A 193,699-nucleotide genomic window follows, 5' to 3' on the forward strand; every position below is an offset into this window, starting at 1 on the left:
ACAAAGGTGAATCAATCCTGGCTCAAGGTTCAAACGAATGTACTGTGATACCTGCCTCACACCGTTACTTGAAAAGCAACGACATGAAGAGTATCGCTGTGTTCGCCTGCCTTGATATCTGGTGACTTGTCACCCTCATCGGCAAACGCCCACATGAATTACCTGATCAAATTGTTAAAGAGCTACCGAAGGGCGCTGCCCGTTCGATGTGGGGCGTATTCTACCCACTTTTCCTGATGGGTCAACAACTTTTTGCAATTACTTTAAGCACTAGCGCATTCATACAAGAAGCCAAGTAAATAGCCCTTATACACTAGCCAGCCTAATATTTGACCACATCCAGGCGGGCCAGCAGTTCTTGGCGCCTGGGTTCGGTTGTAAAGGCTTCTTTTATCGCATTACGGTTAAGAATCAGGAAAGCCTCTTCATCCCAACCGAATGATTGAGCACAAGCGATGTGATTAGCCAATAGACCACCACCAAAGTAAGCCGGATCATCCGAGCTAATCGTCACATTAAGCCCTTTATCAAGAAGGGCTGGCAGAGGATGATGGGTTAAGCTATCAACCACATTTAAGCTTACGTTGGATAAGGGGCATACGGTCAGCACGGTTTGCTTTTGATATAGACGCTCCACCGCCTCGTCACTCTCTAGACAGCGGATACCATGATCAATGCGGCACACATCAAGCAAATCCAATGCTTCAATGACATAGGAGGCCGGCCCCTCCTCTCCTGCATGAGCCACCCGAGCCAAGCCCAACTCTTGGGCGCGCTTAAAAACGGTAACGAATTTTGAGGGTGGATGGTCGCGCTCAGCACTATCCAAACCAATTGCGTCAAGCTCGCTCCAGTAAGGTGCTGCCTGCTCCAGCACTTGAAGTGCCTCCTCGGCAGGCCGGTCACGCAAAAAGGCCATGATCATTCCGACACTTAAATCCAGAGACTGCTCAGCCTCTTGCTTGGCACTCAGTAACCCAGACATGACCACGTCCAGAGAAACGCCGCGCTGTAGATGCGCCTGAGGATCAAAATGTATATCGATATGGACGACACCCTCACTACTAGCACGCTTGAAATAATCCATCGCCAAGTCATAAAAATCCTGCTCATGACGAAGAACGCTCATGCCCTGGAAATAGAGATTCAAGAAACCTTGTAGATCTTTAAACCGATAGGCTGCCTTGGCCTCCTCGACGGAGGAATAAGGTAACTCGATACCGTTTCGCTCTGCCAGAGCAAACATAAGCTCTGGCTCCAGCGAACCTTCAATATGCAAGTGAAGCTCAACCTTAGGGAGGTTACGTAAAAAATCCTGCATCATTTTTCCTTAACGCCCAACTCAAGCGATTACTTACCTGGGCTGAGCTTCCCGGCACTTAAGTGCCAGTGATGGGTTATCTGTCGCGTTAGCAAGCGACCCACTTCATGATGAACAAAGAAGATGGTGGTGCGCCCGACTAACCAGCGAGAAAGCGTGTTGGCTACTATTACGGCTGTATCATGATCAATCGCCGCAAAAGGCTCGTCTAAAATAACCACCGAAGGGTCCATGAGCAACAGCCGAGCCAGCGCCACACGCCGCGCCTGCCCACCAGACAATTGCTGCCCTCGCTCACCTACGGGTGTTTGCAACTGGCCCGGAAGAGATTGAGCCCAACCATCGAGCGCTACTGCTTTCAGCACGTCCCAAAGCGCTTCATCATCAGCATCAGGATTCCCCAGGCGTAGATTCTCTTCCAAAGAAGCATCGAAAAGGTCGACCTGCTGGGTTAACAAAGCAATGCGCTGCGAACGCTCCTGCTCTGGCACAGCAGCAGGTACGCAGCCTCCTACATTAACCACACCTTTAGAAGGAGCAAGCCGCCCCGTCAAAAGCGCCGCCAGCGTACTTTTACCCGCACCTGAGCGCCCGGTAATGAGAGCCCACTCCCCCGCTGCCAAATGAAACGAAACACTATCAAGCGCTGGCATCAGGCTAGAAGGATAGCAGTGTGTGACCCCCTGCATCTCAAGGCCAAGCTGCTGGTCAGAAAATGACTGTTGTTGACCCTGCTGCCCCTCGGACCCCAGTGCATTTAAACGCTCTGCCGCAGCGGCACTGCCCCCCAAGTGAGCAAAAGCACCCGGAAGCGGTACAAAAACCTCATTCACACCTAGAATCACCAGCAGCAGCATCACCAGAATAGGCCCGGTTATTACCCCACTCGCCACCAGCATACCACCCAGCCATACAACGCTTAACAGCAGCAGCCCGGTAATAACGCTAATGAGGCTATTCCCGATAGCAATACTTCGACCAAGGCGTCGTTGATTATCAAGCGCTGCCTCTTCGTGCGCTTCCACATGCTGGCGATGCCAGTTAGCACTGCGATAGGCAATTAACTCAGCTGAGGCTTGCAACTGATCAACGACTAAACGGCGCAATCCCTCTTGGTCAGCCACTTGGCGATGACTATGTACATACCCTAAGCGCGCCATGCCATAGGTAACACTCGCCCACAGAATCAGCAGAGCCACGCCGACCCACAGCGCTAAAGCAGGCAACCAAATAGCAATAAAGAGGGTTAAACCCACAATAACTACCAAGCTAACCAGTGGTGGCATCAGCAAACGAAGATAAAGATTATCGAGAGCATCTATATCAGCGGTTAAACGCCCCAGCCAGTCACTGACACGCTCGCGCCGCAACGCCGCCTCATCCAATCGCATAAGCTGACCAAACACGCGGTAGCGTAAATCTGCCAGAAGGCGAAGCACTGTATCGTGATTATAGAGACGTTCTATATAGCGGGCGACGGTACGTAATAGCGCAAAGAAGCGTATTCCTCCGCCTGGCACATACACATCCAACTGAACAGGTAAGCCAAGCAAAAAAGCGATACCCGCTAATGCACATGCGGTAATAAACCACCCAGAAAGGCCCAGCAGTGAAAGCCCCGCAGTAAGCGTTAAGCAAATAAGGAGCGCGCCGATCGCGAACCGCCTTCGACGCTTCATCATTAACGCCACCCAGGGTGACAATGCCTGGTGCGCTTGGGACAGCTCACTTTTTTGTGAGGACGCATTAGGTTCCATCACGCACCTCCTTTAAACAGCCGTCCTGCATATAAAAGTGGAGCTGAGCCGCCCTGATCGCAGCCGGGTGATGCGTTGCCAGAATCATCGTACGCCCCTGTGCAGCCCATGCTAACAATGCACTAATAACGAACGCTTCGGTTTCAGCATCCTGGCTTGCGGTGGGCTCATCGAGCAGGATTAAATCAGCATCACTTAGATAAATACGTGCCAACGCCAGCCGCTGGGCCTGACCACCCGACAACCCTACTCCGCGCTCTCCTATCATGGTATCCAAACCATCAGGCAATTGGTTTAGAAGCTCCTCCAGACCAGCCTGGTGAAGCGCTGAAAGCATTGCGGGAGTATCGGCATCAGGGTTTGCCAGCCGCAAGTTATCCGCCAAAGTGCCATGTAACAGGCCCGGCTGCTGGTCCAGCCACGCGTAACGCGGCTGAGCTAACTGAAGCGTGCCGCTTGATGGCGTCAAAAAACCGGCCAATAACGCCAACAGTGTCGACTTCCCGCTCCCGGATGGACCACTAATCGCAATGACACTGCCTTTTTTGATCGTCAGATCCATTGGCCCTAACACCCGACCGCGGATCGGGTAGTCAACGCTGACATTTTGCAGCACTGCAATGTCGTTATCAGCTGCAGGCTCATCAAACGTACTTCGTTGTATGCTCGACTCATTCAGCACCATTACCAGGCTTTCTGCGGCACCTAAAGCAGTAGCACGATCATGGTAGTGCTGTGACAAGGTGCGTAACGGCTGGAAAAACTCAGGAGCGAGCAGTAATACGGCTAAGCCCGTAAAGAGCGTTAAAGAGGGTGCAGGCCCGTACTCAATATATCCCAGTAAGCCAAACCCTACGTATATCGCTACTACGGCAATGGCTACCGAAGCGAAAAACTCGAGCACTGCAGAAGATAAAAAAGCCAAGCGCAGCGTTCGCATGCTTAAACGACGATAATCATCTGTTGCCCACCAAACTTCCTGATGAGCACTCGCCGTGCGACCGAATAGCTGAAGCGTCGACATTCCACGAACACGATCAAGAAAGTGGGCAGAGAGCCGTGCAACCGCTGCAAACTGATCCCGATTTATACGCTCAGCTCCCATACCTACTAGTGCCATGAATAGCGGGATGATTGGCGCAGAAAGCAACAAGAAGAGAGCGACGACATAATCCAGTCGTAGCACCACCAATAGAATCAGTAGCGGTAAGAGCGATGTAATTCTTAGCTGCGTATAGAAGCGAGAAAAATAGCCATCCAGTGCCTCTATATTTTCTACCGCCTGCGTCGCCAAGGCGCCGCTTTGATGATAAGCCAACCACACAGGACCCAATGTCCAGCATTTATCCAGCAGTTGACGTCGAGCGTACTGACGAATGCGCAGGCTAGCCTCCAGGCTTATTACCTCTTGCCCCCAAAGACATAGCCCTCGTCCAAGCACGCACAGCGCCAGCCCTATTAATACGTTTAAAAGCGGATAAGGCGCTTGCTGATGAACAACCAATTGTTCCACTATCCAAGCCAATCCCACTACAATAACAACCGTTTGAACCCCAGCTAAAATGCCAAGAAAAGCGGCGAGATTTAATCTTCGCCGCTCTAAAGTTGCCAGCATTTTTAACCAGGAGCGCGCGGTTAACGACTGCTCCGTCATCTGATTGCCTCTGGCTTAATGATAACCTTCACCTACGCGCACCTTGCCGCGAAATACCCAATACGTCCACGCGGTATACATCAGGATAAAGGGGATAACAAACAGCACACCAATCAACAAGAAAAGCTGTGACTCAGGTGCTGACGCCGCATCCCACAAGGTGTAGTTAGGCGGCACAATCATCGGCCATTGGCTCACGATCAAGCCCAGATAGGTAAATACATAAATACCGATAGTCGCAAGGAAGGGATAGCTCTCACGGCGCTGCTTTACCGAGCGGTATACAAGAAAGGCGAAGAAGAGCGCTAGCACTGGAAAAATCCAGATCAAGTGCAGATGACCAAACCAGCGATCCCAAACAAACGGGTTCACGAAAGGCGTCCAGATACTAACAATAGCAAAAACCACTAGCACCATGGCCAGCAGTATAGGCGTGATTTTATACGCCCAATCCTGTACGTGGCCTTCCGATTTTAAAATCAGCCAGGTTGAGCCCAAAAGCGCATAACCTGCCATAAGCCCCAAGCCTGTTAACACAGTAAACGGCGTTAACCAATCAAAGGCGCCCCCGGTATAAACAAAGTCTTCGGTTTGAAAACCCTGAATATATGCACCAACCACAGCGCCTTGAGCGAACGCAGCAACCGCAGAACCCCAGGCAAAGGAGCGATTCCACCAGTGGCGATTACGGCGCGACTTAAAGCGGAATTCGAACGAAATGCCACGAAAAATCAACCCTGCCAGCATCAAGAAAACACCGATATAGAGTGCCGGTAAGAAAATCGAGTAAACCAAGGGAAAAGCCGCTAACAAGCCAGCCCCTCCCAAGACCAGCCAAGTCTCGTTACCGTCCCAGACCGGTGCCACAGAGTTCATCATGACATCACGAGCCTCTTCATCAGGGGCAAAGGGAAATAGAATTCCCAAGCCAAGATCAAAGCCATCCATCAATACATACATGATGACGCCGAACCCGATAATGCCAGCCCAAATAATCGACAGATCAAACATTTCCATGATTAGCTCCTCGCCGGATCAATGTCATCATCAAAAGGGGTGTGGGCGGCAGAGAGTGGCCGCTTGGGACGGTCAGCATCTCTATTAACGGACGCCTGTTCTTGCTCAGGCAACATGCCGTTGCGAACTACCCGGGTTAGATAGTAAATACCAGCATAAAAAACCACCGCATATACCAGCACATACCCAATAAGCGTAAACAGCGCCATCCAACCTGTTAGTGAAGGTGTCACACCCTCTGCATGAGACATGATGTTGTATACCAGCCAAGGGGACCGACCTACTTCGGTCACGATCCAGCCAGCCAGAACCGCAATGAAGGGTAAAGAAATCATGCTGACCAATGTTTTCAAAAACAGCTGGCTCTCATAAATACGTTGGTTGCGCCGCAAGAATAAGCCTACAAAGGAAACAGCAATCATTATTAAGGCAATGCCAACCATTACCCGAAATGCCCAAAATACGATGGCAACAGGAGGCTGGTCTTCAGGTGGCACGGCAGTAAGCCCTGGAACTTCACCATGCATCGAATGGGTAAGTATGATACTGGCCACGTTAGGAATGCCAATCTCATAAAGATTTCTCTGCGCCTCTTGGTCCGGCAGCGCAAACAAGAGCAATGGCACGCTGGTAGATGTTTCCCAGTTCCCCTCCATTGCTGCGACCTTCGTTGGCTGATATTTGAGCGTATTCAACCCGTGGGAGTCGCCCACATACGCCTGAAGGGGCGTCAGGAAAAGCAGCAACCATAAGCACATGGAAAGCGCACGACGGTTAGCCTCTGGGTCTCTTCCACGCAACAAAAACCAGGCGCTAACGCCTGCCACGACAAACCCGCCGGTGATAAAGGAAGCTACAGCCATGTGTGCAAAGCGATGAGGGAAGGAAGGATTGAAAATCGCTTCAAACCAGGAAATCACATGAAAACGATTATCGATCAACTCAACGCCTGCCGGTGTATGCATCCAACTGTTTGCCGCCAGGATCCAGAACGCTGAAATAAAGGTGCCCAGCGCCACCAAGGCAGCCGCCATCAAATGGATACCCTGTGGCACTTTTCCACGGCCAAACAGCAATATGCCAAGGAAGGCAGCCTCAAGGAAGAAGGCTGTCACGACTTCATAACTGAGCAAGGGGCCTATAAAATTGGAGGTCGCCAGAGAGAAATTACTCCAGTTCGTACCGAACTGAAACGACATCACGATTCCCGACACCACCCCCATGCCAAAAACCACGGCAAATACTTTTGTCCAGAACAGTGCTAAACGGTCCCATGCAGGATTTTGCGTCTTAAAAAAAAGTGCTTGTAAAAGCGCAATATAAGAGGCTAACCCAATGGTGAAAACCGGAAAGATAGTGTGAAAACAGATAACAAACGCGAATTGTATTCGCGACAGCATTAAGGGATCGAGTTCCATTGCACGCTCCTAACCTGAATTAATACCCCAGTTTTTGTTAACGCAAGCTTAGCTGAAACTTAAAGATTCAGCCTTTAATTATAAGCATCTAGCCTGTTTTTTTTATTTATACTGCCATCTTACTGGCTTACATCTCACTATACACCGATCTATCTTTCACAAAGCGTGTCGCATTGACGCACATCAAATAATGCCAATTATTCATTAAGATAATACGACAACGCTTATCATATATCCGGTATATGCAATAAAAAGAGTAAAAAGCACAGCGCCTTCGAGGCGATTAATTCGCCGCGGACGTCCTTTCCAGGAAAATGCGAAAAGAACCATTAGCAGGGTCATGCAGGTCATAATACTCCAATCACGCACCAGCACTTCCCGCCCAGCATCAATAGGTGCAATAACCCCCGCAAGCCCCACTACAGCAAGGCTATTAAACAAGTTAGAACCAACAACGTTACCCAGCACCATATCGTGCTCTTTACGGCGCAGCGCGCTAATCGAAGAAGCAAGCTCGGGCAGTGAGGTACCAACGGCTACGACGGTTAGCCCGATAATCAAGTCACTCACGCCAAAACGTTGCGCAATTTCTACCGCTCCCCAAACCAACATACGCGAGCTTGCAACCAAAAACACCAAACCAACCAACGTCCACATAATCGCTTTACCACGCGACATGGGGTTACTGTCCAGCGTCTCAGCGACTTCCTCAACCAGCGCGTCGTCCTTTTGCTTTTTTGAACGAAAGATGCTTACGCCGATAAATATGACGAGGGCCACCAATAAAAGAGCCGCTTCCCAGCGAGACACCCAACCATCCCAGAGCATAATCCCAGTGATCAGTGTGACCAGTATTAAAATCGGCATCTCTTTGCGGATAACGCTGGAGTGCACAGCTAACGGTGCAATGAGTGCAACAAAACCCAATACCAAGCCAATATTGGCAATATTGGAACCATAGGCATTCCCTACTGCAAGCCCGGGATTCCCCTGCAAGGCTGCCAATACTGACACCATCATCTCAGGGGCTGAGGTACCGAACCCAATGACCAACATACCAATCAATAAAGGCGAAAGACCGAGCCAACGTGACGTTGCAGCTGCGCCATCAATAAATTTCTCAGCACTCCAGATGAGCAACACCAGTCCCATCGCTACAGCTACAAGTGGAAGCAACATTTTATTTCCTTATGGCAGAATATTAGGCACTATCGCGGCTGCATCCTTGACTAACCCTCCAGTCAGGTCAAGCATCGGGTTATGCCAGCATGGATCTATTTGGGTTTGATATAAAAAAGGCCTGGTGTTCATTCGGTTTACATCGCATTCGCAGTGAGAGTGTCCCCTTTGCCCCACTTCCGTTTATTAAAGCATTCCTCGCTTTCCGTTAATGCGCCTCTAGTGGATCGGCAACCACCTGAGTCTCGCGTTCAGCGTCGACGTTTACGCGCCTGCCATGAGTGCGACTGGGTATCCGCGCTGCCACCATTACGCTCGGGCGAAAAGGCCAGCTGTCCGCGCTGCTCACATGTACTCGTAAAACGCCACCGCTACCCCGCTCAGCGCAGTATGGCACTTGCCATTGCGGCATTAATTGCATTAATCGTGGCTATTTCGTTTCCGTTTGTAAGCTTCAGCGTTAGTGGCGTCGGTAATCGCATAGAGCTGTCACAAACGGCCACCACGTTAATTGCCTTTCACCAACCGGTCGTGGCCATTATCGTCATCATGACCATCGCTGTGCTGCCGACCCTTTATCTGCTTAGCGTTATTTGGCTGCAGCTGGGGCTTTTACACGGCAAGCCACTCGCCTATAGTCGCGACATTGCCCGCTCACTTGCCCACTTGACGCCCTGGATGATGGCGGATGTCTTTATTATAGGGGCGCTGGTAAGCCTGATTAAAATAGCCGGTATGGCGCAAATTGAGCTGGGCATCTCCTTCTGGGGTTTTTGCATCTTTGCGGTACTTTTATTAATGACCATCCAGTCCATTGATGCCGACTGGATGTGGTTTTCCCTCGAAGGAGAGCCCTTGGCGCCAGAGGGCACCCAAACAGGAGCAACCGCCGCTAGCCAGCGCCTAACAGGATGTCCAACCTGTGGGCTTGTCAATTCACTCACCCCAGGACATAAATCTCGCTGCATTCGATGTCATGAGAAACTTCACTCCCGACTACCCTATAGCTTACAACGCACCTGGGCACTGCTAGGCGCAGCGACTATCATGTATATCCCTGCGAATGTTTACCCTATTATGACCACGACGAGCCTGGGGCACAGCAGCTCTTCCACCATCATAGGAGGGGTCGTTGAACTGATTCAGATGGGCTCATGGCCAGTCGCCACCGTTATTTTCGTTGCCAGTATTATTGTGCCTGTCGGTAAACTGCTGGCGCTTTCATGGCTATGTATTGTCGTTCGAGGCAACAGCCAACCCAATACCATCAGCCGCACGCGGCTTTATCGCATTACCGAATTTATCGGACGATGGTCGATGGTTGATGTTTTTGTAGTGGCTATTCTGGTTGCCTTGATACGCGCTGGCTCACTTATGTCGATCACACCAGGTCCTGCCGCGCTAGCGTTTGGCTCGGTCGTGGTATTGACAATGCTAGCCGCTATGACGTTTGACCCCCGCTTAATATGGGATACTCCTACCAAGGCAGCGTCCACATCAAATAATAGCCACTCTGGGAGCCATTAATGGGTAACGACACCCCCATAGCTAACAAGCAAGAGCCTGACATGAACAAAGCCAGGCCTTCGCCGCAATCACGTATCTCCCCTATTTGGATTGTGCCTTTTGTGGCTATCATTATTGGGTTATGGCTGGTGTACGATAATTACACCAGCCGCGGCACACTTATCACATTAACCATGAACAACGCCGAAGGTATCGAAGCGGGAAATACCTCAATCCGCAGCCGTAACGTTGAAATCGGCCTCGTGCAAAGTGTCCAGCTCTCTGAAGACCTAGGCAGTGCTGTGATTACAGCACGCATTCAGCCTCAGGCTGAAACCTTGTTGCGTGAAGATAGCCGCTTTTGGGTGGTAAAGCCTCGGATCGGGCGTGAAGGGATTAGCGGCCTGGGCACCGTACTCTCTGGCGCTTATATACAGCTTGAGCCAGGAAGCTCTGAAGAACAGCGGCGTGACTTCCCGGTAAGCGACGTCCCCCCCGTCGCCACTGCCGGAATGGCCGGTCTCAATATCAATCTCGTTAGTCAACTCGGCAATTCGTTGCGTGTCGGCGACCCGGTTTCCTACCAGGGCTATACGGTGGGCCGCGTTGAAGAAGCAAGCTTCGACCCTGAATCACGCACCATGCATCACCAGGTATTTATCGAAGAGCCCTATGCGCTACTGGTGACCGACAGCACCCGCTTCTGGTCTTCAAGCGGCATTGACCTACGCCTTGATTCAAACGGCTTTCGCGTCAACGTTGAATCACTTGAAACCCTGTTAGGAGGAGGCGTCACGTTTGGGGTGCCCGAAGACTTGCCAATGGGACGTCCTGTAGAAGCGGGCGCCCGCTTTAATCTGTACGGGGATGAGGATGATGCCCGCGAAGGTACCTTCAATCAGTACCTTGAATACGTTCTGTTGGTCGATGACACCGTTCGCGGCCTTTCACGCGGTGCGCCCGTCGAGTTCCGAGGTGTTCGCATAGGCACCGTGGCCGCTGTCCCTTGGAACTTTACATCACCACAACCGAGCTCACGCGCAAGCTTCGCCATCCCCGTACTCATTCGCCTTGAGCCCCAGCGGCTTGGCATCGAGAATTCGGATATTGATTTGGAAGTGTGGGAAGAACGCTTTAACCGCATGTTTACGCTTGGCCTTCGTGCGTCGCTTAAAAACGGTAACCTGCTAACCGGCGCTTTATTTGTGGACCTAAACTTTCAGCGAGACACCGAAGAGGACTACATCGCGTCGACCTTCTCTGGCCGCACGGTTTTCCCCACGGTGTCGGGTGGTTTTTCCCAAATCCAATCCCAAATTACCGATCTACTCGACAAGCTGAACGCGCTTGAAGTGGAGCCCTTACTGGCGGGCCTGGACAGTAGCTTACAAGCCTCTGAAAGCATGCTTAATGAAGTCCGTGGTGTCAGCGAGTCGCTCAACCAGCTTCTAAGCGACCCTGAAACTCGTGCAGTAGGCGGCAACCTCAATGCTACTCTTAACGAGCTTCAAAGCACGCTTCAGGGCGTGTCGCCTTCCTCGCCGGCTTACCAGGATCTGACGTCGGCTATCGAGCGCCTGGATCGATTAATGCGTGATCTTCAACCACTAACCCGCACACTGAACGATAATCCACGGGCGCTGCTGTTTGATAATCTGGATACTCAAGATCCTATACCGCGTGCACCGCGCTAAACAGGGGAATATTATGCGTATACTCGTTTTAAAATCCTTATTGCTAATGTCCCTATCGCTCATACTGTCTGCTTGCGCAAGCAGTGTGACGCCCCCGGCGCGTTACATGCTACCCAGTAACGGGCTGGTCAATACACCAAGTAATCCCCAAGGCACGCTACAGCTGCGCTCGCCACGCCTTGCTCACTATCTCGACGTCGATGGCATCGTCATGCAACTGGATGACATTACGCTGAACCAGGCGCGAGAGCACCAATGGGCTGAAAGCATCGACCGACAGCTTGCACGCAGTTTACGAACACAGTTGTCGCAAGAGCTACCGCTTATTCGCGTAGTCCGTGATGACAGCAGCCAACCTGAAGCGCTCACCCTGCGGCTTGATGTTGATCGATTTCAAGGCCGCTACGATGGTTTAGCGGTTGTGGCCGGGCAATGGCAGCTACGCAACCCAAGTGATGAACTGTTGGCCATGAAGAGCTTTTCTGCGCAAACGGTACTGGATGAGGACGGCTACCCCGCACTAGTACGTGCCCTAAACGCTAGCTGGGAGGATGTTGCGAGACAAATTGCCGACCAGATACGTCAGGGTAACTATTTCAATTAGCCGGTTTAAGCGGGATGAAATAACCAAGGCGCTTTAGAGCCCGCCAACCAATCACCACAAGTATGCCCGTCTGAGGCAATCTTCATGTTACACTGACGGGTATATTTTGGGTGTTGCGATAGCGTAACACCCACAGTCTAATGCCCGTCTCTTCCATACTGACCACTTTTTTTCGTTATGGTCATACGTGGCTAATCAACGATCATCGCGACCTGGCAAACCTTGCTACCGCGACGATAACCATTCTCGCCTTTTGAAAAATTACGCCTAGCAACAACGCTTTTAAGCAGCTGTTGCCTTGTTAGGTGGCTGCGGAGAACGCATGAGCTTTTCTGAACTTGGTCTGCATGAAGATTTATTACGCGCTATTACGGCGCAAGGTTATACCCAGCCTACTCCGATCCAATTAAAGGCCATTCCTGTCGTTTTAGAAGGTCGCGACTTGCTCGCAAGCGCCCAAACGGGCACGGGCAAAACGGCCGGCTTTACCCTACCCATGCTACAGCGTCTTTCCGGTGGAAAGCGCCCAGGCAAGCGCCAGGTGCGTGCGCTGGTGTTGACGCCTACTCGTGAGCTTGCTGCTCAGGTAGGCGAAAGTGTATCCACCTATGGCAAGCACGTCTCTTTACGCTCGCACACTATTTTTGGTGGTGTAGGCCAACAGCCTCAGGTCGATGCACTTAAAGCAGGCCTGGACGTACTGATTGCCACCCCTGGCCGCCTGCTGGACCTTCAGCAGCAGGGCCACGTTGATCTTTCTGCCGTCGAAATTCTAGTGCTTGATGAAGCCGATCGCATGTTGGATATGGGCTTTATTCACGATATTAAACGTGTGCTACGCTTGGTGCCCAAACAGCGCCAAAACCTGCTATTTTCCGCCACGTTTTCGAATGAAATTCAGACGCTGGCGCAGCAATTGCTCAATAACCCCGCCCTTATTGAAGTGGCTCCACGCAATACAACCGCCGAGAAAATTCTCCAGGCGGTTTATCGCGTAGACCGCGAAAAAAAGCGCGAGCTGTTGGCACATTTGATTCAGCGCCACGGCTGGTTCCAAGTGTTGGTTTTCACCCGTACCAAACACGGCGCCAACCGACTTGCCGAACAGCTTTCAAAACAGGATATCCCTGCCATGGCTATTCATGGCAACAAAAGCCAGGGCGCTCGCACCCGCGCGCTGGGGGCTTTTAAAAGCGGTGACTTACAAGTATTAGTCGCGACGGATATCGCCGCACGTGGACTGGATATTAGCGAGCTTCCCCACGTGGTTAATTTCGACCTACCCAATGTGGCGGAAGACTACGTACACCGCATTGGCCGGACAGGCCGAGCGGGTAGCAATGGTGAAGCGGTGTCACTGGTGTGTGTGGACGAGCATGGTTTGCTGGGCAATATCGAGCGGCTGATCAAGCAAAACCTACCCAAACATATAGAACCGGGTTTTGAGCCAGACCCCACTATCAAACCAGAGCCCATTGAGAATGGTCGCCGCCAGCGCCAACCTCAAGCACGGCGCAAACCGACTAGCGATAATGGAAATGCCAGTGGCGAACGCCGTCGGCGCGCACGCCGCTAGCCTGCTAACAAGGAATATGCGAAGGTTATGCCCTCGCATATTCCACTACGTTGGCTACTACATTATCAGGGAGTGATCATGTCATCTTCTCAACTTATTAATGAATATCGGCAGTGGCTCAGTTTTCAGCGCCAAGAACAGCTTAGTCGTGAACACCAGGGAATCGCGCAACGCCTGGAAGATGCACGCGCCTCTTCAAAGCAAGTCATACAAGCCTATCGCAGCATGGCGGAGAAAGCCGCTAACGAAGGCGCTTGCTACCGGACGCTGTTCCTACGCGAGCGTGACGATAATGTAGCGCTACCTTGCGAAGGCTGGCTGTTTATTCGCCGTGTACTCAGTGAAGAAAACAGCACCCGCGTGCGCGCCACGCTAATCGAAACCTTTACCTTGGAAGATGGCATTCTGGCACCAGGTGATAAACCTGCTCAGAAAGTGACACTTGAGATTTTCGATAAGCTGGATATCAATCAAGGTATGCGCACTAGCGTCCGTGTGGACTCCATGGAAACACCACAGGATTATCACTTCATTACGCTACTGGATGCAGTCCGCGGCGATTTACGCCCTTATCTTAAGTAGGCTGCACTGATGTTATCTCGACGTTCCGTTACCTTTATTTTACTGATGGTTGTGGTGGGGCTAAATTTACGCCCCGCCCTCTCCTCAGTGGCCCCCTTGCTTACGCGTCTTCAGGAAGCTGCCGGGCTTTCACCCGCGGCTGCGGGCGTACTGACAACACTCCCCGTGCTGTTTTTAGGTTTGGCTGCTCCTATTGCGCCGCTTTTAGCAAAACGGCTAGGCAGCGAGCGGGCGCTTAGTGCTGCGCTATTACTGTTGGCTGCAGGTTTGATTCTGCGCGGTTTACCGTTGCCCGGCGTCCTATTTATAGGCTCAGCAATGGCGGGCGCCGCCATAGGCATTAGCGGCACTTTACTGCCCGCACTGGTGAAACGCGAGCTACCCGAAAGTGCTGATCTTTTGACTGGCCTCTACACGATGGCGCTCTGTCTGGGTGGTGCGTTGGGGGCGGGACTTAGCGTGCCGCTGACAGAGTGGCTGGGCAGTTGGCAGGCAAGTTTGATGAGCTGGTCGTTACTGGCGCTGTTTGCTCTTATTCTCTGGCAATGCCAAATGCCCTCGACTATCTCTCATGGTATGCCTCAGCCGCCATCTTCGGGGCTTCTTAAACTTTTACGCAAACCGCTCACGTGGCAAGTCATGCTGTTCATGGGCATTCAATCATCCATGGCATATATCGTTTTTGGGTGGCTGCCAACGCTGCTTGTCGATCGTGGCTATGATGAGGCCAGCGCGGGTTGGACAATGGCTATTTCGATCATGTGTCAACTCGTTTCAGCACTGGGGGCACCCTGGCTTGCCCGCATGGGGTCAGACCAGCGCCCGGCGCTCTTGCTCGTACTGTTTAGTACGGCCCTAGGGCTTTGGCTGCTACTTATAGCGCCCTTAGCCTGGAAATGGCCTGGCGCCATCTTGTTAGGCCTTGGCCAAGGCGGCAGTTTTAGCCTGGCCCTTAGCCTGCTGGTATTAAGAACGGCGACATCACGCCTTGCAGGGCAACTTTCCGGTTTGGTACAAGGCGGAGGATATACCATTGCCGCTATTGGGCCTTTTAGTGTCGGCTTGCTGCTCCAATCCGGCGTTCATGCTGACCAGATTGCCTGGCTTTTGATCTTGTTGGTTGGTGTTTGCTGTGGATTCGCCCTGTTGGCTGGCCGCACGCGCCAGTTGGACGATCAAAGCGGCAAGCTTCAGGTTCACCGCTACTAACCTGCACTGGAATCAAACAGGAGTTCTAGTGCTTGGCCTTCAAATATTTACGCCAGGAAATCCGTGATGAGTAGCTTCTCACCTTTAACCGCAACGGCTCCCACCCACGAACGCATTTTGGTTATTTATACGGGCGGCACCATCGGCATGCAGCAAGGTGCCAATGGGCTGACGCCCGGTGCGAACTTTACCCAACGTATGGCGACCGCGCTTGGCAAGCTCCCCATTGCCCAACAGCAATCGCTTCCTGCTTATGATGTTATTAGTTATACCACGCTGATTGATTCCAGCGCGGCGACCCCACTTCAGTGGCAGCAGTTAGCTAGCGACATCGCCACCCGGTTAACGGATTACCGGGGGTTTGTCGTGATTCATGGTACCGATACGCTTAGCTGGACGGCCGCCAGCCTTGCCTATCAATTGCAAGGCGTAGAGCGCCCCGTCGTTGTAACCGGCGCAATGCGCCCCTTGGAAGCACCAAACACCGACGCCCTTGATAATATTCATGGCGCGCTGCGATTTGCGGCAAACGCCGAGCTTCAGGAAGTCGCTATTTATTTTGCAAACCGGTTAATGCGTGGCGTACGAGCTATAAAGCTGCACAGCGACGCACTAACAGCCTTCACCTCTCCAGGTTATCCGCTACTTGGTGAGCGAGTAGGCAATGACTTTGTTTACTATCCAAGCCGTGGGCTTGCCTTTCTACAGCGTGGCGCGCCACGCTTTGAACTCCCCGGCTACCAAGGGTTGGATAAAGGCGAAGTGGTTCGTATCGCGCTCTGGCCCGGTTTGGCCGCCTGGCAGTTGGAAGCCTGGCTTGGAGATTCACGCGTTAAAGGCGCTGTTATCCAGCTTTGGGGAGCGGGCAATCTGCCTAACGATCCAGCCCTATTGAGTGTATTGGCTAGCGCAGCCGGTGAGGGAAAATTGCTAGCGGCGATAAGCCTTTGCCCTGAAGGCAGCGTTCATATGGGAGCGTACGCTGCGGGCGAGGGGTTAACTGATGCAGGCGTGCTCTCAGGCGATGCCATGACACCAGAAGCCACCTTTACCAAACTGGTCCATCTTTTGGCTCAACCGCTTGATGTAGAGACACAGCGGCAACGCTTCCTCGCTTCATTAGTCGGCGAACGCTAATAACCGTGGTGATATCCATAATCTACGCTATGTTTAATCAATGCTAACCAATTGGCGGAGCGCGTAATTATGGAAAAACCGGTACATCTTTTTAGTGATCTTTTCGAACAACTGGGCCTGCTATCAGACGCTGAGTCGATTGAAGTTTTCATCAAGCGCCATCGCCCTTTACCCAAGGAGATGGTGCTTTCCGATGCGCCCTGTTGGAATGAAGGCCAAGCGGAATTTCTTCGTGAAGCCATTGAAGACGACGCTGATTGGGCAGAGCTAGTCGACCGGTTGGATGCCGCCATGCACCATGGAAGCTAACGCGCTGGCGCCGCTTTCGAGCGGCGCCTGACCCAAGCACCGGCAAGCAATAGTACCGTAAGAGCAACAAGCGGTAGCAGCACCTCAAACTGAAGTGCATTTTCTTCCTCTAGCGCTTCAAGCGCCCCATAAATAGCGCTGCTGTATACGCCCCACTTAATCGATAGGCCTAGCGTTGCCGCAAGAAGAAAAATCGGCAGTGGAACACGGCTTAGCCCAGCTGCAAAATTGATCACCGCGTGAGGAAAACCCGGCAAGACACGAAGTGCGCACTGGGTTAATAGATCTCCCCTGTCCTGAAGCGTTTGCATGACCTTTAGGGTTAGCCCTTTGGGTTGCCATGCGGTACGGGTACGTGCCGCTAACTGATGGCCACCAAACGCGCCCGCCACGCTCCCAAGCGTCAGCATAATGGTGGCAACTATAGGTGGGTAAAAGGGTGCGATTAGCCAAAAGCCAATACTCCCGGGCAACCCTGCGGCCAGGGTAACGGCCATAAGAACAACCACCCCAACCACTACTGCGGGATGATGTGTCCATGCGTCAACGGTATGCCTGACCGCCATTAAATCCGGCGAGTGCCAAAACCACACATACGCCAGTATGGCTATAATGCCAACGACTATCGCCAAACGCCGCACAAGACGAAAGGCATTACGCATTCAGCTTGGCCTCAACACGCTCAAGAATTTGCCTGCTCACTTTACCTACGAGCGGTTTCGCTGCTTTATTAACGGCTTTTTCCATAAAGCGATTATGAATTTCATAACCAAGCGTGAGCGATACTTCCGTTCCTTCTGGCACTTCACTCAGCCGGTAGCGCCCCTGATTTTTCACCCCATCAAGCGACTCCCAAGCCAGCGTGTGGGGTGCTTGGATCTCAGTCACTTCCACATCAAATGCCCAGTCCATACCTACTGCACGAACATGCCAACGATAGCGATCGTCCCCCAATACATCAATGGAACGTATTAAATCAGAATAATCAGCAAAATCTTCCACGCGGCGCAATAACTCAAATACGCGCTCAGGTGATGCTTTAACAATTTCACTGTGCTCTATGGTGGCCATGATTCCCTCGAACCGCTGAAAACTAACTGTTAACCGCTAAGCTACCCGTAAACCGAAGCACCCTCTGTAACCGCTGGAAACGATAAGCTTAGCAAAACAATGAGCGTAGCATGCTGCTCAATTTATCGGGAATGACGAATAAAGAGAGACGATCATTCAGACTACGGCTGGTCAGATACGTTCTCATTGCGTAAACTGCCGCCCTCCCGGACCGGACCCCGGCACTCCGTGCAGCCTTATCGCGCACGAAAAATTCTCCGACAGCGAGTACTATTTTATGTCCAGTACGTCTTCTCTCCCTCCTGCGTCACCGACAGCGACCGTGGTTATCTATTCCGGCGGCATGGATTCCTATACAGTGCTTCACCGCGCACTGCGTGAAGGGCTGGAGGTCCACGCGCTATCTTTTGACTATGGTCAACGTCACGCGCGCGAGTTGGATGTGGCCACGCAGGTGTGCCGACAGTTGGGCATTCCTCACCAGGTGGTCGATATTCGAGCCATTCACGGTTTGATCGATAACTCCGCACTGACCAACGCCGACCAAGCCATGCCGACGGGTGACTACGCAGATGATAATTTGCGCGCCACTGTCGTTCCCAATCGCAATATGATTTTACTGTCCCTGGCGATTGCCAAAGCGGTCAACATAGGCGCTGAGCGCGTGGATTATGGCGCCCATGGCGGTGACCATGTTTTATACCCGGATTGTCGCCCCGAGTTTGTCGATGCCATGAACCACGTGGCGGGCATTGCCAACTTTGAGCACGTTACGCTGCACGCCCCTTACCTACACTCATCAAAAGCGGATATTTTACGCGATGGCTTATCCATGGGGCTTGATTACCAGCATACCTGGACCTGCTATGAAGGACGTGCGTTAGCGTGTGGTCAGTGCGGCAGCTGCCGAGAGCGCTTGGGTGCCTTTGCCGCTAACAATGCCCTTGACCCCTTGGCTTACGATGCGACAGCTCAGGTGAATCGCTGATGTATCACGTTAAAGAAGCCTTTTACACGCTACAGGGCGAAGGCGCACAAGCAGGTCGTGCCAGCGTTTTTTGCCGTTTTAGCGGCTGTAATTTGTGGTCAGGCCGTGAAGTGGATCGCGCTCATGCAAAATGTACCTTTTGCGATACGGATTTTATCGGCACTGACGGACAAAACGGCGGGCGATTCGCGACAGCGGCCGAGCTGGCTGCGCATATTAATGCGCTCTGGCCAAAAGGTAGCGCAAACGCCACCCCTTATGTGGTGTTTACCGGCGGTGAGCCTCTGCTCCAACTGGATACACCGTTAATTGACAAGCTACACCAGCAGGGCTTTGAAGTAGCCGTTGAAACGAACGGTACGTTGCTTCCCCCTCCCGGTATTGATTGGTTGTGCGTTAGCCCTAAAGGTAGTAATCCTTTGGCAATTACTCAGGGAAATGAATTAAAACTTGTTTATCCGCAGGCTAATGCTCTGCCTCCTGCATTTGAAGACCTTGCGTTTACTCACTTCTTTTTGCAGCCCATGGATGTAAGCCCGTTAGGGCTGCAGTCCGACACCATCGCTCAGGCAACGGATTACTGTATGGCTAACCCACAGTGGCGCCTTACGCTTCAAATTCACAAAATCGCAGGGTTTGACTAATGGCTCTCTTTGTAAATCAGTTAACCCATATGGATGTCTCTGTTTGGTGCCCGACGCGCGGACTCATCGGCTGCAGCTGGCAAGTAGATGCGCTCCTTGAAGGCGCCTTGGGTGAAGACGGCATGCTATTTGATTTTGGCGAGGTAAAGCCCTGGATCAAACGCACCCTGGATAGCGGTCTCGACCATACGCTCCTGGTGCCCACGCAGGCGCCCAGTGTAAGCATTACTGATTGCGAGGAAGGCCTCTGCGTTCGCACCGAAACACCTTACCCCATGGAAGTACGTGGGCCTGCCGAAGCCTTTAGCCTGCTTCCCTGGGCATCTATTACGCTTGAAGAGGTAGCGGCGTATTTAAGTGCCGAGTTGACCGCACAGCGCCCCGTCAACGTTGACCGTGTCACGCTAACGTTAAGTGATGAAGCTACGACCGGAGCAGCCTATGGCTATAGCCATGGCCTTAAACGGCACCAGGGCAACTGCCAACGTATTGCCCACGGCCACCGCTCCAGGCTCTCTGTTTGGCAATCGGGCACGCGCCAACCTGAGCTGGAAGCTCGCTGGGCACACTGGCTGGATAACCGCTACCTACTTGAGCAAGCGGATATTGAACACCAGGACGATGTGTTCTTGACCTGTCGTTACCAGGCAGCCCAGGGAGACTTCGCCATTCGCCTGCCAACAGACCGCTGTGCGGTATTACCGGGCCCCACTACCGTAGAGAATATCGCCATTTGGCTGGCACGTAGCATCGCCGATGAAAGCGGCCACACAACACATGTTCAAGCATTCGAGGGGATTAACAAAGGCGCCTTTGCGGAATTTACGCCATGAGTGAGGCAGGTATTATCGTTAAGCAAGGCGAAGGCTGCCGAGCAGGTTGTGGGGCTTGCTGTATAGCGCCATCCATCAGCTCACCGATTCCAGGGATGCCTGAAGGCAAGCCTGCAGGGGTTCGCTGCATTCAGCTAGATGAGCAGAATCTATGTCGGCTTTTTGGCGATGCAAGCCGCCCCGCCGTATGCGCCAACTTTAACTTTGATGCCAGCGTTTGTGGCGAGCACCGTGATCAGGCGCTCGCCACCCTTGCATACCTCGAAACAGAAACGGGATAACCCCTAACCTTCTACACCCGCAGGCTGGGTCAAACGACGATCCAGCAGGCTCACCCAACGCACCAGCACCGGCGCATCGCTATGGCTAACATCATTCAGCAAATGTCGGAACGACTCTTTGGCAGTAGGGTCGCCCGGCTCAATGTGCATCAACCATAGCTCAAGCGCCGCCAGCTCCTGGTGGCGGTTCCCATTTTCTCGGGATTGGCTGATGGCCATCTCGGCAAGCGCCCTAACCTCGTTCGCAGGATGTCCAAGCTGATGCCGAACGCTCGCCAGCAGCGTCGCTAGCTCAGGCAAAAACAGCGTGGTGCGCTCTCGGGCGATCACAAGGCATTGATCCAAATAGTCTTCTGCGGCATCAAGCTCACCCAGCTCAATACAGGCATCGATATACCATAATGAGGGCCGCTGGTAGCGGTCGCTCCCTTTAAGCTCGGTCATCCGCTCAAGGCTTTCGCGTATTTGTGCAAGCCCTCCTTGGTCCCCTGCCAACGCGCGCTGCCATCCCAACACCGCCTGGGCCGAGATTTGCCATAATTGCAAGTCGGGCGTGACGGTCATGGCTGCCGCCCTCTCCGCCTGGCGCGCTGCCAGGTGCACATGCCCTAACTGACGATAGAGGGAAGCCGCGAATAACAGCGACATTGCCAGCGTTCCCGGGTGGCCAATTTTTTCCGCCAACCGAAGCGCCGCCGATACTTGCCGCTCTGCACGCTGATAGTCGCCCCGTAAACAGAGCGCCCAGCCTTGAAAACACGCTGCCGTTACCTGCGGGTGATCAGAGAACGGTAACCACTCAATCATCATTTGTGCATTGAGCGGATCAATTTCATCCAGATGATCGTGGGCCTGCTGGATACGCCCTGCCCAGTACTCGCATTGAGCGCGTGCATAATCCGCTAAACGGCGATAGCGCGGGTCTTCCAGTCGCTCCGCGATATCCGCAAGCGTCGAGGCAAGCGCAAACGCATCGGCATGCGCATAGCGCTGGCTGCGCCCTACCCAGAGCCCCCACTTAACCAGAAAGACCTGCTCAAGCTCCTCAGGGTCATCCAACATATCGCTGCCGGACTCACGCAGTAGCTCTCGGGCGCGAACAAAACTTTCATGAGCGATGGGTGAGCCGTGTCCTTCCAAGGAAAATGCGGCCTGCCCACGTACCGTAAGCAGGCTAACCTCGCGCTCTATCTCATGCTCAACATGGCGCAAGCTTGCCAACCCTGCGTCGGCCATCCGCAACGCCGTTCGGTTAGCACTGACCTTTAGCGCCTCGCGAGCAGAAAGCTCAAAATAGCGTGCGCCGCGTGCGTAATGACCGCTTCTACGCAAGTGCGCAGCAAAGTCGCCAGGATGGCGACTAATCCACATGGGGAAACGCTCTTCAATTAGCGTGACGACCTGCTGATGCAGTTTGACGCGTACATCGCGCGGGCAGGAGAGATAGGCAGCTTCCTGAAGAAGCTGATGGCTAAACTGGTACTCTTGCTCACCGACTTCTTTATTAACGGGCTCAATGATCTCGAGCTGACGCATATGCTCGAGCGCTTGCGTTAGTCGAGCGGGCTCCCAGCCACTGCACTCCAGCAAAAAATCCAGCCGGAAACGTTTGCCAAGTACTGCCGCCACGTGGGCAATAATGCGGTCGGCCTCCAACTGATCAATACGGCTGGCTAGCAAGCCCAGCAACCCCTTCGGCAGCTCATCAAATTGGACACTACGTCCTTCGCGACGGTCCATGTCCAGGCGTCGGCAAATTTCCTGCATGTAAAGCGGCACGCCATCGCACCGCTCTATGATCTGGTTACGCAGCCGGGGGCTTAAATGTATGCGGTAGCGGCGTGACAGCTGTGAAAGCAGGCGTGACGATTGCTGGACATCCAACTTGCCCAAATTGATCTGCTGGTCCCAGTGAAGCTTAACCGGTAAGGGTTCACGTCCATGGTGACTGGCAATCAGCATAAACGCCGTATTGATAGGCAAGCGCGCCTGAAGGCCTGCCAGCACTTTAAAGGAGGGTTCATCAACCCATTGAAGATCATCAATCATTAGCGCCAGCGTACGTTCACTGGATTGCTGCTCAATCAAGCGATGTAACAACTGTACGACCAGCTCCGCCGCCTCGCCATTTTGCGCAAGCTGCGCCACCTCTTGAACGTCCCTAACCCCAAGCGCTTCTTCAAGTAGGTGCTGTCGGCTCTTTTCTAAAAGACCCAAGCCCAGCGTTGTTTGCATGGCATGCAAGGTATCCAGTGCAGGTGGCGCATTTAGATGCCAGGCCACCAGGCTGCGGGCAATGCCGTAAGGTTCAAGTACAGATAATCGCGTCGTTGGCTGCCAACAAATCGCGGCATCGCGACTTAATTCAAGCTGACGAAAGCCCACCATGAGCGCAGATTTCCCCATGCCCGAAGCACCTCGGACAAGCACGCTTTGGCGCAGCCCAATTCCCGCCCGCGCCAAGGCATCGCGGAGCGTACGCAGCGCGGCCTCACGCCCGACTAAACTCGGCGGTAGCGCATCACGCCCCCCTTCATTTTGACCCAAGACCAGCGCGCGCAGGCGAATACGCCCATCGCTTGCCACCAGCCGAGACACCAGTCGTGGCTGTAGATCAAGCGCGGGGGGCATGTGCTGGCTGGCCTCCTGAGAAATGACCAGCTCACTGCCCTCTGCCGCACTCATTAGCTCCAAGGCAACTTGCGTCACCTGACCAAGTGGGTCCGCTAGCTGACGCTCTGCCAAATAGACGACCCGCCCGCTATTTAAACCGGCGGCAAGCTCAAAGGCGGGCGGCTCACCTTCCCTGTCCCAATGACGCGCCGACTCTTGCGGCAACGCATGTTGACAGTGTTCGTAAAGCGCTACCAGCTCCGCAAGCTGGTGTGCGGGCCCATGTGTACCAAAACAGGCGAGCCCGAGTCCTCCGGTTGCCCCAGGTAACCAGAACCCCCCCAGATGATGACACTGCTGCTCTAACCAACGCAGTAACTCCAGCTGCAAGGCCAGACAGCTACGCACTGCTGCACGCTCCTGCCAGTCGCCCTTCAAGCGCAGCCGAATAGCCATCACGGAGAGCTGGCGCAGCTCGATTTCATCGTCGCGTAGCGGCTTGCTGTCCGCTGCCAATACGCGCGAAAAAGCGCCCTGAGGGGACATAGCACGAGGATCATGCGGCCCATCCGACCAATAGCTTGCGAGCTGTAAAAAACTGGGCTCAGGCTGCTGCCCCGAAAGTGCTAATAGCTGTAAATAACCATTGTATTGCTCGTGAGCAGCAGCGATTTGGTTCTGCTCGGCTAGCTGGCGCACCAAGCGCTCATGAAAAGGTGCGTAACCCGAAAAGCGGCTTACCAAGCCCTCAAGCATTACATCTGGCGCATCCTCATGGGCTTCCAGGACCTGCTCAGCAAAGCGAATGACACGCTGACGCCATTCGTTGCGCACTTGTACGAACCACCGCTGAAATTCGCTACAGTTGGTTAGCTGGAGCTCCTCAACGAGGTCTCCCTGATAGCAGGTCAGCACCGCTTCGAGCGTTGCTAATTCGCGGGGGCCTTCCAGCAGTTGCTGCAGTTCATGTAAATCGATGCGCCAAGTCGATGGCAGGTTAAAAGCGATGGTTTGGCGCGACACATTCAAGACTTGATCAGCGTTATCCCCGAGCGAATGACGCAGGCAGTGCAGGGCATGGCGCAAGTTAGTCCTGCCTGATGAAAGCCCCTGGTCTGGCCATAACAGCTCGGCGAGCACCGCACGGTTCACCGGCTGGCGGTGAAGCAGTAAGTAGACTAACAGCGCTTTGACTTTGTCATAGCTAAAGTGGGTTAGTACACCATCCCCCTGAGAGAGGGAAAAATGACCAAAGAGGATTAGCTGATCAGACTCACGAGTATCGCGCATGCTACATATCCTGCCTGGGCTAGTGGTGTATTAAGCGGGTACACCACTATGAAAACGAAAAGCCGTATCGGGTGACGTTATCAGCTCTGCTTCCCGGGCCACAAAAAAAGCAATTCTTTCATCAATGGAAGCGTTAGTTTGCTGCTGCGCAAGCAGTAGGTAGTCTTCAAAATGACGCCCTTCGGACTTAACCAGCGTGCGATAAAATTTAGCCAACTCTTCATCCAGGTAAGGAATCAAGCGAGCAAAACGCTCGCAGCTGCGTGCTTCTATTAAGGCGCCAATAATGAGGATATCAATAAGACGCTCTGGATCATTGCTGCGCACATGACGTCGCAAGCCCTCAGCGTACCGGGAAGCGGTTAAATGCTTGTATTCAACGCCGCGCTTTTCCATTAAACCCACAACTTGCTCAAAGTGCAGCAATTCTTCGCGGGCGAGCTGAGACATTTTGCTCAATAAAAGAGGCTGGTCTACATAACGATACAGCAAGCTCATGGCCGTCGAAGCGGCCTTTTTCTCACACTGAGCGTGGTCAACAAGCAGTATTTCGGGGTTATCTAGCGCCCATTTAAGCCAGCTGTCCGGCGTTATACAGGCAAGAAATTCATTTAAACTTTCGGGCAACAAGTCATCTGCTTGAAGTTTATGGTCTGCGGGTGTTAATTCCGGCAATTGCATTGACATAACGTTCTTCCGAGCATTTTTTCACAATTGTACAATATTTAAACGCCGATAGCGTTCACCCCGTTCCCAAACCGCAAGAACAATGCCATGTCTTTTGGGTACATATTGCTGGCCACCGCTAATAGAAATAATGGCGCTCTACGCTTCGCTGTGAGGTTAGTTCAACGTGGAAAGCAACCGTAACGTTATAGCGTCCAAGCCATGGTAACGCGGCGCAACCGCAATCACACCTTTAGCATGCTCAGGCCCATCACACCCTGCCAGAAAGTGTCCCAAACGGCCAAAACACAGGCCTTTAAAGCAGTATTTTTTGTGTATCAACATAAAGTACAACACCTGCCTCTCGCCTTCTTCTTAACATTGTCGACAGTTTGCCGTAGAATCCGTGTCATCCAACCAGACGCTGTTTCCAAGCGTATGTCATGTGTCCGAGCGCACGCTCAAACACCGTGAAAATGTGTGCTCGCCACCATAAAGCAGATGAGAGGGCCCCAACGTGCTTGAAGCATATCGCCAACATGTCGAGGAACGCGCCGCTGAAGGCGTACCACCCAAGCCTCTAAACGCCGAGCAAGTTGCCGCCTTAATTGAGCTGCTAAAAACCCCACCGGCGGGTGAAGAGGAATTTGTTCTTGATCTGATCACCAACCGGGTTCCGCCGGGCGTCGATGAAGCCGCTTATGTAAAAGCGGGCTTTCTTACTGCAATCGCCAAGGGCGAAGCAACCTCTCCGCTAATCGATAAAATCCACGCGGTTAAGCTGCTAGGCACCATGCAAGGCGGCTACAACATCGTATCCATGGTAGAACTTTTGGATAACGAAGAGTTAGCGCGTGAAGCCGGCGAACAGCTCAAGCATACCCTGCTGATGTTTGATGCCTTTCATGATGTTGAAGAGCGTGCCAAAAAGGGTAACAGCGTTGCCAAGGACGTTATTCAGTCTTGGGCAGAAGCAGAGTGGTACCTTTCCAAGCCTGCTTTAGAAGAAAAAATCACCCTGACCGTCTTTAAGGTGCCGGGTGAAACCAACACTGATGATCTGTCACCAGCACCCGATGCCTGGTCGCGCCCCGATATCCCGCTGCACGCCAATGCCATGCTCAAAAACGAGCGTGACGGCATTGTGCCTGAAGTACCGGGCTCTATGGGTCCGCTCAAGCAAATTGAGGAAGTCAAATCCAAAGGCTTCCCGGTTGCTTATGTCGGTGATGTCGTGGGTACGGGCTCTTCACGTAAATCAGCCACTAACTCCGTGCTGTGGTTCTTTGGTGACGATATCCCTTACGTTCCCAACAAGCGCGCTGGCGGCTTCTGTTTTGGTAGCAAAATTGCTCCGATCTTCTTTAACACCATGGAAGATTCTGGCGCACTCCCGATTGAACTGGACGTATCAAAGCTGGAAATGGGCGATGTCATCGACGTCTACCCCTACGAAGGCAAGGTGTGCAAGCACGGCACTGATGAAGTGCTCACCACGTTTGCATTGAAAACTCAGCTGATCCTGGACGAAGTACGTGCTGGCGGCCGTATTCCTCTGATCATCGGTCGTGGCCTGACGGGCAAAGCACGTGAGTCCCTTGGCCTTGAGCCTTCTGACGTATTCCGCCTGCCGGATCAGCCCAAAGACACTGGCAAGGGCTTTACCCTGGCGCAGAAAATGGTCGGTAAGGCGTGCGGCCTGGAAGGCGTTCGTCCGGGCATGTACTGCGAACCTAAAATGTCCACGGTCGGCTCCCAGGATACTACTGGCCCGATGACCCGGGACGAGCTGAAAGACCTGGCCTGCCTGGGCTTCCAAGCGGACTTGGTCATGCAGTCATTCTGCCACACGGCGGCCTATCCGAAGCCGGTTGACGTGGACACTCACCACACACTGCCTGACTTCATTATGAACCGCGGCGGTGTATCGCTGCGTCCTGGCGACGGCATCATCCACAGCTGGCTGAACCGTATGCTGTTGCCAGATACAGTAGGTACCGGCGGCGACTCCCACACCCGCTTCCCGCTGGGCATCTCGTTCCCGGCTGGTTCAGGCCTGGTGGCCTTCGCTGCTGCCACCGGCGTTATGCCGCTGGATATGCCGGAATCCGTACTGGTGCGCTTTAAAGGCAAGCGTCAGCCTGGCGTTACCCTGCGCGACCTGGTTCACGCCATTCCGCTTTACGGCATCAAGCAAGGTCTTCTGACCGTTGATAAGGCCAACAAGAAGAATGCGTTCTCTGGCCGCGTGCTGGAAATTGAAGGGCTTGAAGACTTAACGGTCGAGCAGGCATTTGAGCTTTCCGATGCCTCTGCTGAGCGCTCTGCCGCTGGCTGTACTATTACGCTGTCTGATGAGAGCGTTACCGAGTACCTGAAATCCAACATCACACTGCTGAAGTGGATGATCGCTAACGGTTATGGCGATGAGCGTACGATTAGTCGTCGTATCGAAGGTATGGAAGCGTGGCTTGCCGACCCGAGCCTGATGCGTGCCGATGCGGATGCCGAATACGCCGAAGTCATCGAAATTGATTTGTCCGAGATTAAAGAACCAGTACTTTGCGCGCCTAACGATCCTGACGATGCTCGTTTGCTGTCAGACGTAGCGGGCGAAAAGATTGATGAAGTATTTATCGGCTCGTGCATGACCAACATTGGTCATTTCCGCGCAGCGGGTAAACTACTTGAAAAGCAGCCTGCAGGCAGCCTCAAAACTCGCCTGTGGCTGGCACCGCCGACCAAAATGGACCAGCACCAGCTGACCGAAGAGGGTTACTACGGCATTTATGGTCGTGCCGGTGCGCGTATGGAAATGCCGGGATGCTCACTGTGTATGGGTAACCAGGCGCGCGTTGCTGCAAAAAGCACCGTTGTGTCTACGTCTACACGTAACTTCCCGAACCGTTTGGGCGATGGTGCCAACGTGTACCTTGCCTCGGCGGAACTCGCCGCGGTTGCCGCGGTGGAAGGTCGCCTGCCAACCGTTGAAGAGTATCAGCGTTACATGAGTGAATTTGACGCCATGGCAGGAGAGATCTATCGTTATATGAACTTCCACGAAATTGAGGAGTATCAGAAAATCGCCTCAAACGTGATTCCGGTTGCTCAAGAAGCGTAACCATCCTATCGCCGATGCTCGCACCATCACAGACTTAATGAAATTCCGTTAATTCTGAGACGATGACCGAACGCCCCTCAACCTCTCGTTGTGGGGCGTTTTTATTACCGCAAGATGTCGGCGACTTGCGAGGGCTTCCGGATACTGCCACTCTGTTAGTTCATCCTTATGATTTAAAAGACAATGCAGCCACTGACACATCTTGGCTCGGCCTTAATGAAGACACTGCGCGATCATCTACGCCCCTTGATCGCCTATCATTTGTTTTTTACCTTACTGGCCTCTGCCCTGTTATTACCCCTGATTGGGTGGATAACCCAAGGCCTGCTTGCCCAATTAAAACGTACAGTGATCACCAATGACGAGCTAATCAGCCTGCTGTTTAGCCCCTTGGGCCTTGCTTGCATGCTGGTCGGCCTGGTCTTTACTTTTCTTATACTTTACTGGCAACAGGCTGGCATGCTCCAGGTCGCCGTTCGGCCTCACGGCAATCATTACCGGCTTGCGTTTGATGCACTCTGGTTAAGCGTTCGTCGCCTCCCCGCACTGGCAGGGTTAGTCGTGTTACAGGTGGGCACGCACCTTTTACTGCTGGCCCCTTTCATGGCCGCACTTGCATGGCTTTATAGTGTTTGGCTAAGCGGCTTGGACCCTTACTATTTACAGCGTGTCATGCCGCCAGTGCTTTGGTATTTTATTGCCTGCGCGCTGCCGCTTGTGGTGATTTGGCTAAGCTTAGCGGCCTGGCTTTATCTGCGCTGGCTGTTAGCGCTTCCTTTAGTAGCGCTTGAAAACTCCAGTCCGTTACGCGCCCTGACGCACAGTTTTCATTTAACCAAAGGCTGGCACCGCTCCATTGGCGCGGCCGTACTCATCCTGTTACTGCTCATTATTGCACTACCTGTTATCACCACCATCGCCTTTGATGCGCTGGTAACGCCGCTTCTCTGGTGGCTACCAGAACACAACACTTTTCTAATTCCCATCATGTTTGCCTATTTAACAGGCTATCTGCTGTTAACCCTCGCCGTTACCTTTATCGGTATTGCGGCTAACGCACTGCTTTCTGCTTGTTTGTACCTTCAGTTAGCGCATCACAAGGTGCGCCCTGCCCCTCCATCAAAAATCGTCCTCCCGGGCCGATTTGCCTGGGCGGTTGAACTTAGTGTATTGCTACTGGCCGCCTTACAAGCCTGGTGGATCCTGAACAGCTTTGAACTACGCGACAATGTAAACGTGTTTGCGCACCGTGGTAGTTCAATGGTCGCCCCCGAAAACACCCTGGCCGCGGTTAACCAGGCCATCATCGATAAAGCTGACGCCGTAGAGCTGGATGTTCGCTTGTCCGCCGATGGGCAGGTCATGATTTACCATGACCGGAGCCTGGCAAGATTAACCGGTGATAACAGAGAATTCGGCGACTTAACGCGTGAAGAGCTTAGTCAGTACGACATAGGCAGTTGGTTCGGTGATGCTTTTCAAAACGAGCCTATCGCAGGCCTGGATGAGGTACTTGAACGCGTACGTGGCCATGCCGGATTGATGATCGACATGAAGGCACTGCCCGGCGAGGAACAAGCACTTGCTGATGCAGTCATTGCCCTACTGCGTGCTGAGACCGATATGCGCTATGCCTGCTGGGCTAAAAGCAGTAATCCTATAACAGCTTATGGCGAGTGCAGCTTTCCCAATGCAATGCTGGAGATGCGGGTAGCCACGATGACGCCATCACTGTCTGCCCACATCAAACGCCAAGCGCCTGAACTACGCGTCACACTGCTGGCACAATTAATCCTGCCAGGCACGCTGGACCGCCGAAGCTTCGATGCCTTGGGGCTTCGCCATAACCGTATTACAGCAGAGGAAGTGCGTCTTGCAGCGCTTTATGGCTATGAGATACACGCCTGGACAGTCAATGACCGGGCAAGAATGTCTACACTAATCGATTTAGGGGTTGATGCGATTATTACCGACTATCCCGCGCGTTTACGCGAATTGATTGAAGAGCGGCGAGCGTTAAGCGACGGGGAGCTTCTGTTGGTGAAGCTGCGCAATTGGCTACGTCAGTGACGTGTACTTAAACACGCCACTGACAGCTCATTTCGTAAAGCCAGTTAATGGGATCAATCGCCCATAACAACGCCTTCGCGACGCGGGTCGGCACCGCCAAACAGCGTCCCATCCTCCAGCCTACGGATGGCCTGAAGCCCACTGGTTAGCTCTCTTTCACTGATGGTATGCCCGTACTCCTCAAGCACTTCCAGGGTCGCTTCCGGGAAGCGCCCCTCTTCCAAATAAACATCGCCTCCCATGGTAATGGCGTGAGGCAAATTGAGCGCTTCTTGAGCACTCATCCCCCAATCACGCATCGCAACTAACGTGCGGGCGGTGTAATGAATAATAGCCGCGCCACCCGGCGACCCCAGGCTTGCCACCAGCTCGCCCGACTCTTTATCGAATACGAGTGTTGGGCTCATGCTTGAGCGCGGACGCTTGCCAGGTTCAACCCGATTACCCACCAGCTCGCCATCCACCTCTGGGGTAAACGAAAAATCGGTCAACTCATTATTAAGCAAATACCCACCCGGCAGACCGGTTCCTCCATCGGCAAGGATGCGCGAACCAAACGCCTGCTCAATAGACGTGGTCATCGCCACGGCATTGCCTTCAGCGTCAATAATACTGATATGGCTAGTGCCGTATTCCGGCTGATCCGGCTGTGAGGCAAAGCTAACGTCAAGCTCACCGGGGTTCCCTGGCTCCGCACTATCGCCCATGCTGGTGTCACCAATTAACTTACTACGCTCTGAAAGGTAGTCAGGCGCCAGCATTAATGACCAGTCACCACCCGGCGCCTCTACGAACTCAGGGTCCGCTATATAACGTCCGCGATCAGCGAAGGCCAGCCGAGAAGCCTCCAGAAACTGATGCAGCCAACCGCTGCTGGATACGCCGTTATCCAAGGGTGCTTCCAACAATGGCTGCTGATCTAAAAGACCCAGTATCTGCATAATGGTAATATGCCCAGACGAAGGCGGAGGAAATCCACACACTTCCCACTGCTGCCATGGCGTACACAGTGGTTCCCGCTCAATTGTCTGGTAGCTGCTAACATCCTCAAGGGTCATGCTGCCTGGCCGCACCGAATGGTTCTGTACACGGCTTACTAAATCCTCGGCAACGTCGCCTTCATAAAAGGCCGCGCTGCCGGTGGCCGCAATTTGACGTAATATGTTCGCCAGCGCAGGATTTTTTAACGTGTCGCCAACGGCTAGCGGCTCGCCGTTTGGCTGGTAATAAAAGTTCTCGGCGAGCGGGTCACTGCGTAACGCTTCATCATTGGCAAGGCTGGTGTGCAGCCGTTGGCTAACGGCGAACCCTTCCTCTGCAAGCGTAATAGCGGGTTCAAAAAGTGCCTCCCAAGCCAACTGACCGTGCTCTTTATGTGCTTGTTCCAACATTCGCACCGTGCCTGGCACACCAACAGAAAGTCCACTGGCTACTGCATCTGCAAAGGACAGCGGCTCGCCATTCTCCATAAACAGCTCCCCTGTCACCGCACCAGGTGCTGTCTCTCGGCCGTCGTAAGCCTGAACATTTGAGCCATCATAGAACATTAAAAAAGCGCCACCGCCAATGCCGCTGGACTGAGGCTCGACAAGTGTTAATACCATTTGCACAGCGATAGCAGCGTCAATGGCATTGCCACCATTTTCCAACACTTGATAGCCCGCATCCGTTGCCAACGGGTTAGCCGCCGCGACCGCAAACGACGCCGTTGCCCAGCCGGGTTTTTCCTCATACCCCGACCCAACCTCCGGGGTTATGGAGGGGGCTTCATAGCTAAACCCAAAGCTATAAACCGGCACTAACAGCAACCCTGTTAGCGTTAACTTAATCCTTTTTGGGGACATTACAGTGCCCTCTCGCATCCTGGAAAATATCAAGTAAGTAACCACACAACAGAGTAGCCTATAAAACGCATGCGCCCGGCACAATGGCCGGGCGCAAAATAGCGGTTTACAGGTCGACGTTAGGTAATTTTCTCGCCTGCCAACATAAACCACGTCTCAAGTACTGCGTCAGGATTGAGAGATACCGAATCAATTCCTTGCTCCATCAACCATTTAGCCAATTCAGGATGATCCGAGGGCCCTTGCCCACAAATACCTACATATTTGCCCTGGGCTTTACAAGCCTGAATAGCCATTGCCAACAACTTTTTCACCGCCGCATTACGCTCATCAAATAGATGCGCCACGATGCCTGAGTCACGATCCAGCCCCAGCGTTAACTGCGTAAGATCGTTAGAGCCGATTGAGAAGCCGTCGAAGTGTTCAAGAAATTCTTCAGCTAACAATGCATTAGCAGGTAACTCGCACATCATGATCACTTTCAGCCCGCTTGCATCGCCGCGCTTCAAGCCGTTTTCTGCCAACAGATCAACAACCTGTTTGGCTTCATCGGTGGTGCGTACAAAGGGCACCATGATTTCGACGTTATCAAGCCCCATCTCTTCGCGAACGTATTTTAAGGCGCGACACTCAAGCTCGAAGCAGGGGCGGAAAGCTTCCGAGATATACCGCGAAGCCCCGCGGAAGCCCAACATGGGATTCTCTTCGCCCGGCTCGTAAAGCTTACCGCCAATCAGGTTTTCATACTCATTGGACTTGAAATCAGACAGACGCACGATAACCCGCTGAGGATAGAAAGCCGCCGCCAGCGTGGAGATACCTTCAACCAGCTTGTCCACGTAGAAAGTTACCGGGTCGGCATAGCCCGCAGTACGTAGATCAATCACCTGCTGCAAGTCAGCCGGCAGCGTTGCATAATCCAGCAGTGCCTTGGGATGGACACCAATCATACGGTTGATAATGAACTCAAGCCGAGCAAGCCCTACGCCTGCGTTAGGCAGGCTGGCAAACCCAAACGCGCGATCTGGGTTGCCCACGTTCATCATGATTTTGAAAGGAATTTCAGGCATGGCATCGACACTTGACACCTTGCAGTCAAAATCAAGCAGGCCATCATAAACGTGGCCGGTGTCACCTTCAGCACAAGAAACGGTAACATCAATGCCTTCTCTAAGCTGCTGCGTGGCGTCACCGCAACCCACCACTGCAGGAATGCCTAACTCACGAGCAATAATCGCCGCGTGGCAGGTACGTCCACCACGATTGGTAACGATGGCAGACGCCCGCTTCATAATGGGCTCCCAGTCTGGATCCGTCATGTCGGTCACCAGAATGTCACCGTCATGAATCTTATCCATCTCTTCCGGGCTCATGACCACTTTTACGGTGCCGCGACCAATACGCTGACCAATCGCTCGGCCAGTAATTAGCGTACGGCCCTTCTCGCGCAGCTGGAAACGCTCTAACTTGCCCCCTTCCTGCTGCGAGACCACCGTTTCAGGGCGTGCCTGCACGATATAGAGCTTCCCGTCGTCACCATCAAGCGCCCACTCAATATCCATGGGGCGCTCATAGTGCTGCTCAATCGTCACCGCCTGACGGGCCAGATCCATCACCTGCTGGTCGCTAATACAGAAACAATTACGCTGATTAAGCGGCACATCAACGGTGTCGACGGATTTACCGGCGCTGGTTTCCTGGCCGTAAACCATCTTGATGAGCTTGGAACCCAGGTTACGCCGTAAAACCGCCGGGCGTCCAGCGGCTAAAGTGCCCTTATGAACATAAAACTCGTCAGGGTTAACGGCGCCTTGCACAACCGTTTCGCCCAGCCCCCACGAGGCCGTCACAAAGACAGCATCGCGGTAGCCTGATTCGGTATCCAGGGTAAACATGACCCCAGAGGCGCCCGTCTCAGAGCGCACCATTTTTTGGACACCCGCTGACAACGCGACGTTTTCATGCGCATAGCCACGGTGAACGCGGTAGGAAATTGCGCGATCATTAAACAGCGAGGCAAACACCTCGTGTACAGCGCGCTTGATATTATCGAAACCTTCGATATTCAGGAAAGTTTCCTGCTGGCCAGCAAAAGAGGCATCCGGCAGATCTTCCGCGGTTGCCGAGCTGCGCACCGCCACTTTCAGCTGAGGGTGTTGCTCCTGCAGTTGCTCATAGGCCTGACGCAGCGCACTTTCAAAAGCAGGCGGCAGCGGCGTATCAATGACCCATTGGCGAATATTACTACCCGCTTCCGCCAGTGCTTTAACATCATCAACGTCCAGGCGCGATAGCGTGCTATTAATGCGTTCGTTAAGCCCTTCATGAGAGAGAAATTCACGATAAGCGTGAGCCGTAGTGGCAAATCCACCCGGTACGGTTACCCCGGCACCTGACAGGTTGGAAATCATCTCGCCCAGCGAGGCGTTTTTACCACCCACGCGTTCGACGTCGGCCATACCTAGCTGATCGAACCACAGAATGTACTCTTCCACGCAACCCCCTCGCTTTAAGACGTTGATGCAATCTTTTAGATCGCCAATCATTGATCGTGTCACCCTATCACCGTGCCACCCTATTCGCCATTGGTCTAATAGCGAAGGGAGTGGAGGATTTTTACAACATAAGGCGTATACGGGCGATTTATGTAGTCGCTTGGGGCGTTGTGCTTAGCGAATGCTCGGCACACAATAGCGTCTCTATTATTTAATTGACGGGCGTGATTATGAAGCGGACAGCTTTCTTTATTTCCGATGGTACCGGTATTACGGCCGAGAGTTTGGGTCGAAGCCTGTTGGCTCAATTCAGCGATATTGAGATCAACATGCTGACCAAGCCTTATATCGATACGCTTGAAAAAGCGGAAGCGCTTGCCCGGATTATTGAATCCACTGCCGCTCGAGATGGGCAACAACCAATCATTATCGATACCATCGTTGACCAGCAGATACGCGATGTGATTCGCAAAGCGCCAGGCTTCAAGGTGGATATCTTTTCTACCTTTTTGAAACCCTTGGAGCAGGAATTAGGCACCCACTCTTCTTACAGCGTGGGAAGAACTCACTCGATTGGCAGTGACGATGTCTATATGGACCGGATTCATTCGGTACACTTCGCACTTGATAACGACGATGGCGCCCGTACGCATCAATACGACAAAGCCGATATTATTTTAGTGGGCGTATCGCGCTGTGGCAAAACACCCACATCGCTTTATTTAGCGCTTCAGTTTGGCATTCGAGCGGCCAACTATCCGCTTACCGAGGACGACCTTGACGAAGACGGCACGCTCAAGCTGCCCAAGGTGTTAGCACCGCACCAGCGCAAGTTGTTTGGGTTGACTATTGATGCTCGCAGGTTATCCGCCATACGCAATGAGCGTCGGCCGAACAGTCGCTATAGCTCAATGGATCAGTGTTTGCAGGAAGTCGAACAGGCCGAAGCGCTTTACCGAATTATGCATATTCCGTTTATTGATGCGACGCGCTTTTCAGTAGAAGAAATTTCGACACGAATGATTGCCGAGACAGGCTTAGCGAGGCGCTTCTCCCCCCGCTAAACCAGCATTAAATAACAAAGCTAAAAATTACATGCCTTTGGGGGCGAAGATACCTGGGGCGTTACGCCAGTAACCTTTGTAGTCCATACCAAAACCGAACACATAGCGGTCCGCGACCTCCAGGCTGCAGTAATCAGCTTTCAGGCCCGGCACCGCTTTTCGGTTATGTTGCTTATCCACCAGGACGGCAGTCGTAACGCTGGCTGCCTGAGCTTCTTTACAGTAAGCAAGAATCGCGGCGAGCGTCGACCCTTCATCCAAAATGTCATCCACGATAACGACGTGACGTCCGGCCATGGGAATTTCAGGCGATACACGCCAGAAAAGCTCGCCACCGCGCAACTCGTTGCGATAACGCGTGGCATGCAAATAGTCCACTTCCAGCGGAAACCCCAATCGGGTCAGCAGATGCCCGGTCGTAATCAAGCCACCGTTCATCACACAATAAAAAACCGGCAGTTTGTCACCCAGGTCTTCAGTAATTGCTTCCGCCATGCGATCCAGCGCCCGCTCGACTTCTTCCTGAGAGATCAGGCAGTCTGCTGTTTCCATTAGCTGGCGCATTGAGTCCAATGACTCAAGCGCTTCTTTATCCAATTTGGACATGGGGTAACTCCCAAAAAATGTAGCAATATTGCGAAAAGAAAAATCAGGAGGGGTTAGGGCAGTCCGCCAGCGCTTCTAGCCTGGCATGCGTACGTCGCCAACGCCCCAGCGCGGTCAGCGCATCCAAATCAGGTCGTGCACGGCCATAGCGGAGTTTCGCGGGACGCTTATTGGCGATGCCTTGGCTGGCTTCAACAACCTCAAGCGCAGCGGTACGGTCGTTACACACCAGCAACATATCGCAGCCAGCGGCGAGTGCAGCAGCGGCACGCTCGCGTGGCTCACCCGCTTCGTGAGCACCTGCCATACTTAAATCATCTGAAAAAATACAGCCTTTAAAGCCCAGCGATTCACGCAGCATACCCAACCAACTGGGCGAAAAGCCCGCCGGGCGTGTATCAAACGCTCGATAAATGACATGCGCGGGCATGATGCCATCCAGCTGGGAAGCTAGCTGTGCAAAGGGGACAAGGTCGCGTTGTTTAATTGCCTCCATTGAACGCTCATCAATGGGCAGTGCGACATGGGAATCCGCGGCTACGCCGCCGTGGCCAGGGAAGTGCTTACCCACAGCGGCCATGCCCGCCTGATGCAAGCCCTCAACAAAAGCGGCGCCTAATTGAGCAACGTGCTCAGGGTCACCACTGAAACTACGGTCGCCAATGACGCTAGAAATTCCGCTATCCACATCAAGCACTGGCGCAAAGCTGATATCCAGCCCACAGGCGGCCATTTCCATGCCAAGCAACCAACCTGCGTCTATGGCGAGAGAGCGGCCTTCTTCAGGGTCTTGAGCATAACGCTCGCCAATTCGGGCCATGGCTGGTAAGCGGGTAAGTCCTTTTTTGATACGCTGTACGCGGCCACCCTCTTGGTCAACCGCCAATAAAAGATCGCCCCGTATGCGCCTTATATCGCTACACAGCTTGCGCACCTGGTAGGCGTCTTCCACATTACGGGCAAACAAAATCACGCCACCGACAGCGGGTTCAAGCAGCAAGCGCTTTTCAGCATTGGATAATTCAGGCCCTTCCAGGTCGAGCATGACCGGGCCAATAGGTTGAGTCATTAGCAGGGATCCAATAAAAGGGCCGATGATTTTAGACGATCAACGCACAGAGTCAAAAAAGCCTCTGCATAAGGCCACTACGGACGGCTGCCATGTAGCCAAACAGGCGTTCCAGGCACGGCGCGCTCAAAGATATAAAGCAGGTCCTCATTGCGCATACGAACACAGCCATGTGAAGCAGGTTTGCCCATCGGTTGATCGGGCGGCGTTCCGTGTACATAAATATAGCGGCGCTGAGAGTCGACGGAACCTGCGCGGTTAAATCCTCGCTCTAACCCACAAAGCCATAAAATTCGCGTCAAAATCCAGTCACGTGTCGGATGAGCGTCGGCCAAGTCACTTGAGAAAATTTCACCGGTAAAACGCCTGCCTCTAAATACGGCATTGACCGGCTGTTCGTGGCCAATTGCCGCGCGAACATAGTGCCAGCCATGCGGTGTTTGGCCGCTTCCATCTTGCTGGCCAACGCCAGCGCGTCCAGTAGAGATAGCGCACTCAAAGCCTGGTGTTTGACCCTGCCACCAGCGCAGGATTTGTGCGCTGGTATCAATTTCGATCCAGCCGTCTTTTTTAGGTGGCAACTCAGCTAACAGGGGCGTTCGCATGCTGCGCTCCTTCAACCTCTTGCGGCAGTGGAGCATTCATGGCGGCAACGACCACAGGACGCAGGCGCCGCACTAAATCACGCACAGTCACCTGCTCCTGATAGTCCTTGGAGGCGATATCACGTAGCGCATCCAGCCCCGACAAGGTGAATATGACCGTACCCAACATAAAGTGCAGCCGCCAAAAACGCTCGGCATCGGGTAAATCAGGGGTCGCCTTACGCACAAGCCCGGTAAAACGGGTAAACACATCCCCATATTGTTCTTGAATATGGCGCCGTAAATGCCCTTGCGCTTGACTATAGGCTAACCCCAATAAGCGCATAAAGACTTTCAAACTATTGCGTTCAGCAGGCACCGCTAGCACCGTGGTGGCCATTGTTTCAAGCAGCTCTTCTAGGGGGATGGGGCTATCGGCATAGCGGGCTTCAAGCTCATCGAGCGCACCATGAAAACGCTGAGTAAACGGGTCTAGATAGCGTGAGAATACGGCTTGGATGAGGGCTTTCTTGGAACCAAAATGATAATTAACGGCCGCCAGGTTTACCCGCGCTTTACTGGTGATGTTACGCAGTGACGTTTCAGCAAAGCCACGCTCTGCAAACAGCACCTCAGCGGTATCCAGGATGCGCGACACCGTGTCAGATTGTGCCATTATGGCCTCCGGAGAAACGAGTGTTTAAAACATGACAGAATAGTAAGTCATATCTTAATCAGGCTCAATCACCCTTATTAGCCGATTTTTTATTTGGTTACCCTGCGCATTAGCGTTAATTCAAACGTCTTACCGGTGACAGTCAGTGTTTTAACAAGCTGCTTTTTTAACCATGTACTGGATAGAGCAACATACTGTATACTTAAACACATACTGATCAAGCAGACAGATACCGACTGTCTTTTATTGTTTATGGAGTTTGGTATGTCGCGGCCACTCACAGCACGTCAGCAACATGTTTTTGATTTTATAGTAAAAACCATGGGTGAATTCGGCTACCCTCCCACCCGCGCCGAAATTGCCAAGGCCTTGGGCTTTAAGTCCCCCAATGCCGCTGAAGAGCATTTACGTGCTCTTGAGCGTAAAGGCGTGATCCGGATTATTCGCAATACGTCGCGGGGAATTCGCCTCCCCAACCAGGAAGCGCAGGACGTTAGCGAATTACCCGCCACCGTTGCGGCCAACAACAATGATCTTCCGCCGATGGGCTTGCCGGTTATTGGTGAAGTTGCCGCTGGCAGCCCGATCCTTGCAGCGGAGCATATTGACCGTTACTGCCCGCTACCCGCGGAATATTTCACCCCTAAAGCCGACTATCTCCTGCGGGTACGCGGTTTATCCATGAAGGATGTGGGTATCCTGGAAGGCGATTTACTAGCGGTGCACCGCACTGATCGTGTACGTGACGGGCAAATCGTCGTTGCGCGGCTGGAAGATGAAGTAACCGTAAAACGCTTTCAACGCCAAGGGCATCAGGTAATGTTGATTGCAGAAAACGCTGATTTTGCACCGATTGAAATCGACCTGCGAACCCAATCCCTGGATATTGAAGGCGTAGGTGTAGGCGTCATCCGTGGCGGTAATGGCCAAGCGCTAGGCTAATAATCCGTTTGCGTAAAATCGGATTTTAAAAGCATCAAGGGGGTGGCCCTTTTCATGACCACCCCCTTGTTTTGTTACTGATTCAGCTTCAACAGTTTTTAAAACGCTTAGCTAAAGACCACCGTCTTATTGCCGTGGATCAAAACGCGGTCCTCCAGATGCCAGCGCAGGCCTCGCGCCAGTACGGCTTTTTCTACATCGCGTCCAAAGCGAACCAGGTCGGTTGGCGTATGGCAATGACTCACGCGATGAATATCCTGCTCAATAATCGGCCCTGCATCCAACTCCTCCGTCACGTAGTGACACGTCGCGCCAATCAGTTTTACACCGCGCTCATAGGCCTGATGATACGGTTTGGCACCGGCAAATGAAGGCAAGAAGCTGTGGTGAATATTAATCACCTGCCCAGCATAGCGCTCACACAACGACGGGGGCAGAATCTGCATATAGCGCGCCAATACAATACAGTCCGCTCGCGCGTTATCGATAAGCTCCTGCACCTGAGCAAACGACGCTTCCTTATTATTCGGGTCCACCGGCACATGGTGATAAGGAATACCGTACCACTCAGCGATTGAGCGCATGTCTTCGTGATTAGAAATCACACCGGCTATGTCACAATCCAGCTCACCTGCCTGCCAACGGTAAAGCAAATCCACCAGGCAGTGAGACTCACGAGAGACCATGAGTATGACTCGCCGACGCTTTTGGGTATCCATCAGCGCCCACTGCATGGAAAACTCTTGAGCAATTGGCTCAAAGGCGCTGCGTAATGTTTCAACGGACATGCCAAGCGAATCGGCCAATATCTCATAACGCATAAAAAAGCGGCCTGTTTGCAAGTCAGAATGCTGACTGGCTTCAGTGATAGAGCCGCCTTGTTGAGCAATAAAACCAGACACACGGGCAACAATACCCACCTGATCGGGGCAGGAAACGACTAAACGATAATAATGAGACATGTGAAGTACTCTTGACGAACTACGAAATACGAGTGACTTAGCGTAATGGCGCAGCAAATAGCGGCTAAATAGCAACGTCGTAAATAACGGCCGCCTAGTGTACCGGAACCCCGTTAACGAAGCACCGTTATCTAATGTCGGGGGTCATTGTTAGCCGCCCCTGCCTTCCCGTATAGTTAAGACATTACTTTTTAGGCTTTTCATAACCGATGCATCCACCACGCGTTCAACTTCGCCCTCGCCGCCGCCCTCCCCTGCGCCTACTGCCGCTGGGTGGGTGTGGTGAAATTGGCATGAATCTAACGCTGTATGGATACGACGATCACTGGATCGCGGTCGACTGCGGCATGATGATTCGCCAGGATTTGCCTAACTCGCCCCTTCAGGTACCTAACCTGGGCACCGCCGAGACGCTGGGCATAACACCCCAAGCGTTATTTATAACGCATGGCCATGAAGATCACATTGGCGCGGTTGCTTGGCTATGGCCCAAGTGGAACTGCCCTATCTATGCCACCCCACTTGCGGCAGGCCTCTTACGCGCAAAATTCGCTGAACACCAACTAAGTAGCGCCGCGATTAAGATTATCGAGCCGGGCGAAGCAATGGAAACGGCGCCCTTTTCGGTGCGCTATTTGCCGGTTACCCATTCGATCCCTGAAAGCTGCGCACTGGTCATTGTGATGGGCGACTACCGCATAATGCACACAGGGGATTGGAAGCTGGACCCAGAGCCGCTGATTGGCACGCCCATCAACGCGGCGCAATTTCGAGCGCTTGCCCCGATTGATTTAGTAGTAGGTGATTCAACCAATGCCCCTCTGCCTGGCCACTCCAGCAGTGAAGGCGATGTGGCTAAAGCGCTCTCTAAAACACTGAATGAATGCAAGGGCCGCGTCGTGGTCTCCTGCTTTGCAAGCAACCTGGCACGCGTATTAGCCATTGGCCGGGCGGCTCATCAATGCGGCCGTCGGGTCAGTTTGATGGGACGATCCATGGAGCGCATGGTGAGCATTGCACGCGGGCTTGGCTACATGGATGACTTTCCAGCGCTTGTCCCCCCTCATGATTTGGGCTATTTGCCCCCCGATGAAGTGGTGATTATCGCCACAGGTAGCCAGGGTGAACCTCGTGCAGCACTGCAACGACTTGCTCAAGGGCGCCATCCGTTTATTGACCTTGAGCCTGGCGATAACGTCATTTTCTCTGCCAAAGCTATCCCCGGCAATGAACGCCCCATTGATCAGCTCAAAAAACGTTTGGTCCAACTTGGGGTCACGATCTTTGATGAGGTTAATCATCCTGAGCTGCACGCCACCGGCCACCCTTCGCAAGATGAACTCGTCAAATTCTACCAGTGGATCAGGCCCAAATATTTGATCCCCGTGCACGGCGAGGCGCGCCATCAGCAGGCCCACCAAGCGATTGCAGACTCCTTGGGCATCAGCGCACCTTTAGCACCCGTTAATGGCGACATGATCGTTATGGACCACTTGGGACTGCGCTGCGAAGCCCGCCACCCTCAACCGCCCTGTATCGTTAATCAGAATAGCGTTGTGCCGCATCCAGGCCTGGATGCCACCAAGACCACGACGCGCCGAGGCAGTTTATTTCTCGCCTTGCCTGTTGCGGCCAGCGATACCGGATGGTGGCGCATCGGTCGCTTGATGCTGGATAGCAGCAACGCCAGCCCACTCGATGAAGATAGCTTTAGCGAATGGCTGGACAATCAGTTGGAGGAGATTAAAGCGGATACGCTGGCTGATTTGCGCTTTGCGCTACAGCCACGCTTGATTCATTGGTTGGCGGATCACATGCAGCACATGCCCGAGGTTCACTTACAAATAATGGCCGCGGAAGCGCCTCTATAAACGAAACGAGGCGTAACCGAATCCTTTAGAACGCAGCACACTCGCTAGGCGGGTACTGTAATCGTCTTATGCCCAGCGCTCGGCATCTTGCCAATCGGTAGCGCGTTCTTTCACCCAATACTCACCCTGTGTGGAATGCTCCTTTTTCCAGAACGGCGCTTGGGTTTTTAAAAAATCCATAATAAAGTCACACGCTTCAAATGCTTCGCGCCGGTGAGCGCTCGCCACCAGCACCCTAACGATGGGATCACCCGGCGCCAGGTAGCCCACCCGATGAACAATATAAACCGCTTGGAGCGACCAGCGCTGCCACGCCTGTTCACCTATCTGCTCCAGCGTACGCTCTGTCATGCCGGGGTAGTGTTCCAGGGTAAGTCCGGTGACATCAGGCGACTCGTTAAAGTCCCGAACCAACCCTGTAAAACTGACAACCGCGCCAATATCAGTTCGCTGAGCGAGCGTAGATGCATAGCCATCGCCTAATGAAAAAGGCGCTGACTGGATTCGGACCTGGATATTCATCAATTAGCCCCCTGTCACGGGTGGAAAAAAGGCGACTTCATCCTCGTCAGTAATCCGTGCGCTGTCGTTGGCCATCACCTGGTTAATCGCACACAGCGTCCGCTGGTCGGTGAGCATGCTAAATCGCGTATCACGCTGGCTCAGCGCAGCCTTCAAACCCGCAATATCACGGCTCGGCACCTGGTCCAAGTCAAGCACCGTATCACTCACACCGACACGTTCACGCAGCTCGGCTAAAAACTTCACCCGAACACAGGGCGAGGCGCAGCGTTCGCCTAGTGTCACTTCGCCTGCCGTCCCTTCCCCCGTCACAATGGGGGCTTGCGGGCGAGCACTGCGCTGATAATCGCCACGTACGCCGCCGCGTTTGCTTTCAAGCTGAACAGCGTCGATACACATATCCTTATCGACGGCTTTACACATATCGTAGAGCGTTAAACACGCGACCGACACCGCGGTAAGCGCCTCCATCTCAACACCTGTGCGCCCATTTAATCGACACAGTGCCGTCACGTGGACACAGCCCTGGGCCGGGTCGATATCAAATTCAATGGAGACTTTGGAAAGCGCCAACGAATGACATAAAGGGATTAATTCATGGGTACGCTTCGCGGCCTGAATACCGGCAATACGGGCCGTTGCAATGACATCGCCCTTGGGTAACTCGCCATCACTTAGCAGCTTGAGCGTTTCTGGCTGCATTAAAACCCGCCCCGAGGCGACGGCCTCACGACGTGTTTCGTGCTTATCACCCACATCGACCATATTAGCTTCACCACGCGTATTGAGGTGGGTTAGCTGCATGTTTATCACCTATGTTTTAAAAATGTGCCATTGGGTTGAGTGCTCGCCCACGTACGCACCCAGTGAGTAATTGCATCGATATCATTAAGGTTTAGCGGGGTAATCCGGGGGTCAAGCTCAACCGGTGATTGATCATCAAGTGCCACCGCCTGAATCGTCGCATCATGAAGAATAGACGGCTCTCCAATTCCCTTACGATACAGTACAAGCTTGGGAATGGGCCATGCTTTGAATCCTTCCACGATAACAAGGTCTGGCTCATGGTAAGCCATCATCGCCAGCAACGCTGCCAGGTCTGGCTCATCCTGACCCGGCGTTTCCTGCATCAGCGCAAAACGTTCACGTGAAGCGACCAGCATCGGTGCCGCCCCAGCGCTACGCAGCTCATAGCTATCTTTACCGGGTTTATCCACTTCAAAACTGTGATGGGCATGCTTTATGACAGCTACCTTTAGCCCTGCCTGGCGCAACCGTGGCAGCAACTGCGTTAGTAGCGTCGTTTTTCCCGTTCCACTCCAAGCGACAACGCCGAGTACGGGAAATGCAGTGGCTACATTACTTACCATATACATGTCTCCTTCCCTGGTAATGAATCCTGATAAGGACGAGGGGGCTGTTTACTCCCCTTCGCGCTCACGAGGCAATAGCCAATTCAATATGATACCTACGAGAGCCGCCAAGCTTACGCCCTGCAGGGTAAATTGACCTCCCCCAAATTGCATACCGCCAATACCAAACACTAGAATCAACGACACCACCACCAGATTGCGTGGCGCGGTTAGCGACTGACCCGCACGTACTAGCGTATTCATTCCGACGACAGCAATCGAGCCAAACAGCAGCGTCATAATGCCGCCCATTACCGGGCCTGGAATCGTTTGCAACAGTGCACCCAGCTTGGAAATAAAGGCCAGCAGAATGGCGATGATCGCCGCGACAATCATATAAACAGGGTTAAACGCCCGCGTCAGTGTTACGGCACCGGTTACTTCGGAATACGTCGTGTTGGGTGGGCCGCCAAACAGTGCTGCCACCATGGTCGCCAAACCATCACCCAGCAATGTACGGTGCAGGCCCGGTTTTTCGAGATAATTTTTACGCGTTACCGAACCAATCGCCACCATATCTCCGATATGCTCAACCGCAGGCGCAATGGCCACAGGAATCATGAATAAAATAGCCGCCCAATGAAAGCTAGGCGCGGTAAAATTGGGTATTCCAAGCCAAGCCGCTTCATGTACCGGTGTAAAATCGACAACCCCCATCACCAGGGAGAGTGCATAACCGGTAACAATACCCCCCATAATGGGAATCAAGCGCAGCAGGCCACGCCCAAATACCGCTAATACCAGCGTCACCAGCAGGCTGGCCATGGATAAAAAGATCGCTTGACCATAGCTGATATTGTCGCTGGTTTCCCCGGTTGCCATGCTAACGGCCACCGGCGCTAACGCGAGGCCGATCACCATGATGACTGGGCCAACCACCACCGCCGGTAACAAACGATTTAGCCAACCGATACCGCGTACGCGTATGATCTGGGAAATAACGACATACACAAGACCGGCTACCAGTAAACCGCCAAGCGTCGCGGAAACACCAAAACTGGCAATAGACCCCTGGATAGGCGCGATAAACGCAAACGAGGACGCCAAAAACACCGGCACCGACTGCTTAGTAACCGCATGAAATATTAGCGTCCCCGCACCGGCAGTAAAAAGTGCAACACTTGGATCCAGGCCCGTTAACAGCGGAACCAGTACCAACGCGCCAAATGCGACAAACAGCATTTGTGCTCCGGTCAGCAGTACCTTCGGCCAAGACTCGGACCGGCTGCCAGCATTACTCATCACTCAACTCCCAGGAATCAATTTATATCGAAAAGGCAAAAAAATGCCCCCAACGCGAAGCGTAAGGGGCGCCGTTAGGCAAAACGCTTAACGCGTTCCAAATATCTTATCGCCGGCATCTCCCAATCCCGGCACGATATAACTATTCTCATCGAGTCGATCGTCTACCGAGGCCGTATAAATTTCCACGTCTGGGTAAGCATCCTGCACACGCTTGATGCCTTCGGGAGCAGCGACAAGAACAATGATCTTCATATGCTCACAGCCCCGCTCACGCAGCATGTCCAGTGTGGCGATCATGGAACCACCGGTTGCCAACATCGGGTCAATCACCAGCGCCATGCGCTCTTCAATATCGTTGGCGAATTTCGCAAAATACGGCACAGGCTGCAGCGTTTCTTCATCGCGATACAGGCCGACAACGCTGACGCGCGCACTGGGAATCAAATCTGTAACGCCTTCCAGCATGCCTAAACCAGCCCGCAGAATGGGTACAACCGTTACTTTTTTACCTTTAAGTCGGCGCGTGGCGATAGGCTCGCCATTCCAACCTTGAATTTCGTGATCCTCAAGCTCCAGGCCTTTCGTGGCCTCGTAAGTCAAGAGCTTGGCCACTTCACCTGCCAGTTCACGAAAGCTCTTGGTGCTCAAATCAACTTCGCGCATCAGTCCCAGCTTATGTTGAACAAGCGGATGGTTAATGGCGTAGACACTCATGGGGCTTCCTCACTGCAGTGTGGTATCAGGATAACGACTCAGGCCGCATCTTCAGGCATACAAAATTGCGCGCATTCTACCTGCATCTGTCCATCAGGTTAAGCGCTTTCGGGCAGTTGCCATTCAACGGGCGAACGTCCTTGCCCCAGCAGGAACTGGTTCGCTTGAGAAAACTGGTGATTGCCAAAAAAGCCACGATGGGCAGACAGCGGCGAAGGATGGGGCGACTCCAGCACTAAATGGCACCGCTGATCAATCAACGCTTTTTTCTGGCGCGCATGACTACCCCATAACAAAAACACGCACGGCGGAGCATGCTGGCTTACCGTTTCGATTGCTCGATCGGTAAACGGCTCCCAACCTTTGCCGCGGTGCGACGCGGCATTGCCTTGCTCAACGGTTAACGCCGTGTTTAACAGCAAAACGCCTTGTTTGGCCCAGCTAACCAGGCTGCCATGCGGCACCGGTTTAACGCCCACATCGCTTGCCAGTTCTTTATAAATATTGGCAAGCGACGGGGGGATTTTCACCCCCGGCTGAACAGAAAAGCTTAACCCATGCGCTTGACGGGGGCCGTGGTACGGGTCCTGACCTAGAATAACGACTTTCACTTCTTCCAATGGCGTCAGTTCAAACGCACGAAACCAATCAGAAGAGTGAGGGTAAATAACCTTTTTAGCCGCTTTTTCCTGAGCCAAGAACTGTTTCAACGCCTTCATATAGTCGGCTTGAAATTCATCACCGAGCCACCGGCCCCAGTCGTTCGTTAATGGATTAGTCATAAGTCCTTTTAACTTGATCAACGAGAGGCTCAACATAGGCAACTCCCATATCCCAAGGGAATTGAATCCAGCACTGCTGGGCCACTTCAGTGAGATATTGGTCAACCAAAGGGCGCCCTTCTGGCTTGGCATAGATAGTGACAAAATGCGCTTTAGGCATCATTTCACGTACCGCACGCGCGGTTTTACCGGTATCCACCAGATCATCGACCAACAGCCAGCCTTCGCCATCATGGTCAACGCCCTTCATGATATTCAGACCGCCCTGGTCCATATGGTCATAGCTTTTAATACAGATCGTATCAATCAGGCGTACGTTAAGCTCACGTGCAATAAGTGCCGCCGGGATTAACCCGCCACGGGTAATCGCCACAATACCCTTGAAGTCCCGCTCCATCATTTGGTGGCAAAGCTGACGCACATCTCGGTGCAGCTGGTCCCAGGAAATAATGAAGTGTTGGTGATAGCGTTCGCTGCTCATGAGAGGCGTTACTCGTCTTCGTTGAAAGAACATACCGCGAATACGCTGAAGCCAGCATCGCGAATTTTCTGAGAACCGCCCAACTCGGGTAGGTCAATAATGGTGGCGGTTTCTACGACATGCCCACCACAGCGCTGAATAAGATTTGCAGCGGCCAGCATAGTGCCGCCGGTGGCAATCAGGTCATCCATCAGCAGTATCCGGTCATCTTTCTGGAATGCGTCAGAGTGCAGCTCAACTTCCGAATGGCCGTATTCCAGCTTGTAGGTTTCACTGACCGTTTTAAAAGGCAGTTTGCCTTTTTTTCGTACGGGCACAAAGCTACAACCTAGCTCATAGGCGAGCGGCGCACCGATAATGAAACCACGCGCATCAATCGCGGCGATGGCATCCAGGTTCATTTCCTGATAGCGATGCACGAAACTGTCGATCAGCTTGCGAAACGCCGCACTGTTTTGTAGCAAGGGAGTAATGTCACGAAAATTCACTCCCTGCTCGGGCCAATCAGGAACGGTGCGAATAACCGACTTAATGTAGTCACCGTAGATGCTCATCGCGTCTCTCATAGATTAATAATAAATAGCCTGGATAATTAACCCAGGAATAGAAACTTCGCTGCAAACAGCAAGGCCAGAATCACGACAGCAGGATTCAGGTCGCTAAACCGGCCTGAAAGCGTTTTAATTCCTACAAAGCTAATAAAGCCCAAAGCAATACCGTCAGCAATTGAAAACGTCAGCGGCATTGCCAATGCTGCAATTAATACCGGAGCAGCATCGGTTGGGTCTTCCCAGTTCGCATGGGATAAACTGCCCGCCATGAGTACCGCAACGTACAGCAGCGCACCGGCGGTGGCATAAGCCGGGATAGAGCCTGCTAACGGCGCAAAGAAAAGACTGATTAAAAACAGTACGCCGACCACGACGGCCGTTAGGCCTGTTCGCCCACCCGATGCAATACCCGCCGTTGATTCGATATAGCTCGTTGTGGTTGAGGTACCGAGTGCCGCGCCTGCCATGGATGCCGTGCTATCGGCCATCATGGCGCGCCCGATACGAGGCAGTTTGCCATCCTTGTCGAGTAGGTTACCCCGATGAGCAACCCCTACCAGCGTGCCGGATGTATCGAACAGATCAACAAACAGGAACGCAAAAATAACGCTAAGCATCGCCACATCAAGGGCACCCATCAGATCCATCGCCATAAAGGTAGGCGCGATAGAGGGCGGCATCGACATCACACCGTTGTATGCATTATGGCCCAACAGCATCGAAATGAGAGTAATGCCCAGGATGCCAATTAATACCGCGCCTTTGACCCGCAGGTACGCCAACGCCGTAATCACAAAAAAGCCCAGCAATGAATAAAGAGCCGCTGGCTGTGAAAGATCCCCCATCGCGACCAGAGTCGCCGGATTAGCAACCACAATACCTGCGTTTTTAAGCGCAATCATGGCCAGGAAAAGCCCAATACCTGCCGCAATCCCTAAGCGTAGCGAGAGTGGAATCGAGTTGATAATCCACTCACGGATTTTAAAAACACTCAGTACGAAGAATATCAAACCCGAGAAGAAGACCGCACCAAGCGCGGCTTCCCAGGTATATCCCATACCTAGCACCACGCCGTAAGTGAAGAAGGCGTTAAGCCCCATCCCCGGTGCTTGCGCAATGGGGTAATTAGCCCAAATCCCCATCACGAAGCAGCCAATCGCTGCCGCCACACACGTCGCAACAAAGACGGCACCGTAATCCATACCCGCTTCCGACAGGATGCTAGGGTTTACGAAAATGATATAGGCCATCGTCAGGAACGTTGTGATCCCGGCGACAACCTCTGTTTTCACATTCGTATTTAGCTCAGTGAGCTTGAAATACTTATCCAGAAGTTTCATGTATGTTTTTATCCTACGCGCAAACGCAGTATGCGTCCGTATGCGTCCCCTTGGAGCGAGAAAAGCCGCACATGTTACCGAAAGCTCCCGCGTGATGCGAGTACCTAACACACAGCCGGACACAGCCGGTTTAAGCGGAGCCACCTCCGCTGACACTAACGCTAGCAATCTTCAGGCCATCAGCTAACCAACAGGTCAACCAACCACCCGCTGCTTTCTTATAATCGTTTAGCCAGCACGCGCTCGACCGTTTCGACAATCACCTGCGTTTGCGGATCAATTTCAATATTGACCTTATCGCCAGGCAGACGCTCTTTGAGCATGGTGCGTGAGAGCGTTTCGGGTATCAGATTTACACTGAACTCAATGCCGCTATCATCTGCCGCGCGACGCACATCTCCGACCGTCAAACTGATACCATCAACGCCGATATACCCCTTTTCAAACACAAAACGGCCAATCGTGTCGGGTAGAGAAAACCAAAGCCGACGGTTATTGGGAGCTTCTTCTATAGCGACGACGTTGGCCATACAGATAATATGGCCGGACATCGAATGCCCCCCAATCTCGTCGCCAAACCGTGCAGCACGCTCTATATTGACGCGCCCACCCGGCTCAAGTGCACCAAGATTAGTCAAGCGCAGGGTTTCTCGCATCAAATCAAAGCTAACGTTATCGCCATCAATAGCGGTAACCGTTAAACACACGCCGTTATGGGACACAGACGCACCAATTTCCAACCCCTCACGCATTTCGGACGGCAATGCCACTACATGGGTTCGAAACGCGTCAAGTTCATGCACCTCTACTATACTTGCGGTGCCCTGCACGATGCCGGTAAACATAATCAACCCTTATTACGTCACTTTGAAAACGCCTATTCAAACACGAAATCAACACGGCGCAAGTTTATCCTTGTGAAGTTAACAATGCGCACACCGCACCCGGGAAAGTTTGATGGACACCATGCTTGACGCAAATCAAATGCCTTGATTGACGCAATGCAAAGAGCAGTACGTTTAAAAACATACGACTGCGCCTAATCAAGCGGCCACACGCGTATAAAGCAGCCGGTTTCAATTGACAAAGAGGAAGGGGCTGCTTAGACTTTCGGCCCATGTAATGGCGCCGATTTGTACCCATATTGCGGGCGCCCACCAAGCCATAGGCTTGGTGAAGTGCAGCTAAAAGGGTGTGTCCAGCGTTGATGGCCACCCGAAAGGGTGGCCTTTTTTTTATTCCTCGCCCTACGCTTGCTCCCTTGCACTCCGTCTTTGGCCTCCTATTAAGGCAGACGCTATGATTGAACTTAGCAACGTCAGTAAAACTTATGGCAGCGGCAATAACGCCGTTCACGCCTTGAAAGATGTTAATTTGCACGTACCTAGAGGCGCTATTCACGGCGTTATCGGCCTATCCGGCGCTGGAAAATCCACGCTAATCCGTTGCGTTAACTTACTTGAGCGGCCAACCAGTGGCAGCGTGACCGTGGATGGCCAAGAGATGACTCGTTTAAACGGCGGCGCCCTAAACCAGGCACGTCACCGCATTGGCATGATTTTCCAGCACTTCAACTTGCTTACTACGCGGAACGTGTTTGATAACGTTGCTCTGCCGCTTGAGCTGATGGGTGAAAAACGTAGCGCCATTCAACGCCGCGTACTCCCGCTACTGGAAATGGTCGGGCTGGCTGACAAAGCCAAACAGTATCCCGCACAGCTCTCAGGTGGCCAAAAACAGCGTGTTGCTATCGCCCGCGCTCTGGCCAGCCAACCCAATGTGCTACTGTGTGATGAAGCAACATCGGCGTTAGATCCACAAACTACCGGCTCTATTCTTGAGTTGCTGCGTGATATTAATCACCAGTTGGGTATCACTATTTTGTTGATTACCCATGAAATGGAAGTGGTTAAGTCAATTTGCCACCGCGTAAGCCTTATTTCCAACGGCACACTCGTGGAAGACGCAGAAGTCGGCGACTTTTTCACGGCCCCCAACACTCAGCTTGGCCGCGAATTTTTGAACGACTTTCTCCAACTTCCCCCCCCTAAAGAGCTGATCGAACGCTTAAACGATACGCCAGGAGAGACCACTCACCCCGTCGTACGCCTAACGTTTTCTGGCGATGCCGTCTCAACACCGCTTATCTCCCGCTTAGCCCGTGAGTGCAATGTGGATGTCAGCATTTTACAGGCCAAAGTCGAGTCCATTCAGGATCGCACCTTAGGGCTTATGATTGCAGAACTGCTCGGCACGACAGAGCAGACGCAACAGGCAATGGATTATCTTCAGTCTCACCAGTTAGAAGTCGAGGTACTTGGTTATGTCCAGCGCAATGTTTGACCTTATTTTACAGGCCACGCTGGATACGCTGTATATGGTGGCCATCTCCGGCGTCATTTCGACACTGCTCGGCCTACCGTTAGGCGTATTGTTGTACGCGACACGGCCAAGACAAATTCTAGCCCAGCCAGTGCTTAATCAGGTATTGAGCATTATTACTAATATTGGCCGCTCGATTCCTTTCATTATTTTGATGGTGGCCATCATCCCGTTCACACGGATGCTGGTAGGCACCTCGATAGGCATCAACGCCGCATCAGTTCCCCTAACCATTGCGGCCATCCCTTTTGTGGCACGTCTGATAGAGGGTGCACTCAATGAGGTGTCGCCAGGCCTGGTTGAATCTGCTCAATCCATGGGCGCGACCCCTTGGCAGATTATACGCAAGGTACTTGTACCAGAGGCGCGGGGCGGCATCATTACAGGACTAACCATTACGCTGGTAACGCTAGTCAGTTACTCCGCGATGGCGGGCGCAGTAGGTGGTGGTGGCTTGGGAGACCTGGGCATCCGTTATGGATACAACCGTTTTAACCCCACTATTATGCTGATTACCGTGATTATTTTGGTGGTCATGGTGCAAGGCTTTCAAAGCCTGGGCGACTATCTGGTGCGCAAAAGTGATCGTAAATAGTGGTCGCAATTGGCCATGCTCACTTATAACAAAAAAACATTAGAATTATTTTTCTTATTCCAATATTATTAAAAAATGACGATACAACGCATTAGGAGACTTATCATGCAAAAACTAATAATTGGTAGCCTGACAGCCTTGGCACTGGCCGTTAACGTTGCCAACGCAGAAACCCGCACGCTGAAAATGGGTACCGTTGCCGGCCCCGAAACTGAAGTCATGGAAGTAGCGGCGCGGATTGCCAAAGAAGAGTACGACCTCAATGTCGAAATTATCGAATTTACCGACTACGTAACGCCCAACGTTGCGCTGGCCGACGGCAGCCTTGATGCCAATGCCTACCAGCATGCCCCCTACTTGGATGCAATGGTTAGCGATCGCGGCTATGATCTTGCCGTTGCAGGCTATACCTTTGTTTATCCGATCGGTGCTTATTCAGAAAAATTCGACAGTATTGAAGATCTGCCCGACGGTGCACAGATTGCACTGCCCAACGATCCTTCCAATGAAGGTCGTGCACTAATTTTGATGCATAACGAAGGCCTGATCACCCTGAACGATCCGGAGAACCTGGAAGCAACGCCGATCGATATTGCCGAGAATCCGCGTAACTTCCGCTTCCGTGAAATTGAAGCCGCCCAGTTGCCCCGCGTATTACGCGATGTCGACATGGCGTTTATCAATAACACGTTCGCCCAGCCAGCAGGCTTAAAGCTTGACGACGCCCTGATCAAAGAAGGCCCTGAGTCCCCCTACGTGAACCTTATTGCTGTGCGCGGCGGTGACGAAGAGCGTGAAGACATTCGCCAACTGGTGGATGCCTATCAGCGCGACGAAGTAGCAGCCAAAGCTGAAGAGCTGTTTAAAGGCGCTGCCGTACCGGGCTGGACTGAATAACCCCTTCAGCAAGCACCTCATCAGGCCGACCTTAGTGTCGGCCTGATGCGTTTATGATGAGATAATGATGCCAACCATTAATTACACGCTACTCAACCGCCAGCTTGAAGCCCTGCTTGATACACGCGACTGGCTTACCAACAGTGCTCAAATGTGCGCTTTTATTCAGCAGGAAGTACCTGACCTAAACTGGACGGGGTTTTATCTTCAGCGTCAACCTGAGGTTCTGGGGCTAGGGCCTTTTCAGGGCAAGCCCGCCTGCCACCCTATCCCTTTTAGCAAAGGCGTATGCGGAGCCGCAGCGCGCCAGCAGCAAACACAGCGGGTCGATGACGTACACGCCATCGCAGACCATATTGCCTGTGATGCCGACTCACGCTCCGAGCTGGTCATTCCCATCGTGATAGAAGGTTATCTATGGGGCGTTCTAGACTTGGACAGCCCTCTACCTGCGCGCTTTACCGCAGACGATCAGGCAGGAATCGAAGCGCTAATAGCGACTTTTCAGCGCCAAACAGATCTACCGACCCGCTAGTGGTAAGCATGTAGATGAATCGTGCAGTAAGCGCGAAAAATAACGTCACTCATGGATAGTTCAGAGCGGCGGCGCGCTTTTCTTAGCGTTTGGTTGAATATTTCTTCTGCCTTATAGCGGCTCAACCCTAGCTCTTGAGCCGTATGAAAATACTTATCAAGCTCCACACTCTCAATATTATCGCTCACTAGCGGCGGTTTGTTTGCAGATTTAAGGCCTAACTTTAAGCCGCCAAAAACAGAGGCCCAACGGGGCAATAAATTAAGATACATATCTTCATCCTTGAATTATGTTCATGGATAGAGTTGTTCATCACGGCACGAATTCCCGCATACTGCCACGCCAATAGCTATACACATATTGTACTTCATGAAGCATGACGTTATCGTGACAGACACCATCTCACGCAAAAAGATACCGCTTGGGGGCGTGATGCTAGCCAAGGCGACACAGCGTACCAAGCACCCTAATCGCTGGGCGTTACACCCGACAAAGTAAGCTGTATGAATAAAAATGCTGCGCGAAATAAACGTGCACGGTATGAAAACGACGCTAAACGAAAAAACCCCGCGCTTAAAAAAGCACGGGGCTAACAATTTGGTAGGACCAGGCGGATTTGAACCGCCGACCTCCACGATGTCAACGTGGCGCTCTAACCAACTGAGCTATGGTCCTAAATAGAAAAGGTTGCGATGATGGTAGGACCAGGCGGATTTGAACCGCCGACCTCCACGATGTCAACGTGGCGCTCTAACCAACTGAGCTATGGTCCTGTCGTGCAACGGATGCGTATTCTACTTATTTATCACTGCATTGCAAGCTAATTTTTTCTTTCTGAACAACCCATTCACGCACTATCTCGCTATAAAATCGCTACGTAAGTGAGTATTTAAATTTTCAGCGTTTTAAACAATCCAACCCTCTTTCTAATGCAGGAAACCAATAATGCTCGCCCCTCTTCTTGTGTGCATGGCGTTAATACCACTGCTTGCAACACTGATTGCACGCATCCCTCTTCACTGGTGGTGGATCCGCTGTTTTGAATTCCCTCGCGTTCAAATAGCAACTCTGTCGCTGCTTTGTGGGGTATCCGCTCTCGTCTTTCTATCTCCTGGCAATTGGCATATCGCGATTTGGATTATCGTTCTCATCACCATCGCTTTACAAAGCCAATATATCTTGCCTTGGACCCGGCTGTGGCCAGTGGACGTTAAAAACGCATCCAAGCAGTCTCCCAGCAAACAGCACATTACGCTTTTAATTGCCAATGTGCTGACGCCTAATCGGCACACGGAAGGATTACTGGGGATGATCCAGCAACACCAGCCGGATATCATTTTAACCCTTGAGTCAGATCAGTGGTGGCAGGATAAGCTCGACCCCGTGCTAGCAGAACAGTGGCAATATAACGTTAAAGTGCCTTTAGATAACTTGTACGGCATGCATCTTTATTCGCGCTTGCCTCTGAAAGACGCCTCCGTTAAATGGCTGATCCAGGAGGATATCCCTTCCATTCATACTCAGGTTCAGCTTGAAAGCGGAGACCATATTCGTCTATATGCCGTCCACCCTCGTCCACCTGCACCATCAGAAAGCGAAAAGTCGCTATGGCGTGATGCCGAACTTTTATGGGTGGGCCAAGAGGTGCACCAAACGCCCCAGCCTACCCTGGTCGCTGGCGATCTTAATGATGTAGCCTGGTCACGTACCACGCGACTATTTTGCCGGGTTAGCGGCATGCTTGACCCCAGGCGCGGCCGGGGCATGTTTAGCACCTTCCACGCCAAGAACCCCTTATTACGCTGGCCTCTTGATCACATTTTTGTGACCAACCATTTTACCTTGGTCAACATGCAGCGCCTTGACGCCTTTGGGTCTGACCACTTTCCTATTCTCGCTACCTTATGCTATCAACCTTCTCGCCAAAATGAGCAGGAGCGACCCGAAGCCGACAGCGAAGAGCGTCAACAAGCCAGCGAAACTATTCAAAAAGGCAAAACCGAGAAGCAACAAACCTGATCGACTGGTTACTCCGGAACGCCTCCCTGGGTCAATACGGTTGGATCCAAAAGGCGTTCCAGCGTTTTACGATCCAGATCCGTCTCTTCCTCAGCAACATCAATGATAGGCCTACCTGCCTGGTAGGCTTTTTTAGCTACTGCCGCCGCGGCGTTATAGCCAATCACGCTATTCAGCGCGGTCACAAGAATCGGATTTCGAGCCAAGGGGCCTTGCAAGTTATCTTCTCGCACCTTGAACGTCGCAATTGCTCTATCCGCCAGTAGCCGTGACGTATTACTCATTAGCGTAATCGCCGTGAGCAAATTAGTTGCCACCAGTGGCAGCATGACGTTCAACTGAAAATTACCGCTCTGGCCTGCCACGGTAATGGCGGCATCCAACCCAATCACCTGGGCTGACGCCTGCGCTGCCGACTCAGGAATCACAGGGTTAACTTTGCCCGGCATGATGGAACTACCTGGCTGAAGTGCCTCAAGCTCAATTTCGCCGAGCCCAGCCAAGGGGCCTGAGTTCATCCAGCGTAAGTCGTTGGCAATCTTCATAATGACGCACGCGAGGCCTTTTAACTGCCCGGATAGTTCAACGGCGGCATCCTGAGATGAAAGGCTGGCAAAAAAGCTGTCGTTGGGTGCAAAACCAAGCCCTGTTTGCTCACTTAGCTCTTTGGCCACCTGCTCAGCAAAACCATCCGGAGCATTAATACCCGTACCGACCGCCGTACCACCTTGGGCCAAACGGCATAGCCTGCTCATCGCGCTGTCGAATCGTTCAATGGCCTGCCCCAATTGGCTCGACCAGGCCCCGAGCTCCTGGTCCATACGTAACGGCATCGCATCCATTAAATGTGTACGACCCGTTTTAACAACACCTCTTAGCTCTGCGGCACGCTGATCAATACAGGCCTTTAAGTGCCCAAGGGCTGGCTTGAGAGACTCATTAACCGCAATCGCTGCTGACACATGTATGGCTGTTGGGATCACGTCATTGCTTGATTGCCCCATATTCACATGATCATTAGGCGTCACGTCGACACCTTCACGGCTTGCCAGCGTAGCCAATACTTCATTCACGTTCATATTGGTAGAAGTGCCCGAGCCCGTTTGAAAAATGTCGATCGGGAACTGGTCGTCGTGCTGCCCGTTAATCACAGCCTGTGCTGCGTTTTGAATAGCCCTGGCTCTAGCATCATCCAACAGGCCTAACTGCTGATTAGCCCGCGCTGCAGCCAGCTTTATCCGCGCTACGGAATGGATAAACGCGGGGGGCATAGGTGTGTGAGACACCGGGAAATTATTAATGGCCCGCTGCGTTTGAGCGCCATAAAGCGCGGAAGAAGGCACTTCAAGCTCACCCATGCTATCGCGCTCGATACGAGTATCCATATGATTCTCTCCTTTGAGTGGTAATCAACCTTATCTACAAGCGATCACGTGGGCAAATCCCTTCTCAACCGCTGCCGCTATTCAAGCTAGACGCTCCAACCGGCCAGGTAAACCGTCATGTCCTATCATGCCCACATAAGGCTTGCCTCTTTATATTGCAGCGCACAAAAACCACTGCTATGCTGCACTGCAGATAAGCTAAACTAATGACATTTTTATTGTTCAGGCAGGAGTTTCATAATGAATGCATTCAACACAAATGAAATGAACCAGCAGTTTGATAACGTCTTTATGGCCCCTGCACGCGCTTATGCTGCGCTAACGATTGATTATGCCGAAAAGATGCTGAACGCTCAGGTGGAGGCAAACCAGGCTTATGCTGAGACGGGTATTAATCAATTGCGCCAGCTAACCAGCGTTAAAGATCCGCAAGGATTGCGTAATTATATGGAAGGCCAACAGCAGGTTGTTAAGCAGCTAGCGGAACGTGTGAAAGGCGATGCCGATAAAGTGGTTTCGCTTCAGCAAGATTATTTCAAGAAAAGCCAGAAGCTAACCGAAGAAAACGTGAAACAAGCACAGGCTGCTGCTGGCAAGATGCGTCAAACGACCTAATTTTTAAGTTCTGAACAATTAATCGTTATATGCCCGCTGATCCAATCAGCGGGTTTTTGCTTACCAGCCAAGTGCAGACTTAACAAACGGGATTGTCAGTTTACGCTTAGCCGACAAGGAAGCCTGATCCAGAGTTTCAATCGCCTTGCATAAATCGCCTAATTCACGAGGCCCGCGGTGCAAAATATAGCGCCCTACATCATCGGGTAGCTGCATTCCTCTGACATTGGCGCGCAGCCTAAGCGCGGCCAAACGGCTTTCGTCATCCAAGGGGTGTAAATGAAACGTCACTCCCCAGGTAAGCCGCGAAGCAAGATCTGGAAGCACAACCTCAAGCTGGCGCGGAGGTGTGTTAGAGGCGATAACAAGCTGTTTGCCAGCATCGCGCAAGCGATTAAACGCATGAAACAGGGCTTCTTCCCACCGTTTTCGGCCAACGACATACTCAAGATCATCAATCGCGACTAAATCCAATCGCTCTATATCTTCAAGCATCAGGGGCGGAAAATGCCCCAGGTCAGCTAACGGCAAATACAAGGCCCGTAGATCGGCATCGGAAGCTGAATGGCAGGCGGCCTGAAGCAGGTGGCTTTTCCCGCTGCCTTGCGCGCCCCATAAATAGATAAACGGCTCTGCATTCGGTTGAAATTGTTGTGTCAGGTGTTCAACCAGTGGAGCATTCGCGCCTGAAGCGTAATAGTTATTGAAGGTTGCATCATCACGCAACCCTACTCCTAACGGCAGCTGTGCCGGCACTCGGCTCATGATGACTCCCTTTCGTCGTGACGACCCTGCCCATTATGGTGGTTTAAAGGCGTTAGCGAGCCTTGTTCAGCATTATAAAAGGTGCTGTGCTTATAACGATCATTAAGCTCTCTAAGCAGCACCATAAAAACAGCCGCAACGGGTAATGCTAACAGCACACCGGTAAACCCAAATAAATTTCCACCCGCCAGTACGGCAAAAATAACGGCGACAGGATGCAAACCAATTTTATCGCCCAGTAGTTTGGGCTGCAGTATGACACTTTCTGCAGCTTGACCGATACTAAATACCACGATCACACCGAGCACTGCCCACCACGTACCGAATTGAAATAATGCAACAATTAAGGCGACGGCAATGCCAACAATAAACCCCAAAAAGGGTACGAAACTTACCAGTCCGGCAACAAACCCGATCAACAAACCAAAATTAAGCCCCATTACGGTAAGACCGGTCGCGTAAATAACGCCCAGGCACAACATCACCAATAGCTGGCCGCGTAAAAAAGAGGACAACACTTCATCACAGCGCCGTGCTAAGCGAAAGGTATCGTCAGCCCATTGCCTTGGTACCAGGCTTGCAAAGTTACGCAGCATCCGCTTCCAGTCGAGGAGTAAATAAAACGTCACGACGGGAATCAAAGCGATATAAGTAATCCATGTCATAAAGGCCATACCTGAGCGACCAATTTGACCTAACGCTTGAGCCAAATACCCTCCCGCATCACGCCAGTTTTCAACCAATACTTCACGCACATTGGTTAACTCGGCACGCAAATCGTAGCCCGTCCACTCCTGAACCTGTGGCGCCAGCACATTTTCAACCCACATGAACATATCAGGCATCACTTCCCCTAGCTGCTTGATTTGTTGAATCACCAGCGGAATAAAAATCAGCAGGCTCGCCGTTAATACGATAAGCAGCACTAGAAATACCAAGCTGACGGCTAATGGACGCTTCATTCCCAGCCGCTGAAAGTAGTTAGTGAGCGGGTCAGCTAAATAGGCTAATACCATGCTGGCAATGAAGGGCATCAACATCGAATTAAGTACATACACCAGCCCAATGAAAATCGCGAGGAGGCCAACCCCCAACCATGAATTTCGCATTACATGACTCTCCTTCCTGGATCCATCAATAGCGCTTTGTACGCTTAATAATAACAAAAGTTGGAGGAACACTGACCCAACATGTATACCGGCGATGCGACCCACGCCGCTGGGTGTTACAATCTTCTGCAGTTATTGCCCAGCACTGGCCATTTCGCCAGCACTACCCCGTACTGCTATAGGCTTCACAGGAACTGTCATGACCGAGACTTCCACTTCTCCGGCTACTCCTTCACTCAGCTATAAAGATGCAGGTGTCGATATTGATGCCGGAAATGCCCTAGTTGACCGCATTAAACACGTTGCCAAACGTACCACACGCCCCGAAGTAATGGGCGGCTTAGGCGGCTTTGGCGCACTATGCGAGCTACCCGCAGGCTATAAGCAGCCTGTATTGGTGTCTGGCACCGATGGCGTAGGCACCAAGCTGCGTCTCGCCATGGACCTTGGCAAACATGACACTATCGGCATCGACTTGGTAGCCATGTGCGTTAACGATTTGATTGTTGCAGGTGCTGAGCCGCTGTTATTCCTTGACTACTATGCCACGGGCAAGCTAGATGTGGATATCGCGGCAGATGTTGTCACGGGTATTGGGGCGGGGTGTGAACTGGCAGGCTGCGCTCTGGTGGGTGGTGAAACCGCCGAAATGCCAGGCATGTACGAAGGCAGTGACTATGATCTAGCCGGTTTTTGCGTTGGTGTGGTGGAAAAATCCGAAATTCTTGATGGTAGTAAAGTGGCAGAAGGCGATGTTCTTCTTGGGCTTGCCTCCTCAGGCCCTCACTCCAATGGCTATTCACTGATTCGTAAAATCCTTGACGTCAGCAATGCCTCACTCGACACCCAAGTGGATAATGCCCCGTTGGGTGATGCGTTAATGGCGCCAACTCGTATCTACGTGAAATCATTACTTTCACTAATGCGTGGCACCTCTATTCCGGTTCATGCGCTTTCCCATATTACCGGTGGCGGCCTGCTGGAAAACATTCCACGCGTACTACCTGATACGTTAGCAGCGCATATTGATATTAATACATGGCAGCGCCCCGCGGTTTTCGATTGGCTTCAGGCCCAAGGCAATGTTAACGAAGTCGAAATGCACCGCGTGCTTAACTGCGGCATCGGTATGGTACTCGTGATTCCTGCGGCTGAAGCTGACCAGGCCATGGCTCACCTTCAAGCTCAAGGTGAAACGGTTTATCGTATCGGTCATATTACCCAACGTCAGGAAGAAGCGGTGGTGCTGGAGAACCTGTCAGCATGAGTGGTACCGAATATCCCAGCGACACGATGACCGACATGACGCCAGAACCTACCGGGCCACGGCGGGTCGTTGTGCTGATTTCAGGCAGCGGCAGTAATCTTCAAGCGTTGATTGATGCACAGTCGCATGACCGTTTAGGCGGAGAGATTGTGGCGGTGATCTCCAACGTGGCTGACGCTTATGGTTTGAAGCGCGCCCACGAGGCCGGCATCGAGGCCGTCGCCCTGCCTCATCGCGAATATGACAATCGAGAGGCTTACGACGGCGCGCTGATTAAGGTGATTGAGCGCCATGAACCCGACTTGATTGTGCTGGCTGGCTTTATGCGTATTTTAACGCCGCGCTTTGTACAACGCTTTGTGGGTCGGATGCTGAACATTCACCCCTCACTGCTGCCCGAGTACCAAGGGTTAAATACTCATGCGCGGGCGCTGGCCGACAAAGTAACCAGCCACGGCTGCAGTGTGCATTTTGTTACCGAAGAGTTGGATGGCGGCCCCGTAGTTCTGCAAGCAGAATTAGCGGTCACTCCTGAAGATAACGCAGAGACGCTTAAAGAGAAGGTCCACGCCCGCGAGCACCTGATTTATCCAATCGCCGTACAGTGGTTTCTAGAGGGGCGGCTGCAATACAGCGCGGAAGGCGCCAAAATGGACGGTCATCTTCTGCCTGAACATGGTATGCGCCTTTCTCATGCCGATGCCGCTGAAGAGCTTGACGAAGAATTGGATGAAGACACTGACGTGTAGTTGATCGACCTGTCGGTTACTGTTCGCAGAAACGCGCATAGTAAATAGCAAGCAAGGCCTTACGGGAAACCGTAAGGCCTTGCTTTTAGGGCTACTTAACAGGCTTATCTATTACGTGCGCGGTAACGTAACACCACGCTGCCCCATGTATTTCCCGCCTCGATCTTTATACGACGTTTCGCACACCTCGTCGGACTCTAAAAACAGCATTTGCGCCACACCTTCGTGAGCATAAATCTTGGCTGGCAAATTGGTCGTATTAGAGAACTCAAGCGTTACGTGCCCTTCCCATTCCGGCTCAAGCGGCGTGACGTTCACGATAATACCGCAACGCGCATACGTTGATTTGCCCAGGCAAATAGTCAGCACGCTGCGCGGAATACGAAAATACTCAACCGTTCTAGCTAACGCAAACGAGTTAGGCGGAATAATGCAAACATCACCTTTTACGTCCACAAAGCTTTTTTCGTCAAACGCTTTAGGATCAACAATGGCCGAATGAATATTGGTAAACACCTTAAATTCATCGGCACAGCGGACATCGTAGCCATAGCTGGATGTGCCGTAAGAGATCACTCGCTGATCATTAACATAGCGAACCTGCTCCGCTTCAAACGGTTCAATCATGGCATCGCTTTGTGCCATGCGACGAATCCACTTATCTGATTTGATACTCATGTGTTACTTCATCACTCGCTAAAAGAAATAGTGGGCCCATCGCTCTCGCTGCCATTTACTGACTGGGCAACTTGCCTGGCAATCTCTGCAAACGTTTGGCTTACCGAGCTATCAGGCTCTGAGATAACGCTTGGAGTACCCGAGTCTGCCAGCTCTCGAATGGACAACGTCAATGGTAGCCGTCCTAGCACGGTTGTTTGGTACTCTTCGGCAATGCTATCCCCTCCTCCTGTACCAAAAATTGCGGCCTCATGACCACAGTTTTCACAGTGGTAAAGGCTCATGTTTTCAACCACACCAAGCACCGGGACATTCACCTTGCGGAACATTTCGATACCTTTACGCGCATCCAACAGCGCGATATCTTGCGGGGTGGTCACAATTACCGCCCCCGTTACTGGCACTTTTTGCGCCAGTGTCAGCTGTATATCGCCAGTGCCGGGGGGCATGTCAATCAGTAGGAAATCAAGATTATCCCACTGTGTTTGTGTGAGCATCTGCTGAAAAGCCCCCACCACCATTGGCCCGCGCCAGACCATCGCTTCACGCGTATTAACCAAAAAGGCCATCGACATGGCTTGAAGGCCATGGGCGCTCAACGGTAAAAACTGGTTGTTGTCAGTCGCTTCAGGACGGACACCCTCCTTCACACCAAGCATTTGTGCCTGGCTTGGACCATAAATATCCGCATCCAGTACGCCCACACGATAACCCTGGGCAGACAGTGCCAGCGCCAGGTTAACGGTTACGGTCGATTTACCAACCCCACCTTTTCCCGAGGCCACTGCGACAATATGTTTAACGCCGTCCATTAGTCGCGCTCCTATAATCCAGGCAAACTATTCACGTTGCGCCAAATGATACTCTTTGGCCACGTATTCATAAACCAACAAACAAAACGGATGCTGGGGCTACCAGCATCCGCCTGTCAATTCGTCTGGTTGATTCAGCCGAATACGCTTAATTATTGCTTTGCTGTTGACTCTGCGATTGGTTGTTATCGCTTTCGTTGGCAGGCGCCTGATCCGTTTCGCTACCCTCGGATGAGGCGTCATTTTCAGCTTCACCTGCCAAGGTAGGCACGTCGTCATTCGCTGCATCATCGACGCTACCTAAACGCTGATCGAGGGAAGAAAGCTCGTCTCGCCAATTACTTAGCTGAGATTCCAGTTGAGATAAGGTTTCTTCACGCGCTTCAATATCGCTATTAATGTTAGCGACTTCATTACGACCAAGATCAAGCGCAACCATCAAGTCTTCCATTTCGCCACGCACCTGCTCCAGGCTCTGCGACTCCTCTTCACGAAGCTCAACCAATGAATCGACTTCGTTTTGAAGCTCATCACGCTCAGAGGTAAGGGAGTCACGCGTCTTTTCCAACTCATCCAGTTCACTTTGTGCCGAAGCCACCTGCTCCTCAAGACCAGTGAGCGCTTCATTAGCTTGACGGCTCTTCTCTTCAAGTTCAGCAAAATCATCTTCAGCGCTACTTAGTGCTTCAACCGCTTGCTGACGCTGCTCTTCAGCCTGTTGGCGTGTGGTTTCAGCCTGTTGCCGCGCTTCATCAGCGCTCTGTTGGGCTTCTTCTATCTGCTGAAGTGTCGTCTCAGCATTATCACGGGTCGTTGTGATTTCATCGCGCTCATCGCGCAGTGACTGCATATCACCTTGGGCGTTTTCCAGCTCCTGGTTTAAAGCATCCACTTCATTTTGAAGTTCATCTCGTTGAGTTTCTAATTCTTCAAGGCGCGTCTGAACAGCAGTCACGTCATTTTGTGCACTTTCTAACGCAGAACTGGCCTCATTGCGCTGCTCTTCAAGCTGCGCCATCTCTGCGTGCATGTCCGCTAAATTGGTTTCTGCCTGATCTATTTCCTGGATACGGCGGCTATAACGACGATTGTCCTGTTCAACACTTGCAAGCTGCCCTTCAAGCGCTTCAACACGCTCTTTATGAGTGCCTGCGTTGGACTGCGCCATGATCGCCCAAATAACGGCAATGGCGGCGATACCCGCGATAGCTCTGACTCGGTTATCTTTAAATAGTGTTTTGGCATCCTGCCTGCTCGCAGGCGTCTGATGATCCGAATGGTGTTCTTCTGACATTCTGCGTCCCTCTCTCTACCAGGCTGCCGATATCAGCAGCGTTAATGGTGCATTTAGCGCATATCGTTCTTTACAAGGATACACAGCAAATGGCATCTAGCCAGTCTATTAGCAGATTCAATGCATTACGCTAAGCCCACCTTCTACTGTAGATCATTATGAACAGGAGCTTCGCTTGGATGAGCATTTTTGAACCACGCAAGCTTTTTGTGGAGTGAAACCACACCACCAATAATTAAAAGCGCCGGTGATTGAATACGGCCTGTCGTCAAGGCCTCAGGCAGCAATGCCAATGTTCCCGCATGGATTTGCTGTTCAGCCATCGTCCCTTGCTCAATCAACGCCAGTGGCGTATCACGCGACATCCCATACGCCATCAACTTTTGGCTAATCACACCAACGCTGTTTAGTCCCATATAGAAAACCAGTGTTTGGCCTGGCTTTGCTAACGCTTCCCACTCCATTGCCTGCTCATCATCCGCCCAATGCCCCGTTACAAAATGGACAGCCTGTGCATGATCACGGTGGGTAAGCGGAATGCCAGCATAAGCGGAGCATCCTGAGGCGGCGGTGATACCGGGAATAACCTCCACCGCTACTCCATGAGTGATTAGCGCCTCCAGCTCTTCACCGCCGCGACCAAAGATGAACGGGTCACCGCCTTTAAGCCTTACGACTTTTTTGCCCTTAATGGCCCAGTCGACCAAGCGTTGATTAATCTCCTGTTGAGGAACACTATGCTGTGACCGAACCTTTCCAACATAGAAGCGCTGCGTATTGCTCGGCAGTAGCGCTAAAATAGCGCTACTAACCAAGCGGTCGTAAAGCACGACATCTGCTTGCTGAAGACGCTTGTAGGCTTTTAAGGTTAATAACTCTGCATCGCCAGGACCTGCGCCCACCAGGCTAACAAAACCACTCATTCCACCTCCTGACAAAATTCATACCTATATTGTTGCTCACGCGTAATCATTCCAATGATAATTGGCCGTGTTTGCGTTTGTCTGCTTCCATGACCAGTGTTATGCCGATTTTATGAGGGAATGTATATGCTCAGGCTTGCACAAACCATCTGTGAACCCTGCTCGAAAGATACCCCGCCGCTAGATAAAAGCGAGCGTCAGGCTTATCTTGAGCAATTACCAGAGTGGCGGATTGTCGAGCACGATGGCATCATAAAGCTGTCACGAAGCTTTTCGTTTTATGACTTTGCCAAGGCGCTGACATTTACCCAGCGTGTTGGCGAAATAGCAGAGCAGGCCGGACACCACCCCATGTTAATCACCGAATGGGGTAAAACCACCGTAATGTGGTGGACACATCGTATTAATGGCCTGCATCTTAATGATTTCATTCTTGCCGCCAGAACCGACGAGGTAGCTGAGTAAATGTTTGAGCATATTGAGCGAGTCCCTGGAGATGCCATTCTCGGGCTGATCGAAGCTTTCAAAAAAGATACCAATCCGCAAAAGGTTGATTTGGGCGTAGGGGTTTACCGCGATTCAAAGGGTAATACACCGGTAATGCGCGCTGTCAAAGAAGCTGAAGCTCGCCTGCTCAAGAATGAAGCCACCAAAACCTATATCGGTTCGCACGGGGCGCCCGCCTACAGCAATGTCGTATTGCCCATGGTGCTGGGTACCGACTCCCCCGTACTGGAAGCCAAGCGCGCCAGCGCTACTCAATCCCCCGGCGGTACCGGTGCGTTACGCTTAGCTGCTGACTTTATTGCGACTCAGCTGCCCCATAAAGGTATTTGGGTAAGTGACCCGACGTGGCCCAATCACCACGGTATTTTTACTTCTGCGGGCATAGCGCTGCATAAATATCCGTATGTAGATGCTGATAACCGCCTCGATTTTTCAGGCATGCTGGCCGCGCTGAAAAAAATTCCTGAAGGCGACGTTGTGGTGCTGCATGCGTGCTGCCATAACCCGACCGGTTTCGATCTATCCCAAGAGCAGTGGCAGGAAGTGCTGGACGTTCTACGGGAACGCAAGCTCCTACCACTCGTTGACTTCGCCTACCAAGGGTTTGGTGAAGGACTGGACGAAGATGCCTATGGCGTACGCCTACTAGCCGAACAGCTGGACGAAGTGATTATCACCAGCTCCTGCTCGAAGAATTTCGGTATCTACTGCGAGCGCACTGGCTGCCTTATCATGGTCGCTAAAGACGCGGAACAGATGGAGAATGTGCGTTCTCAGGTGGCAATTGTGGCCCGGGAAAACTACTCCAACCCGCCTGCTCACGGCGGCGCCATCGTAAGCGAAATTTTAAACGATGCCGAACTGACCACCATGTGGCGTGAAGAACTCACCGAAATGCGTGACCGTATTAATACGCTGCGCCGTGATTTTGTGGAAGCCCTGAAACCCTACGGCTTGGATCAGAAATATGCTTGTGTTGCTGAACAGCGCGGCATGTTCTCCTACACCGGGCTAACGCCTGACCAGGTAGATCGCTTACGCGATGAGTTTGGCATTTACATGGTCCGCTCTGGGCGCGCCAACGTTGCGGGCTTCTCTCATGAAAATCTCCCTTACCTTGCCAAAGCGATTGCAGCGGTTAACGACTAGCCGCCTTGCCTAATGCTTTACTCAGCGCCCAGGCTTTGCCTGGGCGTTTTTGTATCTTGGGAATGGTTGTATTGTTGTGTACAATTGCGCGCTTGCCGCCAGAACCAGGGCCGCCCGTGCGGCATCCTGTTCAGCGCCAACCTGACCGATCAGTCAGGGTCTATCTGCCTAACCGGCTTGCACTGTTAAACTCTTTCATTAACGAGGCTTTCCATGGCGGCAGCCAGCACACATTACCCTTGGTATAAAAAAGAAGACACCGATGCCTTCTTTGCTCTCTTCCAAAACAACATCGCTAACTTTATCGTTATCGCGATTACCATGCTGGGCATGGGCTTCCCTTCCTCGATCGTCTATGGTCAGGTGCTGCCAGGAGCGGCCATTGCCGTTATGGTCGGCAACTTCTATTACGCCTGGAGCGCTGCACGCTTAGCCAGGAAAGAGAGCCGTACCGACGTCACCGCCCTTTCATACGGCATTTCTACTCCGGTTATGTTTGTATTTTTATTTGGCGTACTGTTACCCGCCAAGCAACTGACCGGTGATACCGAGTTGGCCTGGAAGGTTGCGGTGGCTGCCTGCTTTATTAGTGGCGCTATTGAAGCGGCGATTAGCCTGATTGGCCGATGGGTGCAGTATCACCTGCCACGGGCTGCCATGCTGGGGGCTGTCGCGGGGGTAGCACTAACATTTATTGCCGGTGAGATGTTATTTAAAACACTGGAAGTACCGGTCATTGGGCTTCTCGTGCTGGCTATTATTATCGTTGGCCTAGTAGCCCGGGTCAGCATGCCCTTTAAGCTACCTACCTCGCTGTTCGCGATTATTGTTGGCACGACGATGGCTTACTTGATTGGTGATGCTGGCAGTGAGCGCTTCAGCGATGCATTTACGCACCTGGGCTTTTACCCGCTACTTCCCAACCTGGCCTGGCTTGAAGGTCTGGGGTTGCTATTTACCGGTATGCTCGCTGTTCTAACCGTTGTTCTTCCCATTACGCTTTATAACGCCATTGAGACCATGAACAACGTTGAAGCGATGGAGGCAGCTGGCGACAAATACGACGTCCGCGAATGTCAAGCGGTTGACGGCGTAGGTACCATGATCGGCGCACTATTTGGCGGCGTTTTTCCTACTACCGTGTATATCGCCACGGTAGGCGCAAAGTGGATGGGCGCCGGGCGCGGTTACAGCTTATTGAACGGTGCTGTTTATGCGCTGGCCACCATGACAGGATTAATTGCTGCCCTGGCCGCCATTATTCCCGTCTCGGTGGTAGCGCCCATATTAGTCTTTGTGGGCATGTCGATGATTGCCACGGCATTCCAGGCCAACGATACGCGCTACTATCCCGCCGTCGCACTCGCCATGCTGCCCTACTTTGCTAACTATATAATGACGCGCTTTAGCCGTGGCGCAGGCGAAGTGGTTAGCGATATTTCCAGTGCCATTGTGGTGATGGGCCAAGGGGCCATGTTTATGGCTATTTTGCTGGGCGCCATGACGGTGTCGGTGATTGATCATCAGTTTCGGCGCGCTGCTGTGTTTGCCTTGATTGCAGCAGGCTTTTCATTTGTGGGCTTAATGCACGCACCTCAACTTGCATTGAACGCCGCGCCACAATTTGTACTCGGCTACTTGGCAATGGCGCTCCTATTTGCCTATTTCTCGTTCCAGGAAGCGCCGCACAAGCGTTAATTGCCTATGTATTAATTACCCATTTATGAATCACCTTAGCCGTTATATCCCGCCTGCCGTTGCGGGCGGGATAATATACGTACCAATACGGCCCATGCAGTTAAACCCGCCAACAGATTGCCTATTGCGGCGCCAGCAGCCAGCCCCCACCAGCCAAAGAGCAGAGAGCCTACCCACAGGCAAGGCAAATAGCAGACAAAGAGCCGTGCACTGGAAAGCAGCATGGCGCGCAGTGGCCAGCCCAACACATTTCCCGCCGATACCACCAACATACATACCCCTAGCGCAGCATAACTTGGCAGCAAGAAGCGAATCAGTAGTGTGAGTTCGCTTTGCACGTTAGGCGTTCCCGCCAGAGCCATCGCGAGCCAAGGCGCACCCAAGGCAAGTATCACGCCAAGACCTAGCTGCCATATAACAGCCACTTTAAGCGCCAAGCGTATTAACTGCTGAATTTGCCCCCAATCCCCGGCCCCATAACAGCGTCCCAACCAAGGCGGAAGCGACATAGTCATCGCCAATATGACCATCAGCGAAAGCGTTTCCAGGCGGCTTGCCAGTCCCCACGCTGCCACTTGGGTATCGCCAAGCCCAGCGACAACGGCAATGGTTAACATGCTGGCAAGAGGTGGCATCAATTGGCTCACCATCGCGGGAGCGGCAATGCCCACATAAGGGCGCCAGGAGTGCTTGGCCTCATCCAAGAGCCCAACGTTAGACACCCATTGCTTACGTATCAGCGCCTGGCTCGTAATCACTAACCCCAAAGTGAATGCGATACACGTTGCCCAGGCAGCCCCAGGCAGCCCCAAGCCCTCCCAGGAGCCAACACCAAAGATCAGCAGTGGATCGAGCACCAGGTTGGCCACACTGCTAAGCACCATCATCTTACCCGGCAGCTTGGTATTACCGTGGGCACGAAATACGCTATAGATAAAATAAAGCACCGCACCCAGCCATGCTGAAAAAAGCTGCGGCCCCCAATAAATACGGATGTAAGAAAGCGCCGTGTTATCTGCACCTAACAGACGAAAAACAGGCTCATGGAAAAGCCATAAGCCTATGCTCAGCACGCCAATCACGGCTCCCCCGGCAAGCAATACCAGGCTGGTTAAGCGCTTTGCTCTCGCATGCTCATCAGCTCCCAAGGCTCGAGAAATAAGCGCCGTAATGGCAATGCCCATCCCCACTTGGATCCCAATAATTAAGAAGGAGAGTGGAAAGGTAAACGATTGCGCTGCCAAAGGTGCAGTGCCAAGGCGAGCGACAAAAGCACTATCAACAAGCTGAAAACCCAATAACGCCAGTACCCCGATGGCCATTGGCCAGGTTTGGCGCCATAGAGTTATTGCCAACTTGCGCTGACTCAATACAGTGCTCAAACCGGTAACTCCTTCATTTGCAATGTTTATAACCAAAAGCGCCATCGCCCCTTGGGGCGATGGCGCTTTTTAACACGGATGACTTACTGACGGATACCTTCAAACGTCACATAAAGCTCTAGCTCGTGCATGGGCTCGGGAAAATCGCTCAGATCGATACCATAATCGCCCAGATTAAGCATTGTGCTGCCTTCAAAACCGGCACGGTAATTACCCCATGGATCTTCACCCTGACCGATTAACGTAACAGGCATTTCAATTTCTTGCGTCTCACCGTGTAACGTTAAATCACCCGTCACAACACCTTCGTTGTCGCCTGTTGATTCAAAGCTCGTCGAGACAAATGAAGCGGTTGGATATTCGCTTGCATTCAGGAAATCACTGCTCAGAATGTGACGGTCACGCTCAGCATGGTTAGAGTTCAAGCTATTCACCTGAACCTCGAACTCAACAGCAGAAGCGTCTGCATCGTCTTCGTCGTAAGAGAGTTGGCCATCAAATTCTTCAAAACTACCCAGAATATAAGACATACCAAGATGGCTAATTTTAAACTGCACGAAAGCGTGCTGGCCTTCGGTATCAACGTTATAATCAGCTGCCTGAGCCTGGCTTAATGGCACCAATGCAGCCGCGGCAATAGCAGATGCAACAACACTTTTCTTCAACATCATGGTTATCTCCTCTCTTTCCTTAGTAGACACAGAGAATTTTTTATTTTCTCCATGCTTGAAAACGCGATTCCAGCCAGTATTTACGAGTTTGCTCACCAAGCTCGAAGTACTTTTTAATGAGTACTTTTCAATTAGTACTTATGTATTAGCATTTATCGCTTATGAATGCTCAGATCGGCGCACCGGATTAACCATACGCACCAGTGTAGCGTGTCGATCAATCCAGTGATGTTTAAATGCGGCTAACGCATGTCCTACTGCCAAAACTACCAATGTTAATGCGCTGTACCAATGAATATCACCGGCGATGCTGGCCTGATTAGGAAGGCCATGCAGTAATGCAGGCACATCAAACCAACCGAAAATGCTAATACCCCGGCCATTAGCCGTAGAAATCATATAACCGCTAAGCATGACAAGAAGCAAAACGATGTAGAGCGCGATATGGCCCAGATGAGCCGCCAAGACTTCGAAACGGCTGCCTTCACCTGCCGGCGTCGGCTGCAGTAAGCGCCACGCTATGCGTGCAACCGTGGCTATCAACAGTAACATGCCAATTGAGCGATGCACCCATGGCCCCAGATTGTACCAACTATCGTAGTAACCAAGCCCCGTCATCCACCAGCCCAATATAAACAGGCCAATAATTGCTATGGCGCTAAGCCAATGAAACAGAATACTCACGAGACCCCAAGTGCGCTGTGTGTTCCGCCACATTCTTTTCTTCCTCGTTACTACCACACAAACGCTATGCTGACTCGCCTTCCTGTCAAGCATGCTCAAGTGGTGGCATTTCGCTCATGGCTATCGCAGGCCTGTTCTTATCGAAGTCAAGACAGTACGAGAGCGCCCGTTAATCACAGCGGAGCACCCATCAAAGCACTCAGCTGAACACTATCATCAAACATCAGAACAACATTCGGTTTCTTAAGCCGCCGAAAGAGCGACTCTTGCGCGGCTACCGTCATGAATATCAGGAGCATACTGGCTGGCGCTTTAAAAGACTGCTGAAAAAAGCAGAATACACCATTCGTAAAAACCATTGATTAACGTGCTAACAGCTTTCATGGGCCGCACAATCAGCACCTTATAAGCGGTTCCTACTGATAGGTGCCGGAGGATTTAAAAACCAGAGGCAAGGAGCATTGAAAAAAAACAAGAAAAAAGCACTTTCTGTAACACCATTGAAATTAATTCAATTTTTTAGAATGGTTCGTGTATTTTTAATCAATTTTATTATCTAGTTTGCAGGCTTACAATATCGTCATGTTCTCAAGTGACTTGGCAAAAAGCACACCATGCATGGGAGAACAACTACACACTAATGAGGTTTATATCATGAAAAAAGTTACCACTGTCGCCGCTATTGCAATCGCCTTGTCTGCCACTACCTTTTCAGCAGCTGCACTGGCTGAGCGTGGTTCAGAGAAACTGAACACCGTAATGATCCCGACGTCTACTGCCCATTACAGCCAGGAAGACCTCACCCTGTCCCCATCGGACTTGCCTGCGATCAATGGCGGCCAGGCTCAAAACGAGGTACTTGATGCCTCTTTTGACGAAAGCCAGCAAACAGTAGCAGACCGCACAATTAAAGGTAATGACCTGCACAGCCTTAACTCGTAAGGCAGGCAATACTGACAGCTTCTAGAAAGCAGATCTGTCGCAAAAAACCCCACGCACGTGGGGTTTTTTTATGCCAATAAAGCAAGCCTAACGATAAAGCAGGGCTTATTGTCAGCCTTGTTCCGCTGCTAGCACATTGAGGCCACGCGCTAAATCACGCTGAATGTCCTGCTGGCTTTCCAGTCCCACCGCCACACGAATTAACCCTGGAACAATTCCCGCCGCCTCTTTTTGCGCATCGGATAAGCGTCCATGCGTGGTCGTCGCGGGATGGGTGATCGTCGTTTTTACATCCCCCAGGTTACCGGTGATGGATAATAGACGAGTCGCATCAATCACCTGCCAAGCGCCCTCCTGCCCATTAACAACCTCAAACCCAAGCACAGCACCAAAGCCTTTCTGTTGCTGTTTGGCGAGCGTATGCTGCGGATGCGTTTCCAAACCGCTGTAATGCACTTTACTTACCGCAGGATGGCCTTCCAGCCAGCGCGCCAACGTGAGCGCATTTTCACAATGGGCTTTCATCCGTAGCGAGAGAGTTTCAAGCCCTTTGGTAAATATCCAGGCATTAAAGGGACTGAGACAAGGTCCACAGGTGCGAACCACGCCGAAGACTTCTTCCAGCACATCGTGCTTACCCACGACAGCGCCACCGATGGCCCGCCCTTGACCGTCAAGGTACTTGGTCGCGGAGTGGATGACGAGGTCGGCACCCAACGCAAGAGGCTGCTGCAGCGCAGGTGTCAAAAAGCAGTTATCAATGGCCAAAAGGGCATTATTACGTTTTGCTATGGCAGCAAGCGCCGGGATATCGGCAATCTCCGAAAGCGGGTTTGAAGGCGTCTCTGCAAACAGGAGCCGCGTTTTGGGCGTAATAGCCGCTTCCCACGCTTCTACATTAGAGAGTTCAACGTAGCGGGTGGTGATGCCAAACTTGCCCAGGTACTTATCGAACAGGCTGACGGTCGAGCCAAAAAGCGAACGCGATGCCACGATTTCATCGCCTGCAGACAATAACGCAAGCGCCGTCGATAAAATGGCCGACATACCCGAACTTGTTGCCACGCAGCGTTCCCCACCTTCAAGTGCTGCCAAGCGGCGCTCGAAAGTATGTACAGTGGGGTTCGTAAAACGCGAATAAACGTTACCAGGCTCTTGCCCACCAAACTTACGCGCTGCTTCCGCAGCGCTTTCATAGACAAAGCTAGAGGTCGGAAAAATAGGTTCCGCATGCTCTTGCTCGAAGGTGCGATGATGGCCTGCACGGATCGCCAGCGTCTCTAACGACCACTCATCCTGTTGGCTGTCATTGTGCATGGACGTACCCCTTGTTTTCAGTAAACATCCGTGACCTGTCCTTAGTCGTCGAGGTCATCATCCTGATTGTGCATATCGACCAGCGCATGATCACCCGCACTTTGATCTTTCGCGGCATCGTTCCGGCTGGCTTCAAGCACGGCCAGATACGCTTCATCGATATCCCCCGTGACATACTTGCCATCAAAGACCGAGCAGTCGAAGGATTCCATTTCCGGATTTACTTCGCGACAGGCGTCTTTCAGGTCTTCCAGATCCTGGTAGAAAATTCGGTCAGCGCCAATCAGCTCGCCTACTTCATCTTCAGTACGGCCATGGGCAATTAACTCCACCGCCGCAGGCATGTCGATACCGTATACATTAGGGTAGCGCACAGGCGGCGCAGCGGAGGCAAAGTAAACCTTACGCGCACCCGCATCTCGGGCCATCTGAATAATCTGCTTACAGGTCGTACCACGTACAATCGAGTCATCCACCAGCAGCACGTTCTTGCCTTTGAACTCAATGTCGATGGCGTTGAGTTTTTGGCGTACCGATTTCTTACGCTGAGTTTGGCCAGGCATGATAAACGTACGGCCAATATAGCGGTTCTTCATAAAGCCTTCGCGATACGTCACCCCAAGGTGCTGGGCCATTTCCAGCGCGGAGGTACGGGACGTATCCGGAATGGGAATCACAACATCAATATCGTGATCAGGCCATTCGTTCAGGATTCGGTCGCCCAGCTTGCGACCCATTTGCATACGCGTGCCGTAGACGTAGGCACCGTCCAGAATGGAGTCAGGGCGTGCCAGATATACATGCTCGAAAATACACGAGCTCAGCTGCGGACGGTCAGCACATACCTGCGTATGGCACTGGCCCTGCATATCCACAAATATCGCTTCGCCGGGTGACAGGTCACGCTCAAGCTCAAAGCCGCCCACGTCTAACGCAACCGACTCAGAAGCAATCATGACATCCTGCCCTTCGTCCGTTTGGCGAGTACCAAACACCACTGGACGAATGCCGTGAGGATCACGAAATGCCACCATACCAAAACCGTTAATGATCGCGACCGCCGCGTAGCCGCCTTTGCAGCGCCGGTGCACTCTACGTACCGCATCAAAAATATCTTCCGCTTCCAGATGCAGGCCTTGCTTACCCAACTCATGGGCAAACACGTTAAGCAATACTTCAGAGTCGGAGCTGGTATTGATGTGCCGTAAATCGGTTGAGAAAAGCTCCTGCTTCAACTGTTCAGAGTTGGTCAGGTTACCATTATGGGCCAACGCAATACCGTAAGGCGAGTTGACATAAAACGGCTGAGATTCCGCTTCGCTGGATGAACCAGCGGTAGGATAACGTACGTGACCAATGCCCAGGTTGCCCTTAAGGCGAGCCATATGGCGGGTGTGGAAGACATCGCGCACTAGCCCATTGCTCTTGCGCAGTAAGAAGCGTCCCTCGCTCCAGGTCATCATACCGGCAGCGTCCTGGCCGCGATGCTGAAGTACGGTCAGGGCATCGTAGATTCCCTGATTTACCGCCTGCTTGGCCAGAAGGCCCACTATACCGCACATTCAAGTTACCTCGCTTTAGTGCCATGGCTTGCCAAAACAAGCCCGTACGTTCTTGAAACTCGTTTTAATACGTTTGCGTTTAACCGGTACCCGTCAAGCGGTTAGGCAAGCGCAAAATACGCTGTTAGGCGTTATTGACTATCCATGGGCTGCGGCGTAAAACTGCCATGCGGGCGAATGTCAGGCAGTGATATATCGCGTAAAGAGGCGGGGGCTTCTGGCAGCTCCCGCTCCCACTGATCCAACTGGCTAACCGCCCAATCGCGCAACTCGATAAAGGTGGGCCGTAACGAGGCTTGCTGCCATGCCTGAAGCTCGGCAAGCGGCGTGAGCGTAATAACGACCGTGGCCACCAGCAAGATGATCGTGCCACGCGCGATACCAAACACAGCTCCCGCAAAACGGTTCAAAAGCCCCATGCCTACCCATACAATGGCCGCATGCACCAAGCGAATAACAATGCCACAAAGCAAGATCACCGCAAAAATAACCAGTGCAAAGGACAATACAAGTCGAGCATCAAAACTTTCGACAAACCCGCTCATTAACTCAGCGACCGGCTCTGCCAATACGCGGGCGACCATTAACGCAACAACCCATGCCCCAAGCCCTAACGCTTCTCTAACAAAACCACGGACAAAGCCGGCCAGCATCGAAAGCGCCAGCACGGCAAGAAATACAGCATCAATCCACGTTAGCGCCATCGTTTAATCTCTTACTCGCACTAACAGACCTTGCACGTTTGCGCGCTGTTTAATTAAGGCCATGGCCGCTTCGCCATCCTCTGATGATGCGTAAGGCCCCACGAGCACTGTGGTCAAGTTATTGTCGCGCTGGCGTTGAAAAACACTAAATCCTTCGCCTGTAAGCTGGCTACCAAGTCGCTGAGCATTCGCAGCATCGCCAAAACTACCCACCTGAACCGCCCACCCACCTTGCTGTGTAGACGCTGGCCCAGAACTCGAAGAACCCGCTCCTGATGAACCTGTACTTGAAGAGCCTGCACTTGAAGAATTAGCACTTGAAGAGCCTGCAGCGCTTTGGCTGCTGGATGTCGACGTGCTATTCGAGGCTACCAGGTCGGCAATGGGGTCATTTTGAGGAGCGTCAGTGTTTAAAGATGGCGTAGGCGCTTGTGCGACGGTTTCCGTTTCACTGGGCGCATCAATTTGAGAAGTATCAGGTAGTCTCGGAGATGCATCTATCGATGCATTAACCCCATCATTGCTTGCCACATTTGAAGATGGCTGAGGGTTAATGGTAGAGGGCATTTGGGGAGCGTCCACATCACGGCGCGCCGTTTCTATGGGCTGTTCAATAATGAACGTTGGTTGCTGTCGCTCTTCACGCGGCGCCGGGTCACTCATCAGCCAAGGGACAACGATTGCGAGTAGCGCAAGCAGAATCACAACACCGCTAATGCGCTCTGTTTTACCATATTTCATATCATCTCCCTCTAGCGGGACTACGCCTTAAGAACGGCTGGCTTGTGGCAGTGATCGAGCTAACAGAGCGGCGACGGTAAAAAAGGAACCCGTTACCAAAATGCGATCCTTGTCAGTGAGCATCTCAGCCATGGCATCAACACCGGCTTCAGGCGAGTCTGCACAAAGCCGCACACAGCCACCATGGGCTTTAATACGCTCAGCGAGCTCATTGGCCGTGTGGCCGCGCTCGCCATCAAGCGTTACACAGACCCAGTCAGTAATACGCGGTGCTAACGCCGCAATAACACCATCAACGTCTTTATCATTGAGCATACCTATCACTGCCCACTGCCGTCCTGTATCAGGCGGTACTGGCAAATGGCGAGCAACATAGGTCGCCGCATGAGGATTATGCCCCACATCCAGGCACCACTGCCCTATCCACTGCATCCGACCTGGCAGATTAACACTGGCTAATGCATTTTGCGTGGCTTTTAGCGTTAGCGTCAGCCCCGTAAGCGCCAGCGCTTGTAGCGCGGTTGCGGCATTATCGACAGGCAGACCAGGATCAGGCAGCGCATCCAGAGAAAGCGTCTCCCCCATTGCCGTCAACCCACTCCAGCACCAGGGTAAATGGCTGTTTTCCTCGGCACTGTGGTTAAACGCTAATCCTAACCGGTAAACCGGCGCCGCCAAGGCAATAGCCGCATCGGCAACGCTACCGGGAAGCGACTCACTACCCAATACCGCTGGCCGCAATGGGCGAAATATACCCGCTTTCTCAAGGCCGATTTGCGCAATATCGGTTCCCAAAAAGCTCGCATGGTCTTGGGCTATCGTGGTGACGACCGCAACATCCGCATTAATGATATTGACGGCATCCAAGCGACCGCCCAAGCCCACCTCAAGTACCGCGAGATCCAGTTCAGCTTGTGCCAGACACCAGAGCGCGCACAATGTACCTGCTTCAAAATAGGTCAGGCTAATTTCCGGTGCTTCCAGGCGAGCCTGTTCGACACGTTCAAACCCCTCAACCAGGCACGCGTCGTCAGCTTCCTGGCCGTTGATACGCACCCGCTCGTTGTAACGCAATAGATGAGGCGAGGAGTACGTACCCACATGCCAACCATGTGCGCGAGCCACCGCGTCAACCATGGCAACCGTCGAGCCTTTACCATTGGTGCCCGCCACAATGACAACGCGATTGGCAATGGGGCGTTTAAATAGCCCCATACGCTCAGCAACACGTGACACACGCTCCAGGCCTAAATCAATCCCGACAGGGTGCAGGGTTTCCAGATGCTGAAGCCACTCTGCTAACGACTTAGGCATTGCGGTGTGGTTCATGGCTCTTGTCAATAGAATCCGGACCTGTCTCGTCAACCGTTACGTCAGCATCGGCGATATGTGCTTCATCAACCACTGGCTCAGCGACGGCTTCATCATCCGTCAATTCACTGGCTAACGAAAGCGCCTCCTGATGAGTCAACTTGCGTAGTACGCCGCCCACACGGGCACGCATTTCCTGGCGATGTACAATCATATCGACCGTACCATGCTCCAACAGGAACTCACTGCGCTGGAAACCTTCTGGCAGCGTTTCGCGGACGGTCTGCTCAATAACACGCGGACCAGCAAAACCAATCAATGCGTTGGGCTCAGCAATATTCAAGTCGCCCAGCATGGCGAGCGAAGCGGATACGCCCCCAAACACCGGATCGGTAAGCACCGAGATATAGGGCACACCGGCCTGCTTGAGTTTCTCAAGTGCCGCCGATGTTTTGGCCATTTGCATCAGTGAGAAAAGCGCTTCCTGCATACGTGCACCACCGGAAGCCGCAAAGCAAACCAGCGGAATACCTTCTTCAAGCGCGATAGTGGCCGCTCGGGCAAACTTCTCACCCACTACGGCTCCCATCGACCCACCCATAAAGGTGAACTCAAAAGCAACCGCAATGACCGGCAAACCGTCCAACGTACCACGCATTGCAATCAGCGCATCTTTCTCGCCGGTATCTTTTTGCGCGGCCGCCAAGCGGTCCTTGTACTTTTTAGAGTCGCGGAATTTCAGGCGATCAACAGGTTCAAGCTCTGCCGCGACCTCTTCACGGCCTTCTTTATCCAGGAACCAGTCCAAGCGTTTCCGCGCAGTCAGCCGTAAGTGATGGTCACATTTCGGACAAACACTATGGTGTTTCTCTAACTCAGGAAGATAGAGAACGGCTTCACACTTGGGACATTTACGCCAGAGGCCGTCGGGCACACTGGCACGACGGTCTTTACGCTGGATACGCCCCATGGAGGGCACTATCTTGTCTAACCAGCTCATATCAAAAAGGCTTCCGTTTTACGTCATGCCTGGCAGCGCCAAGCTTGATGAGTGTCGTCAATCAACTTCAGTATAGACGATGAGGGGCAGCGTTAGGCGTCCATTGCGGTGCGCATCTCTGCTAGCACGCTTCTAAGCTGACCAGCGATAATTTCGGGCGTTTCTACATTTTCGGCAATACGGTTTACTAACGCACTACCGACAATCACTCCATCCGCTACGTTAGCCACTTCAGCAGCCGTTACGCCATCGCGGATACCGAAACCAACACATAGCGGCAGGTCGGTCATTTCACGTAGCGGTGCCAGACGTTCAGCGACGTCACCTGCATTTAAGGTTGCCGCACCAGTAACGCCTTTTAGCGAAACGTAGTAAAGGTACCCCTCACCCTGGGCGCATATTGTAGCGGCTCGCGCAGGTGAAGTGGTAGGCGCCACAAGGAAAATTGCTGCTAAATTATGCGCTTTTAACAGCGGACCCAATTCATCGGCCTCTTCTGGCGGCATATCGACCACTAGCACGCCATCAACGCCCACTTTTTCAGCCTGCTCAGCGAAGGCCTCGTAGCCAATACGCTCAATAGGATTTAGATACCCCATTAACACGACCGGAGTTGTGGTATCGGCCTGACGGAATTCAGCCACCATATCCAGCAAGTCGACCAAGCGGGTGCCCTGCTTTAAAGCGCGTTCACAGGCTTTCTGAATAACCGGGCCGTCCGCCATTGGATCAGAAAACGGCACACCAAGCTCAATGACATCCGCACCCGCTTCTACCAGCGCATGCATAAAGCCAACGGTGTACTGTGGCGCCGGGTCGCCCGCCGTAATATAAGGTATCAGAGCCTTGCGGCCCTGCTGCTTGAGTTCAGAAAAGCGCTGATCGATACGGTTCATGCTTGTCCTTAAAAGCGGGCCTTAAAATTCGATACCGTCAATGTTGGCTACGGTCATAATATCCTTATCACCACGGCCTGAAAGGTTAACGACTATATGCTGGTCAGGGCGCATGGTAGGCGCCAGCACCATAGCGTGCGCCAGCGCGTGGGCTGACTCCAAGGCAGGCATTATACCCTCCATCTGCGTCAGTTCTCGAAACGCTTCCAGCACGGCGCTGTCATTAGCGGTGACGTAGCTAACACGACCAACGTCTTTCCAAAGCGCGTGCTCAGGGCCAACGCCCGGATAATCAAGCCCGGCTGAAATGGAGTGTGTATCGGAGACCTGCCCCGCTTCATCAGACATTAAGTAGGTACGGTTTCCGTGCAGCACACCGCGCGGGGCATTCGATGAAAGCGGAGCAGCATGGCGGCCCGTCTCAACACCATCACCTCCGGCCTCAACCCCATACATCGCGACGGCATCGTCTTCAACAAACGGATAAAATAGCCCAATCGCGTTGGACCCACCACCGACACACGCGATCAGCGCATCCGGCAAGCGGCCGATTTGTTCCAGCGACTGGCGGCGTGCTTCACGCCCCACTACCGCATTAAAGTCGCGCACAAGCTCAGGGTATGGATGTGGCCCTGCTACCGTGCCGATAATGTAAAACGTGTTATCAACGTTAGTTACCCAGTCGCGCAGCGCTTCATTCATGGCATCTTTAAGGGTGCGCGTGCCCGATTCTACCGGAATCACTCGCGCGCCCAATAAGCGCATACGGTAGACATTCAGCTTTTGGCGCTGCACGTCTTCAGCGCCCATATACACATCGCATTCAAGACCCAAGCGCGCGGCAACCGTTGCCGTCGCCACGCCGTGCTGCCCGGCACCGGTTTCAGCGATTACCCGTGGTTTGCCGGTTTTTTTGGCAAGCAGTGCCTGGCCGATGGTGTTGTTTACCTTATGCGCGCCGGTATGATTTAAATCTTCGCGCTTTAACCATATTTGCGCACCACCGAGCGTCTCGGACCATCGCTTGGCATGATAAAGCGGCGACGGGCGCCCTACGTAGTGGGCAAGATCATTATCAAATTCGGCCTGAAAAGCAGGATCATCACGCAGGCTTACGTAAATTTTCTCAAGATCTTCCAGGGCGTAGCTCAATGTTTCGGATACAAACCGGCCACCATAAGGGCCAAAATGACCGCGGGCATCCGGCATCCGGGTCAGGTCACTGAATCTGGTCTTGGAAGCCGTGTCAGAAACGGTTCCAGGAACGGTTTCAGAAACAGTATTAGCGCCACCAGTTGCTGAGACAGCCACAGGATACCTCACAAGATTGCCAGAACAGGCAACAATTGAATAAGCGGACATAGAGCGCAGCGTCATAAAAAAAAGACTGCGCGGTGTGTTTAACGGGCGTCGGCTAACGCGACTTGCTGAATAAACAGTGTCATTTTTTCAACGTCTTTACGACCATGCGCTGCTTCAATCCCCCCCGACACATCAACGGCATAAGGCGCCACTTGGTGAACGGCAGAGGCGATATTATCAACCGTTAACCCGCCTGCGAGGATAACAGGTTTTGCCAGTTTTGCGGGGATTCTCGACCAATCAAAGACCTCTCCTGTGCCGCCTGGCGTGCCCGGCCGATAGGCGTCCAGCAGCAGCGCCTGTGCCTGATGATAGTCAACAGCTGCCTGAGATAAATCGATATCGTCACGCATTCGCAGCGCTTTAATCCAGGGGCGTCCAAACTGTGCGCAAAACGCAGGAGACTCATCACCGTGGAACTGAATCATGTCCAGGTACGGTAAGCACTGCTGAATCACGTCAACGGATTGATCAACAAACAACCCTACCCGGGTAACAAAAGCAGGTACTTCACCCGAAAGCGTTTCAAGTTGCTCAAGCGTAATGCTGCGCGCGCTTTTCGGCCACATTACAAAACCCAGCGCATCTGCCCCCAGCATTACGGCTTTTTTAATATCATCACTGCGGGTAAGCCCACAGAACTTGACCCGCGTACGCATGGGGCTAAGCGTCTTCATCTAGCGCCTCCTGAGCGGGATCAGACGTTGTTTTAGCAAATGTCAGTTTACGCCGCGCCGCTATTCTGGGTGTGTCTGGCAGTTCTCGTTCGCCTGTCCACTCCCCGGTAAAGGCGAGCAGGTTAGGCCCTACCGGCTCCATGGGCAAATCAAACCGCTCGTCGTAAATTGAATCAACAAAATGCAGCCCACACGCGGGAGCGGTTACATCACCTTTCTTACGATTCCTTAGCGCCAGCAATCGTTCAATATAACCTTCGTCCTGCGCCCCACGACCTACGCTGACAAGGGCGCCAGCGATATTGCGAATCATGTGATGTAAAAACGCATTGCCCTGAATATCAATGACCACCAGCGGACCAAACCGCTTCACCTCGACAAAATGCATTTGCCGCCATGGCGTTTTGGATTGGCAGCCTGCCGCACGAAAACTTGAAAAGTCATGCTCGCCAACCAGAGCCTGCGCAGCGCGATGCATGGCATCTGCATCCAGAGGATCGCGGCACCACGTTACGTTCGTGCGTTCAAGCACAGGGCGACTGATTTGATTGAGCAGCAAATAACGGTAACGCCTGCCAAGCGCGCCCAACCGGGAATGAAAATCATCCGAGACAGGTTTCACCCAGCGCACGGCTACATCGCGTGGCAAGTTGGTGTTGGCACCAAAAATCCAGGCTTTCTCAGTCCGCTCGGTAGGTGGGTCAAAGTGCGCTATCTGACGCGTGGCGTGAACGCCTGAGTCCGTACGTCCGCTGGCATGTATCTGAACGGGGGCACCGGCCACTTTTGCCAAGGCATCCTCTACGGCGCCTTGAACAGAAGCCGCATGCTTTAAACGCTGAAAGCCGCAAAAACGCGTGCCATCATATTCAATGCCTATTGCCAAACGGCCTTTCAGCGGCCGGGTTTCATCAAAGTGGTAAAACTGGGTCATCAAGCCACGTCATAAAGTTTGAAAGGTTAGCCATTATCCCGACCCTGCGGCTTGAATGCTACCTCTTCAATTTCCCACTCTGCGCCTATCGAGCGAGCTGTGCTTACTTTTTTCAGCGTTTCAGACAGTGTCAGCTCGGGCGCTTCAACCCGCTTGAAGTCCATACCCTTTAATAACAGCGCATCTTCTTGCTGATACAGTCGGCTGCCATGGCCTGCTAAACCTGCTGCCTGACTTTTAGCGTAGTTAGCGCCAAAAGCATCACCCCTCTCGGGTATTACCGTGCCACTTGCGGAACTGCTGAAATGGTCTGATGCGGCACTGCTTGTACGAGCCCCGGAAGATAACGGTATATTACGTATAGAGGCTTGCAGGTCATTACTAACGGCTGGCGATGGTTTGAACACCTGAGGCTCGGCAAGCGACGCGCCCGTCAAATGCGCTTGAGCAACCGGCTCTTCAGCCTCGCGCCACTTTCTACGCCATATTAATCCCGTCAACAGCAGTACCAGCCCAAGGGCAATGAGTGGCCATCGATAACGCTCAATACTACTTAAAACACCACTTGATGGCGCACCGTGTACGTCAGCGATTGGCTGTGCCGCAGCATTCGCCTCAGCCATTAATGGCACAGGAGGAGATGCTTCTACCAACACGCTATTCTCGATGAATTGACTGAGATTATGACGCAGTTCGCTGAGTTCAAGACGAAGCTGCTCGCGCTCTTCATTAGCCGTAAGTAAGCTTGCCTGGCTTTGCTCCAGCTGCTCTGCAAACCCGGCCATGGCGCGAGTCAGCTCGGCTTCTATCTGGGCAGTAGCCAGCTCAGGCGCAGGTGGCGTCTCAACCTCAACGTCCACCGGAATACTCTGAGGCACCGTTGTATTGGCGCGCTGCTCGCCTGCCACCATGACCTGGACAGCGTGAGCCGCCTCATCGGCTGAACGTAGCTGTACTTGCCCTGCTGCGGGCAAGCGCAGTGCCTGGCCCGTTCGCAAGCTATTAATATTGCCTTCAGGAAAGAACTCAGGATTCACCGCTACCAGTGCCAGCATCATCTGCTGAACGCTCGCGCGCTCAGGCTTACTACGCGAGGCAATACGCCACAACGTATCACCCTCTTGCACCCTTACCTCGGCACGTGGAAGAGGCTCTGTCATTTCCGAGCCAGAGCTTGACGCGACGCCGTCAGCTTCCGCTTGGTTCAACGGGTAATTAGCGTAGTCAGCCGGGTCAAAAAGTAACGTGACCGCGTGCTGTTGCTGCCCTTCCGGCGAATCAATGACCAGTAGCAAATCCAACCAAGGCGTTGTTACCGCCTGTGATGAGCGCAGGATAATGCGCCGACTGCCCGCTTGCTCTTGAATCTCGGCATGCACCTGGCGAGCCAAAGGCATCCACTCAAGCCCAGAGGCGACAAACGCTGGCTCATCAGCAACCTGTACGCTTAGCTCGCCTAGCGCGTAGGCGTTTGAGTCAAGCAACGGTAACGAGGCATTTAGCGGGGCTTCCAGCCAGGATTCCACCTCGGCAGGTCCGGCTTCAATTGCCTGCGCAAAAGACGGCACCCCAGCAATCGACAGCAGTGCGATCGTTTTCAAGAAAACGCGATAATTTGAATATTTTTTCGCCACGTTACCCAATCCGTTTTTTTATGGAAACCGCGCTAGCAAGTGCGGTACATACCAACACAGAACGCAAATTATAATTAACACAAATACACAGGTAACGCATGGAGGCGGGTTACTTAATTTAATTTAAAACACTTACAAAAAAACCGGCGCGCAAAAAGCGCCCCGGTTTTGGCTGACGTGCTGCGTTGTTTTACTGTTCGCGCAAAATTTTGAGCATGCGCTTAAGCGGCTCGGCAGCGCCCCACAGCAGTTGGTCACCAACGCTAAATGCCGAAAGGTATTCACCACCCATGTTGAGCTTACGCAAACGCCCCACCGGAATATCCAATGTGCCGGTAGCGGCGGCAGGCGTTAAACCTGCAATGGTGGCGTCTTTATCGTTGGGGATCAGCTTGACCCACTCATTATGCTGAGCGATCCGCTCTTCAATCTCATCCAGAGGCACATCATGTTTCAGCTTGATAGTGAACGCTTGGCTGTGAGAGCGCATGGCACCAATGCGCACGCAAAGACCATCAATCGGCACAGGATTATCGCCAAGACCCAGAATTTTATTGGTCTCAACAAAGCCTTTCCACTCTTCACGGCTCTGGCCGTTTTCAAGCTTGGTATCGATCCACGGCAGTAAGCTACCGGCAAGGGGGGCGCCGAAGTTATCGGTCAGGAAGTCGCCACCACGCATGGCCGCCGTTACCTTGCGGTCAATTTCCAAAATCGCGCTGGAGGGGTCAGCCAGTTCGCTACTAACGCTGTCGCGCAGTTGACCCATTTGATTAAGCAGTTCGCGCATGTGCTTGGCGCCAGAACCGGAAGCCGCCTGATAGGTCATGGAGGTCATCCACTCAACCATATCGGCTTCAAACAGGCCGCCCAAGCCCATCAGCATGAGGCTGACGGTGCAGTTACCGCCGACAAAGGTCTTGGCACCTTTGGCAAGCTGCGCATCAATGACCTTACGGTTAACCGGGTCAAGCACGATGGTAGCTTCATCCTCCATGCGTAGCGTGCTGGCGGCATCAATCCAGTAACCCTGCCAGCCATTTTTACGCAAGTCACCATAAACTTGCTTGGTGTAGTCACCGCCTTGGCAAGTAATAACAACATCCAACGCTTTCAATTCTTCAAGAGCAAACGCATCTTTTAACGCAGGTACGTCTACGCCGATGTCGGGACCAGGCTGGCCTACTTGGGAGGTGGTGAAAAAGACCGGCTCAATGCCATTAAAATCACCATCTTCCTGCATGCGCTGCATCAGCACAGAACCCACCATGCCACGCCATCCTACGAAACCGACTTTCAACATGCGAAGTCCTCCAGCAAAGAATGAGACATATATTATACACAAAACTTATAAATAACGTCGGCCACTCTTTGAGTGGCCGAGGCATCACACTTTTAATATCAAATAGTTAGCACGCTTTATAGCGCATTTAACTTTTTGCAAAGGCCGCCAGTACCGCATCGCCCATTTCAACCGTCGAAACACGGCGCGTTCCTTCTGCGGCGATATCCGCCGTGCGCAGGCCGTTATCCAGAACGCTCCCCACCGCGGCTTCAATGCGTTCGGCCATGGCCGTTTCATTCAACGAGTAGCGCAGCATCATGGCAACCGACAGCATCATGGCGAGCGGATTGGCAATGTTTTGCCCAGCGATATCCGGCGCACTTCCGTGGCAAGGCTCATACATACCTTGGCCGCTTTCATTCAGCGAGGCCGAAGGCAGCATACCGATGGAGCCGGTAAGCATGGCAGCGGCGTCAGACAAAATATCGCCAAACATATTGCCGGTCACAACGACATCAAACTGTTTCGGGGCACGTACCAGCTGCATCGCGGCATTATCTACGTACATATGCGAAAGCTCGACGTCCGGGTACTCTGGCGCCAAACGCTCCATCACTTCACGCCACAAAATGGTAACTTCCAGCACGTTAGCCTTATCTACCGAGCAGAGTTTTTTGCCACGCTTTTGGGCCATTTCAAACGCGACGCGGCCGATGCGCTCAATCTCACTTTCGGAATAAATGTAGGTGTTATAGCCCACACGCTCCCCGTTACGCTCCTCAATACCCCGCGGCTGGCCGAAGTAAATGCCGCCGGTCAATTCACGCACAATCATGATATCCAAGCCTGCCACCAATTCAGGTTTCAGGCTGGAGGCGCTGGCCAGCTGCGGGTAAAGCATGGCCGGGCGCAGGTTGCCAAACAAGCCCAGATTCTTGCGCAGGCCCAACAAACCTTTTTCAGGGCGCTTGGAAAGGTCTTCGATCTTGTCCCATTTGGGGCCACCCACCGCAGCGAGCAGAATCGCACTGGCCGCCTTGGCTTTTTCAAGCGTTTCAGCAGGCAGTGGGTCGCCATGCACATCGTAAGCCGAGCCGCCGACCAATGCTTCTTCAACGTCAATATCCAAACCCGCTTCCTGGCACGCTTTTAGCAAACGCGCAGCTTGGGCAGCAATCTCTGGGCCAATACCGTCGCCGGGTAATAGAAGCACCTTATGGGTCATGTTAAATCCTTAATAGAGAGTCAGCACGGCTTACCGCCGCTTAGCGCGGTGCAATGGAGTTGCACCGCGCTATGTATGTCTTTTTAACTATTCTGAATGACGCTTATGCGGCTGTATCAGGCAGGCTGACGGAACAACCAGGGCCGAGCATCTTTGTGTTTTTGCTCAAAGGCACGGATCGCCTCTTCGTCCTGCAGCGTGATGCCGATATCGTCCAGTCCATTGAGCAGGCAGTGCTTGCGGAACGCGTCCACTTCAAACTCAAGAATTTCGCCGCTCGGCGTGATGACCCGCTGGTTCTCCAAGTCGATATCCAGCTGATAACCTTCATTAGCATCAACGCCTGTAAACAGGCGATCCACTTCTTCTTCGCTTAACGTGATCAGCAAGATGCCGTTTTTAAACGCGTTATTGTAAAAAATATCTGCAAAGCTTGGCGCAATGACTACTTTAAAACCAAAATCTTCCAGTGCCCACGGCGCATGTTCACGCGAGCTTCCACAGCCAAAGTTGCGCCGAGCTAGCAACACCTCAGCCCCCTTAAAACGCGGCTGGTTCAGCACGAAATCGGGATTAAGCGGGCGATTGGAGCAATCCTGCCCCGGCTGACCTTCATCTAAATAACGCAGCTCATCAAACAGGTTAACGCCAAAGCCGGTTCGTTTGATTGATTTCAAGAACTGCTTGGGAATAATTAGATCGGTATCGACGTTAGCGCGATCAAGCGGGGCAACCACGCCTTCAAAACGAGTAAACTTTTTCATGGTTTAAGCCTCCTGGGCGTGGGTAGCATCGTTGGCGGATAAACTGCGCACATCAACAAAGTGGCCAGCAATCGCAGCTGCTGCCGCCATGGCAGGGCTCACCAGGTGCGTACGACCACCGTACCCTTGGCGTCCTTCGAAGTTGCGGTTGGAGGTCGATGCGCAGTGCTCGCCTGCACCCAATTTATCAGCATTCATGGCCAGACACATGGAGCAGCCCGGCTCGCGCCACTCGAAACCAGCGTCGATGAAGATTTTATCCAGCCCTTCCGCTTCTGCCTGGCGTTTCACAAGGCCAGAACCCGGCACCACCATGGCAAGCTTAATGGAACCTGCCACTTTATTGCCTTGAGCCACCTTGGCAGCCTCACGCAAATCCTCGATACGCGAGTTAGTACACGAACCAATAAACACTTTATCGAGCTTGATATCAGTAATTTTTTGGTTAGCGTGCAAGCCCATATATTCAAGCGCGCGAGCATGGCTGCGCTGCACAGTTTCATCCTGCGAGGCGTGCGGGTCTGGCACATGCCCGGAAATACCTGTCACCATCTCGGGGCTGGTTCCCCAACTGACCTGCGGTTCGATATCTTCGGCCTTCAGAGTCACTACTTTGTCGAACGTGGCATCGTTATCTGATACCAGTTGACGCCAGTCAGCCACCGCAGCTTCCCACTGCTCGGCGGTCGGCGCAAAGGGGCGCTTGGCTAGGTAATCAATCGTCGTGTCGTCCACAGCAATCAACCCGACCCGGGCACCCGCTTCAATCGCCATGTTGCACACGGTCATACGGCCTTCCATGGAGAGTGACGCGATAGCGCTGCCCGCAAATTCGATAGCGTAGCCCGTACCGCCTGCTGTACCGATCTTGCCGATAATGGCCAGTACCACATCTTTTGCGGTCACGCCGAGGCCAAGTTCCCCCTCAACGCGCACCTGCATGTTCTTCATTTTTTGTGCCAACAGGCATTGAGTCGCCAATACGTGCTCAACTTCAGACGTACCGATACCGTGAGCCAGCGCGCCAAAAGCACCGTGAGTGGCCGTATGGGAGTCACCGCAAACGACGGTCATGCCGGGTAACGTGGCGCCTTGCTCTGGCCCAACCACGTGCACGATTCCCTGGCGGGGGTCGTTAATTTTAAACTCTTCAATTCCGTACTCAACGCAGTTGTCGTCAAGCGTCTGAACCTGAATCAACGACACCGGGTCTTTAATGCCGCTATTGCCTTCGGCGCGCTCTTTCGTAGTCGTTGGGACGTTGTGATCCGGTGTTGCCAGGTTAGCATCCAAGCGCCACGGCATACGTTTGGCCAAGCGCAACCCTTCAAACGCTTGCGGAGAGGTCACTTCGTGAAGTAGTTGGCGGTCAATGTAGATCAGCGCCGTGCCGTCATCGCGCTGCTTCACCAAGTGCTGGTTCCAGAGTTTGTCGTAAAGGGTTTGACCTGACATGTGGCTCTCCTGGGCAAGCGCCCTGCTAGTTCGGTATCGCAGCCTCTACGTGCTGCTTAACGTGACGATGCAGCCAGTGTTACGCGTAGCGATCATAAAAGCAATTCATGTTATTTATAGGTATGATTCCATACTGGAATACATAAATACTGACCACACAATAGTGAGCACCACGTGGATACCCAGAGCCTACAGGCGTTTTTAGCCGTTGCTGAAACACAAAGCTTCTCGCGCGCTGCCGAGCAGCTTTATCTCACGCAGCCAGCGGTTAGCAAACGTATTGCCACGCTGGAGACCCTGGTGGGCACGCGGCTGTTTGACCGTATTGGCAGGCGTATTTCGCTTACTGAGGCAGGCCATTTATTACTGCCACAAGCCAAGCGAATTCTGTTAGCGGTAGAAGATAGCCGCCGAGCGCTCGCGAATCTTTCTGGCCAGGTGGGTGGCCGATTAACGCTGGCTACCAGCCACCACATTGGCTTACACCGCCTGCCACCTGTTTTAAAAAACTACACCCAGCGCCATCCAGAAGTAGAACTAGACCTGCATTTTCTGGATTCAGAGTTTGCCTACCAGGGCGTGCAGGATGGCACCCTGGAAATGGCCGTGGTGACGCTCGCTCCTCACCCTGTTGAGCAATTAAACGTGGTGAACCTTTGGCATGACCGGCTATGTTTTGTTTGCGCGCCCGACCACCCGCTAGCTCACGCCTCTATCCTTAGCCTTGAAGCACTTTGTCACTATAAATGTGTTCTACCTAGCGCCAAAACATTTACCCGTACATTGATTGAGCAACGTTTTGCCAAGGCGGGCCTGTCTCTACAGGTCAGTATGGCTACCAACTATTTGGAAACATTAAAGATGATGTGCAGTGTTGGGCTTGGGTGGAGCCTACTGCCTGAGGGGATGATTACTAGTGAGCTGGTCGAGCTGAAAATAGATACACCGCCCATCTACAGGCCGCTCGGCTACTTGGTGCATACCAATCGGACACTTTCCAACGCCGCGATAAAAATGATTGAGGCGCTGGAAGCGACGAAAACGATGCATCATGGATAACCAGGTATATTTTATCCTTTTAGGTTCAGCAGAAAATTTATCGCAATGATGTATCTAACCACTTGCGACTACAACTCATCCTGAGTTCGACCAACTTTATGACCAACTTACCTACCTATTGCTTCTTAAAAGCACATACTTCACATCAAGGCATATAACTTACAATTAAACTTAACCACTAATACATAACCATTAGAACCTTCAATCCCTACCTTTAACCACTCTCTTAAACCTTATCTTTTAAATTCAATTTTCTATAAAAAAATTTGAAAAATACTCAATATCTTAATCATACATAAAGGAAAATAATTAAAAAAAATAATACCTCAACACTCATCAATACTACTTAGACGTTCGACATTATGACCTATTATTACCGGCTTCAATATCAACATTTATCCTGGTTCAACCTATTAGATACTCCTATACACTGAATATACACGTTTTTCTTAGCAATAGCGTTTGCTACTACGCCTCAGTGTAGGAATAACACTATGCACGGTCATCCTCGCGCCTTATTACCCATTTACTTACTCGCTTGTTTAAGCGTAGATACGGTGTATGGGCAAACCACTATAAATGCACAGCGGGAAGCCTTGGTTTTAGAAGCACGCCATGGAGCACCTGGGCCTTCAATTGATGGCTTACAATCCCTTTATTATCGAACACAAAACAGTCGTGTACGGGAGGATTTGATAGCTCTGCTGGTACGTGCGACAAGGTATGAAGACGCGCTGGCAGTTTGCTCAGCGTGTCAACCCCAGGATTACAGCGACTCTGAACTTGCCAACCTAGGCGGTGCAGCGCGTAGTGCAGGTGATTACCCTAAAGCGCTCTCGCTATTTCAATCGCTTACCTATCGCAGCCCTGCCTATGCAGAAGGTTGGCTTGGGCAAGCGTTAGTTCACACCGACATGGCTAATTATACCTTGGCCGATATCGCCTTACAGCAATATAGCCAAGTGGCAGGCACGACGACCGCCGGCTTGGAAGCCAAAGGCTATTTGGCCGCAAAAACAATGAATGCCGTTCAAGAGCTACAGGTTCGGCAAGCACTGGTAGAGCAAGACCCCGCCAATACCAGCGAGTTACAGGCACTCTACCGCTTGGCAGTGGGTTTAGGCGCCAGCTCCGCCGCCCGTAACATCATGCAGGACAACCCAACGGTTTTCTCTGAAAGTGACCGCCTTTGGCTTATCTACTACGAAGCAGTTACTGATATACGCTTGGGCATTCATACGGATCAGCCTCCCAGAACTCGCAGTGGCTTGGCCCAGTTAAACCAGGTACTGGATTCACCAGCGGTCCCCCAGGAATTAGTCAAGCTTGCCGAATATGACAAAGTCGTCGCACTTGCCCAGCTAAGGCACTTCTCCGAAGCGGAGGTCCTCGCCGTTAGGCTCCAACATCAGCATGGCCCGTTGCCAAGTTACGTGAGCCGGGCCAGCGCGTATGCCTTGAATGGCCTGGGCCGCCCTGACGAAGCCATTGCGCTTTACGAAGGCCTGATACAACAAACCCCTCAGCGTGGCTCTGACCCTGATGATCCGCTTAACGAAGGGCTCTTTTATAGCTATACCGACGCTCAGCGTTTTCGTGATGCTGATCGACTGTTGGCTTCCTGGCGTGCGAGCGAACCCGAACAGCGCTGGGATTTCACTCAGACCACGCGTATCAATAACCCAAACTATCAAAAAGTCCTGCTACTTGACGTGTTGCTTACTGCCTGGCGTGGTCAAGCTGGCTTGGCCAGCGAACGCTTGGCCAATTATCAAGACCAGGCACCTGGCGACCCTTATCTTTGGCAGGTTAAAGGTGACCTTGAACGAGACCGAGGCTGGCAACGAAAAGCGGAAGTATCTTACCTACGCGCGACAGAGCTACTTTCCCCAGACCAGCAAGACGCAGCCCGCCATGGGATGCTGCTGGCCAACCTGGAGCGCGGGCAATGGAAAGGCACTACAACGGCCGCCGCGCAAGAGATCGCCGAAGCCAAACCCAGCGCAACCCGGGATGAGCTAGTACGAACGTTGCGTGAGCTACGTGCACCACAGCTGACTAGCTCGGTAACGCGTAGCGAGGGGCAAGGTAGCGGCACCCAAGCCTCGCGGGAATGGCGCTATGACGTGCTTTTGGAAGGACCACGTAATACAAGCGGCTCCCGCGCATTTGCACAACGCATCGGTCAGTATGGGAAATTTGATGACACAAACCTTTACGCAGCCTACGACATAGCGGGTTATGAGTGGAACTTACACCCAGCGACCATAAAATTTGCCACCGGGCACGGTGCCCAACTTAACAATAACTTTATGGCCTCGGTTGAGTTGCGCTACGCCGCTTCAGACCACCTAACCACCACGCTGGGCATCGAACTTAACACACCAGACACTCCTTTACGGGCGTTGCGTGACGGCATTAATGCCGACCGATATCGCGGAGAGATCGCCTATCGTCATGATGAGCGCGGCGCAGGAGCGATCGGCCTGATGGTGACCGACTTTGAAGACAACAATCTGCGCCAATCTGTCTATGGCTACTGGAACCAAACACTCTATCATCTTGATCGCTGGCAAATTAACGGTGAAGTGTATACCACCACGTCACGCAACGATGAGGTTGAGGCCAGCTACTTCAACCCACGTCGAGACGCCAACCTCGGTGGTGTTTTATCACTAAATTATGAACTCCCCCTCGATTATAGACAGTCGTTTATTCAGACCCTATCGCTAGGCTCCGGACGCTACTGGCAAGAAGACAATGGCAGCGAAAACACCTGGTCGCTGGGTTACGAGCATCAGTGGCAATTAGCACCCACGTTCAATATTGAATATGGCATTTTCAGAGAAAGATCCGTTTACGACGGCACCCCTGAATATGACAACCGCATTGAGGCCAGCTTTATATGGAGGTTCTTATGAAACATTGGCATGTTTTTGTAATTAGCGCTGCCTTGCTGGCCATGCTAAGCCTTCAAAGTGCCCACGCAGCCCGGGTGTCCGGTGATTACGTGGTTATCAGCTATCATGACATTGTTGATACGGCGGTTACCCCCGATTTACCCATCTACTCACAAACCATTACCCGAAGCCGTTTAATTGAGCACTTTAACCTGCTGGCAACAGGCGGCTACCATCCTGTTAGCCTTCAACAAATTATCGACGCCAAGGCTGGTGGGCCGCCGCTCCCCGAAAAGGCCGTACTGCTTACCTTTGATGATGGGTACCGCAGCTTTTATGACATCGTTTTTCCGCTACTCAAACTCTATAACTTTCCGGCTATTCAAGCGGTGGTGGGAAGCTGGATGGATGTTCCCGCCGGCGGGCAAGTTCCCTATGGCAATACAACCTTGCCTCGCGAACGTTTCTTAACCTGGGAGCAGGTCCGAACGCTTGATGAATCGCCCTTGGTCGAAATTGCCTCGCATACCTACCGCCTACACTATGGCGTTAAGGGAAACCCGATGGGTAACGAGCAAGCCGCCTCTGTCACCAGCATCTGGGACCCCCAAACCGGCTATGAAAGTGAAGCCACCTATCTTCAAAGAATTCACGACGACATGGCGCGAACCCGGCAGCAGTTTCAAACGCATTTGGGTCGCTCTCCTCGCATAATGGTGTGGCCTTACGGTGCCTATAGCAAAGCAACGCTGGATATCGCTGGCGAATACGGGATGACGTACACCTTTAGCTTGCTAAGTGCGCCCAATCAACTCAACGATGCCATGCGAACTATTAACCGCTACCTCATTGACCAGGAAACTGGCCTTCAAACCATTGATGAAATACTGTCTGATCGCGTATGGCAGCCCGAAGAACTCCGTATCGTCCACGTTGATTTGGATTACGTTTTTGATGAAGACCCCGTGCAGCAAGAACGAAACCTCGACAGGCTGATTGAACGAATTTTTAACTACGGAATTAGCACCGTTTATTTACAAGCATTTGCAGACCCAGATGGCAACGGCGTCGCCGATGAACTCTACTTCCCTAATCGTCATTTACCGGTAAGAGCCGACCTTTTCAACCGAGTCGCCTGGCAGCTTAAAAAACGTGCTGAGGTAAAAGTCTATGCCTGGATGCCCGTTCTCTCATTTGATCTTGGTGACGGACACCGCTATGTCACCGATGTCAGAACGGGTGCCGAGAACCCCGGCCAATACCGCCGACTCTCACCCTATGTAGAAGATAATCGTCGTATTATCCGTGAAATTTATCAAGACCTCGGGCGGCTGACGAAATTCGATGGCCTGATCTTTCACGATGATGCTTTTCTCACCGACTTTGAAGATAACAATCCCGAAGCACTGTCCGCCTATGCACAGGTTTCTCTGCCTGCTGATGTGGCCTCGATCAAGAACGATGACAACCTGATGGATCTATGGACTCGGCATAAGACCCAGTTCTTGACAAATTTTACTGACGAACTGACACAAGCCGCTGACTACTACCGCCAAGCCGACAACAAAGTATTCACAACGGCGCGCAACCTTTATGCAGGCACGATAATGAACCCAGAAAGCCAGCTGTGGTTCTCCCAGGATATCCAAAATTTCGCAGAGAGCTACGACTTTGTTGCCGTCATGGCCATGCCCTATATGGAAGAAGCAGACAACCCTAACGAATGGCTGCGGGCGCTGGCGCAACGCTCACTTTCTCAGGTTAATGCCAATCAGTTGGTCTTTGAATTACAGACCCAGGATTGGCGCACCCAAACCCCGATCCCCAGCGCGGAAATCGCTGAATGGATACGTTTGCTGCGCGAAGAAGGCATCAAACATATCGGTTACTATCCGGACGATTTTATTCAAAGCCATCCTGAAATCAGTGTTATTAAGCCCGCCTTCTCCATTGGACGTCGCTTTAGGGCTCTCCCATGAACATACTCGACTACTTAGCCATGTTCACGCTTGGTTACCCGAGCCTAATGGCAACCATCTGGATTTGTGGCGGCATCTACTTTTATGTGCATTGGGAACGTAAGCAGCCTTGGCCCGATACGTTTGAATGGGATGAAAACGCGCCTTCAGTCACGGTGTTGCTGCCCTGTTATAACGAAAGCGCTAATGTCGATGAAACTGTTCATCATCTTTTCAAGCAAAACTATCCGCACATAGAAGTGGTTGCCATTAATGATGGTAGCAATGACAACACCGGTAGTCGGCTTGAAGCGCTCGCGGTTGAGTATCCTGGGTTAAAAGTGCTGCACCAACCCAACCAGGGTAAAGCTAGCGCTATGAATCATGGGTTGGGTGAGGCAACGGGCGAGATCATTGTGGGCATTGATGGAGATGCCATTCTCGATTACGACGCTATTAGCTACATGATGGGGCATTTTATAAGCAGCCCTAAAGTAAGCGGCGTCACCGGCAACCCTCGCGTGAGAACCCGTTCAACGGCTATTGGCAAAATACAAACCGGCGAATTTTCCGCGATTATCGGTCTTATCAAACGAGCCCAGCGTATCTACGGCATGGTGTTTACCATATCCGGTGTTATCTGTGCATTTAGACGCACGGCTCTGGAGAAAGTCGGCGGCTGGAACACCGATATGATTACCGAAGATATCGACATTAGCTGGCGTTTGCAGCTGGTAGGCGGCCATGTCCGCTACGAGCCACGCGCCATGTGCTGGGTGCTGATGCCTGAAACGCTGCGCGGGCTTTTTAAGCAGCGGCTGCGCTGGTCCCAAGGTGGTGGAGAAGTCGTTTTGCGTTATTTCTCTCAAACCATTCGCTGGAGGAATCGGCGCTTCTGGCCATTGATGCTGGAATATATCGTCAGTGTGGTCTGGTGCTACTCGGTGATCGCTTTACTTATCGCCTGGCTTATTTCCCTGGCGGCTCAGCCCACGGCTTGGCCGATCACAACACAGACATTCTCATATTTTGGCAGCCTTCTTATCGCGATTAGCTTTATCCAATTTACCGTCAGTTTTTATATCGACAGTCGCTACGACAAACAGATATTTCGCTGCGTTTATTGGAGCATTTGGTACCCATTTGCCTACTGGATGATCAATATGGCGACCGTTGTTATTGCCTTCCCAAAAGCCATCATGCGCCAACAAGGAAGGCTTGCGACCTGGACCAGCCCAGACCGAGGAGAGCCCTTCCATGAACAATAAACTCGTGCCTATCATTATTGATAACCCTTCCCAACGAGGCTGGGGCTACCGTATCCGCGACCTCCTTATTACGGCTGCCACACTTATTTTATGGCTACTCGTGCTGGCAAGGTTATACACCTTCTTTGTTATTGAAGAGGCCATTCTGGAACAACTTTATGGCTCCCTTATGATCAAAGTCGTCGCCTCTGGATTTGTCGTTACCTTTCTGCTTTTTCATTGCTGGGCGGTTTACAACCAATACCTGTATACCCGCATTGTGAAACACCATTAACATTACGCGCAATCATCAACACTTCGTCTGATGAATATAAATTACTAATAGTGGCTTCAATCTCAGCGCCTAATGTGGATCTATATAATCGTTGAGCAACGTTATCCGCTCTAGTGGTGACCAATACGTGCTTTAACGTGGAACCCTGTTTTGCCAGCTGCTCTTTAACCAAAGGGAGTGAATTTTCGATTAAATTTTTCCCAACCCCTTTACCTTGACGATTTGGCAATACTGCCAATTGCTCTAACTCCAGAACCGCCTCCGGGCGGAAGCCGCTTTTTTGCATCCAAACAATATATCCAATAACGCTACACTCCTCCTCTACGACAAAGCAAAGAAATCGAGGAGAGGCACTGAGACTGCATTCCAACCATTCATACGAATGCGTTTGGCGAGGAAATGCCAGTGAATGGACGCTTGCAGCTTCGTCTAAATCAGCGATGTTCATTGACCTTATTTTCATTAAAAACCTCATCAATTTATTGATAGCATATCGGCTGCGACTAGCCTTTCAGCACCAACCCTATTAGCCTGCTAATTCACTTTAAGGGTTTAGCATGCAAGAAACGACTTTTCGGCAGCGCTTGGCGGGTGTGCTGATTCTGCTTGGGTTGATCGCACAGGTTCTTGGGTTTACCGGTCTGATAAACACGGCGCACGCAGTGAGCTATTTGTTGTGGCTCGCCGTGATATTGCTGTGGAAGGACATTCCCAAGCGCTCACGTTTTCAGGCCGGCGTGTTGATGGTTTTGGGCATATTAATGCTGCTGGTGGCGCGTTTTTATTACCATGACCACGTGGATTGGCCCGCAATGCTGCAGGGCAATGCCTTTGTAGTGGCCATGCTGGTAGGCGTCAGCTTTATTTCCCTAGTAGGTAAACAGCAAGGGCGAAAAAAAGCGCCTGGCAAACGCTTAACGGGCAGTGGCGGCGTATTACGTACCTGGCTTGGCGTGCATTTTCTGGGCACGATTTTGAATATATCGACCGTTATTATGGTCGGTGACCGACTGGCACGAACGGCTCCTTTAACGATTCCACAGTACCTGGCATTGAATCGAGGGCTGTCAAGTGCCGCGCTGTGGTCACCGTTTTTTGCTTCCATGGGAATAGTGATCGCACTCGCACCACAGATGCAGTACTCCTACGTGGCACTCTTTGGATTCCCATTAGCAATGATTTCCGGGTTGCTAACGACGCTTGAACTTGGCCGCCGATTTGATTTACGTGAGGTGTATGGCTTTTCTCTGGCACCGCGCAGCCTACTAATGCCCGTGATCATGGCCTTGTTGGTCATGGTGTTTCATTTCTGGCTAACGCCCAGACTCTCAATTGTTGGCATTATTACCTTTTTGATCCCGGCCGTTGCCTTGATCTATAACCTGCGCGAAGGCACCGGCTATACGTTGTGGCGTGTTCGCCAACACACCACCACACGCCTCCCGGCCATGCGAGGAGAAGTCTCACTGTTTTTAGCGGCTGGGCTTTTTACGCTGGGGCTTTCAGCGCTTGTGGCTGCCGTAGCGGGCAACGATTGGACGCTATTCGAAACCTTTGGCGCACAGCAAGGCATGATGAGTTTTCTCAGCATTGTGCTGAGTGCGCTGGTGGGGCTCCACCCGATTATTGGGGTATCGGTGCTGGCCTCCATCGTAAGTTTGCACGGTGGAGAGCACACTCTGTTTGCGTTTGTCTGTTTATGTTCATGGGCCGTGGGCACCAGCGTCGGGCCTTTATCAGGGATTAACCTGAGCCTTCAGGGCCGCTACGGGATCAACGGTTACCACATGATGAAAAACAATCTTTTTTATGCAACGGTGATGAGTCTACTTTCGCTAGCCTCAATCACTGCGATGAGCTATCTGGTGACGTAGCTCCCCGCCTATTGCATCACACAGAATTACCAACGGAACAGGGGCAACCCCCTTCGGTGAGCCCCTGCTCTGACCACCCAACTGACTAGATTGAGCTACTGACGCGTCCTCCCTGCCCACACCATTTTACAGTGGTTAGAGAAATGCTCAGGTTTCGATAACCTTACTCGGAAACCGATAAAAGTAGCGGTGACCACATTGATGGCAAGGCTCAAGGCGCGCCACATGGGGCAGCATTACCTGAGTATCACAGTGGACACAGGCCATCAGGCCTGGTGCCGCCATTTCACCTTCGCAATAATCTGCCCGAGCTGCCTCAAGATCCTCATCAAAGCGTTCACGCTCTACAATGCTTCGATCTGCGATGGAAAGTAGTGACTCCGCAACGCGACGAGAAAGCCCACTGATATCCACGCCCAACCAGGTAGCGACCTGCATCCCGGTATCTGCCAGGTAGTGGCGCATATCTTTTAAGTCGCGCTCAACCCAAGCACGCAGCAGGGCCAGCTCATCTTTCGTGTACTCTTCAAGCTCCTCTTCAAAAGCGACTGCGTCGTCTAAATCCTTTTGCAGATTGTCCCAGGTTAAGTCATTTGCGCCATGCTGCATGCGCTCCAGCAAGCGCTCATAGCCTTCGCGCAAGCGGTGGTCATTGTGTTGTTCACTCATGATGCCTCTCCTTTTGTCGACGCAGGTGTTTCCTATCATCAGCTTGCCGTTCAAGGATACCCCTTCATAGGATACAATCGACACTACTTATCTGACAGTCGTCATCTACCATTCACTTTGCGCCCTATTGGGCGAATACGCCAAGGCATTAAAAAAACCGATGGACGCACACTATAGCCCTCGTGAAATTGAACGTGACGCCCAGCAGTACTGGGACAATCATCAGTGCTTCAAAGCAGTAGAAGACGCGAATCGCGAGAAGTTTTACTGCCTATCCATGTTCCCCTACCCCAGCGGCAAGCTGCATATGGGCCATGTGCGTAACTATACTATCGGCGACGTCATTTCACGTTTCCAGCGCATGCAGGGTAAAAATGTGATGCAGCCCATGGGCTGGGACGCTTTTGGCATGCCTGCGGAAAATGCAGCGATCCAAAACCAGGTACCGCCTGCGGAATGGACGTATCAAAACATTGATTACATGCGCAACCAGTTGAAAGCGCTAGGCTTTGCCTACGACTGGAGCCGCGAATTCGCCACCTGCGATACCAGCTACTATCGCTGGGAACAGTGGTTCTTTACCAAATTGGTCGAGAAAGGCCTGGTTTACAAGAAGATGTCCACAGTGAACTGGGACCCGGTTGATCAGACCGTACTTGCCAATGAGCAGGTCATTGACGGCCGCGGCTGGCGCTCAGGTGCGCTGGTTGAGCGTAAGGAAATTCCGCTGTGGTTCTTGAAGATCACCGACTACGCCGATGAGCTTTTGACCGACCTGGACAAAGTAGAATGGCCTGAACAGGTCAAAACCATGCAGCGCAACTGGATTGGTAAATCTCGTGGCGTTGAGCTGACGTTTGATATCGAAGCGGCAGACGGTAGCGCGGCTGAACCACTAGCCGTTTACACCACTCGCCCGGATACACTGTCAGGGGTTACCTACGTCGCGGTAGCCGCTGGCCACCCGCTTGCCAAACAGGCGGCAGAACAAAACACAGCGCTGGCAGCCTTCTGTGAAGAGTGCGTCAAAGGCGGCACCTCAGAAGCTGAAATGGCCACTAAAGAGAAACTTGGCATGGCCACCGGCCATGTAGCCATTCACCCGCTGAGCGGCGCTAAAGTTCCGGTGTTTGTGGCCAACTTTGTACTTATGGAGTTCGGCACCGGCGCTGTCATGGCAGTACCTGCCCACGACCAGCGCGACTGGGAGTTCGCCACCAAGTACGGTGTCGATATTAAACCTGTTATTGCCGATGAAAACGGCAATACGCCCGACCTTTCCGAAGCCGCGTATATTGAGCATGGTGCGCTGATCAATTCCGGTGAGTTCGATGGCTTGGAGTTTGAGCAGGCCTTTGACGCGATTGCCGCAAAACTTGCCGAAATGGGCCGTGGCGAGGTTAAAACCAACTATCGCCTGCGCGATTGGGGTGTTGCCCGCCAGCGGTATTGGGGCGCGCCGATTCCGGTTAAATACGGCCCGGAAGGCCAGACCGTTCCGCTGACCGATGAAGAGCTCCCGGTATCACTTCCCATGGAAGTGACGGTTGACGCCTCCGGCTCACCGCTCAAGAAAATGCCTGAGTTTTCCGACCTAGGCGATGGTTGGGTGCGCGAAACCGATACGTTTGACACCTTTATGGAGTCCTCCTGGTACTTTGCGCGCTTCTGCTGCGCCGATAATCATGACGCCATGCTGGACGATCGCGCCAACTACTGGTTACCGGTCGATCTTTATATCGGCGGTATCGAGCACGCCATTTTGCACCTGCTATACGCACGTTTCTTCCATAAGCTGATGCGCGACTTTGGCCTGGTTGATTCTGATGAGCCCTTCCAGCAGTTGCTTACGCAAGGCATGGTCATCGCAGAAACCTACTATCGCCATACCGATAACGGCGGCAAACAGTGGTTCAACCCGGACGATGTCGACGTTCAGCGTGATGAGAAAGGCCGTCCGCTAAGCGCTGTCCTGATAAGTGATGGTCAGCCGGTTGAGATGGGCGGCATCGAAAAAATGTCCAAGTCGAAAAATAACGGTGTTGATCCGCAATCGATGATCGATAAGTTCGGTGCTGATACCGTTCGCTTGTTCATGATGTTTGCGGCGCCGCCCGAGCAGTCGCTGGAATGGTCTGACTCAGGTGTTGAAGGTGCGCACCGCTTTATCAAGCGCATTTGGCGCCAAGTGAGCGAGCATCTTGAAGCCGGCACACCGGGTGAGCTGAAGGTTGATGCGCTTAATGATGACCAAAAAACACTGCGTCGAAAAACGCATGAAACCATCAAGAAAGCCAGCGACGATATTGGCCGCCGCACCACCTTTAATACCGCTATCGCAGCAGTCATGGAGCTTTCCAACGCGCTTGGAAAGTTTAATGACACCTCTGAGCTTGGTTTAGCGGTTAGCCGTGAAACGCTGGAAGCATGTGTCTTGCTGCTTTCCCCAATCACTCCACACGTGTGCCATCAGTTGTGGCAGAACCTGGGGCATGCAGAACCCGCTATTGAAGTGCAGTGGCCAGTGCTTGACGAAGCAGCGCTTACTCGCGATAGCATTGAACTTGTCGTGCAAGTAAACGGTAAGTTACGTGCACGCCTGGAAGCACCGGCTAGTGCAGATAAAGCAGCCATCGAGAAACTGGCGATGGAAAACGAAAACGTCCAGCGCCACTTGGAAGACAAAACGGTCCGTAAAGTGATTGTCGTGCCAGGCAAGCTGGTAAACATTGTGGTAAGCGGATGAATCGACGCACATTTTTGACAACCAGCATCGCCGCTTCAGCGGCGGTGCTACTCAGCGGTTGCGGCTTTCATCTGCGCGGCCATGGCGCTATGCCCAGCCTGCCCGCGCTGACGCTGGAAGGGGACATTAATAGCACCACTGCCCAGCAGCTACGTGCACGCCTGACACAGTTAGGAACGGAGATTAGACCTGACGCGCCTTGGCGCGTCACGTTAGGCCCCCCTTCCTTACTGGAGCGACGCATTGGTAGCGATAGTCGCGCCAGCCGTGAACACGAGCTGGTGCTGAGTACAACGCTCTCGGTCCAACAGCGTCAGACCAATGCATATGCGCTTAACGGCAGTAACGTATCTGTCAGCAGAACCATCCGTGTTAACGATGATGATTTGCTCAATCGTGAAACCTTGTTCAATGAAGCAGAGCAATCGCTTGCGCGGGAGCTAGCACAACGTATTGTGGAACGCTTGGTTAACATTAAGGGTGTTGAGTGAAGGTTTTTGCCGACCAATTGCCGGGGGCCTTAAGTAAAGCGCTGCCTAAGGTCGTCATCGTAGCGGGCGATGAGCCGCTCCAGCACCGCGATGCCTGTGATGCAGTACGTGCCGCCGCGCGCCAAGCCGGTATTGAAGAGCGCGAAGTACTGGACATAGATGCCAACTTTGCCTGGGGCCGCTTACTGGAGGCCGCCAGCAACCTTTCATTATTTGCAACCAGCAAGTTGATGGAAGTTCGCTTGGGCACCCACAAACTGGGCCAGGAAGGCAGCAAAGCACTAGCGCAGTACGCTGAAACCATCACAAACAGCGACGACATGCTGCTGCTCAGCATGGGTAAGCTGGATGGCAAACAGCAGAAAAGCGTCTGGTTTAAAGCCCTTGATAAGCATGGTTTGTTTGTCCCCGTATGGCCCGTAGATAATTCTCGCTTGGGCTACTGGCTACGTGATCGAGCATCAATGCATGGCCTGCAGATTGACCTTGAGGCTGCGCGCCTACTGGGTGAGCGTACTGAGGGTAACCTGCTGGCCGCCGATCAGGAGCTTCAAAAACTCTCACTGATTCATCCGCAAGGTACCCGCTTAAACGTTGAGAGCATCGCCCAGGGCGTAGAGGATAGCTCGCGCTTTGATGTGTTCAACCTGGCGGATGCCTGTTTAAAAGGTGAGGTTAGCCGCGCCTCACGTATAGTGCAGGGGCTGCGCAGTGAAGGGGTCGAAGCACCCATCGTGCTATGGGCATTAAGCCGCGAGTTGCGAACACTACTCTCTTTGCATCAGCACCTGGATCAAGGCCAAAGTTTTGAGCACGCCTGCAAAACCCAAAAGCCAATGATTTTTGACAAGCGCCGCCCCGCTTATCAAAAGGCCATAAAGCGTCTTCCCATGAAGCGCTTGCACAAGCTGCTGTTGATGGCCCAACGGCTGGATTTAGCCGTTAAAGGGGCCGCTAACGTACCCTTATGGCCAGGTCTTCATGACTTGGCGATGACCATGGCGGGCGGTAAAGGTATTCTTGCTGAGACAGCCTGGACCTACCGCATTAGTGCAAATAATTAGCATATTGCACAATAGACTTAAAGCCCGTCCTCTTTATTCCTATACTAGTGATTAGAGCAGCACAATGCTCGACACCCCTGACCAGTCTCTAAGGAAGAAGACGATGAAAACATTGCGCGCTTACCTCTCTACCCTCTTGATCGCGGCGCTAGTGATCACCAGCCTGCCCGTCGCTGCTGCGCCTGCCGCCCCCCAATCCATGGATTTAGTTTCAACTCAGTCTGTTTTAGCAGGTGATCGTGTCGGCGCTGACCGTGAGCGGATAAACGAAATTCTGGCCCGTGCCGATGTACAGGACCAACTGCTAAAGCAGGGTGTGGATCTTGATGAGGTAGACGCCCGCGTTGCCGCTCTGAGCGATGCCGAAGCACAGCAAATGGCTCAGCAGCTTGATCAGTTGCCTGCCGGTGCAGGCGGCGGTGTTATCGGTGCCCTGTTTGCCGTTTTCATCATTTTGCTGATTACTGATATTCTCGGTTTAACCGACGTTTATCCGTTTACCCGCTAAGCCAGTCACTATGAAAACATTGTTACCCTACGCCCGCTTTGCGGGCGTTTTTATGCTCGCCCTACTGCTTTCTGCCTGTGCCCGCAGCCCCATTTTACTCGACAGCACCTACGAAGCCTTGACCCCTCAGGTAGAAAATCGTGCCGTGCCGTTTTTTGCCCAAAGCGAGTACCAGTGTGGCCCGGCAACGCTTGCCATGGTGTTGAACTACCAAGGCGTTGAGGTGGGCGTTGACCAGCTGATTCCGCAAGTATTCTTGCCAGGGCGTGACGGTAGCGTTCAACCTGAAATGCTGTCCACCGTTCGCCGCCACCAACAGCTTGCCTACCCCATTCGCGGTACCATGGATGCACTGTTAAATCATTTGGCTAACGGCGACCCAGTCGTGGTGATGCAGAACCTGTCACTGCCTATTTATCCCATGTGGCACTACGCGGTGGCTATCGGATTTGATTTGCCTGATGAAACGCTCATCCTGCGCAGTGGTGAACGTGAGCGACATACGTTGTCGTTTAGCCGCTTTGATGCGACCTGGGCGCGCAGTGGTCGCTGGGGATTTATTGTGGCCAACCCCGGCACTCTGCCGGAAGACATTAGTGCCCGCAATGCACTGGAGGCTATTAGCGCTTACGAAGAAGCTCACGGCCCCAAAGAAGCTCTAAGCAGTTGGCAAGCCCTGGTTAACCGCTACCCAACTGACCCACTGGCGCAGTTTGCGCTGGGCAACGCGCTGTATGCCGACAGCCGGCCCAAGGAAGCGATGACAGCCTTTGATGCAGCGACCCAGCACGATGCACACATGGGGGCCGCTTGGCTCAACCTGGGGATTTTGCTGCTGCAACAGGATAAGCCCGACGAAGCACGCAACGCCTTGATGCAGGCAGCATCAATAGACGGCAGTTGGCAGGCACGCGCGCAGCAGTTACTGGGCGAATATTAAGTATACAAAAAGGGCCACGCAATTTTCTGGTGGCCCCTTTTACACAGCGATGTATGACACTACACCTGCGCTTTACGCTACCCAAAGCGCGTTAAAACACTCTGTTCAAACCATTTTGTGCTGCCACTCGGTACGCTTCTGCCATCGTTGGATAGTTAAAGGTTGTGTTCACAAAGTACTTAAGCGTATTGGCTTCGCCCGGCTGCTGCATAATGGCCTGGCCGATATGTAGAATCTCGGAGGCCTGGTCACCAAAACAGTGGATCCCCAGGATTTCCAACGTATCCTGATGGAAGAGAATCTTCAGCATACCCACGACATCGCCGGTTATTTGCGCGCGCGCGGTATCTTTAAAGAACGCTTTTCCGACTTCATAGGGCACTTTGGCTTCAGTCAACTCGCGCTCGTTAGGGCCAAACGAACTAATTTCGGGAATAGTGTAAATGCCGGTGGGTACATCGTTGACGAAGCGATACTCTTTATCGAGCAGCTCGTTGCAAAGGTTTAGCCCTTGGTCATACGCAGCACTGGCAAGGCTTGGCCAACCGATCACGTCACCGGCGGCATAAATATGCGGAATTGTCGTACGGTAGTGTTCATCAACGCTGAGCTGGCCGCGCCCATTGGCTTCTAATCCAATATTCTCAAGCCCCAGGCTATCGGTATTGCCCGTGCGACCATTGGCCCATAAGAACGCATCAGCGCGGATCTTCTTGCCCGACTTAAGATGCACGACAACGCCAGACTCATCACCTTCTACACTCGCGTATTCCTCGTTATGACGAATCAATACACCATGTTTACGTAGGTGGTAAGAGAGCGCATCACTGATTTCATCATCAAGAAATGAAAGCAAGCTGTCACGGTTGTTGATGAGATCTACCTTGAGACCTAATCCTGAGAAAATTGACGCATATTCACAGCCGATAACGCCTGCGCCAAAAATCACTAACGTACGCGGCGTATGAGAAAGGCTTAGAATGGTGTCAGAGCAGTAGATACGTGGATGGCGGAAGTTAATGTCCGCGGGCCGATAGGGCCGTGAGCCGGTAGCAATCACAATTTTTTTGGCGACCAGCTCTTCCATTCCTTCATGCTGGTCGCGCACAACCACGGTATGCTCATCTTTAAAGCGCGCAATACCATGAAACAAATCGATTCGGTTGCGAGCATAAAAGGTAGTACGCATTTCTACCTGTTTATCAATCGTGCCGCGAGAACGCTCCATCACTTTAGGGAAAGAAAACCAGCGCGGCTCACCAATATCGCGAAACATTCGGTTGGTGTTAAACGCCATGATTTGCTTAACCTGGTGGCGCAACGCTTTGGAGGGAATAGTGCCCCAATGGGTACAGTTACCGCCTACCTGTGCCTGCTTTTCGATAATCGCTACACGCTTACCGTGCTTGGCGGCGTTAATAGCCGCGCTTTCACCTGCAGGGCCTGTACCAATAACCACGACATCGTAATTGTGAACCGCCATACTTTCTGCGTCTCCTCGTTCCCCAATAATAAGGCGCAGCTGATCACTCGGCTGCGCCCTGCACTATTTCTCTTACCGATACTTACGGATTGTGCTAGCGCCGTGTAGCGTCGTAGCCCAAGTCCGCTCCGCGGCTTTCATCACTGCGGCGACGCACATTTCCTCGCTTGCGGTTCTCCTCTTCACATACGTCATCTTTACCGCCACAAATATCGCAGCCGTCTTTCATACCAATCTGATTTAAACCGCCACATGAGCCTGCGATAGGCTTACGACCCATTAAAACGCCAACCGCCATTGCGCACATTATCAACGCCATAAAGCCAAATACCAGTAGCCAAATCGCCATGTTAACCTCCCTGCATTGCTATGGATGCACCACCTACCGACAACAGCTTAGGCAATTAGTGCCTTCCAGATACTTGCTATACCTTAATTGTACCTTAGCTGCCACGTACTTATTAGCTGCCACGTACTTATAACTGCCAAGCACTTATTAAATGCTCAGCACCTATTAGCGAAGGTAGCGTAGGCTTGAGTCTATTCAAAACAAATGGGGCCAACCTTACGGCCAGCCCCAAATGTGCCCGAAGGCTACTTTCGATTACGTGAGCACTTACCCGCCGAAGTCATCCAGCATGATATTTTCAGGCTCAACCCCGAGATCAAGCAGCAGCTTAATCACGGAAGCATTCATCATGGGCGGCCCACACATGTAGTATTCACAATCTTCAGGCGCCGGATGGTCCTTCAGATAGTTTTCATACAGTACATTATGGATAAAGCCCGTCGGCCCTTCCCAATTATCTTCAGGCTGCGGATCAGAAAGCGCCAGATGCCATTCAAAATTCGGGAACTCTTCTGCCAACTGATCATACTCTTCGTTGTAGAAGGTTTCACGCCAAGAGCGTGCACCGTACCAGAAAGACATTTTACGCTTAGACTTAAGACGCTTAAGCTGATCGAAGATATGGCTACGCATCGGCGCCATACCCGCACCGCCACCGATAAAGATCATTTCGGCATCGGTATCCTTGGCGAAGAACTCACCAAACGGACCCATTACGGTCACCTTGTCACCTGGCTTCAAGCTGAAGACATAGGTAGACATTAGGCCCGGCGGATGACTGCTGCCTGGGGGCGGTGTAGCAATACGAATGTTGAACTTGAGGATACCCTTCTCTTCCGGGTAGTTCGCCATAGAGTAGGCGCGAATCACTTCCTCATTGTTCTTATGGGCAACCTTGAAAATTCCAAACTTGTCCCAATCGCCGCGATACTCTTCCTCGATATCAAAATCGGAGAATTTAATATCGTAAGGCGGTGCAACCAGCTGAACATAACCACCCGCACGGAAGGCAACTTCTTCGCCTTCAGGCAGTTTTAGGTTCAGCTCCTTGATGAAGGTCGCGACGTTAGGGTTACCGATAACTTCGGTTTCCCACTTTTTAACGCCGAACACTTCCTCAGGTACTTCGATCTTCATGTCTTGCTTAACGGGCACCTGGCAAGAGAGCCGCCAGCCCTCTTTCTTTTCACGCATGGTGAAATGCGACTCTTCAGTCGGCAAAATGGAACCACCACCCTCTTCCACACGGCATTTACATTGGGCGCATGAACCACCACCACCACATGCCGAGGAGAGGAAAATACCATTTGCCGCCAAGGTGTTTAAAAGCTTACCACCGGCCTGAGTCGTCAAGGTGTGCTCAGGGTCGTGATTAACTTCAATCGTCACGTCCCCGCTACTCACAAGCTTGCTGCGCGCTGCCAGAATGATCGCCGTTAAGCTAATAACGATGATCGTGAACATGACAACACCGAGCAAGATGACAGATGTATCAACCATGTCGGTTTCCTATTGCTGAGGTTTCCTGTAACCCGGCAGCGCAGAACGCCGCCGGGAAAAACCGGCTCCGTTTAGAGCTGAATGCCCGAGAAGGACATAAAGCCCAACGACATCAGACCTACGGTGATGAAAGTAATACCCAGCCCTTGCAAGCCACCAGGCACATCGCTGTATTTCAGCCTTTCACGGATACCTGCCAAGGCCGTAATAGCCAACGCCCAACCAACACCGGATCCAAAACCATAAACGAGGGATTCACCGAAGTTGTAGTTACGCTCAACCATGAACAGCACGCCACCCAGGATGGCACAGTTGACGGTAATAAGCGGCAGGAATACGCCAAGCGCGTTATACAGTGCAGGCACGTACTTATCCAAGAACATTTCAAGGATTTGCACTAGTGCTGCAATGACGCCGATATAGCTCAATAACCCAAGGAATGAGAGGTCAATGTTCTCAGCACCGCTAATACCGGTCCAGGAAAGTGCACCTTGCGCAAGCAGAAGGTTGAATACCAGGTTATTAACAGGCACTGAAATAGTCAGGACTACAATAACCGCAATGCCCAGGCCAAACGCGGAGGAAACCTTCTTGGAGACCGCGAGAAAAGTACACATCCCCAGAAAGAATGCCAAGGCCAGGTTTTCAACAAAAACCGAAGCGACGAAAAGGCTTAAATAGTGTTCCATTTTACACAGCCTCCTGTGGCTTGGAGTTTTCCTTCATCTTGAACTCCGTCTCTTCTACCTGCCCTGGATCGATTGAGCGCATAACCCAAATCATCAGGCCGATAATAAAGAAGGCGGACGGAGGCAACAGCAGCAGACCGTTAGGCACATACCAGCCACCATCTTGAACGGTAGGCAGGATAGTAAAACCGAACACACTACCTGCACCCAATAGTTCACGGAAGAAGCCAACCACCAGCAACACGAACCCATAGCCCAAGCCATTCCCGATACCGTCCAGGAAAGACATGCCGGGGGTGTTGGACATGGCAAAGCCTTCCGCTCGACCCATCACAATGCAGTTGGTAATGATCAGACCCACAAATACCGACAGCTGCTTAGACATTTCATAAGCATAGGCTTTGAGGATCTGGTCAACCACGATTACCAATGAAGCAATAATCGTCATCTGCACAATAATACGGATCGAAGAAGGAATATGATTCCGAATCAGTGATACGAAAAAGCTTGAGAGCGATGTGACGAAAATAACAGCTAACGCCATTACCAACGACACGCTCATGCTGGTCGTTACTGCCAGCGCAGAACAGATCCCCAATATCTGAAGTGCAATGGGGTTGTTCTGAAAAATAGGCGCTATTAAAACGCTTTTTGCATTTACGTCCGCCATGATTAAGCCCCCTCACCGTCTTCGAAGTCGGTATCGGTGTTATCGGCGTCTTCCAGCTCAGTACCACTGCGGAATTTCGCAAGGTATGGACCGAAACCTTCTTCGCTCAACCAAAACTGCAGCATGTTGGTCACACCATTACTGGTGAGCGTTGCACCGGATAACGCGTCTACTTCATTTTCACCACTAGCGCTTTTGCTCAGGCGGATGGCCGGCGAGAGGTCGCCCTCTTCATCGTAAATCTCTTTACCTTCCCACTGAGCCTGCCAACGTGGGTTGTTCACTTCACCGCCCAAGCCCGGCGTTTCACTGTGGTCATAGTAGGTAATACTGATAATAGTATTACCGTCACCTTCGATCGACAAAAAGCCCATCATCCGGCCCCACAGGCCTTGTCCACGAATCGGCAAAACGATTTGGTCTGGGTCGCCTGCATCACCGACCAGATAAACCGTCGCGTAATTTTCAACCCGAGAAAGCCCCGCAATGTCACGGTCTCCAGACAACGTGCGGCCGGTTGCCGGGTCACGCGCTGCTTCAAACCCATCAAAGGTTTCAGGGTCAAACTCATCGGTATACTCACCGGTTTCAAGTTCAACCACACGTGATGTGATTTGGGTCCGGAACGCTTCCTCGACATCCGTACCCGGCTCGTATAAACGCGCCACGTTAAGGATATTGGTTTTACGGTCTAATTCCTGGTTGAGCTGTTGAGCAGGGCGTAGCGCCACGGCGGCCGTCGAAACAATCACCGAACACACGATACACAATGAAAACGCTACAATCAGGACCTTCTTGATTGAGTTATTACCTTGTGCCATTAGGCAGTCTCCTCGGCCGGAACGCCAGTACGCTTGATACGGCGTTTTATATTGGCCTGGACGAAGAAGTGGTCAATCAATGGTGCAAACAGGTTAGCAAAGAGAATTGCCAACATGATGCCTTCGGGGAAGGCGGGGTTAACCACGCGAATCAGTACCGTCAGTACACCAATTAGCACACCAAATATCAAACGGCCCTGGGTCGTCATGGAAGCAGAGACGGGGTCAGTAGCCATAAAGACCATACCGAATGCAAACCCACCTATCACGAAGTGCCAATACCACGGCATGGCAAACATGGGGTTGGTATCGGAACCAATCAGATTAAACAACGTACTGGTGGCTACCATCCCAAGGAACACGCCAAGCATTATTCGCCACGAGGCAATACGCGTGTACAGCAGCACCAATGCCCCGACAAGGATCGCAAGCGTCGACACCTCGCCTACTGAGCCTGGAATAAAGCCAATAAAGGCATCCCACCAGCTAAACGCATTAGTGACTGCACCCATGCCGTCCTGGAACGCCATCGAAAGTACCGTTGCACCCGTATAACCATCAGCGGGCACCCAAATGGCGTCGCCGGAAATTTGCGCAGGATAGGCGAAGTAGAGGAAGGCACGACCAGTAAGCGCCGGGTTCAGGAAGTTTTTGCCAGTACCGCCAAAAATTTCCTTACCGATCACGACACCAAAGGTGATACCCAGCGCTACCTGCCAAAGCGGAATAGTTGCCGGAAGAATCAGCGCAAATAGCACCGAAGTAACGAAGAAACCTTCATTAACTTCATGGCCACGCTTGATGGCAAACAGCACTTCCCAGAAACCACCAATGGCAAAAGTGACCAGGTAGATAGGCAGGAAGTACGTGGCGCCAAGAACAAAGTTGGACCATAAACTACCCGCATCATGCCCGCCAGCCAATGTCATCAGGATCGCTTCACGCCAGCCACCCATGGAGGCATAGCCTGCATCAATAGCCACGTTGGCTTGCCAACCCGCGTTCCACATACCAAAGAACATTGCCGGGAAAGTACACAGCCAAACGGTGATCATAATGCGCTTCAGGTCGATACCATCGCGCACGAACGACGTTGTTTTGGCAACGCTTGGGGGCGAGTAGAAAATCGTATCTACGGCTTCATAAAGCGGGTAGAACTTTTCGTACTTACCGCCTTTATGGAAATGCGGCTCGATATTATCGAGTGTTTGTCGAATACCCATTATCAGGCCTCTTTCTCGATCATGGCGAGGTTGTCACGCAGGATAGGGCCATACTCATATTTGCCGGGGCAAACGTATGTGCACAGCGCCAGGTCCTCTTCGTCTAGCTCAAGACATCCAAGTTGCATGGCAACTTCAATGTCACCCACGATCAGCGAGCGCAGCAGCTGAGTCGGCATGATATCCAGCGGCATTACCGTCTCGTAAGTACCAATCGGTACCATGGCACGTTCAGAGCCATTGGTCGACGTGGTAGGCGCGTAGTTACGCAGGCCTTTAATACGCGAGAAGTAAATACCCAGAATCGAGTGACGATCGGCCCCAAGAGAAAGCCAGCCTAACAAGGCACGCTTGTTGCCCTCTTCAAGCAAGCTAATCTGATTGCTGAAACGCCCCAGGTAGGTCAGGTGTCCTTCCGCCGAGAAGCCCGAAAAAACCGAACCAGAAATTACTCGGGTGTCATCAGGTTTGATGACTTCGCCTGCCAAAAACTCTTGGGTACTTGCTCCCAAGCGGGTACGCAGAAGACGAGGTTTTTCAGCGCGTGGGCCGCCAACAGCGACAACACGAGTTGTATGCAGTTTGCCTTCGGCAAAGAGCTTACCAAACGCGATCACATCCTGATAACCGATATGCCAGACTTGTCTGTGCAGCGCGACTGGCGAAAGATAATGGATATGCGTACCCACCAGACCCGCAGGATGCGGACCGGCAAAACTTTCGGTTTTCACACCGTCAACATCCCCGCCAGGGATATTGGCATCAGCCCCCGTGCACAGAAAAACGTTGCCCTCGGTCAGGCGTGTTAGCACCTTGAGGCCGTCTTCAAATGCCTGGGTTTCTTCATTGATGACAATTGCTGGATCAGCGCTTAACGGGTGGGTATCCACGGCCGTTACAAAGATATCAGCAGGAATGCTATCAATAGCTGGCGTGCGAGAGAAAGGACGTGTGCGCAATGCTGTCCAAAGCCCCGACTCAACGAGCTGGTCAACGACCAACTGTCGATCAAGCTGCACTAAAGAAGCGCGATCATGGGAAGCAAATGCCATCGCTTCTTCATTCTCGTCAACTTTAATAACGACAGACAGCAGGCGACGCTTTTCGCCACGGTTAATGGATACTACTTCACCACTTGCTGGTGCCGTAAAACGCACACCCTCAATTTTTTTATCGGTAAAGAGCAGTTGGCCCAGTTTGACCTTATCCCCTTCCTGAACTTCCATGGTTGGCTTCATGCCAACGTAGTCAGTGCCCAGGATTGCCACGTAACGCACAGGCTGCGCATCTTCAATACGCTGCTCGGGCGCTCCCGTGATGGGGAGATCCAGGCCTTTTTTGACTTCGATCATAGTCTCGCCCAGTTGATGGATCGGATATACGAAGGTAAGGGGTTCGAATGCTTATTTTCTGTTCAGTGAATTGTTGTTTTCTGTCAGATCGTTACCAGTCAGGCCCAAGCACGCTTGAACCACCCCGAAAAATCTACAGCATTATAAAGATAAGCGCGGCCAATGACCACATCCCTGATGCCCACAAAAAGTGTTACATGCCATCCATTCCAATTGATTTTACAATTAAAAACGCCACCCGAAGGTGGCGTTAAGCAATCCAGACGTGATGAAAAAAGCTATTCCGCAGCTAATTCACCGGCATAGAGGCACTATGCGTGGCGTGGCAGTTTTAAAAACTGTACGTTCGACATTTGCTGCAGGATGCGAATAACCTGGCAGCTGTAACCAAACTCATTGTCGTACCATACGTACACAACCACGTGATTACCGTTAGCAATCGTTGCTTTTGCGTCCACGATGCCAGCATGGCGGTTGCCCACGAAGTCCGATGAAACCACCTCAGCAGAGTCCACATAATCAATCTGCTTCTGATAAGACGAATCAATGGACATACGGCGCAAATAGTCATTCAGCGCGGCAGCATCGGTTGGCTTATCTAACGTCAGGTTCAAAATGGCCATGGAGACATTCGGCGTCGGCACGCGAATCGCATTGCCCGTTAGCTTACCTTCCAATTCAGGTAGCGCTTTTGCTGCTGCTTTGGCCGCACCCGTTTCGGTTAATACCATGTTAAGCGCCGCACTGCGGCCACGACGATCACCCTTATGATAGTTATCAATCAGGTTCTGGTCGTTGGTGTAAGCATGAACAGTTTCCACATGACCGGTGGCGACCCCGTACTGATCATTGAGCACCTTTAGAACGGGCACAATGGCATTGGTGGTACAGGAAGCCGCCGATACAATACGGTCATTCTCACCAATGGTCGCGTGGTTAACACCGTAAACGATATTTTTAATATCGCCCTTACCTGGCGCCGTTAATAGCGCCTTGGCCGCGCCTTTACACTCCAGGTGTTGGCCCAAACCAGCCTCATCGCGCCAAATGCCGGTATTATCAACAATGACCGCGTTTTTGATGCCATAAGTGGTGTAATCGATTTCGCTGGGTGAGTCAGCGTAAATAACCTGAACCACATTGCCATTTACAGTAAGCGTACGCGCTTCGGCATCAACAGAAATAGTGCCTTCAAACGGGCCATGCACCGAGTCACGACGCAGTAAGCTGGCACGCTTTTCAAGGTCTTTACCCACATCGCCACGCCCACGCACCACAATCGCGCGCAAACGCAACAGGTTTCCGCCACCGGCTTTTTCAACCAGCACACGCGCCAGCAGACGACCAATGCGCCCAAAACCGTAAAGTACAACGTCCTGCGGCTCGCCTTTACTGGCTCCCGGCTGATAACCGCCAATAATATCCTGCAGTTCGTTATGCAAGAATGCGCTTAAATCACCACCGCCCTGCTTTTTAAACATGACCGCCAGCTTACCCACATCAACATGAGCAGGCCCCAGATTAAGCGCGCTCATCGCTTCAACGATGGGGAAGGTGTCCTCAACCGACAGTTCTGTTCCTTCAATTTTGCGCACAAACCGATGATCTTTCAGGATACGAATAACGGACTGGTTGATCAGCGAGCGCCCATACATGGTAGCCACAACATTGTTATGCCGATAAAGGCGCCCAACAAGCGGGATCATCTGTTCGGCCAGAGCCTGGTTGTTCTGCCATTCCTCAAAAACGTTTTCGAGAGCTTGCTGACTCACATGCGGCCTCATTGGGTAATGATAAGGTAGTGATAAAAGGTTTCAGGCGCATTATCCCGGCCTTATTAGCTACTCGCAATGGAAGGATGGTCGCACACGTTGTAGGGGTATTACAGGAATAGAGGTTTGACTACAAACACAAAATAGGCTCTCACATTAACAGTAATGTTTTGGTCCTCTAACTGAAAGAGGCGATCGTGTATGATCCAGTATCCGTTTCAGCGCAAAATGATACCTGACTATGCCTTCATTCTCTCTGCTCGAACCGCCTCAGCCACACGGGGCTCGCGACACGCTTTTCTGGACAGCGCCCCCGGGTAGTGCGTCTGCACTGGCGTTAGCCCAGGTAGCTTCTAGCGCCCCGCTGCTGGTAATTACACCCAACACGGCCAGCGCTCAACGTCTGGAACAAGACCTGGCGTTCTACAGCGATGTCCCAGTACTGCCATTCCCTGATTGGGAAACCCTCCCCTACGACAGTTTTTCTCCGCATCAGGATATCGTCTCGGCCCGCTTGCGCACGTTACGCCAGCTACAAGACGGTGTTCGCGGCATTGTATTGGTGCCTATTAATACATTAATGCAGCGCCTTCCCCCGGTCTCGTATATCGCGGGGCGTGTAATGACGCTGAACGCGGGCGCCAAGCTTAACCGGGATACCTTTAGGGAGTCGCTTACGCGGGCAGGGTATCGCGCCGTTGAAACCGTGTACGAGCCTGGCGAATACGCCATACGCGGCGCACTCATTGATCTTTTTGCGATGGGGATGGATGAGCCGATTCGTATCGACTTATTTGATGATGAGATCGACACACTTCGTCATTTTGACCCTGGCAGTCAACGCTCAACGGGCAAGATAGACACGCTGGAACTACTTCCTGCCCATGAGTACTCGCTTAGCCGCAGCGCAATCGCCTGCTTTCGCGAGCAGTTTGAAACCCTGTTCGATGTCGACCCTCGTCAGTGCCCGCTCTATAACGACGCTCTTAAAGCCATACCTTCGCCTGGGCTTGAGCACTATTTGCCGCTATTTTTTGACGAAACGGCGTCTTTGTTTGATCACGTAACCGATGATACGCGGGTGGCGCTGCTACCCGGCGTTTTCCAAGCCGCCGAACAGCACTGGCAATCCATTGAAGCGCGCTACATCAATTTGGGCGTTGACCCTACCCGCCCACTACTGCCGCCTCGCCGGGCATTTTTCCCGGTTAGCGATGTATTTTCGGCGATCAAATCACGCCCTCGTATTGAACTCACTGAAGACGAAGCGCATCGTCATGCCTTAATGCCGGAAGCAAAAGCGCTCCCGCCGCTGGCCATTAATGCACGAGCCAAACAGCCACTGAGCGAACTGGAACGTTTTTTAAATAGCGAACCTGATACGCGGATACTGTTTGTCGCTGAATCACGCGGGCGTCGCGAAGCATTAGAGGAAGTGCTTGCACCTCTAACCCTATCACTGCCTTATGTTGATAGCTTTCAGTCATTTCTTAAAAGCCAACACCCCTTCGCGATCACGGAAAGCCTGGTAGATAGCGGCTTATGGCTTACTGACCCTAGCCTTGCCGTTGTTAGCGAAACGGAACTGTTTGGCGAAGTCGTTCGCCAAAGCCGACGGCGTGAAAAAGTCACTGATGATAATGAATTAGCGGTTCGCCACCTTTCGGAACTGCGCGAAGGGGCACCTGTTGTTCATCAGGCGCATGGGGTAGGACGCTACCTGGGGCTAGAAACCCTCGCGGCCGGCGGGCAAGCCAACGAATTCTTAGCCCTCTCTTACGCCGATGGCGCCAAGCTTTATGTACCCGTTGACAGTCTTCACCTTATTTCACGCTACAGCGGTGCTGATGATGAGCTGGCACCGCTGCATAAGCTGGGTTCTGATCAGTGGGAAAAAGCGCGCCGTAAAGCGGCCGAAAAGATTCGCGATACTGCCGCTGAATTGCTGGATGTTTACGCAAGACGAGAAGCCCAGCAAGGGGTTGTCTATGAAGCGCCAGGCGATGAGTACGTGCGCTTTGCCGCCAGTTTTCCGTTTGAAGAAACGCCCGACCAACAAGCGGCTATAGAAGCCGTCATTGAGGATATGGTTTCTCCGCAGCCCATGGACCGTGTGGTATGCGGTGATGTTGGGTTTGGTAAAACCGAAGTGGCCATGCGCGCCGCGTTTTTGGCCGTGCAGTCAGGTCGCCAGGTCGTCGTTCTCGTACCGACCACGCTGCTCGCTCGCCAGCACTTTGAAAACTTCCGTGACCGCTTTGCCGATACGGCCGTCAATATCCGTTTGATCTCGCGCTTCACGGCGGGCAAAGAGATGACCCAGACGCTCGAAAGCATCAAAAACGGTCAAACCGATATCGTGATTGGCACCCATAAGTTGCTCTCCAAAAATGTTGAGCTACCTCAGATGGGCCTGCTAATTATCGACGAAGAGCACCGCTTTGGCGTTGCGCAAAAAGAAAAGCTTAAAACCCTGCGTGCAGAGATTGATATTCTAACACTCACCGCCACCCCCATCCCACGCACACTCAATATGGCCATGAGCGGTATTCGGGATCTTTCTATTATTGCGACACCGCCCGCTCGCCGCTTGTCAGTTAAGACGTTTGTACAGCAGCGTGATAACAGCATTATCAAAGAAGCCCTGCTACGGGAAATACTTCGCGGTGGTCAGGTCTACTTCCTTCACAACGAAGTAAAGACGATTGAAAACGCGGCTCAACAGATCCGCGAGCTGGTGCCAGAAGCTCGCGTAGCCGTGGCGCATGGCCAGCTCCCAGAACGCAGCCTTGAACGCGTAATGTCGGACTTTTATCATCGCCGTTTTAATGTATTGGTATGCTCAACGATCATTGAAACCGGCATTGACGTACCCAGCGCCAATACCATTATCATAGAGCGAGCCGACAAGTTTGGCCTAGCGCAGTTGCACCAACTACGAGGGCGCGTAGGCCGCAGCCACCACCAGGCCTATGCTTACCTGCTTACGCCTCCTCCCAAGGCCATCACGCGCGATGCGGTTAAACGCCTTGAGGCTATAAGCGCCTCTGATGACCTTGGCGCTGGGTTTACTCTGGCAAGCCACGATATGGAAATTCGTGGCGCAGGTGAGCTGCTAGGAGATGAACAAAGCGGCCAAATGGAAACCATTGGCTATACTCTTTATATGGAAATGCTGGATCGAGCAGTGAAAGCAATCCGCGCTGGCAAAACACCTAATATTGAGGCGCCCTTCAATACCGGCGTAGAAATTAGCTTGAACCTGCCAGCGCTGATTCCAGATGACTATATTCATGATGTACAGCAGCGGCTTGTTATGTATAAGCGCATTGCCAATACACAAAGCGATAGTGAGCTTAAAGAACTACAGGTCGAGCTCATTGACCGCTTCGGCCTACTGCCACAGCCGCTGAAGAACCTGATACGTCAAACAAAGCTACGCCAACGCGCAGAGCAGCTAGGCATTAGCCGTATTGAAGCAGGCGAAAGCCGTGGCCGGGTGCTGTTTGATGGCACAACGAAGGTCGACCCACTCACCCTGGTTACGTTGATTCAAACATCGCCCAAGCACTACCGCCTGGATGGTGCAGACACCTTGCGGTTTGAATTTACAATGGAAAACAGCGATCAGCGTTTCGAGCAAGTTGAAGCACTTATAACGACCCTTAATCAAAAAGTAGCGGCGGCGTGAACCTTGGGGCAAACTGACGGCAAGCAACCATTGTTTGCCCGTTTACGCGTACTAGCAGTGCACTAACTTATTAGGAAAGACCATGAACATTCGTCACAAATTCAACCTTTGGGGTCCTACCAGCCTGGCAGTATTGTTGGCAGCCTCCCTTACTGGCCCTGCTTATGCGCAAACCGCATCTGAACAAGCAGAAAATGCGCCCGCGATCGCCGATGAATCCGTGGCAAGCGCTGAGCAGATTACCGACGCGCGTGAACTACCCCGCGGGCATTTTCGACTCCCTGACCAAGGCGACATTATCGGTGAGTCGTATACCATCACGGTTGATGACCCTGCTGAGACTCTCATTGATATCGCTCGTCGTCATAATATCGGTTACGAAGAAATCCGCATGGCCAACCCCGGTGTCAGCATGTGGGTGCCTGGCGAAGGGACGGAAATCGTTATTCCAGCCCAATATATTTTACCGCCCGCACCACGTGAAGGGGTTGTTGTTAACCTTTCGGAGCTGCGTCTGTATTACTACCCTGCCAACAACCCGGGCATCGTTGAAACGTATCCGGTGAGTGTGGGCCGTGAAGAGTTTGCAACCCCCGTTGGCATTACACGCACGACCATTAAGGTAAAAGATCCGGCGTGGGCCCCTCCTGCCTCCATGCGTCGTGAAGCGGCCGCTCGCGGCGAGCCTGCTCCCTCCGTAGTGCCTGCTGGGCCGAACAACCCTTTGGGCGAACATGCCATCCTGCTTGCTATGCCGAGCTACCTGATTCATGGCACCAACCGCCCTGATGGCGTTGGCATGCGCGCCAGCCGCGGCTGCATTCGTATGTACCCTGAAGACATTAAGTCACTCTACGAGCGCCTGCCAAGCGGTACGCAAGTAAACTTGATGGATGCGCCTTTTAAAGCTGGCTGGGCAGCTGATGGCACGCTGTTCGTGCAGTCCTACCCGCAGCTTGAAGAGAACGTGGGTGACTTTGAACCGCTCCTGGATGCCATTGATCGCGTTGATGCGCTAACTGAAGACCAGGTAGCTGTCGACTATGCAAAAGTAAAAAGCGCCGTAGAATCACCTAACGGCCGTTTTGTAGCCCTTTATGGCCCTCAGGCACAGCCAACCGTAGAAGAGGAGCCTGCCAGCCGTAACAGCCTGCTTGAGGAGGTAGAACTTAGCCACCGACAAATGACTGAAGAAGATGCTTAACCTAAAATAGACAAGCAATAAAAAAACCCCGCCGAGGCGGGGTTTTTTTACATCTTCAGCAACCGCTGAGTCAAACATCAACCCAGTGGTCCAAGCAGAATTACTTCTGCATGGAGCGCTGGAACATGCGGTTCATTTCTTCACGGTTTTGCTCAGTCATCTGCAGTGCAGCATTCGCGTCACGCTGTGCCTGGTTTGCAGTGTTCAGAGCTTGTGAAGCCATGCTGCGTGCTTCTGCGGCATCAGCCTGTGCAGATTCAGCAGTCATGCGAACTTCTTCCAGAGCGCTGGTAGAAGCACAGCCAGCCAGGATTGCCAGAGAAGCGGCAGCGGCGGTCATTTTCAGAGTCGTTTTCAAAGTCATAATGTTCTCCTTGAGTCTTCCTTGGGTACAACGTTAAGGGTATGACAAACCTAGGCTAATTGCTTAGCTGCGCTTTGTCTACCTGCGGTGCAGGTTCTTTTCAGTGACTTGTGCATGAGCACGCTAGTCAAACGCTGTTTTATAATAGACCACAACGCTTGTCTATAGCCACTTGTAGAAAACCTCTTACTTCCTTCAACAACATAAGACTAGCCGATCACGACGCGAGTGCCAATATCAACAAGCTGCACAACTCGCTCAATTTGCTCATTTGTTACCGCCACGCACCCTTGAGTCCAGTGGTAACGGCTATGAACATCAGGGTCTGCACTGCCGATACCATGAACACCAATGGCTCCACCCAGCGCCGTATTTTGCGGAGGATGGCCATATCGGCGGTAATAGTCGAAATAGGCTTCATAATCGCGTTGCGAGTATATGCCATTTTCTAACGCCATCCGCGCATGGGCCGGCGTAGGATAATCGATACCAATAAAGATATGCCATCGACTTTCGTAATTAAAACGATTAATACGAAATTCGCCCAGCGGCGTAACGTTATCCCCCATTACCCGCTGCGTTTTTGCACCTGAGCGACCCAGCGAAACCGGGCTAAAAAGCTCAACCAGCGTATCGCCACGATACACGCTAAGCGTAGATTCTTGATCATTTATCAATAACCATACTTCGTTGCTGTAGCGGGGCAAATGAGCCCGAGACAGTAACGTCTCAACCAGGTCTATCGGCTGTGAGTTTAGCGTAGCATTTGACGTAGCAGCGCTGGCCACTACTGGCCAGCCAAGCGCCAGCGCTAAAAAGCGGCGACGGTTTAAAGGCATAGGTTAGCTCTCAAAAACAGGTTAGCTCAGCACTGGCCAACTAAGCATTTCTTGAAGGTGTTATACCTTATATACACCGCGTCTGTCAGCGATTTTGAGAACAATTTAACCATGTGGACACGCCAAGCCCTGCCAATGAAACGCTATTCAACGCAGCGCTAAATATCGTCAAACTTTTGCATACTGCTGACAAGCTTACGAATTTCTGCTTCGTGCCCCTCTGCCAGCGCATTAAAAAACTCTGCTTCTGGCGGTATAGCAGCTCTGGAAGCGCGATGCTCATAGAGTTCTTGAAGCTTTCGATTGGACTCAACAGCCATGCGCGCTATTTCATCGACTGAATTCCATTCAGACTTTTCCGTAAAGCGCTCAAGCTCAGGTGGCTGGGGAAACTCACTTGACTCATCAAACCAGGTCTCCAACACGTCTCTATGGTCATAACCATCATGAAACAAGTCATCAAGCCCTTTCTGCATCCGAAGCTCTCGGCTAGCTAGATAAGTCAGCACCATGCTCAAACGCTCATTATCTGTCCTATCAGCCGCTTCGCTGTACTGACGAGCCATACGCTCGTGAAAACCTTCAGCCCATACGACTAAGTCCTTGACCTGGTTGTAGCGCATCCGCGTCTCCTTTTCAGTCGTTCTATCATCTCGGCAACATTATGCTGCTGTATGAGCGTAGCCGGTCAGGATAGATTCGTCATGAGGCATGCTTACCACTCCTGGCTTGTCTCCCTTAGAGCGGCTATTTCCCGCTTTGCATCGCTTACGTAATCAAGCAATTGTTCCCTCAAGCTTTTCTGGCTCCCCATGGCGATCATGGCTGGATTAGTGACGGTGCGCCGTGCAGCCCCGTCGCTGCTGTGCAGCTGCTCTAATTTGAACGCCAGCCAGTTTAGCCAACTACCCGGCTCGCGCCTCACATCACGCAACCGCTGAAGCTCTGCCATGGGCGGACCATCAAGGGCTAATAACTCACGCCAGGCATGGTTTTCCAGACGAGCATGTTCGGTGACCTCTTTAAGCAGCGAACATAACGCCAGTTCAAACAGGGCCAAGGCGCTCTCTTCGAGCGCCATTTGACGAGCGACCGCATGCTCATCCTCACCAACAGGCATACTTACCAGCAGCTCGGCCTGATAGAGCAGTTGATTAGTACGGGAGCGGTCGCTCATTTACGCTTGTCCTCTACGTGCCATTTGCCTGCATCAAACGTTGCTTTCCACCCCGTGGCTTTGCCTTCTTCATCGGTCATCACGTACTGCTCTTTGCTTTTACGCGAAAAACGAATTTGAGCCGGGCGGCCATCCGGGTCTTCGCTGGGCGCTTTGAGAATGAAGTGATACTTCTCAGGCAGCTCGTCAGCATGAGCTTTCAGCTCCTTCACCAACGGCGGACGCGTTTCACGATTTTTGGGGAATTTACTGGCCGCTAAAAACAGGCCGCTTGCCCCATCGCGCAATACGTAGTGATCATCCACTTTCTGACAGGCAAGTTCCGGCATCGGAATCGGGTCCATCTTGGGCGGCGCCACTTCACCACTTTTCAATAGCTTACGAGTGTTTTTACACTCGCTATTGGTACAGCCAAAGTACTTGCCAAACCGGCCGGACTTAAGCTGCATTTCCGAACCGCACTTATCGCATTCGATAACCGGGCCGTCGTAGCCTTTGATCTTGAACTTTCCCTGCTCTATCTCATAACCATCACAGTCAGGGCTATTACCGCAGATATGCAGCTTACGGGTTTCATCAATCAGGTAGTTATCCATTGCCGTGCCGCACTTATCGCACCGATGCTTGGCACGCAAGGCGTTGGTTTCCGCCTCTTCACCGGCATCCGCCGCCACGGCGTCCTCACCCGGGATCAAATCGATCGTGGTTTTGCAGCGCTCCTTGGGCGGCAGGTTATAACCACTACAGCCTAAAAACACCCCGGTAGATGCGGTACGAATCTGCATCTTGCGGCCACACGAGGGACAGTCAATATCGGTTGGCACGGGCTGGTTGGGACGCATCCCGTCATCGCTTTCTGCCTTGGCAAGCTCTTCACGAAACTCGCCATAGAAGGCATCGAGTAGCGCTCGCCAATTGCGTTCACCCTCAGCGACTTCATCCAGGCTATCTTCCATACGTGCGGTAAAAGAGAAGTCCATCAAGTCAGGAAACGACTCTTTCAGGCGCTCGGTAACGATATCCCCCAGTTTCTCGGCATAAAAACGCCGATTTTCCAGCTGCACGTAGCCGCGATCCTGGATTGTCGAAATTATCGAGGCGTAGGTAGAAGGACGACCAATCCCTTGCTTTTCAAGCTCTTTAACCAGGCTTGCCTCGGTATAACGTGCCGGGGGCTTGGTAAAGTGCTGCTGAGGGTCCAGCGTTTCCATCGCCATCGGCGTGCCTTTGGGTAAATCAGGCAGCGTCTGGTCTTCATTTTTACCGCTCGGCTTCATGACCCGTGTATAGCCGTCAAACTTCAGAACACGCCCTTTAGCGCGCAAGTCGTAGCCATCCACTTCAACGCTCAATGTGCTCGACAGATATTCGGCTGGCGTCATCTGGCAGGCGACGAACTGACGCCAGATCAACTCATACAAGCGCTCGGCATCGCGTTCCATCCCAGCCAAATCGGTTGCCTTGCGCTCAACGCTGGATGGGCGAATCGCTTCGTGAGCTTCCTGAGCACTCTCTTTGCTGCTATAGCGATTGGGCGCCTCGGGCAGATAGCGCTCGCCGTATTCGCTGCCAATAAACTCACGTGCACTTTCAACCGCATCTTTCGAGAGGTTGGTGGAGTCGGTACGCATATAGGTAATGTAGCCCGCTTCATACAACCGCTGAGCCATGGTCATGGTTTTCTTGACCGAGAAGCCCAGGCGCCCACTGGCCGCCTGCTGCAACGTAGAGGTAATAAACGGCGCCGTCGGTTTGGAGCTGGTCGGCTTATCTTCACGCGAGGTAATCGCAAGCTTCGCGTTACGCAACGCCGCAATACGCGACATCGTGTCTTGCTCAGACGTCGGCTTGAACGCCTTGCCATCTTGCTTGGCGAGCGCAAAGCGCACCAACTCGCCATCTGGTGAGACTAAATCCGCGTGCACATCCCAAAATTCCTCAGGGATAAACGCGCGAATATCCCGCTCGCGCTCAACAATAAGACGTACTGCAACCGATTGAACGCGGCCAGCGGAGAGGCCACGGGCCACTTTGGCCCACAGCAGCGGCGAGAGCATAAAGCCCACCACACGGTCTAAAAACCGCCGCGCCTGCTGAGCTTCTACACGAGGAATATTGAGCGCACCAGGGGCTTTAAACGCATCCTGGATCGCATTTTTAGTGATTTCGTTAAAGACCACACGCTTATAACGGCTGTCGTCTCCGCCAATGGTTTCCCGCAAGTGCCAGGCAATGGCTTCCCCTTCACGATCCAAATCCGTTGCCAGATAAACGGCATCTGCATTTTCAGCAAGTTTCTTTAGTTCAGCGACTACCTTTTCTTTGCCCGGTAGCACTTCATACTGGGCTTCCCAGCCGTTGTTGGGATCAATACCCATACGCCGAATTAACTGATCGTGGCTCTTGCGCTTTTTATACTCTGCCTTCTCTTCCGCCGACATTTTACGTGTTGCCGCGGCTTGGCGAGCGCGCTCCTTGGGGTCGGAAGCAGCCTTGCCCGAGCCGCTGGTCGGCAGGTCACGAATGTGACCCACGCTCGACTTGACGATGAAATCGTTGCCGAGATACTTATTAATCGTCTTCGCTTTCGCTGGCGACTCGACGATGACCAGTGACTTGCCCATAGTGCTCCACTTTTCTATTGCTTGGGCCGAGAGCCCGCGCTCTGAATACGGTACCGCATGGTTTTGAGTTTGCGGCGTTATTTCACTCGCCGAGACAAACATACGGATGAAAAAATGCGCCTACCCTACCCCAGGCCTTCACTTAGCGCCAGTGTCAACCGAACAGTAGTGAGAAAAGCTTACTTTTTTATACCGAAGTAGCTAGACACTAGACTGACGTTACGAGATCAGCAACCTACTATTTCTTTCATAAGCAGAACGCCCCTACGGTAAAGCAGAGGCGTTTTTTTTCAATCAGAACCCGATTAACGTTTGCGGGGGCCCTTGCCTTGAGTCACTGGCGTGTCGGTCTTTTTGGCCTCACCCGGTGGGTTCTCAACAGCGGTTGCCTTATTGGCTGCCGTTTTTTTGACCGCAGGCTTAGTAGCCGCCGACGCCTTACCCGAAGGTTTTTTATCAGCAGCAGTTGAAGCAGACTTGGCCGGGCGTGCTTTATCAAACAACGCCTTTACCTGCACAAAACGTTCTGCCGCATGTTCAGTAAGCTCACCGCTTGCTGCAAACACCTGCTCCAAGTTTTTAATATAGCCATCAATCGCACTGCTGCTTTTACCGGCCAGTAACTCAGGAAGCGTATTCAGCGCCCTTTCACGATCAAGTTTTAAAATAAAGAATTGCTCGCGCACCAGCCGCTTGAATTCGCAAAGTTCGATGCCTGACTCAAGCTTCGCCCTTGTGGTACGTAACTGCTTGAAGTTGCGCTCATCGGTGGAGGGTGCACCACCCAATACGTAGATTAATGAACGCATAATCGCTTCATGTGCGCCCCCTTGGGCAATGCGCTCACGTAATTCTTCCCGGCGACGCGCCAGGAAGCGACGATGCTCAGGCTCAGCGCCCGGCCTCCGACGGTGTACATGCGCATCACCATAAAGCCCGACAGCCGCCTGTAGCAGTGGCTGGCCATAGACATCCATAAACAGACGCTCTGTACTGCTATCACGCAAATCGCGCCAGGCATTCAAGGCGGCTACGATCTGGTCAGAATGCATCGTCTCTAGCGCTTTAAAGAGATTATCTGGACCAATTTCTTGACGATTCTTGCGTATTGCTTCCGCCATTACCGGCAGGGGTACAGATAAAGGATTGCGGTCCGACAGCAGCTTGTAGCCTAGGCGAATGGGATGCATACGCCGAATAAAGCGCGCCGCCTCTGGCGTCATGACGGCCTGCAGCCAAGGTTGCACATACAGGCGGTACAAGCCTAAATTAATCTCGGAAATTCGGGCAACCGTCGCGAAACGCCGGTCATCGTCCGCATCATGGTGTACTTCGCGATCCAGCTCTTCAAAGTTACGCGGCGTAAATTCCAATAAATAGTCACGCTCATACAGCGCGGCATCGCTACCCTCTGGCGCCTCGGTAACCGAGGTTTCATACAACCCCGGTGGCAGTACGTCGATGTAGTCCATATTGGCGGTAAATTCAGAGTGCTCTTTGCGTGATACGCTGCCGGATACGAAGATCCCCAAATGGCCGGTCGTATCATGCATGCAGTAGACGATGGTTTGATCGTTGGCGATGATATCGTCGGTATCTTCGTATAAATCACGAATCCAGCCCAGCGCCTGAGGGGGCGGGGTAATGTCGTCACCGCGCGAACAGAACACCACCACCGGTGAACGTAGATTACGCAGATCAATCCGCCGTCCGTCACGGGTTACCAGTTGGGCCGTCGACAGCCGGTTACCAACAAATAAATTATCGACGATGTACTGGATTTCTTCGCCACCCAGAACCACGTGCCCGCCCCACCAGCGCTCAAAATCAAGATAACGCTCAGTTTCTGTGTCGATGTTAGCGTACAGGTGGTACTGCTTTTTCCAGTACGTATTGGCAGGATTCAAGCGCTCAAAGTTTTGCACCAGCCAGGCGCCGTCGAATAAGCCGTTACCCATATCGCTGGTGAATGCGGTGATCCAACTCCCCCCCGTCATGCCGCCGGTATAACGCATGGGCGCATTGCCATGCTCCCCCGCCCAGTAAGAAAGCGGCGCCCCCGCGATCAAGATAGGTCCAAAAACGTCCGGCTCAAGTGCGGCCGCCATCATCAACTGCCAACCCGCTTGGCAATTGCCTACCACCATGGGCTTTTCACTGATATCAGGATGTAGCTCAATCACATGACGTAGAAAAGCAACTTCTGCCTCGACAACGTCCTCAACCGTTTGCCCCGGTTCAGGGAAGGGTAAGAAGCCGATAAAGTAGCAAGGGTGCCCTGCTTTTAACGCCACGCCTAACTCACTGTCAGGCTTAAAGCCACCAATACCTGGGCCATGCCCTGCACGCGGGTCAACCACCACGAACGGGCGCTTGCGGGGATCAGTGACGGTATTTTCAGGGGGCAATACACGCAGCAATTCATAGTTGGTAGGCTGGGCAAGCGTACGACCATCAAGCAGCACTTCGGTTTTAAACCCAAGCACACTCGGTTTGGTTTGTTCCATGTGATCCAGGTACTGGTTGCCACGCTCGCGCATTACATCCCAATAGAGCACGCTACGCTCAACGCTATCTCGCCAGTAATCGGCCGCGGCACGCCCAAACCCAAAGGGGTCCATGAAAGAGGACAGCGTCTCACTGCCCGGTAGCAGCGTGGAGGAATCGTTTGACTGCCCCCAAAAGGTACGTGTTAATGAGTTAGCGGTAAGCAAAGGGTTGGCGAGAAAATTCATAGAGTCTCCCTAGGGTGAATGCGCTGACGATCAACCTAAAAACCATGATGCTGCGATGCAATATAGCTTAAGCCACTTCTCAACAGACGTCGATGGGTAGCACCACTGATTTACCGCAAGCGCTGCAAACTAGCGACACGACAGACATAAACAGTGGTAGCATTTTTAGGCAGCGTTAGTATTTCGTAACGCTCGCCGTATTATTCGCCGCCGGAGGGCAATTCTCTTGAGGTTGTTATGTCATCCCCTAAGCTGCTCAATCGCCTAACGTTTCGTCAACTACAAGTCTTCCAGGCAGTATATCGCCAGCGCTCTTACTCACGCGCAGCAGAACAGCTAGGGCTTACCCAACCCGCCGTCAGCGCTCAGATACGCCAACTGGAGCAAGCACTTGGCCAGCCGCTGTTTAAATATGCGGGAAAAACGCTGCATGTGCTGCCTGCCGCCGATACGCTGGCACTATCAACAAGAGAAATCTTTAGTCAGCTCTCCCGGTTGCAGATGAATCTGTCAGACATCAACGGAAAAATTTCCGGGGAACTCAACCTGGCCGCCGTGTCATCAGCGCAGTATATCGTGCCGTATATATTGGCTCGCTTTCGCGCAAGCTATCCTGATATTCATGTGCGCTTGAAGGTATGTAACCGCAGCCAGGCGCTTGAGCGCTTGGCCGAACAGCAGGATGACTTGGTGATTATGGCCATGGTGCCCGAGGATGATCGCTTAGTCGTGACACCCATCATCGATAATGAACTGATAGCGGTGGTATGGCCTGACCATCCTTTACTCGCCATGCTGACGCCTACTCTGGCTGATTTTTCCCGCCACTATGTGTTAATGCGCGAACCAGGCTCCGGCGTGCGTAATGCCTTTGAACAGCTTGCTGCTTATCAAAAAGTCGCGCTACCGCACCGTATTGAGCTCGGCACTAACGAAGCTATCAAACAAGGGGTTATGGCGCATTTAGGCGTGGCCGTGCTGCCACGGCTTGCCGTACAGCTAGAACTTGAGCAGGGTCTTTTGTTTGAACTGCCACTACCGGATTTTCCCATCCGCCGAGCATGGTGCACGGTTTATCGCCTTGAGCGCTTTCCCACACCTGTGGCTGAGCTTTTCATGCGGTTTATTCGCAAGCATGTCGCTGAGTATCAACACTACTTTGCAGCACCTCCCAGCCCCTTACCAAGCCACGGTGTTGCCTGTTTGCCCATGCCGGTAAGCTAAGTTGACGGTGTCTTGTTAATCTCCAGATATGTTACATTACACCTACTACCTACGTATTAATTAGTAATCTGTTAATTGGCAACGTATTAATCGGCATGATTGGGGGGCAAGCGCTTACGTTTCTATGATAAGCCTTGCCTGCCGCACAGTAGAGAGGCTCTATTCCTATGAGCAACAACCCCACACAGCGTGTACCCAGCGGCCAGAAATTCCGTAATGAACACGGCACAACGGCGATCAAGGATGGCATGAAGGTGCGCACTGCGCAGGCTGAAGCCCCGTCTCTTGAACGCAAGCCCAAATGGCTGCGCGCTCAAATTCCCGGTGGCGAGCGCTTTGAAGCCGTTAAGCGCAATGTCTCTGAGCATCGTCTAAGCACCGTCTGTGCTGAATCACACTGCCCTAACATGGGCGAGTGTTGGAGCAATGGAACTGCCACCATCATGCTGATGGGGTCTGTGTGTACCCGCGCATGCCGTTTCTGCGCCGTTGATACGGGCAACCCCAAAGGCTGGCTGGATCACGAAGAGCCCGAAAACACCGCCAAGTCCGTCGAATTAATGGGGCTTCGCTATATCGTCCTAACATCGGTTGATCGCGATGATCTGGACGATGGCGGTGCGAACCATTACGCAAGCTGTATCCGTGCTATTAAAGCGCGTACACCAGACGTGGTCGTTGAAGCGCTGACGCCTGATTTCGATGGTGAACAAGCAGCCATTGAGAGCGTTGTGGATTCGGGCCTTGAAGTGTTTGCGCAAAATGTCGAAACCGTTGAACGCCTGACAAGCCGGGTTCGCGACCCCCGTGCAGGCTATCGCAAAACACTCGACGTTTTGGCCTACGCGAAACAGCATCGCCCCGATGTCATTACCAAAACCAGTATTATGCTGGGTCTTGGCGAAACCGATGAGGAGATCCTGCAAACGTTTGATGATCTTCGTGAAATTGGTGTCGATATTGTGACACTCGGCCAGTACCTGCGCCCCACGAAAAACCACCTGCCGGTTGAGCGCTGGGTAAGCCCTGAAGAGTTTGATCGCTACCGTGTGCTAGGGCTTGAAAAAGGCTTTATGGAAGTTCCTTCCGGCCCGTTGGTTCGTTCAAGCTATCGCGCTGACCGAGTGTTCGAAAAGAACAATCTCGGGCTGGCCTCACCGGCAGCGATCCCAGGTCAGGAGTCTGATCCTAATATTATTCCCGCCCTAAACGTAGGCTGAAACAGAATTAAGCACGGTCTTAACCTGAGTAAGTTTAAAACAAGAAGCCGCCGCGAATATTAACTATCGCGGCGGCTTCTTGTTGTTGTGTACTACCATACCTGATCTACGCAAAACACTGCGATTAGCCGATAGCAACCAGCTCTCTGTTCAGCTTTAATGCCAGTGCAGATGCCAGTTGCTGGCCAACGTGATGCTCATTAGGCAAAGCGACAAGATCAGCCAAGCGAGTGACCGCCATACCTGCGTAGCCACAGGGATTGATGCGCTGAAAAGCAGAAAGGTCTCCATCCACATTCAACGCGACGCCGTGGTAACTGGCTCCCCGCCGAATTCGCAAACCCAACGACGCTATTTTGGCCTCGCCCATCGGGCTTTTGACATACACACCCGGTGCATCCGGGCGCGCATGCGCACTGACCCCATAGTCGGCTAATACCGCAATGACTGCATTTTCCAGTGCAGACACCAGATCACGCACGCCTATTTTACTGCGCCGAACATCCAATAGCGGATACAGCACTATCTGCCCAGGGCCATGATACGTTACCTGCCCGCCACGGTCGGTTTGCACCACCGGTATGTTGCCTGGCATCAGTAGATGTTCAGGTTTGCCTGCCTGCCCTTGGGTGAAGACAGCGTCATGCTCTACCAGCCAGAACTGATCCGGCGTCTCACTGTCACGAGAATCCGTCAGGGCGCGCATTGCTTCCCAAACGGGCAGATACGGCCTGCGACCCAAGCAGTGCAGCTCAACAGGTGCAGAACTGCTCACTCACACCACCATATGAACACGGCCAGTGGCTTTTAGCTCTTCAAACAGCTGGCTAATTTGCTGCTCGCTGGTCGCATTAATCGTGATGCGAACGGATTGAAAACGACCGTTTCGACTATCCACCACTTGCAGCGTCGATTCATCAAAATCCGGTGCGTGACGCACCACGATTTGACAAACACAAGCCGTAAAATCCTCAGCAGCATCACCTACTATTTTTAAAGAGTAGTCACAAGGAAAAGTGATCTTGGGGGCTTCTTCTGCCACCGGCTCGCGCAGGTCTCGAAATCCCTTTTTCGTATCCTTAGTCATAACGCGCCTTTTATTGAAGGTAAAAAAGGCCCAGGATGCACCTGAGCCGAATCACTTAGTCAGTGAAGTTCGCAATTAAACCGCTGAAGAAGCGCTGAACCTGATCAAAAAGGCGTTTAAACAGCCCGCCCTCTTCCACATTTTCAAGCGCTACCAATTGGCGCTCGCCAACCATCTCTTCACCCAAGTAGACCTCTAGCGTGCCCACATCATCACCTACCGCAATAGGTGCTTGTAAATCAGAGTGTAGATTAAGACGAGCACGCAGCTCTTCATTACGGTTGCGCGGAAGGGTCATAAACACTTCTTCATCCACCCCCGCACGCAATTCGTTAATGTCACCACCCCAAACACGCGGCGTTGCAAGCACAGCACCACGCTCGTAGAGGTTCATGGTTTCGTAGAAGCGAAAGCCATAGCTTAGAAGCTTCTGAGTTTCCTGCGCGCGCGCTTCATCCGAATTGGTGCCCATCACAACAGAAATAAGCCGCATGCCATCGCGCTCAGCTGACGACACCAGGCAGTAGCCCGCAGCATCTGTCCAACCCGTTTTCAAACCATCTACTGACGGGTCACGCCACAGCAGCCGGTTACGGTTGGGCTGGTCGATGCCACCATAGGAAAAGTGGCGCTGCGAGTAGATCGCATAGTGCTCAGGGTAATCATTGATGATATGGCGTGAAAGTCGCGCCAAGTCATGCGCTGTTGAATAGTGATTATCAGAAGGAAGACCCGTTGCATTTTCAAAGTGGGTATTTTCCATCCCCAGTCGAGTCGCATGCTGGTTCATTAAGTCTGCAAAAGGAGCCTCCCCCCCCGCCAAGTGCTCTGCCATGGCCACGCTGGCATCGTTACCTGACACAATAATAATGCCGTGCAGTAACTCCTCGACGGGGATCTGGTTGCCCACTTCAATAAACATTTTTGAGCCACCAGTCCGCCAGGCGTTTTCACTGACATTGACCAGATCATCCAATGCGATGGTATCGCGATCCAACTCACGTTCAACAAGGTAGGCGGTCATGAGCTTGGTCAAGCTTGCAGGCGCCAAGCGTTCGTCTGAGTTGTGCTCAACCAGAATTCGCCCACTATTGGCATCCATTAAAATCCAGGAACTAGCAGCAAGCTGCGGGGCGGCTGGAATAATCGTTTGCGGCTGAGGTATGACTTGAGCCGCAGCAGGCAACGCAACAGCCGCCATAGCCGCAAACAAACATAATTGGGCAGAGCGGCGGATCGACACGAATACATTCATCACTAACATCTCACTTGCAAGAAAGTGGCGCTAAGCACCAAAGAATATAAAAAAATGAATTATCTCACGATAAAAACTTGAGGAAACCCCGCTTGACGAAGTGCTTCCCGAGCCTGGGTCTCTTGAGCCGGTGTTACTGGCCCCACCTGCACACGATGCACGTTAGCCTCATTCATCACACGAACGCTGTGTGGCAATTCGTTCTTCAATCGCTGACTAAGCTTACGAGCGCTATCAGCACTTTCCAGGGCGGCAATCTGGAGGTAATAACCGCCTGAAACCTCACCCTCAGAGGGGTTATTAGAGGACACAGACGGGGCTGTTTGCGGTACGGCTGCAGGCGCACGCTGCGTAGCGGCTGACGATGCGGGCTCGGCAACGGGCGCATTCGCAACCGGCGCAGCACTCGCGGGCGCCCCGCCGCGCTCAGCTAGCCAACGATCAGGCTCAATGGCCTCGACTTTTACTCGTCCTGTACCATTATCCAATATACCCAACCGGGCGGCGGCTGCGTAAGAAAGATCTATCTCTCTATCGCTATGAAAAGGACCACGGTCGTTAACACGGACAACCACCGACTGCCCGCTGTCCAGGCTGGTAACGCGTGCAAAGGTAGGTAACGGTAGCGAGCGATGCGCCGCCGACATTTTATACATGTCGTAAATCTCGCCATTTGAGGTCGCATAGCCATGAAATTTTTCACCGTACCACGAAGCTAAACCTTGCTTGGCATAGCCAGAAGCATCCGGCATTACATGGTACTTTTCACCCCATACTTCATAGGTTGGACGGTTGCCTCCCGCAGAACGCGGTTCATTACGTGGTACAGCATCCGGCACGGTGGATACATCCGGCGGCGCAACAGGATACGCATCCCCATGCATAGCATAGCGCCCACCTCCACTGGCAGTAGTACTTGCGGCGGGTGCAGCAGCGTCAGGGTGAGTTTGAGATGGCGTAGCAACGCGCTGAGCTTCACGGTTCGCGCAACCGCTTACCAATATTATCAAGGCGATCATACTGCCTACTTGCCAGGTCCTTGGTTGCAACATGTTCATCCTTGTTCCTCAGCCTGCTGTTGAATGGCCTCAGCTAACTCTGTCACTGCCATGGCGTATAAATGACTGTGGTTATAGCGTGTAATAACATAAAAGTTGTTTTCACCCAGCCGATAGCGTAGCTGTCCATCATCCTTCTCAAACACCAAGGGCATCACAAGCAAGGTATCAGTAAGCGCTTCTTGCGGTTCAATCCCTTGCTGGGCTGTCTCGGCCACACTCATGGTCGGCGAAGACGTTTGGTTAAACGTCAGCGCTTGGGGCAACACTTCCGGTCCCGTTGCCTCATGATAAATGGCACCATTGTGCCGCCAGCCATGCTCAGCAAAATAATTCGCGACGCTACCGATGGCATCCACTGGGTTTTCCCATAAATCACGAATGCCGTCATCGTCAAAATCAACGGCATAGGCCTGGTAACTAGTGGGAATAAACTGAGGATATCCCATTGCACCTGCATACGAGCCATAAAGTTCAGCCGGGTCGACCTTTTGCTCATAGGCGATCTGTAAAAAGGCGGCTAGCTCACCTCGGAAAAAATCCCCTCGACTGGGGTGATAAAACGCCAGCGTAGCCAGTGAATCCAGCACGCGATGGCGCCCTTTATGGCGGCCATAGTACGTCTCTACGCCAATAATGGCGGTAATAACATTACCCGGCACGCCATAAACATCTTCCGCACGCGCCAGGGTCTCAGCGTGTGCTTGCATAAAGGCAGCGCCCTCTTCGATACGCTGCTCAGTTAAAAATATATCGCGATACTCGTGCCACTTTAAGCGGCGCTCTACCGCACCTTCCATGGCATCCAGCACCTCTTGAGAATACGCTGCTTGAGAGAAAGCATCGCGTAACCACGCTTCCGGTATGCCTTGGGCGATTAACTCATCTACCAATATCTGGGTGCGTTCATTATGTTGCAGGTCCACCCCTTCCGCCGAGTGCTCCTCAGCGAATACGGCAGGCATCGAGCACGCTATTAGCGCGGCGACAAGGCAACTGCCAGCTTTATTTCGGGCCCTTTTTATCAACTCACCACTCCTTTGAAAACACACCGCCCTGACTGAAATACTAACGTGGCAATAGCCGACGATGGGCATGAATAGACATGAGAATACCGAACCCTGCCAACAAGGTCACGCTAGAGGTGCCGCCATAACTCACCAAGGGCAGCGGCACGCCTACCACGGGTAAAATGCCGCTAACCATTCCCACGTTTACAAACACATAAATGAAAAAGGTGAGAATGATACTGCCGGCAAAAAGACGTCCAAACGTATCCTGTGAAGAAGCCGCCAACCAAATACCGCGACCTACGATCATCAAGTAAAGCGCCAATAAAACCAGCATCCCGATAAGCCCAAACTCTTCACCCAATACGGCAATAATAAAATCAGTATGCCGCTCAGGCAGAAATTCAAGCTGCGACTGCGTGCCCTCCAGCCACCCTTTTCCCCATAGCCCTCCACTACCAATGGCAGTGGTTGACTGGATAATATTCCAACCCGAACCTAGGGGGTCGCTTTCTGGATCAAGAAAGGTTAACACCCGCTGACGCTGGTAATTGTGCATATTCATCCACAAGAGCGGCACACACGCAGCCAACAATGCACCCACAAATCCAATCAAGCGCCAGGAAAGACCCGCGAGCAAAACCACGATGACAGCCGCACTGGCCACCAGTAACGATGTACCCAAGTCCGGCTGAATAGCGGTCAATACAACCGGCACACCAATGATCACCGCGCACACCACAATATCTTTTAATCGCGGTGGAAGCTGGCAACGATTTAAATAGGCAGCCACCATTAACGGAACCGCTAGCTTCATCATCTCTGAGGGCTGAAATCGGATAACGCCAGGGATCTCAAGCCAGCGCTTAGCCCCCATGCCAATATCACCGGCAATTTCCACTGCCAATAACATGATGACCCCTGCACCATAGGCAAAGGGTGCCCAGCGTAAAAACGTGGTCGGTGACAGCTGCGCCAATAATGCCATCACCGCCAGCGCAACGCCAAACCGCATCGCCTGAGCGATTACCGACTCAATACGCTGGCCAGACGCACTATATAAAACCAGTAGGCCGCCCACCATTAAGACCAACAAAAGGCCTAATAGCCAAGGGTCAAGATGGATGCGTTCCCAAATACTTTTACGTCGCGCGATACCGCTATCGGGCGGTCGAACGGGATAACGACGCAATGGGCGGGTAAGCGTCTGCCAAGGCATAGGTCAGTTCCCCTCCACTTGAGCGGTATCTTCTTCCAACACTTCGCGTACATCATCTGCGTCAGGCGCTTCATCTTTTAAAAGCCATGCATCGGTCATGGCGCGCGCCAAATGCGCTGCATGGGTACTGCCGCCGCCCGCATTTTCAACGATAACCGACACGGCAATTTGGGGGGAATCAACCGGCGCAAACGCTACAAACAAGGCGTGATCTCTCAGGCGTTCCTCAAGCTCATCGGCGTTATAGCGCTGGTCCTGACCCAAGGAAAACACCTGAGCCGTTCCCGATTTGCCGCCCATTCGATACTCAAGGCCAACGCCAGTCCGCCGTGCAGTGCCTTCGCTACCGCTGAGCACTTTCTCCATACCGCTAAATACCCGGTCCCACCAGGCATCATTTTCCAACTGAATATCGTCCAGCGTGTCGGGTAAATTTTCAGAAAGCGACGTATCGCCCACCTGGAGCGCTAAGCGGGGTTTTACCCAGTGGCCCCGGTTGGCAAGCGTTGCCGTTGCACTTGCCAGCTGCAACGGCGTTACTTGCCAGTAACCTTGGCCAATACCTACTGACAAGGTTTCGCCGGGATACCACGGCTGGTTAAAACGCTCCCGTTTCCATTCGCGAGACGGCATCAACCCAGTGCTTTCACCCTGAACATCGTAGGCGACTCGTCGCCCGAATCCGAATCCACTCATCCGTTCATGCAGATTATCGATACCTAAATCATGGGCCAATGTGTAGTAGTAAGTATTATTAGACACAGCTAATGAGCGCTCTAAATCCACACGGCCATGCCCCCAGCGCAACCAGTTCCGGTAACGCCGGGAGTCATTAGGCAGTTGATAATAGCCTGGGTCGCTAATCGTGCTGTCTGGGGTAATAACCCCCCCAGCAAGTCCCGCGAGCGCTAAAAAGGGTTTAATGGTCGAACCAGGCGGATAGTGACCACGAATAGAGCGGTTAAAAAGAGGTAAATCCAGGTCGTTCTGCAAGCCGCGATAGGAGGCGACATCGATCCCGGTCACAAACTGATTGCTATCAAACCCAGGCGTCGACACCATGGCCAGAATCTCGCCCGTTGCAGGCGCAATAGCGACGATCGACCCACGCCGCCCATCCATTAACTCGTAGGCAAGCGTTTGTAGCGATTTATCAATCGTCAGCGTTATGTTTTTCCCTGGCACTGGGTCAGTGCGGCCCAACTCTCTTAATACTCGCCCTCGGGCATTGGTTTCGACTTTACGCAGGCCTGCTTCGCCATGAAGCTCCTCTTCATAGAAGCGTTCAATGCCGGTTTTACCAATAAAGTGAGTGCCTGCATATCGGCCGGCATCCAAATTTTGCAGCTCATCAACATTAATACGCCCTACATAGCCCAGCGTATGGGCCATAACGTTTGAATCGGGATAGTAACGTAGCAGTTGGGCTTCGACTTCAACGCCTGGCAGGCGGTGGCGGTTAATCGCGAGCCGCGCAATTTGGGCTTCACTCAGATCGCTCATCAAGAGCGCAGGTTGGAAAGGACGTTGTCGCTGGCGTGAACGTACGTTAAAGGCCTCGATGTCTTCTTCCGGCAGCTCCAGCAATTCCACTAACAGGGCCAGCGTTGCATCAAGATCATCAACACGCTCACGCACCAGCGTCAGGTTATAAGTAGGCCGGTTTTCGGCTAACAGCACACCATTTCGGTCGTAAATTAATCCTCGATTAGGCGGCAATGGCTCAACACGCACGCGGTTTTTTTCTGACCGCGTGGTGTAAATTTCGTGTTGAACAATTTGTAAGTAGCCTAAACGCCCTACCAGAAGACCGGTAAGCGTTACAACAACCAGAACGGCAAGAAGCGTTCTGACACGGAAAATGCGTAACTCTTGCTCAGAATTTTTTAGCGTGTCACGGCGCTGGGGCATGGCAACAGATGACTCTCAAATCAGACGATTGACGCAACACAGCCAACAAATACCACCACCTTTTGAGCCGTTAACGGTGGTAGGGGTGACCAACTAATAACGTCCAGGCGCGATAAAGCTGCTCGGCCAGCATGATACGAACTAACGGGTGCGGCAGCGTTAACGGTGACAATGACCACGCTTTATCGGCTATCGCAGAGAGGGAAGGTTCAAGACCATCAGGCCCGCCTACCAGCAATACGATATCGCGGCCCTCCATACGCCAGCCATCCGCTTCCTGGGCCAGCTGTTCGGTTGTCCAGGGTTTGCCTTTTACTTCCAGTGCAACCACATACTCATCACCGCGCAATTTATCGCGAATGCGTTGAGCTTCTTGAGCACGCGCTTTGGCAATATCCGCATTTTTACCGCGCTGACCAAGCGGAATTTCTTCTATTTCAAGACTGAAATCCCGAGGGAGCCGTTTACGGTAGGTTTCAATGCCCTCTTCAACCCAAGCAGGCATTTTAGTACCTACCGCCAACAGCCTTATCCTCATGACATCGTGGCTCGCTCTTCAAAAAGTGCGCGCGCCTCATCCGCCATGCTTGCGTCGCTAGGCAGGTCTGCCCAGAGACGTTCAAGGTCATAAAGTACACGGGCTTCCGGCATCATGACATGAACAACAATGTCACCCAGGTCGACCAATACCCAATCAGCATTATCACCGCCTTCAACACCGCGCGGCGCAAGACCGGCTGCCTTGGCTTTTTCTACGACGTTTTGCGCTAGTGCCGCAACATGCCGGGTAGATGTACCGCTAGCAATCAACATAAGGTCGGTGACCTCAGTTAAGCTGGAAACGTCCAGTTGAGTGATATCGCGTGCTTTAAGGTCTTCTAACGCATCAAGCGCTAGGCTTTTCAGTGTATCGATGTGCATGACTCCTGCAGATAACCTCGTGTGGTATTCGGCTAACAAAACGGGCCATTGTAACGGCTTCTTCCGTGACTACCAGCGCTATTCAACATCCTGGTAAAAGCCTTTATGTAAAATGGCCTCTTCAACCGCTTCCGGGAGCAAATAACGAACGCTTTTCCCCTCACGAAGCCGCTGACGAATATAGGTCGCTGAAATTGCCATCATCGAAGGGAGCGACAGCAGTAAAACGCCACCATTTGGGCGCTGCATCAGCGCGTCCACGCCTTCGACTTCACGCTGCCCTACCAGTTCCCTTAATTCATCAGACCAGGACGCTTGATAACCAGGCCTTGCCATCACCACCAAGTGAGCGAGGGAAAACAACGTGTCGACCTGCTGCCACTGAGGAAGGCGTAAAAAGGCATCAAACCCAATCACCATTACTAAACGTGCCTGCTCGCCATATTCAGCCCTCAGTTCAGCAAGCGTATCAACGCTGTAGGATGGCCCTTCGCGGCGCAGCTCACGGCTATCAGCGTAAAGTCCAGGCGTAGTGCCAATCCCGGCTTGTAACAACGCCATTCGTTGCTCTGCCGATACTTGTGGCGCACCACGTAAAGGTGGCTTTGGCGCCGGTATCATATGAAGCTGGTCAAGGCCCAGCGCTTCTCGCACTTCCAGGGCGCTGCGCAAATGGCCATGATGAATAGGGTCAAATGTCCCTCCCAGCATGCCTGCTTTTATGGGTACTGAATTCATATCGGCCTACAACTCATAGCGCTGCAAAACTCATATCGTACACGCCTTATTGGCGAACCTGGCCATCGCCGAATACAACGTATTTACGCGTGGTAAGGCCTTCCAGCCCCACCGGCCCTCGCGCATGCAGTTTATCGGTCGAAATACCAATTTCAGCACCTAACCCATACTCGAACCCATCGGCAAAACGAGTTGAAGCATTCACAATCACAGAGCTTGAGTCCACCTCAGCCATAAAACGGCGCGCCAGGGAGTAGTCCTGAGTCACAATGGCGTCGGTATGGTGCGAGCCATAGCGCTCAATATGCGCAATCGCCTCTTCCACGCCATCCACTATTTTGATCGCTAACACGGGGGCAAGATATTCGGCATACCAATCATCCTCGGATGCCGCCAAGGCCTGAGGAAGCAGCGCTTGAGTGCGTTCACAGCCTCGTAGCTCAACCTCATGTCCTGCGTAAGCCCGCGCCAGCTCTGGCAGCAGCAAATCAGCAATCGGTGCATCTACCAGAAGTGTTTCCATGGTATTGCAGGTGCCGTAGCGATGCGTTTTAGCATTGACCGCGATAGCCATGGCTTTTGCGGGATCCGCCGTGGTATCGATATAAACGTGACAAACGCCATCAAGGTGCTTGATAACGGGCACTTTAGCGTCACGCGAAATTCGCTCAATGAGCGATTTCCCACCACGCGGGATAATGACATCCACGTAATCAGGCATGCTAATTAATGCGCCGACGGCGGCACGGTCGGTAGTCGCCACCACCTGAACACAGTTAGCAGGCAGCCCCACATCGACCAGTCCTTGCGTAATGCATTCGCCAATGGTCTGATTGGACGCGCTCGCCTCTGACCCGCCGCGTAAAATGCAGGCATTGCCCGATTTTAAGCACAAACTGGCCGCTTCAAGCGTTACATTGGGGCGTGATTCGTAAATGATGCCAATGACACCTAAAGGCACGCGCATTTTGCCTACCTGGATGCCGCTTGGTCGGTAGCTCATATCGTCTATCTCACCCACCGGATCAGGTAAGCCGGCCACTTGACGCAGCCCTTCAATCATCGCATCAAAGCGGGCGTCATCAAGCGCCAAGCGGTCAAGTAGCGCACTATCCAGACCATTTTCCTTACCGCGCTGCATATCCTGAGCGTTGGCGTCTAAAATACGCGCGCGAGCAGTCATCAACTGCTGCGCTATTGATTCAAGGGCACGATTTTTGATGCCGGTATCGGCACGACGTAGCTCGCTTGCGGCTGAACGCGCTGCCTTTCCAAGCGCCTGCATGTATGCGGGAACATCACCGGCGGTGAGTTGCTGTTGAGCCTCATCTTGTAAGGGCGTTGAAACGCTCATGCTGTCTCCCTTTATCATCATGCACGCCGCCATCATTTTATCTGGTCAAGCGCGTCGTAATTGTGTCCAGTAGTAGGCAATATATTACGCTACTTAAACGTTATAATGAGCATTTTAAGTTTCACATTTGGTCCTGTCACCGCTGATTAGACGACGGGGAACGTACATGGAGTTCGTGAAGGTGAATAGTAAGCCACCATGCAAAGCAAATACAAAATTCACTTGCTTAGAGCCAATTTACTCGCCGCAGCGGCTGCACTAGCGTTCTGGACGTTGGGCGCACAGCCCATAGCTATCCTACTGCTTTGGCTATCCGTCGGTTGGCTTTGCATTACGGCGCTGCTTCTGGACTTTAGTCATCGTCATTCCAGAGGGCTGCCCTGGCAAGTGCTGCCGGGCTTATTACTACTGGGGTTGATTGCCAGCGCGCCAGAGCAACATGACATGTTGATCTGGGCGTGGGCGGCTATTTTCATGCTGCCTCAGGCACGCTGGGTCCTTGCGCTTAATGCCATGGCCGCATTACTTAGCGGCGCCTTAATAGCGCCACAATTACCTATTCCGGCCGGGGGGTTAATACTGCTGCTGTTGGGCATATTGTGCTTACTGGCGGTTTCTAGCGCACGCCAATTGGTTGATATGAATGGGGCTATCGGCCAGCGTTTACGCCTTATCCCAAAGGTTAACCTTTGGGCTGGCGAACAGTTGCTGCGCGATCTTCCCCGTGAACAAACCCGTTCTGAGCGCGAGGTTATCTACGCAGAGCTATTTATATTGCAGGTTAAGCGGCGCCAGCTTTGGCCGACCGCAAAAAAGCTTTGTGAGCTAACCTACTCCTTTGAGAACACCTATCGCCTGAATAGCACAACGCTTGCCGCCTTGATGCTTTCTCGCTCACCACAAGAAGCCACACGCCGTCGCAAGCAGCTCCAGGCAGCGCTCCCTGAAAATGTTGTTAGCCATCATGAGCCGCTAATAGATATTGAGCCCTCAACCTTAACGCTTGAACACCTCTGCAATACCCCCAAGGCGCAGGGTTCTTCATGAACAGCTATCCATTCTCCAAGCAGCTAATGACAATCACTTACATTACTAGCCTAGCAGTAATGATGGGGTACACGTTGTGGCTTTATAAAATGGGCAGCTACCGAAGCTTATGGGTACCCGCGTTTGTTACCCTGGTGCTATTAGCGGCCCTGCTGATGCATTTAGGGCAGGGATTAAAGGGGTACATATCTCAAGTACTGCTGGTAGGCAGCACCTACCTGACGGTATTAAGCACGCTTTCTATCTCTAACGTATCAGTCATCTGGCTTGGCCTGCCCATCACCTCTGCTTTTATACTCTTACCCCTTTGGCTTGCCTTGGTGCTGACGGGGTTGCTTGGCCCCCTTGTCTGGTTGTTTATCTCTCACCCGACACCTGAGCCCCCCTTCTATCTCGGCTATGTTATTTTGCTTTTACTGCTGGCCCTCCCTCGGTGGGAGCATGCTCGCCGCCGCGCATTACTACAGGCCACCGACCCCTATGACTGTCACTGTCGCGCCTACAACTACGAAACGTTAAAAGAGCGCTTAAACAACGAATTTCAGCGTGCTGCCATGCTTAACAAGCGCTTAGCGGTACTGGTAATTCACCTGCCACAGCTGGATATGGCCGAAGAGCAGTTCGGCTCTCGAGCAAAAATCGCGCTACTTGATACACTGTGTAGCGAAGTGATAGGTCGCTGCCGTGATCATGACATATTGGGACGCGCTGGCGAGGCCACCTTCTGGCTGGTGCTGCCCGACACCAGCGAAAGCGGTGCGCTGCTGGTTCGTGAGCGGCTACAGCATGCACTTTCCCAATGTGTATTGGTTGAAACCGGTCATCTTGAAGCCCGTATTGCAGCTTGTTTGCCTCATAAAGAGAGCTTCGAGCGCTATATACAACGCCTGCACGCCCGTGCTCATGCGCTGGCAAACGGATGACAGCGTATCGCCCTCCCAGGAGTCCCTCGTGTCTTTAGTCGAAACCTTTCAACAGCTCTCGCTCTCTCCTTTCATGCTTCTTCTGCTGATGCTACTCATTTCGCTTGCAGAATCGTTAGCATTAGTGGGCTTGTTGGTACCCGGCGTGGTGCTGATTACGGCAGTGGCCTCTCTGGCGGGGCATGAGTCTATCGGGCTAGTGTGGTTAATAATGGCCGCCTTTTTAGGCGCGGTGATCGGCGACGGCATTAGTTTCAGGCTTGGTTATCGCCACCATGCACAAATCACTCAACGCTGGCCACTTTCCCTACATCCAGAATGGCTAGGCAGAGGCTCCCGTTTTTTTGATCGGTACGGCCTTTACTCGGTCTTTATTGGCCGTTTTGTTGGCCCGGTTAGACCCGTCATTCCGCTCATAGCGGGCATGATGCGGATGCCACCCCGTAATTTTTTATGGGCAAATATCACATCTGCCGCGCTGTGGGCACCTGCCTATGTACTGCCAGGCTATTTGCTCGGACGAACATGGCAAGAACACCTTGATTTCCCCCCGGGCATCGAAACAGCGTTGATCATAATAGCCGCCTGCGTGGTGGTACTCGCGGTAGTGTTTTCCTGGGGGCGAGCACAGGTGGGCCGTCATGGGCGCCTCTACCTTGCCACCGCCCGTTTAGCGCGTCGTATTCCGTTTATGCGCAGACCCTGGCTTGTCATGAGCCAATCTGGCGAAGTTCCTCTCGCTTCGCTGCTGCTATTTATTATTGCCTTAACCTGCCTTTCGGGTTGGACGCTGCTGGTTGTGCATCACAATGGTCCATTGACGCTCGACCTCTATATCCAACGGCTCTTTAGCTGGCTTCAAAACGATACCCTTATCGCTATAGGTGCCGTATTCGCCAAGATTGGCGACAAATTGGGCATTGCCGTCCTTTTGCTGCCGTGGGCACTATGGATGATCCTTTATAGAAGATGGGATGCCTTGCTGCATTGGGGAGCGGCAGTGGGAGGCGTAGCGCTTCTTAACACGCTGGGTAAAGCCATTTTCGGACGTGCTCGACCTGATACTCCCGATTACCTGACCGGCTCGCTCTCTTATCCTAGCGCCCATACGTCAACATCGGTTGTCGTATTGGGCCTGGCCGCCGCGTTTATTGCCTCAGAGCTACCTCTCCAAAAACGTATCTGGATCTACTGGGTGGCGATTGCTTTGGCGGTGCCGATGGCACTATCACGGCTCGTTATAGGCGTGCACTGGTTTAGTGACCTGGTCGGCGGCGCTCTGCTTGGGCTGATGATCTGTGCGCTGGTTCGTTTAAGCTGGCAGCGCTATCCTCGAAAGCCATTAACTCCCTGCTCTTGGCTGCTATTGGGGTCGGCCTCGCTGGTATTAATCAGCCTTCGCGTGGCTTTCTTTCCACCAATGTAGGCGGCCTAGCCTAGCGCCAGCCATAATCCGACGCCCATCATTAACGTGCCGGCAATGCGGTTAAGTAAACGAACATTGCCGCTTTTTCCTAGCGTTTTACGCAGCGTTTTACCGCCGACGGCATACACCAACAGGCTGGCAAACTCGATCAATAAAATGACCACAATCAGCAGAATCAGTTGGCTGCCAAGCGGGCGGCTGCTATCCAAGAAGGGGGGCAGCAGTACCATAAAAAATGCCCACCCCTTCGGATTAGCCACAGCGGTGACAAACCCTTGCATGGCAAGTGTTAGCCGTCCGGCGGCAGGCCCAGCATTTAGTTCACTGGGAATCGCCATACGCCCACGAGAGCGCCACATCATAATACCCAAATAGGCCAAATAAGCGCCGCCCACCCACTTGAACACCGTGAAGAGCTCAGGCTGACGGAGCATTAAGGCGGCTACCCCAGCGCCTGCAGCTGCGGCTACCAGCCCTACGCCAACCAGCTCTCCCATCATCATCCACAGCGTACGTTTCACGCCCTGAGTCATGCCCAGCACCATGGCAAGCGTCATGCACATACCCGGCGTTAGTGACACAAATAAAAACGTGGGTACAAATATAGAGAGCGTGGCCCAGTTCATTGCTTATCCTTAGACATGTTATCTGCTTCATCCTCGCCCCAGCGAGGCATCAAGGTATGCTGAATGCCCAACTGATTAAGAATGCGTGCCACAATAAAATCAATGAGATCATCAATGGATTGCGGGCGGTGATAAAACCCAGGGGCGGCAGGTAAAATGACAACCCCCATGCGGCTTAGCCCCAACATGTGTTCCAAATGGATAGGCGAAAATGGACTCTCTCGAGGCACCAGCACTAGCGTTCGACGCTCTTTAATCGCGACATCGGCCGCCCGCTCAATCAGGTTGTTACTTGCCCCGGCGGCAATAGCAGAGAGCGTTCCCGTCGAACATGGGCACACCACCATAGCCGAGGCCGCTCCAGACCCAGAGGCAACAGGCGCCATCCAATCCTCTCGCCCAAAGCAGCGGATTTGGCCAGGCGCGGCGCCGCTACGCTCTCTCAATGCAGCAGCCAGCCGTTCTGGCTGTGCAGGCAGGCTAATGTCGGTTTCCGTGGCAATCACCATGTGTGACGCTTTGGAGATCATGACCCACACTTCATGGCCTGCCTCTACCAATACGTCTATCAGCCGCAGGCCATACTGCGCCCCAGAAGCGCCCGTTAATGCCACGGTGATCGGCTTTTTGAACAGGGAATCTTTACTCACGCGTTCAATTCCTTGGCCGTTAAGGCATTTAGTAGACGTTCATGTACGCCCTCAAAGCCACCGTTGGACATCACCACAATCCGATCCAGCGGTTCGGCATGGCGAACGACCGCCTCTACCAGCGCTTCAATCTGCTGATAAAGATGAGCTTTAGCACCTTGCTCAGCTACCAGCGCCTCCATCGACCAATCAATACCGGCAGGTTGATACCAATACACCTGATCCGCATCAGCGATGCTGTCGTTGAGTCGATCGCGTAGCGCACCTAACCGCATGGTGTTGGAGCGTGGTTCAATGACCGCCAACAGGCGCCCTTTGGTCGTTGTGGCACGCAAGCCTTGCAAGGTCGCCGCAATCGCCGTGGGGTGATGGGCAAAGTCGTCAATGACTTGAACCCCCCCCACTTCTCCACGCACTTCCTGGCGCCGGCGTGGCGTTTCGAAACGCGCTAGTGCTGCGCATGCCCGGGCTAAATCAACTCCGCACTCGTGGGCAGCCGCCAACGCTGCCAAGGCATTTCGCGCGTTGTACACGCCGCTTAACGACCACTCGACTACGCTATCCTCTTCGCCCTGGTCTGTGCGGTGAATAACCTGAAAACGGCTAGCATCAGGGCGCTCAAGGCAGAGCTGCCACGCACTTTCGGACTGCTCACCAAAGTGTTTAATGGGTGTCCAGGCTCCCATCGCCATTACTCGCGCTAACGCTGGCTGTTCATCGGCTACCAATAGACACCCCTGGCTTGGCACGGTGCGCACAAGATGATGGAACTGGCGTTCAATAGCGGCTAAATCCGGAAAGATATCCGCGTGATCAAACTCAAGATTATTGAGCACAGCGATATCGGGACGGTAGTGCACAAACTTGGAGCGTTTATCAAAAAAGGCCGTATCGTACTCATCTGCTTCAACAATAAAAGGCCCCTGAGGATCACCCAGCCGCGCGGAAACACCGAAATTTCGCGGCACACCGCCAATTAAAAAGCCCGGTACTTGGCCCGCGCTCTCCAATAGCCAGGCCAGTAAACTGGCGGTGGTGGTTTTACCATGGGTACCGGCGATAGCAATTACCTGCCGCCCTGGTAACACATGCTCAGCAAGCCACTGCGCTCCTGAGGTATACGGCAAACCGCTGTTAAGTAGCGCCTCTACTTCCGGGTTCCCGCGTGACAACGCATTCCCCACGACCACCAGGTCAATCGAAGCACCAAGGTGCTCTGCTCGATAACCTTCCATTAACGTAATGCCTGCTTCAGCAAGCTGAGTACTCATCGGAGGATAGACGTTTGCATCTGACCCGCTAACCTGATGGCCCTGCTCGCGCGCGAGTAGCGCAAGACTACCCATAAAGGTGCCGCAGATACCGATAATATGGAGATGCATGGTTTCTGTCCCTGAACAACGTAATAAACACAGCTTAAAATAGCTGAAAAGACTAGCATGCTCGGCTTGTTTACTCACCCAGAAGCAAGGGTTTAAGCACTCGTGGTGGCTAAAAAATGCCCCAATATACGTATAGCGAGCGTAGCCAAGTGACAAATGCGTTCGATTATTGCAGGATGCGCGCACGCTTATTTAAAGCCTACCTGTTGGCGCGTAACCTCGCTGTTTACAATGACGTACTTTTTCTAAGAACGCTGACCCATGCCCCAGGGTTAGCGATGGAGTTTATTATGCGTGTATTAATTCGCTATTTTTTCCGTGGTGTTCGTTTGGTGCTGGCACCGGTCATGCTTATCAGTGAAAAACTCTCAACGCCTAACGCGGTTGAGCGTGCACCCGCCGATCAAGCGCGCGTCGACCAGGCTTGCCAAAACCTGGCCCTTTATCAATTCCGTACCTGCCCTTTTTGCATTAAGGTGCGGAAAGAAATTGCCCGCTTAGGACTAACCATTGAGCTGCGCGATGTTCAGCATGACCCCGCACACAAGCAGGACCTTCTTGAAGGCGGCGGCAAAACCAAAGTGCCTTGCTTAAAGATTCACCATGAAGATGGTCGCGAAGAGTGGCTGTATGAGTCTGATGATATTAATGCTTGGCTACATCAGCAATTTGGGGCCTAGAACGCTGCTCGATAGGCATTAACGTCAAACTGCACATCAATGTCGATTCCCTCAGCCCGGCTGGGCGCGTCGTCCTGTGCAGTTTGCAACGCCAATACGCCTTCGACACGCCCAGCAATATGAATGTGGCTGCCCTGCTGTTCAAGCTGCGTCAACGTGACGGTAACACTGCCTCCCTCAGAGGTATAAAGCGGCGGTACGGTGGTGCTGCCGATCAGTTGCACCACGTGGGCATCGATAAGCTGGTTGTCTTCAACCGTTAGGCTAATAGACAACCCTTCGTAGGCGTCCCTTTGATCAGGCTCGACAAACCCTGTGATAATGATTTGGCGTTGATCGCCAACCTCTACAAAAGAAGCATTGGAGTCACGGCCCTGACTCAGCACAAACCACTCCCGCGGCTCGCCGTCCAGCATGCCTTCAATAGTGTCAGACTGTACGCTTAATGGAAGCCAACCGATTAACACCAGAATGGTCCATTGATTCCATTTCATCATTTTCAGCCCTGCCTTTCAGCGGGTCACTAATGGCTTTCGTGGGCTGATAACAAACGCCCGTTTATTTTCCACCTACGACTTTAGACTAGCTTGCACTCCATTATTCACTGCTATAAGCCCAATCATTCAATAGTTGAATAGGGTCTATCATTATTTCGATTGTGTGACGTATTCAACACTCTCTATGTTAATAAGATAGCTTACAAGCTGACCGTGTCTGCTTTGCTGTCTCGCCAATAGCGTTTAGACGGTAATGTGAACAATAAAATTATCAATAATACGGGAACGATTATGGCGCTCAAAAAAAAGATACTGGCCACTATTATCGGTGCAACTGTTGCGGGTAGCGCAGTGCTCCCTTTAACAGCAAACGCTGAAACGTTGCGCATTGGCTACTCCGCTGATCCGGAAACGCTTGATATTCACGAACAACTTTCCGGCGGTATGCTGCGTTTCTCCCACTTGGCGTTTGACCCTCTCGTCCGCTGGACCAAAGACTTTCAGTTTGAGCCCCGCTTGGCAACTGAATGGGTACAAACAGACGATACGCATATGCGCATGACGCTTCGTGAAGGCGTTACGTTTCATTCGGGTAACGAGCTGACGGCTGAAGACGTGGTATGGACGATTGAGCGCTTAAAAGAGAGCCCTGACTATCGCGCCATTTTTGAGCCCATTGCTACCGCCGAAGCGGTCGATGACTACACGGTAGAAATTACGACGACGGCCCCCTATCCGCTGCTGCTCAACCTGGCGACCTACATCTTCCCCATGGATAGCCAGTTCTATACCGGTGAAACCGAAAATGGCGTCGATAAAGCGGAAATCGTAAAAGCAGGCAACTCGTTTGCTTCACGCAACGTTTCCGGTACCGGCCCGTTCGTTCTAACTGACCGTCGCCAAGGCGTGCGTGTCGATTTTGAGCGCTTTGAAGATTATTGGGATACGGAAAGCGAAGGCAATGTCTCAAGCATTGTACTCACGCCGATTGCGGAAAACGCCGCGCGCGTAGCAGCCTTGCTCTCAGGCGGCGTCGATTTTATTGATGCTGTACCACCGAATGACCTAGAGCGCGTTCGTGAAGCAAGTGATGTTGAGCTTTTCGAAGTACCGGGCACGCGCATTATCGGCTTCCAGCTTAACGAAGAACAGGTTGAAGCCTTCAAAGACGTGCGCGTTCGTCAAGCCGTTGATCTTGCCATCAACCAGGAAGGCATCGCTGATCGCTTAATGCGTGGCTTTGCGACACCTGCTGGGCAGTTTTCACCAGAAGGCTACTCCGGTCACAACCCGGATCTGGTACCACGCTATGACCTGACCCGCGCTCAAGAGCTAATGGCGGAAGCGGGTTATGAAGATGGCTTTAGCGTGGACATGATTGCGCCCAACAATCGCTACGTCAACGACGCACAAATTGCCCAAGCGGTCGCGAACATGCTATCGCGTATCAATATCAACGTTAACCTGCGCACCATGCCGCTTGCCCAGTACTGGCCGGAATACGATACCCGTCAATCGGATATCGCCATGCTTGGCTGGCATTCGGATACTGAAGATACTGCCAACTTCTTCCAGTACCTCTCCTTCTGTATTGATGAAGAGAGCGGTGCGGGCCAATACAACTATGGCAATTACTGTAATGAAGAGATCGACGCGCTTGTCACTGAAGCCGACAGCGTAACCGATCTTGAGCGACGCAATGAAATGCTGCGTGAAGCAGAAGCCATGCTGTATGAAGATGTTGGTTTTATCACGCTGCATTGGCAGAACCTTGCGTATGCCGCTGCCGAAGGCGTTGAGATTGAACCCGTCGTTAACGCCATCGACTTCCCCTATCTGGGCGATCTCGTGATTAATCGTTAAGTTTGATTAACGGTTTGTAAATTGCCTGCACGGATGCTTCGCTCTCCAGCCAACTGGAGAGCGAAGCGCTTGTTGTGTCGAAACCGCGTCAAAACTGTTGCGTCAAAACCCATTGCAAAATGTTTAACGGCACTTACCCCGACTTCCTTTGCTAAACACTATTACATAGGTGGCGTACGCCATGATTGCCTTTTTAATCAAGCGGCTGATGCACGCGGTATTGGTGATGTTCATCATCAGCGTGCTGGCCTTCGCCATCCAGGATAACCTGGGTGATCCGGTACAGCAGATGGTCGGACAATCGGTCCCCGAAAGTGAACGAGAAGCCCTACGCGAGCGCTTGGGCCTTAATGATTCATTCATGGTGCAGTATGTACGCTTTGCCAAAAACGCCGTGCAAGGCGACTTTGGTAACTCCTACTTCTACCGCGAACCGGCGCTCAGCGTTATTGCACGCCACCTGCCAGCAACGCTTGAGCTCGTCTTTGCAGCCACCTTAATTATCGTGGTGTTTTCGGCACCTATCGGGGTATACAGCGCTATCAAACCGCGCTCGATTATCTCCCGTTTTTTTATGGGGGCGTCGATTATCGGCATTTCGATCCCGGTATTCTTAACCGCGATTGTATTAATTCAAATTTTTTCTATCGGCATTACCGTCTCTATTTTTCCCGAGGGAACCGCGTGGGGGGCCTGGTTAAACAGTGCATTATCTACCCAAGGCAATATGCCCTCGTTTGGGCGCGGTTATGACCTGGTGCACGTGTTTGGCTATTGGGATACCAACCTGGCCTCCTGGAGCGGCCTGCAACACCTGGTGCTACCTGCCATTTCACTCGCCTCTATCATGCTGCCGCTGTTTATTCGCTTGATCCGCGCTGAAATGATGGAAGTACTGCAGTCTGAATACGTTAAGTATGCCCGAGCCAAGGGTATTTCAATGCGCCGCGTCTATTTTGTCCATGCGCTTAAAAACACCATGCTACCGGTGATCACCGTAGGAGGTGTTCAAATTGGTACGATGGTGGCATACACCATTCTGACCGAAACCGTGTTCCAGTGGCCGGGCATGGGCCTTATGTTTTTGGACGCGATCAATCGGGCTGATATCCCGCTAATCGTGGCCTATCTAATGATTGTCGGTGTCATTTTCGTGGTGACCAACACCATCGTGGATTTGATTTACGGCTTTGTGAACCCCACCGTAAAACTGACGGGTAAACCCGCATGACGATGACAACAAAGAGCGTGCCCAAGAGCAAATCGCCCAGCCATTTTCAACGCTTTCGCGACTCCTATTTATGGTACAGCTTCAAGAGTGACCGCACGGCACAGCTTTGCTTGGCCGTGTTTATCTGCCTGGTGGTGGCTGCTTTTGCCGCGCCTCTTATTGCGCCTACCGATCCGTACGATTTGCGTCAGATCGATATTATGGCCTCCGAATTGCCACCGTTCTGGGTCGACGGAGCGGACGAACGCTACTCACTGGGCACCGATGCCCAGGGCCGAGACCTTTGGTCGATTATTTTGTACGGTACGCGGGTATCGCTTTTGATCGGCTTTGGTGCGGTTATCTTGCAGGCACTTTTGGGCGTGACATTTGGCCTGATGGCGGGCTATTTGGGCGGCCGTGTGGATGCCTTTTTTATGCGCTTGGCGGATATTCAGCTGTCGTTCTCCACCTTGATGGTGGCTATCGTGGTCGGCGCTGTCGTGAAGGCCACCATGGGTAGCTCTTTTTATAGTCAATATGCAGTACTGATGCTGGTACTGATTATTGGCTTGGCCGAGTGGCCACAATACGCCCGCACCGTGCGCGCTTCCGTACTTGCCGAAAAAAACAAGGAGTATGTAGACGCTGCTCGGGTGATGGGATTGCGCAGCAAACGGATTATGTTCCGCCATGTGTTGCCCAATACGTTATCGCCTATTTTCGTTATTTCTACCGTGCAAATTGCCAACGCCATTATTTCTGAAGCGGCGCTGTCGTTTTTGGGCCTGGGGATGCCCGAGACCCACCCATCGCTTGGTTCGTTAATCAAGGCAGGCTTTGACTACATTCAGTCAGGCTCCTGGTGGATCACGCTAATTCCCGGTGCGGTACTGGTAGTGCTGGTGCTGTCTATCAATCTATTGGGCGACTGGCTGCGCGATGTCATGAACCCACGACTCTATAAAGGCTGAGGACACCATGGCATTACTTGAAGTTTCTCAACTGGATGTACGTTTTGGCCTGCGCCAGGGCGAAGTACGTGCACTGCGTGACGTTAGCTTTACGCTGGAGCGCGGTGAACGTTTAGGCATTGTAGGCGAGTCTGGTGCTGGCAAATCGGTTGCGGCGTTTTCGCTGCTTAATCTGATTGCCAGGCCAGGGTTTATTGCCGGTGGCAGTATTGCGTTTGAAGGACAAACGCTCAATACCATGTCAGAGCGCGGGCTGCGTAAAATACGTGGCAACCGAATTTCGATGATCTTCCAGGACCCAATGATGACGCTGAACCCAGTGTTATCGATTGGCGCTCAAATGGTGGAGTGTCTAAAAGCTCACCGACGGATTTCCTCTAAAGAAGCTCGCGCCATTGCACTGGATAAATTACGCCAGGTGCAAATTCCCTCACCGGAAAAGCGTCTTGACCAATACCCTCATGAGCTTTCGGGCGGCATGCGACAGCGCATTATTATCGCTATTGCATTGCTGCTTGACCCGGACATCATTATCGCCGATGAGCCTACGACAGCACTGGATGTCACCATTCAGGCAGAAATCATGGCGCTATTGCTGGATCTCTGCGAACAGCACAATGTCGGGCTTATTTTGATTACTCACGACCTTGGCGTTGTGAGTCAGGTCACTCAACGCATGCTGGTCATGTATGCCGGTCGCGTGATTGAGCAAGGTCCTACGCGCGAGATCATTAATGACCCACAGCACCCCTACACCCAAGGGCTGATTAATGCCCTGCCCCAGATGGCAACGCCCGGTGAAAGACTGAATCAGATCCGTGGCAGCATGCCTTCGCTTTCCAATCTACCAAGCGGCTGCGCCTTTCATCCGCGCTGCGACTTTATTAAGCGCGCCGATGGGCAAACCCGCCCCGCTTGTATTGAGCAAGTACCCGGTTTTGTACAAGCGGGCAACTGCCAGGTAGCTTGCCATATGGTGGCTGAACTGCTGGAAGATCGTCGTTTAAAGGAGGAAAGCCAATGAATACGCAGGCAAGTGCGATGGCAGAGCATCACATCCCCGCTGAAAACGTCGAAGAAGCCCAGACACTTCTGCAAATCTGCGATCTCAAAAAGCGGTTTTCGCTGTCAGGCGACTTTCTTGACCAGCTGCGATTTAAAGGCGGCAAGCTCGTTCGTCACCAGGAGCACGTACACGCTATTAATGGCGTAAACCTGGAGATAATGCGTGGCGAAGCACTCTGCGTCGTCGGCGAATCCGGCTGCGGAAAATCTACCGTCGCCCGTACGGTCATGGGGCTAATCACCCCGTCTGAAGGCGAGATTCACTATGATGGTCAGCGCATTGACCATTTAAGCTCGCGCCAATTGCTGCCGTATCGCAAACGCATGCAGATGATCTTCCAGAACCCTTACGCGTCACTTAATCCGCGGATGACCATTCAGCAAACGCTGGAAGAGCCACTGCGCTTGCATCACCCTACATGGAACCGCCAGCAGATCGCCGATAAGGTCGAAGAAGTAATGGGCTCGGTGGGCATTGACCCAGACTGGGGTAAGCGTTTCGGTCATGAATTTTCCGGCGGCCAGCGTCAACGTATTGCCATTGCGCGAGCGCTGGCAGTAGATCCTGAATTTATTGTTGCCGATGAGCCCATTTCAGCGCTGGATGTCTCTATTCAGGCGCAGGTGCTGAACCTGTTGATGGAAGCCCAGCACGCGCGCAACTTGACCTACCTGTTTATTACCCACGACCTGGCGGTCGTGGAGCATTTTGGTACACGGGTTGCCGTGATGTATCTGGGTACCGTGTGCGAAATAGCCACGACCTCTACCCTGTTCGCCAAGCCTCGCCACCCATACACTCAAGCACTCCTTTCATCTATTCCGCGCCTTGAAGATGATCGGCCGCAGCATATTCGCCTTAAAGGTGAGGTGCCAACGCCAGTTAACTTACCTAGCGGCTGTGTTTTTCATGGTCGCTGCCCGTATGCCAATGCGCGCTGCATTCAAGAAATCCCGCCACTAAAAATGCAGGATGACGGCACGCGTGTTGCCTGCCACGCTGTTGAGGAAGGCCGCCTATGAAACGTAGGCATTTACTGGCCAGTCACGCCATCTCACTGCGAGGTAAAGCATGGAAATTCGCTGGCTAGAAGACTTTATTGCCCTGGCCAGGACTCGGCACTTTTCACGTGCCGCCGATGATCAAAATGTAACCCAGCCGACCTTTTCTAGACGGATTAAACTGCTTGAAGAAGAGATGGGTATTACACTCATTAATCGCCAAACGCTACCGCTTTCGTTAACCCCCGCCGGTGAGGAGTTCCTCACCTTATGCGAACAGGTAACGGAGCGCGTTCGTTTAACGCGTGATCGATTGCGCGAGATTAATGCCGGTCAACAGCGGCGCATTATGGTGGCCGCCCCGCAAAGCCTGCTGGGGAATTTCCTGCCTGAATGGCTAGCGTCTGCCGGCTGGCAAGACCGTGTACAGCCCTACCTGCGCGCTACCGGATGGATTGCTCACGACTATTTTCAAGCATTAATGCGCGCAGAGTGCGATTTGGCTATCTGTTACTGGCCTGTCGGGCGTTGCGACCTGGATATCGATACAAGCGCTTGTACCTACCGGGTGATCGGCCATGAACGGCTAATTCCCGTGACGGGGCTTACTCCTCAAGGCGAGCCTTGTACCATTGTACCAGGCACACGCCAGCAGCCCTCGCCTTGGCTTGCCTACCCCAAGCGAGGCCTGCTGGGCTCTGCGATAAAGGCACACCTGGCCAGATTACCTCAAAGCACCCACCTGGTGGCACAAAGTGAAAATCTGTACGCGGCAAGCATAAAAGAGCTGGTATTGCTGGGATATGGCATGAGTTGGCTGCCGGAGCGCAGCGTTTCACATGAGCTCGCCCAAGGCACCCTCGTCAGAGCAGGCGATAGCCGCTGGGATGTGCCCATGGAGCTGCGCTTATACCGCCATCAGCATCAGCACCATGCAGAACTAGACAAACTCTGGAGCGAACTCGCCCCGTCACGTAGTTAACAGGATAGACTTTCATGTCAACAACGCTTTTTAACCTGCAGCTTGATCATATCGTTCATTTACAACATGCCTATGAGCAGGTGTTAGCAAAGTACGGCTTTGACAGTCTGGTGATTTATAGCGGCCACGCCAGCCATCATTTTGCTGACGATCATGCCGCCTCTTTCCAAACCTATGGCCATTTTATGCACTGGGTAGGCCTTGCGGATATTCAGCACAGCTGGCTAGTCATCCAACCCGGCAAAAAACCGCAGTTTTATCTGCATGCACCCGCTGATTTTTGGCATCAGCCTACTCAGCTACCCGATGAGCCTTGGCTATCCGTCATTGATGTACATCAGTGTACCCAAGCCCTCGCGCCTCCCGTGGAGGGCCGCAGCGTCGTCATCGGCGATATAGCAAGCACGACGCCCGATATTCAGCAAGCGCTGAACGCTGAAACAGCCTCTAATGAGGTTGTGCGAGCGCTTGATGAACTTCGCATGTTCAAAACACCTTACGAAGTTGCCTGTCTACGAGAAGCTAACCACCTAGCAATGGCAGGTCACGAGGCCGCCCAAGCCGCCTTTATTGGCGCTTCAGGCGAGCTCGATATTCAACTGGCCTACCTAGCGGCTAGCCGACAACGCGAATCTAACGTTCCCTACCAGAATATTATTGGTTTGAATGGACATGCAGGCGTCCTGCACTACCAACATTACGATATAACACCACCCAGCCAGCGCTACAGTTTGTTAGTAGATGCTGGGCGACGCTTTAGAGGTTACTGCGCAGATATCACCCGCACCCACGCAGGGCCTGATGCCCCCGCGATTTTTGAAGAACTGGTAACGGCGCTACATCATCTAAAAGATGACATTATTAGTCGCATCGAACCTGACACCTCTTTTGTTGAGTTACATCAGCAAATGCACCAAGCCCTGGGAAGCGTCCTCGTTGCCCATGACGTATTTAAAGGCACCGTCGAGCAAGCGGTAAGCGAAGGGGTCACTCGCGCCTTCTGCCCACACGGTTTAGGTCACTCCCTGGGGCTTCAAGTGCATGACGTAGCCGGTTTACGCCACCCTGATGGCTCAGCGGCCCCTGCCCCCAGCGAACATCCCGCCCTGCGCTTAACGCGCATTTTGAAACCCGGCATGGTGGTAACCGTTGAGCCAGGACTCTACTTTATTCCGATGCTCCTAAACCCGTTGCGCGACACATCGCTTCCAGTTAACTGGACGCTGGTGGATCAGTTAATGTCCTGCGGCGGTATTCGTATCGAGGATAACGTGGTGGTCACTGAAAGCGGTTATGATAATTTGACCCCATAAGGCCCGTAGCAGAACCTGTTGTTAAGCCGTAACAAAAACACCCGGCGCAAGGCCGGGTGTTAGATGATATTTTGAAGCTGGCTTATGCCTTAGAAACGGAACGTAACGCCACCGCCGATGGTGACCGGATCCATATCAACTTTACCGATATGTTCGCCATCACGTTTGATCTCGCCATCAACATCCGCATAGCTTACGTAGCCATTCAGTAGCACATTCTGGGTTACTGCTAAATCCACACCGGCTTGGCCGATAGCGCCATAGCTTCTGCGTACGTCAATATTGTCAGGACCACCAGAGAAGCGTGTGTAGTTAAGACCTGCGCCAACGTACGGCTGAACACGTGAATCCAGCCCACCCATGGGGTAGTAATTTACCAATAGATTTACGGGTAAGCGATCAATGCTTCCCAGGTCTTGTGATGCCGCATTGAGCCGATGTTCAAACTTTTCAGAACTATTAAGCTCAACACCCACTTTATCAGTAAATAGATAACCAGCGCCGAACGTGAAGCCTGTCTCGCTTTGAACGTTCAGTGACTCTCCGTTGATATTACCGTTGCCCGATCCTGTATCGGTTTGAGCGACGCCACCACGAACAAATGCATCGCCAGCGTTGTACGCTAAGGCAGCCTGGCTTGCCAATGCTAAGCCAGCAGTTACCACAGCGGCTGAAATTAATTTCATATTGCTCATTAGGTTCATCCTCTATGCATTTTAGCTTGGGATTGGTGTCGACCAACCGGCTTACCTATACAATATATACCAATCGAACAGTGTTTCCAAACTTCTTGTGACATTCTTGTTATATGTTGAAAATGTTAGCTCTTTTTCTTCAAACATAAAAAAAGCCCCCCGAAGGGGACCCAAGTGGAGCACGCCAGCTCACACGGTGTATCGCAAAACGGTCATTACCGTGGCGATATAGCAAAGAAGGAAGAGCATCCAATGTGGCTAGTGATGCTGTTCATTTGCTTCGTACTTACGATATAGCGAACTGCGTGCCATCATCCTAAAAACTATTAAAATACAAATACATATACAAAGCACCCGTACTCAACTCGCCTACCTCAATATCTCATGCGAAGAAAGTGCACCAACCCTGTTCGTGCTTAGGTAGTTTTGCCCCATAAAGGTACCGTGCGTATCCATTGGGTCTTGGTGCTTCTATTTAACGCTATCGGAATTGGCTGTTGGCCCCGACACCTACCCTCACGTACACTTGTTTGAATACGTTTTCGACCCGTCGAGGCACTCTTCATGGCGTTTGACTCTACTTCTTCCTACATTGCCACTGATGCACTAAAGCAAGCGGTTAACGCGGCGATTGTTCTTGAACGGCCGTTGCTTATTAAGGGCGAGCCTGGCACCGGTAAAACCCTGCTCGCGGAAGAGCTGGCCGAGTCATTGAGCACTCAGCTGATTACCTGGCATATTAAATCCAGCACCAAGGCCGCCCAAGGGCTTTATGAGTACGATGCGGTTAGCCGGCTGCGCGATTCTCAGCTAGGTGTCGAAGGCGTGGAGAACGTAGCCAACTACATAAAGCCCGGCAAACTGTGGGAAGCCTTTACGGCCAATGAACGTGTCGTGCTTTTGATCGACGAGATAGATAAGGCCGATATCGAGTTTCCGAACGACTTGCTCCAGGAACTGGATCGCATGGAGTTCCACGTTTACGAGACCGGTGAAACGATCCGAGCCGATCAACGCCCCATTATTATCATCACGTCCAATAATGAAAAAGAGCTACCCGATGCATTTCTGCGCCGCTGCTTTTTTCATTACATTGAATTTCCCGACCGAGCCACTCTGCAGGCAATAGTGGATGTGCACTTTCCGGATATTGCACCGCGGCTGGTCGGCGAAGCGCTGAACGTATTTTTCGAACTGCGTGATGCGCCCGGCCTTAAGAAGAAGCCTTCAACCTCGGAACTGGTTGATTGGCTTAAGCTGTTAATGGCGGATGAAATTGCCCAGGAAGCGCTCTACAACCGCGACCCAGCCAAGGCACTGCCGCCCATGGCCGGCGCACTGGTTAAAAACGAGCAGGATACTCAACTGCTTGAACGCCTGGCGTTTATGTTACGCCGTCATAAAGGTACAGGTCGTTAAGCCATGTTTATTGGTCTGTTCGAAACCTTAAAGCGTGCGGGCGTGCCTGTTTCGCTGCGTGAGTTATTGGACCTGCACGCGGTGGTTGAACGTGGCGTCGTATTTGCCGATATGGCAGCATTTTACCAAGTCGCTCGCACAGTAATGGTAAAAGACGAACGCCACTTTGACCGTTTTGATCGTGCGTTTGCTGCCTGGTTTAAAGGCCTTGAAGACATGGACGCCGCCATTGAGGCGCTGATTCCCGATGACTGGCTGCGCCGGGAATTCGAAAAGCAGCTATCTGATGAAGAGAAAGCCAACATTGAATCGCTCGGCGGCCTGGAAGCACTGATCGACACCTTTAAAAAACGCCTGGAAGAGCAAAAAGAGCGCCATGCAGGCGGTAACAAGTGGATTGGCACGGGCGGCACCAGCCCATTTGGCGCCTATGGCTATAACCCTGAAGGCATTCGTATCGGCCAGGAAGGCTCACGCCATCGCCGCGCAACAAAGGTCTGGGATGAACGGCGCTTTCGCGACTATGACGATTCGCTAGAGCTGGGTACCCGCAATATCAAAATGGCGCTGCGCCGACTACGCAAGTTCGCACGCCAAGGTGCTTTGGAAGAGTTCGATGTCGACAGTACCATTCGTGAAACAGCGCGCGATGGGGGCTTACTAAACGTTCAGATGCGCCCTGAGCGCCACAACGCTGTTAAGGTGCTGCTGTTTCTGGATGTAGGCGGCTCCATGGATGATCACATTCGCGTTTGTGAGGAGCTGTTTTCGGCTGCCCGATCTGAATTCAAGCACCTTGAACACTACTACTTTCATAACTGTTTATACGAAGGGGTCTGGCGACATAATTCAAGACGCGGCAGCGAGCGCATCCCCACCATGGACGTTCTCCACACTTACGGCGCGGATTATCAGGTAGTCATCGTGGGCGATGCGGCCATGTCACCTTATGAGATTACTCACCGAGGTGGCAGCGTCGAGCATTTTAATGAAGAGCCCGGCGGCGCATGGCTGAAACGCGTCTGCGAGACCTTTCCCCACTTGGCATGGCTTAACCCCATGCCACCTCGCGCTTGGGAGTACACGTATTCCACGCAGTTAATTCGTGACATTATTGAAGACCGCATGTACCCCATGACACTGGAAGGGCTGGAAAGCGCCATGCGCGAGCTGGCCAAAAAGTAGCCTCGGCCAGCTCACAGGATAAGCATGCTCAGAGCGTTGCGGGAAACTGGTTCAAGCCGTTTAAAAAGTCCTGCTTGGCGCTTTCAAATGTTTTTGGGTCGTGCTTAAAGCGTCGTAAAATGAGTGCCTCATCCAGCGCAACGGTCGCGGCCAGTTCGCCTGCATGACTGGCCGGATGGCGGCCACTTAAACCAATGCGCTTGCTGTCACCGCCATCAAACCAGCGCTTGATACCGCTCGCCTGATAAACCGCTTCCTGCTCCGCATTATCCACCTCAACGCGCAGTGGGGCTTTGAGTGCCAATTCGCTGATGAGCCGCTGCTTGGCGCCTTGCTCAAACTCGCAGGCGTGAGTAATCGTCATGCCTTCGCCCGCTTCATCCAATACCAACAGCGCCAGCGACAACGGCTTACCAGCGCCATCAACACCCGCCACCAAACGGGCTATTTCCTGGGTAAACAGCACCTTGCGCGTACCGGCAAACACCACCAGCGGGGTTAACCCTGCCTGCTGACCATAAACGCTAGCGCACAGTTGCGCTAAACAGGCATCTCGCTGCCCCGCTTCTTTAATCTGAACTACCTTCATTACGCTCTCTTTAAGCTGTTGCTAACCGTATTAGCTACGTTAATGCATGTAAACTGATCGGGATACGAATAGTCACGCAATTGAGCACTTTTGCTGCCCGCTGGAGGTTAAATGCCTCAGTTTATCAACTGATCCGACACTACCCAAACCAGACTTCACAGGAAGTCACATGGTGATAGATGATCACTACGTCTTCATCTCGGGTCTAACCGTTGCCGACCTTTCTAACGGCCACGATGCTAAAGGCGATATCAAGGAAGAAACGCGCCTAGTGATGCGCGAGCTTGAACGCATGCTGAACCAAGAAGAAGGCAGCTTAGCGGATGTGGTGCGTGTTGACATCCATTTGGCTGATTTAAAAGGTATCAGCGCGATGGACGCTATTTATTCCGAATTCTTTGGGCCGGGTTGTTACCCGGCCCGCACATGCACTGAATCGCCCTCTATCTGCGGCGGTAGTCGCCTTGAAATTACCCTGATGGCTAAATGCGTTAGAGATTCGTAGCTCTAGCTACTTTGCAGCACAAAAAGCCAACTGAATGGCCTTTTGTGTACTCGTCTCTAGAAAGAACTTGTTTTACAAACTTGCCAACATTCCAGTGGGATAAGTAAGCGTCAGCAGATTTGCCATCCCCATTAAGAAGAGCGTCACTCCAGCCGCTAAACCCACGGCAGCTACGGGCTTCATACGTGCCACCACCAGTAAGAAGCCAAGGCAAAATATGGCGGCGGCAAACAGGAAGCCGAGCATCATCACGCCTCCAATCAACGCGAAGAAACCGGCGACCCAAGGCAACTGCTGACTTAATGTCTGAGTTTGCCACTTCATCGGTTTGATGACCGTTCTGACAATTTCCAGCACGCAGGCTGCCACGATAATGGCAATCGCCAACCGGGGCATGATGCCACCCAGCATGGAAAGATCCGCAAACGCCCACCACATATACGCGGCACCGGCTAACAGGCTGCCCAGCAATGCCACATCAATCACGCCCAGCGATAGCGGAGCCACCTCTTCTTGAAGCGGATGAGCAGCAGACTCCTCGCTTTGGCGGCGCTTTTGCAGGTGGTTACGTAAAGAGCGACGTAGCGGCGGAAGTAGCAGTGAGGCCGCAATCAGTGCGCCAATGACCAGTACGCCAGGCCGCATGAAGGCCTCAGCCCCCTGAAACTGGGCGGCTTGATAGAAGTATGCTTCAGCACCGGGCGCGAGCACAAAGCCAATCAAGAAGGCCGGGCGAGACCAGTTCGCCTGCTTGAACAGCACACCAATCGCACCAATAATGCCGAGTGCAAAGAGATCCCCCAGCGAACGCGTTGCTTGATAGGCCGCAAAGAGAATCAAGATGGTAATCAGCGGCGCTAAAATCACGAACGGCACTCGCGTTAAACTCGCCACCGGACGCGCTAAGCCTAAACAGAGCGCAGCGCCTAAGATATTCGCTAAAGCTAACGACCAAATAATGGTGTACGTCAGATCAAGATTGGTCTCCAGCATACTAACCCCGGGCTGAAGGCCCAGCAGTAGCAAACCACCTAAGAACACCGCCGCCGTGCCAGACCCAGGAATACCAAACAGCAGCGTGGGCACCATTGCCCCGCAGGCACAGGCGTTGTTAGCAGATTCGGGCGCAATCACACCACGAATATCGCCTTTACCGAACTGTGATTTATCCTTGGCACTCTGCACCGCATGGCCATAGGTGAGCCAATCCACCACTGAACCCGCCAGACCAGGAATCGTGCCCATCAAGCTGCCAATGCCCGCGCAGCGAGCCACCAACCCAGGCCGTTTGGCTACATCCTTGACGCCCTCCTTCCAGCCTTTGCCCAATTGGCAGGGCTGCTCGGCAATTGCGCCGCGCTTCACTAATAAATCAATGATTTCAGGCAGTGCGAAAATACCTAACCCCACCACCACTAACGGCAATCCATCGTAGAGGTAGTCAATTTCAAACGGCAGCCGGAACTCCCCAGTGGCGGGAGCCATGCCAATGGTGCCCACCAGTAAGCCAGCGCCGCAGGCAGCAATGCCTTTAAAAACATCTTTACCAGACAGAACCGCCACCATGGAAAGCCCCAGCAGCGTCAACATAAATAGCTCTGAGGAAGAGAACGACAGCACAACAGGCCGGGCAATGAGGATAAAAGCCGTCAGCACCAGCGCACCGATAAGCCCACCGATCATTGACGACAGAAACGCGCTAGAGAGCGCTCGTGCCGCCTGCCCTTTCTTAGCCAATGCAAAGCCATCCACCACGGTGGCCTGGGAAGCACTAGAGCCTGGGATTCCAAGCAGTACAGAGGCAAACGTATCGCCAGTGGGAATCACCGCCACTAACCCCATCAGCATACCCAGGGCGACGGAAGGCTCCATACCATAGAGGAAAGGCAGCAGAAGCGACATACCGGCAATGCCGCCAAGTCCAGGGATGATGCCCACAATCAGCCCAATCAGGACACCAATCACCATGTACAGCATATGGGGAACAGTAAACAGCTGCCCCAAACTGGAGAATAAGACATCTATCATTGTATTGGCTCTTATGTTGTTTAATGTAAGGGAGCCCAAAAGCACTGCTTAAGCAGTGCTTAAGCAGTGCTTTTTTGTGTTAACTGGCGTGTTAAATACGGGCACCGTGCTGCTCTAGCAGCCACTCGACCAACCACTGTCGCGTGGCATCATCAAGTGACATGGCCTCCTGTAGATGCTGCTCAACGACCTCACCCACCACTGGCGTGTAGGGGCCAAGCTGTGCCATTGCTGCATCTTTAAACGCTTCTGTATCCAGAAAACGCTGTGCTGCTTCGCGATACTCCTGAATCAGCGCTTGTGGAGCATCGTTTGGCAGTAGGATCAACTTTTGCAGCGTGAACCCCGAGGCAAAGAACTTACGATACGCCTCGGCGGCGGGACCGCTAGGCGCTTCACCATGCAGGGTTTCATACACTTCATTGAAGGTTGGCAAGTCAGGAAAGGCAGGATCACGAACGATCTCGCCGCTGTCATTAAGCACGCCTAGGGAAAACAGCGGCACCGCTCGGCCGCTCTCTACCAGAGGTTCTACGCTGCTGAAATAGGCAGAGGTGGTCTGGAAATCGATATCGGCCTCGCCACGCTCAAAGGCTAACCGCCCTTCTCCACGGCTACGCATGCCCGAAACGGCCTGCACATCGGCCCCCAGCAAATCAAGCGCAATCAATACCGGCAGCTCTAGCCCGGTATGGCTTTGAACGGCAAACTTAACGCGCTGGTTAGTTACCGCGTTCAGCACTTCCTCTGCGCTATCGCCTAGGCCAGGTTGGGCATAGACCACGCCGCCGGTGGGCGTCGCTAAAATCGGCGTCCAATCATCGTAGCTATAGCGTACTCGGCGGTCTTGCAGCATGGCAGGGTATTGGGTAGAGGCAGACGTGCCAATCCACTGGCTACCATCCGAGTCCGCCCGCATAGCGAATAGGTTACTGCCGTTAATAGAGCCACCGCCGGGTACGTTGTCGATCACTAGCGTCGGGTTGCCTTGAATATGGTCGCTCATCCAAGTAGTGAAAAAGCGTGCCCATACGTCGGTTCCTCCGCCCACACCAAACGGAATGGTCCAGCGAATGGTGTCAGGCACGTTCACATCGTCAGCTTGAGCATTCACACTGATAGCACCGAGCGTGGAACAAGCAACCACAAGTAGCGCTTTCTTGAACGTCTTTAGTGGCGTGTTTTTCAGAGTGGCCATGGCGATACTCCTGTTATTGATTACTGTCGGTCAGTCATAAAGGTAGCGTTATTCAATCAACGGTTTCGATAACGTGTTGCCCCACTTTCTTTGGAGGGGTCGCGTAAAAAATTTGCCCGCTCATGATTTTGCGAGCCGTTCGAATGAGCGATACGCGCGCTAGGTCAAACGCATTCTGCTGGCGATATTCGGCCGTTAGCTCAATAGAGCCAGAAGGATGCTCCAGAACAATCTGTGATAGCAGTTGCCCAGCGGAAAGCTTATGAGTGCTCATGGCCATGTGATTGGCAATCGAGCCGGGCACGTTAATCGCCGCCACCACGGCCATCGCGCCTGTAACGGCAATCGCTTTATGGCAGCGATGGGGCACAAAATAGCGCACATTCAGCGTGTGGGATGCTGCTTCAGCCGCTGAAATAAGTACCACCTTGGGCAGCACGCTCTGGCTAACATCGCCCATTCCCATTCGTCGCCCCGCTTCACGGCGCAGTGTCTCTAAGCGGGTTAATAAGGCCGCGTTATTATCCAGCTCAACAGGCGACTCATGGCCAGTTAACCCGACCGACTCAGCGCGCAGCAGCATAATCGGGGTGGCCGCATCAATACAGCTCACCTCGACACCATCAATCTCATCGCAGGCGTTTCCGGTGGGTAGCAGCTGGCCCGTTTTACTGCCCATGATGTCTAAAAAGCTGAGCTGGATGCCCGCCGCACTGCCAGGAACGCCGCTAATGGTAACGCTACCTTCGTACTGCACCTGCTTACCCGGAGTGGGTACATGGCACTCAATCAACCGCTGGGTGTTCAGGTTATGCACCTTCACCACGGTCGTACCGTCTTGGGGTTCCACCAGCCCTGTTTCGATGGCATAGGGCCCAACGGCAGAGAGCATGTTGCCGCAGTTCGGGTTAAAGTCGACGCGCTTGTTCACTACGTCTACTTGAGCAAACAGGTAGTCAACATCGGCATCAGGGTGTGACGAGCGCTCCACAATGGCCACTTTGCTGGTGAGCGGGTCGCCGCCTCCAATACCATCGATCTGTAGCGCATGGCCGGAGCCCATCAAACTCAGCAGAATATCAGCCTGCTGGGCCTGGTCACTGGGCAGATCTTTCATGCGAATAAAGGGGCCTCTAGAGGTGCCGCCCCGCATAATGACACAAGGAATGCTGTTCATATCGCTCCGCCATAGTTCGCGATGACTGTATGAACGAAGAATGTCAGCCATTGTTTAATGTCTCAAATGCAAATATAGGTTGCTATAAATCCGTTTTGTGCATTAATGTGTTTTGGTTATTAATCACCCTCTTTAGCGCAACAATCCTATGCTGCATAGACTCGAATTTCTCGACCTCCAAGCCTTCATTTTGGTCGCTGAATTAGGCACCTTTCATGAGGCGGCGCAGCGCTTGCATTTATCGCAGCCAGCGCTTACTCGGCGCATCCAAAAACTCGAAGAACTCCTTGAAGTTGAATTACTTGAGAGAACCACGAGACGTACCCGGCTAACGCCAATTGGAGCTGACTTTCTACCCCGTGCCAGACGTATGTTAGAGGAGTATGAGTCCTCGATTTTGGGAATTCGCGAGCTCGTCACGCACCAAAAAGGCACGGTGACGATTGCCTGCTTGCCAACGGCGGCCTTCTACTTTTTGCCTAGTGTCATTCGCGTGTTTAGCGAGGCTTGGCCGGGCATTCGCATCCGAATTCTGGATGTCAGTGCTAACGAGGGACTGGAAAAAGTCATTAATGGTGAGGCGGATTTCGGCATTAACATGATCAGCGCGCAAAGCTCCGAGGTGCGCTTTACCCCGCTACTTCTAGACCCCTTTGTGCTGGCACTGCGCTCAGACCACCCGCTTGCCAGCAAAAAGCAGATTGAGTGGAGCGATTTAGAAGATGTGCGTCTCATTACTGTGAGCCGCGATAGTGGCAATCGCACGTTGCTGGATAACGCGCTTTCAGCGGAGGGTATCCACCTCAACAGCTTTTATGAGGTACAGCATCTCTCTACCTCATTAGGGCTGGTGGAATCGGGGTTGGGTGTGGCTATTTTGCCGCGCATGACCATGCCCGGCCCGGATCACGACACGCTCTGTTCTCGCGATTTACCCGAGCCACGCATTCAGCGCTCGATTGGTTTGGTGCGCAGCAACTCGCACAGCTTATCCAGTACTGCGCAGCTATTTATTGATCTTCTTTTAGAGCACTGGGGCAAAGAAGCTATCTAGCGACTTTCGGAAGGTAGCAACGCTAATACCGCCTCAATATCTACATGGGCTTCCAGCATATCCGCCAAGCGATCAAGTTCACGCTCTCGGTGGGCTTGGTAATCGCTGTGCTCGCCGTCAGCAAGGCCCAGTTGTTTTAACAGCCCATGGCAGGCATCAGGATGGTCAAATAGTCCATGCAGATAGGTGCCGATGATTTGGCCATCATCACTGACCGAGCCTTCTGGTCGACCATTAATATCAAATAGCGGCCTGTTCAGGGCGGAGCCTTCGCTAATGCCGTTATGAATTTCATAACCCGTGACCGTTGCCGTTTCGCCGACTAGCACACCGCTAACATTACGTAGCTGTTTGCCCAGCACCATACGTGTGGTGAGCGATAAAAGCCCCAATCCGGCTACTTTCCCTGGCTGCCCTTCTAGCCCGTCGGGGTCATCGACCCACTCGCCCAACATCTGAAAACCACCGCAAATACCCAACACCTTACCGCCATAGCGCAGGTGACGCTGAATGGCGTTATCCCAGCCCTGGCGCTTTAGCCAAGCTAGGTCGCTGGCAGTGCTTTTACTGCCCGGTAGAATGATCACATCAGCGGGGGGTATCGGCTGCTCGGGGCCCACGAAGGTCAGCGCTACCTGGGGGTGCAAACGCAACGGGTCAAAATCAGTGTGATTACTGATACGCGGCAATGCGGGCACGATGACTTTCAAAGCCGCTGTCTGCGTATTTTTGTGAGCCAGGCCAACGCTATCCTCAGCATCCAGTAATAATCCCTGCAGATACGGCAAGGTGCCGAACACAGGTTTACCTGTCCGCTGGGTCAACCACTCAAGCCCTGGATTCAGCAGGCCAATATCACCGCGAAAACGATTAACAATAAATCCCCTGGTACGCTCCTGCTCGCTTTTACTGAGCAACTCAAGCGTGCCTACCAACTGGGCAAATACGCCCCCTCGATCAATATCGCCAACCAGTAACACGGGGCAATCTGCCGCTTCCGCAAACCCCATATTCGCGATATCGCCCTTGCGCAGATTAATTTCAGCAGGGCTGCCTGCCCCTTCGGCAATAATGACATCATAACGGCGCTGCAATGCATGCCAGGCGGCCATCACACTTTCCTGAGCTGTCTGCTTAAAGGCGTGATAATCCAACGCCCTCATATGGCCGTACACCTTGCCGCGCAAAACTATCTGAGCGCCACGATCCGACTCCGGCTTAAGCAGCACAGGATTCATATCACTATGAGGCGCAACGCCAGCGGCCTGCGCTTGTAAGGCGGTAGAGCGGCCGATTTCTCCGCCATCTTCGGTTACGGCACTGTTCAATGCCATGTTTTGAGGCTTGAAAGGAGCCACACGAAAGCCTCGACGTTTAAGTACTCGGCATAGCCCGGCGACCACGGTGCTCTTACCTGCATCTGACGTGGTGCCTTGAATCATTAAGGTGGCCATGCGACATGCTCCATACGTTCAGTTAGCCCAGTAAAGGCCGAACTGTAGCGAGCACTCTACAAGGATGCAACGCACATCAATGGCAAAGAAGACCATCCTTGCGGCGGCGCCCCAGCAGGCTTAGCGATTCAAACAAGCGCTTTACGACCCACAGCGCTGCCAGTACCGAACTGATTCGACCAGCACGTTCGCTCTGTTGTTTCGCGCAGAATAAGGGCGTTGTTGGGCACAACAGCAAGGCTTCCAACACTCAGGCTTGTAAAAACTGGCCTACTAGCTATAGGCTTCTGGCAGACATGGCCGCTGTTTTCGGTTACTTTGACAGCCCTCTTTTACCCAAAATTAACGGCTATAAATGCAAGATTTACTCAACGAGATCGCAAGGGCAATGGCCGCCGAAACCGAGCGTGGAAAAGTGGCCGACTATATCCCTGAGCTTGCTCATGTGGACCCCCAAAGATTTGCCATTTCACTTGCTACAGTGGAAGGCGCACACTACTCAGCCGGTTGTGCCACCACTCCTTTCTCGATTCAGAGTATTTCGAAAGTGTTTACGCTGACGATTGCGTTGGGAAAAATGGGCGATGCGCTTTGGTCCAATGTAAGCCGCGAGCCATCGGGTGATCCGTTTAACTCTATCGTTCAACTTGAGCACGAAGGCGGCAAACCGCGGAATCCATTTATTAATGCCGGGGCGATAGCGGTCGTTGACGCCATCATGATGGGTCATGAACCCAAGGAAACGCTTGCCGAACTGCTAAGCTTTGTGCGCTATATTGCGGACGACGACAGCATCTGCTTTGACCATACTGTCGCTGCTTCTGAAATGGCGCACCGCGACCGCAACGCCTCGCTTGCCCACTTTATGAAAGCATTTGGCCGCCTGCGCCACGATGTCGATAAAGTCCTGGGCACCTATTTTCACCAGTGCGCCATTGCCATGAACTGCCAGCAGCTTGCTCATTCAGGACTATTTTTGGCGTCTGATGGCGTTAACCAGCCCAGCAACATTCGCGTCGTCTCCCCTCAACGGGCTCGGCGTATTAACTCGTTGATGATGATGTGCGGGCATTATGACGCCTCGGGTGAATTTGCTTTTCGGGTGGGGCTACCGGGTAAAAGTGGCGTCGGTGGTGGCATCCTGGCAATCGCCCCAGGCCAAGGCGCCATTGCTGTCTGGTCACCAGGCCTGGATGAATATGGCAATAGCCTGCTGGGCACGAAAGCACTTGAAATGTTTGTTCAACGCACCGGCTGGTCAGTATTTGGGCATTGATCTGATCGTTTTTACTCCTTCAAGTTATCACTCACAATCTGGTTAGTAATAAAAAAACTACAATATTTCTACCTTGCTAACCAGACAGCATCCTGCTGATGGTAAAACTGCCATCAAATTCTTGCCAAATTTACATCTCCTCGACATCAGTTCGTAACAGTCCCTCGCTAGTCTGACACCCAACCAATGAGATCGATCTCATTTCATCAATAACAGGTGCTGGCATGGCAGATTTACTCAGCGTGGCAAAACTCGCCGGCGTCTCTCGGGCAACGGCCGCACGCGCTTTTTCAACCCCTGATTTAGTACGCGATACAACGCGGGAAAAGGTCTTCCATGCAGCTCAACAGCTTGCATTTAGGCCTAACAAAGTGGCTCAGCAGTTGCGCTTACAAGCAACGCAAATGATTGGCGTCATGGTACCTAGTCTTGATAACCCGGTATTTGCGGAACAGCTTCAAGCCATGGAAGTAGCCGCTCGGGCCTGCGGGTATTCACTTATTGTTACGACGAGTGAATACGATGCCAGTCGTGAGAACGACATTGTCGAAGAGATGTTACGTCAGCGAGTTGATGGCTTGGTGCTAACCGTGGCTGAAGCTGATAAAAGCACCGTACTTACTCAGCTACGTCAAGAAACTACGCCTTGCCTACTTGTTTATAACCCTCCCGGCAATAGCGGTTTTCCCTCTGTCGGCGTTGATAATCACGCCGCTAGCGAAGCCGCCACCCACTACCTTATTTCGCTGGGTCACCAGCAAATTGGCATGGTCGCCGGCCCATTACTGCAATCCGACCGTGCGCGACATCGCTATGAAGGTTATTGCCTTGCCATGCAGGCGGCTGGGCTACCCCCATATCCACTCATTGAAATGCCCCGTCACACCCAAGCAGACCTGAAAAGTCTAGCGCCGCATTTACACGGCACCGATGGACTCAGTGCGCTGATTTGTACCAATGACCTACTCGCCATCAGTTTGATAGGCGAACTTCAACGAGCCGGGCTTTCGGTACCTAGCGATCTATCCGTTATGGGGTTTGACGGCATTGCCCTGGGAAAATATCTCTATCCCTCGCTTTGCACCGTTGAGCAACCCCGTGCGGATATTGGTCGTGCAGCCATTCACACGATGTTGAACATGATTCGGGGTGAAAGACCCGTTCTTACACCCCTGCCCTATGTATTACGAAAGGGCGAAAGTGTCGGAGCTCCGACAACCAGAAAGACCCCACCAGGTATTTCATCGAGGAGTATCACATGAACGTTAAGCATCTATATCAAGCGCTATTGGCCACTACGCTGATCAGCGCTTCAAGTAGCGTGATGGCTCAAAACAGTGATAATGCTATTTGCTACAACTGCCCGCCCGAGTGGGCAGACTGGGGCACACAGCTACGCCTGATTGAGCAGGAAACCGGCATCAGGGTGCCACAAGATAATAAAAACTCCGGCCAGTCACTGGCACAGCTAGTGGCAGAAGCCAATAGCCCTGTTGCTGATGTGGTCTACTACGGAGTGACATTTGGTATCCAGGCGATGGAAGCCGACGTGGTTGAGCCTTACCAGCCAGCCCATTGGGATGAAATACCTGAGGGCCTTAAAGACCCTGACGGTAACTGGTTTGCCATTCACTCAGGTACGCTTGGCTTTATGGTTAATGTCGATGCCTTGGATGGCGCCCCCGTTCCTACCTCCTGGGCAGACCTGCTAAAACCTGAGTACCGGGGCATGGTGGGCTATCTTGATCCCGCTAGCGCTTTTGTGGGTTATGTAGGTGCAACCGCGGTTAACTTGGCGCTGGGCGGCGACCTTGACGACTTCACCCCCGCCATCGACTACTTCAACCAACTCTCCGATAACGCTCCCATCGTTCCTAAACAAACCAGCTACGCCCGCGTGCTTTCCGGTGAAATTCCGATTCTACTGGATTACGACTTTAACGCTTACCGTGCCCGCTATAGCGATGGTGCCAACGTTGACTTTGTGATTCCTGAAGAAGGCAGCGTCGTTGTGCCCTACGTCATGAGCTTGGTGAAAGATAGCCCTAACCCGGAAAACGGCCGTCAAGTGCTTGATTTCGTACTTTCCGATCAAGGCCAAGCGGTATGGGCAGATGCATATCTACGCCCGGTACGCGAAGAGGCTATCTCAGCAGAGGCCCGTGAAGTCTTTCTGCCCGATAGTGATTACGCCCGCGCCGCCACGGTAGATTATGACGCCATGGCCAATGCCCAGCGCAGCTTCTCCGAGCGGTATCTTTCGGAGGTTCGTTAATCATGGCAGTCATATCCAAGCAGCCCCTAGGGGCTGCTTATTCAGCCACCCAAGCAATAAGCCAAACCCCGAAACGTAAAAACTTCATTGCGGTATTCGCCTTAGCGCCAGCACTAGCCGTATTTTTCGCTTTTTGGCTACTGCCGTTTTCTCGTTTGATTCTAATGGGCGCTGAAGCCGATCGTAGTAGTGGTATCAGTGCTTATCTCACCATTCTTACCCATCGACAGTACTTAATTAGCCTCGTCACCACCGTCACAATCTCCTTTACCGTCTCACTTATTGCTGTGGGCATCGCAGGCATAGCCGGTTTTTTTTTGGCACGCCACCGTTTTATAGGTAAATCGGTATTGGTCGCGACTCTCACCTTCCCACTTGCCTTTCCAGGCGTGGTAGTCGGCTTTTTAGTGATTATGCTGGGTGGTCGTCAGGGGGCTTTGGCTCAATTAAGCCTGTGGTTATTCGATGAGCGCTGGATGTTCGCTTATTCACTTGCTGGGCTATTTATCGGCTATCTCTATTTTTCCATTCCACGCGTCATCACCACGGTAATGGCGGCTTGTGAAAATTTAGACCGAAGTCTTGAAGAGGCTGCCCGTTCGCTGGGGGCAAACTCATGGCAAGTTACTAAAGATGTCATTGTGCCGGGTATTGCGCCCGCTTTACTTTCGACCGGCGCTATCTGCTTTGCGACCAGCATGGGGGCATTTGGTACCGCTTTCACGCTCGGCACGCGGCTGAGCATTTTACCTCTCGATATCTATGGCGAATTTACCAACTACGCCAACTTCGCCATGGCAGCCGCGCTATCTGTTGTGCTTGGGTTGATTACCTGGGTCGCATTAAGTCTGGCCCGCAAGTTGGCGGGCGGCAATGTAGGAGCCCCCGTATGAATCCACGTATCCGATTCTTCCTACAGCTGAGTTTCACTCTGCTGGTTTGCCTCTTCATGATCATCCCCGTGGCCATGTCCGTCATGGCTGGGCTGACCGAGAACTACTTTGTTGGCCTTAAAAGCGGTTTGACGCTGCGCTGGGTAAGTGAGGTATGGCAGCTTTACTCCAACACAATCTGGCTTTCTATCAAGCTGGCGCTAGCCTGTTTGGTGATTACAACGCTAATTGGCGTGCCCGCGGCTTATGGCTTGCTACGCAGCCGCCGTCGCTGGGCCAATGCGATTGAGGAACTGCTCCTGCTGCCGGTGGCCGTGCCAGGCCTTGCCACTGCCCTCGCTTTACTACTTGCCTACGGTAGCTACCGGGAATTTCGTGGAAGCTGGCTATTCATTTTGGTAGGCCATGTACTTTTCACTCTGCCATTTATGGTGCGAGCCGTGCTTTCTGTTATGCAAACCGCGCGTCTTCCGCTGCTTGAAGAAGCGGCAGCAAGCCTAGGAGCCAACTTCCGACAACGCTTTCTTGCGGTGGTGATTCCCAACTGTCTTAGCGGTATTTTGGCGGGCGCGCTGATGGTCGTCACCCTATCAATTGGTGAGTTCAACATTACCTGGATGCTGCATACCCCGCTTACTAAAACCCTTCCGGTAGGCCTAGCCGATAGCTATGCCTCCATGCGCCTTGAAGTGGGGTCGGCCTACACGCTGATCTTTCTAGTGATGATTGTCCCACTGCTGGTGGCTATTCAATGGGCCGGGCGGCTTTCCAGCCCACGCCGTTAAGCAACCAGAACATCTAACTCGCCCCGTCGCCAAGAGATAACCCCGAGATCGATATGAGTTCATCCGTCAGCATCACCCTAACCCAATGCAGCCGTACTTTTTCCGGTAACCACAAGGCCCTGCAACCGCTAGATCTCCACATTAACGCAGGAGAAACCTTGGTATTACTTGGGCCGTCTGGATGTGGCAAAACTACTACACTGCGCATCATCAGCGGCCTTGAAAGCCCGGATCAGGGCGGTCGCGTCCAATTTGGCGAACATGATGTGACTGCCCTGCCTATTGAAAAGCGCGATGTCGGCATGGTATTTCAGAACTACGCCCTGTTTCCCAATATGAGTGTTGCCGCCAACATTGCCTACGGTTTGAAAATACAGCACTTGCCCCGTTCTGAGATTGAGCAACGGCTGGCTGAGGTCATGCGTATGGTGGATCTGGAGGGCTTTGGCGAGCGGCGTATTGATGCCTTGTCAGGTGGGCAAAAACAGCGCGTTGCCCTAGCGCGCGCTATCGCCGTTCGCCCCAAAGTGCTGCTATTTGATGAGCCCCTTGCGGCTCTGGATGCCAAGTTGCGCGACCGGCTGCGCCTGGAAATCGGCCAGCTACTACGCGAGCTGGGCACAACCGCGGTTTATGTGACCCATGATCAAGACGAGGCGATGGCCTTGGGAGACCGTATCGCAGTGATGCAAACCGGGAGAATTGCACAATTGGGTACGCCCCAAGAGATTTATCACCAGCCCGCCAATGCGTTTGTGGCCGACTTTATCGGCGCGGTGAATCGCTTGGAAGTCATCGGAAAAGGGGCTGATGGTCATCTCTCGGTGCAAGGCGGTGAATTGACCGCGCCTCACCTACAAGAGGCACCAAGCGTTTACTGTCGTCCAGAGGATATCGAAGTGGTCGCTCTAGCGGATGCCCAAGTAAAAGGCCGCATTCTACAAAGTATTTTTCTAGGGCAGTCTCAGCAGTTAATGGTTGATACAGGTGGCGCTACACCGATTCAGGTTAAGGCATCATCGCGCCAGGTTTGGCCCACCGGCGCCGCTATTGGTTTGAACCTGCCCCCGCAAGCGCTTTTTCATCCAGAGCTAAGTCATTCAAAACTAGCCGCCACAAGCGCCAAGGAGCAGGCCAATGGGTAAATCTTGTCTTATCGCTCAAATCAGTGACCCGCATATCAAAGCTGGCGGGCGCCTTTCCTATCGTCAAGTGGATACTGCCGGTGCTCTACGCCAAGCCATTCAAACGCTCAATCAGCTAATGCCACGCCCCGATTTAGTACTCATTAGCGGTGACCTGGTCGACTTTGGCCACCCCGATGAGTACGCGACATTTAAACAGATTTTGGCGGAGCTAACGCTGCCGGTTTATCTGATCCCCGGCAATCATGATGACCGCGATCATTTGCGTACTGCTTTTCCCGAGCATGACTATCTCTTTCAAGACGCTCATTATTTACAGTGGGTAATTGATGACTACCCAGTACGCCTAGTGGGGCTGGACTCCTCCGTGCCGGGCGAGCCTTACGGAGAGCTAAGCGAGGAAAGCCTGTGCTGGCTGGATAAAACCCTGGCCGAACAGCCGCAAACCCCAACGCTGGTGATGCTCCATCATCATCCATTTATCAGTGGCATTGATCATATGGACCGCCAGCCTCTTAAGCAGCCCCACGCGCTGGCCGAGATAATTAACAAGCATGCCCAGGTTGAACGCGTGCTTTGCGGGCATGTACACCGCACTATTCAGGCACGCTTTGGAAATACGTTAGCCATCAGCTGCCCTGGAGTTTCGCATTATGTCAGCCTGGATCTAACCCCAGACAGCCCTTCCCGTTTCCAATTAGAGCCGCCAGGGTATTTACTACACCAATGGTCAGCAGAGGCAGGCATGGTGACGCACCAAGGTTTTATTAAACAGTACCCGGGCCCTTATCCGTTTTACGACGCTAACGGTCTAATTGACTAATACACGCTTCATACACCGCTAAATCCCCGGCAGAAAAGCAGCAAAACGTCACCGTCTCAACGGTAGAGCCCTGCCTTAGAGCCTCGCTCACCGTTGAGACAGCAATCCGTGCAGCTGCTTCAATAGGATAACGGTATACGCCGGTACTGATGCTCGGAAATGCTACCGAGCGTGCGCTTACCGATTCAGCCAGAGCCAAGCAGCGCTGATAGCAAGACGCCAATAATTCAGCTTCGCCGCGTGTTCCGCCGTGCCATACAGGGCCAACGGTATGGATGATAGTACGTGCTGGCAGTTTAAAGCCTTCGGTCAGTTTTGCATCGCCAGTGGTGCAGCCACCCAGCGTTCGACAGGTGTTAAGCAGTTCCGGTCCGGCCGCACGGTGAATGGCGCCATCTACACCTCCGCCACCCAGTAATGAGGTGTTAGCCGCGTTAACAATGGCATCAACATGAAGCGTAGTGATATCGGCTTGTATCGCGGTAATGTTCATTTACAACCTCCTTGTTGGCTATTTAGATGCACCGAACGGCTCCACTTCCGGTGTTAAGTGCGCCAGCTCCCAGGCCTGCACCATCTGCTTTTTAGCGATGCCCCAACGGTAGCCGCCTAACGCCCCGCTTTGCTGGATAACACGGTGGCAAGGAATCCATAACGCAATCGGGTTAGCACCCACCGCATTGCCTACGGCTCGCGACGATTTAGGCATGCCCAACGCTTGAGCAATCTGCGTATAGCTTGCCAGCTGGCCTTCAGGAATGGTGAGTAGTGCTCGCCATACTGCGACTTGGAAATTGGTACCGGTCACGTGAAGCGATAACGTACCAGGTTTTGTTTTAGAAGTTGCAAATAACGCATCAACCACATACGCCGTCGCCGCTGGATGATGATTGAGCGAGCTTCGCGGCCACTCCTTGGCAAGCCGCGCCAGCAGTTCATCGGCGCTCGTAGCATCCACAAAGCCCATACGGCAAACGCCGCGCGGGGTCACCGCTACCAGCACGCTGCCCAAGGGCGTTGCATGCACGCCGTACTCGATACAGACGCCCTCCCCTTGACGTTTATGCTCTCCAGGCGTCACCGCTTCTAACTGCACAAAGTGATCATAAAGCCGAGAGCCACCGCTCAGCCCAAGCTCGTGAGCAACATCCAGTAATGCCCGCGGCTCTTTTAATAATTGCTTACCCCGCTCCAGGGTGAGGGCCTGCAAAAAGCGCTTGGGCGAAATACCTGCATAGCGGCAGAACAGACGCTGAAAATGGTAGGCGCTTAAATGCACATGAGCCGCAACCTCTTCCAAACTGGGTTGCAATACCGCCCGCTCGACCATGTAGACCATCGCCTTTTCGATACGCGCATAATCATCCATTGCCGGTTCCTCTGTGTGATACCGAAGCCCTCCTAGCTTAAGCGCTCCCTAGCGGCCTGCCGACCCGAATCTTGCGCATATCATTTTTATACAATACCCCGTCGCCACATCATCGCACACTCCCCCTCACTGTTTAGGAGGATCACAATGTGCATTTCGCTATTACTACCCATGTCAGCCTTTGCCCTTGCCGCATCCATTTCTCCTGGCCCCGTCAATTTGATATGCCTCAGTAGCGGCACCCACTACCCTATTGTTAAAGGGTTAATCTTTGTGACAGGAGCCACACTAGGGTTTATAGCGCTGTTTTTAGGAATTGGTGCAGGGCTTTACGCTTTGCTTACCACCGTGCCTCTAAGTCCTAAAATGTGGTTCTAGCGCATTAACGGCTCAAAGAATATGCTATGGCTATTGGCTACCAACACTACATTGGGCTGTCTGATCGCCTCCCTGGTGGGCTACAGCGTAGGCTTGCTGTTATTTACGTCGGTAGGCACATGGTTTATCAACGTCACCGGTATGCAGGAGAGCTTTCAGGCGTTTCAACTGTTTTTTGATCAATACGGTTTCGCTGCCATTATAGCCATGGGTATCCTGCCTATCCCCTTTCCGATAGCCATGATAACTGCGGGCCTTTCGGGCTACCCTGTCTTGCTGTTCTTACTGGCGGCATTAATTGCTCGTGGCCTTCTCTCTCTACTATGGCTTAGCCTGGCTGGTTTATCGCTTTGGTCATCGAGTGCTGTTGCTATGGAAGCGCCACGCGTTGTTCACCAGCTTGATAGGGGGCGTAATAGTGCTGTTGGTTGCTCTGGGACTACAAGCACTCACGCGCTTGATGATGTAACCGACATAAAACAGAAGACCAGGAAAGTGGCACCCGCTAGATACCGTAATCCCGCTCGACCTTGGCAATTCGGGTTTTAAAGTGCTGATACCACTGCTGATGCCCAAGCCGCTGTGCTTCTTTATGTTCGGCATGCGCCTTCCACGCTTTAATCGAGGCCAGGTCAGCCCAGTAGGAAACCGTAATGCCCACCTCATTTCGAGCCGATTCAACGCCTAAAAAACCTGGCTGCTGCATGGCTAACTCAACCATGCGCCCCGCCATGGCATCATAGCCATCTTCAATCCCCGTACGCACGGAAGTGAAGATAACGGCGTAATACGGGGGTTCTGGAGTCGTTGCGATAAGGGCCATGAAGTTCTCTTGATCTGAAAGCAGTTCAAAAAAGCATACCGTAGACGAAGCAGTAGACTCCATAGCTAATTATTGGTGTTTACTCATCAAATCAATAGCGTTGCGCGTGAGATGGTGCTTTACCACGACGCAGCGGGCAAGAGCCCCAGCTTAACGCTTGGCTTGAAGGGCTCAACCACGTGGATTGATGATTAAACAGTTCATTGCGAAGTGAGAACTTCACTGTCCAAGCATAGCCACTTTCCCAGCCCATGTGTTTACGCTTTAATACAGCTTATGCGATGAAGCCCATTCATCAACAAAGCAGGTTGTCGCCATGGCCCACTTTATTCTGCCCGGTAACGCCGTTCATTTGAATTTCCAGCAGCGCCTGCCCGACACCAACCTTCGCACATGGGTGCAATGCCTTTGGTCGATGGGCGGGCAAAGCACCCTGGCGCATCCCATCGTAGAAAAGCTTTACCCCGACGCAGGCGCCAGCCTCATCATCCACCTTGGAAGCTCTCGCCCCATCGTCACGCTCTGCTTTAACAGACACATGTTGCTTGAGACGTTTGATACGTCCATCCCCCGTATGGGCATTCGGTTTAAACCGGCCAGTATATATAGCCTCCTGGCCTTATCCCCGGAACAGTGTATAGACGCGCATCTTTGCTTGGGCGATGACATAAAACCTTCTTGGATGAGCAGTTTAATGCCGGTGGTGGAGCGCCTTTATCAGCTTGATGCACCCAAAGGATTAGCCCTGCTTGAAACATGGCTTCTGGGTTTACTCAAAAGTCGACTAATGAGCAAAAGCCCCGTGCCAGGAATTATCCAGGCCATTAACCAGTTACAGTTCCCACCTGAACAGTTAGCTGCCAATGTTGGGTTAACACGACGCACCCTGGAACGTCGATTAAAACGTGAAGTCGGTGTCTCGCCTGGCGCATTGGTGACGTATGCTCGCCTCAACCGAGCGCGACTGTGCTTACTTGAAGCTGACCGGCCGCTATCAGAAATAGCGCTCCATTGTGGCTACTATGACCAGCCGCACTTTACCCACGCCTTCCAATCTTTTACCAACGAAACACCCGCCTCTTATCGCCAGCGCAAATTGTCGCAAATTTACAAGGCGTAGTACGCACATCTTTATAAGCTGAGACCTCATCAATCAACGAGGTCACTGTCATGTCTCAGCGTATTTCTCGACAAGTCGTTTACAAGCTAACCCCTCGCCTTGCTAAACATTTGGTGCCTCTGGGCGAAGTAGCGGCTAATAGCGCGGTAACGCCTGCCATCATCCACCTCGTTCAGCTACGCGTTTCCCAGATCAACCAGTGCTGCTTCTGCCAGCATATGCATACTCAGGAAGCCCGAGACGACGGCGAGCATCAGGTGAGGCTGGATGTACTGCCTGCCTGGCGGGAAGCCCCCTGCTTCAATGAACAGGAACGTGCAGCCCTTGAGTGGGCCGAAGCGCTTACGTTAATCAGCCAACAGTCTGTTAGCGACACCGCCTACCAGAATGCTCTGGCTGCCTTTGGCGAACAGGACCTTCTTGAGCTGACCACGGTGATTCTGGCCATTAATAGTTGGAACCGGTTGGCGGTAAGCATGCAGTTTGCGCCTGACATCTCGCTATAAACGGAAAAAGACATCGCAAGCCGGTGCAACGGCCTGCGATGTCTTAATCACAATCCCCTTCCGCACTGCTGGCTTCTAAAAGCCGTCCCACTCGTTTACTATGCGCCACCCTCAATCCCAAGCGATCCAGGCTGCCATGTCTTTTAACGCACTCTATACCGATCTTTCTGGCTATTACGATGTGATGTGCGAAGACATCGACTACCGGGCGCAAAGCAACGCCGTGCAAAGGCTTCACCAAATTTTTGGTAACGGTGGCAACATTCACCTCGATGTAGCGTGTGGTACCGGACCCCATGTTCGCCATTTTATTGATAATGGCTACGTGAGCAGCGGGCTGGATATTAACCAGCCCATGCTGGATATTGCCGCCACACGTTGCCCTGAGGCTCAGTTTACGTGTCAGGACATGGGCAACTTCCAGGTAAGCGACCCGCAGGATTTGATTACCTGTTTTTTATATTCAATTCACTACAGCGACGGAATTGAAAAGCTCAAAGCGTGTATTGAAAGTGCGCACAGCGCCTTAGTGAGTGGCGGGGTTTTCTGCTTTAACGCAGTCGATAAAGATAAAATCGATAACAATCTATTTGTGAGCCACACCGTTAAAAAAGCTAACGATGCCTTCACGTTTCGTTCCGGGTGGCATTACAGCGGCAGCGGTGAAAAACAGGCCCTCAAACTTAGTATTGCAAAAACCAACGCGTGCGATACCCAAGTATGGAACGACGAGCACCCCATGGTCGCGGTTAGTTTTGCCGAGCTAATTACGCTGCTTGAGCCCTACTTTGAGGTGCACGTATTCGAGCACAACTTTGAAGCCATCACGCCGTGGAACAACACGTCGGGGAACGCCATTTTTGTCTGCGTGAAGATTCAACACCCCACGGTTATAGCAACGGGTCAACCCACTTGTTGCTGATTAGTACACATAGTATCCACTTACTTTCCAAACGCCGTCTTCAAAGTGCGGTGTAATGGTTTCGGTAATATCAGACTTGTTGGCAAAACGCGTTTGATAGGTGAACTTTTTGTAATCATTTTTGGGAGCACCGGGCATAGAGGTTTGCGTGATGACGCGTGTGCGGCGTCTTGATTCCACCGACCCGAAGTCACGGCGCGCTGCGCTAATGGTCCGCTCCAGCATGCTGGGTGAAAGCGGACTCTTCAGTAGCGGTGATGACTCCTCCCAAGCCAGCTCATACTCACCACTATCGATTGCATCAAGCCATGCCAGCGCCGCGGCCTCAGCCGCATCAGTGTTCGCTTGAGCATAAGGTGCCAGCAGTAGCAGGGTCGTAATGAAACAGATCACGATTTTTGGCATGGATAACTCTGGGCAGCGATCAGTAAATAGGTGTGCTTAATTTAATATCGGTACCAGCCGCCATTACTTTAGGGTTTGTACGAAAAGTCGCTGAGCGAAGGCCAGACAAGGCAAAAATCAGCGAAAAAACGGAGTTTACATGTGTAAATGAGTATTTTGAGCTGATTTTTAACGCCGTATGGTCGAGCGCAAGCAGTTTTCGTACAAAGCCTAGTATTAATCACAATAATCGAACAAGCTAACGGTAGTTTTTTCTATTCCTTGGCTTTATTAAGAAAGAGAAAGCCCCCTGTGCCAACCGCGACACAGAGGGCTATTTCATGAGCTAACTAGCAAAAAAACTGCCCTTAACACACGTTACAGGCCAGCAAACTCAAAGGGCTCGGCGTCCTCAAATGCGTTGACCGTATTGCCTGCATAAATACTGTTATTCTCGAGGCCGAGTTTGCGAACAGGTGCGCCCTCAGTAAAGTCGGCATCCTTCATATCCACCCAAAACGTGTTAGGCGTAAGTGCCGTCTCGAAATAATAAACAAGGTGTTTCTGATCAGATACCGCTCTCCACCTGGTGGAAGAAATATTCGGCTCCTCTGCTGATGAGATGCCGAAAGGAACAGACGCATTGCGAATCACGCTAAAGGCACTGCCAACAGCGACTCTTGTATCGCTCGTTTTAGGGATGGCATCCATGTAGAACGACGCTCTGACAAATCGATCCGCGGCACGGTTTGTGCCCGGCAGCATGACCAAGCCACCGATCTGTCTCCAGTAGTCGTCCAGCGAAAGTTGCTGCTCGAAGGTGGGCGAGTTTGTCACCACGTTGTATGACATATCGTGATGAATAGTGAGCTTACCGTCGATATACTCAAATATTGCGTTATCACCCTTGGCATCTGAAATTGACAGATGCAGAGTAGCAAATCGAGCGGTGCCCGGTATTTCAGCAGAGACGACCACAAAAGGCTCATCGCGCAGCGCCTCCACCGCCTCATCAACGGTCGCAAAATTGTCCAAAACATACTGGACCCATGCAGCCACGGAAAGCCCCTGGTCATCCGGCCCAAAGTCAGGATACTCTGCCTCAGCAAGCCATAGCAGGTTAGCCACCAAGCCTTTTTCGTTCATGCCATCGGTGCTTGCGATATCAAACGCGCTGGTAACGACACTTCCATACTGGGATGTCCAAGTGACGGAGTTGGGTCCAGCCGCACCATCACGCTCCATTCCCTTTGGAAACAACCAGATATTGGGATGTATTTCGTCCCTCCAATCCATGGAGCGCGCCGTAATGATCATATCATCAGGGCCCTGATATACCGCGCGCGTGCATGCATCCGCTGTGATGGCCACAAACAAGGCACACATGCTTGCCGCTAGCGTTAATTTTTTTTTGATTCTCATGGTGGTTTCCTTTCATTTACAAAGGTTATAGAGCCTGCCAGAGATAATTGGCGGTTAACAAGAAAAGCGCCAACTCCTTTTTTATAAAAAGAATAGCGGCATGGAGTCCCCAGCCCATGCCCATATTTAAATTATCAAATCCACTTCACCTTAAGCATAAATTTAGCTTTGGTCACGCATCTTATTTCACAAAATCCGAACTAGTATTTACACTCAGATGATTGCTCTATTTTTCATCACGTTTTGTCACTACTCACAATCAGGAGTCAGTAATGTTCCGATGTGTAAGGTTATGGACAGGCAGTAATCATCAATCGTGTTTTGAAGAAGGCTGGATTGATCTTCCCAAAGGCGAGCGCCACGACTTGCTCAGCGATGTCATCGAAACGACCAGCATCTCCTTTCGCGAAACAAGCGAAGGCGGTAGCTTTAGTTGGCATGACGCTCCCAACCGTCAATTCGTCTTAACGCTCAGCGGCACACTCACTTTCGAGACGCGCACGGGCGACTCATTCACGCTGCACCCCGGCGACATTTTATTGGCGGAAGACACCACAGGCGGCGGCCACCGCTGGCATCTAATCGATAACCAACCCTGGCGACGCGTGTATGCCATAGTGGCTCAGGATATCGATCTTCCCTTTATCAGCGCAGCAAGTAAGTGTTGAGTTCCTAAGCGGAGAACGTTCATGCCTACATCAACACAGATTCCCGAGCGGGCAGATATTGTAATGATCGGCGCGGGCATCATGAGTGCCACACTGGCAACTCTTCTCAAAGAGCTAGAACCTTCACTCAAGATTGTGGTGCTGGAAACACTGAAAGATTGCGCCCAGGAAAGCTCCAATGGTTGGAATAACGCAGGTACCGGGCATGCCGCCAACTGCGAAATGAACTACACCCCTGCTCGCTCAGACGGCACGGTTGATATCAGCAAGGCGCTGAAGGTCAACACAGAGTTCGATATTTCACGCCAACTCTGGACCTATCTGGTCAAGAAAGGGGCCATTCCCAACCCACAGGCATTTATTAATCCCTGCCCGCACATGAGCTTTGTCTGGGGCGAGGATAACGTCAACTATCTACGCCAGCGCTTTAAACAGATGTCATCGCACCACTGCTATCGCGGGATGGAATATAGCGAAGACCCCGCGCAGATTGAGCAATGGACTCCACTCATCATGGAAGGACGCAGCGATGGCGAGCCCGTCGCGGCGACGCGCATCGTATCAGGGTCTGATGTCGACTACGGTGCGCTTACTCACCTGCTGTTCGGCCATTTGGCGCAGCAATCAGGATTTGAAACCCACTACTTAAAGCACGTGCAGGACATTGCGCGACAGAATGACGGCACTTGGCGCGTGGAAATGCACGATTCGCATAGCAAGCAGAAAGGGAGCATTCAGGCCGAGTTTGTCTTTATTGGTGCAGGTGGCGGCGCTATTGAACTGCTGCAAAAATCCGGCATTCCTGAAGGGCATGGCTACGGCGGCTTCCCCGTCAGCGGTATTTGGTTACGCTGCGATATAGACAGCATTAGTGAACGCCATCACGCCAAGGTGTACGGCAAGGCAGCCCATGGCTCGCCCCCCATGTCAGTCCCCCACCTGGACACACGCCTTATTGGTGATAAAAAATCGCTGCTCTTCGGCCCTTACGCCGGTTTTTCATCTCGCTTTCTCAAGCAAGGCTCTCTTACGGATATGTTCCGTTCGGTACGGCCCGATAATGTGCTTCCCATGCTTGATGTTGCAAAGGATAACTGGCAACTAACGGAGTATCTGGTCTCCCAGGTACTGCAGAGCAAGAGCCACCAATTTGAGATGCTGCGCCAATACTACCCAATGGCACGCCATCACGATTGGACCCACGCCGTAGCGGGTCAGCGCGTGCAAATCATTAAACCCAGCCATGAAAAAGCCGGTGTTTTGGAGTTTGGCACCGAGCTAATCGCCTCATCCAATCACTCCCTCGCAGCGTTACTAGGCGCTTCGCCTGGCGCATCAACGGCGGCCTTTATCGCGCTAGAGGTATTGGAGAAATGCTTTGCCGATAAGCTAACCAATGATGGCTGGCTCCCCCAACTCAAGACGATCATTCCCACCTACGGCGTCGACCTTAAAACGGATAAAGAGGCCTGCTACGACACGCGCAAGCAAACAGCCGCAACGTTAAACCTGGACTTTGTTTGAGGTCTCTCATGTCTATCAAAAACGTATCTGATTTAGTGATCGAAACGCTGGTGGAAAGCGGTATTGAGCGGATCTATGGCGTTGTCGGCGACAGCCTCAACGGCCTCACTGAGGCCATACGTGAGCGGCCCAACATCGAATGGGTGGGCCTGCGGCATGAGGAAGTTGCCGCATTCGCGGCCAGCGGCGAATCACAACTAACCGGTAGCCTGGCCGTTTGTGCAGGCTCTTGCGGCCCCGGCAACCTGCACCTTATCAACGGCTTGTTCGATGCCCACCGCACGCGCACGCCGGTGCTGGCCATTGCCGCGCATATTCCCTCGTCAGAGATCGGCGGCGGCTATTTTCAGGAAACCCACCCCCAAGAACTGTTTCGTGAATGCAGCCACTACTGTGAGCTGGTCTCCGACGCCAGCCAATTACCTTATGTGCTGGACAATGCCATTCGCGCCGCCGTTGGGCAGCGTGGCGTTGCGGTCGTGGTGCTGCCTGGTGATGTTGCGCTGCGCGCCTCACCGGTTAAAACGGTAACGCCGCGCCATGGCTTATTACCACCCTCACCACGCGTGGTGCCCGCCAAAACCGAAGTGGAAGCACTCGCCAAACTGCTCAATGATGCAGAGCGCATCACGCTCTTCGTTGGCCGGGGCTGTGCCGGTTCACACGCCCAGCTAATGCAATTGGCCGATGCGCTTAAGAGTCCCATCGTGCACGCACTCGGCGGCAAAGAGCATGTCGAATATGACAACCCCTATGATGCTGGCATGACCGGCTTTATCGGGTTCTCATCAGGTTACGCGGCCATGCAGGAGTGCGACCTGCTGCTGATGCTGGGCACGGATTTTCCGTATAAACAGTTTTTACCGCAAAAGACCAACGTCGTGCAGGTCGATATTCGCCCTGAAAACCTGGGCAGGCGTGCCAAGCTGGCATTGGGCGTGGTCGGCGATATCGGGTTAACCATTGAAGCCATTCTGCCGGCGCTTCATACGCGCAGTGACCGGCACTTTCTGGATGCAGCGCTGGCCCACTACGTTAAGGCGCGCGAAGGCCTGGACAAACAGGCGCAGAATCACTCAGGCCACTCGCCTATACATCCACAGTACCTTGCGCGCTTGTTGAGCGAAAAAGCCAATGAGGACGCGATTTTTACTGCCGATGTAGGAACATGCACGGTCTGGTCGGCACGCTACCTTAAAATGAACGGCCAACGTCGTCTTATCGGCTCGTTCTCGCATGGTTCGATGGCTAACGCCATGCCTCAGGCGATTGGCATTCAGTACGCGCAGCCGGGTCGGCAAGTTATTACGTTCTCCGGTGACGGTGGCCTTTCGATGCTGATGGGCGATTTACTGTCACTCAAACAGCACAACATCCCGATCAAAATCGTCATCTTTAATAATGGGGTGCTCGGCTTCGTCGCGCTTGAAATGAAAGCAGCCGGTTTCATTAACACGGGCGTAGACCTGGATAATCCCGACTTTGCTGCCGTCGCAAGCGCAATGGGCATTTATGCCCGCCGTGTTGAAAACCCTGACGAGCTGGCCGATGCCATCGATAGCGTATTAGCCCACGATGGCCCCGCCGTGCTTGATGTAGTGACAGCCAAACAAGAGCTGGTACTGCCGCCCACCATCGGCATAGAGCAAGTCAAAGGGTTTAGCCTCTGGGGGCTACGTGCCGTCATGGATGGCAGCATGCACGAAGTAATTGATCTGGCCAAAACCAACCTGCTAAAGCGTTAAGTTCTGTTTAAAAAACGCTTAAAAGCAAATGGCCATTCGCATTGAATGGCCATTTTTTACTTCTGAACCCTGTAAATCACAGCGGCGTGACAACCTCAGACCTCTTCTGAACCCTTGGATTCAGGGCGTTGCTGGAACTGAAGACCCATTAAAAAATTACGCAACACCTGGTCTTTACACTCGCGATAATTTTTATGGGTAGGCTTACGAAAAAAAGCGCTTAACTCGTGGTTGCTTAACCGAAACTCGGCCTGCTCAAAAATAGCTAAAATATCGTCGGCTTTTAAATTCAGCGCAATGCGCAGCTTCTGGAACACCATATTGTTGTTCAAGTTACTTTCTGGCGCGGGCTGCTCGCCGTCGCGCTTCCCACGCTTATAGCTAATAAATCCGTTAAGAAACGCGGCCAACTCGCGGTCTCTCATCTTGAGGAATTTTTCGTCTTCCTCCTTTTTCAGCCACCCGGACACCTGCTCCTCAGATACAGTGAACTCTGCCAGCGCGAAAACTTTCAATACGGCAGTATCTTTTAAATCAAAGCAGTACCGGATACGGCGAAAAATATCATTATTGGTCAAACGACAGCTCCTGGTCTTAGGAAAACCCAGCACAATCCCGTTGGATGTGCATTTATCAAGATCATCATGGTAACAACAAAGCCCGCTATTTCGCTGTCAGTTTTTCAAGCAGCTCATCAATTTCTGCTTTCAAATCTTTATCTTCAATCTTGTTGGCGCTGATTTTGGCATTTTTCAGATGTTTAATAGCAGCCTCTTCCTGGCCCAACTCAACCTGCAGGGTCGCCATTGAAAAACCGATAGACGACAGGTGGTCTTTAGAATTGGCGACCTCGGCTTTGTGAAGCGCCTTTTCATACATCACCAGCGCGTCATCCAGCTCTTCGGTAAAATCCGCCAACGTTTCCCACTGCTCCGGATGATCCTTATCGGTATTTTCATGCTCGATACAAATAGCACCCAGCTCTGCATAAAGCGAATCAAACGCCTCTCGATCTTCCTTCTCAGCCGCCTTCATCAGCTTTTCAGCCAACTCATAAACGGCCTTGTAAATTTTGGTATTGATCACGTCAGCTACCTTCAACAGTAAAATGAGAATCGACTGATAAACTCGCCGATACGACCCGATATGCGCGCCCACACTACGGCAATTGGCGATGGGGCGCATTATACCCATGAAGCGCTCTCTTGAAGGCTTTTACGACAGTAAAGTCGAGTTGGCGATAGCAAAATAGCCATTCGACTCAGACTATTCAAACACTTCGTAATGACGTTTCACGTTACGGGTTAGCTTGCCCCAGTCAGAACTTGCCACCCGCTGCTGGTGCTGTTCAAAGGCCTTGCGGTCAATAAATTCCTCATAAACATCAAAACGGCACGGGTCAGTTTTATCATGGATGACCTTAAACGTTATGCAGCCTGGCTCCTCAAGAGTGAGTTGGCGGTGAATGACAAGCTCGTCTTCCACAGCTTCAAGGTCCCTACCGGGAACTTTAATAAACCCTTTTAAGGTTACTTTTGCCACTGAGCTCACCTTTTTATAGCGTTACGTACAACCGCAGCGCGTCTTGATGCTGTATACCATCTTCAAGAATCGGCTCAGGGTAATTATCCAGAAAATAGTTTTTAACCACGTGATCAACTCTAAACCCATGGCGTTGGTAATAGGTCAGCTGATATCCAAAAGTGCCGGTGCTTAATTCCACACGCTGTATTTTTTTGCTTACTAGCTCAGACAAGGCAAAGCTCAACAGCCCAGAACCAAGGCCCTGCTGCTGAAATCCCGGGTAAACCGAGATATTAAATATTTCAGCGATGTCGGTGTTAATAGGTTTTGTGACACAGGCACCAACGACGTTTCCGCTTAGCTTTGCCGCGAAGCACCAAGCGCCATCCAGATAAGATGCGATGCTCTGTTCAGAAGGATCGGCTTCCAGTAAAAGCTGGGTGGGAACGTCGCTGGCATTGACTTCTAGATAGTCCATTCTTATCTCAAGCCCATAACGATGGAGATTAGTACCGCTGAGTTACCGCATTCATGGCAGCCCTTATTGGTTACCCATGTACTCCAAAATTTCATACGAGTAGGCATACTTAAACGCCCCCGTGATGTCGATTCCTATTTCAAATAAAGGCAGTATGATAATTATGCCTGTAACCCCGTGCACCCTTGCATGTTCCACCCCACTTTAGTGCCGCTTCATAGAAAGCTTTAACTTCATCTTATGTTTTGGCGCGAGATGCTTACGAAGCTCACCATTCATCAAACACTTGTCATATTCACTGTGCTGTCATTCAATGCACCGCTCTGTTTCATAGTCTTCCCGTTTCATAAATTTGCACTTTTCCTCCTTCACGCCGCGAGCTTTTTAGCGGTTTGTACTACCCGCTGACCTAAATAACGCGCAGTAAGTAAGTCCGTTTCATTGAGATCAGTATTCACGGAATGGGCAATAAGCCCGGACTGTGCACCAAGCCTGTTACGCATTGCAGGATCATAGTTGCCCGGTGTATCCAGACCCACCCAAAACATACCGTGCTGGCTAGCGAACACTTGCAGGTACTGAATGGTATTCAGTTGATCACCACTTAAGTTAGCACCAATGGTAAAACCAGCGGCAATTTTGTTTGCCCATGCTTGCCTTGCCCACAACTCACTTGTGGCATCCGTAAACGCTTTAAACTGCGCTGATACGCAGCCCATATAAGTAGGTGAGCCAAAGATAATCGCATCAGCATTATCTAGTTGCCGCAGCAGCTCGATGTTACGAAAACGCCCTTCAACAATATCGGCGCCAACAATTTCTACTGCGACCACGTCAACACCAGGTTCCATTGCAGCACCTGATGCAATCGAGTGGGCCAGCTTTTTGGTAGTGCCTGTTACAGAATGAAAAATGACGACGACTTTCACTACATTATCCCCCTTCCGTTGCTCTGATTCTTTCTACACTGCTGGTTACTGCGCATCGCGATTTAAATTACGCTCTGCTGGGATATCGCTCAGATACTCAACGAACTCCACCTCAAACCCCGCTGGGTCAACGAAGTAAACGTTTTTACGAAACGGCTCGGTGGCACCCGGTTTGGCAACGGCAAAGCCCGCGTTATTTAATCGAGCCACTACGGCATCCAGGTTATCGGTCACGTAGGCAAAGTGGGCTAGGCCCACGCTATGGCCTTCTAGCGCTCGGTTCTGTCCTTCGCCATGATCGCTTAACGCCAGGTAATGTCTTTCATCACCAAAGTGCACCCACTTGCGCGGTTTGCCGTACCACTCACCCTGCCCCTCATCGCGTATACGCCAGTGTGGGAAGGCAGCGCGGTAAAACTCCAGCATGGCCTTCATATCAGCAACGACCAGATTCACGTGTTCCAGGTACATATTGTTCTCCTTGCGTGGGTTCGGATAAAAGGTTAAAACCTCAACCCAAGTTGAGGTAAAGCTTTTTTTGTACCAGAAGAAAAACGGGAGCGAGAATGGCGGAGGCAAACTGGAGTGTCGGCAAAGTCGCCAAGCGCTGCGGCATTAATATCAGCGCCCTGCACTTTTACGAACAGCAGGGGCTAATTCAAAGCTCACGCAATGCGGGCAACCAGCGCCGCTATAAACCGGAGGTGCTAAGGCGCATTTCAGTGATAAAAGCCGCGCAAAAAGTGGGCGTCAGCCTGGACGAGGTCAAGAAAGCTTTCGAGTCACTGCCCAATAACCGCACGCCCACGGTGGAAGATTGGCAGCATCTTTCCAGGAACTGGCAGCGCATGTTGGATGGCCGCATTGCCTACCTGCAAACGCTGCGCAATAACCTCAGCGGCTGTATTGGCTGCGGCTGTTTAAGCATGACCCGCTGTCCGCTGTATAACCCGGATGATGAGCTGGCGGAGCTAGGTAGCGGCCCAGTGCTGTTGGATCAGGCGGAGAAGCGGGCTGCCGGTGATGAACAAGATCAGGCGTCATGAACAAAAACGGTGGCATTAACAGAGCAGATTTCGACAACGTACCTCCGGTGGCCTTTCAGGTAGCGCGCCCCGGTACGCTTAATGAACGGGCAGCCACTAGCGGTTTCCATGAATATCAGGCGTGGGCGAGTTTAAGCCCGACAAGCCCCGCAACGATCAGCGTTAAACTCATTAGTTTGAGTGCGCCCAAAGACTCGCCAAACAGCACGATGCCTAAAATGGCCGTTCCCACTGCGCCAATCCCTACCCATATCGCGTAAGCGGTACCCACGGGCAGGGTTTTCAGCGCTAAGCCCAGCAGTAGAAAACTCGTCACTAGCGAAAGTAGCGTCCAGGCAGTCGGCCAGAGTTTTGTAAAGCCCACCGAATATTTCAGCCCGATGGCCCAGCCAATCTCCAGAAGGCCCGCTACAAACAATATAAACCAGCTCATGTATTCCTCTTCGTCGATTGCTTAATCAATTCTCTGACTCGATTATCTCATAATGGCGCACGGCGTTGCGGGTCAGCCCGCCCTATTCGGGATTTGGATGCGGAACAGCAAGGCATGTGCAAAGTTCACTCAACACGGTAAATCAGCGCTACTACAAGCACTACGTTATACTGCGGCATATTTTCATTTCGACACCCCTTACGACATCCCGTCAGAGCCCCCTATGTCATTTGCAAAACTAGGCTTATCCAGTCCTCTTGTTCAAGCGATTACCGAACTTGGTTACAAAACCCCAACGCCCATTCAAGAACAGGCGATTCCTGCCATTCTTTCGGGTAACGATTTAATCGCCACTGCACAAACCGGAACAGGCAAAACCGCTGCCTTCGTTCTGCCTCTGCTGGAAAGATTTAGTACAGCGGGAACGCTACGCGGCAAACGCATCCGTGCGTTGATTCTCGTACCGACCCGTGAGCTAGCGGTTCAGGTTGAAGCCAGCGTGGCTCAATACGCTAAACATCTGCACTTAACGTCTATGGCGGTGTATGGCGGTGTTGATAGCGAACCTCAAAAACAGCGATTAATAGAAGGAATTGATATCCTCGTCGCCACACCAGGCAGATTGCTGGATTTGGCGCATCAGCGTGCGCTGCACTTTGATGAACTCAACGCCATGGTGTTGGACGAAGCGGACAGAATGGTCGACATGGGTTTTGTCGACGATATCAACAAAATCATAGAACGCCTGCCTGAAAACCGTCAGAACCTGCTGTTTTCGGCCACCATGAATGGCGACGTTCGGGCGCTGGCCTACGGTTTTTCAGACAGCAAGATGACCGACCTGGCGTCTGAAATATCCATTTCTCCCAACATCCGCGCCGCCGCTAATATCAAACAATGGCTAATCACCGTAGACAAAGACACCAAGTCCGCCCTGCTGAGCCACCTGATTAACGAGCAAGCGTGGGATCAGGCGCTTATTTTTATCGAGAAAAAACACGGCGCGGCCAAGCTGGTTGACCAACTCGCAAAGCGTGGCATCAAAGCGGATTCCATTCATGGCGACAGAAGCCAAGCCATGCGCGAAAAGATTTTGGCGCAGTTCAAATCTGGCGAGCTAAAGTACCTGGTCGCCACGGGGGTTGCCGCGCGGGGTTTGGATATTGGCGAGCTAAGCCGTGTGGTGAATTACGATTTACCCTTTCAGCCAGAAGAGTACATTCACCGTATTGGCCGAACCGGCCGCGCGGGAGCCTCAGGTGAAGCCATCTCGTTTGTCGCCTTGGCTGACTTTAAAAATCTTTGCGCCATTGAAAGGCGGTTAAACAGCATCATTGAGCGCAGAGAAATTGAAGGCTTTTCAGTGCGAAAGGTAGTGCCCGCTTCAAACCTGAATTTTAAGAAAAAGTAATCGTTAAACCTTCCCAAAGAAGCTCACCTCTTAACGAATAAAAGGTGAGCTTCTCTGCTAAAGGCGTTTGCAATTAAGGTCTATTTTAACAAAACATGGGTAAGCACTGTGGCCGTTAAAGGTCTTCCTAACGACTAGGCGGAGTCTGGTGTAAACACGTCCAACAACTCGGCATTGGTTGGATATTTCTCCAATAGCTCAAATAACTTCTGTGCGCCTTCCACTGGCTTAAGTTGTGTCAACGCTCTACGCAATGTTCGTACTTTTTCAATGTCTTTTGCATCAATCAAAAGCTCTTCGCGCCGGGTACTACTCTTGGTGATATCGATGGCCGGGAAAATCCGCTGATTGGCCACCTCGCGTGACAGCACGATTTCCATATTGCCCGTGCCCTTAAACTCCTCGAAAATCACCTGATCCATACGGCTTCCCGTATCCACCAGCACGGTAGCCAGAATCGTGAGCGACCCACCGTTTTCGATCTTCCTCGCGGCGCCAAACAGTTTTCGGGGTATTTCCATCGCTCGGGCATCCAGCCCACCCGACATGGTACGGCCATTGCCCCGCTGCTCGGCGTTATGCACGCGAGAAAGCCTCGTCAGGGAATCGATCACGATCATTACATCGTGCCCCTCGCCCGCTTGCCTACGTGCCGTTTCAAGAAGCTTATCGGCCATTTGCACATGATGCGTGTAGGTTTCGTCTGAAGACGATGCATGTACCTCTGCCGACACGCTGCGCTTGAAGTCCGTCACCTCTTCAGGACGCTCATCGATCAGCAAGGCATACAGTTTTATATCCGGGTGCGCCTCGGCCACGGCCTGGCAGATATGTTTCAACAGCGTTGTTTTGCCAGAACCGGGCGGCGCCACGATCAACCCGCGCTGGCCCATCCCTAGTGGCGTAATCAAATCCATCGCTCGCACAGTGCGCTGCTTAGAACCTGGCTCTAAATAAATGCGGGGGGAAGGATGAATAGCGACGCCATTTAAAAAGCGTTTTTCGGGGTCATCGGAGAATTGATCTTCAACATCGTTGGCGGGCTTGGCCTCTTGCTGCCTTTTGACTTTCAAGCCTAGTGTTTTTCTCGTCATAAGATCGATGGATCGCCTTGGGTAAGCTGAGTGCATAGAGTAATGGTTGAGCTTTGAAAATGGTATCGAGCGCGAGCAACACTGACTCAACCATTTTCAGTGAACTGGGGCAAGTCATCGGCAATCTCGTACCACGGCGCCTTGTTGCCCACGAATACATGACGATTTGGACACACACCGGGATCAACATCGAGGGTGCCAAGGGGAAGCGCGTAAATCTCCGGCTTTTTCACTGAACCCTATGAGTAGACACTCCAACCTACTACGCAGATGCTTGTCCTGACTCAAGCCCGATAGCCGATATATGTTATTCCAACGGCATCTCAACCCAAATGGAAATTGCATTATCATCTAATTTAAGATCGGCCCTACTGACGCAACAACGCCAAATTTTTTCAACTGAAGAAATTTTGAACCAAAAATATCCGAAGGTATTTTTCTTTGGAGTAACCCAAAGAAATTTTCATCATGCGTTGATATAATGAGCTGCTTACCAAACTTTAAACATATACTTCTTAACAAGTCTATCGTCGAAAGAATATTAATTGAATCCATCGATTGGATTGGATCATCTATCAGAATAACATCGATAGAGTTTTCTTTATCATCTTTTGCGTGAAGAGCATTCGCAAGAAACACACTCAAACTCAGAATATTCGTTTGAGCTGCACTGAAATAGAGAATTGGGGATATCATTCCACCTACTCCATCGCTTACCAAGATATTTAAACTTGGCTTGTCTCTTTCAAAACTTACTTTGAACTCTACTTTTTTAAATGAAGGATGAGGGTCTATGTTCTTATAAATAGCATTAATAAGATCTTCAAAGAAGAAGTTATTAATGAGCACTTCTAGATTTTCTAAGTGGTTACGCAAAAGTTATTGAGTAATCAGTGCCGTAACCATTGCATACGTT

At 52.4% G+C, this 193,699-nt stretch carries 179 protein-coding genes, 2 tRNA genes and 1 pseudogene; 75 read left to right on the top strand and 107 right to left on the bottom strand.

Going from position 1 to position 193,699, the window contains the following annotated elements; all coding sequences use genetic code 11:
• Positions 1 to 322: 322 nt before the first annotated feature.
• The 6 genes from CZ787_RS06295 to CZ787_RS06320 all read right to left on the bottom strand — a co-directional run bounded on the left by CZ787_RS06295 (position 323) and on the right by CZ787_RS06320 (position 8,346).
• Entirely contained in the window at positions 323 to 1,321 is a 999-nt protein-coding gene (locus tag CZ787_RS06295; protein ID WP_087107308.1) for an adenosine deaminase, read from the bottom strand.
• Positions 1,322 to 1,350: 29 nt separating this feature from the next.
• A complete protein-coding gene (gene cydC / locus CZ787_RS06300; RefSeq protein WP_087107310.1) occupies positions 1,351 to 3,078 on the bottom strand; it encodes a thiol reductant ABC exporter subunit CydC in 1,728 nt (575 codons plus the stop codon).
• Positions 3,068 to 4,732: a thiol reductant ABC exporter subunit CydD gene (gene cydD / locus CZ787_RS06305; protein ID WP_087107312.1), complete on the bottom strand. Its 1,665-nt coding sequence runs from the start codon at positions 4,730 to 4,732 to the stop codon at positions 3,068 to 3,070. The genes cydC and cydD overlap by 11 nt, the downstream gene beginning before the upstream one ends.
• Before the next feature lie 15 nt (positions 4,733 to 4,747).
• Positions 4,748 to 5,749 (bottom strand): cytochrome d ubiquinol oxidase subunit II, encoded by a 1,002-nt coding sequence (gene cydB, locus CZ787_RS06310; protein WP_087107314.1) that lies wholly within the window; start codon positions 5,747 to 5,749, stop codon positions 4,748 to 4,750.
• 2 nt (positions 5,750 to 5,751) lie between these two features.
• Entirely contained in the window at positions 5,752 to 7,167 is a 1,416-nt protein-coding gene (locus tag CZ787_RS06315; RefSeq protein WP_087107316.1) for a cytochrome ubiquinol oxidase subunit I, read from the bottom strand.
• Positions 7,168 to 7,371: 204 nt separating this feature from the next.
• Entirely contained in the window at positions 7,372 to 8,346 is a 975-nt protein-coding gene (locus CZ787_RS06320; protein ID WP_087107318.1) for a calcium/sodium antiporter, read from the bottom strand.
• 222 nt (positions 8,347 to 8,568) lie between these two features.
• On the opposite strand from CZ787_RS06320, the gene CZ787_RS06325 reads away from it, so the two are divergent.
• The 8 genes from CZ787_RS06325 (at position 8,569) to CZ787_RS06360 (ending at position 16,963) form a co-directional block, all read left to right on the top strand.
• A complete protein-coding gene (locus CZ787_RS06325) occupies positions 8,569 to 9,873 on the top strand; it encodes a paraquat-inducible protein A (RefSeq protein ID WP_254908582.1) in 1,305 nt (434 codons plus the stop codon).
• Positions 9,873 to 11,546, top strand: a complete 1,674-nt coding sequence (gene pqiB, locus CZ787_RS06330) for an intermembrane transport protein PqiB (protein ID WP_087107323.1) — start codon at positions 9,873 to 9,875, stop codon at positions 11,544 to 11,546. The genes CZ787_RS06325 and pqiB overlap by 1 nt, the downstream gene beginning before the upstream one ends.
• A 106-nt stretch (positions 11,547 to 11,652) precedes the next feature.
• Positions 11,653 to 12,150, top strand: coding sequence for a PqiC family protein (locus CZ787_RS06335; protein ID WP_328514774.1), 498 nt, complete (start codon positions 11,653 to 11,655; stop codon positions 12,148 to 12,150).
• 322 nt (positions 12,151 to 12,472) lie between these two features.
• Positions 12,473 to 13,726, top strand: a complete 1,254-nt coding sequence (locus tag CZ787_RS06340) for a DEAD/DEAH box helicase (protein ID WP_087107327.1) — start codon at positions 12,473 to 12,475, stop codon at positions 13,724 to 13,726.
• 78 nt (positions 13,727 to 13,804) lie between these two features.
• Positions 13,805 to 14,308, top strand: coding sequence for a hypothetical protein (locus tag CZ787_RS06345; protein WP_087107329.1), 504 nt, complete (start codon positions 13,805 to 13,807; stop codon positions 14,306 to 14,308).
• A 9-nt stretch (positions 14,309 to 14,317) separates the two neighbouring features.
• A complete protein-coding gene (locus tag CZ787_RS06350) occupies positions 14,318 to 15,517 on the top strand; it encodes an MFS transporter (RefSeq protein WP_087107331.1) in 1,200 nt (399 codons plus the stop codon).
• Between the two features lie 66 nt (positions 15,518 to 15,583).
• Entirely contained in the window at positions 15,584 to 16,654 is a 1,071-nt protein-coding gene (locus CZ787_RS06355; protein WP_087107334.1) for an asparaginase, read from the top strand.
• Between the two features lie 69 nt (positions 16,655 to 16,723).
• Positions 16,724 to 16,963, top strand: coding sequence for a DUF2789 domain-containing protein (locus CZ787_RS06360; RefSeq protein ID WP_087107336.1), 240 nt, complete (start codon positions 16,724 to 16,726; stop codon positions 16,961 to 16,963).
• Here the strand turns inward: CZ787_RS06360 and CZ787_RS06365 are convergent.
• Both CZ787_RS06365 and CZ787_RS06370 read right to left on the bottom strand, forming a co-directional pair.
• Positions 16,960 to 17,625, bottom strand: a complete 666-nt coding sequence (locus tag CZ787_RS06365) for a VTT domain-containing protein (RefSeq protein WP_087107338.1) — start codon at positions 17,623 to 17,625, stop codon at positions 16,960 to 16,962. The genes CZ787_RS06360 and CZ787_RS06365 overlap by 4 nt on opposite strands.
• Entirely contained in the window at positions 17,618 to 18,034 is a 417-nt protein-coding gene (locus CZ787_RS06370) for an SRPBCC family protein (protein ID WP_087107340.1), read from the bottom strand. Before CZ787_RS06370 ends, CZ787_RS06365 begins: the two co-directional genes overlap by 8 nt.
• Positions 18,035 to 18,311: 277 nt before the next feature.
• On the opposite strand from CZ787_RS06370, the gene queC reads away from it, so the two are divergent.
• From queC to CZ787_RS06390, 4 genes are read left to right on the top strand one after another with little or no spacing between them, the layout of a single operon-like run.
• Positions 18,312 to 19,022 (top strand): 7-cyano-7-deazaguanine synthase QueC, encoded by a 711-nt coding sequence (gene queC / locus CZ787_RS06375; protein WP_087107341.1) that lies wholly within the window; start codon positions 18,312 to 18,314, stop codon positions 19,020 to 19,022.
• Entirely contained in the window at positions 19,022 to 19,666 is a 645-nt protein-coding gene (gene queE, locus CZ787_RS06380) for a 7-carboxy-7-deazaguanine synthase (RefSeq protein WP_087107343.1), read from the top strand. Before queC ends, queE begins: the two co-directional genes overlap by 1 nt.
• Positions 19,666 to 20,499: a 6-carboxytetrahydropterin synthase gene (locus CZ787_RS06385; protein WP_087107344.1), complete on the top strand. Its 834-nt coding sequence runs from the start codon at positions 19,666 to 19,668 to the stop codon at positions 20,497 to 20,499. The genes queE and CZ787_RS06385 overlap by 1 nt, the downstream gene beginning before the upstream one ends.
• The gene (locus tag CZ787_RS06390; protein WP_087107346.1) at positions 20,496 to 20,780 is read left to right on the top strand and encodes a YkgJ family cysteine cluster protein; all 285 of its coding nucleotides are present in this window, start codon (positions 20,496 to 20,498) and stop codon (positions 20,778 to 20,780) included. Before CZ787_RS06385 ends, CZ787_RS06390 begins: the two co-directional genes overlap by 4 nt.
• A gap of 3 nt (positions 20,781 to 20,783) precedes the next feature.
• On the opposite strand, the gene CZ787_RS06395 is transcribed toward CZ787_RS06390, so the two are convergent.
• Together CZ787_RS06395 and CZ787_RS06400 are read right to left on the bottom strand one after the other, a co-directional pair.
• Positions 20,784 to 24,683 carry an AAA family ATPase gene (locus CZ787_RS06395; RefSeq protein WP_087107348.1) on the bottom strand — a complete coding sequence of 1,300 codons (3,900 nt, stop codon included), beginning with the start codon at positions 24,681 to 24,683 and terminating at the stop codon, positions 20,784 to 20,786.
• Positions 24,684 to 24,713: 30 nt separating this feature from the next.
• Entirely contained in the window at positions 24,714 to 25,370 is a 657-nt protein-coding gene (locus CZ787_RS06400) for a tRNA-(ms[2]io[6]A)-hydroxylase (protein WP_087107350.1), read from the bottom strand.
• 496 nt (positions 25,371 to 25,866) lie between these two features.
• On the opposite strand from CZ787_RS06400, the gene acnB reads away from it, so the two are divergent.
• Both acnB and CZ787_RS06415 read left to right on the top strand, forming a co-directional pair.
• Complete coding sequence (acnB, locus tag CZ787_RS06410; protein WP_087107353.1) at positions 25,867 to 28,470, top strand: bifunctional aconitate hydratase 2/2-methylisocitrate dehydratase; 2,604 nt, start codon at positions 25,867 to 25,869, stop codon at positions 28,468 to 28,470.
• Between the two features lie 183 nt (positions 28,471 to 28,653).
• The gene (locus CZ787_RS06415) at positions 28,654 to 30,540 is read left to right on the top strand and encodes a glycerophosphodiester phosphodiesterase family protein (protein WP_087107355.1); all 1,887 of its coding nucleotides are present in this window, start codon (positions 28,654 to 28,656) and stop codon (positions 30,538 to 30,540) included.
• Positions 30,541 to 30,593: 53 nt separating this feature from the next.
• Here CZ787_RS06415 and ggt read toward each other — a convergent pair whose 3' ends face one another.
• Positions 30,594 to 32,384, bottom strand: coding sequence for a gamma-glutamyltransferase (ggt, locus tag CZ787_RS06420; protein WP_087107357.1), 1,791 nt, complete (start codon positions 32,382 to 32,384; stop codon positions 30,594 to 30,596).
• A 119-nt stretch (positions 32,385 to 32,503) separates the two neighbouring features.
• On the bottom strand, positions 32,504 to 34,879 hold the full coding sequence (gene ppsA / locus CZ787_RS06425) for a phosphoenolpyruvate synthase (RefSeq protein ID WP_087107647.1): 2,376 nt from the start codon (positions 34,877 to 34,879) through the stop codon (positions 32,504 to 32,506).
• Positions 34,880 to 35,109: 230 nt separating this feature from the next.
• Here ppsA and CZ787_RS06430 point away from each other — a divergent pair, with 230 nt between their 5' ends.
• Positions 35,110 to 35,943: a pyruvate, water dikinase regulatory protein gene (locus CZ787_RS06430; RefSeq protein WP_087107359.1), complete on the top strand. Its 834-nt coding sequence runs from the start codon at positions 35,110 to 35,112 to the stop codon at positions 35,941 to 35,943.
• Between the two features lie 27 nt (positions 35,944 to 35,970).
• Here CZ787_RS06430 and CZ787_RS06435 read toward each other — a convergent pair whose 3' ends face one another.
• From CZ787_RS06435 to CZ787_RS06450, 4 genes are all read right to left on the bottom strand, one after another.
• The gene (locus CZ787_RS06435) at positions 35,971 to 36,549 is read right to left on the bottom strand and encodes a hypoxanthine-guanine phosphoribosyltransferase (RefSeq protein WP_087107361.1); all 579 of its coding nucleotides are present in this window, start codon (positions 36,547 to 36,549) and stop codon (positions 35,971 to 35,973) included.
• A 43-nt stretch (positions 36,550 to 36,592) separates the two neighbouring features.
• Entirely contained in the window at positions 36,593 to 37,618 is a 1,026-nt protein-coding gene (nagZ, locus tag CZ787_RS06440) for a beta-N-acetylhexosaminidase (RefSeq protein ID WP_087107363.1), read from the bottom strand.
• A 77-nt stretch (positions 37,619 to 37,695) separates the two neighbouring features.
• Positions 37,696 to 38,223 carry a L,D-transpeptidase gene (locus tag CZ787_RS06445; protein WP_087107365.1) on the bottom strand — a complete coding sequence of 176 codons (528 nt, stop codon included), beginning with the start codon at positions 38,221 to 38,223 and terminating at the stop codon, positions 37,696 to 37,698.
• Positions 38,201 to 38,878 carry a TetR/AcrR family transcriptional regulator gene (locus tag CZ787_RS06450; RefSeq protein WP_087107367.1) on the bottom strand — a complete coding sequence of 226 codons (678 nt, stop codon included), beginning with the start codon at positions 38,876 to 38,878 and terminating at the stop codon, positions 38,201 to 38,203. Before CZ787_RS06450 ends, CZ787_RS06445 begins: the two co-directional genes overlap by 23 nt.
• Before the next feature lie 264 nt (positions 38,879 to 39,142).
• Here CZ787_RS06450 and lexA point away from each other — a divergent pair, with 264 nt between their 5' ends.
• Positions 39,143 to 39,820, top strand: a complete 678-nt coding sequence (gene lexA / locus CZ787_RS06455) for a transcriptional repressor LexA (RefSeq protein ID WP_087107369.1) — start codon at positions 39,143 to 39,145, stop codon at positions 39,818 to 39,820.
• A gap of 107 nt (positions 39,821 to 39,927) precedes the next feature.
• Here lexA and purU read toward each other — a convergent pair whose 3' ends face one another.
• Positions 39,928 to 40,782, bottom strand: coding sequence for a formyltetrahydrofolate deformylase (gene purU / locus CZ787_RS06460; RefSeq protein ID WP_087107371.1), 855 nt, complete (start codon positions 40,780 to 40,782; stop codon positions 39,928 to 39,930).
• Positions 40,783 to 41,075: 293 nt separating this feature from the next.
• Between purU and CZ787_RS06465 the strand changes: the two genes are divergently transcribed.
• On the top strand, positions 41,076 to 42,653 hold the full coding sequence (locus CZ787_RS06465) for a ribonuclease J (protein ID WP_087107649.1): 1,578 nt from the start codon (positions 41,076 to 41,078) through the stop codon (positions 42,651 to 42,653).
• A 66-nt stretch (positions 42,654 to 42,719) separates the two neighbouring features.
• Here CZ787_RS06465 and moaE read toward each other — a convergent pair whose 3' ends face one another.
• The 10 genes from moaE to CZ787_RS06515 all read right to left on the bottom strand — a co-directional run bounded on the left by moaE (position 42,720) and on the right by CZ787_RS06515 (position 50,545).
• Positions 42,720 to 43,175, bottom strand: a complete 456-nt coding sequence (moaE, locus tag CZ787_RS06470) for a molybdopterin synthase catalytic subunit MoaE (RefSeq protein WP_087107374.1) — start codon at positions 43,173 to 43,175, stop codon at positions 42,720 to 42,722.
• Between the two features lie 3 nt (positions 43,176 to 43,178).
• A complete protein-coding gene (moaC, locus tag CZ787_RS06475) occupies positions 43,179 to 43,979 on the bottom strand; it encodes a cyclic pyranopterin monophosphate synthase MoaC (protein ID WP_087107376.1) in 801 nt (266 codons plus the stop codon).
• Between the two features lie 5 nt (positions 43,980 to 43,984).
• A complete protein-coding gene (gene mobB, locus CZ787_RS06480; protein WP_087107378.1) occupies positions 43,985 to 44,545 on the bottom strand; it encodes a molybdopterin-guanine dinucleotide biosynthesis protein B in 561 nt (186 codons plus the stop codon).
• A 51-nt stretch (positions 44,546 to 44,596) separates the two neighbouring features.
• A complete protein-coding gene (locus CZ787_RS06485; RefSeq protein WP_087107380.1) occupies positions 44,597 to 45,829 on the bottom strand; it encodes a uracil-xanthine permease family protein in 1,233 nt (410 codons plus the stop codon).
• An 87-nt stretch (positions 45,830 to 45,916) separates the two neighbouring features.
• Positions 45,917 to 46,546 carry a uracil phosphoribosyltransferase gene (gene upp, locus CZ787_RS06490; protein WP_087107382.1) on the bottom strand — a complete coding sequence of 210 codons (630 nt, stop codon included), beginning with the start codon at positions 46,544 to 46,546 and terminating at the stop codon, positions 45,917 to 45,919.
• 98 nt (positions 46,547 to 46,644) lie between these two features.
• Complete coding sequence (gene ung / locus CZ787_RS06495; RefSeq protein ID WP_087107383.1) at positions 46,645 to 47,328, bottom strand: uracil-DNA glycosylase; 684 nt, start codon at positions 47,326 to 47,328, stop codon at positions 46,645 to 46,647.
• Positions 47,321 to 47,809 (bottom strand): xanthine phosphoribosyltransferase, encoded by a 489-nt coding sequence (gene gpt, locus CZ787_RS06500; RefSeq protein WP_087107385.1) that lies wholly within the window; start codon positions 47,807 to 47,809, stop codon positions 47,321 to 47,323. The genes ung and gpt overlap by 8 nt, the downstream gene beginning before the upstream one ends.
• An 8-nt stretch (positions 47,810 to 47,817) precedes the next feature.
• Complete coding sequence (locus CZ787_RS06505) at positions 47,818 to 48,363, bottom strand: adenine phosphoribosyltransferase (RefSeq protein ID WP_087107388.1); 546 nt, start codon at positions 48,361 to 48,363, stop codon at positions 47,818 to 47,820.
• A 38-nt stretch (positions 48,364 to 48,401) separates the two neighbouring features.
• The gene (locus CZ787_RS06510; RefSeq protein WP_087107390.1) at positions 48,402 to 49,700 is read right to left on the bottom strand and encodes an NCS2 family permease; all 1,299 of its coding nucleotides are present in this window, start codon (positions 49,698 to 49,700) and stop codon (positions 48,402 to 48,404) included.
• A gap of 218 nt (positions 49,701 to 49,918) precedes the next feature.
• Complete coding sequence (locus CZ787_RS06515; protein WP_087107392.1) at positions 49,919 to 50,545, bottom strand: riboflavin synthase subunit alpha; 627 nt, start codon at positions 50,543 to 50,545, stop codon at positions 49,919 to 49,921.
• Between the two features lie 454 nt (positions 50,546 to 50,999).
• Between CZ787_RS06515 and CZ787_RS06520 the strand changes: the two genes are divergently transcribed.
• The 4 genes from CZ787_RS06520 (at position 51,000) to CZ787_RS06535 (ending at position 54,109) form a co-directional block, all read left to right on the top strand.
• Positions 51,000 to 52,043 (top strand): methionine ABC transporter ATP-binding protein, encoded by a 1,044-nt coding sequence (locus CZ787_RS06520; protein WP_087107394.1) that lies wholly within the window; start codon positions 51,000 to 51,002, stop codon positions 52,041 to 52,043.
• Positions 52,024 to 52,677 carry a methionine ABC transporter permease gene (locus CZ787_RS06525; protein ID WP_087107396.1) on the top strand — a complete coding sequence of 218 codons (654 nt, stop codon included), beginning with the start codon at positions 52,024 to 52,026 and terminating at the stop codon, positions 52,675 to 52,677. Before CZ787_RS06520 ends, CZ787_RS06525 begins: the two co-directional genes overlap by 20 nt.
• 105 nt (positions 52,678 to 52,782) lie before the next feature.
• Positions 52,783 to 53,574, top strand: coding sequence for a MetQ/NlpA family ABC transporter substrate-binding protein (locus CZ787_RS06530; RefSeq protein WP_087107398.1), 792 nt, complete (start codon positions 52,783 to 52,785; stop codon positions 53,572 to 53,574).
• 67 nt (positions 53,575 to 53,641) lie between these two features.
• Positions 53,642 to 54,109: a GAF domain-containing protein gene (locus CZ787_RS06535; protein ID WP_087107399.1), complete on the top strand. Its 468-nt coding sequence runs from the start codon at positions 53,642 to 53,644 to the stop codon at positions 54,107 to 54,109.
• Here CZ787_RS06535 and CZ787_RS06540 read toward each other — a convergent pair.
• The 3 genes from CZ787_RS06540 to CZ787_RS06550 all read right to left on the bottom strand — a co-directional run bounded on the left by CZ787_RS06540 (position 54,106) and on the right by CZ787_RS06550 (position 54,882).
• Positions 54,106 to 54,381, bottom strand: coding sequence for a hypothetical protein (locus CZ787_RS06540; protein WP_087107401.1), 276 nt, complete (start codon positions 54,379 to 54,381; stop codon positions 54,106 to 54,108). The two genes, CZ787_RS06535 and CZ787_RS06540, sit on opposite strands and share 4 nt — an antisense overlap.
• Before the next feature lie 326 nt (positions 54,382 to 54,707).
• A tRNA-Val gene (locus CZ787_RS06545) sits at positions 54,708 to 54,784 on the bottom strand.
• Positions 54,785 to 54,805: 21 nt separating this feature from the next.
• Positions 54,806 to 54,882 (bottom strand) — tRNA-Val (locus tag CZ787_RS06550).
• Positions 54,883 to 55,054: 172 nt separating this feature from the next.
• Here CZ787_RS06550 and CZ787_RS06555 point away from each other — a divergent pair.
• Positions 55,055 to 56,128: an endonuclease/exonuclease/phosphatase family protein gene (locus tag CZ787_RS06555; RefSeq protein WP_087107403.1), complete on the top strand. Its 1,074-nt coding sequence runs from the start codon at positions 55,055 to 55,057 to the stop codon at positions 56,126 to 56,128.
• Between the two features lie 8 nt (positions 56,129 to 56,136).
• Here the strand turns inward: CZ787_RS06555 and CZ787_RS06560 are convergent, their stop codons facing one another.
• Positions 56,137 to 57,513 carry a class II fumarate hydratase gene (locus CZ787_RS06560; protein WP_087107405.1) on the bottom strand — a complete coding sequence of 459 codons (1,377 nt, stop codon included), beginning with the start codon at positions 57,511 to 57,513 and terminating at the stop codon, positions 56,137 to 56,139.
• A 240-nt stretch (positions 57,514 to 57,753) separates the two neighbouring features.
• Between CZ787_RS06560 and CZ787_RS06565 the strand changes: the two genes are divergently transcribed.
• Positions 57,754 to 58,128, top strand: coding sequence for a phasin family protein (locus CZ787_RS06565; RefSeq protein WP_087107407.1), 375 nt, complete (start codon positions 57,754 to 57,756; stop codon positions 58,126 to 58,128).
• Positions 58,129 to 58,188: 60 nt separating this feature from the next.
• On the opposite strand, the gene hda is transcribed toward CZ787_RS06565, so the two are convergent.
• Together hda and CZ787_RS06575 are read right to left on the bottom strand one after the other, a co-directional pair.
• Entirely contained in the window at positions 58,189 to 58,893 is a 705-nt protein-coding gene (gene hda, locus CZ787_RS06570) for a DnaA regulatory inactivator Hda (protein WP_087107409.1), read from the bottom strand.
• Positions 58,890 to 60,002 (bottom strand): AI-2E family transporter, encoded by a 1,113-nt coding sequence (locus CZ787_RS06575; RefSeq protein ID WP_087107411.1) that lies wholly within the window; start codon positions 60,000 to 60,002, stop codon positions 58,890 to 58,892. The genes hda and CZ787_RS06575 overlap by 4 nt, the downstream gene beginning before the upstream one ends.
• A gap of 199 nt (positions 60,003 to 60,201) precedes the next feature.
• On the opposite strand from CZ787_RS06575, the gene purM reads away from it, so the two are divergent.
• Positions 60,202 to 61,269, top strand: coding sequence for a phosphoribosylformylglycinamidine cyclo-ligase (gene purM / locus CZ787_RS06580; RefSeq protein WP_087107413.1), 1,068 nt, complete (start codon positions 60,202 to 60,204; stop codon positions 61,267 to 61,269).
• The gene (gene purN / locus CZ787_RS06585) at positions 61,266 to 62,018 is read left to right on the top strand and encodes a phosphoribosylglycinamide formyltransferase (RefSeq protein ID WP_087107416.1); all 753 of its coding nucleotides are present in this window, start codon (positions 61,266 to 61,268) and stop codon (positions 62,016 to 62,018) included. The genes purM and purN overlap by 4 nt, the downstream gene beginning before the upstream one ends.
• A 111-nt stretch (positions 62,019 to 62,129) precedes the next feature.
• Here purN and dcd read toward each other — a convergent pair whose 3' ends face one another.
• From dcd to cobA, 4 genes are all read right to left on the bottom strand, one after another.
• On the bottom strand, positions 62,130 to 62,696 hold the full coding sequence (dcd, locus tag CZ787_RS06590) for a dCTP deaminase (protein WP_087107418.1): 567 nt from the start codon (positions 62,694 to 62,696) through the stop codon (positions 62,130 to 62,132).
• 11 nt (positions 62,697 to 62,707) lie between these two features.
• On the bottom strand, positions 62,708 to 63,508 hold the full coding sequence (gene apbC / locus CZ787_RS06595) for an iron-sulfur cluster carrier protein ApbC (protein WP_087107420.1): 801 nt from the start codon (positions 63,506 to 63,508) through the stop codon (positions 62,708 to 62,710).
• 148 nt (positions 63,509 to 63,656) lie between these two features.
• Positions 63,657 to 64,802: a kinesin gene (locus CZ787_RS06600; RefSeq protein WP_087107422.1), complete on the bottom strand. Its 1,146-nt coding sequence runs from the start codon at positions 64,800 to 64,802 to the stop codon at positions 63,657 to 63,659.
• Between the two features lie 143 nt (positions 64,803 to 64,945).
• Entirely contained in the window at positions 64,946 to 65,725 is a 780-nt protein-coding gene (gene cobA, locus CZ787_RS06605; protein WP_087107424.1) for a uroporphyrinogen-III C-methyltransferase, read from the bottom strand.
• A 126-nt stretch (positions 65,726 to 65,851) separates the two neighbouring features.
• Between cobA and CZ787_RS06610 the strand changes: the two genes are divergently transcribed.
• The 3 genes from CZ787_RS06610 (at position 65,852) to CZ787_RS06620 (ending at position 69,079) form a co-directional block, all read left to right on the top strand.
• The gene (locus CZ787_RS06610) at positions 65,852 to 66,190 is read left to right on the top strand and encodes a 4a-hydroxytetrahydrobiopterin dehydratase (protein ID WP_087107426.1); all 339 of its coding nucleotides are present in this window, start codon (positions 65,852 to 65,854) and stop codon (positions 66,188 to 66,190) included.
• Positions 66,191 to 67,381 (top strand): aromatic amino acid transaminase, encoded by a 1,191-nt coding sequence (locus tag CZ787_RS06615; RefSeq protein WP_087107428.1) that lies wholly within the window; start codon positions 66,191 to 66,193, stop codon positions 67,379 to 67,381.
• Positions 67,382 to 67,594: 213 nt separating this feature from the next.
• On the top strand, positions 67,595 to 69,079 hold the full coding sequence (locus CZ787_RS06620; protein ID WP_087107430.1) for a uracil permease: 1,485 nt from the start codon (positions 67,595 to 67,597) through the stop codon (positions 69,077 to 69,079).
• A 35-nt stretch (positions 69,080 to 69,114) separates the two neighbouring features.
• Here CZ787_RS06620 and CZ787_RS06625 read toward each other — a convergent pair whose 3' ends face one another.
• From CZ787_RS06625 to CZ787_RS06635, 3 genes are all read right to left on the bottom strand, one after another.
• Positions 69,115 to 70,401 (bottom strand): MATE family efflux transporter, encoded by a 1,287-nt coding sequence (locus CZ787_RS06625; protein ID WP_419866533.1) that lies wholly within the window; start codon positions 70,399 to 70,401, stop codon positions 69,115 to 69,117.
• 143 nt (positions 70,402 to 70,544) lie between these two features.
• Complete coding sequence (locus tag CZ787_RS06630; protein WP_087107653.1) at positions 70,545 to 71,129, bottom strand: YceI family protein; 585 nt, start codon at positions 71,127 to 71,129, stop codon at positions 70,545 to 70,547.
• Between the two features lie 162 nt (positions 71,130 to 71,291).
• Positions 71,292 to 71,849, bottom strand: a complete 558-nt coding sequence (locus tag CZ787_RS06635) for a cytochrome b (RefSeq protein ID WP_087107432.1) — start codon at positions 71,847 to 71,849, stop codon at positions 71,292 to 71,294.
• A gap of 621 nt (positions 71,850 to 72,470) precedes the next feature.
• On the opposite strand from CZ787_RS06635, the gene CZ787_RS06645 reads away from it, so the two are divergent.
• Entirely contained in the window at positions 72,471 to 72,758 is a 288-nt protein-coding gene (locus CZ787_RS06645; protein WP_087107436.1) for a hypothetical protein, read from the top strand.
• 111 nt (positions 72,759 to 72,869) lie between these two features.
• On the opposite strand, the gene CZ787_RS06650 is transcribed toward CZ787_RS06645, so the two are convergent.
• From CZ787_RS06650 to leuC, 15 genes are all read right to left on the bottom strand, one after another.
• The gene (locus tag CZ787_RS06650; protein WP_087107438.1) at positions 72,870 to 74,075 is read right to left on the bottom strand and encodes an O-succinylhomoserine sulfhydrylase; all 1,206 of its coding nucleotides are present in this window, start codon (positions 74,073 to 74,075) and stop codon (positions 72,870 to 72,872) included.
• A gap of 41 nt (positions 74,076 to 74,116) precedes the next feature.
• On the bottom strand, positions 74,117 to 75,637 hold the full coding sequence (gene purF / locus CZ787_RS06655) for an amidophosphoribosyltransferase (RefSeq protein ID WP_087107440.1): 1,521 nt from the start codon (positions 75,635 to 75,637) through the stop codon (positions 74,117 to 74,119).
• A 131-nt stretch (positions 75,638 to 75,768) separates the two neighbouring features.
• Positions 75,769 to 76,341 (bottom strand): CvpA family protein, encoded by a 573-nt coding sequence (locus tag CZ787_RS06660; protein WP_087107443.1) that lies wholly within the window; start codon positions 76,339 to 76,341, stop codon positions 75,769 to 75,771.
• A 3-nt stretch (positions 76,342 to 76,344) separates the two neighbouring features.
• Complete coding sequence (locus tag CZ787_RS06665; RefSeq protein WP_087107445.1) at positions 76,345 to 77,082, bottom strand: SPOR domain-containing protein; 738 nt, start codon at positions 77,080 to 77,082, stop codon at positions 76,345 to 76,347.
• Positions 77,083 to 77,109: 27 nt separating this feature from the next.
• Positions 77,110 to 78,396, bottom strand: coding sequence for a bifunctional tetrahydrofolate synthase/dihydrofolate synthase (folC, locus tag CZ787_RS06670; protein WP_087107448.1), 1,287 nt, complete (start codon positions 78,394 to 78,396; stop codon positions 77,110 to 77,112).
• Positions 78,389 to 79,393 (bottom strand): acetyl-CoA carboxylase, carboxyltransferase subunit beta, encoded by a 1,005-nt coding sequence (gene accD / locus CZ787_RS06675; protein ID WP_087107450.1) that lies wholly within the window; start codon positions 79,391 to 79,393, stop codon positions 78,389 to 78,391. Before accD ends, folC begins: the two co-directional genes overlap by 8 nt.
• Before the next feature lie 92 nt (positions 79,394 to 79,485).
• Positions 79,486 to 80,289: a tryptophan synthase subunit alpha gene (gene trpA, locus CZ787_RS06680; RefSeq protein WP_087107452.1), complete on the bottom strand. Its 804-nt coding sequence runs from the start codon at positions 80,287 to 80,289 to the stop codon at positions 79,486 to 79,488.
• Positions 80,290 to 80,310: 21 nt separating this feature from the next.
• Positions 80,311 to 81,498, bottom strand: a complete 1,188-nt coding sequence (gene trpB / locus CZ787_RS06685) for a tryptophan synthase subunit beta (protein WP_087107454.1) — start codon at positions 81,496 to 81,498, stop codon at positions 80,311 to 80,313.
• Between the two features lie 191 nt (positions 81,499 to 81,689).
• A complete protein-coding gene (locus CZ787_RS06690; RefSeq protein WP_087107456.1) occupies positions 81,690 to 82,328 on the bottom strand; it encodes a phosphoribosylanthranilate isomerase in 639 nt (212 codons plus the stop codon).
• Positions 82,315 to 83,262, bottom strand: coding sequence for a tRNA pseudouridine(38-40) synthase TruA (gene truA, locus CZ787_RS06695; protein WP_087107458.1), 948 nt, complete (start codon positions 83,260 to 83,262; stop codon positions 82,315 to 82,317). Before truA ends, CZ787_RS06690 begins: the two co-directional genes overlap by 14 nt.
• Before the next feature lie 26 nt (positions 83,263 to 83,288).
• Positions 83,289 to 84,863, bottom strand: coding sequence for a FimV family protein (locus tag CZ787_RS06700; RefSeq protein ID WP_140398975.1), 1,575 nt, complete (start codon positions 84,861 to 84,863; stop codon positions 83,289 to 83,291).
• Between the two features lie 223 nt (positions 84,864 to 85,086).
• Positions 85,087 to 86,199 (bottom strand): aspartate-semialdehyde dehydrogenase, encoded by a 1,113-nt coding sequence (asd, locus tag CZ787_RS06705; RefSeq protein ID WP_087107462.1) that lies wholly within the window; start codon positions 86,197 to 86,199, stop codon positions 85,087 to 85,089.
• 127 nt (positions 86,200 to 86,326) lie between these two features.
• On the bottom strand, positions 86,327 to 87,406 hold the full coding sequence (leuB, locus tag CZ787_RS06710) for a 3-isopropylmalate dehydrogenase (RefSeq protein WP_087107464.1): 1,080 nt from the start codon (positions 87,404 to 87,406) through the stop codon (positions 86,327 to 86,329).
• A gap of 116 nt (positions 87,407 to 87,522) precedes the next feature.
• On the bottom strand, positions 87,523 to 88,170 hold the full coding sequence (gene leuD, locus CZ787_RS06715; RefSeq protein WP_087107466.1) for a 3-isopropylmalate dehydratase small subunit: 648 nt from the start codon (positions 88,168 to 88,170) through the stop codon (positions 87,523 to 87,525).
• Positions 88,171 to 88,173: 3 nt separating this feature from the next.
• Positions 88,174 to 89,625: a 3-isopropylmalate dehydratase large subunit gene (gene leuC / locus CZ787_RS06720; protein WP_087107468.1), complete on the bottom strand. Its 1,452-nt coding sequence runs from the start codon at positions 89,623 to 89,625 to the stop codon at positions 88,174 to 88,176.
• A gap of 174 nt (positions 89,626 to 89,799) precedes the next feature.
• Here leuC and CZ787_RS06725 point away from each other — a divergent pair, with 174 nt between their 5' ends.
• The 4 genes from CZ787_RS06725 (at position 89,800) to pgaC (ending at position 96,810) form a co-directional block, all read left to right on the top strand.
• Positions 89,800 to 90,684: a LysR family transcriptional regulator gene (locus CZ787_RS06725; protein WP_087107470.1), complete on the top strand. Its 885-nt coding sequence runs from the start codon at positions 89,800 to 89,802 to the stop codon at positions 90,682 to 90,684.
• A gap of 494 nt (positions 90,685 to 91,178) precedes the next feature.
• Positions 91,179 to 93,605 (top strand): poly-beta-1,6 N-acetyl-D-glucosamine export porin PgaA, encoded by a 2,427-nt coding sequence (pgaA, locus tag CZ787_RS06730; protein ID WP_087107472.1) that lies wholly within the window; start codon positions 91,179 to 91,181, stop codon positions 93,603 to 93,605.
• Complete coding sequence (gene pgaB, locus CZ787_RS06735; RefSeq protein WP_087107474.1) at positions 93,602 to 95,563, top strand: poly-beta-1,6-N-acetyl-D-glucosamine N-deacetylase PgaB; 1,962 nt, start codon at positions 93,602 to 93,604, stop codon at positions 95,561 to 95,563. The genes pgaA and pgaB overlap by 4 nt, the downstream gene beginning before the upstream one ends.
• Entirely contained in the window at positions 95,560 to 96,810 is a 1,251-nt protein-coding gene (gene pgaC / locus CZ787_RS06740) for a poly-beta-1,6-N-acetyl-D-glucosamine synthase (RefSeq protein ID WP_087107477.1), read from the top strand. The genes pgaB and pgaC overlap by 4 nt, the downstream gene beginning before the upstream one ends.
• 200 nt (positions 96,811 to 97,010) lie before the next feature.
• On the opposite strand, the gene CZ787_RS06750 is transcribed toward pgaC, so the two are convergent.
• Entirely contained in the window at positions 97,011 to 97,532 is a 522-nt protein-coding gene (locus CZ787_RS06750; RefSeq protein ID WP_087107479.1) for a GNAT family N-acetyltransferase, read from the bottom strand.
• Between the two features lie 109 nt (positions 97,533 to 97,641).
• On the opposite strand from CZ787_RS06750, the gene CZ787_RS06755 reads away from it, so the two are divergent.
• On the top strand, positions 97,642 to 98,958 hold the full coding sequence (locus CZ787_RS06755; RefSeq protein WP_087107480.1) for a hypothetical protein: 1,317 nt from the start codon (positions 97,642 to 97,644) through the stop codon (positions 98,956 to 98,958).
• 147 nt (positions 98,959 to 99,105) lie between these two features.
• Here the strand turns inward: CZ787_RS06755 and CZ787_RS06760 are convergent, their stop codons facing one another.
• The gene (locus CZ787_RS06760) at positions 99,106 to 99,627 is read right to left on the bottom strand and encodes a zinc ribbon-containing protein (protein ID WP_087107482.1); all 522 of its coding nucleotides are present in this window, start codon (positions 99,625 to 99,627) and stop codon (positions 99,106 to 99,108) included.
• A 160-nt stretch (positions 99,628 to 99,787) separates the two neighbouring features.
• Between CZ787_RS06760 and leuS the strand changes: the two genes are divergently transcribed.
• The 5 genes from leuS to CZ787_RS06785 all read left to right on the top strand — a co-directional run bounded on the left by leuS (position 99,788) and on the right by CZ787_RS06785 (position 105,376).
• Complete coding sequence (leuS, locus tag CZ787_RS06765; protein ID WP_087107484.1) at positions 99,788 to 102,373, top strand: leucine--tRNA ligase; 2,586 nt, start codon at positions 99,788 to 99,790, stop codon at positions 102,371 to 102,373.
• Entirely contained in the window at positions 102,370 to 102,864 is a 495-nt protein-coding gene (locus CZ787_RS06770) for an LPS assembly lipoprotein LptE (protein WP_087107486.1), read from the top strand. The genes leuS and CZ787_RS06770 overlap by 4 nt, the downstream gene beginning before the upstream one ends.
• Positions 102,861 to 103,928 (top strand): DNA polymerase III subunit delta, encoded by a 1,068-nt coding sequence (holA, locus tag CZ787_RS06775; protein ID WP_087107488.1) that lies wholly within the window; start codon positions 102,861 to 102,863, stop codon positions 103,926 to 103,928. Before CZ787_RS06770 ends, holA begins: the two co-directional genes overlap by 4 nt.
• Before the next feature lie 103 nt (positions 103,929 to 104,031).
• A complete protein-coding gene (locus CZ787_RS06780; protein ID WP_087107490.1) occupies positions 104,032 to 104,436 on the top strand; it encodes a PA2779 family protein in 405 nt (134 codons plus the stop codon).
• Between the two features lie 10 nt (positions 104,437 to 104,446).
• Positions 104,447 to 105,376 (top strand): PA2778 family cysteine peptidase, encoded by a 930-nt coding sequence (locus tag CZ787_RS06785; protein WP_087107492.1) that lies wholly within the window; start codon positions 104,447 to 104,449, stop codon positions 105,374 to 105,376.
• A gap of 91 nt (positions 105,377 to 105,467) precedes the next feature.
• Here the strand turns inward: CZ787_RS06785 and sthA are convergent, their stop codons facing one another.
• The 9 genes from sthA to CZ787_RS06830 form a co-directional block, all read right to left on the bottom strand.
• The gene (gene sthA / locus CZ787_RS06790; RefSeq protein WP_087107494.1) at positions 105,468 to 106,859 is read right to left on the bottom strand and encodes a Si-specific NAD(P)(+) transhydrogenase; all 1,392 of its coding nucleotides are present in this window, start codon (positions 106,857 to 106,859) and stop codon (positions 105,468 to 105,470) included.
• A gap of 94 nt (positions 106,860 to 106,953) precedes the next feature.
• Positions 106,954 to 107,208, bottom strand: coding sequence for a (Na+)-NQR maturation NqrM (gene nqrM / locus CZ787_RS06795; RefSeq protein ID WP_087107496.1), 255 nt, complete (start codon positions 107,206 to 107,208; stop codon positions 106,954 to 106,956).
• A gap of 267 nt (positions 107,209 to 107,475) precedes the next feature.
• On the bottom strand, positions 107,476 to 108,708 hold the full coding sequence (gene nqrF, locus CZ787_RS06800) for an NADH:ubiquinone reductase (Na(+)-transporting) subunit F (RefSeq protein WP_087107498.1): 1,233 nt from the start codon (positions 108,706 to 108,708) through the stop codon (positions 107,476 to 107,478).
• A gap of 71 nt (positions 108,709 to 108,779) precedes the next feature.
• Complete coding sequence (gene nqrE / locus CZ787_RS06805; protein WP_087107500.1) at positions 108,780 to 109,397, bottom strand: NADH:ubiquinone reductase (Na(+)-transporting) subunit E; 618 nt, start codon at positions 109,395 to 109,397, stop codon at positions 108,780 to 108,782.
• 1 nt (position 109,398) lies between these two features.
• Positions 109,399 to 110,067: an NADH:ubiquinone reductase (Na(+)-transporting) subunit D gene (locus CZ787_RS06810; protein ID WP_087107502.1), complete on the bottom strand. Its 669-nt coding sequence runs from the start codon at positions 110,065 to 110,067 to the stop codon at positions 109,399 to 109,401.
• 2 nt (positions 110,068 to 110,069) lie between these two features.
• Positions 110,070 to 110,888 (bottom strand): Na(+)-translocating NADH-quinone reductase subunit C, encoded by an 819-nt coding sequence (locus CZ787_RS06815; RefSeq protein WP_087107504.1) that lies wholly within the window; start codon positions 110,886 to 110,888, stop codon positions 110,070 to 110,072.
• A complete protein-coding gene (locus tag CZ787_RS06820; protein WP_087107506.1) occupies positions 110,888 to 112,111 on the bottom strand; it encodes an NADH:ubiquinone reductase (Na(+)-transporting) subunit B in 1,224 nt (407 codons plus the stop codon). Before CZ787_RS06820 ends, CZ787_RS06815 begins: the two co-directional genes overlap by 1 nt.
• Positions 112,112 to 112,113: 2 nt before the next feature.
• On the bottom strand, positions 112,114 to 113,463 hold the full coding sequence (locus CZ787_RS06825; RefSeq protein ID WP_087107507.1) for a Na(+)-translocating NADH-quinone reductase subunit A: 1,350 nt from the start codon (positions 113,461 to 113,463) through the stop codon (positions 112,114 to 112,116).
• 311 nt (positions 113,464 to 113,774) lie between these two features.
• Positions 113,775 to 115,235, bottom strand: a complete 1,461-nt coding sequence (locus CZ787_RS06830) for a glyceraldehyde-3-phosphate dehydrogenase (RefSeq protein WP_087107510.1) — start codon at positions 115,233 to 115,235, stop codon at positions 113,775 to 113,777.
• Between the two features lie 241 nt (positions 115,236 to 115,476).
• Here CZ787_RS06830 and mfd point away from each other — a divergent pair, with 241 nt between their 5' ends.
• On the top strand, positions 115,477 to 118,926 hold the full coding sequence (gene mfd / locus CZ787_RS06835) for a transcription-repair coupling factor (protein WP_087107512.1): 3,450 nt from the start codon (positions 115,477 to 115,479) through the stop codon (positions 118,924 to 118,926).
• 82 nt (positions 118,927 to 119,008) lie between these two features.
• Positions 119,009 to 120,130, top strand: a complete 1,122-nt coding sequence (locus tag CZ787_RS06840) for a L,D-transpeptidase family protein (protein WP_087107514.1) — start codon at positions 119,009 to 119,011, stop codon at positions 120,128 to 120,130.
• A 100-nt stretch (positions 120,131 to 120,230) separates the two neighbouring features.
• Here CZ787_RS06840 and CZ787_RS06845 read toward each other — a convergent pair whose 3' ends face one another.
• From CZ787_RS06845 to CZ787_RS06870, 6 genes are all read right to left on the bottom strand, one after another.
• On the bottom strand, positions 120,231 to 120,494 hold the full coding sequence (locus CZ787_RS06845; RefSeq protein ID WP_087107516.1) for an Lpp/OprI family alanine-zipper lipoprotein: 264 nt from the start codon (positions 120,492 to 120,494) through the stop codon (positions 120,231 to 120,233).
• A gap of 209 nt (positions 120,495 to 120,703) precedes the next feature.
• Positions 120,704 to 121,333 carry a L,D-transpeptidase family protein gene (locus CZ787_RS06850; RefSeq protein WP_087107518.1) on the bottom strand — a complete coding sequence of 210 codons (630 nt, stop codon included), beginning with the start codon at positions 121,331 to 121,333 and terminating at the stop codon, positions 120,704 to 120,706.
• Between the two features lie 158 nt (positions 121,334 to 121,491).
• Positions 121,492 to 121,956 (bottom strand): hypothetical protein, encoded by a 465-nt coding sequence (locus tag CZ787_RS06855; protein WP_087107520.1) that lies wholly within the window; start codon positions 121,954 to 121,956, stop codon positions 121,492 to 121,494.
• A gap of 92 nt (positions 121,957 to 122,048) precedes the next feature.
• On the bottom strand, positions 122,049 to 122,510 hold the full coding sequence (locus CZ787_RS06860) for a DUF6586 family protein (protein ID WP_087107522.1): 462 nt from the start codon (positions 122,508 to 122,510) through the stop codon (positions 122,049 to 122,051).
• Positions 122,507 to 125,134: a type I DNA topoisomerase gene (gene topA, locus CZ787_RS06865; RefSeq protein ID WP_087107525.1), complete on the bottom strand. Its 2,628-nt coding sequence runs from the start codon at positions 125,132 to 125,134 to the stop codon at positions 122,507 to 122,509. The genes CZ787_RS06860 and topA overlap by 4 nt, the downstream gene beginning before the upstream one ends.
• 305 nt (positions 125,135 to 125,439) lie before the next feature.
• On the bottom strand, positions 125,440 to 127,869 hold the full coding sequence (locus tag CZ787_RS06870; protein ID WP_087107527.1) for a DUF3141 domain-containing protein: 2,430 nt from the start codon (positions 127,867 to 127,869) through the stop codon (positions 125,440 to 125,442).
• A gap of 237 nt (positions 127,870 to 128,106) precedes the next feature.
• Between CZ787_RS06870 and CZ787_RS06875 the strand changes: the two genes are divergently transcribed.
• Together CZ787_RS06875 and lipA are read left to right on the top strand one after the other, a co-directional pair.
• Positions 128,107 to 129,093 carry a LysR family transcriptional regulator gene (locus tag CZ787_RS06875; RefSeq protein ID WP_087107529.1) on the top strand — a complete coding sequence of 329 codons (987 nt, stop codon included), beginning with the start codon at positions 128,107 to 128,109 and terminating at the stop codon, positions 129,091 to 129,093.
• A 167-nt stretch (positions 129,094 to 129,260) separates the two neighbouring features.
• Complete coding sequence (gene lipA / locus CZ787_RS06880; protein ID WP_087107531.1) at positions 129,261 to 130,313, top strand: lipoyl synthase; 1,053 nt, start codon at positions 129,261 to 129,263, stop codon at positions 130,311 to 130,313.
• Positions 130,314 to 130,437: 124 nt separating this feature from the next.
• Here the strand turns inward: lipA and lipB are convergent, their stop codons facing one another.
• The 11 genes from lipB to CZ787_RS06935 all read right to left on the bottom strand — a co-directional run bounded on the left by lipB (position 130,438) and on the right by CZ787_RS06935 (position 140,866).
• Positions 130,438 to 131,088, bottom strand: coding sequence for a lipoyl(octanoyl) transferase LipB (lipB, locus tag CZ787_RS06885; protein WP_087107534.1), 651 nt, complete (start codon positions 131,086 to 131,088; stop codon positions 130,438 to 130,440).
• Positions 131,089 to 131,400, bottom strand: a complete 312-nt coding sequence (locus tag CZ787_RS06890) for a YbeD family protein (RefSeq protein WP_087107536.1) — start codon at positions 131,398 to 131,400, stop codon at positions 131,089 to 131,091. It lies immediately after the preceding gene.
• Positions 131,401 to 131,455: 55 nt separating this feature from the next.
• Positions 131,456 to 132,655 carry a D-alanyl-D-alanine carboxypeptidase family protein gene (locus CZ787_RS06895; RefSeq protein ID WP_087107538.1) on the bottom strand — a complete coding sequence of 400 codons (1,200 nt, stop codon included), beginning with the start codon at positions 132,653 to 132,655 and terminating at the stop codon, positions 131,456 to 131,458.
• A gap of 59 nt (positions 132,656 to 132,714) precedes the next feature.
• Positions 132,715 to 133,713 (bottom strand): septal ring lytic transglycosylase RlpA family protein, encoded by a 999-nt coding sequence (locus CZ787_RS06900; RefSeq protein WP_087107540.1) that lies wholly within the window; start codon positions 133,711 to 133,713, stop codon positions 132,715 to 132,717.
• Positions 133,710 to 134,678, bottom strand: coding sequence for a lytic murein transglycosylase B (mltB, locus tag CZ787_RS06905; RefSeq protein ID WP_176372179.1), 969 nt, complete (start codon positions 134,676 to 134,678; stop codon positions 133,710 to 133,712). Before mltB ends, CZ787_RS06900 begins: the two co-directional genes overlap by 4 nt.
• A 103-nt stretch (positions 134,679 to 134,781) precedes the next feature.
• Positions 134,782 to 135,942 carry a rod shape-determining protein RodA gene (rodA, locus tag CZ787_RS06910; protein ID WP_087107542.1) on the bottom strand — a complete coding sequence of 387 codons (1,161 nt, stop codon included), beginning with the start codon at positions 135,940 to 135,942 and terminating at the stop codon, positions 134,782 to 134,784.
• A gap of 3 nt (positions 135,943 to 135,945) precedes the next feature.
• Positions 135,946 to 137,853, bottom strand: coding sequence for a penicillin-binding protein 2 (mrdA, locus tag CZ787_RS06915; RefSeq protein ID WP_087107544.1), 1,908 nt, complete (start codon positions 137,851 to 137,853; stop codon positions 135,946 to 135,948).
• Between the two features lie 70 nt (positions 137,854 to 137,923).
• A complete protein-coding gene (gene rlmH, locus CZ787_RS06920; RefSeq protein WP_087107546.1) occupies positions 137,924 to 138,391 on the bottom strand; it encodes a 23S rRNA (pseudouridine(1915)-N(3))-methyltransferase RlmH in 468 nt (155 codons plus the stop codon).
• Positions 138,388 to 138,774, bottom strand: a complete 387-nt coding sequence (rsfS, locus tag CZ787_RS06925) for a ribosome silencing factor (RefSeq protein ID WP_087107548.1) — start codon at positions 138,772 to 138,774, stop codon at positions 138,388 to 138,390. The genes rlmH and rsfS overlap by 4 nt, the downstream gene beginning before the upstream one ends.
• A 78-nt stretch (positions 138,775 to 138,852) precedes the next feature.
• The gene (gene nadD, locus CZ787_RS06930) at positions 138,853 to 139,512 is read right to left on the bottom strand and encodes a nicotinate-nucleotide adenylyltransferase (protein WP_087107550.1); all 660 of its coding nucleotides are present in this window, start codon (positions 139,510 to 139,512) and stop codon (positions 138,853 to 138,855) included.
• A 46-nt stretch (positions 139,513 to 139,558) separates the two neighbouring features.
• On the bottom strand, positions 139,559 to 140,866 hold the full coding sequence (locus tag CZ787_RS06935; RefSeq protein ID WP_087107552.1) for a glutamate-5-semialdehyde dehydrogenase: 1,308 nt from the start codon (positions 140,864 to 140,866) through the stop codon (positions 139,559 to 139,561).
• A 198-nt stretch (positions 140,867 to 141,064) separates the two neighbouring features.
• On the opposite strand from CZ787_RS06935, the gene CZ787_RS06940 reads away from it, so the two are divergent.
• Genes CZ787_RS06940 through CZ787_RS06950 form a run of 3 tightly spaced genes read left to right on the top strand, consistent with a single transcriptional unit; the run spans position 141,065 to position 144,262 of the window.
• Complete coding sequence (locus tag CZ787_RS06940) at positions 141,065 to 141,913, top strand: hypothetical protein (protein ID WP_087107554.1); 849 nt, start codon at positions 141,065 to 141,067, stop codon at positions 141,911 to 141,913.
• Entirely contained in the window at positions 141,910 to 142,836 is a 927-nt protein-coding gene (locus CZ787_RS06945) for a diguanylate cyclase domain-containing protein (RefSeq protein WP_087107556.1), read from the top strand. The genes CZ787_RS06940 and CZ787_RS06945 overlap by 4 nt, the downstream gene beginning before the upstream one ends.
• Before the next feature lie 28 nt (positions 142,837 to 142,864).
• On the top strand, positions 142,865 to 144,262 hold the full coding sequence (locus tag CZ787_RS06950; protein WP_087107558.1) for a bifunctional DedA family/phosphatase PAP2 family protein: 1,398 nt from the start codon (positions 142,865 to 142,867) through the stop codon (positions 144,260 to 144,262).
• Between the two features lie 5 nt (positions 144,263 to 144,267).
• Here CZ787_RS06950 and CZ787_RS06955 read toward each other — a convergent pair whose 3' ends face one another.
• From CZ787_RS06955 to mpl, 3 genes are read right to left on the bottom strand one after another with little or no spacing between them, the layout of a single operon-like run.
• Positions 144,268 to 144,888, bottom strand: a complete 621-nt coding sequence (locus CZ787_RS06955; RefSeq protein ID WP_087107560.1) for a LysE family translocator — start codon at positions 144,886 to 144,888, stop codon at positions 144,268 to 144,270.
• Positions 144,885 to 145,538 (bottom strand): flavin prenyltransferase UbiX, encoded by a 654-nt coding sequence (locus CZ787_RS06960; RefSeq protein WP_087107562.1) that lies wholly within the window; start codon positions 145,536 to 145,538, stop codon positions 144,885 to 144,887. The genes CZ787_RS06955 and CZ787_RS06960 overlap by 4 nt, the downstream gene beginning before the upstream one ends.
• Positions 145,535 to 146,920: a UDP-N-acetylmuramate:L-alanyl-gamma-D-glutamyl-meso-diaminopimelate ligase gene (gene mpl / locus CZ787_RS06965; protein WP_087107564.1), complete on the bottom strand. Its 1,386-nt coding sequence runs from the start codon at positions 146,918 to 146,920 to the stop codon at positions 145,535 to 145,537. Before mpl ends, CZ787_RS06960 begins: the two co-directional genes overlap by 4 nt.
• 290 nt (positions 146,921 to 147,210) lie before the next feature.
• On the opposite strand from mpl, the gene CZ787_RS06970 reads away from it, so the two are divergent.
• Complete coding sequence (locus CZ787_RS06970) at positions 147,211 to 147,600, top strand: glutaredoxin family protein (RefSeq protein ID WP_087107657.1); 390 nt, start codon at positions 147,211 to 147,213, stop codon at positions 147,598 to 147,600.
• Here CZ787_RS06970 and CZ787_RS06975 read toward each other — a convergent pair.
• Positions 147,597 to 148,097, bottom strand: a complete 501-nt coding sequence (locus tag CZ787_RS06975; RefSeq protein ID WP_254908583.1) for a hypothetical protein — start codon at positions 148,095 to 148,097, stop codon at positions 147,597 to 147,599. The two genes, CZ787_RS06970 and CZ787_RS06975, sit on opposite strands and share 4 nt — an antisense overlap.
• A gap of 291 nt (positions 148,098 to 148,388) precedes the next feature.
• Between CZ787_RS06975 and CZ787_RS06980 the strand changes: the two genes are divergently transcribed.
• The 7 genes from CZ787_RS06980 to pepQ all read left to right on the top strand — a co-directional run bounded on the left by CZ787_RS06980 (position 148,389) and on the right by pepQ (position 156,506).
• Positions 148,389 to 149,960, top strand: a complete 1,572-nt coding sequence (locus CZ787_RS06980; protein WP_087107566.1) for an ABC transporter substrate-binding protein — start codon at positions 148,389 to 148,391, stop codon at positions 149,958 to 149,960.
• A 181-nt stretch (positions 149,961 to 150,141) separates the two neighbouring features.
• The gene (locus tag CZ787_RS06985; RefSeq protein WP_087107568.1) at positions 150,142 to 151,191 is read left to right on the top strand and encodes an ABC transporter permease; all 1,050 of its coding nucleotides are present in this window, start codon (positions 150,142 to 150,144) and stop codon (positions 151,189 to 151,191) included.
• Positions 151,188 to 152,144: an ABC transporter permease gene (locus tag CZ787_RS06990; RefSeq protein WP_176372180.1), complete on the top strand. Its 957-nt coding sequence runs from the start codon at positions 151,188 to 151,190 to the stop codon at positions 152,142 to 152,144. Before CZ787_RS06985 ends, CZ787_RS06990 begins: the two co-directional genes overlap by 4 nt.
• Before the next feature lie 7 nt (positions 152,145 to 152,151).
• Positions 152,152 to 153,168, top strand: a complete 1,017-nt coding sequence (locus CZ787_RS06995; protein ID WP_087107570.1) for an ABC transporter ATP-binding protein — start codon at positions 152,152 to 152,154, stop codon at positions 153,166 to 153,168.
• 17 nt (positions 153,169 to 153,185) lie between these two features.
• Entirely contained in the window at positions 153,186 to 154,232 is a 1,047-nt protein-coding gene (locus CZ787_RS07000) for an oligopeptide/dipeptide ABC transporter ATP-binding protein (protein WP_087107664.1), read from the top strand.
• Positions 154,233 to 154,281: 49 nt separating this feature from the next.
• Positions 154,282 to 155,193 carry a LysR family transcriptional regulator gene (locus CZ787_RS07005; RefSeq protein ID WP_087107572.1) on the top strand — a complete coding sequence of 304 codons (912 nt, stop codon included), beginning with the start codon at positions 154,282 to 154,284 and terminating at the stop codon, positions 155,191 to 155,193.
• Between the two features lie 14 nt (positions 155,194 to 155,207).
• On the top strand, positions 155,208 to 156,506 hold the full coding sequence (gene pepQ / locus CZ787_RS07010) for a Xaa-Pro dipeptidase (protein WP_087107575.1): 1,299 nt from the start codon (positions 155,208 to 155,210) through the stop codon (positions 156,504 to 156,506).
• Positions 156,507 to 156,595: 89 nt separating this feature from the next.
• Here the strand turns inward: pepQ and CZ787_RS07015 are convergent, their stop codons facing one another.
• Positions 156,596 to 157,201, bottom strand: coding sequence for an OmpW/AlkL family protein (locus CZ787_RS07015; RefSeq protein WP_176372181.1), 606 nt, complete (start codon positions 157,199 to 157,201; stop codon positions 156,596 to 156,598).
• A gap of 564 nt (positions 157,202 to 157,765) precedes the next feature.
• Between CZ787_RS07015 and CZ787_RS07020 the strand changes: the two genes are divergently transcribed.
• A complete protein-coding gene (locus CZ787_RS07020) occupies positions 157,766 to 158,620 on the top strand; it encodes an AAA family ATPase (RefSeq protein ID WP_087107579.1) in 855 nt (284 codons plus the stop codon).
• 3 nt (positions 158,621 to 158,623) lie between these two features.
• A complete protein-coding gene (locus tag CZ787_RS07025; protein ID WP_087107581.1) occupies positions 158,624 to 159,805 on the top strand; it encodes a vWA domain-containing protein in 1,182 nt (393 codons plus the stop codon).
• Positions 159,806 to 159,833: 28 nt separating this feature from the next.
• On the opposite strand, the gene CZ787_RS07030 is transcribed toward CZ787_RS07025, so the two are convergent.
• Positions 159,834 to 160,394 (bottom strand): hypothetical protein, encoded by a 561-nt coding sequence (locus tag CZ787_RS07030; RefSeq protein ID WP_087107583.1) that lies wholly within the window; start codon positions 160,392 to 160,394, stop codon positions 159,834 to 159,836.
• A 169-nt stretch (positions 160,395 to 160,563) separates the two neighbouring features.
• Between CZ787_RS07030 and CZ787_RS07035 the strand changes: the two genes are divergently transcribed.
• Complete coding sequence (locus CZ787_RS07035; protein ID WP_087107585.1) at positions 160,564 to 160,899, top strand: RidA family protein; 336 nt, start codon at positions 160,564 to 160,566, stop codon at positions 160,897 to 160,899.
• Positions 160,900 to 160,971: 72 nt separating this feature from the next.
• Here CZ787_RS07035 and CZ787_RS07040 read toward each other — a convergent pair whose 3' ends face one another.
• The 3 genes from CZ787_RS07040 to CZ787_RS07050 all read right to left on the bottom strand — a co-directional run bounded on the left by CZ787_RS07040 (position 160,972) and on the right by CZ787_RS07050 (position 165,302).
• A complete protein-coding gene (locus CZ787_RS07040; protein WP_087107587.1) occupies positions 160,972 to 162,927 on the bottom strand; it encodes a tripartite tricarboxylate transporter permease in 1,956 nt (651 codons plus the stop codon).
• Between the two features lie 91 nt (positions 162,928 to 163,018).
• The gene (locus tag CZ787_RS07045) at positions 163,019 to 164,125 is read right to left on the bottom strand and encodes a tricarboxylate transporter (RefSeq protein ID WP_087107589.1); all 1,107 of its coding nucleotides are present in this window, start codon (positions 164,123 to 164,125) and stop codon (positions 163,019 to 163,021) included.
• 52 nt (positions 164,126 to 164,177) lie between these two features.
• Entirely contained in the window at positions 164,178 to 165,302 is a 1,125-nt protein-coding gene (locus CZ787_RS07050) for a 4-oxalomesaconate tautomerase (protein WP_087107591.1), read from the bottom strand.
• Positions 165,303 to 165,450: 148 nt separating this feature from the next.
• On the opposite strand from CZ787_RS07050, the gene CZ787_RS07055 reads away from it, so the two are divergent.
• Entirely contained in the window at positions 165,451 to 166,356 is a 906-nt protein-coding gene (locus CZ787_RS07055; RefSeq protein WP_176372182.1) for a LysR family transcriptional regulator, read from the top strand.
• Here the strand turns inward: CZ787_RS07055 and CZ787_RS07060 are convergent.
• Positions 166,353 to 167,810 (bottom strand): cobyric acid synthase, encoded by a 1,458-nt coding sequence (locus CZ787_RS07060; RefSeq protein ID WP_087107593.1) that lies wholly within the window; start codon positions 167,808 to 167,810, stop codon positions 166,353 to 166,355. The genes CZ787_RS07055 and CZ787_RS07060 overlap by 4 nt on opposite strands.
• Before the next feature lie 355 nt (positions 167,811 to 168,165).
• Here CZ787_RS07060 and CZ787_RS07065 point away from each other — a divergent pair, with 355 nt between their 5' ends.
• From CZ787_RS07065 to CZ787_RS07095, 7 genes are all read left to right on the top strand, one after another.
• Positions 168,166 to 169,086 carry a glutaminase gene (locus tag CZ787_RS07065; RefSeq protein ID WP_087107595.1) on the top strand — a complete coding sequence of 307 codons (921 nt, stop codon included), beginning with the start codon at positions 168,166 to 168,168 and terminating at the stop codon, positions 169,084 to 169,086.
• Between the two features lie 224 nt (positions 169,087 to 169,310).
• Positions 169,311 to 170,348, top strand: coding sequence for a substrate-binding domain-containing protein (locus CZ787_RS07070; protein ID WP_087107597.1), 1,038 nt, complete (start codon positions 169,311 to 169,313; stop codon positions 170,346 to 170,348).
• Positions 170,345 to 171,361, top strand: coding sequence for an ABC transporter substrate-binding protein (locus CZ787_RS07075; protein ID WP_087107600.1), 1,017 nt, complete (start codon positions 170,345 to 170,347; stop codon positions 171,359 to 171,361). The genes CZ787_RS07070 and CZ787_RS07075 overlap by 4 nt, the downstream gene beginning before the upstream one ends.
• 2 nt (positions 171,362 to 171,363) lie before the next feature.
• On the top strand, positions 171,364 to 172,254 hold the full coding sequence (locus CZ787_RS07080) for an ABC transporter permease (protein WP_087107602.1): 891 nt from the start codon (positions 171,364 to 171,366) through the stop codon (positions 172,252 to 172,254).
• Positions 172,251 to 173,039 carry an ABC transporter permease gene (locus CZ787_RS07085; protein ID WP_087107604.1) on the top strand — a complete coding sequence of 263 codons (789 nt, stop codon included), beginning with the start codon at positions 172,251 to 172,253 and terminating at the stop codon, positions 173,037 to 173,039. Before CZ787_RS07080 ends, CZ787_RS07085 begins: the two co-directional genes overlap by 4 nt.
• A 53-nt stretch (positions 173,040 to 173,092) precedes the next feature.
• A complete protein-coding gene (locus CZ787_RS07090; protein ID WP_087107606.1) occupies positions 173,093 to 174,184 on the top strand; it encodes an ABC transporter ATP-binding protein in 1,092 nt (363 codons plus the stop codon).
• A complete protein-coding gene (locus CZ787_RS07095; protein ID WP_087107608.1) occupies positions 174,177 to 175,007 on the top strand; it encodes a phosphodiesterase in 831 nt (276 codons plus the stop codon). The genes CZ787_RS07090 and CZ787_RS07095 overlap by 8 nt, the downstream gene beginning before the upstream one ends.
• Here CZ787_RS07095 and CZ787_RS07100 read toward each other — a convergent pair.
• Both CZ787_RS07100 and CZ787_RS07105 read right to left on the bottom strand, forming a co-directional pair.
• A complete protein-coding gene (locus tag CZ787_RS07100; RefSeq protein ID WP_087107610.1) occupies positions 174,988 to 175,500 on the bottom strand; it encodes an O-acetyl-ADP-ribose deacetylase in 513 nt (170 codons plus the stop codon). The genes CZ787_RS07095 and CZ787_RS07100 overlap by 20 nt on opposite strands.
• 18 nt (positions 175,501 to 175,518) lie before the next feature.
• A complete protein-coding gene (locus CZ787_RS07105; RefSeq protein ID WP_087107612.1) occupies positions 175,519 to 176,376 on the bottom strand; it encodes a methylated-DNA--[protein]-cysteine S-methyltransferase in 858 nt (285 codons plus the stop codon).
• A 147-nt stretch (positions 176,377 to 176,523) separates the two neighbouring features.
• Here CZ787_RS07105 and CZ787_RS19075 point away from each other — a divergent pair.
• Together CZ787_RS19075 and CZ787_RS07115 are read left to right on the top strand one after the other, a co-directional pair.
• A pseudogene (locus CZ787_RS19075) lies at positions 176,524 to 176,733 on the top strand (LysE family translocator); the annotation flags it as partial.
• A gap of 42 nt (positions 176,734 to 176,775) precedes the next feature.
• Positions 176,776 to 177,303 carry a YqaA family protein gene (locus CZ787_RS07115; protein ID WP_254908584.1) on the top strand — a complete coding sequence of 176 codons (528 nt, stop codon included), beginning with the start codon at positions 176,776 to 176,778 and terminating at the stop codon, positions 177,301 to 177,303.
• Here CZ787_RS07115 and CZ787_RS07120 read toward each other — a convergent pair.
• The gene (locus CZ787_RS07120) at positions 177,260 to 177,577 is read right to left on the bottom strand and encodes an antibiotic biosynthesis monooxygenase family protein (protein WP_087107614.1); all 318 of its coding nucleotides are present in this window, start codon (positions 177,575 to 177,577) and stop codon (positions 177,260 to 177,262) included. The genes CZ787_RS07115 and CZ787_RS07120 overlap by 44 nt on opposite strands.
• 316 nt (positions 177,578 to 177,893) lie before the next feature.
• On the opposite strand from CZ787_RS07120, the gene CZ787_RS07125 reads away from it, so the two are divergent.
• From CZ787_RS07125 to CZ787_RS07135, 3 genes are all read left to right on the top strand, one after another.
• The gene (locus tag CZ787_RS07125; RefSeq protein WP_087107616.1) at positions 177,894 to 178,697 is read left to right on the top strand and encodes a helix-turn-helix transcriptional regulator; all 804 of its coding nucleotides are present in this window, start codon (positions 177,894 to 177,896) and stop codon (positions 178,695 to 178,697) included.
• 50 nt (positions 178,698 to 178,747) lie between these two features.
• Positions 178,748 to 179,203 (top strand): carboxymuconolactone decarboxylase family protein, encoded by a 456-nt coding sequence (locus CZ787_RS07130; RefSeq protein WP_087107618.1) that lies wholly within the window; start codon positions 178,748 to 178,750, stop codon positions 179,201 to 179,203.
• 136 nt (positions 179,204 to 179,339) lie between these two features.
• Positions 179,340 to 180,125 (top strand): class I SAM-dependent DNA methyltransferase, encoded by a 786-nt coding sequence (locus tag CZ787_RS07135; protein ID WP_087107620.1) that lies wholly within the window; start codon positions 179,340 to 179,342, stop codon positions 180,123 to 180,125.
• Here the strand turns inward: CZ787_RS07135 and CZ787_RS07140 are convergent, their stop codons facing one another.
• Both CZ787_RS07140 and CZ787_RS07145 read right to left on the bottom strand, forming a co-directional pair.
• The gene (locus CZ787_RS07140) at positions 180,126 to 180,530 is read right to left on the bottom strand and encodes a DUF4019 domain-containing protein (RefSeq protein ID WP_087107621.1); all 405 of its coding nucleotides are present in this window, start codon (positions 180,528 to 180,530) and stop codon (positions 180,126 to 180,128) included. It abuts the gene before it with no gap.
• 357 nt (positions 180,531 to 180,887) lie between these two features.
• Complete coding sequence (locus CZ787_RS07145; protein WP_176372183.1) at positions 180,888 to 181,931, bottom strand: linear amide C-N hydrolase; 1,044 nt, start codon at positions 181,929 to 181,931, stop codon at positions 180,888 to 180,890.
• 272 nt (positions 181,932 to 182,203) lie between these two features.
• Here CZ787_RS07145 and CZ787_RS07150 point away from each other — a divergent pair, with 272 nt between their 5' ends.
• Genes CZ787_RS07150 through poxB form a run of 3 tightly spaced genes read left to right on the top strand, consistent with a single transcriptional unit; the run spans position 182,204 to position 185,868 of the window.
• On the top strand, positions 182,204 to 182,599 hold the full coding sequence (locus CZ787_RS07150; RefSeq protein ID WP_087107623.1) for a hypothetical protein: 396 nt from the start codon (positions 182,204 to 182,206) through the stop codon (positions 182,597 to 182,599).
• A gap of 21 nt (positions 182,600 to 182,620) precedes the next feature.
• On the top strand, positions 182,621 to 184,123 hold the full coding sequence (gene mqo / locus CZ787_RS07155) for a malate dehydrogenase (quinone) (protein WP_087107625.1): 1,503 nt from the start codon (positions 182,621 to 182,623) through the stop codon (positions 184,121 to 184,123).
• A gap of 8 nt (positions 184,124 to 184,131) precedes the next feature.
• Positions 184,132 to 185,868: a ubiquinone-dependent pyruvate dehydrogenase gene (gene poxB / locus CZ787_RS07160; protein WP_087107627.1), complete on the top strand. Its 1,737-nt coding sequence runs from the start codon at positions 184,132 to 184,134 to the stop codon at positions 185,866 to 185,868.
• Positions 185,869 to 185,963: 95 nt separating this feature from the next.
• Here the strand turns inward: poxB and CZ787_RS07165 are convergent, their stop codons facing one another.
• The 6 genes from CZ787_RS07165 to CZ787_RS07190 all read right to left on the bottom strand — a co-directional run bounded on the left by CZ787_RS07165 (position 185,964) and on the right by CZ787_RS07190 (position 189,270).
• Complete coding sequence (locus CZ787_RS07165) at positions 185,964 to 186,446, bottom strand: DUF1456 family protein (protein ID WP_087107629.1); 483 nt, start codon at positions 186,444 to 186,446, stop codon at positions 185,964 to 185,966.
• Between the two features lie 85 nt (positions 186,447 to 186,531).
• Complete coding sequence (locus tag CZ787_RS07170; protein WP_087107672.1) at positions 186,532 to 186,954, bottom strand: Replicative DNA helicase; 423 nt, start codon at positions 186,952 to 186,954, stop codon at positions 186,532 to 186,534.
• Positions 186,955 to 187,134: 180 nt separating this feature from the next.
• Positions 187,135 to 187,410: a putative quinol monooxygenase gene (locus CZ787_RS07175; protein WP_087107631.1), complete on the bottom strand. Its 276-nt coding sequence runs from the start codon at positions 187,408 to 187,410 to the stop codon at positions 187,135 to 187,137.
• A gap of 13 nt (positions 187,411 to 187,423) precedes the next feature.
• Positions 187,424 to 187,870 (bottom strand): GNAT family N-acetyltransferase, encoded by a 447-nt coding sequence (locus tag CZ787_RS07180; RefSeq protein WP_087107633.1) that lies wholly within the window; start codon positions 187,868 to 187,870, stop codon positions 187,424 to 187,426.
• 368 nt (positions 187,871 to 188,238) lie between these two features.
• Positions 188,239 to 188,799 (bottom strand): flavodoxin family protein, encoded by a 561-nt coding sequence (locus tag CZ787_RS07185; protein WP_087107634.1) that lies wholly within the window; start codon positions 188,797 to 188,799, stop codon positions 188,239 to 188,241.
• A 45-nt stretch (positions 188,800 to 188,844) separates the two neighbouring features.
• Positions 188,845 to 189,270 carry a VOC family protein gene (locus CZ787_RS07190; protein ID WP_087107636.1) on the bottom strand — a complete coding sequence of 142 codons (426 nt, stop codon included), beginning with the start codon at positions 189,268 to 189,270 and terminating at the stop codon, positions 188,845 to 188,847.
• A gap of 95 nt (positions 189,271 to 189,365) precedes the next feature.
• On the opposite strand from CZ787_RS07190, the gene soxR reads away from it, so the two are divergent.
• Positions 189,366 to 189,845 (top strand): redox-sensitive transcriptional activator SoxR, encoded by a 480-nt coding sequence (gene soxR / locus CZ787_RS07195; RefSeq protein ID WP_087107638.1) that lies wholly within the window; start codon positions 189,366 to 189,368, stop codon positions 189,843 to 189,845.
• 115 nt (positions 189,846 to 189,960) lie between these two features.
• Here soxR and sugE read toward each other — a convergent pair whose 3' ends face one another.
• A complete protein-coding gene (gene sugE, locus CZ787_RS07200) occupies positions 189,961 to 190,278 on the bottom strand; it encodes a quaternary ammonium compound efflux SMR transporter SugE (RefSeq protein ID WP_087107639.1) in 318 nt (105 codons plus the stop codon).
• Positions 190,279 to 190,501: 223 nt separating this feature from the next.
• Here sugE and CZ787_RS07205 point away from each other — a divergent pair, with 223 nt between their 5' ends.
• Complete coding sequence (locus CZ787_RS07205) at positions 190,502 to 191,689, top strand: DEAD/DEAH box helicase (RefSeq protein WP_087107642.1); 1,188 nt, start codon at positions 190,502 to 190,504, stop codon at positions 191,687 to 191,689.
• 134 nt (positions 191,690 to 191,823) lie between these two features.
• On the opposite strand, the gene rho is transcribed toward CZ787_RS07205, so the two are convergent.
• Positions 191,824 to 192,783, bottom strand: a complete 960-nt coding sequence (rho, locus tag CZ787_RS07210; RefSeq protein WP_087107645.1) for a transcription termination factor Rho — start codon at positions 192,781 to 192,783, stop codon at positions 191,824 to 191,826.
• 351 nt (positions 192,784 to 193,134) lie between these two features.
• A complete protein-coding gene (locus tag CZ787_RS07215) occupies positions 193,135 to 193,632 on the bottom strand; it encodes a hypothetical protein (protein WP_217883850.1) in 498 nt (165 codons plus the stop codon).
• Between the last annotated feature and the right edge of the window lie 67 nt (positions 193,633 to 193,699).

The organism is Halomonas citrativorans (genome assembly GCF_900163645.1).
GTDB classification, from domain to species: Bacteria; Pseudomonadota; Gammaproteobacteria; order Pseudomonadales; family Halomonadaceae; genus Vreelandella; species Vreelandella citrativorans.

Bases quoted from the DNA above. Each gene is read 5' to 3' on its own strand.
- sugE (WP_087107639.1), bottom strand. From the start codon at position 190,278: ATGAGCTGGTTTATATTGTTTGTAGCGGGCCTTCTGGAGATTGGCTGG.
- CZ787_RS06505 (WP_087107388.1), bottom strand. From the start codon at position 48,363: ATGAGCATCTACGGTGACTACATTAAGTCGGTTATTCGCACCGTTCCT.
- CZ787_RS06955 (WP_087107560.1), bottom strand. From the start codon at position 144,888: ATGAACTGGGCCACGCTCTCTATATTTGTACCCACGTTTTTATTTGTG.
- CZ787_RS06435 (WP_087107361.1), bottom strand. From the start codon at position 36,549: ATGTCCAAATTGGATAAAGAAGCGCTTGAGTCATTGGACTCAATGCGC.
- CZ787_RS06985 (WP_087107568.1), top strand. From the start codon at position 150,142: ATGATTGCCTTTTTAATCAAGCGGCTGATGCACGCGGTATTGGTGATG.
- CZ787_RS07125 (WP_087107616.1), top strand. From the start codon at position 177,894: ATGGCCCACTTTATTCTGCCCGGTAACGCCGTTCATTTGAATTTCCAG.
- CZ787_RS07075 (WP_087107600.1), top strand. From the start codon at position 170,345: ATGAACGTTAAGCATCTATATCAAGCGCTATTGGCCACTACGCTGATC.
- CZ787_RS07205 (WP_087107642.1), top strand. From the start codon at position 190,502: ATGTCATTTGCAAAACTAGGCTTATCCAGTCCTCTTGTTCAAGCGATT.
- CZ787_RS06870 (WP_087107527.1), bottom strand. From the start codon at position 127,869: ATGAATTTTCTCGCCAACCCTTTGCTTACCGCTAACTCATTAACACGT.
- CZ787_RS06935 (WP_087107552.1), bottom strand. From the start codon at position 140,866: ATGAGCGTTTCAACGCCCTTACAAGATGAGGCTCAACAGCAACTCACC.
- CZ787_RS06665 (WP_087107445.1), bottom strand. From the start codon at position 77,082: ATGAAATATGGTAAAACAGAGCGCATTAGCGGTGTTGTGATTCTGCTT.
- CZ787_RS06390 (WP_087107346.1), top strand. From the start codon at position 20,496: ATGAGTGAGGCAGGTATTATCGTTAAGCAAGGCGAAGGCTGCCGAGCA.
- CZ787_RS06750 (WP_087107479.1), bottom strand. From the start codon at position 97,532: ATGAACATCGCTGATTTAGACGAAGCTGCAAGCGTCCATTCACTGGCA.
- CZ787_RS06815 (WP_087107504.1), bottom strand. From the start codon at position 110,888: ATGGCACAAGGTAATAACTCAATCAAGAAGGTCCTGATTGTAGCGTTT.
- mobB (WP_087107378.1), bottom strand. From the start codon at position 44,545: ATGGTAAGTAATGTAGCCACTGCATTTCCCGTACTCGGCGTTGTCGCT.
- lipA (WP_087107531.1), top strand. From the start codon at position 129,261: ATGAGCAACAACCCCACACAGCGTGTACCCAGCGGCCAGAAATTCCGT.
- trpB (WP_087107454.1), bottom strand. From the start codon at position 81,498: ATGCCGGATGCCCGCGGTCATTTTGGCCCTTATGGTGGCCGGTTTGTA.
- CZ787_RS06615 (WP_087107428.1), top strand. From the start codon at position 66,191: ATGTTTGAGCATATTGAGCGAGTCCCTGGAGATGCCATTCTCGGGCTG.
- CZ787_RS07040 (WP_087107587.1), bottom strand. From the start codon at position 162,927: ATGATAGATGTCTTATTCTCCAGTTTGGGGCAGCTGTTTACTGTTCCC.
- CZ787_RS06610 (WP_087107426.1), top strand. From the start codon at position 65,852: ATGCTCAGGCTTGCACAAACCATCTGTGAACCCTGCTCGAAAGATACC.
- purF (WP_087107440.1), bottom strand. From the start codon at position 75,637: ATGTGCGGTATAGTGGGCCTTCTGGCCAAGCAGGCGGTAAATCAGGGA.
- CZ787_RS06855 (WP_087107520.1), bottom strand. From the start codon at position 121,956: ATGCGCTACAACCAGGTCAAGGACTTAGTCGTATGGGCTGAAGGTTTT.
- CZ787_RS06825 (WP_087107507.1), bottom strand. From the start codon at position 113,463: ATGATCGAAGTCAAAAAAGGCCTGGATCTCCCCATCACGGGAGCGCCC.
- accD (WP_087107450.1), bottom strand. From the start codon at position 79,393: ATGAGCTGGTTAGACAAGATAGTGCCCTCCATGGGGCGTATCCAGCGT.
- CZ787_RS07065 (WP_087107595.1), top strand. From the start codon at position 168,166: ATGCAAGATTTACTCAACGAGATCGCAAGGGCAATGGCCGCCGAAACC.
- ung (WP_087107383.1), bottom strand. From the start codon at position 47,328: ATGACTAATCCATTAACGAACGACTGGGGCCGGTGGCTCGGTGATGAA.
- CZ787_RS06295 (WP_087107308.1), bottom strand. From the start codon at position 1,321: ATGCAGGATTTTTTACGTAACCTCCCTAAGGTTGAGCTTCACTTGCAT.
- mrdA (WP_087107544.1), bottom strand. From the start codon at position 137,853: ATGCCCCAGCGCCGTGACACGCTAAAAAATTCTGAGCAAGAGTTACGC.
- CZ787_RS06445 (WP_087107365.1), bottom strand. From the start codon at position 38,223: ATGCGAACGCCCCTGTTAGCTGAGTTGCCACCTAAAAAAGACGGCTGG.
- CZ787_RS07080 (WP_087107602.1), top strand. From the start codon at position 171,364: ATGGCAGTCATATCCAAGCAGCCCCTAGGGGCTGCTTATTCAGCCACC.
- CZ787_RS06755 (WP_087107480.1), top strand. From the start codon at position 97,642: ATGCAAGAAACGACTTTTCGGCAGCGCTTGGCGGGTGTGCTGATTCTG.
- CZ787_RS06335 (WP_328514774.1), top strand. From the start codon at position 11,653: ATGCTACCCAGTAACGGGCTGGTCAATACACCAAGTAATCCCCAAGGC.
- CZ787_RS06320 (WP_087107318.1), bottom strand. From the start codon at position 8,346: ATGTTGCTTCCACTTGTAGCTGTAGCGATGGGACTGGTGTTGCTCATC.
- CZ787_RS07020 (WP_087107579.1), top strand. From the start codon at position 157,766: ATGGCGTTTGACTCTACTTCTTCCTACATTGCCACTGATGCACTAAAG.
- leuB (WP_087107464.1), bottom strand. From the start codon at position 87,406: ATGACCCATAAGGTGCTTCTATTACCCGGCGACGGTATTGGCCCAGAG.
- CZ787_RS06945 (WP_087107556.1), top strand. From the start codon at position 141,910: ATGAACAGCTATCCATTCTCCAAGCAGCTAATGACAATCACTTACATT.
- soxR (WP_087107638.1), top strand. From the start codon at position 189,366: ATGGCGGAGGCAAACTGGAGTGTCGGCAAAGTCGCCAAGCGCTGCGGC.
- pgaB (WP_087107474.1), top strand. From the start codon at position 93,602: ATGAAACATTGGCATGTTTTTGTAATTAGCGCTGCCTTGCTGGCCATG.
- mfd (WP_087107512.1), top strand. From the start codon at position 115,477: ATGCCTTCATTCTCTCTGCTCGAACCGCCTCAGCCACACGGGGCTCGC.
- CZ787_RS07085 (WP_087107604.1), top strand. From the start codon at position 172,251: ATGAATCCACGTATCCGATTCTTCCTACAGCTGAGTTTCACTCTGCTG.
- CZ787_RS06510 (WP_087107390.1), bottom strand. From the start codon at position 49,700: ATGAAACTTCTGGATAAGTATTTCAAGCTCACTGAGCTAAATACGAAT.
- CZ787_RS07005 (WP_087107572.1), top strand. From the start codon at position 154,282: ATGGAAATTCGCTGGCTAGAAGACTTTATTGCCCTGGCCAGGACTCGG.
- CZ787_RS07095 (WP_087107608.1), top strand. From the start codon at position 174,177: ATGGGTAAATCTTGTCTTATCGCTCAAATCAGTGACCCGCATATCAAA.
- folC (WP_087107448.1), bottom strand. From the start codon at position 78,396: ATGCCTAAGTCGTTAGCAGAGTGGCTTCAGCATCTGGAAACCCTGCAC.
- queE (WP_087107343.1), top strand. From the start codon at position 19,022: ATGTATCACGTTAAAGAAGCCTTTTACACGCTACAGGGCGAAGGCGCA.
- sthA (WP_087107494.1), bottom strand. From the start codon at position 106,859: ATGGCGGTTCACAATTACGATGTCGTGGTTATTGGTACAGGCCCTGCA.
- CZ787_RS06415 (WP_087107355.1), top strand. From the start codon at position 28,654: ATGCAGCCACTGACACATCTTGGCTCGGCCTTAATGAAGACACTGCGC.
- CZ787_RS06370 (WP_087107340.1), bottom strand. From the start codon at position 18,034: ATGGCCACCATAGAGCACAGTGAAATTGTTAAAGCATCACCTGAGCGC.
- CZ787_RS06465 (WP_087107649.1), top strand. From the start codon at position 41,076: ATGAATCTAACGCTGTATGGATACGACGATCACTGGATCGCGGTCGAC.
- CZ787_RS06890 (WP_087107536.1), bottom strand. From the start codon at position 131,400: ATGACTAAGGATACGAAAAAGGGATTTCGAGACCTGCGCGAGCCGGTG.
- rsfS (WP_087107548.1), bottom strand. From the start codon at position 138,774: ATGCACATCGATACACTGAAAAGCCTAGCGCTTGATGCGTTAGAAGAC.
- nagZ (WP_087107363.1), bottom strand. From the start codon at position 37,618: ATGACTCAACCTATTGGCCCGGTCATGCTCGACCTGGAAGGGCCTGAA.
- lexA (WP_087107369.1), top strand. From the start codon at position 39,143: ATGTCGCGGCCACTCACAGCACGTCAGCAACATGTTTTTGATTTTATA.
- CZ787_RS06625 (WP_419866533.1), bottom strand. From the start codon at position 70,401: ATGGCCATCGGGGTACTGGCGTTATTGGGTTTTCAGCTTGTTGATAGT.
- CZ787_RS07140 (WP_087107621.1), bottom strand. From the start codon at position 180,530: ATGCCAAAAATCGTGATCTGTTTCATTACGACCCTGCTACTGCTGGCA.
- CZ787_RS06980 (WP_087107566.1), top strand. From the start codon at position 148,389: ATGGCGCTCAAAAAAAAGATACTGGCCACTATTATCGGTGCAACTGTT.
- CZ787_RS07120 (WP_087107614.1), bottom strand. From the start codon at position 177,577: ATGGCCCTTATCGCAACGACTCCAGAACCCCCGTATTACGCCGTTATC.
- nqrE (WP_087107500.1), bottom strand. From the start codon at position 109,397: ATGGAACACTATTTAAGCCTTTTCGTCGCTTCGGTTTTTGTTGAAAAC.
- CZ787_RS06560 (WP_087107405.1), bottom strand. From the start codon at position 57,513: ATGGATACTCGTATCGAGCGCGATAGCATGGGTGAGCTTGAAGTGCCT.
- CZ787_RS06810 (WP_087107502.1), bottom strand. From the start codon at position 110,067: ATGGCGGACGTAAATGCAAAAAGCGTTTTAATAGCGCCTATTTTTCAG.
- pepQ (WP_087107575.1), top strand. From the start codon at position 155,208: ATGTCAACAACGCTTTTTAACCTGCAGCTTGATCATATCGTTCATTTA.
- mpl (WP_087107564.1), bottom strand. From the start codon at position 146,920: ATGCATCTCCATATTATCGGTATCTGCGGCACCTTTATGGGTAGTCTT.
- CZ787_RS07045 (WP_087107589.1), bottom strand. From the start codon at position 164,125: ATGGCCACTCTGAAAAACACGCCACTAAAGACGTTCAAGAAAGCGCTA.
- cydD (WP_087107312.1), bottom strand. From the start codon at position 4,732: ATGACGGAGCAGTCGTTAACCGCGCGCTCCTGGTTAAAAATGCTGGCA.
- CZ787_RS06645 (WP_087107436.1), top strand. From the start codon at position 72,471: ATGAAAAAAGTTACCACTGTCGCCGCTATTGCAATCGCCTTGTCTGCC.
- queC (WP_087107341.1), top strand. From the start codon at position 18,312: ATGTCCAGTACGTCTTCTCTCCCTCCTGCGTCACCGACAGCGACCGTG.
- CZ787_RS06760 (WP_087107482.1), bottom strand. From the start codon at position 99,627: ATGAGTGAACAACACAATGACCACCGCTTGCGCGAAGGCTATGAGCGC.
- CZ787_RS07135 (WP_087107620.1), top strand. From the start codon at position 179,340: ATGTCTTTTAACGCACTCTATACCGATCTTTCTGGCTATTACGATGTG.
- rodA (WP_087107542.1), bottom strand. From the start codon at position 135,942: ATGCCTTGGCAGACGCTTACCCGCCCATTGCGTCGTTATCCCGTTCGA.
- CZ787_RS06395 (WP_087107348.1), bottom strand. From the start codon at position 24,683: ATGCGCGATACTCGTGAGTCTGATCAGCTAATCCTCTTTGGTCATTTT.
- CZ787_RS07105 (WP_087107612.1), bottom strand. From the start codon at position 176,376: ATGGATGATTATGCGCGTATCGAAAAGGCGATGGTCTACATGGTCGAG.
- leuD (WP_087107466.1), bottom strand. From the start codon at position 88,170: ATGAAAAAGTTTACTCGTTTTGAAGGCGTGGTTGCCCCGCTTGATCGC.
- asd (WP_087107462.1), bottom strand. From the start codon at position 86,199: ATGTTGAAAGTCGGTTTCGTAGGATGGCGTGGCATGGTGGGTTCTGTG.
- moaC (WP_087107376.1), bottom strand. From the start codon at position 43,979: ATGCAGCTAACCCACCTCAATACGCGTGGTGAAGCTAATATGGTCGAT.
- CZ787_RS06850 (WP_087107518.1), bottom strand. From the start codon at position 121,333: ATGCCTTTAAACCGTCGCCGCTTTTTAGCGCTGGCGCTTGGCTGGCCA.
- pgaA (WP_087107472.1), top strand. From the start codon at position 91,179: ATGCACGGTCATCCTCGCGCCTTATTACCCATTTACTTACTCGCTTGT.
- cobA (WP_087107424.1), bottom strand. From the start codon at position 65,725: ATGAGTGGTTTTGTTAGCCTGGTGGGCGCAGGTCCTGGCGATGCAGAG.
- ggt (WP_087107357.1), bottom strand. From the start codon at position 32,384: ATGTCCCCAAAAAGGATTAAGTTAACGCTAACAGGGTTGCTGTTAGTG.
- truA (WP_087107458.1), bottom strand. From the start codon at position 83,262: ATGACCCAGTTTTACCACTTTGATGAAACCCGGCCGCTGAAAGGCCGT.
- mltB (WP_176372179.1), bottom strand. From the start codon at position 134,678: ATGCCTGCCGTATTCGCTGAGGAGCACTCGGCGGAAGGGGTGGACCTG.
- CZ787_RS06565 (WP_087107407.1), top strand. From the start codon at position 57,754: ATGAATGCATTCAACACAAATGAAATGAACCAGCAGTTTGATAACGTC.
- CZ787_RS06690 (WP_087107456.1), bottom strand. From the start codon at position 82,328: ATGAAGACGCTTAGCCCCATGCGTACGCGGGTCAAGTTCTGTGGGCTT.
- CZ787_RS06430 (WP_087107359.1), top strand. From the start codon at position 35,110: ATGAAGCGGACAGCTTTCTTTATTTCCGATGGTACCGGTATTACGGCC.
- CZ787_RS06635 (WP_087107432.1), bottom strand. From the start codon at position 71,849: ATGTGGCGGAACACACAGCGCACTTGGGGTCTCGTGAGTATTCTGTTT.
- CZ787_RS06450 (WP_087107367.1), bottom strand. From the start codon at position 38,878: ATGGCACAATCTGACACGGTGTCGCGCATCCTGGATACCGCTGAGGTG.
- CZ787_RS06345 (WP_087107329.1), top strand. From the start codon at position 13,805: ATGTCATCTTCTCAACTTATTAATGAATATCGGCAGTGGCTCAGTTTT.
- CZ787_RS07035 (WP_087107585.1), top strand. From the start codon at position 160,564: ATGGTGATAGATGATCACTACGTCTTCATCTCGGGTCTAACCGTTGCC.
- CZ787_RS06530 (WP_087107398.1), top strand. From the start codon at position 52,783: ATGCAAAAACTAATAATTGGTAGCCTGACAGCCTTGGCACTGGCCGTT.
- CZ787_RS07180 (WP_087107633.1), bottom strand. From the start codon at position 187,870: ATGGACTATCTAGAAGTCAATGCCAGCGACGTTCCCACCCAGCTTTTA.
- CZ787_RS06350 (WP_087107331.1), top strand. From the start codon at position 14,318: ATGTTATCTCGACGTTCCGTTACCTTTATTTTACTGATGGTTGTGGTG.
- CZ787_RS06515 (WP_087107392.1), bottom strand. From the start codon at position 50,545: ATGTTTACCGGCATCGTGCAGGGCACCGCAAGTATAGTAGAGGTGCAT.
- CZ787_RS06995 (WP_087107570.1), top strand. From the start codon at position 152,152: ATGGCATTACTTGAAGTTTCTCAACTGGATGTACGTTTTGGCCTGCGC.
- CZ787_RS06630 (WP_087107653.1), bottom strand. From the start codon at position 71,129: ATGTTGAAGAAAAGTGTTGTTGCATCTGCTATTGCCGCGGCTGCATTG.
- CZ787_RS06485 (WP_087107380.1), bottom strand. From the start codon at position 45,829: ATGAGTAATGCTGGCAGCCGGTCCGAGTCTTGGCCGAAGGTACTGCTG.
- rho (WP_087107645.1), bottom strand. From the start codon at position 192,783: ATGACGAGAAAAACACTAGGCTTGAAAGTCAAAAGGCAGCAAGAGGCC.
- leuS (WP_087107484.1), top strand. From the start codon at position 99,788: ATGGACGCACACTATAGCCCTCGTGAAATTGAACGTGACGCCCAGCAG.
- purN (WP_087107416.1), top strand. From the start codon at position 61,266: ATGAGTGGTACCGAATATCCCAGCGACACGATGACCGACATGACGCCA.
- pqiB (WP_087107323.1), top strand. From the start codon at position 9,873: ATGGGTAACGACACCCCCATAGCTAACAAGCAAGAGCCTGACATGAAC.
- CZ787_RS06990 (WP_176372180.1), top strand. From the start codon at position 151,188: ATGACGATGACAACAAAGAGCGTGCCCAAGAGCAAATCGCCCAGCCAT.
- CZ787_RS06840 (WP_087107514.1), top strand. From the start codon at position 119,009: ATGAACATTCGTCACAAATTCAACCTTTGGGGTCCTACCAGCCTGGCA.
- purU (WP_087107371.1), bottom strand. From the start codon at position 40,782: ATGTCTCATTATTATCGTTTAGTCGTTTCCTGCCCCGATCAGGTGGGT.
- trpA (WP_087107452.1), bottom strand. From the start codon at position 80,289: ATGAACCGTATCGATCAGCGCTTTTCTGAACTCAAGCAGCAGGGCCGC.
- nqrM (WP_087107496.1), bottom strand. From the start codon at position 107,208: ATGGCGATTTGGCTACTGGTATTTGGCTTTATGGCGTTGATAATGTGC.
- CZ787_RS06940 (WP_087107554.1), top strand. From the start codon at position 141,065: ATGCAAAGCAAATACAAAATTCACTTGCTTAGAGCCAATTTACTCGCC.
- CZ787_RS06525 (WP_087107396.1), top strand. From the start codon at position 52,024: ATGTCCAGCGCAATGTTTGACCTTATTTTACAGGCCACGCTGGATACG.
- CZ787_RS06555 (WP_087107403.1), top strand. From the start codon at position 55,055: ATGCTCGCCCCTCTTCTTGTGTGCATGGCGTTAATACCACTGCTTGCA.
- gpt (WP_087107385.1), bottom strand. From the start codon at position 47,809: ATGAGCAGCGAACGCTATCACCAACACTTCATTATTTCCTGGGACCAG.
- CZ787_RS07115 (WP_254908584.1), top strand. From the start codon at position 176,776: ATGCTATGGCTATTGGCTACCAACACTACATTGGGCTGTCTGATCGCC.
- CZ787_RS06575 (WP_087107411.1), bottom strand. From the start codon at position 60,002: ATGCGAAATTCATGGTTGGGGGTTGGCCTCCTCGCGATTTTCATTGGG.
- CZ787_RS06820 (WP_087107506.1), bottom strand. From the start codon at position 112,111: ATGGGTATTCGACAAACACTCGATAATATCGAGCCGCATTTCCATAAA.
- cydC (WP_087107310.1), bottom strand. From the start codon at position 3,078: ATGGAACCTAATGCGTCCTCACAAAAAAGTGAGCTGTCCCAAGCGCAC.
- poxB (WP_087107627.1), top strand. From the start codon at position 184,132: ATGTCTATCAAAAACGTATCTGATTTAGTGATCGAAACGCTGGTGGAA.
- CZ787_RS06660 (WP_087107443.1), bottom strand. From the start codon at position 76,341: ATGGCGCTAACGTGGATTGATGCTGTATTTCTTGCCGTGCTGGCGCTT.
- CZ787_RS07060 (WP_087107593.1), bottom strand. From the start codon at position 167,810: ATGGCCACCTTAATGATTCAAGGCACCACGTCAGATGCAGGTAAGAGC.
- CZ787_RS07070 (WP_087107597.1), top strand. From the start codon at position 169,311: ATGGCAGATTTACTCAGCGTGGCAAAACTCGCCGGCGTCTCTCGGGCA.
- CZ787_RS06365 (WP_087107338.1), bottom strand. From the start codon at position 17,625: ATGCGTAATGCCTTTCGTCTTGTGCGGCGTTTGGCGATAGTCGTTGGC.
- CZ787_RS06900 (WP_087107540.1), bottom strand. From the start codon at position 133,713: ATGAACATGTTGCAACCAAGGACCTGGCAAGTAGGCAGTATGATCGCC.
- mqo (WP_087107625.1), top strand. From the start codon at position 182,621: ATGCCTACATCAACACAGATTCCCGAGCGGGCAGATATTGTAATGATC.
- CZ787_RS07190 (WP_087107636.1), bottom strand. From the start codon at position 189,270: ATGTACCTGGAACACGTGAATCTGGTCGTTGCTGATATGAAGGCCATG.
- CZ787_RS06360 (WP_087107336.1), top strand. From the start codon at position 16,724: ATGGAAAAACCGGTACATCTTTTTAGTGATCTTTTCGAACAACTGGGC.
- nadD (WP_087107550.1), bottom strand. From the start codon at position 139,512: ATGAATTCAGTACCCATAAAAGCAGGCATGCTGGGAGGGACATTTGAC.
- CZ787_RS07050 (WP_087107591.1), bottom strand. From the start codon at position 165,302: ATGAACAGCATTCCTTGTGTCATTATGCGGGGCGGCACCTCTAGAGGC.
- CZ787_RS07130 (WP_087107618.1), top strand. From the start codon at position 178,748: ATGTCTCAGCGTATTTCTCGACAAGTCGTTTACAAGCTAACCCCTCGC.
- rlmH (WP_087107546.1), bottom strand. From the start codon at position 138,391: ATGAGGATAAGGCTGTTGGCGGTAGGTACTAAAATGCCTGCTTGGGTT.
- CZ787_RS06620 (WP_087107430.1), top strand. From the start codon at position 67,595: ATGGCGGCAGCCAGCACACATTACCCTTGGTATAAAAAAGAAGACACC.
- CZ787_RS06845 (WP_087107516.1), bottom strand. From the start codon at position 120,494: ATGACTTTGAAAACGACTCTGAAAATGACCGCCGCTGCCGCTTCTCTG.
- CZ787_RS06535 (WP_087107399.1), top strand. From the start codon at position 53,642: ATGCCAACCATTAATTACACGCTACTCAACCGCCAGCTTGAAGCCCTG.
- pgaC (WP_087107477.1), top strand. From the start codon at position 95,560: ATGAACATACTCGACTACTTAGCCATGTTCACGCTTGGTTACCCGAGC.
- CZ787_RS06340 (WP_087107327.1), top strand. From the start codon at position 12,473: ATGAGCTTTTCTGAACTTGGTCTGCATGAAGATTTATTACGCGCTATT.
- CZ787_RS07090 (WP_087107606.1), top strand. From the start codon at position 173,093: ATGAGTTCATCCGTCAGCATCACCCTAACCCAATGCAGCCGTACTTTT.
- CZ787_RS06355 (WP_087107334.1), top strand. From the start codon at position 15,584: ATGAGTAGCTTCTCACCTTTAACCGCAACGGCTCCCACCCACGAACGC.
- CZ787_RS06895 (WP_087107538.1), bottom strand. From the start codon at position 132,655: ATGAATGTATTCGTGTCGATCCGCCGCTCTGCCCAATTATGTTTGTTT.
- CZ787_RS06540 (WP_087107401.1), bottom strand. From the start codon at position 54,381: ATGTATCTTAATTTATTGCCCCGTTGGGCCTCTGTTTTTGGCGGCTTA.
- CZ787_RS07055 (WP_176372182.1), top strand. From the start codon at position 165,451: ATGCTGCATAGACTCGAATTTCTCGACCTCCAAGCCTTCATTTTGGTC.
- CZ787_RS06970 (WP_087107657.1), top strand. From the start codon at position 147,211: ATGCGTGTATTAATTCGCTATTTTTTCCGTGGTGTTCGTTTGGTGCTG.
- CZ787_RS07100 (WP_087107610.1), bottom strand. From the start codon at position 175,500: ATGAACATTACCGCGATACAAGCCGATATCACTACGCTTCATGTTGAT.
- CZ787_RS06975 (WP_254908583.1), bottom strand. From the start codon at position 148,097: ATGATGAAATGGAATCAATGGACCATTCTGGTGTTAATCGGTTGGCTT.
- moaE (WP_087107374.1), bottom strand. From the start codon at position 43,175: ATGAATATCCAGGTCCGAATCCAGTCAGCGCCTTTTTCATTAGGCGAT.
- hda (WP_087107409.1), bottom strand. From the start codon at position 58,893: ATGAGCCGAGTGCCGGCACAGCTGCCGTTAGGAGTAGGGTTGCGTGAT.
- CZ787_RS06600 (WP_087107422.1), bottom strand. From the start codon at position 64,802: ATGTCAGAAGAACACCATTCGGATCATCAGACGCCTGCGAGCAGGCAG.
- CZ787_RS06400 (WP_087107350.1), bottom strand. From the start codon at position 25,370: ATGTCAATGCAATTGCCGGAATTAACACCCGCAGACCATAAACTTCAA.
- CZ787_RS06315 (WP_087107316.1), bottom strand. From the start codon at position 7,167: ATGGAACTCGATCCCTTAATGCTGTCGCGAATACAATTCGCGTTTGTT.
- CZ787_RS07015 (WP_176372181.1), bottom strand. From the start codon at position 157,201: ATGAGCAATATGAAATTAATTTCAGCCGCTGTGGTAACTGCTGGCTTA.
- leuC (WP_087107468.1), bottom strand. From the start codon at position 89,625: ATGTCAGGTCAAACCCTTTACGACAAACTCTGGAACCAGCACTTGGTG.
- CZ787_RS06785 (WP_087107492.1), top strand. From the start codon at position 104,447: ATGAAAACATTGTTACCCTACGCCCGCTTTGCGGGCGTTTTTATGCTC.
- CZ787_RS06860 (WP_087107522.1), bottom strand. From the start codon at position 122,510: ATGAGCGACCGCTCCCGTACTAATCAACTGCTCTATCAGGCCGAGCTG.
- CZ787_RS07030 (WP_087107583.1), bottom strand. From the start codon at position 160,394: ATGAAGGTAGTTCAGATTAAAGAAGCGGGGCAGCGAGATGCCTGTTTA.
- CZ787_RS06385 (WP_087107344.1), top strand. From the start codon at position 19,666: ATGGCTCTCTTTGTAAATCAGTTAACCCATATGGATGTCTCTGTTTGG.
- CZ787_RS06520 (WP_087107394.1), top strand. From the start codon at position 51,000: ATGATTGAACTTAGCAACGTCAGTAAAACTTATGGCAGCGGCAATAAC.
- CZ787_RS07150 (WP_087107623.1), top strand. From the start codon at position 182,204: ATGTTCCGATGTGTAAGGTTATGGACAGGCAGTAATCATCAATCGTGT.
- purM (WP_087107413.1), top strand. From the start codon at position 60,202: ATGACCGAGACTTCCACTTCTCCGGCTACTCCTTCACTCAGCTATAAA.
- CZ787_RS07025 (WP_087107581.1), top strand. From the start codon at position 158,624: ATGTTTATTGGTCTGTTCGAAACCTTAAAGCGTGCGGGCGTGCCTGTT.
- nqrF (WP_087107498.1), bottom strand. From the start codon at position 108,708: ATGGTTGATACATCTGTCATCTTGCTCGGTGTTGTCATGTTCACGATC.
- CZ787_RS06780 (WP_087107490.1), top strand. From the start codon at position 104,032: ATGAAAACATTGCGCGCTTACCTCTCTACCCTCTTGATCGCGGCGCTA.
- CZ787_RS07000 (WP_087107664.1), top strand. From the start codon at position 153,186: ATGGCAGAGCATCACATCCCCGCTGAAAACGTCGAAGAAGCCCAGACA.
- topA (WP_087107525.1), bottom strand. From the start codon at position 125,134: ATGGGCAAGTCACTGGTCATCGTCGAGTCGCCAGCGAAAGCGAAGACG.
- cydB (WP_087107314.1), bottom strand. From the start codon at position 5,749: ATGGAAATGTTTGATCTGTCGATTATTTGGGCTGGCATTATCGGGTTC.
- CZ787_RS06650 (WP_087107438.1), bottom strand. From the start codon at position 74,075: ATGCACAATGACAGCCAACAGGATGAGTGGTCGTTAGAGACGCTGGCG.
- CZ787_RS07145 (WP_176372183.1), bottom strand. From the start codon at position 181,931: ATGAGAATCAAAAAAAAATTAACGCTAGCGGCAAGCATGTGTGCCTTG.
- upp (WP_087107382.1), bottom strand. From the start codon at position 46,546: ATGAGTGTCTACGCCATTAACCATCCGCTTGTTCAACATAAGCTGGGA.
- dcd (WP_087107418.1), bottom strand. From the start codon at position 62,696: ATGAGTATCAAATCAGATAAGTGGATTCGTCGCATGGCACAAAGCGAT.
- CZ787_RS06770 (WP_087107486.1), top strand. From the start codon at position 102,370: ATGAATCGACGCACATTTTTGACAACCAGCATCGCCGCTTCAGCGGCG.
- apbC (WP_087107420.1), bottom strand. From the start codon at position 63,508: ATGGACGGCGTTAAACATATTGTCGCAGTGGCCTCGGGAAAAGGTGGG.
- CZ787_RS06875 (WP_087107529.1), top strand. From the start codon at position 128,107: ATGTCATCCCCTAAGCTGCTCAATCGCCTAACGTTTCGTCAACTACAA.